Source organism: Ensifer sp. (assembly GCF_031989085.1).
Lineage (GTDB): Bacteria > Pseudomonadota > Alphaproteobacteria > Rhizobiales > Rhizobiaceae > Ensifer.
Map to the genome: position 1 here is coordinate 390,571 of NZ_DALZXU010000001.1, position 226,293 is coordinate 616,863.

The 226,293-nt window shown below is 62.9% G+C and carries 214 protein-coding genes, 5 tRNA genes, 1 pseudogene and 1 riboswitch (2 of these 221 cut by a window edge); of the genes and pseudogenes, 131 read left to right on the forward strand and 89 right to left on the reverse strand.

Translation table 11 applies throughout. From position 1 onward, the window contains the following. On the forward strand, positions 1–15 hold the 3' end of the coding sequence (locus RTP54_RS01920) for a LysR family transcriptional regulator (RefSeq protein WP_112809067.1). 897 nt of this gene lie to the left of the window's left edge; only the last 15 of its 912 coding nucleotides appear in the window; the start codon falls outside the window, past its left edge; its stop codon occupies positions 13–15. Between the two features lie 2 nt (positions 16–17). Here RTP54_RS01920 and RTP54_RS01925 read toward each other — a convergent pair whose 3' ends face one another. After that, positions 18–413: a winged helix-turn-helix transcriptional regulator gene (locus tag RTP54_RS01925; protein WP_112809470.1), complete on the reverse strand. Its 396-nt coding sequence runs from the start codon at positions 411–413 to the stop codon at positions 18–20. Positions 414–502: 89 nt separating this feature from the next. Between RTP54_RS01925 and RTP54_RS01930 the strand changes: the two genes are divergently transcribed. Continuing rightward, positions 503–820: a DMT family transporter gene (locus tag RTP54_RS01930; RefSeq protein ID WP_053248943.1), complete on the forward strand. Its 318-nt coding sequence runs from the start codon at positions 503–505 to the stop codon at positions 818–820. Positions 821–912: 92 nt separating this feature from the next. Here RTP54_RS01930 and RTP54_RS01935 read toward each other — a convergent pair whose 3' ends face one another. From RTP54_RS01935 to dapD, 3 genes are all read right to left on the reverse strand, one after another. After that, positions 913–2,880, reverse strand: coding sequence for a DEAD/DEAH box helicase (locus tag RTP54_RS01935; RefSeq protein ID WP_312360512.1), 1,968 nt, complete (start codon positions 2,878–2,880; stop codon positions 913–915). A 156-nt stretch (positions 2,881–3,036) separates the two neighbouring features. Continuing rightward, a complete protein-coding gene (locus RTP54_RS01940; RefSeq protein WP_312360515.1) occupies positions 3,037–3,420 on the reverse strand; it encodes a DUF805 domain-containing protein in 384 nt (127 codons plus the stop codon). A 4-nt stretch (positions 3,421–3,424) separates the two neighbouring features. Then, the gene (gene dapD, locus RTP54_RS01945) at positions 3,425–4,282 is read right to left on the reverse strand and encodes a 2,3,4,5-tetrahydropyridine-2,6-dicarboxylate N-succinyltransferase (RefSeq protein WP_112809064.1); all 858 of its coding nucleotides are present in this window, start codon (positions 4,280–4,282) and stop codon (positions 3,425–3,427) included. 309 nt (positions 4,283–4,591) lie between these two features. Between dapD and RTP54_RS01950 the strand changes: the two genes are divergently transcribed. Further along, positions 4,592–5,491, forward strand: coding sequence for an LOG family protein (locus RTP54_RS01950; RefSeq protein WP_112809063.1), 900 nt, complete (start codon positions 4,592–4,594; stop codon positions 5,489–5,491). A 193-nt stretch (positions 5,492–5,684) separates the two neighbouring features. Here RTP54_RS01950 and RTP54_RS01955 read toward each other — a convergent pair whose 3' ends face one another. Together RTP54_RS01955 and RTP54_RS01960 are read right to left on the reverse strand one after the other, a co-directional pair. Then, complete coding sequence (locus RTP54_RS01955) at positions 5,685–6,221, reverse strand: EF-hand domain-containing protein (RefSeq protein WP_162704282.1); 537 nt, start codon at positions 6,219–6,221, stop codon at positions 5,685–5,687. Between the two features lie 123 nt (positions 6,222–6,344). Then, the gene (locus RTP54_RS01960; protein WP_312360524.1) at positions 6,345–7,058 is read right to left on the reverse strand and encodes a pyrimidine 5'-nucleotidase; all 714 of its coding nucleotides are present in this window, start codon (positions 7,056–7,058) and stop codon (positions 6,345–6,347) included. A gap of 152 nt (positions 7,059–7,210) precedes the next feature. On the opposite strand from RTP54_RS01960, the gene RTP54_RS01965 reads away from it, so the two are divergent. The 4 genes from RTP54_RS01965 to RTP54_RS01980 all read left to right on the forward strand — a co-directional run bounded on the left by RTP54_RS01965 (position 7,211) and on the right by RTP54_RS01980 (position 10,905). Then, a complete protein-coding gene (locus tag RTP54_RS01965) occupies positions 7,211–8,008 on the forward strand; it encodes a sterol desaturase family protein (RefSeq protein ID WP_112809060.1) in 798 nt (265 codons plus the stop codon). A 62-nt stretch (positions 8,009–8,070) separates the two neighbouring features. Then, entirely contained in the window at positions 8,071–8,985 is a 915-nt protein-coding gene (locus RTP54_RS01970; RefSeq protein ID WP_112809059.1) for a DMT family transporter, read from the forward strand. Positions 8,986–9,061: 76 nt separating this feature from the next. Further along, positions 9,062–10,141, forward strand: coding sequence for a trifunctional transcriptional activator/DNA repair protein Ada/methylated-DNA--[protein]-cysteine S-methyltransferase (locus RTP54_RS01975; RefSeq protein ID WP_312360527.1), 1,080 nt, complete (start codon positions 9,062–9,064; stop codon positions 10,139–10,141). Continuing rightward, complete coding sequence (locus tag RTP54_RS01980; protein ID WP_112816536.1) at positions 10,138–10,905, forward strand: isocitrate lyase/phosphoenolpyruvate mutase family protein; 768 nt, start codon at positions 10,138–10,140, stop codon at positions 10,903–10,905. The genes RTP54_RS01975 and RTP54_RS01980 overlap by 4 nt, the downstream gene beginning before the upstream one ends. A gap of 75 nt (positions 10,906–10,980) precedes the next feature. Here RTP54_RS01980 and argB read toward each other — a convergent pair whose 3' ends face one another. After that, a complete protein-coding gene (gene argB, locus RTP54_RS01985; protein WP_112809057.1) occupies positions 10,981–11,868 on the reverse strand; it encodes an acetylglutamate kinase in 888 nt (295 codons plus the stop codon). 156 nt (positions 11,869–12,024) lie between these two features. On the opposite strand from argB, the gene RTP54_RS01990 reads away from it, so the two are divergent. From RTP54_RS01990 to msrB, 4 genes are all read left to right on the forward strand, one after another. Further along, on the forward strand, positions 12,025–12,564 hold the full coding sequence (locus RTP54_RS01990; protein ID WP_112809468.1) for a sigma-70 family RNA polymerase sigma factor: 540 nt from the start codon (positions 12,025–12,027) through the stop codon (positions 12,562–12,564). Continuing rightward, the gene (locus RTP54_RS01995; protein WP_312360534.1) at positions 12,561–13,283 is read left to right on the forward strand and encodes an anti-sigma factor domain-containing protein; all 723 of its coding nucleotides are present in this window, start codon (positions 12,561–12,563) and stop codon (positions 13,281–13,283) included. Before RTP54_RS01990 ends, RTP54_RS01995 begins: the two co-directional genes overlap by 4 nt. A 162-nt stretch (positions 13,284–13,445) precedes the next feature. After that, complete coding sequence (locus tag RTP54_RS02000) at positions 13,446–14,003, forward strand: fasciclin domain-containing protein (protein ID WP_112809055.1); 558 nt, start codon at positions 13,446–13,448, stop codon at positions 14,001–14,003. Between the two features lie 309 nt (positions 14,004–14,312). Continuing rightward, positions 14,313–14,813, forward strand: a complete 501-nt coding sequence (msrB, locus tag RTP54_RS02005) for a peptide-methionine (R)-S-oxide reductase MsrB (RefSeq protein WP_312363132.1) — start codon at positions 14,313–14,315, stop codon at positions 14,811–14,813. Between the two features lie 88 nt (positions 14,814–14,901). Here msrB and RTP54_RS02010 read toward each other — a convergent pair whose 3' ends face one another. From RTP54_RS02010 to rpmH, 6 genes are all read right to left on the reverse strand, one after another. Then, positions 14,902–16,608: a flagellin gene (locus RTP54_RS02010; RefSeq protein ID WP_312360536.1), complete on the reverse strand. Its 1,707-nt coding sequence runs from the start codon at positions 16,606–16,608 to the stop codon at positions 14,902–14,904. A gap of 432 nt (positions 16,609–17,040) precedes the next feature. Next, the gene (locus RTP54_RS02015) at positions 17,041–17,580 is read right to left on the reverse strand and encodes a DUF1269 domain-containing protein (RefSeq protein WP_112809052.1); all 540 of its coding nucleotides are present in this window, start codon (positions 17,578–17,580) and stop codon (positions 17,041–17,043) included. Between the two features lie 218 nt (positions 17,581–17,798). Continuing rightward, positions 17,799–18,452, reverse strand: a complete 654-nt coding sequence (yihA, locus tag RTP54_RS02020; protein WP_312360539.1) for a ribosome biogenesis GTP-binding protein YihA/YsxC — start codon at positions 18,450–18,452, stop codon at positions 17,799–17,801. Positions 18,453–18,644: 192 nt separating this feature from the next. Beyond that, on the reverse strand, positions 18,645–20,432 hold the full coding sequence (gene yidC, locus RTP54_RS02025; protein ID WP_312360541.1) for a membrane protein insertase YidC: 1,788 nt from the start codon (positions 20,430–20,432) through the stop codon (positions 18,645–18,647). Further along, positions 20,432–20,818, reverse strand: a complete 387-nt coding sequence (rnpA, locus tag RTP54_RS02030; protein WP_112809049.1) for a ribonuclease P protein component — start codon at positions 20,816–20,818, stop codon at positions 20,432–20,434. The genes yidC and rnpA overlap by 1 nt, the downstream gene beginning before the upstream one ends. Before the next feature lie 32 nt (positions 20,819–20,850). After that, positions 20,851–20,985: a 50S ribosomal protein L34 gene (gene rpmH, locus RTP54_RS02035; RefSeq protein ID WP_077502936.1), complete on the reverse strand. Its 135-nt coding sequence runs from the start codon at positions 20,983–20,985 to the stop codon at positions 20,851–20,853. A gap of 390 nt (positions 20,986–21,375) precedes the next feature. On the opposite strand from rpmH, the gene RTP54_RS02040 reads away from it, so the two are divergent. The 5 genes from RTP54_RS02040 (at position 21,376) to RTP54_RS02060 (ending at position 27,596) form a co-directional block, all read left to right on the forward strand. Then, on the forward strand, positions 21,376–23,379 hold the full coding sequence (locus RTP54_RS02040; protein WP_312360547.1) for a methyl-accepting chemotaxis protein: 2,004 nt from the start codon (positions 21,376–21,378) through the stop codon (positions 23,377–23,379). A 231-nt stretch (positions 23,380–23,610) separates the two neighbouring features. Next, positions 23,611–24,411 (forward strand): TVP38/TMEM64 family protein, encoded by an 801-nt coding sequence (locus RTP54_RS02045; protein WP_112816541.1) that lies wholly within the window; start codon positions 23,611–23,613, stop codon positions 24,409–24,411. A 16-nt stretch (positions 24,412–24,427) separates the two neighbouring features. Further along, entirely contained in the window at positions 24,428–25,852 is a 1,425-nt protein-coding gene (locus RTP54_RS02050) for a dihydrolipoyl dehydrogenase family protein (RefSeq protein WP_312360551.1), read from the forward strand. 22 nt (positions 25,853–25,874) lie between these two features. After that, on the forward strand, positions 25,875–27,356 hold the full coding sequence (locus RTP54_RS02055; RefSeq protein ID WP_312360554.1) for a HAMP domain-containing sensor histidine kinase: 1,482 nt from the start codon (positions 25,875–25,877) through the stop codon (positions 27,354–27,356). A gap of 163 nt (positions 27,357–27,519) precedes the next feature. Continuing rightward, a tRNA-Arg gene (locus tag RTP54_RS02060) sits at positions 27,520–27,596 on the forward strand. Between the two features lie 107 nt (positions 27,597–27,703). Here the strand turns inward: RTP54_RS02060 and RTP54_RS02065 are convergent. From RTP54_RS02065 to RTP54_RS31050, 9 genes are all read right to left on the reverse strand, one after another. Beyond that, on the reverse strand, positions 27,704–28,381 hold the full coding sequence (locus RTP54_RS02065; protein WP_312360557.1) for a hypothetical protein: 678 nt from the start codon (positions 28,379–28,381) through the stop codon (positions 27,704–27,706). Between the two features lie 237 nt (positions 28,382–28,618). Beyond that, positions 28,619–28,996, reverse strand: coding sequence for a MerR family transcriptional regulator (locus RTP54_RS02070; RefSeq protein ID WP_312363134.1), 378 nt, complete (start codon positions 28,994–28,996; stop codon positions 28,619–28,621). 656 nt (positions 28,997–29,652) lie between these two features. Beyond that, on the reverse strand, positions 29,653–30,090 hold the full coding sequence (locus RTP54_RS02075; RefSeq protein ID WP_312363136.1) for a DUF1810 domain-containing protein: 438 nt from the start codon (positions 30,088–30,090) through the stop codon (positions 29,653–29,655). Positions 30,091–30,176: 86 nt separating this feature from the next. Next, a complete protein-coding gene (locus RTP54_RS02080; RefSeq protein WP_312360558.1) occupies positions 30,177–31,163 on the reverse strand; it encodes an aldo/keto reductase in 987 nt (328 codons plus the stop codon). Between the two features lie 93 nt (positions 31,164–31,256). Next, a complete protein-coding gene (locus RTP54_RS02085) occupies positions 31,257–31,841 on the reverse strand; it encodes a YigZ family protein (protein ID WP_312360560.1) in 585 nt (194 codons plus the stop codon). A 344-nt stretch (positions 31,842–32,185) separates the two neighbouring features. Then, positions 32,186–35,893 (reverse strand): trifunctional transcriptional regulator/proline dehydrogenase/L-glutamate gamma-semialdehyde dehydrogenase, encoded by a 3,708-nt coding sequence (gene putA, locus RTP54_RS02090; protein ID WP_312360562.1) that lies wholly within the window; start codon positions 35,891–35,893, stop codon positions 32,186–32,188. Between the two features lie 190 nt (positions 35,894–36,083). Next, on the reverse strand, positions 36,084–36,398 hold the full coding sequence (locus tag RTP54_RS02095) for a YkgJ family cysteine cluster protein (RefSeq protein ID WP_112809467.1): 315 nt from the start codon (positions 36,396–36,398) through the stop codon (positions 36,084–36,086). A 40-nt stretch (positions 36,399–36,438) separates the two neighbouring features. After that, positions 36,439–37,245 carry a phosphodiesterase gene (locus tag RTP54_RS02100; RefSeq protein ID WP_312360566.1) on the reverse strand — a complete coding sequence of 269 codons (807 nt, stop codon included), beginning with the start codon at positions 37,243–37,245 and terminating at the stop codon, positions 36,439–36,441. 159 nt (positions 37,246–37,404) lie between these two features. Next, positions 37,405–38,265 (reverse strand): tetratricopeptide repeat protein, encoded by an 861-nt coding sequence (locus RTP54_RS31050; RefSeq protein WP_409517087.1) that lies wholly within the window; start codon positions 38,263–38,265, stop codon positions 37,405–37,407. A gap of 234 nt (positions 38,266–38,499) precedes the next feature. On the opposite strand from RTP54_RS31050, the gene RTP54_RS02115 reads away from it, so the two are divergent. Further along, entirely contained in the window at positions 38,500–39,117 is a 618-nt protein-coding gene (locus tag RTP54_RS02115) for a FecR family protein (protein ID WP_312363140.1), read from the forward strand. 109 nt (positions 39,118–39,226) lie between these two features. Here RTP54_RS02115 and RTP54_RS02120 read toward each other — a convergent pair whose 3' ends face one another. Both RTP54_RS02120 and RTP54_RS02125 read right to left on the reverse strand, forming a co-directional pair. Further along, positions 39,227–41,101: a CHASE2 domain-containing protein gene (locus tag RTP54_RS02120; RefSeq protein WP_312360568.1), complete on the reverse strand. Its 1,875-nt coding sequence runs from the start codon at positions 41,099–41,101 to the stop codon at positions 39,227–39,229. A gap of 5 nt (positions 41,102–41,106) precedes the next feature. Continuing rightward, complete coding sequence (locus RTP54_RS02125; RefSeq protein WP_112809034.1) at positions 41,107–41,811, reverse strand: Crp/Fnr family transcriptional regulator; 705 nt, start codon at positions 41,809–41,811, stop codon at positions 41,107–41,109. Between the two features lie 196 nt (positions 41,812–42,007). Between RTP54_RS02125 and RTP54_RS02130 the strand changes: the two genes are divergently transcribed. Further along, complete coding sequence (locus RTP54_RS02130) at positions 42,008–42,499, forward strand: DoxX family protein (protein ID WP_112809465.1); 492 nt, start codon at positions 42,008–42,010, stop codon at positions 42,497–42,499. Between the two features lie 69 nt (positions 42,500–42,568). Here RTP54_RS02130 and RTP54_RS02135 read toward each other — a convergent pair whose 3' ends face one another. Both RTP54_RS02135 and RTP54_RS02140 read right to left on the reverse strand, forming a co-directional pair. After that, positions 42,569–42,997: an RbsD/FucU family protein gene (locus RTP54_RS02135; protein WP_112816552.1), complete on the reverse strand. Its 429-nt coding sequence runs from the start codon at positions 42,995–42,997 to the stop codon at positions 42,569–42,571. Next, on the reverse strand, positions 42,997–44,229 hold the full coding sequence (locus RTP54_RS02140) for an ROK family transcriptional regulator (protein ID WP_312360573.1): 1,233 nt from the start codon (positions 44,227–44,229) through the stop codon (positions 42,997–42,999). Before RTP54_RS02140 ends, RTP54_RS02135 begins: the two co-directional genes overlap by 1 nt. A 284-nt stretch (positions 44,230–44,513) precedes the next feature. Between RTP54_RS02140 and RTP54_RS02145 the strand changes: the two genes are divergently transcribed. From RTP54_RS02145 to RTP54_RS02175, 7 genes are all read left to right on the forward strand, one after another. Beyond that, positions 44,514–45,539: a sugar ABC transporter substrate-binding protein gene (locus RTP54_RS02145; protein WP_112816630.1), complete on the forward strand. Its 1,026-nt coding sequence runs from the start codon at positions 44,514–44,516 to the stop codon at positions 45,537–45,539. A gap of 198 nt (positions 45,540–45,737) precedes the next feature. Then, complete coding sequence (locus tag RTP54_RS02150) at positions 45,738–46,823, forward strand: ABC transporter permease (RefSeq protein WP_312360578.1); 1,086 nt, start codon at positions 45,738–45,740, stop codon at positions 46,821–46,823. Further along, a complete protein-coding gene (locus RTP54_RS02155; protein WP_112809030.1) occupies positions 46,823–47,605 on the forward strand; it encodes an ATP-binding cassette domain-containing protein in 783 nt (260 codons plus the stop codon). The genes RTP54_RS02150 and RTP54_RS02155 overlap by 1 nt, the downstream gene beginning before the upstream one ends. After that, positions 47,602–48,222 (forward strand): nucleoside triphosphate hydrolase, encoded by a 621-nt coding sequence (locus RTP54_RS02160; RefSeq protein WP_312360584.1) that lies wholly within the window; start codon positions 47,602–47,604, stop codon positions 48,220–48,222. Before RTP54_RS02155 ends, RTP54_RS02160 begins: the two co-directional genes overlap by 4 nt. 203 nt (positions 48,223–48,425) lie before the next feature. Then, the gene (pyrC, locus tag RTP54_RS02165) at positions 48,426–49,463 is read left to right on the forward strand and encodes a dihydroorotase (protein WP_312360587.1); all 1,038 of its coding nucleotides are present in this window, start codon (positions 48,426–48,428) and stop codon (positions 49,461–49,463) included. 28 nt (positions 49,464–49,491) lie between these two features. After that, positions 49,492–50,184 (forward strand): orotate phosphoribosyltransferase, encoded by a 693-nt coding sequence (locus RTP54_RS02170; RefSeq protein ID WP_112809027.1) that lies wholly within the window; start codon positions 49,492–49,494, stop codon positions 50,182–50,184. Positions 50,185–50,275: 91 nt separating this feature from the next. Continuing rightward, positions 50,276–51,202: a carbohydrate kinase family protein gene (locus RTP54_RS02175; RefSeq protein ID WP_112809026.1), complete on the forward strand. Its 927-nt coding sequence runs from the start codon at positions 50,276–50,278 to the stop codon at positions 51,200–51,202. An 18-nt stretch (positions 51,203–51,220) separates the two neighbouring features. On the opposite strand, the gene RTP54_RS02180 is transcribed toward RTP54_RS02175, so the two are convergent. Next, positions 51,221–51,436 (reverse strand): helix-turn-helix domain-containing protein, encoded by a 216-nt coding sequence (locus RTP54_RS02180; protein ID WP_112816557.1) that lies wholly within the window; start codon positions 51,434–51,436, stop codon positions 51,221–51,223. A gap of 3 nt (positions 51,437–51,439) precedes the next feature. Beyond that, positions 51,440–51,994, reverse strand: coding sequence for a DUF2975 domain-containing protein (locus tag RTP54_RS02185; RefSeq protein WP_112816558.1), 555 nt, complete (start codon positions 51,992–51,994; stop codon positions 51,440–51,442). A gap of 82 nt (positions 51,995–52,076) precedes the next feature. Between RTP54_RS02185 and RTP54_RS02190 the strand changes: the two genes are divergently transcribed. After that, on the forward strand, positions 52,077–52,670 hold the full coding sequence (locus tag RTP54_RS02190) for a hypothetical protein (protein ID WP_312360596.1): 594 nt from the start codon (positions 52,077–52,079) through the stop codon (positions 52,668–52,670). Positions 52,671–52,766: 96 nt separating this feature from the next. Here RTP54_RS02190 and RTP54_RS02195 read toward each other — a convergent pair whose 3' ends face one another. From RTP54_RS02195 to RTP54_RS02205, 3 genes are all read right to left on the reverse strand, one after another. Next, positions 52,767–53,537, reverse strand: coding sequence for a hypothetical protein (locus RTP54_RS02195; RefSeq protein ID WP_312360598.1), 771 nt, complete (start codon positions 53,535–53,537; stop codon positions 52,767–52,769). A gap of 218 nt (positions 53,538–53,755) precedes the next feature. After that, positions 53,756–55,381 carry a glucose-6-phosphate isomerase gene (pgi, locus tag RTP54_RS02200; RefSeq protein ID WP_312360599.1) on the reverse strand — a complete coding sequence of 542 codons (1,626 nt, stop codon included), beginning with the start codon at positions 55,379–55,381 and terminating at the stop codon, positions 53,756–53,758. Between the two features lie 127 nt (positions 55,382–55,508). Further along, positions 55,509–57,209 carry a long-chain fatty acid--CoA ligase gene (locus tag RTP54_RS02205; protein WP_312360601.1) on the reverse strand — a complete coding sequence of 567 codons (1,701 nt, stop codon included), beginning with the start codon at positions 57,207–57,209 and terminating at the stop codon, positions 55,509–55,511. A gap of 344 nt (positions 57,210–57,553) precedes the next feature. On the opposite strand from RTP54_RS02205, the gene RTP54_RS02210 reads away from it, so the two are divergent. The 8 genes from RTP54_RS02210 (at position 57,554) to RTP54_RS02240 (ending at position 68,433) form a co-directional block, all read left to right on the forward strand. Further along, positions 57,554–58,777, forward strand: a complete 1,224-nt coding sequence (locus RTP54_RS02210; RefSeq protein ID WP_312360604.1) for an MFS transporter — start codon at positions 57,554–57,556, stop codon at positions 58,775–58,777. Positions 58,778–59,053: 276 nt separating this feature from the next. Beyond that, positions 59,054–60,220 (forward strand): AI-2E family transporter, encoded by a 1,167-nt coding sequence (locus RTP54_RS02215; RefSeq protein ID WP_312360606.1) that lies wholly within the window; start codon positions 59,054–59,056, stop codon positions 60,218–60,220. Positions 60,221–60,448: 228 nt separating this feature from the next. Beyond that, complete coding sequence (kdpF, locus tag RTP54_RS31055; RefSeq protein WP_409517107.1) at positions 60,449–60,535, forward strand: K(+)-transporting ATPase subunit F; 87 nt, start codon at positions 60,449–60,451, stop codon at positions 60,533–60,535. A 71-nt stretch (positions 60,536–60,606) separates the two neighbouring features. Continuing rightward, positions 60,607–62,316 (forward strand): potassium-transporting ATPase subunit KdpA, encoded by a 1,710-nt coding sequence (kdpA, locus tag RTP54_RS02220; protein ID WP_112816565.1) that lies wholly within the window; start codon positions 60,607–60,609, stop codon positions 62,314–62,316. Between the two features lie 11 nt (positions 62,317–62,327). After that, positions 62,328–64,454: a potassium-transporting ATPase subunit KdpB gene (kdpB, locus tag RTP54_RS02225; RefSeq protein ID WP_312360608.1), complete on the forward strand. Its 2,127-nt coding sequence runs from the start codon at positions 62,328–62,330 to the stop codon at positions 64,452–64,454. Between the two features lie 2 nt (positions 64,455–64,456). After that, positions 64,457–65,026 carry a potassium-transporting ATPase subunit KdpC gene (gene kdpC / locus RTP54_RS02230; protein ID WP_312360609.1) on the forward strand — a complete coding sequence of 190 codons (570 nt, stop codon included), beginning with the start codon at positions 64,457–64,459 and terminating at the stop codon, positions 65,024–65,026. 21 nt (positions 65,027–65,047) lie between these two features. Further along, positions 65,048–67,744 carry a sensor histidine kinase KdpD gene (locus tag RTP54_RS02235; protein ID WP_312360611.1) on the forward strand — a complete coding sequence of 899 codons (2,697 nt, stop codon included), beginning with the start codon at positions 65,048–65,050 and terminating at the stop codon, positions 67,742–67,744. After that, the gene (locus tag RTP54_RS02240) at positions 67,741–68,433 is read left to right on the forward strand and encodes a response regulator (protein WP_112809013.1); all 693 of its coding nucleotides are present in this window, start codon (positions 67,741–67,743) and stop codon (positions 68,431–68,433) included. Before RTP54_RS02235 ends, RTP54_RS02240 begins: the two co-directional genes overlap by 4 nt. Positions 68,434–68,463: 30 nt before the next feature. On the opposite strand, the gene RTP54_RS02245 is transcribed toward RTP54_RS02240, so the two are convergent. Further along, positions 68,464–69,696, reverse strand: a complete 1,233-nt coding sequence (locus tag RTP54_RS02245) for an alpha/beta hydrolase (protein ID WP_312363142.1) — start codon at positions 69,694–69,696, stop codon at positions 68,464–68,466. Between the two features lie 350 nt (positions 69,697–70,046). On the opposite strand from RTP54_RS02245, the gene RTP54_RS02250 reads away from it, so the two are divergent. Continuing rightward, a complete protein-coding gene (locus RTP54_RS02250; RefSeq protein ID WP_312360616.1) occupies positions 70,047–71,213 on the forward strand; it encodes an MFS transporter in 1,167 nt (388 codons plus the stop codon). 32 nt (positions 71,214–71,245) lie between these two features. On the opposite strand, the gene RTP54_RS02255 is transcribed toward RTP54_RS02250, so the two are convergent. The 3 genes from RTP54_RS02255 to RTP54_RS02265 form a co-directional block, all read right to left on the reverse strand. Then, positions 71,246–71,596, reverse strand: coding sequence for a hypothetical protein (locus RTP54_RS02255; RefSeq protein WP_312360619.1), 351 nt, complete (start codon positions 71,594–71,596; stop codon positions 71,246–71,248). A 113-nt stretch (positions 71,597–71,709) separates the two neighbouring features. Beyond that, positions 71,710–71,785 (reverse strand) — tRNA-Thr (locus tag RTP54_RS02260). 79 nt (positions 71,786–71,864) lie between these two features. Next, the gene (locus RTP54_RS02265) at positions 71,865–72,875 is read right to left on the reverse strand and encodes an NAD(P)H-dependent flavin oxidoreductase (protein ID WP_112809461.1); all 1,011 of its coding nucleotides are present in this window, start codon (positions 72,873–72,875) and stop codon (positions 71,865–71,867) included. Between the two features lie 414 nt (positions 72,876–73,289). Between RTP54_RS02265 and RTP54_RS02270 the strand changes: the two genes are divergently transcribed. Beyond that, a complete protein-coding gene (locus tag RTP54_RS02270; RefSeq protein ID WP_312360622.1) occupies positions 73,290–74,465 on the forward strand; it encodes a biotin transporter BioY in 1,176 nt (391 codons plus the stop codon). A 31-nt stretch (positions 74,466–74,496) separates the two neighbouring features. Here the strand turns inward: RTP54_RS02270 and ppk2 are convergent, their stop codons facing one another. Further along, complete coding sequence (gene ppk2 / locus RTP54_RS02275; protein ID WP_312360624.1) at positions 74,497–75,393, reverse strand: polyphosphate kinase 2; 897 nt, start codon at positions 75,391–75,393, stop codon at positions 74,497–74,499. Between the two features lie 146 nt (positions 75,394–75,539). On the opposite strand from ppk2, the gene phoR reads away from it, so the two are divergent. From phoR to phoB, 7 genes are all read left to right on the forward strand, one after another. Beyond that, positions 75,540–76,796 (forward strand): phosphate regulon sensor histidine kinase PhoR, encoded by a 1,257-nt coding sequence (gene phoR / locus RTP54_RS02280; RefSeq protein ID WP_409517108.1) that lies wholly within the window; start codon positions 75,540–75,542, stop codon positions 76,794–76,796. Between the two features lie 194 nt (positions 76,797–76,990). After that, positions 76,991–78,025 (forward strand): substrate-binding domain-containing protein, encoded by a 1,035-nt coding sequence (locus RTP54_RS02285; RefSeq protein WP_112809008.1) that lies wholly within the window; start codon positions 76,991–76,993, stop codon positions 78,023–78,025. Between the two features lie 98 nt (positions 78,026–78,123). Further along, entirely contained in the window at positions 78,124–79,608 is a 1,485-nt protein-coding gene (pstC, locus tag RTP54_RS02290) for a phosphate ABC transporter permease subunit PstC (RefSeq protein ID WP_112816575.1), read from the forward strand. Continuing rightward, complete coding sequence (pstA, locus tag RTP54_RS02295) at positions 79,605–80,927, forward strand: phosphate ABC transporter permease PstA (RefSeq protein ID WP_112809006.1); 1,323 nt, start codon at positions 79,605–79,607, stop codon at positions 80,925–80,927. The genes pstC and pstA overlap by 4 nt, the downstream gene beginning before the upstream one ends. Positions 80,928–80,940: 13 nt before the next feature. Beyond that, positions 80,941–81,756: a phosphate ABC transporter ATP-binding protein PstB gene (gene pstB, locus RTP54_RS02300; protein ID WP_112809005.1), complete on the forward strand. Its 816-nt coding sequence runs from the start codon at positions 80,941–80,943 to the stop codon at positions 81,754–81,756. Positions 81,757–81,809: 53 nt separating this feature from the next. Beyond that, positions 81,810–82,523, forward strand: a complete 714-nt coding sequence (gene phoU, locus RTP54_RS02305; RefSeq protein ID WP_112809004.1) for a phosphate signaling complex protein PhoU — start codon at positions 81,810–81,812, stop codon at positions 82,521–82,523. Between the two features lie 301 nt (positions 82,524–82,824). Further along, positions 82,825–83,508: a phosphate regulon transcriptional regulator PhoB gene (gene phoB / locus RTP54_RS02310; protein WP_025425800.1), complete on the forward strand. Its 684-nt coding sequence runs from the start codon at positions 82,825–82,827 to the stop codon at positions 83,506–83,508. Between the two features lie 69 nt (positions 83,509–83,577). Here the strand turns inward: phoB and RTP54_RS02315 are convergent, their stop codons facing one another. Together RTP54_RS02315 and RTP54_RS02320 are read right to left on the reverse strand one after the other, a co-directional pair. Further along, positions 83,578–84,102 carry a GcrA family cell cycle regulator gene (locus RTP54_RS02315; protein WP_112809003.1) on the reverse strand — a complete coding sequence of 175 codons (525 nt, stop codon included), beginning with the start codon at positions 84,100–84,102 and terminating at the stop codon, positions 83,578–83,580. A gap of 133 nt (positions 84,103–84,235) precedes the next feature. After that, a complete protein-coding gene (locus tag RTP54_RS02320) occupies positions 84,236–84,526 on the reverse strand; it encodes a hypothetical protein (RefSeq protein WP_162703475.1) in 291 nt (96 codons plus the stop codon). Between RTP54_RS02320 and RTP54_RS02325 the strand changes: the two genes are divergently transcribed. From RTP54_RS02325 to RTP54_RS02335, 3 genes are all read left to right on the forward strand, one after another. Further along, entirely contained in the window at positions 84,525–85,724 is a 1,200-nt protein-coding gene (locus tag RTP54_RS02325; protein WP_112816576.1) for an aspartate aminotransferase family protein, read from the forward strand. The two genes, RTP54_RS02320 and RTP54_RS02325, sit on opposite strands and share 2 nt — an antisense overlap. 128 nt (positions 85,725–85,852) lie before the next feature. After that, entirely contained in the window at positions 85,853–86,770 is a 918-nt protein-coding gene (gene argF / locus RTP54_RS02330) for an ornithine carbamoyltransferase (protein WP_112809001.1), read from the forward strand. A gap of 240 nt (positions 86,771–87,010) precedes the next feature. Beyond that, entirely contained in the window at positions 87,011–88,000 is a 990-nt protein-coding gene (locus RTP54_RS02335) for an Hsp33 family molecular chaperone (protein ID WP_112809000.1), read from the forward strand. A 104-nt stretch (positions 88,001–88,104) separates the two neighbouring features. Here RTP54_RS02335 and apaG read toward each other — a convergent pair whose 3' ends face one another. Then, entirely contained in the window at positions 88,105–88,497 is a 393-nt protein-coding gene (gene apaG, locus RTP54_RS02340; RefSeq protein WP_112808999.1) for a Co2+/Mg2+ efflux protein ApaG, read from the reverse strand. Positions 88,498–88,609: 112 nt separating this feature from the next. Here apaG and RTP54_RS02345 point away from each other — a divergent pair, with 112 nt between their 5' ends. After that, positions 88,610–89,224, forward strand: coding sequence for a CDP-alcohol phosphatidyltransferase family protein (locus RTP54_RS02345; protein WP_312360650.1), 615 nt, complete (start codon positions 88,610–88,612; stop codon positions 89,222–89,224). Between the two features lie 39 nt (positions 89,225–89,263). Here RTP54_RS02345 and RTP54_RS02350 read toward each other — a convergent pair whose 3' ends face one another. Continuing rightward, on the reverse strand, positions 89,264–90,448 hold the full coding sequence (locus RTP54_RS02350) for an O-succinylhomoserine sulfhydrylase (protein ID WP_312360652.1): 1,185 nt from the start codon (positions 90,446–90,448) through the stop codon (positions 89,264–89,266). A 44-nt stretch (positions 90,449–90,492) separates the two neighbouring features. After that, positions 90,493–90,571: riboswitch (SAM riboswitch) on the reverse strand. Between the two features lie 74 nt (positions 90,572–90,645). Between RTP54_RS02350 and RTP54_RS02355 the strand changes: the two genes are divergently transcribed. The 3 genes from RTP54_RS02355 (at position 90,646) to RTP54_RS02365 (ending at position 92,929) form a co-directional block, all read left to right on the forward strand. Continuing rightward, positions 90,646–91,743 carry a 2'-deoxycytidine 5'-triphosphate deaminase gene (locus RTP54_RS02355; RefSeq protein WP_312360653.1) on the forward strand — a complete coding sequence of 366 codons (1,098 nt, stop codon included), beginning with the start codon at positions 90,646–90,648 and terminating at the stop codon, positions 91,741–91,743. An 80-nt stretch (positions 91,744–91,823) separates the two neighbouring features. Further along, a tRNA-Gly gene (locus RTP54_RS02360) sits at positions 91,824–91,898 on the forward strand. Between the two features lie 182 nt (positions 91,899–92,080). After that, positions 92,081–92,929, forward strand: a complete 849-nt coding sequence (locus RTP54_RS02365) for a transporter substrate-binding domain-containing protein (RefSeq protein ID WP_312363143.1) — start codon at positions 92,081–92,083, stop codon at positions 92,927–92,929. Positions 92,930–92,968: 39 nt separating this feature from the next. Here RTP54_RS02365 and RTP54_RS02370 read toward each other — a convergent pair whose 3' ends face one another. From RTP54_RS02370 to RTP54_RS02385, 4 genes are all read right to left on the reverse strand, one after another. Continuing rightward, positions 92,969–93,781: a sterol desaturase family protein gene (locus RTP54_RS02370; protein ID WP_312360655.1), complete on the reverse strand. Its 813-nt coding sequence runs from the start codon at positions 93,779–93,781 to the stop codon at positions 92,969–92,971. Between the two features lie 98 nt (positions 93,782–93,879). Beyond that, complete coding sequence (locus tag RTP54_RS02375; protein ID WP_112808993.1) at positions 93,880–94,290, reverse strand: tellurite resistance TerB family protein; 411 nt, start codon at positions 94,288–94,290, stop codon at positions 93,880–93,882. Between the two features lie 50 nt (positions 94,291–94,340). Continuing rightward, a complete protein-coding gene (locus RTP54_RS02380; protein ID WP_312360658.1) occupies positions 94,341–95,177 on the reverse strand; it encodes a thermonuclease family protein in 837 nt (278 codons plus the stop codon). A 13-nt stretch (positions 95,178–95,190) separates the two neighbouring features. Next, the gene (locus RTP54_RS02385; RefSeq protein ID WP_312360661.1) at positions 95,191–95,835 is read right to left on the reverse strand and encodes a helix-turn-helix transcriptional regulator; all 645 of its coding nucleotides are present in this window, start codon (positions 95,833–95,835) and stop codon (positions 95,191–95,193) included. 182 nt (positions 95,836–96,017) lie between these two features. On the opposite strand from RTP54_RS02385, the gene RTP54_RS02390 reads away from it, so the two are divergent. Beyond that, complete coding sequence (locus tag RTP54_RS02390; protein WP_312360664.1) at positions 96,018–97,106, forward strand: calcium:proton antiporter; 1,089 nt, start codon at positions 96,018–96,020, stop codon at positions 97,104–97,106. Positions 97,107–97,109: 3 nt separating this feature from the next. Here the strand turns inward: RTP54_RS02390 and RTP54_RS02395 are convergent, their stop codons facing one another. After that, the gene (locus RTP54_RS02395; RefSeq protein WP_112808990.1) at positions 97,110–97,619 is read right to left on the reverse strand and encodes a winged helix-turn-helix transcriptional regulator; all 510 of its coding nucleotides are present in this window, start codon (positions 97,617–97,619) and stop codon (positions 97,110–97,112) included. A 142-nt stretch (positions 97,620–97,761) separates the two neighbouring features. On the opposite strand from RTP54_RS02395, the gene RTP54_RS02400 reads away from it, so the two are divergent. Next, entirely contained in the window at positions 97,762–98,235 is a 474-nt protein-coding gene (locus RTP54_RS02400) for an SRPBCC family protein (RefSeq protein ID WP_312360666.1), read from the forward strand. Positions 98,236–98,253: 18 nt separating this feature from the next. On the opposite strand, the gene RTP54_RS02405 is transcribed toward RTP54_RS02400, so the two are convergent. After that, positions 98,254–98,835 (reverse strand): LysE family translocator, encoded by a 582-nt coding sequence (locus tag RTP54_RS02405; protein WP_112816584.1) that lies wholly within the window; start codon positions 98,833–98,835, stop codon positions 98,254–98,256. A 304-nt stretch (positions 98,836–99,139) separates the two neighbouring features. On the opposite strand from RTP54_RS02405, the gene RTP54_RS02410 reads away from it, so the two are divergent. Beyond that, positions 99,140–100,042 carry a DMT family transporter gene (locus RTP54_RS02410; RefSeq protein ID WP_112808987.1) on the forward strand — a complete coding sequence of 301 codons (903 nt, stop codon included), beginning with the start codon at positions 99,140–99,142 and terminating at the stop codon, positions 100,040–100,042. Positions 100,043–100,159: 117 nt separating this feature from the next. Here RTP54_RS02410 and RTP54_RS02415 read toward each other — a convergent pair whose 3' ends face one another. The 7 genes from RTP54_RS02415 to RTP54_RS02445 form a co-directional block, all read right to left on the reverse strand. Continuing rightward, positions 100,160–100,546, reverse strand: coding sequence for a hypothetical protein (locus RTP54_RS02415; protein WP_312360670.1), 387 nt, complete (start codon positions 100,544–100,546; stop codon positions 100,160–100,162). A 186-nt stretch (positions 100,547–100,732) separates the two neighbouring features. Next, complete coding sequence (locus RTP54_RS02420; RefSeq protein ID WP_312360672.1) at positions 100,733–101,137, reverse strand: hypothetical protein; 405 nt, start codon at positions 101,135–101,137, stop codon at positions 100,733–100,735. A gap of 24 nt (positions 101,138–101,161) precedes the next feature. Next, on the reverse strand, positions 101,162–101,719 hold the full coding sequence (locus RTP54_RS02425) for an alpha/beta fold hydrolase (protein WP_312360674.1): 558 nt from the start codon (positions 101,717–101,719) through the stop codon (positions 101,162–101,164). A gap of 65 nt (positions 101,720–101,784) precedes the next feature. Continuing rightward, positions 101,785–104,001, reverse strand: coding sequence for an FAD-dependent oxidoreductase (locus RTP54_RS02430; protein ID WP_112808984.1), 2,217 nt, complete (start codon positions 103,999–104,001; stop codon positions 101,785–101,787). An 11-nt stretch (positions 104,002–104,012) separates the two neighbouring features. Next, positions 104,013–104,426, reverse strand: a complete 414-nt coding sequence (locus RTP54_RS02435) for a YbaY family lipoprotein (protein WP_312360679.1) — start codon at positions 104,424–104,426, stop codon at positions 104,013–104,015. Between the two features lie 2 nt (positions 104,427–104,428). Continuing rightward, positions 104,429–105,637 (reverse strand): acetyl-CoA C-acetyltransferase, encoded by a 1,209-nt coding sequence (locus RTP54_RS02440; protein WP_312360680.1) that lies wholly within the window; start codon positions 105,635–105,637, stop codon positions 104,429–104,431. A gap of 55 nt (positions 105,638–105,692) precedes the next feature. Next, positions 105,693–107,489: an acyl-CoA dehydrogenase C-terminal domain-containing protein gene (locus RTP54_RS02445; RefSeq protein WP_312360681.1), complete on the reverse strand. Its 1,797-nt coding sequence runs from the start codon at positions 107,487–107,489 to the stop codon at positions 105,693–105,695. A gap of 434 nt (positions 107,490–107,923) precedes the next feature. Between RTP54_RS02445 and RTP54_RS02450 the strand changes: the two genes are divergently transcribed. The 4 genes from RTP54_RS02450 to RTP54_RS02465 all read left to right on the forward strand — a co-directional run bounded on the left by RTP54_RS02450 (position 107,924) and on the right by RTP54_RS02465 (position 114,033). Next, positions 107,924–111,739: a peptidoglycan-binding protein gene (locus RTP54_RS02450; protein ID WP_312360683.1), complete on the forward strand. Its 3,816-nt coding sequence runs from the start codon at positions 107,924–107,926 to the stop codon at positions 111,737–111,739. Between the two features lie 247 nt (positions 111,740–111,986). Continuing rightward, positions 111,987–112,913, forward strand: coding sequence for a sulfite exporter TauE/SafE family protein (locus tag RTP54_RS02455; protein WP_112808979.1), 927 nt, complete (start codon positions 111,987–111,989; stop codon positions 112,911–112,913). Further along, positions 112,913–113,716, forward strand: coding sequence for a TIGR02186 family protein (locus RTP54_RS02460; RefSeq protein WP_112808978.1), 804 nt, complete (start codon positions 112,913–112,915; stop codon positions 113,714–113,716). The genes RTP54_RS02455 and RTP54_RS02460 overlap by 1 nt, the downstream gene beginning before the upstream one ends. A gap of 80 nt (positions 113,717–113,796) precedes the next feature. Beyond that, complete coding sequence (locus RTP54_RS02465) at positions 113,797–114,033, forward strand: Lrp/AsnC ligand binding domain-containing protein (protein WP_053248765.1); 237 nt, start codon at positions 113,797–113,799, stop codon at positions 114,031–114,033. Positions 114,034–114,049: 16 nt separating this feature from the next. On the opposite strand, the gene pdeM is transcribed toward RTP54_RS02465, so the two are convergent. Continuing rightward, positions 114,050–114,778 carry a ligase-associated DNA damage response endonuclease PdeM gene (gene pdeM, locus RTP54_RS02470; protein WP_312360690.1) on the reverse strand — a complete coding sequence of 243 codons (729 nt, stop codon included), beginning with the start codon at positions 114,776–114,778 and terminating at the stop codon, positions 114,050–114,052. A gap of 46 nt (positions 114,779–114,824) precedes the next feature. Continuing rightward, positions 114,825–117,368 carry a ligase-associated DNA damage response DEXH box helicase gene (locus RTP54_RS02475; RefSeq protein ID WP_312360692.1) on the reverse strand — a complete coding sequence of 848 codons (2,544 nt, stop codon included), beginning with the start codon at positions 117,366–117,368 and terminating at the stop codon, positions 114,825–114,827. 110 nt (positions 117,369–117,478) lie between these two features. On the opposite strand from RTP54_RS02475, the gene RTP54_RS02480 reads away from it, so the two are divergent. Both RTP54_RS02480 and RTP54_RS02485 read left to right on the forward strand, forming a co-directional pair. Continuing rightward, entirely contained in the window at positions 117,479–117,982 is a 504-nt protein-coding gene (locus tag RTP54_RS02480; RefSeq protein ID WP_112832742.1) for an Rrf2 family transcriptional regulator, read from the forward strand. 33 nt (positions 117,983–118,015) lie between these two features. Then, complete coding sequence (locus RTP54_RS02485; RefSeq protein WP_112808974.1) at positions 118,016–118,480, forward strand: carboxymuconolactone decarboxylase family protein; 465 nt, start codon at positions 118,016–118,018, stop codon at positions 118,478–118,480. A gap of 80 nt (positions 118,481–118,560) precedes the next feature. On the opposite strand, the gene RTP54_RS02490 is transcribed toward RTP54_RS02485, so the two are convergent. Together RTP54_RS02490 and RTP54_RS02495 are read right to left on the reverse strand one after the other, a co-directional pair. Next, a complete protein-coding gene (locus RTP54_RS02490; protein ID WP_112809459.1) occupies positions 118,561–119,196 on the reverse strand; it encodes a YitT family protein in 636 nt (211 codons plus the stop codon). A gap of 107 nt (positions 119,197–119,303) precedes the next feature. Then, entirely contained in the window at positions 119,304–120,242 is a 939-nt protein-coding gene (locus RTP54_RS02495; protein ID WP_312360696.1) for a methyltransferase, read from the reverse strand. 153 nt (positions 120,243–120,395) lie between these two features. On the opposite strand from RTP54_RS02495, the gene RTP54_RS02500 reads away from it, so the two are divergent. From RTP54_RS02500 to RTP54_RS02510, 3 genes are all read left to right on the forward strand, one after another. After that, positions 120,396–120,662: a DUF6460 domain-containing protein gene (locus tag RTP54_RS02500; RefSeq protein WP_077502863.1), complete on the forward strand. Its 267-nt coding sequence runs from the start codon at positions 120,396–120,398 to the stop codon at positions 120,660–120,662. Positions 120,663–120,664: 2 nt separating this feature from the next. After that, entirely contained in the window at positions 120,665–121,168 is a 504-nt protein-coding gene (locus tag RTP54_RS02505) for a CAP domain-containing protein (protein WP_312360700.1), read from the forward strand. 198 nt (positions 121,169–121,366) lie between these two features. Beyond that, positions 121,367–122,725 carry an MATE family efflux transporter gene (locus tag RTP54_RS02510; protein WP_312360702.1) on the forward strand — a complete coding sequence of 453 codons (1,359 nt, stop codon included), beginning with the start codon at positions 121,367–121,369 and terminating at the stop codon, positions 122,723–122,725. On the opposite strand, the gene RTP54_RS02515 is transcribed toward RTP54_RS02510, so the two are convergent. Continuing rightward, positions 122,701–123,789 (reverse strand): quinone-dependent dihydroorotate dehydrogenase, encoded by a 1,089-nt coding sequence (locus RTP54_RS02515; RefSeq protein ID WP_312360705.1) that lies wholly within the window; start codon positions 123,787–123,789, stop codon positions 122,701–122,703. The two genes, RTP54_RS02510 and RTP54_RS02515, sit on opposite strands and share 25 nt — an antisense overlap. Next, positions 123,786–124,133, reverse strand: a complete 348-nt coding sequence (locus RTP54_RS02520; RefSeq protein WP_112808970.1) for a DUF952 domain-containing protein — start codon at positions 124,131–124,133, stop codon at positions 123,786–123,788. Before RTP54_RS02520 ends, RTP54_RS02515 begins: the two co-directional genes overlap by 4 nt. Positions 124,134–124,255: 122 nt before the next feature. On the opposite strand from RTP54_RS02520, the gene RTP54_RS02525 reads away from it, so the two are divergent. Beyond that, complete coding sequence (locus RTP54_RS02525; protein WP_312360707.1) at positions 124,256–124,675, forward strand: hypothetical protein; 420 nt, start codon at positions 124,256–124,258, stop codon at positions 124,673–124,675. A 77-nt stretch (positions 124,676–124,752) separates the two neighbouring features. Then, entirely contained in the window at positions 124,753–125,403 is a 651-nt protein-coding gene (locus RTP54_RS02530; RefSeq protein WP_112808968.1) for a response regulator, read from the forward strand. 17 nt (positions 125,404–125,420) lie between these two features. Here the strand turns inward: RTP54_RS02530 and RTP54_RS02535 are convergent, their stop codons facing one another. Then, positions 125,421–128,924 (reverse strand): PAS domain-containing hybrid sensor histidine kinase/response regulator, encoded by a 3,504-nt coding sequence (locus tag RTP54_RS02535; protein WP_312360710.1) that lies wholly within the window; start codon positions 128,922–128,924, stop codon positions 125,421–125,423. Between the two features lie 269 nt (positions 128,925–129,193). On the opposite strand from RTP54_RS02535, the gene mscL reads away from it, so the two are divergent. The 3 genes from mscL (at position 129,194) to galE (ending at position 132,239) form a co-directional block, all read left to right on the forward strand. Then, positions 129,194–129,622: a large conductance mechanosensitive channel protein MscL gene (mscL, locus tag RTP54_RS02540; protein ID WP_112808966.1), complete on the forward strand. Its 429-nt coding sequence runs from the start codon at positions 129,194–129,196 to the stop codon at positions 129,620–129,622. 244 nt (positions 129,623–129,866) lie between these two features. Then, on the forward strand, positions 129,867–131,033 hold the full coding sequence (locus RTP54_RS02545) for a pyridoxal phosphate-dependent aminotransferase (protein WP_312360713.1): 1,167 nt from the start codon (positions 129,867–129,869) through the stop codon (positions 131,031–131,033). Positions 131,034–131,216: 183 nt separating this feature from the next. Next, a complete protein-coding gene (gene galE, locus RTP54_RS02550; protein WP_312360716.1) occupies positions 131,217–132,239 on the forward strand; it encodes a UDP-glucose 4-epimerase GalE in 1,023 nt (340 codons plus the stop codon). A gap of 9 nt (positions 132,240–132,248) precedes the next feature. On the opposite strand, the gene RTP54_RS02555 is transcribed toward galE, so the two are convergent. From RTP54_RS02555 to RTP54_RS02590, 8 genes are all read right to left on the reverse strand, one after another. After that, a complete protein-coding gene (locus tag RTP54_RS02555) occupies positions 132,249–132,566 on the reverse strand; it encodes a chorismate mutase family protein (RefSeq protein WP_112808963.1) in 318 nt (105 codons plus the stop codon). Positions 132,567–132,976: 410 nt separating this feature from the next. Next, entirely contained in the window at positions 132,977–133,981 is a 1,005-nt protein-coding gene (gene cydB / locus RTP54_RS02560) for a cytochrome d ubiquinol oxidase subunit II (protein WP_312360721.1), read from the reverse strand. After that, positions 133,971–135,374, reverse strand: coding sequence for a cytochrome ubiquinol oxidase subunit I (locus RTP54_RS02565; RefSeq protein WP_312360723.1), 1,404 nt, complete (start codon positions 135,372–135,374; stop codon positions 133,971–133,973). The genes cydB and RTP54_RS02565 overlap by 11 nt, the downstream gene beginning before the upstream one ends. Before the next feature lie 325 nt (positions 135,375–135,699). Further along, the gene (locus RTP54_RS02570; protein ID WP_312360724.1) at positions 135,700–136,869 is read right to left on the reverse strand and encodes a M20 aminoacylase family protein; all 1,170 of its coding nucleotides are present in this window, start codon (positions 136,867–136,869) and stop codon (positions 135,700–135,702) included. 1 nt (position 136,870) lies between these two features. Then, positions 136,871–137,695 carry an ABC transporter permease gene (locus RTP54_RS02575; RefSeq protein ID WP_112808959.1) on the reverse strand — a complete coding sequence of 275 codons (825 nt, stop codon included), beginning with the start codon at positions 137,693–137,695 and terminating at the stop codon, positions 136,871–136,873. After that, positions 137,692–138,417 carry an ABC transporter permease gene (locus RTP54_RS02580; RefSeq protein WP_112808958.1) on the reverse strand — a complete coding sequence of 242 codons (726 nt, stop codon included), beginning with the start codon at positions 138,415–138,417 and terminating at the stop codon, positions 137,692–137,694. The genes RTP54_RS02575 and RTP54_RS02580 overlap by 4 nt, the downstream gene beginning before the upstream one ends. 59 nt (positions 138,418–138,476) lie before the next feature. Then, positions 138,477–139,259 carry a transporter substrate-binding domain-containing protein gene (locus tag RTP54_RS02585; protein ID WP_112808957.1) on the reverse strand — a complete coding sequence of 261 codons (783 nt, stop codon included), beginning with the start codon at positions 139,257–139,259 and terminating at the stop codon, positions 138,477–138,479. A gap of 37 nt (positions 139,260–139,296) precedes the next feature. Next, complete coding sequence (locus RTP54_RS02590; RefSeq protein WP_112808956.1) at positions 139,297–140,070, reverse strand: ABC transporter ATP-binding protein; 774 nt, start codon at positions 140,068–140,070, stop codon at positions 139,297–139,299. Positions 140,071–140,345: 275 nt separating this feature from the next. On the opposite strand from RTP54_RS02590, the gene RTP54_RS02595 reads away from it, so the two are divergent. The 8 genes from RTP54_RS02595 to RTP54_RS02630 all read left to right on the forward strand — a co-directional run bounded on the left by RTP54_RS02595 (position 140,346) and on the right by RTP54_RS02630 (position 149,521). Next, positions 140,346–140,969, forward strand: coding sequence for a TetR family transcriptional regulator C-terminal domain-containing protein (locus RTP54_RS02595; protein WP_112808955.1), 624 nt, complete (start codon positions 140,346–140,348; stop codon positions 140,967–140,969). A gap of 17 nt (positions 140,970–140,986) precedes the next feature. Then, on the forward strand, positions 140,987–142,177 hold the full coding sequence (locus RTP54_RS02600; RefSeq protein WP_312363145.1) for a pyridoxal phosphate-dependent aminotransferase: 1,191 nt from the start codon (positions 140,987–140,989) through the stop codon (positions 142,175–142,177). Further along, on the forward strand, positions 142,174–143,778 hold the full coding sequence (locus RTP54_RS02605; RefSeq protein ID WP_312360730.1) for a 5-guanidino-2-oxopentanoate decarboxylase: 1,605 nt from the start codon (positions 142,174–142,176) through the stop codon (positions 143,776–143,778). Before RTP54_RS02600 ends, RTP54_RS02605 begins: the two co-directional genes overlap by 4 nt. A gap of 225 nt (positions 143,779–144,003) precedes the next feature. Beyond that, entirely contained in the window at positions 144,004–144,363 is a 360-nt protein-coding gene (locus RTP54_RS02610) for a hypothetical protein (RefSeq protein WP_312360732.1), read from the forward strand. Positions 144,364–144,476: 113 nt separating this feature from the next. Next, a complete protein-coding gene (secD, locus tag RTP54_RS02615; protein WP_312360733.1) occupies positions 144,477–147,017 on the forward strand; it encodes a protein translocase subunit SecD in 2,541 nt (846 codons plus the stop codon). Between the two features lie 511 nt (positions 147,018–147,528). Next, the gene (locus tag RTP54_RS02620) at positions 147,529–147,741 is read left to right on the forward strand and encodes a hypothetical protein (RefSeq protein WP_112808950.1); all 213 of its coding nucleotides are present in this window, start codon (positions 147,529–147,531) and stop codon (positions 147,739–147,741) included. Positions 147,742–147,910: 169 nt separating this feature from the next. Further along, entirely contained in the window at positions 147,911–148,366 is a 456-nt protein-coding gene (locus RTP54_RS02625; protein ID WP_112808949.1) for an RrF2 family transcriptional regulator, read from the forward strand. 144 nt (positions 148,367–148,510) lie between these two features. Then, entirely contained in the window at positions 148,511–149,521 is a 1,011-nt protein-coding gene (locus RTP54_RS02630) for a KpsF/GutQ family sugar-phosphate isomerase (RefSeq protein ID WP_312360736.1), read from the forward strand. 32 nt (positions 149,522–149,553) lie between these two features. On the opposite strand, the gene RTP54_RS02635 is transcribed toward RTP54_RS02630, so the two are convergent. The 5 genes from RTP54_RS02635 to RTP54_RS02655 form a co-directional block, all read right to left on the reverse strand. Next, positions 149,554–150,882: a capsule biosynthesis protein gene (locus tag RTP54_RS02635; protein ID WP_112816606.1), complete on the reverse strand. Its 1,329-nt coding sequence runs from the start codon at positions 150,880–150,882 to the stop codon at positions 149,554–149,556. 13 nt (positions 150,883–150,895) lie between these two features. Further along, positions 150,896–152,530: an LTA synthase family protein gene (locus RTP54_RS02640; protein WP_312360740.1), complete on the reverse strand. Its 1,635-nt coding sequence runs from the start codon at positions 152,528–152,530 to the stop codon at positions 150,896–150,898. A gap of 61 nt (positions 152,531–152,591) precedes the next feature. Further along, entirely contained in the window at positions 152,592–153,404 is an 813-nt protein-coding gene (locus RTP54_RS02645; protein WP_312360742.1) for an SDR family oxidoreductase, read from the reverse strand. Positions 153,405–153,455: 51 nt separating this feature from the next. Continuing rightward, the gene (locus RTP54_RS02650; protein WP_112816607.1) at positions 153,456–154,871 is read right to left on the reverse strand and encodes an aminotransferase class I/II-fold pyridoxal phosphate-dependent enzyme; all 1,416 of its coding nucleotides are present in this window, start codon (positions 154,869–154,871) and stop codon (positions 153,456–153,458) included. Continuing rightward, entirely contained in the window at positions 154,868–162,382 is a 7,515-nt protein-coding gene (locus tag RTP54_RS02655; protein ID WP_312360748.1) for a type I polyketide synthase, read from the reverse strand. The genes RTP54_RS02650 and RTP54_RS02655 overlap by 4 nt, the downstream gene beginning before the upstream one ends. A 405-nt stretch (positions 162,383–162,787) precedes the next feature. Here RTP54_RS02655 and RTP54_RS02660 point away from each other — a divergent pair, with 405 nt between their 5' ends. The 3 genes from RTP54_RS02660 to pncB all read left to right on the forward strand — a co-directional run bounded on the left by RTP54_RS02660 (position 162,788) and on the right by pncB (position 166,192). Continuing rightward, positions 162,788–163,975 (forward strand): polysaccharide biosynthesis/export family protein, encoded by a 1,188-nt coding sequence (locus RTP54_RS02660; protein ID WP_112816609.1) that lies wholly within the window; start codon positions 162,788–162,790, stop codon positions 163,973–163,975. Between the two features lie 182 nt (positions 163,976–164,157). Further along, positions 164,158–164,757, forward strand: coding sequence for a bifunctional nicotinamidase/pyrazinamidase (gene pncA, locus RTP54_RS02665; RefSeq protein WP_312360751.1), 600 nt, complete (start codon positions 164,158–164,160; stop codon positions 164,755–164,757). 130 nt (positions 164,758–164,887) lie between these two features. Beyond that, a complete protein-coding gene (gene pncB / locus RTP54_RS02670) occupies positions 164,888–166,192 on the forward strand; it encodes a nicotinate phosphoribosyltransferase (RefSeq protein WP_312360753.1) in 1,305 nt (434 codons plus the stop codon). Between the two features lie 701 nt (positions 166,193–166,893). Here pncB and RTP54_RS02675 read toward each other — a convergent pair. Both RTP54_RS02675 and RTP54_RS02680 read right to left on the reverse strand, forming a co-directional pair. After that, entirely contained in the window at positions 166,894–167,103 is a 210-nt protein-coding gene (locus RTP54_RS02675; protein ID WP_112808941.1) for a cold-shock protein, read from the reverse strand. Between the two features lie 283 nt (positions 167,104–167,386). Continuing rightward, a tRNA-Thr gene (locus RTP54_RS02680) sits at positions 167,387–167,461 on the reverse strand. Positions 167,462–167,618: 157 nt separating this feature from the next. Between RTP54_RS02680 and RTP54_RS02685 the strand changes: the two genes are divergently transcribed. From RTP54_RS02685 to RTP54_RS02765, 17 genes are all read left to right on the forward strand, one after another. Continuing rightward, complete coding sequence (locus tag RTP54_RS02685) at positions 167,619–167,858, forward strand: hypothetical protein (protein WP_312360755.1); 240 nt, start codon at positions 167,619–167,621, stop codon at positions 167,856–167,858. A 160-nt stretch (positions 167,859–168,018) separates the two neighbouring features. Beyond that, positions 168,019–169,311: a UDP-N-acetylglucosamine 1-carboxyvinyltransferase gene (murA, locus tag RTP54_RS02690; protein ID WP_112808939.1), complete on the forward strand. Its 1,293-nt coding sequence runs from the start codon at positions 168,019–168,021 to the stop codon at positions 169,309–169,311. A 105-nt stretch (positions 169,312–169,416) separates the two neighbouring features. Continuing rightward, positions 169,417–169,857 (forward strand): DUF2948 family protein, encoded by a 441-nt coding sequence (locus RTP54_RS02695; RefSeq protein ID WP_112809455.1) that lies wholly within the window; start codon positions 169,417–169,419, stop codon positions 169,855–169,857. A 36-nt stretch (positions 169,858–169,893) separates the two neighbouring features. Beyond that, complete coding sequence (hisD, locus tag RTP54_RS02700) at positions 169,894–171,198, forward strand: histidinol dehydrogenase (RefSeq protein ID WP_112808938.1); 1,305 nt, start codon at positions 169,894–169,896, stop codon at positions 171,196–171,198. Then, positions 171,195–171,671, forward strand: coding sequence for a UPF0262 family protein (locus RTP54_RS02705; protein ID WP_112808937.1), 477 nt, complete (start codon positions 171,195–171,197; stop codon positions 171,669–171,671). The genes hisD and RTP54_RS02705 overlap by 4 nt, the downstream gene beginning before the upstream one ends. Before the next feature lie 14 nt (positions 171,672–171,685). Then, the gene (locus RTP54_RS02710) at positions 171,686–172,153 is read left to right on the forward strand and encodes a low molecular weight phosphatase family protein (RefSeq protein ID WP_112808936.1); all 468 of its coding nucleotides are present in this window, start codon (positions 171,686–171,688) and stop codon (positions 172,151–172,153) included. Between the two features lie 125 nt (positions 172,154–172,278). Further along, the gene (gene infA, locus RTP54_RS02715) at positions 172,279–172,497 is read left to right on the forward strand and encodes a translation initiation factor IF-1 (RefSeq protein ID WP_004435948.1); all 219 of its coding nucleotides are present in this window, start codon (positions 172,279–172,281) and stop codon (positions 172,495–172,497) included. A 49-nt stretch (positions 172,498–172,546) separates the two neighbouring features. Next, positions 172,547–173,167, forward strand: coding sequence for a Maf-like protein (locus tag RTP54_RS02720; protein WP_112808935.1), 621 nt, complete (start codon positions 172,547–172,549; stop codon positions 173,165–173,167). A gap of 5 nt (positions 173,168–173,172) precedes the next feature. After that, positions 173,173–173,382, forward strand: a complete 210-nt coding sequence (gene yacG / locus RTP54_RS02725) for a DNA gyrase inhibitor YacG (protein WP_112832736.1) — start codon at positions 173,173–173,175, stop codon at positions 173,380–173,382. Positions 173,383–173,563: 181 nt separating this feature from the next. Next, a tRNA-Phe gene (locus RTP54_RS02730) sits at positions 173,564–173,639 on the forward strand. A 282-nt stretch (positions 173,640–173,921) separates the two neighbouring features. Further along, on the forward strand, positions 173,922–174,695 hold the full coding sequence (gene rfbF, locus RTP54_RS02735) for a glucose-1-phosphate cytidylyltransferase (protein WP_312363147.1): 774 nt from the start codon (positions 173,922–173,924) through the stop codon (positions 174,693–174,695). Then, positions 174,677–175,756 carry a CDP-glucose 4,6-dehydratase gene (gene rfbG, locus RTP54_RS02740; protein ID WP_312360764.1) on the forward strand — a complete coding sequence of 360 codons (1,080 nt, stop codon included), beginning with the start codon at positions 174,677–174,679 and terminating at the stop codon, positions 175,754–175,756. The genes rfbF and rfbG overlap by 19 nt, the downstream gene beginning before the upstream one ends. Next, positions 175,753–176,313 (forward strand): dTDP-4-dehydrorhamnose 3,5-epimerase family protein, encoded by a 561-nt coding sequence (locus RTP54_RS02745; RefSeq protein ID WP_312360765.1) that lies wholly within the window; start codon positions 175,753–175,755, stop codon positions 176,311–176,313. Before rfbG ends, RTP54_RS02745 begins: the two co-directional genes overlap by 4 nt. Next, positions 176,310–177,533: a class I SAM-dependent methyltransferase gene (locus tag RTP54_RS02750; protein WP_312360766.1), complete on the forward strand. Its 1,224-nt coding sequence runs from the start codon at positions 176,310–176,312 to the stop codon at positions 177,531–177,533. Before RTP54_RS02745 ends, RTP54_RS02750 begins: the two co-directional genes overlap by 4 nt. Next, on the forward strand, positions 177,530–178,363 hold the full coding sequence (locus tag RTP54_RS02755) for an NAD(P)-dependent oxidoreductase (protein WP_312360769.1): 834 nt from the start codon (positions 177,530–177,532) through the stop codon (positions 178,361–178,363). Before RTP54_RS02750 ends, RTP54_RS02755 begins: the two co-directional genes overlap by 4 nt. A 4-nt stretch (positions 178,364–178,367) precedes the next feature. Next, positions 178,368–179,429, forward strand: a complete 1,062-nt coding sequence (locus RTP54_RS02760; RefSeq protein ID WP_312360774.1) for a class I SAM-dependent methyltransferase — start codon at positions 178,368–178,370, stop codon at positions 179,427–179,429. Next, positions 179,422–180,192 (forward strand): cephalosporin hydroxylase family protein, encoded by a 771-nt coding sequence (locus RTP54_RS02765; RefSeq protein WP_312360776.1) that lies wholly within the window; start codon positions 179,422–179,424, stop codon positions 180,190–180,192. The genes RTP54_RS02760 and RTP54_RS02765 overlap by 8 nt, the downstream gene beginning before the upstream one ends. Positions 180,193–180,433: 241 nt before the next feature. Here the strand turns inward: RTP54_RS02765 and RTP54_RS02770 are convergent, their stop codons facing one another. After that, positions 180,434–181,276, reverse strand: a complete 843-nt coding sequence (locus RTP54_RS02770; RefSeq protein WP_312360778.1) for a glycosyltransferase family 2 protein — start codon at positions 181,274–181,276, stop codon at positions 180,434–180,436. A gap of 207 nt (positions 181,277–181,483) precedes the next feature. On the opposite strand from RTP54_RS02770, the gene RTP54_RS02775 reads away from it, so the two are divergent. Beyond that, positions 181,484–181,807 carry a hypothetical protein gene (locus RTP54_RS02775; protein ID WP_312360779.1) on the forward strand — a complete coding sequence of 108 codons (324 nt, stop codon included), beginning with the start codon at positions 181,484–181,486 and terminating at the stop codon, positions 181,805–181,807. 47 nt (positions 181,808–181,854) lie between these two features. Here RTP54_RS02775 and RTP54_RS02780 read toward each other — a convergent pair. From RTP54_RS02780 to RTP54_RS02805, 6 genes and pseudogenes are all read right to left on the reverse strand, one after another. Continuing rightward, positions 181,855–182,241 (reverse strand): annotated as a pseudogene (locus RTP54_RS02780) (DUF930 domain-containing protein). A gap of 143 nt (positions 182,242–182,384) precedes the next feature. Further along, entirely contained in the window at positions 182,385–182,846 is a 462-nt protein-coding gene (locus tag RTP54_RS02785; protein WP_112808932.1) for a YbaK/EbsC family protein, read from the reverse strand. 94 nt (positions 182,847–182,940) lie between these two features. Continuing rightward, a complete protein-coding gene (locus tag RTP54_RS02790; RefSeq protein ID WP_112808931.1) occupies positions 182,941–183,129 on the reverse strand; it encodes a hypothetical protein in 189 nt (62 codons plus the stop codon). 79 nt (positions 183,130–183,208) lie between these two features. Continuing rightward, on the reverse strand, positions 183,209–183,463 hold the full coding sequence (locus RTP54_RS02795; protein ID WP_112808930.1) for a GlsB/YeaQ/YmgE family stress response membrane protein: 255 nt from the start codon (positions 183,461–183,463) through the stop codon (positions 183,209–183,211). Between the two features lie 325 nt (positions 183,464–183,788). After that, the gene (rhaI, locus tag RTP54_RS02800) at positions 183,789–185,081 is read right to left on the reverse strand and encodes an L-rhamnose catabolism isomerase (protein WP_312360781.1); all 1,293 of its coding nucleotides are present in this window, start codon (positions 185,079–185,081) and stop codon (positions 183,789–183,791) included. 13 nt (positions 185,082–185,094) lie between these two features. Next, entirely contained in the window at positions 185,095–187,194 is a 2,100-nt protein-coding gene (locus tag RTP54_RS02805) for a bifunctional rhamnulose-1-phosphate aldolase/short-chain dehydrogenase (RefSeq protein WP_312360784.1), read from the reverse strand. A gap of 203 nt (positions 187,195–187,397) precedes the next feature. Here RTP54_RS02805 and RTP54_RS02810 point away from each other — a divergent pair, with 203 nt between their 5' ends. From RTP54_RS02810 to visR, 20 genes are all read left to right on the forward strand, one after another. Then, positions 187,398–188,210, forward strand: a complete 813-nt coding sequence (locus RTP54_RS02810) for a DeoR/GlpR family DNA-binding transcription regulator (RefSeq protein ID WP_112818703.1) — start codon at positions 187,398–187,400, stop codon at positions 188,208–188,210. 124 nt (positions 188,211–188,334) lie between these two features. Further along, positions 188,335–189,324, forward strand: a complete 990-nt coding sequence (gene rhaS, locus RTP54_RS02815; protein WP_112832733.1) for a rhamnose ABC transporter substrate-binding protein — start codon at positions 188,335–188,337, stop codon at positions 189,322–189,324. A 260-nt stretch (positions 189,325–189,584) separates the two neighbouring features. Further along, positions 189,585–191,081, forward strand: coding sequence for a sugar ABC transporter ATP-binding protein (locus RTP54_RS02820; RefSeq protein WP_112809453.1), 1,497 nt, complete (start codon positions 189,585–189,587; stop codon positions 191,079–191,081). Next, positions 191,078–192,058 carry an ABC transporter permease gene (locus tag RTP54_RS02825; protein ID WP_112808926.1) on the forward strand — a complete coding sequence of 327 codons (981 nt, stop codon included), beginning with the start codon at positions 191,078–191,080 and terminating at the stop codon, positions 192,056–192,058. Before RTP54_RS02820 ends, RTP54_RS02825 begins: the two co-directional genes overlap by 4 nt. Further along, positions 192,058–193,062 (forward strand): ABC transporter permease, encoded by a 1,005-nt coding sequence (locus tag RTP54_RS02830; protein WP_112808925.1) that lies wholly within the window; start codon positions 192,058–192,060, stop codon positions 193,060–193,062. Before RTP54_RS02825 ends, RTP54_RS02830 begins: the two co-directional genes overlap by 1 nt. Positions 193,063–193,069: 7 nt before the next feature. Next, positions 193,070–193,384, forward strand: a complete 315-nt coding sequence (gene rhaM / locus RTP54_RS02835; RefSeq protein WP_312360793.1) for an L-rhamnose mutarotase — start codon at positions 193,070–193,072, stop codon at positions 193,382–193,384. 4 nt (positions 193,385–193,388) lie between these two features. After that, on the forward strand, positions 193,389–194,786 hold the full coding sequence (locus RTP54_RS02840; protein ID WP_312360796.1) for an FGGY-family carbohydrate kinase: 1,398 nt from the start codon (positions 193,389–193,391) through the stop codon (positions 194,784–194,786). Positions 194,787–195,477: 691 nt separating this feature from the next. Next, positions 195,478–197,100, forward strand: a complete 1,623-nt coding sequence (locus tag RTP54_RS02845; protein ID WP_312360798.1) for a globin-coupled sensor protein — start codon at positions 195,478–195,480, stop codon at positions 197,098–197,100. 41 nt (positions 197,101–197,141) lie between these two features. Next, positions 197,142–197,435 carry an STAS domain-containing protein gene (locus RTP54_RS02850; RefSeq protein WP_112808921.1) on the forward strand — a complete coding sequence of 98 codons (294 nt, stop codon included), beginning with the start codon at positions 197,142–197,144 and terminating at the stop codon, positions 197,433–197,435. A gap of 3 nt (positions 197,436–197,438) precedes the next feature. After that, positions 197,439–197,804, forward strand: a complete 366-nt coding sequence (locus RTP54_RS02855) for a response regulator (protein ID WP_025425897.1) — start codon at positions 197,439–197,441, stop codon at positions 197,802–197,804. A 19-nt stretch (positions 197,805–197,823) separates the two neighbouring features. Continuing rightward, positions 197,824–200,112 (forward strand): chemotaxis protein CheA, encoded by a 2,289-nt coding sequence (locus tag RTP54_RS02860; protein ID WP_312360803.1) that lies wholly within the window; start codon positions 197,824–197,826, stop codon positions 200,110–200,112. Positions 200,113–200,117: 5 nt separating this feature from the next. Further along, positions 200,118–200,588 carry a chemotaxis protein CheW gene (locus RTP54_RS02865; RefSeq protein ID WP_112816911.1) on the forward strand — a complete coding sequence of 157 codons (471 nt, stop codon included), beginning with the start codon at positions 200,118–200,120 and terminating at the stop codon, positions 200,586–200,588. Next, positions 200,585–201,493, forward strand: coding sequence for a protein-glutamate O-methyltransferase CheR (gene cheR / locus RTP54_RS02870; protein ID WP_112808919.1), 909 nt, complete (start codon positions 200,585–200,587; stop codon positions 201,491–201,493). Before RTP54_RS02865 ends, cheR begins: the two co-directional genes overlap by 4 nt. Then, the gene (cheB, locus tag RTP54_RS02875; RefSeq protein ID WP_112808918.1) at positions 201,490–202,548 is read left to right on the forward strand and encodes a protein-glutamate O-methylesterase CheB; all 1,059 of its coding nucleotides are present in this window, start codon (positions 201,490–201,492) and stop codon (positions 202,546–202,548) included. The genes cheR and cheB overlap by 4 nt, the downstream gene beginning before the upstream one ends. Beyond that, positions 202,548–202,937, forward strand: coding sequence for a response regulator (locus RTP54_RS02880; protein WP_025425902.1), 390 nt, complete (start codon positions 202,548–202,550; stop codon positions 202,935–202,937). The genes cheB and RTP54_RS02880 overlap by 1 nt, the downstream gene beginning before the upstream one ends. Beyond that, positions 202,934–203,488 carry a chemoreceptor glutamine deamidase CheD gene (gene cheD / locus RTP54_RS02885; RefSeq protein ID WP_053250482.1) on the forward strand — a complete coding sequence of 185 codons (555 nt, stop codon included), beginning with the start codon at positions 202,934–202,936 and terminating at the stop codon, positions 203,486–203,488. The genes RTP54_RS02880 and cheD overlap by 4 nt, the downstream gene beginning before the upstream one ends. A gap of 73 nt (positions 203,489–203,561) precedes the next feature. Further along, complete coding sequence (locus RTP54_RS02890) at positions 203,562–203,954, forward strand: hypothetical protein (protein WP_112808917.1); 393 nt, start codon at positions 203,562–203,564, stop codon at positions 203,952–203,954. Positions 203,955–204,313: 359 nt separating this feature from the next. Then, on the forward strand, positions 204,314–205,990 hold the full coding sequence (gene fliF / locus RTP54_RS02895; RefSeq protein ID WP_112808916.1) for a flagellar basal-body MS-ring/collar protein FliF: 1,677 nt from the start codon (positions 204,314–204,316) through the stop codon (positions 205,988–205,990). An 839-nt stretch (positions 205,991–206,829) separates the two neighbouring features. Then, positions 206,830–207,570, forward strand: a complete 741-nt coding sequence (visN, locus tag RTP54_RS02900; protein WP_112808915.1) for a transcriptional regulator VisN — start codon at positions 206,830–206,832, stop codon at positions 207,568–207,570. Between the two features lie 12 nt (positions 207,571–207,582). Beyond that, on the forward strand, positions 207,583–208,323 hold the full coding sequence (gene visR, locus RTP54_RS02905; protein ID WP_112808914.1) for a transcriptional regulator VisR: 741 nt from the start codon (positions 207,583–207,585) through the stop codon (positions 208,321–208,323). Between the two features lie 11 nt (positions 208,324–208,334). Here visR and RTP54_RS02910 read toward each other — a convergent pair whose 3' ends face one another. The 6 genes from RTP54_RS02910 to motA form a co-directional block, all read right to left on the reverse strand. Further along, complete coding sequence (locus tag RTP54_RS02910; protein WP_112816885.1) at positions 208,335–208,775, reverse strand: hypothetical protein; 441 nt, start codon at positions 208,773–208,775, stop codon at positions 208,335–208,337. Positions 208,776–208,780: 5 nt separating this feature from the next. Beyond that, entirely contained in the window at positions 208,781–209,860 is a 1,080-nt protein-coding gene (gene flhB / locus RTP54_RS02915) for a flagellar biosynthesis protein FlhB (RefSeq protein WP_112808912.1), read from the reverse strand. Positions 209,861–210,093: 233 nt separating this feature from the next. Further along, positions 210,094–211,125 carry a flagellar motor switch protein FliG gene (fliG, locus tag RTP54_RS02920; RefSeq protein WP_112808911.1) on the reverse strand — a complete coding sequence of 344 codons (1,032 nt, stop codon included), beginning with the start codon at positions 211,123–211,125 and terminating at the stop codon, positions 210,094–210,096. Positions 211,126–211,154: 29 nt separating this feature from the next. Continuing rightward, positions 211,155–211,775, reverse strand: a complete 621-nt coding sequence (gene fliN, locus RTP54_RS02925) for a flagellar motor switch protein FliN (protein ID WP_312360834.1) — start codon at positions 211,773–211,775, stop codon at positions 211,155–211,157. 60 nt (positions 211,776–211,835) lie between these two features. Continuing rightward, entirely contained in the window at positions 211,836–212,783 is a 948-nt protein-coding gene (locus RTP54_RS02930) for a FliM/FliN family flagellar motor switch protein (protein WP_112816883.1), read from the reverse strand. Between the two features lie 4 nt (positions 212,784–212,787). Beyond that, entirely contained in the window at positions 212,788–213,666 is an 879-nt protein-coding gene (gene motA / locus RTP54_RS02935; RefSeq protein WP_112808908.1) for a flagellar motor stator protein MotA, read from the reverse strand. Between the two features lie 183 nt (positions 213,667–213,849). Here motA and RTP54_RS02940 point away from each other — a divergent pair, with 183 nt between their 5' ends. The 14 genes from RTP54_RS02940 (at position 213,850) to fliP (ending at position 223,598) form a co-directional block, all read left to right on the forward strand. Further along, positions 213,850–214,629 carry a DUF1217 domain-containing protein gene (locus RTP54_RS02940; protein ID WP_112808907.1) on the forward strand — a complete coding sequence of 260 codons (780 nt, stop codon included), beginning with the start codon at positions 213,850–213,852 and terminating at the stop codon, positions 214,627–214,629. 2 nt (positions 214,630–214,631) lie between these two features. Then, a complete protein-coding gene (flgF, locus tag RTP54_RS02945; RefSeq protein WP_112808906.1) occupies positions 214,632–215,357 on the forward strand; it encodes a flagellar basal-body rod protein FlgF in 726 nt (241 codons plus the stop codon). A gap of 18 nt (positions 215,358–215,375) precedes the next feature. Next, positions 215,376–216,776: a flagellar protein export ATPase FliI gene (gene fliI, locus RTP54_RS02950; protein WP_312360845.1), complete on the forward strand. Its 1,401-nt coding sequence runs from the start codon at positions 215,376–215,378 to the stop codon at positions 216,774–216,776. Beyond that, positions 216,776–217,333 (forward strand): flagellar protein, encoded by a 558-nt coding sequence (locus RTP54_RS02955; protein ID WP_112808904.1) that lies wholly within the window; start codon positions 216,776–216,778, stop codon positions 217,331–217,333. The genes fliI and RTP54_RS02955 overlap by 1 nt, the downstream gene beginning before the upstream one ends. Positions 217,334–217,508: 175 nt before the next feature. Next, positions 217,509–217,889 (forward strand): flagellar basal body rod protein FlgB, encoded by a 381-nt coding sequence (flgB, locus tag RTP54_RS02960; protein ID WP_112809451.1) that lies wholly within the window; start codon positions 217,509–217,511, stop codon positions 217,887–217,889. A 5-nt stretch (positions 217,890–217,894) separates the two neighbouring features. Further along, positions 217,895–218,314, forward strand: coding sequence for a flagellar basal body rod protein FlgC (gene flgC, locus RTP54_RS02965; RefSeq protein WP_053250468.1), 420 nt, complete (start codon positions 217,895–217,897; stop codon positions 218,312–218,314). Further along, the gene (locus RTP54_RS02970) at positions 218,314–218,655 is read left to right on the forward strand and encodes a flagellar hook-basal body complex protein FliE (protein ID WP_112808903.1); all 342 of its coding nucleotides are present in this window, start codon (positions 218,314–218,316) and stop codon (positions 218,653–218,655) included. Before flgC ends, RTP54_RS02970 begins: the two co-directional genes overlap by 1 nt. 10 nt (positions 218,656–218,665) lie before the next feature. Beyond that, entirely contained in the window at positions 218,666–219,454 is a 789-nt protein-coding gene (flgG, locus tag RTP54_RS02975; protein WP_112808902.1) for a flagellar basal-body rod protein FlgG, read from the forward strand. A 17-nt stretch (positions 219,455–219,471) separates the two neighbouring features. Then, positions 219,472–219,984, forward strand: coding sequence for a flagellar basal body P-ring formation chaperone FlgA (gene flgA, locus RTP54_RS02980; RefSeq protein ID WP_112808901.1), 513 nt, complete (start codon positions 219,472–219,474; stop codon positions 219,982–219,984). Next, entirely contained in the window at positions 219,981–221,096 is a 1,116-nt protein-coding gene (locus tag RTP54_RS02985; protein WP_112808900.1) for a flagellar basal body P-ring protein FlgI, read from the forward strand. Before flgA ends, RTP54_RS02985 begins: the two co-directional genes overlap by 4 nt. Then, on the forward strand, positions 221,096–221,629 hold the full coding sequence (locus tag RTP54_RS02990) for a MotE family protein (protein WP_409517109.1): 534 nt from the start codon (positions 221,096–221,098) through the stop codon (positions 221,627–221,629). The genes RTP54_RS02985 and RTP54_RS02990 overlap by 1 nt, the downstream gene beginning before the upstream one ends. Continuing rightward, positions 221,626–222,336 (forward strand): flagellar basal body L-ring protein FlgH, encoded by a 711-nt coding sequence (gene flgH, locus RTP54_RS02995; RefSeq protein ID WP_112808898.1) that lies wholly within the window; start codon positions 221,626–221,628, stop codon positions 222,334–222,336. Before RTP54_RS02990 ends, flgH begins: the two co-directional genes overlap by 4 nt. Before the next feature lie 18 nt (positions 222,337–222,354). Then, positions 222,355–222,852 carry a flagellar basal body-associated FliL family protein gene (locus tag RTP54_RS03000; RefSeq protein ID WP_112816879.1) on the forward strand — a complete coding sequence of 166 codons (498 nt, stop codon included), beginning with the start codon at positions 222,355–222,357 and terminating at the stop codon, positions 222,850–222,852. Between the two features lie 8 nt (positions 222,853–222,860). After that, a complete protein-coding gene (fliP, locus tag RTP54_RS03005) occupies positions 222,861–223,598 on the forward strand; it encodes a flagellar type III secretion system pore protein FliP (RefSeq protein ID WP_112808896.1) in 738 nt (245 codons plus the stop codon). A gap of 255 nt (positions 223,599–223,853) precedes the next feature. Here the strand turns inward: fliP and RTP54_RS03010 are convergent, their stop codons facing one another. After that, a complete protein-coding gene (locus RTP54_RS03010) occupies positions 223,854–225,767 on the reverse strand; it encodes a glycosyl transferase (RefSeq protein ID WP_312360864.1) in 1,914 nt (637 codons plus the stop codon). Between the two features lie 405 nt (positions 225,768–226,172). Here RTP54_RS03010 and RTP54_RS03015 point away from each other — a divergent pair, with 405 nt between their 5' ends. After that, a protein-coding gene (locus tag RTP54_RS03015) for a flagellin (RefSeq protein WP_312360867.1) crosses the window boundary here: on the forward strand, positions 226,173–226,293 show its 5' end (the start). Its footprint extends 809 nt past the window's final position; the window shows 121 of its 930 coding nt (coding positions 1–121); its start codon is at positions 226,173–226,175; its stop codon lies beyond the right edge, outside the window.

Below are 226,293 nucleotides of genomic sequence, written 5' to 3' on the forward strand. Positions count from 1 at the left end.
CTTGACGGTGAATAAACCTATTTTCCCCGCTCCGCGTCGTAGCGGTCACGGGCGGCATCGAGCGCGCCGAAATGCGTCTCGGCCCAGCGATCGAGCACGAGCAGCGTCTCGCTGAGCGACCGTCCGACTGGGCTGAGGCTGTATTCCACATGTGGCGGAACGGTCTTCTTGTCCTCGCGGACGACGAGACCGTTGCGCTCCAGCTCCTTCAGCGTCTGGGTCAGCATCTTCTGCGAGACGTCGCCGAGGCGGCGCATCAATGCGGCATTGCGCATCGGTCCTTGCTCGAGCGCCGAGATGATCAGCATCGCCCATTTGCTGGCGATCAGCTCCAGCGCATGGCGCGACGAGCAGGTCGGATCAAAGACGTCGGGAACGGAGGCTGCGGGCGCATTCTGCAGGTCTGTCGACATTTCCATAGTTACCAAAAGGTGCGTAATTGCTCTCTGGTGCCTATGCTACCAGATTGTTCTCCAGATGAAAGTTTTCGATGGAGACGGCAATGGCATGGATCATCCTGATAGCGGCAAGCCTGATTGAAATCATCATGGGCCTGGCCCTCAAATATGCGGAAGGCTGGACGAAGCTGGTACCGAGCGTGATCGGCATCGCAGCCGCACTCGGCAGCGTCTATCTGCTCACGATCGCCATGCGCGACCTGCCGGCTGGCACGGCCTATGCCGCCTGGACCGGCATCGGCTCGGTCGGCATCACGGTGCTCGGCATCGTGCTGTTCGGAGACCCCGTCTCATGGATGCGCATTACCTGCATCGCCATGATCATCGTCGCCGTCGCAGGCCTTCGCTTCCTCGAAGCCTGAGGTGGTCAGGCTTGATAGCCGAGACGAAAAAAAGCGCCGCGATCGGATCGCGGCGCTTTTTGATTGGCTGTGGCGATACGCCTGGGCCGAGCTTAGCTCTGGCGGTTCTTGGCGTTGTTGCCCTTGGGCTTCGGCTTGAAGCCGCCGTCCTTGCCGGCGTTCGGCTTGGCCTTCTTCTTGGACCAGGCCTCGCGGTTTTCCGGCGGCTTGTCGTCGGTGTGGGCCGGGGCGGCGGCGTAGGCCGGCTTCTTGTCGAACTTGCGCTTCGGCTTGAAGTCGCCGTCGCTGCGCGCCGAATCGTCGGAATAGGGGCGCTTCTTGGCAAAGGCCGGCTTGTCCTTGGAATAGGCGGGCTTGTCCTTGGAGAAGTTCGGCTTGTCCTTCGAGAAGCTCGGCTTTTCCTGGCGCTGCTGCGAAAGGTCGGGTGCGCCCGGAAGCGTCTTGACCCGGATGCCCTTTTCCAGCATGCCTTCCTTGCCGATCGACGACAGGAAGCGCTCGGCGCCGTCGGACGTCATCTCGACGAAGGTTTCGTCCTGCTGCATGCGGATCGCGCCGATGTCGCGCTTGGTCAGCTTGCCGTGGCGGCACAGCATCGGGATCAGCCAGCGGGGCTCGGCGCTCTGCTTGCGGCCAACGGAAAGCGAGAACCAGCTGCCGTCGCTGAAATCGGCGCGCGGTGCGTCATAGTCTTCGCGCGGCCCGGACTTCTCGTCGCGACGCGGCTTGGCACGGCTGTCGCCGACGGCGACTTCGATCAGGTCTTCAGGCGCCGAACGACCCGAGCGGAACTGGCGAACGAAGGCTGCGGCCATCTGTTCAGCGCCGTGGAGTTCGATCAGGGCGCGCACGATCTCTTCTTCGTCCTCGCGGATAGGCTCGGCAAAGCTGGTGTCGGCAAGAAGGCGCTCGTCGTCGCGGCGGCTGACTTCGTCGGCCGACGGCGGACGGGCCCAGTTGGCGGTGATGCGGGCATTTTCGAGCAGGCGCTCGGCCTTGCGGCGCTGGCTCACCGGCACGATCAGGGCGCTGACGCCCTTCTGGCCGGCACGACCCGTGCGGCCACTGCGGTGCAGGAGCGTATCCGGGTTCGTCGGCAGATCGGCGTGGATGACCAGCTCCAGTCCGGGCAGGTCGATGCCGCGGGCAGCAACGTCGGTGGCGATGCAGACGCGGGCGCGACCGTCGCGCATGGCCTGCAGCGCGTGGGTGCGCTCGTTCTGGCTGAGTTCGCCCGACAGCGCCACGACCGAGAAGCCGCGGTTGTTGAAGCGGGCGGTCAGGTGGTTGACGGCCGCACGGGTCGAGCAGAACACGATGGCGTTCTTGGCTTCGTAAAAGCGAAGCACGTTGATGATCGCATTCTCGCGGTCGTTCGACGCGACGGTCAGCGCGCGATATTCGATGTCAACGTGCTGCTTCTGCTCCGAAGCGGTGCTGATGCGCACGGCATCGCGCTGGTAGTTCTTGGCAAGCGTCGCGATCGAGCGCGGCACGGTTGCCGAGAACATCAGCGTGCGGCGATCGTCAGGGGATTCCTCGAGGATGAATTCGAGGTCCTCGCGGAAGCCGAGGTCGAGCATTTCGTCGGCCTCGTCGAGCACGATGGCGCTGAGCGAGGAGATGTCGAGCGAGTTGCGGCGGATGTGATCGCAAAGGCGGCCGGGCGTGCCGACGACGATGTGGGCGCCGCGCTCCAGCGCACGCTTCTCGGTACGCATGTCCATGCCGCCGACGCACGACGTGATCGTCGCGCCGGTCTCGCCATAGAGCCATTCGAGCTCGCGCTTGACCTGCAGCGCCAGTTCGCGGGTCGGGGCGATGACGAGCGCCAGCGGCGCGCCGGGGGCGCCGAAGCGGCGCTCGTTGCCAAGCAGGGTCGGGGCCAGCGCCAGGCCGAAGGCGACGGTCTTGCCGGAGCCGGTCTGGGCCGATACCAGCGCATCCTTGCCCGCAAGCTCGGGATCGCGCATCGCCTTTTGAACCGGCGTCAACTCGTTGTAACCGCGCTTTGCCAACGCCTCGGCGATCGCTGGCGCGATCCCTTCGAATTCTGTCATCTCTCGTCTTTCGGATTTCGGTTTTCGCGCCGGTAAACGATCAAGACCTTGGATCAGGTCGTCATCAGGCGCCGATTGCCGCGGCCAGCATCTTGTCGCCGGCCTGTTCATGGCGCGCTACATACCCGTTCGGGCCCGAAATGTACAGTGCGCCGCTCAAGCGGCGGGTTCATCGCTGCGTTGGCCGAATTCGTTCGGCCCGTCGGTGCCCGGCCAGAGGCAGAGAGCGATGAAGACGAGGGGGCTGAGGACGGGAATGAACAGGCAAAGGGCGAGCGGTCCGGGATAGCCGATATCGTGCAGCCGCTTGATCGCGAGCATCGCGATCGACAGCGTCGAAACGATGCCGGAGACGATGAGCGCCAGAGTCCAGAGCGCGAGCGCTGTCTTGTGGTTTTCGCTCGCAAACATCTGCGCGACGACGAAGGCGCCGATCAGCAACCAGAAAAGCCAGGAGAGGAAGAAGGGCAGGCGGGTGATGCGACCGGAGGGGCTGAAGAACAGCCAGGTCATGCCAGACCGCCGCCCCTCCGGTGTCATCGCATCAATCTCGAAGCAGTTCGTTGATGCCGGTCTTGGAGCGGGTCTTTTCATCGACGCGCTTGACGATGACGGCGCAGTAGAGGTTCGGCGCCGGCTGGCCGTTGCCCATGGTCGAGCCTGACGGCATCGAGCCGGCAACGACGACAGAGTAGGGCGGCACTTCGCCATAGGTCACTTCGCCGGTGGCGCGGTCGACGATCTTCGTCGACTTGCCGATGAAGACGCCCATGCCGAGGACCGAGCCCTCGCGCACGATGCAGCCCTCGACGACCTCGGAGCGGGCGCCGATGAAGCAATTGTCCTCAATGATCGTCGGGCCGGCCTGCATCGGTTCCAGAACGCCGCCGATGCCGACGCCGCCCGAAAGGTGCACGTTCTTGCCGATCTGGGCGCAGGAGCCGACCGTCGCCCAGGTGTCGACCATCGTGCCTTCGCCGACATAGGCACCAAGATTGACGAAGGACGGCATCAGGATGGCGTTCGGCGCGATGTAGGCCGAGCGGCGCACGACGCAGTTCGGCACGGCGCGGAAGCCGGCCTTCTCGAACTCGTTGACGCTCCAGCCGTCAAACTTGGAGGCGACCTTGTCCCACCAGACGGATTCGCCCGGTCCACCGCGGATGATTTCCATCGGGTTGAGGCGGAAGGACAGAAGCACGGCCTTCTTCAGCCACTGATTGACGGTCCAGTTGCCGTCGGCGCCGCGCTCGGCCACGCGCACCTTGCCGCTGTCGAGCAGGTTCAGCGCCGTTTCCACGGCGTCGCGCACCGCGCCGCGCGTTCCGGTGTTGACGGAATCGCGGTCGTCAAAAGCGGTGTCGATTGTGTGCGACAGGGAAGAGAGGTCGTGGTTCGTCATCGGAATTCCTTACGTTCGGCGGTTATCCTGGCAAAGCTCTACTGCATAATTCCGCAAATCGGAATCGATTTAAGGACAAAATTAGCCGGCAACGCGCGGCGCGGCCGCGGCTCGTTCCGTGCCGGCGAAAAGGCGTGCGCCTGGAGCGGGTTCCTGAAAAGTTGAACCGCTTTTCGGCATGCCGGCCCCGGCAGGGCTTGGCAAGCCCGGGCGACTCCGGCATCAGGAGCATTCAAGACCGATGAAACAGGATGGGACGCGTCCGTCTGGGATGCCGATTGTCCGGAACGCGACGGGAAAGACGATAGCATGGCACGCATGAAGAAGCGCAACCTGCGCCGCAAGGATGGGGTTTGGGATCCGCTGGCGGATAGCTCGCAGAGCCGGCAACGGGCTCAGACGGTACCTCTGACGCCGCAATCGGCTTCGCCTTCCTATCGCCTTGCCTATATCGATGACGATTTCCTCTGCCGCGAGGAGCTGCGCCCGGTGCGGCTGCAGCTCGAACTCCTGAAGACGGAGATGATGCTGGAAGAGCACGGCATCAACTCGACGGTGGTGATGTTCGGCGGCGCGCGCATTCCCGAGCCGGGCGGCGACGCCTGGGCTGCCAAGAACGATATCCAGCGCAAGAACCTCGAAGCCGCCTCGGTCTATTACGACGAGGCGCGCAAGTTCGCGCGGATCGTCTCGGAACATTCCGCCAAGCTGCACCACAAGGAATATGTGGTCGTCACCGGCGGCGGCCCGGGCGTGATGGAGGCGGGCAACCGCGGTGCCGACGACATCGGCGCGCCCTCGATCGGCCTCAACATCGTTTTGCCGCACGAACAGGCGCCGAACCGGTTCGTCACGCCGGAACTGTCGTTCAACTTCCATTACTTCGCCATCCGCAAGATGCACTTCCTGCTTCGTGCCAAGGCCGTAACGGTGTTTCCGGGCGGTTTCGGCACGCTGGACGAACTGTTTGAAACGATGACGCTGATGCAGACCGGCCGTCTGGCGCTGGTTCCGCTCATTCTCTTCGGGGAAAAGTTCTGGCGCTCGATCATCAACTTCGAGGCGCTCGCCGAATTCGGCACGATCGCGCCGAACGACGTCGATCTCGTGCAATTCGTCGAAACCGCCGACGAGGCCTGGGACATCATTTCGCGCTTCTACGAGACCGTCGATCCGAAGTCGGTGCCGATGGCAAACGGCCGGCGCTAGAACGCTCCGCCACGGCGGATCTGAGCTTCGCCTTTCCAATCGACAAGGCCGCGCGCCATTTCTGGCGCGCGGCCTTGTCGTTGCGGGAGGATCCGAATTTCACGCCTCCCCCTTGCGATCGAACGCGATGCGAGGGGGAGGCGCCACGCAGGCGACACGCGCCACCGGGCGGAGGAGGGCGTCGCCATCCGGGTTAGATCTTCTTGGTCTCGGTCTTTTTGGTGAAGTCGGCGGCGTCGATGACGCCGTCGCCGTTCCGGTCGCGGCGCTTGAACATCTTCTCGGACGCGCTTGCGACTTCGGCAGCGCTCAGGGATCCGTTGCCGTCGGTGTCCACGCGCTTGAAGGCCTTCGGCCGCATGCCGGGCAGCATGGCCGGTCGCGCTTCCTTCAGCTGGGCAAGCGCGGTGTCGCGTTCCTTGCCCTCCTTGGCCTTGGCATCCTGCCAGGCCTTGCGGGCGTCGCGGAATGCCTGGCGCTTGGCCTTCATCTCATCGGCGCTGATCTGGCCGTCGCCATTGGCGTCGAAGGTTTTGAAGTTCGTTGTCATGCGCGCCTGGAACTCGTCGAGCGAAACCTTGGTGTCGCTGTTGGTATCCAGTCGCTTGATCATGCGTTCGGCCCGCTGCTCGGGCGTCAGCTTGTCTCTGGCGGCAAACGATGGCGCAGCCATTCCCGTAACGGCGACGGCGAGTGCCGTCACGCCAAGGATCAGGGTTCTGTTCCGCATCATGCTTCCTTTCGATCAGGGTTATCCCTGAGCGAATGATAGGCAGACGGGCGGCGTGCACCAGTTAAACTTTGGTAATTTAAGTCTTTGGCGGGAAAGGGGTTTTTCCCTGGCCAAATTGTGTCAGAGGCCGGCGACGACGCGCCTGAGGAAGCCGGTCAGGTCCTCGGTGACGTAGTCGATCTGCTCGTCCTCGTCGTTGGATTTCTCCCAGGATTCGGCGAACTCATATTCGAAGTTGCGCGGCACCAGGAGCACCGTCTTCATGCCGAGCGTCTTCGGAACCAGGAGGTTGCGCGGCAGGTCCTCGAACATCACGGCATTGCGGGTATCGACCCGGTGCAGGCTCATGAACTTGTCATAGGTTTCACCTGCGGGCTTCGGCACGAAATCGGCAGCGACGATATCGAAGATATCGTTGAAGTGATCGAGAATGCCCAGTTGCCGCGCCGTCATTTCCGCATGCGCGACGCTGCCATTGGTGAAGATGAACTTGCGCCCCGGCAGCGCCTTGATCGCTTCGCCCAGCGTCGGGTCCGGCGGCACGATGCTGTAGTCGATCGCATGCGCCATCTCGAGAAAGACGTTCGGGTCGATGCCGTGGTGGATCATCAGGCCTTTGAGCGTCGTGCCGTGATCGCGATAATAATCCTTCTGCAGCTTCTTCGCATCCGCCGGGTCCAGCGACAAAAGCTCTGCAACATAAGCCGTCATGTTGCGGTCGATCTGCGAGAACAGATTGACGTGGTGCGGATAGAGCGTGTTGTCGAGATCGAACACCCAGTCGGTGACATGGGCGAATTCGTCGTGGGTCGGCAGGCGATCGAGCTTTTTCATGACTGTCTTATGGCACGGGGATCGATGGCGGCAAACGGGAAAATAATGCGCCGGCGCGCCGGCACGCAATGCTGGCGCATAGATTTGCGCTTTGAATTGCCGCCAGCGCGTGGCAAATTCCGCCTCGCACGGTTCTTGGCGCGGGGACGCGGATGCCAATGTCGAACGAAGTGTTCTACCTGCTGTTTCTGTTCGGATTCTACACCTTCACCGTCGTGACCTATTTTGCCTTCGGCTACGCGATCACGTGGCTCAACGACCGCAATCCCGAGCGAAAGATCCAGAAGGGGCGCGGTTCCGACAAGCGGCGCAAGGCGGAAATCCGCCAGAGCCTGGCATCGATGTTCAGCGCTTGCCTGCCTTTGACGATCGGCCTCTACGCGCAGCAGAAGGGCTGGACGCCGACGCCCTGGGGTTTCAGCTGGTGGTGGGCGGTGCCGCTCTTCGTGCTCTGCATGATCCTCTATGACGCCTGGTTCTATTTCATGCATCGGCTGCTGCACACCAGGTGGCTTTATCCGCTGCACGCCCTTCATCACAGGAGCGTCGCGCCGACGATCTGGAGCACCTATTCGGAGGATGTCTTCGACAATTTCCTGCTGCAGAGCTTTTCGGCGGTCGTCGTTTTCGTCGTGCCGTTCCCGGCGGCGATCCTCATCGCGCATCGGCTGTTCGAACATTTCAACGGCATGATCGGCCATTGCGGCTTTGAATATTTCGCCACATCGAAGGCACGCTATCCGTCGCCGCTGTTGTGCACGACGTTCCATGATCAGCACCATTCCGGGTTCAGGTACAACTACGCCAACTACTTCTCCTTCTGGGATCGTGTGCTGGGCACGCTGGCGCCGAATTACGATCAGCGGGTGAAGGCGTTCGAGGACGAGGCGCCGGGCATCGCGATCAGCCCGTCGGTCGGATTGATGGACGCACCGGAAAAGGCAGACTGAGGCGCACTGCCCTGTGCAGCGGCCCCTTGGCAATGTCCGGGCCCGCGTGCTAGCTCGCAGCCATGGAAACCTGGGTCCTCATCACCGTCGCTGCGGCGTTCCTTCAGAACGTCCGTTCCGCCATGCAGAAACACCTGAAGGGCGTCATGGGCACGACGGGCGCGACCTTCGTGCGCTTCGGTTTCGGCCTGCCATTTGCGCTTTTTTACCTGTTCGTGCTCTGGCAAGTGGTGGGGCGTCCGCTGCCCGTGCCGAACGGCACCTTTTTCCTCTGGGCCGTCATCGGTGGCCTCGCGCAGATCGCAGCGACGTTCCTGCTCGTTCATCTCTTCTCCTTCCGCAACTTCGCGGTCGGAACCGCCTATTCGCGCACGGAGCCGGCGCAGGCCGCTCTGTTCGGCCTTATCTTCTTGGGCGAGCGCGCAAGCGAGGGCACCCTGGTTGCGATCGCCATCTCCGTCGTCGGCGTGATGCTGATTTCGGTGGCGCGCACGACGCTCAGCCCCCGCTCGCTGGTCACGTCGGTCTTCAGCCGCACCGCCGGCATCGGCCTTCTCTCGGGAACGTTCTTCGGGCTCTCGGCCGTCGCCTATCGCTCGGCCTCGCTGGCACTGGCACCCAGCTTGCCGGCACCCGATTACATGATGCAGGCAAGCTTCACGCTCGGCTTCGTCATCCTCTTGCAGACGGTGGTGATGCTGATCTGGATCGTGGCGCGCGAGCCGGGCGAACTGAAGCTGATTGCGGCTGCCTGGAAGCCGGCCTTCGTCGTCGGCTTCGTCGGCGCCTCCGCCTCCTTCGGCTGGTTCATGGCGATGACCTTGCAGCAGGCGGCAATCGTCAAGGTGGTGGCGCAGGTCGAAATGCTGTTCACCTTCGCCTCGTCCTTCTTCATCTTCCGCGAGTGGATCAACCGCCTGGAACTGATCGGCTGCCTGCTGATCGTGCTCGGCGTCGTGACGCTCGTGCTGATCTGACAACGGGCCGATCTGAAAAAAATAGACGCCCGAAAACCGGCGTCTCTTCGCCCCGTGGTCGTGGTAGAACCACGCCATGTTGTTCGATCTTCCTTCCGATGAAACGCTTTACGACGCCTTGATGGCGCGAAGTACCGAATACGAAGGCTCAGCCTTCGTCTGCGTCAAGACGACAGGCGTCTTCTGCCGCCTGTCTTGCCCAGCCCGCAAGCCGAAGCGGGAAAACACGATTTTCGTCGGCTCGATCGGCACCTGCCTGGAAACGGGGTTCCGTCCCTGCCAGCGCTGTCGGCCGCTCGCCACCTTCGGTGCCAAGGATCCGCTGGTTCAAGAGCTGCTGCAGGCGCTGGAAGCAGCGCCTGAGCGGCGCTGGAGCGAGGATGATATCGTGCGCCGCGGGCTCGATCCGTCGACTGTCCGGCGGGCGTTCAAACGCAATCTCGGCATCACCTTTCTCGATCTGGCGCGGTATCGCCGCCTGGGGCTTGCCGCCCGCCAGCTCGCCGGCGGAGGACGCGTGATCGACGCCCAGCTCGAAGCCGGTTACGAATCGCCGAGCGGCTTTCGCGCCGCCTTCCAGCGATTGCTCGGCGACGCGCCGGCCGCCGCTTTGGGACGGGAGCTGCTCTCCTTCGATTGGCTCGAGACGCCGATCGGCCCCATGGTCGCGATCGGCGACGCCACACATCTGCATCTGCTCGAGTTCCATGATCGCAAAGCTTTGCCGACCGAACTCACGGCGCTGAAGCGAGCGACACGATCGGCGATCGTGCCCGGAAGGACGGCGCCGATCGACAGGATTGAAGGCGAGTTGAAGGCCTATTTTGCGGGCGATATGGGCGCATTCCAAACGCCGCTTGCGCCCGGCGGAACGCCTTTCGAGCGCAACGTCTGGGAGAAGCTTGTTAAAATTCCCGCCGGCCGGACGCGCTCCTATGGTGACATTGCCCGCGAGGTCGCTACGATCCAGTCCGCGCGTGCCGTGGCCCATGCCAACGGATCCAACCGGATCGCCATCGTCATACCCTGCCACCGTTGCCTCGGCGCTGACGGTTCGCTCACGGGTTACGGTGGCGGGCTGTGGCGGAAACAGTGGTTGTTGCGGCACGAGGCGAAAGCGAAACCTGAAAGCCCGTTCGTGGAGGAAACGCAATGAACCAGAAGGAAAAGGCGCTCGCCTTTGCCGCCCTGCATAAAAAGGGCGATCCGGTGGTGCTCTACAACATCTGGGATGCCGGCAGCGCCAAGGCGGTCGCCGAGGCTGGCGCCAGGGCGCTCGCCACCGGCAGCTGGTCGATTGCCGCGGCCCATGGCTTCGGCGATGGCGAGAAGGTGCCGCTGGCGCTACTGACCGATATTGCCCGGCTGATCGTGGTCTCCAGCGAATTGCCAGTAACGGTCGATTTCGAGGGCGCCTATTCCGACGATCCGGCAACGGGGGCGGCCAATGTCTCGCAGCTGATCGACGCCGGCGCCATCGGCATCAATTTCGAGGATCAGGTCGTTGGAAAATCGGGCGTGCATGCGCTCGAAAAGCAGGTTGCCCGCATCCGGGCGATCCGTGAAATGGCGGACCGCCGCGGCGTGCCGTTCTTCATCAATGCCCGCACCGACCTGTTCCTGCAGGCAAGCGATGTGGCCCACCACGCCGGCCTCGTTGACGAGGCGATCGCGCGCGGAGAGGCTTTTGCCGAAGCCGGTGCCAGCGGCTTCTTCGTGCCTTGGCTGGTCGACGCGGATTTGATCGCCAAGGTTTGCGCCGCCTCGAGCCTGCCGGTCAACGTGATGATGCGGCCGGGCGCGCCGGAGAAGACGGCGCTGGCAGCAGCCGGGGTCGCGCGCATCAGCTACGGGCCGTTCCCTTATCGCACGATGATGGAAAAGCTGAAGCAGGACGCCGTTGCCGTCTATCAAGGCTGAGCATGGGCCAAAATGAAAACGGGACACGAGCCGAGGGCCGTGTCCCGTTTTTTATGTCTTCCCGCTTGCTGTCGCTCAGGGAACGATCAGCGTGCCCGCACCGCGCTCGGTGAAGATTTCGAGCAGAACCGAATGGGCGGTCTTGCCGTTGAGGATGACAACACCCTGCACGCCGGCCTTGATCGCGTCGATGCAGGTCTCGACCTTGGGGATCATGCCGCCGGAGATCGTGCCGTCGGCGATCAGGGCACGGGCCTGGGCGACGGACAGCTCCTTGATCAACTTGCCGTCCTTGTCGAGCACGCCGGGCACGTCGGTCAGGAACAACAGGCGCGTGGCGTTGAGCGCACCGGCGATGGCTCCGGCGAAGGTGTCGGCATTGATGTTGTAGGTGTGGCCGTCGCGGCCGGGTGCGACCGGCGCGATAACCGGGATCATCTCCGAGCGGGCCAGCAGGTCGATCAGCGTGCGGTCGACTTCGACCACTTCGCCGACGAAGCCGAGATCGAGCACGCGCTCGATGTTGCTATCCGGATCCTTGATGGTCTTGCGGGCCTTTTCGGCAAAGACCATGTTGCCGTCCTTGCCGCAGAGGCCGATCGCCCATTCCCCGGTCTGGTTGATGAGGGCGACGATCTCCTTGTTGATCGAGCCGGCGAGCACCATCTCGACGATCTCGACGGTCTTTTCGTCGGTGACGCGCAGGCCGCCTTCGAATTTCGATTCGATACCCATCTTCGTCAGCATCGCGCCGATCTGCGGACCGCCGCCGTGTACGACGATCGGGTTGACGCCCGACTGCTTCAACAGGGCGATGTCGCTGGCAAAGGCGCGGCCGAGTTCGGCATTGCCCATGGCGTGGCCGCCATATTTCACGACGATCGTCTTGTTCTCGTAGCGCTGCATGTAGGGCAGGGCCTGGGTGAGCAGGCGTGCCTGGATTTCACTTTCATTGGCGGACATGGCGGACCCTCGAAAAATACCGGCTGCTGTGTAACGCATGTTTCCCGTCGATGGAATGATCGGCGCGCAACATAAAACAGCAATGACGATGTGTGCTGGCCGAGGTTGATTTGTGCGCTATGTTCTTCGCCAGATAGGCATCGGGTCGGGATGGCAATGATCGACGAGGAAATTTCCGGACTGCTCGGCCGTGTTTCGCTGAGGGACCAAGCGGCCTTTGCCGAACTCTACCGACAGACCAGCCCGAAACTTTTCGCCATTTGCCTGCGTATTCTCAGGGACCGGGGCGAAGCGGAAGAGGCGCTGCAGGAAATCTACGTCAGAATCTGGCAGCACGCCGAGCGTTTTTCTGCGGGACAATCGACGCCGATGGCCTGGCTGGCCGCGATTGCGCGCAACCGCGCCATCGATCTCATCCGGGCACGCAAACCCGTCGCCAACGCGATTGACGAAGCCTATGATTTGGCTGATCCTGCTGCCGATCCGGAAAAATCGGCAGTGGTAAGAGCGGAGGGCAGACGGATCGATGCGTGCATGGGCGAGCTCGAAGAAGACCGGGCAAACGCCGTGCGGCGCGCCTATGTCGAGGGTCTGAGCTATCAGGAGCTGGCCGAGATATATGCCGTGCCGCTGAACACGATGCGAACCTGGTTGAGGCGCAGCCTGTTGAAGCTGAGAGAGTGCATGGAGCGATGACAGCGTCCACCCCAGACAAAGGAGATTTTCGCCGCGACGAGGTGATCGCCGGGGAATATGTGCTGGGCGTTCTGTCTGCCGACGACCGTCGCAAGGTCGAGGCTCGCCTTGCATCGGATCGCAATTTCGCCGCCATGGTCACGCGCTGGCAGAACAACCTTTCTACCTTCGACGAAGCCTATGATCCCGTTGCGCCACCGGCCCGCATCTTTGCCGCGATCGAGCGCAGGCTGTTCGAAACGGCGCCGTCCGCCGCCGCCCCGGCGCGGCCGGGTCTCTGGCAATCTCTCGCCCTCTGGCGGGGCCTGGCGCTCGCCTCGCTCGCAGCCGTCGCGATGATGGGTGCGTCGATGGCGGGGCTGTTTGCGCCGCCGTCGGGCGGCCGGCCGCTTGTCGCCGAAATGGCCGGCAAGGGCATCTCCGTCGATCTCGTCGCCCGTTTCGATCGCGGGACCGGCCATCTCCTCGTCACACCCGTTGCAGCGCGGCAGGCCGAGGAGAAGTCGCTGGAACTCTGGCTCATTAACGGCGACAACCCGGCGATATCCCTTGGCGTTCTGCCTCAGAGCGGTGAGGGCGAAATTATCATCGCCCCGGCGATGCGCGGAAAATTTGCGCCGGGATCGGTGCTCGCCGTCAGCGTCGAGCCTTCAGGCGGCTCGCCGACCGGATCGGCAACCGGCCCGATCATCGCGCTCGGCAAGGCGCGCGACCTCTAGGCCCTGCGGCACTCGTGGCCTGTCCCCGGCAATCTGAAATTTTCTGAAACTCTTTTTCCCGAGCGTCCGTTGCTTGTCATGTTCCCGAAGAAGGGAACGGCAGTTTCAACGAGGCGGCATGGGTGTCGTCTCCTGACAGGTTCAACAGGAAGGAAGACCACGATGTTCACCTCCGGGCTCCGTTCGTTCACAGCCATCGCCATACTGGCCGCATCTGCAGCCATCGCCCACGCCGAAAATCCGAAGGTCGGTGGTGCGGCGATGTTTGCAGACAAGAACATTGTCGAAAACGCCGTCAATTCGAAGGATCACACCACGCTGGTCGCAGCCGTCAAGGCTGCCGGGCTGGTCGAGACGCTCGAGGGCAAGGGGCCGTTCACGGTGTTCGCCCCGACGAACGAGGCCTTCGACGCCTTGCCTGCCGGCACGGTCGACACGCTGCTGAAGCCGGAAAACAAGGACAAGCTGACCAAGGTCCTGACCTGCCATGTCGTCTCCGCCGATGCGATGTCTTCGGCAATCGCCAAGATGGTCAAGGACGATGGCGGCGAGCATGACGTCAAGACCGTCGGCGGCTGCATTCTGAAGGCCAAGGACGACGGCGGCAAGATCACGCTCACCGACGAGACCGGCGGCACGGCAACCGTCACGATCGCCGACGTCAAGCAGTCCAACGGCGTGATCCACGTGATCGACAAGGTGCTGCTGCCCAAGGGCTGAGCTTTTTCTTCCTCCGGATCGTCGCGGTAGCAGGCGATCCGTCGCCGGAGATCTCATGGCTCCGGTTATCTGCCACCGGTCGTTCGCGATCGGTGGCCTTTTCGATCGGGTGGCTTCACGCCGCTTTGATCGGTGTTGTTTTGCCGCTCCAATACCCAGCGTCTATCGTGCGGCCTGGCAGCATCGAGGGCATTGCAGCAAGTGTGCGAGCCAAACGCGACCGGAAGCGCTCTATATCTTTGTTTTTTCTGCATTTCCTGAAGGAAAGCCGTCTTTTTCCTTTCCTGGAAATGCTCTCGGGAGGGTTCGATCTTGAACCGGAGGAACTTTCTGATCTACGGCGGAACGCTGAGCGTGATCGCGATCGCGGCCGCAAAGGGCTTTTCGTGGCCGGCGCAGGCTGCGTCGGCCGAGACCTTCGAGATTAAGAAGACCGATGCCGAATGGCAGGCGATCCTGACGGACGAGCAGTATCGGATCCTGCGCCACGAGGACACCGAGCGTCCGTTCTCAAGCGCGCTCAACACCGAAAAGCGCAAGGGCACCTTCCAATGCGCAGGCTGCGCACTGCCTGTCTATTCGTCCGAGGCCAAGTATGACAGCGGCACCGGTTGGCCGAGCTTCTGGCAATCCATACCCGGTGCCGTGGCAACGCGTCAGGACAATTCGCTGTTCATGTCCCGCACCGAATGCCACTGCCGGCGCTGCGGTGGCCATCTCGGCCACGTCTTCGACGACGGCCCGGCCCCAACCGGCAAGCGCCATTGCATCAACGGCTTTGCCATGACCTTCGCGCCGGCAAGCGCCTAGCGGCGGTAGCTGCGGGCGGAGATGCGCCCGCAGGAAAGGATGGCCGGGAGACGCGTCTGAGAGCCGTCCCGGCGCGCCCTTAAATCAATCATTGCCGAAACAGGCTGAGGATGTTCTGGGCGTTGGTGTTGGCGATCGACAGGCTCTGGATCGCGATCTGCTCCTGGCTCTGGATGGCCTTCAGCCTGGTCGACGCCTCGTTCATATCGGCATCGACGAGCCGCCCGACCCCGCTGCTGATCGTCTGCAGCAGGGTCTTGGTAAAGTCGGACTGCAGGTCGACGCGGGCCTTGACCGAGCCGAGAATGGCCGCGCCGTTCACCACCTTCTTCAGCATGCCCTCGATGCCGTTCAGATAGTTTGTCAGATCGGCGCCGGGTGCGGCGATATCGACGTCGAGAATGTTGAAATCGGGCAGATATCCGAAATTGTCGATGACGCTGTCAAACCGGACGAAGGAGCGTACTCCCATTTCCCGGTCGGCGCGCGGCTCGACCGAGAGCGAGTATGTGCTGCCGGCGCTGGACCAGACCACCCCGGTCCCGGCGGTTGCCGCCTGCAGCAGCGTCACCATGTCAGCGGCCGTCGTCACCTTGCCGTCGGTCGTGCCAAGCGTGGCGTCCACCATCGCGCGGTCGATGCCCACGGTTCTGCGGGGCTCGCCATTCACCTGGTAGGAAAATTCGAACAGCGCTTCCTGATGAACGCGGAAGGCGGAAAAGTTGAACGACGTGGTGGCGTAGCCACCATCATTGGTCATCAGAACGTTATCGATGCCGAGCATTCCGCCGATCGATGCGCCGCCCGTCCAATTCGAGAGCGCAACGCTCGACCCGACATGGCCGACACTTTCCGTGGTGGTGAATTGCAGGTCGCCTCCGGCGACGTTTAGCGAGACCGGTACGCTGGCGTTGGTGAGCGCTGCCTGGACGATGGCGCGCCACTGGCCGACATTCGTCACCTTGCCATCGCTGGTGCCGAGAACGGTGTCGACGAGCGCGCGATCGATTGTGACCGGGAATGTCTGGCCGCCCGAATTGACGCTGGCGTCGAGCGTCAGATCGAAACTTATCTGATCAGCTGCCGCGAACTCAGCGGGGCCGACGAAGTCCACGCGTTGCCAGCCGAGGCTGGCGGTGACGTCGCGCACCTGGTTGCGCAGGCCGCCGATCATGCCGAGGCCGCGTTCGTCCACCTGCAGCGCGCCGCCACCGGCAGCATTGAACAGCGACACGAATGCGAGGTCGACGTCCGTGGTCTTGATGGCAACGCCGGCGTCGTTTCGCACGAACGACGACACCAGTGAAACGTTGCTCAACGCCGTATCGTAGATGTCGGAGATTTCAGTTGTCAGCCAGTTCTGGCCATTGAAGCTTGCCGACGACGCGATCGACGAAAGCTGCAGTTTCAACTGATCGAGTTCCTTCTGGACTTTTGCCTTGTCGACGCCCGGCTCCGTCGCGGCAACGATCTTGGCCTTGAACTCGCTGAGCACGTCGACTGCGGCCTTCATCCCGGTATAGGCCACATCCACCTTCGCGGCACTGAGGCCGAGCGTGTCCGATACCGTTGCGATGGCCTTGCCATCCGACTTCATGGTCGTTGAAATCGACCAGTATGCCGCATTGTCGGCGGCGGACCGCACCCGCAGGCCGGAGCCGATCTGCTGTTGCGTTTCGGAGAGTGAAGAACCAATGTTTCTTAGGGTTTGGAGCGCAATTGTTGCTCCCGCATTCGTATGGATGCTGGACATATTAGGCCATCTTAAAATTGAGTTTTGCACGTCATGTGCCATTGAGGTTGTGTCATTGAAATCATGACGTGGTTAACAATGCCTCAATGAAAATCGATAAGCGGTAAGCCGAGGCTAACTTTCCTCCAGGCTCAGTTCGCTCGGGGTCGGAGATAGTCCTGCGGAAACGCAAGCACTGGGCGTGAAAGATCGGCGCCAGCCGGCAGACGGCGTCAATGCCGACCGACCGCTGTCGAGCCCGCGGGTTACCGTCGCGCCAGCAGCAATGACCACCGGGACCCGGGAACGTAAAGAAAATGGATGGGTGCCACATCTCTGCTGAGGATGCGCCTCGGGTTCCAGCCGTCAGTGTGGCGAGGCCGTCGAGGAATGGCCGCTGACCGCAGCGGCCATGTTGCCGCGTTCACCTGACGATCGGTCGTGGTGGCGGGCGGTCCTGCGGGCTGCGATGCCGCGCCCGCAGGCAGATCCGGTTCAGAACGTTCCGGCTTGCGGTGAGGGCGCTTGTGCGTCGGAGAGTGCCGCCTGCAGCTTCTGTTCCTGTTCCGGCGAAAGCGACGTCTTCAGGACGCGACCGCGCAGGCCGGAGAATTCGGCCAGAACCTTTTCCGGCTGCACCTTGCGCACCAGGATGAACAGCGCCGAAGAGTTGTTCGGAATGGTGTTGCCGAGCGATTTGATGAAGTCGTCGTCGATGCCGTAGTCGGTCAGCGAACCGGAGAGCGCGCCCGCGCCGGCGCCAAGCGCCCCGCCGATGGCAAAGCCGGCAAGCGGATTGAGGAACAGCAGCCCGACAAGCCCGCCCCAGATCGAGCCGGACAACAGCCCGGAGGTCGCGCCGATGGCGGTCAGGTTGAGGCTCTGCTTCAGGTGGACCTTGCCTTCCGCGTCGCGCACGACGACGACGGCGTCCTCGAGATCGATCAGATATTCCTTCTTGAGACCGGCGAGCTTGACCAGAACCTTGTCAGCCTCTTCGGGTGTATCGAATCCCACAACGATCAAATCGGACATGTGTCTCTCCTATCCTTGACGCCGTCGCGCAAGGAAACGCGCGACCGCACGCCAGAGATAGAGCGGTTTGCATGTCAGGGTAGTGACGCAGATCAAAGACTTTCGGCCGCGGCCCGCCGCCGACGAGGCGCCGGCCCGGTGGCGGCGCATCGCATGGCCGCATCAACCCCCAAATGGGTGCGCGGAACGACGGAATGGGATGCGACGGGCGCGCGCGCTCAGCGCGAGAGCGCAAGCTCGATGGTCGCGCGCAACTCGTCGATGCCTTCGCCCTTTTCCGACGACGTGGAAAGGACTTCCGGAAAGGCTGCCGGGTGCTTCTTGATCTTCTCGAGCGTCTCGGCAATCAGCCGCGGTACGGCCGGCGCCTTGATCTTGTCCGTCTTGGTCAGGATGATCTGGTAGGAGACGGCGGCCTTGTCGAGCAGCGACAGCACGTCCTCGTCGTTCTTCTTGATGCCGTGGCGGGAGTCGATCAGCACGTAGACGCGCTTCAGGGTCGCGCGTCCGCGCAGATAGTCGAACACCAGCTTGGTCCAGGCATCCACCTGTTCCTTCGGCGCCTGGGCGTAGCCGTAGCCGGGCATGTCGACCAGCGCCATCGGCGGCAGGTCGCCTGCCTCGCCGGAAAAGCCGTCCGGTACGAAGTAGTTGAGTTCCTGGGTGCGCCCGGGGGTGTTGGACGTGCGTGCCAGACCCTTCTGGCCCACCAGCGCATTGATCAGCGACGACTTGCCGACATTGGAGCGACCGGCAAACGCGATTTCCGTCGGGCCTTCCGGCGGCAGGAACTTCATCGCCGGCACGCCGCGAATGAAAATCCACGGCCGGCCGAACAGCGGCTTGTCGTCTTTTGTCTTGGGGTCGGCCATCGGTCTTCATTCCTTCGTCAAGGTTGGCTTTGGCTTTGCGGTTTTGTCCGGCGATGTCAAGCTTTCGGCGTGGCTCGGTTGAGCGACCGGCCGGATTTGCCGGCGCTGGATGTCGACGCCGCATACCCCAAGACCAAAGAAAAACCCCGGACCGTGCGATCCGGGGTTTGGTAAAGGCTCCGTCTGCCGGCGTTATTCCGCCGGCTTGGGTTTCTTCGAGAACAGGTTCTTCAGATTGTCGAACAGTTCGATCTTCACGCCCTGGCGCTTCATGATGATCGACTGCTGCAGCACCGAAAGCGTGTTGTTCCAGGCCCAGTAGATCACCAGACCGGCCGGGAACGAGGCCAGCATGAAGGTGAAGACAACGGGCATCCAGGTGAACAGCATCGCCTGGGTCGGATCTGGCGGCGTCGGGTTCATGCGCATCTGCACGAACATGGTGATGCCCATGATGATCGGCCAGACACCGAGGTGCAGGAACGATGGTGCATCGAACGGCAGGAGGCCGAAGAGGTTGAAGATCGTCGTCGGATCCGGCGCGGAAAGGTCGTGGATCCAGCCGAAGAACGGTGCGTGGCGCATTTCGATGGTGATGTAGATCACCTTGTAGAGCGCAAAGAACACCGGGATCTGGATCAGGATCGGCCAGCAGCCGGCGAGCGGATTGATCTTCTCGTCCTTGTAGAGCTGCATCATCGCCTGTTGCAGCGCCATGCGGTCGTCGCCGAACTTCTTCTTCAGTTCTTCCATCTTCGGCTGAACCTTCTTCATGTTCGCCATCGAAGCGTACTGCTTGTTGGCGAGCGGGAAGAACAGGAGCTTGACGGCGATCGTGGTCGTCAGGATCGCGATGCCGAAGTTGCCGAACAGACGGAAGAAGAAATCCATCATTTTGAACATCGGCTTGGTGATGAAGTAGAACCAGCCCCAGTCGATCAACTTGTCGAAGTTGGGAATGGAGTAAGCCGCCTCGTAGTTGTCGACGACGGGAACTTCCTTGGCGCCGGCGAATACAAGGTTCTTGAGTTCCGAGGACTGTCCTGCGGCAATCGTGATGGCATCGCTCTTGTAGTCGCTCTGGTAGCGGGCGCGGCCGTCGGTGAAGTGCGAGAAACGGGTTTCGTAAGGGGTTGCCTGCGGCGGTACGACCGCTGCAGCCCAGTACTTGTCGGTGATGCCGAGCCAGCCGCCGGTCGCCTTGCCGGGCTGGATTGCCTTGTCGTCCTCGATCTTGGAGTAGCCGACTTCCTGCAGGCCATGCTCGCCGATGACGCCGATGAAGCCTTCATGCAGAACGTAGACGCTCGGTGTCGTCGGCTTGTTGAAGCGCGTGACACGACCATAGGACGACAGCGAGACCGGCTCGGCGGTCGTGTTCTTGATGCTGTCGACCACCTCGAACATGTAGCGGTCGTCGATCGTGATCGTGCGGTTGAAGGTGATGCCCTTCTCGTTGGTGAAGCTCAGCGTCACCGGTGTCGAAGGCGTCAGCTTGTCGCCCCCCGCAAGCGTCCAGACGGTCTGCGGGCCGGGCACGCTGCCGCTTGCCGCATCGCCGACATAACCAATTTCGGTGAAGTAACCGTCAGTGGTTTCGGCCGGGCTCAACAGGGTGATGATCGGGCTCTGCTTGTTGACGGTCTCGTGGTAGGCCTTGAGCTTGAGATCGTCGAAGCGCGCGCCGGTCAGGTTGATGGAGCCGGAAACCGCAGGCGTGTCGATCACGACGCGGGCAGACTTGGCCAGTGCCTGGTCGCGGTTTTCACCCGTGCCGGGAACCGTGCCGCCAGGCAGAGCCTGACCCGTTGCCGGCTGCTGCGCCGTTGCGCCGGGCTGCGACTGGGCCTGCTGGGCCTGCAGCGCTTCCGCAGCGATGCGTTCCTTTTCAATCTTCGGATTGACGTAAAGGAACTGCCAGGCGACGAGGATCAGCACGGACAGGCCAATCGCCACGAAATAGTTGCGGTTTTTTTCCATCATTGTTTCCTGGAACCGGCCGGCGGCCGCTTCTGTTTCGGCTTGTTTTCGATGCGCTCGCCGAGCCCCCGGGTCAAGGCGTCGAAGGGGGCGTTCAGCAGATCGCGTCGGGCGACAATCACATAGTCGTGTCCGGGTTTCATTGCAAACCCGGCGGAAAGCCGCACCGCCTCTTTCAGGCGTCGGCGCATCCGGTTTCGCTCGACGGCATTGCCGTGTTTCTTGGTGACGGTGAAGCCGACGCGGGCTTCGCCGTCCGGATCGTTGCGGTCGAGCACTTCGAGGAGAAACAAGGGGCCTCTACGGCTTTCTCCTGCCCGAACGGCCAAAAACTGCGGACGGCTTTTCAGCCGCCCGACAGTCTTTTTGTCTTTATCTGACGTCATGTGCCCGGACACTGGTTTCGGGCAACTTCGGCTTAAGCCGACAGACGCTTGCGGCCACGCGCCCGGCGGGCTGCGAGGACCTTCTGGCCACCAGCGGTGGACATGCGTGCACGGAAGCCGTGACGACGCTTGCGAACAAGCTTGGACGGTTGGTAAGTACGCTTCATTTATTTTAATACCGCGGTGTGCGGCCCTTCTTGGGTTTGCATGTAGCAAGGAGCGTTTACGTTCCAGACATAGCTCCGCCTGTCGGGCAGGCAGGCTTGGCCGGACGTGGGCGGCTTATAAAGGCAAATTTCACGGAAAGTCAATCAGCCAGGCCTGTTCGCGGGGCAAAAGTGATCGGGTGCTGATGTCGCACGTGCCATCGATCGCCTGCGCAGGCGCCGCGGCGCGCTATCCGATCTCGGTAAACAGAGCACTAACGGGCTCTCCCCAGAATGCCGGATGTCCACCGTGATCTTTATTAACCATGGATGTTTTAGCGTGGCCGCGGTGCAATGAGGCCGCGACCCTTCCGATAACCGGGCAAGTCTTGCGGTGTCGTGGAGGCAGGGATGAAAATACGTGGTAAGATCAATCTGATCGTCGGGGTTATGAGCCTCCTGGCGATCGCGGTGACGGGCATGTCGCTGTTGGTCGTTTCTCAATACAATAGCCGGTTCCATCAGTATCAGAACGCTTCGCAGCGCGCCTTCAACGGCGAGCATCTCAATCGACTGGTGACCGGTGTCGTCATGGAAGCGCGCGGGATTTACGCAGCGCCGACCATCGAAAAGGCAAAGCCCTTCGCTGAAGGCATTTTGAAGAACCTCGACAGCATAGACACGCTGTTTACGGAATGGCGCCCACTGGTGCCGGCCGACAAGCTCGGCTCGTTCGATGCGCTGACCAAGCGCGCGGCGGAATTCAAGGCTTTCCGTGTCGAGACTGCGCGCCTCGGCCAGGAGGTCTCGCCGCAGGCCGCCAACGAACAGGGCAACACCGACGCCAACCGCGCCAACCGCAAGGCGTTCCAGGCCGAGATCGACGCCGTCGTCGAGGCGAACCTTGCAACGCTCGAGATCGTCGAGGCCGATGTCGCCTCGTTCGAGCGCTCGGTCGTCGTCATCATTCTCGCCATCGCCGGGCTCGGGCTCGCCGCCGGTATCGGCACGGCCTTCTACATCGGTACCAATCACCTGAGCCGGCCGATCCTCGACCTGACGGGCAAGATGAAGCAGCTCGCCGGTGGTGATCTCTCGGCCGACGTGCCCTTTGCCGACCGCAAGGACGAAATCGGCGAGATGGCGGCAGCCGTTCAGATCTTCAAGCAGAACGGCCTTGCCGTTCGCGATCTCAACGCCCAGGAAGCGGCGCTGCGCGAGAAAAGCGCCGACCTGCAGACCAGCATCGGCGTCGTCGTATCGGCTGCGGCCGCGGGCGACTTTACCAAGCGCATCGGCAAGGATTACGAGAACGACGACCTCAATCGCTTCGCCTCGAGCGTCAACGAACTCGTCGGCAGCGTCGATGCCGGGATCGCCGAGACGCGCCGCGTCATCGCCAGCCTTGCGGCCGGCGACCTGACCCAGAGCATGAACGGCCAGTTCCAGGGCGCATTCGCCGAGCTGCAGCAGAACGTCAACGAGACGCTGTCGACACTGCAGAAGACGTTGCGCGAAGTGCGTGTCACCACGGACTCCATCAACGGCAATTCGTCCGAACTTCGCTCCGCTGCCGACGATCTGTCGAAGCGCACGGAGCAGCAGGCGGCAGCTCTCGAAGAGACGTCTGCGGCTCTCGACCAGATCACGGTCGCGGTGAGAAGCTCGACCGAGCGGGCGCAGGAAGCGACCGTGATGGTCAACGAGGCCAAGGAAAGTGCGGCCGAATCCGCCGCCGTCGTGCGCAATGCCGTCGACGCCATGGGCCGGATCGAGCAGGCCTCGAGCGAGATCGGCCAGATCACCAACGTCATCGACGAGATCGCCTTCCAGACCAACCTCTTGGCGCTGAATGCCGGCGTCGAGGCGGCACGTGCCGGTGATGCCGGCAAGGGTTTTGCCGTCGTTGCCCAGGAAGTGCGCGAGCTTGCCCAGCGCGCGGCAAGTGCGGCCAAGGACATCAAGTCGCTGATATCGAAGTCCGGCTCGGAAGTGGCGACAGGCGTCCGGCTCGTGCAGGAAACCGGCTCGGCGCTTGGCGAGATCGAGGAGCGCGTGCTCAAGATCAACGACCACATCCACTCGATCGCCACAGCCGCTCGCGAACAGTCGACCGGCCTTGGCGAGGTCAGCACCGCCGTCAACCAGATGGATCAGGTCACCCAGCAGAACGCAGCCATGGTGGAGGAGGCCAATGCCGCAACCCACAAGCTGTCGGCGGAAGCCAACAACCTTGCGAGCCTGATCGCCTACTTCAAGCTTGACGGAACCCAGGCCGCGCGCACGATCGCACCGGCGCGCGAAACCGCCCGCCCGGTGGAATCGCCGGCACGCCGGATGATGGGCAACGTCGCGCGCGCCTTCAGCGGCGGCTCCTCGGCTGCCGTCGCCAGGGACAACTGGGAAGAATTCTGATCCGTCGGACTTACGGATCACAGCCATCGACGCCCGCGGACGATTGACGTCTTCGCGGGCGTTTTTCGTGGATAAGACGCTCGCTGGGAGCCGCTTCCACCCTCTCACGTCAACGTGAGTTGTCTTGGCGGTTCATTCACGCTGACGTTTTGCGACGCGACCATTCGTTATTGGTCGCCGCTCTGGATTCCCGATAGTGCAAGGGCAGGCTTTTCCAAGAAACGACAGCATATGCAGCAACGCGCCATCAACACGGAAGGGGATACTCCTCCAACGCCATCGCAGGCGCTCGCCGAAGGTTCGGGCGAAGACCGCCGCAAGATCGCTGGACGCCTTCTGTTGCTGGCGCTGCTGGTTGCCGGCGGGTTCGCCGCCTACGCCTTCGGTCTGCAGCGTTATCTCTCGTTGAACGCTCTCGTCCATCATCGCGAGGCACTGCGCCTTTATGTCGAGGCCTATCCCTTCCAGGCCGCAGCGGTGTTTTTTCTCCTCTACGTCACGGTCGTCGTCTTTTCGATCCCGGCCGCTTCGGTGCTGACGATCTTTGCCGGCTTTCTGTTCGGCTGCACCGTCGGCGGCTTTCTCGTCGTCGCTGCTGCGTCGCTCGGTTCGTGCCTGTTGTTCCTGGCGGCGCGCAGCATGTTCGGCGATCTCCTGCGGCGGCGCGCCGGGCCTTTTCTCGCGCGCTTTGCCGACGGGTTCTGCCGCAATGCGTTCGTCTATCTTCTCGTGCTGCGGCTGGCGCCGATCTTTCCCTTTTTCATCGTCAACATCGCGCCTGCCTTCCTTGCCGTGAAATTGCGGACCTTTGCGATCGCGACCTTGATCGGCATCATCCCGGCCACCTTCGCCTATACCTGGCTCGGCGGCGGGCTCGACGAGGTCATCGCCCGTGCAGCTGCCGCCGGTCGCGTGCTATCTCTGTCGGATTTCGCCACGCCGAAGCTGAGCGTGGCGCTTGTGGCTCTTGCGCTCATCGCGGCATTGCCACTCGCCTTCAAGTGGGTATGGTCGCGCCGCAAGGCGATCTGATGGGCGTGGAGCGGGTGTGACGAAGGTCCTCAATCCGGATATCTGTGTGATCGGCGGCGGTGCCGCCGGGCTCTCCGTCGCGGCGGGCGCCGCCGCTTTCGGCGTTCCCGTCGTCCTCGTCGAACGGGGCCTGATGGGCGGTGATTGCCTCAATCATGGATGCGTGCCGTCGAAGACGCTGATCGCTGCCGCGCGCCATGCGCAGGCGATCCGCATGGCGGGGCGGTTCGGCCTGACGGCAAGCGAGCCCGTTGTCGATTACGCCCGCCTCCATGCCCGTATTCATGATGTCATCGCCGGTATCGCGCCGCACGACAGCGTCGAGCGCTTTGCAGCGCTCGGTGTCGACGTGTTGCAATCTTCCGGCCGGTTTGTCGATGAGAACACGCTTGCGGCCGGGGGGCATTTGATCCGCGCCCGTCGTTTCGTCATCGCCACCGGCTCGGCGCCCGCGATTCCCCCGATCCCGGGGCTCGACAAGGTTCCGTTCCTGACCAACGAGACGCTGTTCGATCTGGCCCGGCTTCCGGCACATCTGGTCATTATCGGCGCCGGCCCCATCGGTATCGAGATGGCGCAGGCCTATCGGCGGCTCGGCGCCCATGTCACCGTCATCGAGAGCCGCCGGGCGCTTGCCGATGCCGATCCGGAGCTTTCTGCTTTCGCGCTTGCGGCGCTTCGCGACGAAGGCGTCGTGCTGCACCAGGCAACGACGATCGGTGCGATCGAGCAGATCGGCGGGCGCATCGTGCTTCGCTGCGAAAACGCAAGCGGCGCATTTTCGGTCGAAGGAAGCGATCTGCTGGTCGCCGCCGGTCGCCGGGCGAACCATGCCTCGCTCGGCCTGGCTGCCGCCGGCATCGACCACGACGCCAATGGCATCGTCGTTGGGCCGGATCTGAAGACCAGCAATCGCCGTGTCCATGCGATCGGCGATGCGGCAGGCGGACTGCAATTTACCCATGTGGCGAGCTATCATGCCCGGCTGGTGCTGCAGCAAGTGTTGTTCCGGTTGCCGGCGCGCGAAGACCGGGCAATCGTGCCGAGGGTGACCTACACGGATCCCGAGATCGCCGAGGTTGGATTGAGCGAGGCCGAGGCACGGGACAAGTTCGGCGCCGTCGACGTCATCCGCACCGACCTTACTCTCAACGACCGGGCCCGCACGGACGGGGTTGAGGCCGGCCTGATCAAGCTCGTCGTCGGCCGTCGCGGCCGCATTCTCGGCGCTGGCATCGCCGCGCCCGGTGCGGGCGAGCTGATCAGCATGTGGTCGCTTGCGGTTGCCAACCGCATGACGCTCAAGCAGGTCCGCGGCTATGTCGCACCCTATCCGACCCTTTCCGAGATTGGAAAACAGGCGGCCATCTCCTATTATGCGCCCTTGGCGAAGAATGCCGTCGTGCGGTCCGTCATCAGGGCCTTGCGGGTTTTCGGCTGACGGACAGGGATTTTTGGGAACGATGAGCGAAGAGGCGCAGCCAACGACGGTGAGTGAAGCGCCGCGAGCCGCCGCGGGCATCTTCCGCGGGCTCTCGGGCAAGCTGCTCCTGCTGACGATCGTTTTCGTCATGCTGGCCGAGGTGCTGATCTTCGTGCCATCGGTTGCCAACATGCGCATTCGCTGGCTGCAGGACCGGCTGAACACGGTGGCTGCCGCTGCCGTCGTCGTCGACGGCCTGCAGAACGTCGAGCTGCCCCGCAATGTCCAGGACGATACCTTGATGGCGACGGGCACCAAGGCCATCGTCATCCGCCGCAAGGACGCCTCGCGGATGATTGCCGCCGCCGACATGCCCGCCGAGATCGACGGCGAATACGACACGGCCAATTTCACCGCCTTTGCGGCGATCCGAGATGCGTTCGATACGCTGCTGTTCGGTGGCAACCGGGTGGTGCGCGTCTATGGGCCGCTCGGCGAAAGCGATGCGGTGATCGAGCTGGTCATGGCCGATGCCAGCCTGCACAAGGCGATGCTGGTCTATTCCCGCAATGTCTTCTTCCTGTCGATCATCATCTCGCTGATCACCGCCACGCTGATCTTTCTCGCCATCAACCGGATGCTGATCGTGCCGATCCGGCGGATGACCACGAGCATGCAGGAATTCTCCAACGATCCGTCCAATCCGGCGCGCGTGCTCGTGCCGCCGGAAGGGCGCGACGAACTGGCGGTTGCCGGCCAGCATCTCGCCAGCATGCAGCGCGAACTGCAGCGGACGCTGAAACAGCAGAAGAGCCTTGCCGAACTGGGTCTCGCCGTGTCGAAGATCAATCACGACATGCGCAACATCCTGTCGTCGGCGCAACTGATCTCCGACCGTCTCGCCGCAGTCGACGATCCGGTCGTCAAGCGTTTCGCTCCGACGCTGCTGCGGGCGATCGACCGGGCCGTCGGCTACACCCGCGAGGTCCTCTCCTACGGGCGCACGACCGAAGCCGAGCCGCACCGGCGTTTCGTCGCCCTGAAGCCGCTCGTCTCCGACGTCGCCGAACTGCTTTCGATCGATCCGCAATCCGGCATCGAATTCCAGATCCAGGTGCAGGACGATCTCGAGGTCGATGCCGACAGCGAACAATTGTTCCGGGTCGTGCACAATATCTGCCGCAATGCCGTTCAGGCACTGACGAATCACGAAGCGGAGGATGGCCGGCCGCGCATGGTCAGCGTTTCGGCGATGCGTATGGGCAGCGTCGTCACCATTTCGGTCGACGATACCGGTCCGGGCATGCCGCCAAAGGCCCGGGAGAACCTTTTTGCCGCGTTTCGCGGCTCGGCGCGCTCCGGCGGCACGGGCCTCGGGCTGGCGATTGCCCGCGAACTGGTGCTCGCCCATGGCGGCACGATCGCGCTTGTGGAAAAGCCGACGCCGGGAACGCTGTTTCGGATCGAATTGCCCGATCGCCCCGTGCCGCTCGATGCATTTCGCTCGAAAGCCCGCCATTGAAGGGGTTTGCGACTGAGATCGTCTGCGGATCGCGCTGTTTGAATCCACAGCTTCAGACCCAGTTGTCGTAAAAATGAATTTTTTTGCAGAACGGCGCTTGCAATCCCCGGAAGGACCCTTTAGAGAACCGCTCACGCAAGCGGTTTGACCGCTGCAGCGGCAAGCACCCGTAGCTCAGCTGGATAGAGCACCAGACTACGAATCTGGGGGTCAGGAGTTCGAATCTCTTCGGGTGCGCCATTCTTTTCAATGACTTAGTCATCGTGACAACGGCCGGTTTTTAACCGGCCGTTTCCGTTTTTGCGCCTTCGAAACGCCTTGACCAGCGCGCTTGGCGCGGCTCATGCTCAGGACTGGCCGATGCCGTATCCCTTCTCGGCCAGCCACGAATCGTGCAGCCACTTTTCCGTTCCGCGGCGCCCTGGGAAGCTGATCCAGTGGATGTCGCGCTCGAACACCATCACCTTGTGGTCGGCGCCGACGATCACCCAAATCCACAGGCCATCGGCGCTGTTGCGCATCTTGACCTTCATGCCCGTCAGCATCAGGCGCTTGGTGCGCCCGTCGCGAGTCACCCGCAGCGGCTCGTCATGCGGCTCGATCCAGCTGATTGTCAGTGCCGGCAAGAGGTCGGGTGCCGCGTCGCGCAGGAAGGCCATGGCGATCGCCTGGGCTTCCGGCCGCGTCGGCAACGGTCCTCCGACCAGATCGAGATCGATGCGGGCAAAGCCCTTGAGCCGGCCGTCGTCGGCAATGACGGTGCTGAAGTGTTCGCCGCCGAGCGTTGCGTTTCGGCCATCGATGCGCGTGTGGCGCACAAGTTCTGCCCCTTCGCCGTCAACGACGATGGCGCGGCGCCCGGCTTCGCGATAGCCGTGTGGCATGGCCGCCTGGAGGGTGGTCGCGGCGGATTGGCTGGTTTCTGTCGTCTCTGTCATGGCTTTCGTCCTGGCGAATGCGCTGCCTGTGGCCGTCGTTGCGGCAGCAAGGCCGATGGCTGCAAACACGATGAGGGGATGCGGCATGTCTAGACTCCTTCTCTGGCTTTCCGGTTTTGTGGTTTGGGGCGGGGCAGGGACGGCGGATGCCGTTCGGGATGGGCTGACGGACGCGGGCACGCACGCATCGGCCGGGCGTTCACGCAGCGCCCGGCCGATCGCGCGTGCGCGACGGCGAAGGGCCAGAGCCAAAGCGACGCGTTTAATTATAAACCTGACGTCAAGTGTAGATTCGAGAGGCATCTGTGCGTCTCCCTGATGGACCTACTTGCGTTTGGCTTCCGTGATCAGTGTCCGCATGCGGGCAATGTTGTTTTCCAGGTCCTGCTTGAACGTCGCGAGTTCGTGAAGCTGGGCATTTGCCTTCGTGAGCTGGGCCTCTAGGATTTCGAGAACCTTTACCTTGCCCCTGATGCCGCTCGCATCCTCGAAATAGAGGTCGATGACGGCGGCGATCTCGTCGAGGCTGAGGCCGAGCCGCTTCAGCGCCGCGATTTTCTCCAGCCGCCGCAGAGCGGTCTCGTCATAATAGCGATAGCCGGCACCCTCGCGCTCGGCCGGCTGCACCAGCCCGAGGCGCTCGTAATAGTGGATCGTGCGGTGGCTGACGCCGGCGCGGTCCGACAATTCACCGATCTGCATAAGGGACAAGAAGCGATACTCACCTAAACCTGACGTTGAGTGTAGATTTAGGTGTTGGACGCCTGTTCGTCAAGCGGTGTCGCAGGCTCGGTGGAGGACGCTCGTCTCGCTCGCCCAGGGCGGCGCTGACAGGTAACGCTGTCAGCACACCATCCGACCGGATCGCCAGGGCGGCCGCGCGAGGGCCGCTCGATTCTCGCCTTGCCCGACCCGCATTGCGCCGGATGTCGGTTCGCCTGATGTCACCGTAGACAGATTGACCGGAGCCTCCGCCTGAGCGGGATCGCCCGTGGACGTATGCCGTTCCCCCTAAAAGCTGACGTGACGACAATCTATATATTAGGATAATATAAAAGAACGAATCGGAGGCCGTCGGCCGGGTAACGGGCGCCGTTCCCGATGGGCAGAAGTCCAGGCGCCATCACGATCTTTTGACGCTGGCCCATGAAAATCGGCCCGCCGAATCCCCATATTGAGGGGGCATCTGCTCGCTGAAGGAAAGGAGGTAATGATGTATCGCTATATGATGAAGGAACTGCTGGTGATCGTTGCCGGGCTTTCCGTCTGCGCCTTCGTTGTCCTGTTTTTTCTTGCCAGTGCCGCGCACGGCGTCTGACAGGGCCGAGAGGCGCGACCCGCTTTGACTGTCCTGGCCGTCATGGAGAAAGCCGGGAGAGAAGATCCAGCGTCCTTCGATCCATTTCCCCTTCGAAATAACGACCGAGCGCCTGTTCAAAGACGTTGCCCGCCGCCGAGGCTTGCGAAAACAGGGTCATGGACGAACGGAATTTCAAGTCATCAGGGCTTGAGAAGATCTCGTGTGCCGTGCGCCCGGCAACGCCGTTGACGGCTTCCGTGCACTCGGTGAGCCTTGGCCCCAGCATCGGGTGGCCGAGGTAGGCCCGCGCCTCCGCAAGGCCCGAAATGGCGAAGCGTTGCGCCATCGGTGAATGGCCGAGGCCGGCAAGCTGGGGAAAGACGAACCACATCCAATGCGTCTCCTTGCGGCCGCGCCGCAACTCGTCGAGCGCCGCCGCGTACACGCGGTCCTGGGCGTCGACGAAACGCTGCAGCGTGAAAGGGTCGGCCATGATCCCCTCGTTCGCCCTGGCGCGTCTGCGTGCCCGCCAGGGCCGATCTGTCTGTTGCCGGTCAACAGGCCCGACATCCGTGGCGCATCCTACCAGCGGTGATGAACATGAACCTTCACCAGTCGCTCGTAAAGCGCGGCGATCACGGCCCTGGTCTGTTCGTCGATGGCCGCGAGTGCGCTGGCAGCGGCGTTCGATTGCGCCTGCGCCTCGTTGCGGGCGCCAGGGATGACGACGGAGACCGCATCCTGTGTGAGGATCCAGCGCAGGGCAAACTGCGCCATCGAAACGCCTGCGGGCACCAGCGGGCGAAGCTGTTCGACGGCCTCCAGCGCCGCCTCGAAGGGCACGCCAGCAAAGGTCTCGCCGACATCGAAGGCTTCGCCATGGCGGTTGAAGTTGCGGTGGTCGTCGGCGGCAAAGGCCGTATCGCGGGTGATCTTGCCCGACAGCAGGCCGGAGGCGAGCGGCACGCGCACGATGACGCCGACGTTCTTCTTCCTGGCTTCGGCGAAGAACAGGTCCTGCGGCCGCTGGCGGAAGATGTTGTAGATGATCTGGACGGTGGCGACCCCCGGATATTCGATCGCCTTCAGCGCTTCCTCGACCTTTTCGACCGAGACGCCGTAATGGCGGATCTTGCCCTTGGTGATCAGCTGGTCGAGCGCACCGAACAGGTCCGGACGGTAATAGACCTCGGTCGGCGGGCAGTGAAGCTGCACGAGATCCAGCGTCTCGACGCCGAGATTGGTCAGGCTGCGGTCGATGAAGGCCTCGATATTGGCGCCGGTGTAGCCTTCGGTGACGTGCGGGCTCAGCCTGCGTCCGGCCTTGGTGGCGACAAACGGCATTTCGCCGCCGCGTTCCTTGAGAACGGCAGCGATGATCTTTTCGGAGCGTCCGTCGCCATAGACGTCGGCGGTGTCGATGAAGGTGACGCCGCTGTCGAGTGCCGCGTTCAGCGCACGCTTGCCGTCCGCTTCGCTGACGTCTCCCCAGGAGCCGCCGATCTGCCAGGCGCCGAAACCGATCTCCGAAATCGTCGCGCCCGTCTTGCCCAGAACTCTCGTTTTCATGCTGGCCGTCTCCTTGGCAAACCTGTTGCAGGGTTGATTATTATCGATTTTGTCGGTCGTTTTTATGATGGTTCGATCGGCAAAGGAAGTCGTTCAGTCGTCGGTCGCAATGACCGCACGGCCGCGCCTGAGATCGGTGACCATGGCTAAAATGCCGTCCGCCTCGTCCTTGCGCATTTCGACCGCCATCACCGGTCCCCTGTCGGTGAAGCTCTCACCCGAGATCGTCACGTCGCGGGCAAGAAGGCGTGCCTTGATCAGCGCCAGATCGGCAAAGTCGCAGGCGATGGTCGCGCGCACGGTCTCGATCATCTCGATCTTCTCGGCCGCCCGCAGGCAGAGTGCCGCGGTGCCGCCATAGGCGCGGATAAGGCCGCCGCTACCAAGCAGAATGCCGCCGAACCAGCGGGTGACGACGACCGCGACATGGTCGAGCGCCTGGCCGTCGATGGCCGCAAGGATCGGCTTGCCCGCCGTGCCGCTTGGCTCGCCGTCGTCGTTGAAGCGATAGGCCTGGCCGATGCGCCAGGCCCAGCAATTGTGATTGGCCGTGGGGTCGGAATGCTGAGCGAGGAACGCCTTTGCCGCCTGCTCGTCGGGCACGGGCGCGCAGATGGCCAGGAACCGGCTCTTCTTGATGTCCTGGGTCGCCGTTTCGATGCGCTTGAGGGTGAACATGGTCGCTTCCGTTTCTCAAGTGCTGATAACGGATTGTGCGGATTGGCGCCACCGTGGTTCGGCCGCAGTTCGGGCCCGGATGTGGCTTACGCGGTTGGTTTCCCAGCCCTCATTTCTGTGCCTGTCACAGAACTCCAGCCACGGCGCGTCTGCGCCGTGAGAAGGCTCGGCCCATGGTGTCGTTTTGAAAGGTTCTTTCGCGCCGCCGACGCGGCGCCGCTGGATCTCTGTGGCAGGCACAGAGATGAGGAGAGAAAGGGCCATCATTACCGGGCTGACCCTATCCCGTCATCGCCTCTCCCGCATTCGGGAGAGGCATTCTTGCCCCGTCGATCGGGCTTCGATCAGCCGATCGCCATCAGGCTGGCATTGCCGCCGGCGGCCGCTGTGTTGATCGAGGTGGACACCTCTTCGAGCAGCCAGTTGAGGCAATAGGCGTCGGGGTTGCGGCCGATTTCTTCGCTCGAAGCCGCCTGGACCAGGACCAGCGGACCCGGCAGGCCGGCGATCACCTTGCTGACTTCGCGAACGCGCTCGCCGTCGCCTTCGACCAGGGCTCCGGCAAACGGGCCGTCGACTGACCAGTCCTTCGACCAGGTGAGGCGCGCCGCAACGCTGGCCGGCAGCGTCTTCAGCGACGACTGCAGGCCCGATGCGGCGTCGATGACGACCGTGTTGCCGGTCGCAAGGGCGGCGCCGAGCTGGTGATAGAGACCGGTTTCTGTCGCCGGTACCAGCAGAACGCGGCCGCGCGGATGCAGCGCATAGAGGTTGCGCTCGCCGACCGGACCCGGAAGCTCCGAGACGAGGCCGAGGGCGGAGTTGCTGCCGGCGGTGCGGGCAGCTTCCGCTTCGGCCTTGGCGCCCTTGCCGTCGAGCCACTTAGCGAAGTCGAGCAGCGCCGGATCGGTGTGCACGGAGCTATGCTGCGGCGGCACCGGGGCGGTCGCGACGAGGCGCCCGAGATAGAGCGGGCCGCCGGCCTTCGGTCCGGTGCCGGAGAGGCCACGGCCGCCGAACGGCTGCACGCCGACGACGGCGCCGATGACGTTGCGGTTGACGTAAAGGTTGCCGGCCTTCACCCGCGAGGTGACATGGGCGATGGTCTCGTCGAGGCGGGTGTGGAGGCCGAAGGTCAGGCCGTAGCCCGTCGCGTTGATGTCGTCGATCAACCGGTCGAGATCGTCGCGGCGGTAGCGGATGACGTGGAGAACCGGGCCGAACACTTCGCGCTTGAGGTCGGCGAGCTTTTCGAGCTCGACGATCGTCGGCGGCACGAAGGTGCCAAGGTCTGTCTCGGAGGCAAGGCCGATCTGCTCGACCTTGCGGCCCATGCCGCGCATCGTCTCGATGTGCTTTTCGATGATCCCTTGTGCTTCCGCCGTGATGACGGGACCGACGTCGACGGAAAGCTTGTCGGTGCGGCCGATCTTCAGTTCGTGCAGCGCGCCCTTCAGCATCGCGAGAATGCGGTCGGCGACATCTTCCTGCAGGCACAGTACGCGCAGGGCTGAGCAGCGCTGGCCGGCGCTGTCGAAGGCCGAGGCGATCACGTCGCCGACGACCTGTTCGGCAAGCGCCGAGCTGTCGACGATCATGGCGTTCTGGCCACCGGTTTCGGCGATCAACGGGATCGGCCGGCCGGACGGCGACAGCCGGTCGGCCAGCTGCGCCTGGATCAGACGCGCGACTTCGGTCGAACCGGTAAACATCACGCCGGCAATCTCGGGGGCGGCAACCAGTGCCGCGCCGATGCGGCCGTCACCGGGCAGCAACTGCAGCGCGTCGGCGGGAATGCCGGCTTCGTGCAGGATGCGCACGCCTTCGGCGGCGATCAGCGGCGTTTCTTCCGCGGGCTTTGCCAGCACCGGGTTGCCGGCAACCAGCGCTGCCGCAATCTGGCCTGCAAAGATCGCCAGCGGGAAGTTCCAGGGGCTGATGCAGACGATCGGACCAAGTGCCTTATGGGCAGGGCCGAGGGTGCGGCGCGTCTGTTCGGCATAGTAGCGCAGGAAGTCGATCGCTTCGCGCACTTCGGCAATGGCGTTGGGCAGCGACTTGCCGGCTTCGCGCACGATCAGGCCAAGCAGCGTCGGCATGCGGGCCTGCATGATGTCGGCTGCGCGCACCAGCATCGCTGCACGCTCCGTCGGCGCAACCGCCGACCAGGTGGAAGCGGACTTGGCGGCAAGGCTTGCCGCCTGGCGGGCGTCGGCTTCGGATGTCTCGGTGACGGTGCCGACGGTATCGCGGTGGTCGCCGGGGTTGAGCACGGGGCGGGTCTCGCCCTTGCCGGGGCCCGTTGCCAGCAGCGGTTCGGCGCGCCAGTCGACGGCAGCACTTGCCTTCAGCGCTTCGCTCAGCGAGGCAAGCGAGGTCTCGTTGGAAAGGTCAAGACCGGCCGAATTGGGACGGGCATCGCCGAAGAGGCCGACGGGCAGGGCGATCTGCGCATGCGTCGCGCCGACGACCGGCATGGCGCGCACGATATCGACGGGATCGGCGACCAGTTCGTCGATCGAGACCTTGGGATCGGCGATGCGGTTGACGAAGGAGGAGTTGGCGCCGTTTTCGAGCAGGCGGCGAACGAGGTAGGCAAGCAGCGTCTCGTGCGTGCCGACGGGCGCATAGATGCGGCAGGGCCGGTCGAGATTGTTCTTGCCGACGACTTCGTCATAGAGCGGCTCGCCCATGCCGTGCAGGCACTGGAATTCGTATTTGCCGACCTGGAAATCCTTGCCGGCCAGTTCATAGATGGTGGCGAGCGACTGGGCGTTATGGGTGGCGAACTGCGGGAAGATCACGTCGGTTGCGGCGAGCAGCTTCTTGGCGCAAGCGATGTAGGACACGTCGGTGTAGATCTTGCGGGTGTAGACCGGGAAGTCTTCCAGGCCGTCGAGCTGGGCGCGTTTGATCTCGGCGTCCCAATAGGCGCCCTTGACCAGGCGAACCATGACGCGGCGGCCGGCGCGACGGGCAAGGTCGATGATGAAGTCGAGCACGAAGGGGCAGCGCTTGCCATAGGCCTGGACCACGAAGCCCATGCCGTCCCAGCCGGAAAGGTCCTTGTCGAGGCAAAGCTCTTCGAGCAGGTCGAGCGACAGTTCCAGCCGGTCGGCTTCCTCGGCGTCGATGTTGAGGCCGATGTCGTATTTCTTGGCGATGACGGCGAGCGCCTTCACCTTAGGCAACAGCTCTTCCATGACGCGGGCAGACTGCGCGCGCACATAGCGCGGATGCAGCGCCGAAAGCTTGATCGAGATGCCGGGGCCTTCATAGATGCCGCGTCCGGCCGATGCCTTGCCGATGGCGTGGATCGCGGTTTCGTAATCCTTGTAGTAGCGCTCCGCGTCGGCAGCCGTGGTCGCGGCCTCACCCAGCATGTCGTAGGAGTAGCGGAAGCCCTTCTGCTCCAGCGCGCGCGAACGGCGCAGCGCCTCGTCGATGGTTTCGCCGGTGACGAACTGCTCGCCCATCATGCGCATCGCCATGTCGACGCCGCGGCGGATCACCGGTTCGCCGCAACGGGCGATCAGGCGCGTGAGCGCTGCCGAAAGGCTGCGGTCGTTGACGGTCGAGGTCAGCTTGCCGGTGACGACCAGGCCCCAGGTCGCGGCGTTGACGAACAGCGAGCGTCCGCCGCCCAGGTGTGACTTCCAGTCGCCGTCGGCGATCTTGTCGCGGATCAGCGCGTCGCGCGTGGCCGTGTCGGGAATGCGCAGCAGCGCTTCGGCCAGGCACATCAGCGCCACGCCTTCCTGGCTCGACAGCGAGTATTCGTGCACCAGTCCTTCGACGCCGGAACCCTTGTGCTTGGCGCGCAGCGCTTCGATCAGCTTGCGGGCCGTACGCGCAGCTGCCTTCTGCGTCTCGACCGGCAGCGTTGCCGCCTCGACGAGCGATGGCAGGGCTTCGGTCTCGGGCCGGCGGTAGGCAGCGGTGATCGCCTGGCGCAGCGCGCTCTGGGCGCGGATCGGCGGCGCGAAATCGGCAAAGGGTGCCGGGGCCTGCTCGGCCTTCGGGCTGGATTTGTGAAGCTGGTTCTGGCTCATCGAACGCGGTCCTTTGGAAGGCGGTGACAGGGCGCAAAACGCCCTGGATATCGTGGGCAGAAAATACGCGTCGTTCCGCCGAACATCCATCCGGCATTTTCGATCATTCTCGGAATGTTTCACTACCGCAGCGCTGTCAAACCGATGGGGATGCGGAAGGTCGGGCTTGCGTGCCGGATGATCCGAAGTCTTATGCGGCTTTCCCGAAGTGCCGTTCGCGCGCCATCAGGCACTCGTCGTCGCCCGGCATGCAGGTGCGACAGACGATCGGCCTGACGGCGTAGACCTTGCAGGCGACATGGACGCCGAGCTTGCCGCCGAGCGCCGTACAACGGTCGTCCTCGCAGCGCATGCCGCCGAGATCGGCCGCGACATATTCTTCCGGGATCAGGTCGAGTTCCTCGTCCGTTTCCATCGAGAAGCGCGGCCAGTCGGAGGAGTAGGCACAGCAGGCGCCGCAGCTCTGGCAGTCGAGGGTTTCATCCGTGGCGGTCGTTTGGGTCATGGGCCAACCTAGCATGAAGGCCGGCCGGCCGGAATGCCCCTCAGGCGAAGGCGGCGTCCCGGCGAGCGATTTCATAATCCTCGGTGTGAACGAGCACGCCATCCTTCGTCACCAGCGCGATGCCGTAGGCCGCCGGCTCGTCGACGGAGAGCGAGGCATCGGGCGCATCGAACGGCATCGGCTGCTGGTGCACCGGGCTCTTGAAGATGGAGAAGGGGATGCCGCGGCTCGAGCCGCTGATCGTGCGGTGCACGTGGCCGCCAAAGATGTGGCGCACATTGCCGTGCTTCTTCACCAGCGTGTAGAATTCCACCTCGTTGACCAGGCGGATCATGTCCATGCCGGAAAAGCCTGTCGCGTGCGGCGGGTGGTGCATGAAGATCAGCACCGGCCTGTCGCCGGCTTCCGCCAGTTGCCGGTCGAGCCAGGCAAGGCGCTTCTGGCAGAGAAGGCCGGCATGGCTGTTGGGGTAGTCGTAGGGCGGCGCAAACAGCGTGTCGAGCAGGATTGCGCGGCAATCGCCAAAGTCGATCACCTGTTGCACGAAGCCGTCGTCGTCGGTCACCGCGTCGGTAAAGACATCGAGAAAGACCTCGCGCCGGTCGTGGTTGCCGACGGTAATCGCGACGGGCGGGACCACCTGGTCGATCAGGCCCTTCAGCCGTTCATAGGAGGCGCGATCGGCGTAGTGCGCAAGATCGCCGGTGAAGATCACCCGGTCGGCATCCGCGTGGTAGCGGTTCACATGGGCGATGCCGTTGGCCAGGCGCTGATAGGGGTCGAGGCCGATGATGGTCGTGCCCTCGGGCACCATGTGCAGGTCGGTAAAGATAATCAGCTTGGTCATCGCATGTCCGGGAAAGGGCTGTGTTCCCGCTCAAGCTGTAGTGCGACCTGCTGCACGTCAAGCTGCATCTTTGGGTGGGATTTGCCGATGGTGGCCGGCACATTTGCGGGCGCAAGACCGGCCGGCCCCTCAAGGTCGGCCGGTGAAGGCGGGCATGGTTCACTTGATGCGGCTTGTCTTGTCGAGCATGGCCGTCTCGAAATTGTCGGTGGCGCTCAGCTCGGCGAACTTGCGCTCAGCATAGTCGTCGCCTTCGGCTGCGGCCTTGCGGAAGACGGCGCGGGCGGCCGGCAGGTCCTTGGTCACGCCTTCGCCGGTTTCCAGCATCAGGCCGAGATTGACCATGGCATCGACATTGCCGCGCTCGACAGCGAGGCGATAGAAGCGGGCGGCCCGGGCATTGTCTTCCGGCACCAGCTTGCCTTCATCCAGGATCACCGCGAGGTTGAAGGCGGCGACATCGTCGCCGGCAAGCGAGGCGCGCTCGAACCATTCGATCGCGAGGGCACCGTTTGCGGATGTCCCCATGCCGTCGCGATAGGCGACGCCGAGATTGTAGGCGGCAAGGATATTGCCGGCGGCTGCGGCCTTCTGATTGAGCGTGAATTCGGTCGCAACGTCGCCCTGTTCGCCGATAAGGACGGCATAATTGGTCATTGCCAGCGCGTGGCCATGGTCGGCGGCCTCGCCGAGGATGCGCAGCGACTGGATCTTCTGGCCGGCCTTGTCGAGCACTCGCGCCAGCTGGAACTCGGCGCGCGGGCCGGCATGCTGGTTGTAGGCTTCGCGGCAGGCCGAAAGCGCAATGCCGATTTTCAGGTCTTGGGTCGCAACAGCCGGGTAACTCTGATTGCGCTGCAGGTCGAAGATGCTGCCCGCCTCGCGGTCGCAGATGTCGGCCGCGGAAAGATCGGCTGCACGCGCCGGGGGAAGCGCGATTGCCGCCAGCGCCAGGAAGCTGACGATGGCGAGGCTGATGGCGTTGAAGATGCGAATTCTGGCTTTGCGCTGGGTTTTCATGATGGTCTCCCGTCTCCTGAAGCCAACCTAGCCTGAGGTCTCGGCGCTGCCTGTTCCGGCGGGAACAGCCCGATTGCGGGGCTTCGGGCGAACTGGCAAGGGTGCGGCAGGGCATCAATGCGCATCCGGCCAATTGCATCTGACTTGTTTCCGTCGATAGCGGGGATATCCTCTATAAAGGCCGGGCACGCAAAACGTCGAACAGGGAGAAGGACCATGATGGACCGGGAGCCGATGCGGCGGATGCTGGTGAAGCGACGTGTGGTCGTTGGCGGCTTGCTGCTCGCGACGATGTGCGGCGGCGTGGCACGAACGCTGGCAAGCCCCGCGGTCGGCAAGGCCACCGAGATCCGCGGCGACGTGCGCCGCCGACAGGCCGAAGAGGAAGAGGCTCTGGCCGTCGACGCGCAGATCTTCGACAAAGACCATGTTCGCACCGAGGCCGAAAGCTTCGCAACGCTGGCGCTCGGCGCTGACACCCGCGTGCTTCTCGGGGCCGAAACCGACTTGCTCGTCGACCGGTTCATTGCCGAACAGGGCGGCACGCTGGAGCTTGGCACCGGCCGGATGGTGTTCGATCGTCCTGAAGGGCTGCCGAAGGTCGATGTTGCCGTCCGCACGGCCTTCGGCATGATCGGCGTGCGCGGCACCAAGTTCTTCTGCGGTCCGAGCAAGACCGCCTTCGCGGTTTTCGTCGAGCATGGCAGCGTCGCGGTTGCAGCCGGCGGCGTAACCGAAATCGTCGCGGCCGGGCAGGGCGTCGAGTTCAAGCAGCGCGGCGACGCACCGAGCACGCCGGTCAACTGGGGGCAGGCGCGCATCCGCGAAGCCTATGCCAGCGTCGGCCTCTGACCTGACGTCCCACGTCGGGCACACGGCAAGGCACGCGGTTCGGCTCAATGATCAATCTGTCGTAGATGTCGGTCTCAAGCCACTGGCATCTTGCCCTCGCGCCGGCACTCTAGACCTGCTCGGGATCGGCCACGGTAAAGAGCTCCATCGTGGCAAAGCCGCGGATCTCCTGATTGCCGAGTGAGCGCAGCCGCTGCCGGCTTTGCGCCGCCGCCGCCGGGCCGACGCAGATGGCGGTGCCCAGAAACTTGTTGGCCTCCTGCAGCCGCGCCGCCAGGTTGATGGCGTCGCCATGGGCGGTGTAGTCGAGCTTGCCGCCGGCGCCGACTTCGCCGACCACCGCCTGGCCGGTTTCAATGCCGATGCGCGTGCGCCCGAAATCCCGGCTCGCAAACTGCGGTCGCCGGCGCATTTCCTCCGTCAACGCGTGGATCGCTCTTGCGCATTCGATCGCCTTGTCGACGTGGTCGTCGAGGTCTTCCGGCGCGTTGAAGAAGGCGTGCACCGCATCGCCTACCACCTTGTCGACCATGCCGCCATACTGCGCCACCAATGCATTGACCTCGGTGAAGTAGATGTCGAGCAGGGCGATCAGGTCGCGGGGCCCGAGCTTTTGCGAAAGGGTCGAGAAGCTCTCGATATCGGTGAAGAGCGCCGTCACGGCCCGCTCCTCGCCCGCGACCCGGGCCGCGCCGGGATTGTCGATGTAGCGGGCGACGACGGATTGCGGCAGATATTGCGAGAATTTTTCCCGCGCCGTCGCCTCCGCTCGCCTGATGTGGGCGAATTGCAGCGTGCTGGTCACCGCCAGCACCGCGGCAATCGCGACCGAAATGCTGACCGCATCCGTGAGCCAGCCGCTGCTGCGATAGATCGCGGCTGTTGCCGCGACGACGGCGGCAATCGCGATGATGCCGAGGGCCGCCGACATCAGCGGTCGAAGCCTTGCGGCGCCATAGGCGGCAGCAATGCCGGCCGCGAGCGAAAACAGCGCCTCGATCACCGAAAGCCGCCCGTCGCGCCGCGGAATGAACCCGGTGGCAACGGCATTGGCGATATCGGCGTGGATCTGCACCGAGGGCTCGAGCGGCATGGAGGCGCTCGGCCTCAAGCCGCCGAGATTGGGCAGGCTGCTGCCGATGAAGACGAGCTTGCCGGCAAGCCTGTCCTTGCCGGCTTTGCCTGTCAGCACATCCGCGGCCGAGATCGTCCGCGTCGCGATCCGCTCGGGATCGCTCGCGACGAAGCGCAGGCTGCCGGTGTCGTCGAGCGTGATGACCTGCCCGTCGAGGCGCAGCCACGCCGGCTCTCCCCCGAGGATCGGCGTGCCGGTGCCGGCCATCAGCCGCGTCGCTTCGATGCCGAGCGTCGGGTAGGCTTCCTCGCCCAGAACCGCGTAGGCTTGTACGCGGCGGATGCGCGCATCCTCGTCGCCGACGAGGAACGACGCAGCTGCCGCCTTGGCGTTGTCCATGAAGGCTGGGCAGGAGGTTTCCGCGCCGTCGAGGAACCAGAGCTCGGGTGCCGCGAAGGGTCGGCTGAGCGCCAGTGGCGGGACCGGGCGAGGCTGTTCCTGCCGGGTATCGGCGATGAGAAAGCCGAGGACAACGGGGACTTTCGATAGCGCCTGCGACAGCGCTTCATTGCCTGGACGCTCCGCCGTGCAGTCGGAGCTGAAGACGAAGTCGACGGCGACGACCCGGGCGCCGGAGGCGGCCAGCGCTGACAGAAGCTCGGCGGTTGCCTGCCTGTCCCAGTCTCCATCGGGCCTGCCTTGATGGGCCGCCCGGTCGATATCGACGACGACGATATCGGGCGACTTGGGGGAGGGCACCCATTGGGTGAGGCTGTCAAAGAACAGTTCGCGCTGCGTTTCGAACACGGGCTCGGCGAAGAAGTAAAGGGCGAGTGCGACGATCAGGCTCGTCAGGATCCCGCCGGCGAGCGGTGTGAAACGAAAGTGCCGGCGGGGGGGCGTGGTCATGCCACCTAATCCTCTTCCGGGTCGGCGATACTTAGAAGCTTGCCGACCTTGCAGGCGATGATGCCATCCATCCGCTTGATGGCGCCGCTTTCCTCGAGCCACAGGATCGCCCGGTTGACCTTGGGGCGGCTGGCGCCGAGCACGCCGGCGATATCCGTCTGGCTCATCGTCAGCCTGAGGTTGGCGCTTTCGGGAAGTTCGTTGCCGTGGATCTGCCGGAGCGTGGCCAGGAAGAAGCGGGCGACGCGGGCATTGAGATCGTAGAGCGCGATGGTTTCCAGCCGCTCGGTCGTGTCGCGCAACTGCGCGCAGAGAAAGCGCACGACGGATTCGGCCGCCGCCGGCCGGGTGGTCACCATGTCGAGAAACGCCCTCTTGCCGATGACGTAGCCTTCGGCAGCGGTCTGCGCCGTGGCGTCGGCCGAGCGCGCCTGGCCGTCGAGCACCGCCATCTCGCCGAAGATCGCGCCGGCCTCATGCTGGCGCAGCATCAATTCGCGGCCCTGCGGCGTGATCAATGACAGCTTGATGCGGCCCGATACGACGACGATCATATAGTTGCCTTCGTCGCCGCGCTGGAAGATCACCGTGCCGGCCGGCCACTTGCGATAGGTCGCGATCTCGGCAAGGTCCTCGATCGTCTTCTTGTCGAACCCTTCGAAGATCGAAAATGAGCGCCAGAAGGCTGGGCTCCTGTTGATTTCGTTCATGAGATGCCCCCGCGCGGCGTCCCCTGCCGCTCCTGAATTTCGCCCAGCAGCCCCTTCCTTGCAACAGAAAAGAACACTGGAACGCGAACCGACCTGCCAAAGCATGAAAACCGTTGCGCAGGCGGCGTTATGGCGCAAATCCCGGTTGACGATCTTTCCCGGTTGTCTCTACGTTGTGAACGATCTGTCGCCAGCCATGCGGCTAGATGAATTTGAAAATGCTGATACTTCTGCTGCCAACACTCGTTTCCCACAGGAGCCTCGCATGTCTCAGAATGTTGTCGTCCTCATCGGGCGCATTCTCCTTTCGATCATGTTCATCACCGCCGGCTTCGGCAAACTGACAGATCCCGCCGGCACCGCCGGAATGATCACCAATGCCGGCTGGCCGGCAGCAACGGCGCTTGCCTATCTCGCCGGTATTTTCGAACTGGTGGCCGGCCTTGCCGTCCTCGTCGGCTTCCAGACCAGGATTGCCGCCTATCTCCTGGCGCTCTTCTGCCTGGTCACGGCTTTCGTGTTCCACAGCGGCGCCATCAACATTCCGACCTTCCCGCCGGAAGCAAACGGCCTGCTCAGCGTCTTCAACAGCCTGATGATGATGAAGAACATCTCGGTTGCCGGCGGCTTCCTGGTGCTTGCCGCCTTCGGTCCGGGCGCATTGTCGGTCGACGCCCGCCGCGCATAAGACATTCAGGACTTGAAACGAAAAAACCCGCCGGTGCCGCCGGCGGGTTTTTTGTTGCAGCCATGCTTTTCAGGGATAGATCACGCCCTTGCGCAGGATGACGTTGCCGTAGAGCCTTGGTTCGCTGGTCTGCACGACCGTGTGCGCCGCCTGCACGCGGGGATAGAATTCGTGGCCGAGCAGCGGCACGACCGCGCGCTGAGGTTCACGCCTGGCGCAGCAATCGATGATCTCCTGGTGCACCGGATCGAGCGCGTCCCGGTCCTGCTTGACGGTGGCGCGGAAGATCGCCGCCGGCACGAAGTCGTCGATCGGCATGACGCTCAATATGGCGTCGAGCACCGTGATCAGCCCATGGCCGTCGAGCCGGACCAGCCGACGGGCGTGTTCCTGGCCGGGATAGTTGCCATCGACCAGCGCGATCTCGTCGCCATGACCCATGGCGCGCAGCGTCGCCAGCAATTCCGGGCTTAGGATCGGGTCTATGCCTTTCAGCATCAGCTGAGCTCCTTGAAGAGGACGTTGGTGTCGAGCAGGTAGCGGGAGAACAGGGGCAGGCTCGCGCCGCCGATGGCGCGGGCGTGGCTGCCGACCATGCCTTCCACGAGTTCCGGGATCGTCACGCCCTGGAGGTCGAGTTCGTGCAGGGCCTTGCGCGTCGCCGTCAGCAACCGCGCGCGCACCCAGGGCGGGAAGCCGCCGTCGATAACGACGGCCGAGAAGTCGACGATCGAGACGGCGGAGACGACGGCCTGGGCAAGGGCCGCCCCGCTGTCGTCGATCCAGACTGTCAGCGGTTCGCCGAAATCGATCCAGTCGTCGGCGGAATACCAGAGCGGCTTCGGATCGATGCCGCGCTCGCGCAAGAGGTTTTCGAGCACGAAGACCGAGGCGATCTTCAAAAGCTGCACGGTCTTGCCATCCTTGCCGGACACCGGCAGCGGGCCGACGGCGCCGGCAGCACCCGTGCGGCCGGAAAACAGGGCGGAATTGATGACGACGCCGCCGCCGATGAACGAGCCGATGTAGAAATAAACGAAGTCCGGGTAGCTGGCGCCGACACCGAAGGCGAGCTCGGCGCCGCAGGCGCTGGTTCCGTCGTTCTGCAGGAACACCGGATGCCGGGTTCGCTGGGACACGATCGCCTGAAGGTCGACGTCGCGCCACCGGTTCATCTCGTCTCGCGGGGCACCGACTTCCTCGGCCCAGTTCCACAGTTCGAAGGGCGTGGCGATGCCGACGCCCGCGATGCGCTTGCGCTCGTCCGGGCTCAGTTGCTGCTCGAGTTTCTCGATGCCGCCGATGATGAAGTCGACCAGTTCGCCGGGCAGGGGATAGGCATGGATCTGGTGCAGGTGCAGGCGGATGTTGCCGACGAAATCCATCAGCACCAGGTCGGCGCTGCGCCGCCCGATCTTCACCCCGAAGGAAAAAACCGCGTCCGGGTTGAGCCGCATCGGCGTCGAGGGCTGGCCGACGCGACCGCGCACCGGCTCGCCGCGCACAAGCAAGCCATCGCTTTCGAGCGCGCGCATGATCACGGAAACGGTCTGCGCCGAAAGGCCGGAACGCCTGGCGATGTCGGCCTTCGACAATCCGCCGTGCCGGCGCACCAGCGACATCACCAGCCGTTCGTTATAGGCGCGCACGCGCGTCTGGTTCGCCCCGCCGCTCGGGTCGATCACCTCAGGTTGCATCGCTCCCCTGTCGGGGCCGTCTGTCAGTGACATGCCACCGTCTCCTCCCGTTGGCATCAGTGCCCGCTTGGCGCGGGTCTGTTGTTTCCGCTCCGGGCAACCCTGTCAATTTGGCTCGTGGCCAGGATTGCGAAGGAGCGCGGTTATCCAGAGAATGCCACATCGAAATAATAATTCAATTTGATTTATTTATTGACACCCCCGAAAATTAATGTTTGTTTTTGATCCGGAAGCGCCTGTTGCAGCGGAGGAGAATGCTGCAGGGGCGAGGCCTGGGCCGCACTGTCGGCCGTGTGTTTCATCCTTGGGAGGATTACATGAAGAAGACTGTTCTCTCCGCCGCGTTCGGCGTGCTGTCGCTCGGCGTCGTTTTCGCCGCCCCGGCACAGGCCGCCGATGTCAGCGCCTGCCTGATCACCAAGACCGACACCAATCCCTTCTTCGTCAAGATGAAGGAAGGCGCTGCCGCCAAAGCTCAGGAACTCGGCGTCACGCTGAAGGCTTATGCCGGCAAGATCGACGGCGACCACGACAGCCAGGTGGCTGCGATCGAATCCTGCATTGCCGATGGCGCCAAGGGTATCCTGATTGCCGCATCCGACACCAAGGCGATCGTCGATCAGGTGAAGAAGGCTCAGGAGGCCGGTCTTCTGGTGATTGCACTCGACACGCCGCTCGATCCGGCAACCGCGGCTGACGCGACCTTTGCCACCGACAACCTGCTCGCCGGCAAGCTGATCGGCCAATGGGCTGCCGCCACCATGGGCGAGGGCGCCAAGACCGCCAAGGTCGGCTTCCTCGATCTGACGCCGTCGCAGCCGACGGTCGACGTCCTACGCGACCAGGGCTTCATGATCGGTTTCGGCATTGATCCGAAGGATCCGGCCAAGATCGGCGACGAGGATGATCCGCGCATCGTCGGCCACGACGTGACCAACGGCAACGAGGAAGGCGGCCGCAAGGCCATGGAAAACCTTCTGCAGAAGGATCCCGATATCAACGTCATCCATACCATCAACGAGCCTGCTGCCGTCGGCGCCTATCAGGCGCTGAAGGCTGTCGGCAAGGAGAAGGACGTGCTGATCGTCTCCGTCGACGGTGGTTGCCCCGGCGTCAAGTCGGTTGCCGAAGGCGTCATCGGCGCGACCTCGCAGCAGTATCCGCTGATGATGGCGGCACTTGGCATCGAGGCGATCAAGAAGTTCGCCGACACCGGCGAAAAGCCGAAGCCGACCGAAGGCAAGGACTTCTTCGACACCGGCGTTTCGCTCGTCACCGACAAGCCGGCAGCCGGTGTGGAATCGATCGACACCAAGGTCGGCACGGACAAGTGCTGGGGCTGATCGCCCCCACGCGTCTGAAGCATGAACGAACAATGCAAGGGCGGCCCCGGCCGCCCTTCGCGTAAGCGCCGATGTCTTTGACAAGGCGAAGAAAACCGCGCAGCTTTTAAAGAGTGCTATTGCCCGCGTCTTGGTGGGCGGGCTGTGCACCAGATTGCATCGCACCCCTTGGGAGTGGGGTTCACGGGAGGAAGGTCCATGGGCGAGCCCAACACAGCCGCACAGCCATCCCAGGAATTCGAAAAGGTCCTGGTCAACAGTTCGACGCAGGTCGCGTCGTTCGACACGCATGACAAGACGCCGATCCAGAGGATCCAGCATTTCCTGCACTCGACGCCGGCGGCCGTGCCGTTCATCGTGCTCGTGGCGGCGATCCTGATCTTCGGCCTGACGATCGGTGGCAAGTTCTTCTCGTCCTACACGTTGACGCTGATCCTGCAGCAGATCGCCATCGTCGGCATTCTCGGCGCAGCACAGACCCTGGTGATCCTGACGGCCGGCATCGATCTTTCGATCGGCGTGATCATGGTGCTTTCGGCCGTCATCATGGGCAATAGCGCCGTGACCTACGGCCTTCCGGCGCCGGTCGCGATCTTTCTCGGCTTCCTCGTCGGCGGCGCCTGCGGCTTCCTCAACGGCTTCCTTGTATCAAGGGTCAAGCTTCCGCCGTTCATCGTGACGCTCGGCACCTGGTACATCATCATGTCGACGAACTTCATCTACTCGGCCAACGCGACCATCCGCGAAGCCGACGTGACCGCCGTCACCCAGATGCTTCATGTCTTCGGCGTTAGCTTCAAGATCGGGTCGGCCGTCTTCACGCTCGGCGTAGTGATGATGGTCGTGCTGGTTCTCGGCCTCTGGTATGCGCTCAACCATACCGCCTGGGGGCGGCATCTCTATGCGGTCGGCGACGATCCGGAAGCCGCCAAGCTGTCCGGTATCCGCACCAGCCGCGTGCTTCTCAGCGCCTATACGCTCGCCGGCCTTATCGCGGCCCTTGCCGCCTGGGTCTCGATCGGCCGCAACGGCTCGATCTCGCCTTCGGCAGCGGTCACCGACTACAATCTGCAGGCCATCACCGCAGCCGTGATCGGCGGCATCTCGCTCTTTGGCGGACGCGGATCGATCCTTGGAACCCTGATCGGCGCGATGATCGTCGGCGTGGTCTCCATGGGCCTCAACATGCTCGGCGCCGACCCGCAATGGAAGGTTTTCCTCACCGGCGTCTTGATCATCACCGCCGTCGCAATCGACCAGTGGATCAGAAAGGTAGCAGGCTGATGGCTCAGGAACCCATTCTCACCGCACGCGGCCTGGTCAAGCGCTATGGCCGGGTCACTGCCCTCGATCACGCCGATTTCGACCTCTATCCGGGTGAAATCCTCGCCGTCATCGGTGACAACGGCGCCGGCAAGTCCTCGATGATCAAGGCGATCTCAGGCGCCATCACGCCTGATGAAGGCGAGATCCGCCTAGAGGGACAGCCGATCAACTTCCGCTCGCCGATGGATGCCCGCAGCGCAGGTATCGAGACGGTCTACCAGAACCTGGCGCTGTCGCCGGCGCTATCGATCGCCGACAACATGTTTCTCGGCCGGGAGATCCGCAAGCCCGGGATCATGGGCAAGCTCTTTCGCACGCTCGACCGTGCGGAGATGGAGAAAAGGGCGCGGGCAAAATTGTCCGAGCTCGGATTGATGACCATCCAGAACATCAACCAGGCGGTGGAAACGCTTTCGGGCGGCCAGCGCCAGGGCGTGGCCGTGGCGCGCGCCGCGGCCTTCGGCTCCAAGGTGGTGATCATGGACGAGCCGACGGCAGCGCTCGGCGTCAAGGAAAGCCGCCGGGTGCTGGAGCTGATCCTCGACGTGCGCTCGCGCGGCCTGCCGATCGTTCTGATCTCGCACAACATGCCGCATGTGTTCGAGGTCGCCGACCGCATCCACATCCACCGGCTTGGCAAGCGCCTCTGCGTCATCAACCCGAAGGAGCACACGATGTCGGATGCCGTCGCCTTCATGACCGGCGCCAAGGAACCGCCGCGCGAGGCGCTCGCCGCATGACAGTTGCGCCGTTGGTTGCAGAAATCCTGGAACGGGCGGCAGATGCTGCCCGTTTCATCGTCGCGATCGCCGGTCCGCCCGGTGCCGGCAAATCGACGCTCTCCGACGCGCTTGCCGACGCGCTGGCCGCAGCGGGAGAAAAGGCCGCCGTCTTGCCGATGGACGGCTTTCACATGGACAATGCGGTGCTTGAAGAGAAAGGATTGCTCGCGCGCAAGGGCGCGCCCGAAACCTTTGACGTCAGGTCGTTCCTCGCGACCATTGCAGCCGTCCGCGCCAATGACGGCGAGGTGCTGGTCCCGGTCTTCGACCGCTCGCGCGAACTGGCGATCGCCTCGGCGCGCGTGGTGGCGGCCGATACCCGCATCATTCTCGTCGAAGGCAATTATCTGCTGCTCGACGAGACGCCATGGACGAAACTCGACGAAGCCTTCGATTTTTCCATCTTCATCAACCCAGGCGTCGAGGAGCTGGAGCGGCGCTTGCTGAAGCGCTGGCGCGATCACGGCTATGACGAGGACGCGGCCCGTCGAAAGGCGCTCGGCAACGACATCCCCAATGCGCATCGGGTTGTCGGGCACCAGCGGCCCGCAGACCTCGTGCTTGCGGATTTCTGAGCGATGGTCGGATTGCCGATTGTGTTGTCAGGCGCATTGGTGATATCGAGACGCGGTTTCACCACATGAGTAACCGCCCCCCATCCGCACCTGCCGGCTCGCAAAGCCGCGCGCGCGGAACGGGCGCGAGCCTGGAGCGGGATGAGGAAAAGTGCGTGCAGTTTTCCGTCCGCATCCCGCTCTGATCTAGGAGAACGCTGACCATGCAAGACCTCGTTATCCGTCGGCCGGATGATTGGCACCTTCACCTGCGCGACGGCGACATGCTGAAGGGCGTCATCGCCGATACCAGCCGCCATTTCGCCCGCGCGATCATCATGCCCAACCTCGTGCCGCCGGTCGTGACCGCTGCGGACGCCAGGGCCTATCGCGAACGGATCGTTTCCGCCATTCCGGCCGGTGATCGGTTCGAGCCGCTGATGACGCTCTATCTGACCGAGGGGACGGACCCCGACGACGTCGAGGCCGGTCATGCCAGTGGCCTCGTCAAGGCGGTCAAGCTCTACCCGGCGGGCGCCACGACCAACTCCCACAGCGGCGTTCGCGATATCGACAAGGCGATGCCGGTGCTGGAGCGCATGGCGAAGATCGGCCTGCAGCTCTGCGTGCACGGCGAAGTGACGACTGCTGATGTCGACATCTTCGACCGCGAGGCGGTGTTCATCGAAACGGTGCTCGATCCCTTGCGCAAGCGCCTACCGGAACTGAAAGTGACGATGGAGCACGTCACCACCAAGGACGGCGTCGACTACATCAAGGCGTCGAAGGCCAATCTCGCCGGCTCGATCACCACGCACCACCTGATCATCAACCGCAACGCCATTCTGGTCGGCGGTATCAAGCCGCATTATTACTGCCTGCCGGTCGCCAAGCGCGAGAACCATCGCCTGGCCCTGCGCGCGGCGGCGACCTCGGGCGATGCCCGCTTCTTCCTCGGCACCGATTCCGCACCCCATGTCGATCCGCTGAAGGAATGCGCCTGCGGCTGCGCCGGCATCTACACCTCGATCAACACCATGAGCTGCCTTGCCCATGTGTTCGAACAGGAAGGTGCCCTCGACAGGCTCGAAGCCTTCGCCTCGCTGAACGGTCCGGCCTGGTACGGACTGCCTGTCAACGAAGAGACGATCACGCTGCGCAAGCAGGCCGACGCCGTCAGCTATCCTGCCAGGATCGAGACCGGCGACGGTCCCGTCACCGTTTTTGATCCGATGTTCCCGCTGCACTGGGCCGTCGTCTGATCACGCCAAGCAATTGAAGGAGAGTTTTATGTTTTCCAACGCGTTCACCGACAAGGCCGTGATGGCCGAGCTGGTCGCAAAGATGCTCTGGGAGATCAAGGCGGTGCATTTCAGCGCCGACAAGCCCTACAAGCTGTCGTCGGGCATGGCGAGCCCCGTCTATATCGATTGCCGCAAGCTGATCTCCTACCCGCGCATCCGCTCGGCGGTCATGGATTTCGCCGCAGCGTCGATCCTGCGCGAGGCGGGCTTCGAGCAGTTTGACGTCGTGGCCGGCGGCGAAACGGCGGGCATTCCCTTCGCCGCCATGCTGGCCGAGCGCCTGGGCCTGCCGATGATCTACGTGCGCAAGGCGCCGAAGGGCCACGGCCGCAACGCCCAGATCGAAGGTCACATGCCGGAAGGCGCCCGCGTACTCGTCATCGAGGACCTGACGACAGCCGGTGGCTCGATGTTCAAGTTCATCGACGCCATTCGCGCCGCCGGCGGTATCGTCGACCACGGCATCGCGCTCTTCTACTACGACATCTTCCCGCAGGCCGTCGGCGAGATGAAGGGCAAGGGTGTCGACCTGCACTGGATCGCCACCTGGCGCAACGTTCTGGCCGTTGCCCGCGCGCAGGCACTATTCGACGACAAGACGCTCGGTGAAGTCGAGGCCTTCCTCAACGATCCGCTGGCCTGGTCGGGCCGCAATGGCGGCGTCAGCGCCCTGGCCTGAGGTCCGGCAAGGCCCCGGTGGTGCCGGGGCTTTGCATCTTTCGATATCCATTCGTCAAATCGACTGAAATTCTGCCGAGGAGGAAGAGCCGATGATCGTATGTTGTGGAGAAGCGCTGATCGACATGCTGCCGCGCGACACGAGCGCGGGCGAGAGTGCCTTTGCACCCTATGCCGGCGGAGCGATCTTCAACACGGCGATCGCGCTCGGTCGGCTCGGCATCCCCACCGGCTTCTTCACCGGTCTTTCCGACGATATGTTCGGCGATATCCTGCGCGAGACGCTGAAGGCGGCGAATGTCGACTTCGCCCCTTGCGCGACCCTGTCGCTGCACACGACGCTTGCCTTCGTCAAACTCGTCAACGGCCACGCCACCTATGCCTTCTTCGACGAGAATACGGCGGGCCGCATGATTACCAAGGATCATCTGCCGGCGCTTGGCGATTTCTGCGAGGCGCTGCATTTCGGTGCGATCAGCCTGATCCCCGAGCCCTGCGGCTCGACCTATGAGGCGCTGATGACCCGCGAACACGAGAAGCGGGTGATCTCGTTCGATCCGAACATCCGGCCGGGCTTCATCAAGGACAGGCAGGCGCATCTTGCCCGTATGAACCGCATGGCGGCGATGTCCGACATCATCAAGTTCTCGGATGAAGACCTCGACTGGTTCGGCATGACCGGCAGCCATGACGATCTCGCCGCCGAATGGCTGACGCGTGGGCCGAAGTTGGTGCTGATCACCAAGGGCGCCGATGGGGCCGTCGGTTACACGACGCGACACAAGGTCGAAGTCGCCGGCGAGCGCGTCACGGTCGTCGACACCGTCGGTGCCGGCGACACCTTCGATGCCGGCGTGCTGGCGTCGCTCAAGCTCGCCGGTCTCCTCAACAAGGACGCCGTTTCGAGCCTTGCCGAAAGTGCCGTGCGCGATGCCCTGGCGCTGGGCGCCAAGGCCGCTGCCGTCACTGTCTCGCGCGCCGGCGCAAACCCGCCCTGGAAGCATGAGATCGGGCTCTGAAAGCAACCCTCAGGCACGTCAGTCCTGTTCTTCCGCACGATATTCCAGGATGTCGCCGGGCTGACAGCCGAGAACCGCGCAGATCTTCTCCAGCGTGTCGAAGCGCACGCCTTTGACCTTGCCCGACTTCAACAGCGAAATGTTCTGCTCGGTAATGCCGACCTGTTCGGCAAGGTCGCGTGAGCGCACCTTGCGTTTGGCCAGCATGACGTCGAGATTGACCACGATCGGCATTCCCTAGACGAAGCTCCTGTTCTCCGCTTCGATCCCCGACGCAATGACCATGACGTGGCCAAGCACGAGAAGCAGACCGGCCATTAACAGAATGATCACCGTTCCTCCATTGATATCGATGAAGACGGAATGGCCGGTCGCGCCGGGATTGTCGTAGGTGACGGCCATCACGCCGATGGCATTGCTGACGACGACACACAGCGAGCCGACGATCGTGGTGACGCCGATCCGCCTCAACAGAATGCCATTGCGCCCGGACAGGATCTCTCCGCGCTCGAAACCGTCGAAAAGCTGCCAGGCAAAGGCGAGGCCGGTAATGACAAGCGCATTGTTCACCGCGGTGAGAAAGATGACGGTCGCGATCGCCCGATAGGAGAGCGTGATGACCGAGACCTTCGGGAAAACGATGTCGCGAATGCCCTGCTCGAAGCCGGATCGGTCAAAAAAAATCTGCCAATGCGCATAGACGACCGCAGAGCAGAACAGCGCGCCGCACAATATGACCATCAGCTTCATGATGCGGCTGAGCTTGCGCAGTCGCTCGGGGGATGCGGTCATCAAAAAATTCCTTATCGGCTCGCTTGTTTTTTTAATGTAAAACGATAATTAATTCGCGTCAATTGTGATTTTGGTGCATTCTATGTCTTTCCGTTTCCTGATGAACCCATGCCTTTTTCTGCTGTTGAATACCCTTGCCGCCTGCGCGGCCCTGAGCGCCGGTTCGGCCGGGCCGGTGTCCAGGCTCGACCCGTCGCAGACGGATCCTTCGGACCTGCGCGTGGCGCTCGTCGTTCCGAAAGAGCTGGTGCTGCGCCGTGGCGATGCAGCGCTCGGGTTTTCCTTTCGCGATGGTGACGCCGCGGCGGAAAGCCGGAGCTACCCGCTTGAGGTCAATGCCGGCGGGGCGTCGGATTCGGCCGTTCACAGTCAGGTTTCCTCGGGCGAGACGCTCTATATCCTGGCCCTTGCCAAGGGCGATGCCCGGCAACTACGGGCATTGCAGGCGAAGATCGCGCCGGCAGAAGATGGCAAACCCGGCGAGCGCGGCAGTCTCTCCATCCAGTTCTCCGGTGGTTGCTGGCGCGGTGCCTTCCCGGCGGGCCGAAAGGTCGTGGTCAATGCCTGGATGCAGCGTTCAGCCGATGCGGGTTATGTCCCGGCGATCTCGAACCTCGACCTGATGCAAACGCTCAATCAGGCCAACGTGTCGGCGTTGCCGGCTTGCGTCGATTGAAGAAAAGCAAAGCAGGAAACCGCCGCCGCAGGACGTCGCGGCGGTGCCAGAGCCGCTTGCGCGTCGCGCATTGATACAGGCAAAGACGATCGTCCGTCAGGAACCGAAACGTGATGCGGCGCCAGCGTCCCGCTGTGCCTGGGTTTCCTGCCTGATGCTCTTCATCTCGTCGAGTTTGGCCTGCATGTCCTGGATTTCCTGATAAAGCGGGTCCGCCTTCATGGCGTCGCGGTCGACCGTCACGGTCGACTCGATCGGTCTTAAGGCGTCAAACTGGCGTTGCGTGATGGCCGTTGACGCCTGGGATACCCGGCCTCCCGTCATCGCCGCGATCTGCTCCGCGAGCAACTTCGCCAGGCCCGGCCCGCTTCTGACGTTCAAGCCCATTATCAGCGCTTCAAGACGCTTTTGATCGAAGCCATCATACGTGGTCACGTGGCCCTGGTTGTCGATGGTGGCGACGACCTTGCCGCCCTCCGATACCGTTGCATAGGTATCGTAACCGGCGTGAAGTGAAGGCCTCGAATAATGCGTGTGCTGGTTCTCCAGGCGCCGCTTGGACATTTCGATGTCGTTCTCCCGCATCTCGATGATCCTGCGGTACACGTCCTCGGGCATGTCGGCCGCGGTCGTAACCTTCGACATGTCGAGAAACTGGAAAAGCATCGTCGTGAGTTTTCCGCCGAAGTTGACGGTGACAGGGGAAAGATTAGCGCCGGAGGCCGTGGCGGCCGATGCGTGCGATTTTCCGGGTTGCCTGTCTGTGGCCGCGCTGCCGTCTGGCGTCTCACTGGCGACTGCGCTGTTTCGCCTTGCTGCGTACTGGTCAGCCGGACTGTAGGAAAAGGTTGAGCCGATGGTTGTCATAATGGACCTCCGTATGGTTGTCCAAAATGTGCAATGCAACCCTTGTGCCGGGCTGGCGGTGCGGTCGCGGCCCTGATGCCCTGCGTCCGACACTTCCGCGGGCGTCACGCGTCAATCATGACGAAGGCGCCGACCGGTCCCGTCGCGGGACGCCACCGGTCGCAGGCGGGTTCGCATGGCCGCCGTCCGGCGGCGACCATGCGCAATTCAAAAACCTGTCAGCGTGCCGCCTTCAGCAGCACGGCGACAAGACCCGCGGTCGACGAATCGTGCCCTTCTGCACTGACCTTGCCCTCGACCACCGGCAGGAGACCGGTTGCCAGCTCCTTGCCGAGCTCCACGCCCCACTGGTCGAAGGAGTTGATGTTGAAAAGCGCGCCTTCGACGAAGACGCGGTGCTCGTAAAGGGCGATCAGCCGGCCGAGCGCGAAGGGATCGAGCTGGTCGTAGACCAGCGTCAGCGACGGGCGGTTGCCGGCAAAGACGCGGTGCGGCGCGATCTTGTCGGCCTTGGCGTCGGCCATGCCCTTGGAGGTCAGCTGCGCCTTCGCCTCGGCAAGCGTGCGGCCCTTCATCAGGGCCTCGGACTGGGCGAGGCAATTGGCGATCAGCAGCTCGTGCTGGTGGCGCAGGGTCTTCTCGTGGCCGTTGGCGGCGATCATGAACTCGGCCGGGATGACATCCGTGCCCTGGTGGATCAGTTGGTAGAATGCGTGCTGGCCATTGGTGCCGGGCTCGCCCCAGACAACGGGCCCGGTCGAAAACTCGACCGGCTTGCTGTCGAGTGTGACGGCCTTGCCGTTCGATTCCATGTCGAGCTGCTGCAGATAGGCCGGAAAGCGCGACAGGCGCTGGTCATAGGGCAGGATCGCGCGCGAAGGGTAGCCGAGAACGTTGCGGTTGTAGAAGCCGAGAAGGCCCAGCAGCATCGGCAGGTTCTTGCGGATCGGCGCGGTGCGGAAATGCTCGTCGATGGCGTGGCCGCCATCGAGGAAGCGGCCGAAATTCGCCTTGCCGATGGCAATCATCAGCGGCAGGCCGATCGCCGACCAGATCGAGTAGCGTCCGCCGACCCAATCCCAGAAACCGAAGACGCGCGCCTGGTCGATGCCGAAGGCGGCGACCTTGTCGAGCGCCGTCGAGACGGCCGCGAAGTGATGACCGACGGCGGCTTCACCGAGCTTTTCGGCGATGAAGGCGCGGGCCGTCGCCGCGTTGGTCATCGTCTCGATTGTCGTGAACGTCTTGGAGGCGATGATGAAGAGCGTCGTTCCCGGTTCGACGAGCTTCAGCGTGTCGGCGATATGGGCGCCGTCGATGTTGGAAACGAAATGCAGGCGCGGGCCGTCATGGAAAGGCGCGAGCGCCAGCGTCGCCATGACAGGGCCGAGATCCGAGCCGCCGATGCCGATGTTGACGACATCGGTGATCTTCTTGCCGGTTGCGCCCTTGAGCGCGCCGGAGCGGACGCCATCCGCAAAAGCGCCCATGGCTTCGAGAACGCCGTTGACGTCGGGCATCACGTCCTTGCCATCGACGATGACGGGACGGTTGCCGCGGTTGCGCAGTGCCGTGTGCAGCACGGCGCGTTCCTCGGTGATGTTGATGATTTCGCCGCGGAACATCGCGTCGCGCTTTTCTTCAACCTTGGCGGCTTTCGCCAGCGCTTCGAGGCCGTCGAGCACCTGCTCGTTCACCGCGCATTTCGAATAGTCGAGCAGCAGGTCGTCGAGTGAGGTGCTGAAGCGTGAGAAGCGTTCGGCATCGCTCGCGAAGGCGGCGCGGATATCGGTCGCATTGGTTTGCGCGGCGGTTGCTTTGAGTTGGTCGACAAGCGCTTTCATCGCGGGGCTCCTTGTGTCGGACAGTCGCCTGCGTAGCTATTCGCTTTGCATTGTCCGAATCAAGCCCGCAAAACCGCCGGGGTGGCGGTTTTCAGGATTTTTTAAATCGTTTTAAGTCGAGGCTGCGTCAGCCGCGGAGGTCCTTGCGCAGGATCTTGCCGACATTGGTTTTCGGAAGCTCGGTGCGGAATTCGACGAAGCGCGGCCGCTTGTAGTTGGTGAGATTGGCCGCGCAGTGCTTCTTGACGTCCTCTTCGGTGAGCGTCGGATCCTTCCGCACGACGAACAGCTTGACCGCTTCGCCCGAATGCTCGTCGGGAATGCCGATCGCCGCGCATTCGAGGATGCCGGGATGGGTCATCGCCACTTCCTCGACCTCGTTCGGGAAGACGTTGAAGCCCGAAACCAGGATCATGTCCTTCTTGCGGTCGACGATCTTGACGAGGCCGGCGGCGTTGATGAAGCCGATATCGCCGGAGCGGAAGAAGCCGTCGGGCGAAATGGCCTTGGCGGTCTCGTCGGGCCGCTGCCAGTAACCGGCCATGACCTGCGGTCCGCGAATGCAGATTTCGCCAACCTCTCCGGTCGGCAAGGTGTTGCCCTGGTCGTCGCGGATCTCGATGTCGGTCGAGGGAATGGGGAAGCCGATCGTTCCGGTAAACTCGGTCGAGTCGAGAAGATTGGCGGTGGCGACCGGCGAGGTCTCGGACAGGCCGTAGCCTTCCGCGATCGGGCATCCCGTCATCTTCTGCCAACGCTCGGCAACAGGCCGTTGGATCGCCATGCCGCCGCCGAAGGTCAGCATCAGCGACGAGAAGTCGAGCTTCTGGAATTCGGCGTTGTTCATCAGCGCGTTGAACAGGGTGTTGAGGCCCGGGAAGATGTTGGTCTTGTACTTGCCGAGCTCTTTCACGAAGCCGGGAATGTCGCGCGGATTGGGGATCAGGATATTGGTGCCGCCGGTGGCAAGACCCATCAGCGAATTCACCGTCAGCGCGAAGATGTGATAGAGCGGCAGCGCGCACATGAACACGAGATTGTCGGGGCGGGGGCGCGAGCGGAACGCCGTGTCGAACCAGATCTCCATCTGCGCCATGTTCGACAAAAGGTTGGAATGGGTCAGCGTCGCACCCTTGGAGACACCGGTGGTGCCTCCGGTATATTGCAGGAAGGCGACGTCGCCTGGCGCGACATTGGGCTTGGTCAGCTTGTGGCGGCCGCCTTCGGCGAGAACGGCATTGAAGGAATGATGGCCGGGGATCGACCAGGCCGGAACGAGCTTTTTGACGCGGCGCACCACCAGATTGACGATCACGCCCTTGACGCCGAGCATGTCACCCATGGTGGCGACCACCACGTGCTTGATGCTGGTCTTGGCGGCGACCTGCTGGACCGTATGCGCGAAGTTTTCGAGAACGAAGATCGCCTTGGCGCCGGAATCGACGAGCTGGTGCTCGAGTTCGCGCGGCGTATAGAGCGGGTTGACGTTAACGACCGTGAAGCCAGCTCTCAGAATGCCGTAGACGATGACGGGGTTCTGCAGGATGTTCGGCATCATCACGGCGACGCGGTCGCCTTTCGAAAGGCCGCGGGCCTGCAGCCATGCGCCGATCTTGGCGGATTCGGCATTGAGTTCGGAGAAGGTCAGCGACTTGCCCATGCAGGTAAAAGCGAAGCGGCGCGAGTAGCGCGCCACGGCATGGTCGAAGAAGTCACCGATCGATTTGTAGGGCAGGGGGCCGATTTCGGCGGCGATGCCGGGCGGATAGGACTTCAGCCAGACTTTCTCCGGGCTGGTGCCTGCTGGTTGCGTGTTGAGTTCCGCCATGCTCTCTCTCCCTCTGGTCGCCACAGGCTGGCCTTGCTTGCGGCCAGAGAAGAAACCCTCCCGGTCTTCTCTTGCCGATGAAGATGATGCTTTTGCGACACCTCTTCAAGCCGAGATTCGGAATTATATAACTTTGACGTAAACGTCAACTCAGCTAACGGTTAACCGGCGGGTTTCAAGCGTCCTCGAAAAAGTATGATGAGTGGCGCAAACCCTTTGCCATCAGGGCCCAAAGCCTGTATTGCATTGCAGCATATCCCCCTCGGATACCGTCCGATACCACGCCGCCAGCACCCACAGATTTGTTCCGCTCCTAAAGGGTCGGACGACACAGGTCATTGTTCATGTGTGACGAAGCCTATTCTTCCGCTGCCGATCCGCGCCGGAGCCGGATCTCTGTTGCCGAGATTGCGCTCGCCGTCGGTGGCTTCGGCATCGGCACGGGCGAATTCGCCATCATGGGCCTGTTGCCGCAGGTGGCCGATGATGTCGGCGTCTCGGTGCCGATGGCCGGCGCCGTCATCAGCGCCTATGCGCTCGGTGTCGTTGTCGGCGCGCCATTGATCGCCGTGCTCGCGGCGCGGTTTTCCCGCTTCCGCGTGCTTTTGGTCCTGATGTTCCTGTTTGCCATCGGCAACTTTGCGAGCGCCATCGCGCCGGACTTCTACACGCTCGTTGCCGCGCGTTTCTTTGCCGGCCTGCCGCACGGCGCCTATTTCGGCGTGGCAGCGCTGGTGGCCGCGGGGCTCGCTGCCCCCAACCAGCGGGCGCGCGCCGTTGGACGCGTGATGATGGGCCTGACGATCGCCACCCTGTTCGGAACGCCGCTCGTTGCCTGGTTCGGCCAGGCGCTCGGCTGGCGTTCTGCCTTCGCCATCGTCGGCGCCATCAGTCTTCTGACGGTCGCGATGACGTGGATGCACGTGCCGCGGGACAAGGGCAACCCGCAAGCAACGCCGCTGCGCGAACTCGGTGCGCTCGGCAAGCTGCAGGTCTGGCTGATGCTCGGCATCTGCGCCATTGGCTGCGGCGGCATGTTCGCCGTGTTCAGCTACATCGCCCCCGCGTTGACGGAGGTCGCCGGCGTTTCCGTTGCCAATGTGCCGATCATGCTGTCGGTTTTCGGCGCAGGCATGATCCTTGGCAATATCGTCGGCTCCAGGCTTGCCGACTGGGCGCTGCTGCCGGCGATCGGCATCGCGCTCGCCTTCAACATCTTTGCCTATGTGCTGTTCTACTTCACCATGGGCAATCCGTGGATTGCCATCGTCAACGTGCTGTTCATCGGCGGCGGCTTTGCCGTCGTGCCGGGCGTGCAGACCCGGCTGATGGATGTGTCCGGCGATGCCCAGACGCTGGCTGCAGCCCTCAGCCATTCCGCCTTCAACCTTGCCAATGCGCTCGGTGCCTGGCTCGGCGGCTGGTCGATTGCCGCAGGTTATGGCTGGACGTCGACCGGCCTCGTCGGCGCCGTCATGGGCGTGGCCGGGTTCGGCATCTTCCTCGCTTCGGTGTTTGTCGATCGCGCCGAGACATCAAGGCGCGCGGCAGTGCGTGCGGCAGAATGACCTTTGCCATCGAAGAATGTCTTCGTGCTTGCACACCACTAAATTTTTCTGTCATGTCCCGCCGCTAGCGTCCGTCGCGGCCCTGAAACTACCGTAAACCGGGGGCATTGCGGCCCTGCCGCACAGTTTTGCTCTTAAACCGGATCGATTTAAGAGCAAAACTGTGCATCAGATCGCGCGGCATCGCGCCGGGCGTGGCCTTTGCAGGCGCCGCACAAGCGCTGTACAGGCTGGCAAGGCCGCGGGTTTGTTGTAAAGTCGTTGGAAGACGGAGGAATGTTGGTGCAGTTGGGCAATCGCGAACGAGAAAACCTTCCCGCAGAGCCGCGGCTCTTCGGGTATGCGGCGACGTCGCGCTCTGCACTTGTCGGACCGATCACGGCGGCGCGCTGGATGCTCGTCTTCGTTCTCCTGGCCGGCGTCTATTTCTTCAACGGTTTCGTGGTTCCGGTTCTGGCCGCCGTCGTCATCGGTTTTGCCAGCTGGCCGATCTACCGTCGTCTGCTGACGGCGGTCGGCGGCAATCGCACGCTCGCGGCGACCATCGCCCTGATCAGCGTCGTCGCCTTCATCGTCGTGCCGATCTCGGTCGCGGCCGTCTATGCTGTCGACGAAGTCCGCGACTGGCTGGTCTGGGCCGTCGAAACCAATGCCAACGGTGCGGGCGTACCCGTGTGGCTGACGACGATCCCGGTCGCCGGCGTGTGGCTTGGCGAGCAGTGGGTGAAGTATGTCGGCCATCCCGGTGCGCTCGGAGAATTGGTCCAGCTCGTCAGCGGTTCCAACATCGGCAACATTTATCGCGGCGTCCTGGTCATTGGCGCGTCGGCGTTTCATGCCTTCCTGACGCTGCTTTTCATGCTCATCACGCTGTTCTTCGTCTATCGCGACGGGCACTCGTTCTCCAAGCAGCTCGACCACCTGGGCGAGCGCATCTTCCCGATGCGCTGGGAGCGGCTGTCGCGCGTTGTGCCGCTGACGATCAGCTCGACGGTCACCGGCATGGGCATCATCGCCATCGGCGAGGGCATCGTCCTCGGCGTTGCCTATTGGATGGCGGGCGTTCCCTCGCCGGTCACGCTCGGCATCATCACCGGCCTGATGGCGCTGATCCCCGGCGGCGCGCCGCTGTGCTTCACGCTGGTTTCGGTTTATCTCGTGGCCAGCGGCTCGCCGGTCCATGGCATCGCGCTGTTTGCCTGGGGCACGACCGAGCTCTTCATCGTCGACAAGACCTTGCGTCCCCGTCTCGTCGGCGGGCCGATCAAGCTGCCTTTCCTGCCGACCTTCTTCGGCCTGGTTGGCGGCGTGAAGACCATGGGCTTTCTCGGCCTGTTCGTCGGCCCGGTGCTGATGGCCCTGCTCGTCGCCATCTGGCGCGAGTGGATGCGTGAAGTGACCAGCGAAGCGGCACCCACGGTGAGCCCGATCATCAAAGGCTGAGGCGAGCTGTGGCGTCGGCCGCCCACGCGCGGCCGCGTCCTTATCTTTTCCTTATGTGCTCGTAAAACCATCCCAATCGATAATTGACCCGTCATGGGTGCATGATCCGGACATAACCAGTCCCGGAGAATGCACATGTCCGATCTACTCTTTCTTGCCGCCGGCATCGGCGGCCTTGTCGCGTTTGCGCTCTACGCGCGCGCGCTCAGCCGGCTCTAGGAGGCATCGATGTTCGAAGCCTTCCTCGGCCTTGCCGTGGCCTTTGCGCTTGCGGCCTACCTCATCGTGACCCTCGTTCGACCGGAACGGTTCTAGAGCAGCCTCTGTGCGTTCGCGTGAACGCACGGCGCTCTCGTCGTTCAGCCGTATTTTGCGGAGAATTCCTCATGTCTATTGTCGGGTGGCTACAGATCGGCCTCCTCTTTCTCGCCGTCTTCCTCGCGATCAAGCCGCTGGGCCTCTACATGGCCAGGGTCTTTTCGGGCGAACGCAATTTCCTCTCCCCGGTTCTGCGGCCCGTGGAGCGTGGCCTCTATCTGGCTGCCGGCGTCGATGACAGGAAGGAGCAGGGCTGGCTTGCCTATACGCTGTCGATGCTGGCCTTTAGCGCCGCCGGCTTCGTGCTCCTTTATGCCATCCTTCGCTTTCAGGGCTCGCTGCCGCTGAACCCGCAAGGCTTTGCCGACGTGCCGGCGGACCTTGCCTTCAACACGGCCGTCAGCTTCCTGACCAACACCAACTGGCAGTCCTATGGCGGCGAGACCACCATGAGCCATTTCAGCCAGATGGCTGGCCTCACGGTGCAGAACTTCGTTTCGGCGGCGACCGGCATTGCGATTGCGCTTGCCGTCACCCGCGCCTTCGCCCGCTCCGGCGCGTCGACGCTCGGCAACTTCTGGGTCGACCTGACCCGCTCGACCCTCTATGTGCTGCTGCCGCTGGCCGTCATCGTCGCTCTCGCCTTCGTGGCGATGGGCATGCCGCAGACCTTCCATGCCTCGGTCAGCGCCACTACGCTTGAAGGCGTGCAGCAGACGATCGCGCTCGGTCCGGTCGCAAGCCAGGAAGCGATCAAGCAGCTCGGCACCAATGGCGGCGGCTTCTTCAACGCCAATGCGGCGCACCCGTTCGAAAACCCGAGCGCGCTCAGCAACTACCTGTCGATCTTCGCGATGCTGTCGATCACCTCGGCGCTGGTCTACACCTTCGGGCAGATGGTCGGTGACCGCCGCCAGGGCTGGGCGTTCATCGCCGCGATGGCGACTTTGTTGATTGCCGGCATCGGCGTCATCTACTGGGCGGAAAGCTACGGCAACCCGATCCTGCACGGCCTCGGCCTCGAAGCCTCGCTCGGCAACATGGAAGGAAAGGAAGTTCGCTTCGGCCAGGCGATGTCGGCCGCCTATGCCGGCGTCACCACCGGTATCTCCACCGGCGCCGTCAACGGCATGCATGGTTCCTTCACCGGGATCGGCGGCCTGGTGCCGATGCTTTTGATCCAGCTTGGCGAAGTCTTGCCCGGCGGCGTCGGCTCCGGCCTCTACGGCATGGTCGTCTTCGCGATCCTCTCCGTCTTCGTCGCCGGCTTGATGGTCGGGCGCACGCCTGAGCTGCTCGGCAAGAAGATCGAGGGCCGCGAGATGAAATACGCCATGCTGGCAATCCTCATCCTGCCGGCCTCGATCCTCGGCTTCACCGCGATATCGGCCGTCATGCCCTCGGCCGTTGCCAGCATCGGCACGTCGGGCCCGCATGGCCTATCGGAAATCCTCTATGCCTATACTTCGGCAACCGGCAACAACGGCTCGGCCTTCGGCGGCCTTTCTGCCAACACGCCCTGGTACAACACCACGCTCGGCTTTGCGATGCTGCTCGGCCGCTTCGCCTATGCGGTGCCGGTGCTTGCCATTGCGGGCTCGCTTGCCGCCAAGACGCGCCACCCGGCATCCAAGGGAACTTTCCCGACGCACACGCCGCTCTTCGTCGGCCTGCTCATCGGCATCATCCTCATCCTCGGGGGCTTGCAATATTTCCCGGCCCTCGCGCTCGGTCCCATCGTTGAGCAGTTCGCCATGCTCTCGGGCCAGACCTTCTGAAGGAACAGATCATGTCTTCTAAACCCGTCGCCCCTGGTCTTCTCGATCCGGCGATCATCCTGCCGGCCTTCAAGGCTGCATTCACCAAGCTCGACCCGCGCCAGCTGATCCGCAACCCGGTGATCTTCGTCACCGAGGTCGTGGCAGCCATGGTCACGGTCTTCTTCATCCGCGATCTGGCAACCGGCACCGGAAGCCCGCTGTTCTCCGGCCAGATCGCCGCGTGGCTGTGGTTCACGGTGCTGTTTGCCACCTTCGCCGAAGCCGTCGCCGAAGGGCGCGGCAAGGCGCAGGCCGACAGCCTGCGTCGCACCAAGTCGGAACTGATGGCCCGCAAGCTGGTCTCGCTCGAAGGTCGCGAGACGCAGACGATCGCCGCCACCTCGCTGAAGGTCGGTGACCTCGTGCTGGTCGAGGCCGGCGAACTGATCCCCGGCGACGGCGACGTCGTCGAGGGTGTCGCATCGGTCAACGAAAGCGCGATCACCGGCGAATCTGCGCCCGTCATCCGTGAATCCGGCGGAGACCGCTCTGCCGTCACCGGTGGCACCCAGGTGCTGTCCGACTGGATCAAGGTGCGCATCGGCACCGCCCCTGGCGATACCTTCGTCGATCGCATGATCGCGCTCATCGAAGGCGCGCAGCGCCAGAAGACCCCGAACGAGATCGCGCTGTCGATCCTGCTTTCGGGCCTGACACTGGTGTTCCTGGTTGCCGTTGTCACCCTGTGGGGTCTGGCCGGCTATTCCGGCACGGTCCTGTCGGTCACGGTTCTGGCAGCCCTGCTCGTCACCCTGATCCCGACCACGATCGGCGGCCTCTTGTCGGCCATCGGTATCGCCGGCATGGACCGGCTGGTGCGCTTCAACGTCATCGCCACATCCGGCCGCGCTGTCGAAGCCGCGGGTGACGTCGATACGCTGCTACTCGACAAGACCGGCACCATCACCTTCGGCAACCGCATGGCCGCCAACTTCCTGCCGGTCCCCGGCGTGACTGATGTCGAGCTTGCCGACGCGGCGCTGCTTGCAAGCCTTGCCGACGAGACGCCGGAAGGCCGCTCGATTGCGGCCCTTGCCACCGGCGAGTTCGGCCGCCAGACGCCGGCCGTGTCCCTGCCATCGTCCGGCAAGCAGGCGGGCCGCGAGGTCGTTGCCCTGGCGGTCGGCGGCGGTGCAGTTCAGTCAGGCGACCTCACGATCGACGCCGTCGTGCCCTTTGCTGCCGAAACGCGCCTGTCGGGCGTCGATTTCGCCGGCCGCCGTCTGCGCAAGGGGGCGGTGGATTCGATCCTGAAGTTTGCGGGCGTTCGCGACGAGAACGTACCGGCCGAGTTCCGCCGCGCTGTCGACCAGGTCGCGCGCACCGGTGGTACGCCGCTGGCCGTCGCCGACGGCAACCGCCTGCTCGGCGTCATCCATCTGAAGGACGTGGTCAAGCCCGGCATCAAGGAGCGCTTCGCAGCGCTGCGCGCCATGGGCATCCGCACCGTGATGGTGACCGGCGACAACCCGGTGACGGCGGCCGCGATCGCGTCGGAGGCCGGCGTCGACGACTTCCTCGCCGAGGCGACGCCGGAAGACAAGCTTGGCTACATCCGCAAGGAGCAAGAGGGCGGCCGGTTGATCGCCATGTGCGGCGACGGTACCAATGACGCGCCGGCGCTTGCCCAGGCCGATGTCGGCGTGGCGATGCAGACCGGCACCCAGGCGGCGCGCGAGGCGGCCAACATGGTCGACCTCGATTCCAGCCCGACCAAGCTCATCGAGATCGTCGAGATCGGCAAGCAGCTCCTGATGACGCGCGGCTCGCTGACGACCTTCTCGATCGCCAACGACGTGGCCAAATACTTCGCCATCATCCCGGCGCTGTTCATCACCACCTATCCGGCGCTCGCAGCCCTCAACATCATGGGCCTGACGTCGCCACAGTCGGCAATCCTGTCGGCGGTGATCTTCAACGCGCTGATCATCGTGGCGCTCATTCCGCTGGCCCTGAAGGGCGTCAAGTACCGCCCTGTCGGTGCCGCGGCGCTGCTGCGCCGCAACCTGCTGGTCTATGGTCTCGGTGGCCTGATCCTGCCCTTTGCCGGCATCAAGCTCGTCGACATCGTCGTCTCCGCTCTCAATCTGGTGTAATCATGTTGAACCAACTTCGCCCCGCAATCGTCATGGCGCTGCTTCTGACCGCGATCACCGGCCTCGCCTATCCCTTCGCGATCACAGGTGCTGCGCAGGCGCTGATGCCCGCGCAGGCCAACGGCAGCCTGATCACGATCGACGGCACCGTCGTCGGCTCCGATCTGATCGGACAGAATTTTGCCTTCGACAAATATTTCTGGTCGCGCCCGTCCGCGACGGGTCCCGAGGCCTACAATGCCGGCGGCTCGTCCGGCTCCAACCTCGGCCCGACCTCGGCCAAGCTGAAGGACCGGGTTGCCGCCGACGTCGAGAAGCTGCGCGCCAGCGGCGTCACTGGCGAAATCGCCGCCGATGGTGGCACGGCGTCGGGCTCCGGCCTCGATCCGCATATCTCGCCGGACTTCGCGCGCGAGCAGGTTTCGCGTGTCGCCAGGGTGCGTGGTCTGCCGGAGGCTGACGTGGCGAGCCTGGTCGAGCAGGCAACCGAAGGTCGGCTCTTCGGGATCATAGGCGAGCCGCGCGTCAATGTGCTAGAACTCAACCTTGCTCTGGATGCCCGGAGAAGCTGAGTTTGAAGCCAGAGACCCCGCATGCCTGAAACCGATCGCGAATCGAAAAGCCGCCCCGACCCGGACGCCCTGCTTGTGCTGGCCGGGCAGGGGCGAAGGGGAAAACTGACGGTCTTCCTCGGCGCTGCCCCCGGCGTCGGCAAGACCTACACGATGCTGACGCGTGCGCGGCGGCTGAAGTCCGACGGCGTCGATATCGTCATCGGTCTGGTGGAAACCCACGGACGCGGCGAGACCGCCGCGCTCGTCGAAGGGCTGGAGATACTGCCGCGCCGCGATGTGAACCATCGCGGCCGTCTGCTTTCCGAATTCGATCTCGATGCGGCGCTCGCGCGCCGCCCCAAGATCATCGTCGTCGACGAACTGGCACACAGCAATCCGGAAGGCAGCCGTCATCCCAAGCGTTATCAGGATGTCGAGGAGCTGATCGCCGCCGGCATCGACGTCTGGACTGCGCTCAACATCCAGCATCTGGAAAGCCTGTCCGACGTCGTCGCCCAGATCACCGGCGTACCGGTGCGCGAGCGCGTGCCAGACACTGTCATCAGCCGCGCCGACGACGTGCTTCTGGTCGACCTGCCACCGGCGGAGCTGATCGAGCGCTTGAACCAGGGCAAGGTCTACCTGCCCGATAGCGCCAAGCGCGCCACCGAGCGCTTCTTCCGCCTCGGCAACCTGACCGCGCTGCGCGAGCTGGCGCTCCGGCGCACGGCCGACCGGGTCGACGACCAGATGGTCGACTATCTCAAGCAGAACGCGATCGAAGGACCCTGGGCGAGCGGCGAGCGCCTGCTGGTGTGCATCGGTCCCGATCCGCTGTCGGAAAAGGTGGTGCGCACCGCAAGTCGCCTGGCCTCGGGGCTGAATGCGCCCTGGATCGTCGTCTTCATCGAGCGGGCCGATCGCGAAAGCGGCGACGGCGAGGCGGCAAGACGGCTCGACGAGACATTCCGCCTGGCCGAACAGCTCGGCGCCGAGACCCGCCGCATCGTCGGCAATGATTTCGTCGAGGAGATCCTGAAGCTCGCGCGCCGCGAACACGCGACCCAGATCGTCATCGGCACGAAACGACAGCCATTCCCGATGCGGCTCTTCCGGCAGTCTCTGCCCGATGCGCTGGCCGAGCGCATCACCGGCGTCGGCATTCACCTGGTGACCGACAAGGAACAGCCGCGCCCGAAACGGAGCATTGCCGTCAAGCGGAAAATGCCCGAGGGCTTCGGCCGGGCACTCGCCATCGCCACGGCCACGGTAGCAGCGGCGACCGCGCTCGGCGTCTTCATCGAGCGCTTCATCATCCTGCCGAATATCTCGCTGCTGTTTCTGTTGGCGGTGCTGGCGTCGGCCACCTATGCCGGGCACGTCTCGGCGATCGCGGCTGCCCTGCTCTCGGTGCTGGCCTACAACTTCTTCTTCATCAATCCGGTCGGCACCTTCACGGTGGCCGAGCCGCACGAAGTGTTTGCGCTTTTCATCTTTCTGGTGGCCGCCGCCCTTGCCGGCAGCCTTGCGTCCCGGGTGCGCGAGCAGGCGAAGGCAGCGCGTCGCCGCGCCGCGGCAACGCAGGCGCTCTATGATTTCTCCCGCAAGCTTTCGGGCACCGCCAATGTCGACGACGTGCTCTGGGCCGCGGTCACGCAGATGCAGACGACGTTGAAGCGCAATATTGCGGTGCTGCTGCCGGAGGAGGGCGACCTGCGGCTCAAGGCCGCCTGGCCGCCGGATACCGAGCTCGACGTCACCGACACCATGGCGGCCCGCTGGGCGATGGACAAGAAGGAGGCCGCCGGCAACGGCACCGGCACGCTGCCGAACAGTCCCTTTCATTTCCGGCCGCTGACGAGCCCGCATGGCGTCGTCGGCGTCTGCGGCTTTGCCCAGGCCGGAAAGCCGCTGGAGATCAACGAGGAGCGGGCGCTCGCCGCCATCCTCGACCAGACGGCGATCGCCATCGATCGCGCGCGACTGTCGCGCGAGAGCCTCGACCATGCCGCCAAGCTCGAGGGCGAGCGGTTTCGCGCCGCCCTTCTGTCGTCGATCTCGCATGATCTGCGCACGCCGCTTGCCACCATCACCGGCGCCGTCACCAGCCTGCGCCAGCTCGGCGACCGAATGCCGCCGGAAAGCCGTGACGATCTCCTGCAGTCGATCGAGGAGGAGGGCGGCCGGCTGACGCGGTTCGTCGCCAATCTGCTCGACATGACCCGCATCGAGGCGGGCACGATCAACGCCAAGCGCGACTGGGTCGATGTCGTCGACGCCGTGCGCGCGGCCGTCGATCGGGCGCGCAAGTATTTTCCCGATCGCGAGATCGAGACCAGCATTGCGCCCGAACTGCCGCTGATGCGCGGCGACAGCGTGCTTCTCGGCCAGGTGCTTTTCAACCTGCTCGACAACGCCAACAAATATGGCGGCGACGAGCCGATCAGCATCTATGCCCGGCGCGACGGCAACGAGATCGTCCTGTCCGTCACCGATCTCGGCAAGGGCATCGCCGAGCGCGATCTCGAGCAGGTATTCGAAAAGTTCTTCCGCCGCGGCAAAGTTGATGGACGCACGCCAGGCACCGGGCTCGGGCTGTCGATCGCCAAGGGCTTCGTCGAGGCGATGGGCGGTCGCATCAAGGCCGAAAGCCCGGCCTTGCGCCGGCGCGGGACCCGCATTTCCATGCGGTTTCCGGCCGCCGAAGCAGACATATCCGAAAAGGACCGTGCATGAGCGTGGAACGTATCCTCGTTGTCGACGACGAACCCCAGATCCAGCGTTTTCTACGGCCGGCCCTGAGTGCTGCCGGTTACGATGTGCTTGAGGCCTTGACCGGAGCGGAGGCACTGAAAGCCGCGGCGACCACCGCGCCCGACGTCGTCATTCTCGACCTCGGCCTGCCGGATATGGACGGCAAGGAGGTGATCGCCAACCTGCGCGCCTGGTCGCAGGTGCCGATCATCATCCTGTCGGCGCGCGACCGCGAAAGCGAAAAGATCGCGGCCCTCGATCTCGGCGCCGACGACTACATCGAGAAACCCTTCGGAATCGGGGAGCTGACGGCGCGTATCCGCGCTGCCCTTCGCCACCGCATCCAGATGGAAGGCGGGCACACCCAGCTCTCTGCCGATGGCGTGGCGATCGATACGATCAAGCGCATCGTCACCCGTGACGGCGAACCCGTGCGGCTGACGCCGAAGGAATATGACCTGCTTGTCATGCTGGCCCACCATGCCGGACGTGTCGTCACCCACAAGACGCTTTTGACATCGGTCTGGGGTGCCGCGCATGGCGAAGACCTGCACTACCTGCGCGTCTTCATCGGCCAGCTGCGTGGCAAGATCGAGAGGGATCCGGCCGACCCGAAGATCATCCGCACCGAACCGGGCGTCGGCTACCGCTTTGTCGGCGACGGCGATTGAGCCTTCGTCACCGCCCGGTTCAGCCGTCGCTCAGTTGACGGCCGCCGGCTTCTGCTGGTTTTCCGTCAGCGTGTCGCCGACGACAGGCCGTTTTTTCGTTGGCCGCGGGTTTTCGAGGATGTTGACCGGCGCCGAGAGCGTCGTCGCCGCGACATTGCCGACGTTTCTCGCCGTGCCGGCGACGACGGCGGCGATACCCGTCCCGACCGAAATGTTGCTATCGGTCAGCGTCTGACCCTTGATCAGTCGCTGGCCGATCAGCTGGACGATCTCCGGGCTTTCGGCGAACTTGCCGTGATGCAGCCCGTCATCGGTTTCGACCTTCGTCAGGTCAATGGCGGTGATGCCGGATTTTTCCAGATCCGTGCGGTATGGCTCCTTCGACGGATCGATGGCGCCGAGACGCGAGACGTCGCCGGATATGAAGCTCGAAAGCGCCAGCGCCCGATCGTCTTGCGACACGAAGATCGTGAACTTCGGCTTCTTCTTGCCCATCTCCACCCATTGCTTGGCAAAGACGTCGAGGTCGATATCAGGCGATGCCAGGATGACGTTCTGGATTTTCGAGGGCACGTTGCCGTCGCGAATACCCATCTGCCGGAGCGATTCCATCGTCAGCCAGGTGCCCATGGAATGGGCGAGGATGGTGATGTCCTTGACCTTGGGCGCTTCCGACAGGATGCGCAGAGTGTCTTCGAGCGCGGTGCGCGAATAGTTGGTGCTTTCCTTGTCGTAATTGTATTCGAACACGTTGGCGCGTGACGGCCAGGTGAACAGGATCGGCGTCGTCTGCGCACCGGAATCGTGGATGATCTGCGCCAGCCGGAAGACGGAGTCTTCGTAGCGGTTGTTGAAACCGTGGACGAAGACGAAGGCGTGACCGCCGACATTGTGCTGCTCGAACCAGGCCTTGCCGTCGGCAAGCGTATCGAGTTCGCGCACCCGCGTGACGGCAAAATCGGTCGCGGGATTGGGCGGCAATTTTTTCGGCCATTGCACCGTGCCGGCCTTGCGCACCGTGTCGGGCGGGATCGAGACTGCAACGTCCGTCATGAACGTCTTTGCGTCTCGCTCACCCGAAAACAGTGTCGCGGGATCGCCCGAAGGCTGCCGCGTGGTCGCGACCAGCATCTCCACCTGCGCCGTTTTCGGTGACTGCGCGGTCAGTGCCACGGGCGCCATGACGCCCTTCGGCTTGCCGGCGCAACCTGAAAGCCCAAGGGAAAGGGCAATGGGCAAGGTGATCACCGCGATTTTCAGCATCAGCTCGGTCGAGATCGTAACACGCGCATTGTCCGTCATTGGCGCTCCACGCAGAAACAAAACGAGCCGCATCAGACTGTGCTTTCGCGACGGCGCGATGACACCATTGCACGGCGGCATATGCAAGCGGGTATTTTCCCGTCTCGCGAGGAGATGGCGCCTGCCCGATCGGCCTGCGGTCGGGAGCTGCCCGGCCCGGCGGCGCCGACACTTCTCGTCGGCATCGATCGGTGCTAGGACGTCAGGTCAAAGGGATAACCGAAGCTCTGCCTCGAAACCCGGTGTGCAACCATTGGCCACATCGGAGAGACCTTTTCCGACCGTGGCGTTCACCGATCGGGAAAGGCCGCATGAACATCCCCCTTCTTCTCCTCGCATTGGCGACCTTCGCCACCGGCACGGCGGAAAATATCGTGATCGGCATCCTGCCGGAGGTGGCCTCCGGCCTCGGCGTTTCCATCGGTCTCGCCGGACAATTGACCGCGGTGTTTTCGGTGACTTTCGCGCTTGCGGCGCCGGCAGCGCTGCAGCTGACGGGGCGTATCGACCGCAAGCCCCTGCTGTCCCTGGCGCTTTGTCTGTTCGTTGTCAGCAACCTTGCAGCGGCAGCCAGCCCGGCCTACGGCGTGCTGGTCGCTGCCCGCATCGGCATGGCGGTGGCCAGCGCCATTGCCTGCCTGGTCGCGACCATGCTGGCGACGGAGATCGTTCCGCGTGAAAGGCGGGGGCGCGCCATCGGCCTGATCTTCATGGGCATCAGCGCATCGCTCGTGCTCGGCGTGCCCGCGGGCATGATCGCAAGCAGTGCCCTTGGCTGGCGCAGCGTCTTCATCGGCCTCGCGCTGTTTGCGGCCATCATCCTTCTCGCCTGCCTGTGCTTCGTTCCGGCGACCGATTGGTCGAAGCCGGCCCGCCATGCCTCCTATCGCGATCATCTGCGGTCGGCTCCGTGCCTGTTGGCACAGTTGGTCTCGGTGCTGATGATCGGCGGGCACTTTGTCCTGTTTGCCTATCTCGCCCCCTATCTGCGCGCAATCGCCGGCATGGACGGCGACGAGATCGTCGCCGCGTTCTTCGCCTTCGGTGTCGCGGGGGTCTGCGGCGGATATCTCGGCGGACGGCTCAGCGATGCCGTGGCGCCGCGGCTGGCGCTGCGACTGACGCCGCTTGCCTACCTTCTGGCGCTGATCGTCATACCGTTGGTGGTCGAGTATCGCCTGTCGATGATTGCCGCGATGATGCTGTGGGGCTGCATCAGCTGGATGATCTCCCCGGTCGTGCAGAGCTTCCTGATTGCGCGCAGCCCGCAGACGGCGGAAGCCGGCGTCGGCCTCAACCTGTCGGCCATGCATGTGGGCGTCGGGCTCGGCACGGGCATCGGAGGCGTGCTCGTCGAAATTGCAACGCCGTCAGCACTTCCGGTGGCTGCAGCAGCCTTGGCAAGTCTTGCAGTCGTCGCGGCGCTTGCCGCGACGAGGCGCACAGCGGTCACGCAGCCCGGTCGTCAGGCGCGGTGAGCCGGCACTTCACGCCGTCGTTTGCGGGCAGATCAGGAAGCCGGCGTCGGCAGCGGCAGGTTGATCGCCGGGCCGGGGTTGACCCCATGCTGTCGGCGGACCTGTCGCGAGGCGCTGCCGTCGAACAGCGACATCGGCAACGTGCCGGTCAGGATCCAGCGGTAGGGCGAGCGGGCATCCGGCTCGCGTGTCTGGTGGACTACCGAAGCCAACGGCAGCACGTATTCAGGCCGGCGAAGGCCGGCCTCTCGGTTGCCGAGCCATGTCAGCACGATCAGCACTTCGCCGCCGATCTCGAGCGCCGACAAGGAACAGATCCGCCCCGCGACATTTGCCTGAACGGCATCCTCGTGAACCTGAAAACGGCTGACCTTAAGCGACATCGTTCGACTTCCCTGAAATGGACCACTTGCATGCCGCACGCGGCAAGCCGTGCTGGCCTTTGGCCAGCTTCAGACTTTCGTCCCGCTACAGTGCTCATTTCTTTGAAGGAAAATGGTGCCGCTTAGCAGACTCGAACTGCTGACCCCATCATTACGAATGATGTGCTCTACCAACTGAGCTAAAGCGGCCCTGAGGCGGTTCCGCGAAAAAGACCGCGGAACGAAGTGTGAGGCGCTGATAAACGCAAAGCGCCAAGATTTCAAGCCATCAGTTTCGAGAACTTGAAAATTCCTTGTGGGTGGCAACGGCCGGGGCCGCGTGGAGGCCGAGGCGGGCGCGCGCCGCGTCGTATTCACGCTCCCAGCGGTCGACCATGTTTGCTACCGAAGTCACCTCGCGCACCGCGCCGATGCCCTGGCCGCAGCCCCAGATGTCCTTCCAGGCCTTGGCACCTTCGGTCGCCTGGGCGAAATCCATCTTCGAGGGGTCGGCTTCGGGCAGGCTTTCCGGATCCATGCCGGCGGCGACGATCGACGGCTTGAGGTAGTTGCCGTGGATACCGGTGAAGTAGTTGGAATAGACGATGTCGGCGGCGTTGCTGTCGACGATCATCTGCTTGTAGGCGTCGCTGGCGCGCGCCTCCTCGGTGGCGATGAAGGGCGAGCCGATATAGGCCATGTCGGCGCCCATGGCCTGGGCGGCGAGAATTGCGCCGCCATTGGCGATCGCGCCGGACAACAATAGCGGACCGTCGAACCAGGAGCGGATCTCCTGAACGAGGGCAAACGGCGACAACGTGCCGGCATGGCCGCCGGCACCTGCGGCAACGGCGATCAATCCGTCGGCGCCCTTGCGGATCGCCGAATTGGCATGGCGGTTGTTGATCACGTCATGCAGCACGATACCGCCATAGGAATGGATGGCGGCGTTGACCTCGGGCACGGCGCCGAGCGAGGATATGACCACTGGAACCTTGTACTTGATGCAGAGCATCAGGTCCTGCTCGAGGCGGGCGTTGGACTTGTGGACGATCTGATTGACGGCAAAAGGGGCCGCCGGGCGACCCGGATTCTTGGCGTCGTGATCGGCGAGCGTCTCGGTGACTTCGGCAAGCCACTCGTCGAGCTGCGACTGCGGGCGAGCGTTGAGCGCCGGGAAGGAGCCGACCACGCCTGCCTTGCATTGCGCGATCGTCAGCTTGGGATGCGAAATGATGAACAAGGGTGCGCCGACAACCGGCAGTCTCGTCGTTCCGGAAAGAATTGGCGGCAGCGACATCGTGTTCTCCATCCCATTAATTTTGACGTTTGCGTAAACGTCAAAATAGATAGCAGCAAGTTGCGCGCTTGCAAAGATGCCGATTTTCAGGGTCGCGCGGCAGTGCGCAAGCAGTTTTCCCCGACGATGCCGGGGCCGACTGCGCGCCGGACTTGCGGATTTTGAAAGCAGCGGTTACGCAATTGTTAACAAAACCAACGGCGTGCATCCGGAATTAACCGATTGGGGCGTGCGGATGATGAAAGAACGGCGCGGGTCGGACGACGAGCGCCGGCGGGGCTGCTGCAGATACCCTTAGGTCGGACCCGATTTGAGGATAAAATCAAGCGGCGGATTGAAAGCGTTGCAGCGACCTTTGCGCGCCATGACAGGCGCGTGGCGTGGCAAGGCCCGGTGTGCACAGAAGGATTTGACGTGAGCGGACTCGAGACTGCAATCCGAAATGCGCTGGAGCGCTCCGATCGAACCAACGCCGAAACGCGGGCACGCATCTATCAATCGGCGCGCCAGGCACTGGAGACCGGCCTGCAGAAGCAGGGGATCGAGGACCAGAACGTCGTCGCCCAGCAGCGCCATCGGCTGGAAGCGGTCATTCACGCGATCGAGACCGAGGAGCGGGCGGCGTTGAAGGCACGTCCGGCGCAAGCGCCTTCGGTGAGCCTCGACGATGCCGTTGCGCCACGAGCCGCAACAGCGGCGCGGCCCGAACCGCAGCCGCCCGTCTCCGCAACCGACCGCCGCGAGCCGGCGTTTGCCGGCCAGGCGCCGCGCGACGGCGCGAGCGATGGCGGGCTTGGCGGCCTTCGTGCCGATCGCGATGGCCCTGTGGTCTCGACGGCTGCGGCCGGAGAAGTCGCCGCCAGGCAGTCTAATTCCGGTAGGGGCGCCGTCGCTCCGGATGTGCGCGCCATGGATGGCCGCAAGCGCCGACGCAAGCGTGGGAGCCTGCTGTCGCTTACCATGGTCGTCGCGACGCTGCTCGCAGCGCTTGTCGCGGCGGTCTGGTGGGTGGAGACCAACAATCTGCTGCAGTCGCCGTCCGCGCGCGACACCAATGTCGCCAATCCGCCGGCAACCGTCGCCTCGCAGGATTTCGACGGCGCCGCCGGTCTGCGCACGCTCGGCGCCCAGGAAGGCTTCACCGGCGACTGGGTCGAGGTGTACACGCCCGGCAAGACCGGCACGATCGCGCCTGGCCCGCGGGCAACGGCCGAGCCGATCACCGACGACGGTGGCCAGCGCATCCTTTTGACGTCGGCCGATGCCGATGCCGATGGCGACGTGACCATCGAGATCCCGGCTGCGATCCTCGCCGAACTCTCCGGAAAGACCTCGACACTGGCGCTGACCGTACAGGCCACGCCCGGAAAATCGACCGAGTTTGCGGTGGAGTGCAACTTCTCTTCGCTCGGCGAGTGCGGCCGCCATCGGTTCACGCTGCATGACGAACGTGTCGACATGCTGTTCCAGGTCACCTTCGACCGGAGCCTTGCACCAAGCGCAGCCGGTCAGATCGTCATCAACAGCGACATCAGCGGCGCCGGCAAGGGCCTGAACCTTTACGCCATCCGCGTCCTGCCGGGCCAGTAAGCCTGCCCGGCAGCCTGTCGCGCCGGCAGGGCTATTTCAGGAATCCGGGGCCCGAACCGACGATCTTGTCGTCGATCTCGCCGATCGCGTCCTTGTCCTTGCCGTCGTAATCGAGCTTGGAAAGCATGTGGCGAATGAGGTTGATCCGCGCCCGCCGCTTGTCGTTGCCGCGCACCACGGTCCACGGCGCATGGTCCGTATGGGTCTCGTTCAGCATCTGGTTGCGCTTATCAGTATAGTCGTCCCACTTGTTGAGGGCGGCGATATCCATCGGCGAGAGCTTCCAGACCTTCAAGGGATCATGGCAGCGGTCGTGAAAGCGCTTGAGCTGCATCTCGCGACCGATGTTGATCCAGAATTTGAAGAGCTGGATACCCTCGTGGACGATCATCTTTTCGAAGCGCGGCACCTGCTTGAGAAAATGTTCGTGCTGCTCGGGCGTGCAGAAGCCCATCACCGGCTCGACGCCGGCGCGGTTGTACCAGGAGCGGTCGTAAAGCACGAGCTCTCCTGAGGTCGGCATGGTGGCGATGTAGCGCTGGAAGTACCATTGCCCGCGCTCGGTCTCGGTCGGCTTCGTCAAGGCGACCACGCGGGCCCAGCGCGGATTGAGGTTGCCGCTGACGGCATGGATGGCGCCGCCCTTGCCGGCCGCGTCCCGGCCCTCGAACAGGGCGATGACGCGCTTGCCGGTCGCCTGCTGCCAAAGCTGCAGCTTGACCAGTTCGATCTGCAGCTTTTCCAGCGTCTTCAGGTATTCGTCGTCGTCGAGCTTCTTCTTGTAGGGGTAGTCGTCGGAGGAGAAGGCAGCGTCGTCGATCCACTTGGGCAATTCCGGGTTGTCGATGTCGAAGAGCCGTTTCTTGCCGCCGATATCGAGCTCTACCGCCCGGCTTTCCGTCTTCGTTGCCGCCTGCTTTGATGCCATGTGGTCGTCCTCCAGCCCAAGCGATTTCCTGTGAGGAGGCCACAATTGCATTGCGGATTCAAGCGCACCGTGAAAATCATGTCATGAAGCGTCGCTATCTCTCGACCATTTGAGGCCGGGAGGAGGACGAAGTGATTCGCGAGGATATGGTGCTGGACGGTTCCAAGGCGTTCTGGCGGACGCTGGTGCCGCGATTGAAGGCAGAGCGCTGGCTGCTCGGTCTGACCGTGCTCTTGGCCATCCTTGCCAGTGTCGCCGGCATTCATTTCCTCGTCGTATTGCCGTTCTGGGTCGTGCTTGCCGCAGCGCTTTTGACCCGCAGCAGGCCGTCCGCGTTGCCGAAGGCCGCAAAGGCTGCCAAGGTGACGGCCGCGACCGGTGTCGCCAGCGATGCCCTGATCCCGGCGCTCAACGCGCTCGACATGCCGGTGCTGGTGGTGGCCGCCGACGAGACCGTCGTCTTCCAGAACATCGCTGCCGAAAAGGCATTCGGCACCATACCCCCCAACAGCTATCTGGCTGCCCGTGTCCGCTCGCCGGGGATCCTCGACATGGTTCGCGAGACGATCGCCACCGGCAAGATCAATCAGATCGAGCACACCGAGCGCCTGCCGTCCGACACGGTTTATGTCGTCCGGGTCGCACCCGCCGATATCGGCGGCGAGGGACCGTGGCGTCGGGTCTTCCTGTTGACCTACCGCGATATTTCCCAGGCCCGCCGTATCGATCGCATGCGGTCGGATTTCGTCGCCAATGCCAGCCACGAATTGCGCACGCCGCTCGCCTCGCTGCGCGGCTTCATCGAGACGATGCAGGGACCGGCCCGCAACGACCTGAAGGCGCAGGAGAAATTCTTCGGCATTATGCACGAGCAGGCGACGCGCATGAGCCGGCTCGTCGACGACCTCCTGTCCCTGTCGCGTCTGGAACTGAAGTCCCATATTGCGCCCGACGATACGATCGACCTGCGCCCGCTGCTCGGTCATGTTCGCGACAGCCTGGCGCCACTTGCGGGCGATCTCGACGTCACGATCATGCTCACGATGCCGGATACCCCGGTCGTCGTTCAGGGCGATCGCGACGAACTGATCGAGGTGTTCGAGAACCTGATCGAGAATGCCTGCAAATACGGCCAGGAAGGCAAGAAGGTCGATGTTGTGCTTTCCGGCGGCGAAGGCGGGCAGGCGGAAGTCGTGGTCAGGGACTACGGGCCTGGCATTCCGGCCGAGCATGTACCGCGCATCACCGAACGGTTTTACCGGGTCAATGTCGAGGCGAGCCGCTCGAAAAAAGGCACCGGTCTCGGCCTTGCGATCGTCAAGCACATCCTGACGCGCCATCGCGCGCGGCTCCTGATCCACTCGGAGCTCGGTAAGGGCACGGTGTTTACCGTGCGTTTTTGACATATTGGCGCGGGATAAAGCCGCGCTCTTCATTTTTCATTATGATTTTCAATGACATGAGCTGTCATAAATGTTTCGCGAAACTGACATAAAAGGTGTGGCCATCGGCGGCTAGTTAGGGGCAGCCGATCAGACGGCGAAGAGCGCTGCAACGCTTGGCGCACTCAACACAAGCCCATTCCGGGAGAACTTTTATGAAAGCTCTTAAACTTACTGTCGCGGCGCTCGTCGCATCCGCCGCATTCGCTGGCGTGGCTGTCGCGCGCGATCAGGTTCAGGTCGCCGGCTCCTCGACCGTTCTTCCCTATGCAAAGATCGTCGCCGAAACGTTCGGCGAGACCTTCCCGGACTTCAAGACCCCGGTCGTCGAATCCGGCGGCTCTTCGGCTGGCCTGAAGGAATTCTGCAAGGGCGTCGGCCCTGACACCATCGACATCGCCAACTCCTCGCGCAAGATCAAGGACAGCGAAGTCGAGGCCTGCAAGGCCGCCGGCGTCACCGAAATCCAGGAAATCCAGATCGGTTACGACGGCATCGTCTTTGCAACCGACGCCGGCAATGCCGACCTCGCCTTGAAGCCGGTCGATCTCTACAAGGGCCTGGCTGCTGAAGTCGTCGTCGACGGCAAGCTCGTCGCCAACCCCTACAAGAAGTGGTCTGAAGTCAACTCGGCTCTGCCGGACGCCACCATCGCTGCCTATATCCCGGGCGAAAAGCACGGCACGCGCGAAGTCTTCGAAGAGAAGATCCTGGCTGCAGGCTGCAAGGAAGCCGGCGCTCTCGACGTCATCAAGGCAGCCGTTGCCGACGAAAAGCAGCAGCACAGCAAGTGCGTCGCAGTCCGTAAGGACGGCCTGGCCGTCGACATCGACGGCGACTACACGGAAACGCTCGCCCGCATCGCGGCCAACAAGAGCGGCATCGGCGTCTTCGGCCTGTCCTTCTATGAAAACAACGCCGACAAGCTGAAGGTCGCCACCGTCAACGGCATCGTTCCGTCGACCGAAACGATCGCTTCCGGCGAGTATCCGGTTTCCCGCCCGCTGTACTTCTACGTCAAGAAGGCTCACCTCGGCGTTATCCCGGGCCTCAAGGAATTTGTTGAGTTCTTCCTCGACGACCAGATGGTCGGCCCGGAAAGCCCGCTTGCCGAATACGGCCTCGTGGCTGCTCCGGACGCCGAGCGCGAAGAAGTTCGCAAGGCTTTCGCAGCCGGCAACATGCTCTGATACTGACAAGCCCCGGCGCGAGATATCGCGCCGGGGCATGCCTTGATCCATCCGAACTGCCGGCAGCGCCCTGAGCGCCACGCCGCGGAGACGTGCCGATGAGTACTTCATTTCTTCTTTTGCTCATTGTTATAATTGGCTTTATTTCATATTTTGCGGGCCGCGCGCGTTCCTTCGCTCAGGCCGGCGGCAAGCTCTCCAATCTGCATTCCCTGCCTGGTTATCACGGCAGCTATGTCGCGATCTGGGCAATCCTTCCGGCAGCGCTGGTGCTTGGCGCCTGGCTCATTGCCGCGCCTGTCTATATCGATGCCAGCACCCGGGCGGCCTTGCCTGACACGGTACAGTCGCAGGGCGGCGCCACCGTCGAGCTGGCGCTCGGCCAGGTCAAGTCGGTAGCCGGCGGCCTGAAGCGGCTAACGGCCGAAGAGGTGTCGGCGCTCGAAAGCGGTTCGGCCAATCTTCGCTCGACGCTTGCTGCCAAGGGCGTGGCCCTTGCCGGCGAAGGCGAGCCCTACATGATCGCGGCCGCGCAGCATTTCAACGCGATGAGCGTCACCAATCGCTGGCTGATGAGCGCCATCGTGCTGCTGATCGCCGTTGCCGGCGGCGCCTATGCCATTCGCAACATCGCCACCCGCTTCCGCGCCCGCAATCAGGTCGAGCGGGTCATGCTCGGCTCGCTGATCGTCGCGTCCTCGATCGCCATCCTGACCACGGTCGGCATCATCGCTTCGATGCTGTCGGAGGCCGGCCGCTTCTTCACGATGGTTTCGCCCTTCGAATTCTTCTTCGGAACGGTCTGGGATCCGCGGTTTGCGGCTGCGGGCAGCGGTGGCTCCTCCGGTCAGTTCGGCCTGATCCCGCTTCTCGCGGGCACGCTCTATATCGCCTTCGTCGCCATGCTGTTCGCCGTGCCGATCGGTCTGTTTGCAGCCATCTACATGGCGGAATACGCAAGCCCGCGCCTTCGTTCCACGGCAAAGCCGCTGCTCGAGGTGCTCGCCGGCATCCCGACCATCGTCTACGGCTTCTTCGCGCTGGTGACCGTCGGCCCGTTCCTGCGCGATATCTCCGCCCAGCTGAATGGTCTCGTCACCGGCAACTATCAGAACTTCATTCAGGCGCAGAGCGTTTTGACCGCCGGCATCGTCATGGGCATCATGCTGATCCCGTTCGTGTCCTCGCTGTCGGACGACATCATCACCCAGGTGCCGCGGGCACTGCGTGACGGTTCGCTCGGTCTTGGCGCCACCCGCTCCGAGACGGTCAAGAAGGTCATCCTTCCCGCGGCCCTTCCTGGCATCGTCGGCGCTCTTCTCCTGACCGCCTCGCGCGCCGTCGGCGAGACGATGATCGTCGTGCTTGCCGCCGGTGTCGCCGCCCGCATGCAGATCAATCCTTTCGAACCGATGACCACGGTGACCGTGAAGATCGTCAACCAGCTGACGGGCGACCTCGAGTTCACATCGCCGCAGACGCTGGTGGCCTTCGCGCTCGGCATCACGCTCTTCGTCATCACGCTCGGCCTCAACATCTATGCGCTCTACATCGTGCGCAAATATCGGGAACAGTACGAATGACCGACATCGCTTCCCCGACCGTCCGGATCTCCGCCCGTCCCGCCTCCGCCAAGCGCGATATCGGTATCAAGCGCCGCTACGCGGCCGAGCGCCGGTTCCGCATCTATGGCATCAGCGCCATCAGCCTCGGCCTGTTCTTCCTCGCTCTGTTGCTGTGGACGGTGTTTTCCAACGGTTACACCGCGTTCCAGCAGACGACGATCACGCTGCCGATCGAATTCACCGAAAAGGTCATCGACCCCAAGGGTGAACGCGCGACCGACGGCAAGGTGCTGATGACGGCCAATTATCCGCTTCTGGTGCGCGATGCGCTGATCAAGCAGCTCGGCATCGATCCGAGCAAGCGTCCGCTGGTCAAGCAGGCAACCGATATGGTGTCGGCAAGCTCCCGCACGTTGCTGCGCGACATCGTCGTCGCCGACCCCTCGGTCATCGGCAAGACGATACCGGTGACGCTGCTCGCGGAAGCCAATGTGGATTCTGCCTTCAAGGGTCAGATCGACCTCTCGGTCGACCAGAGCAAGCGCAAGGTCAAGGACCAGCAGGTCACCTGGATGAACGACATGGCGAGTGCCGGCGTCCTGACCAAGAGCTTCAACACCGGTATCTTCACCTTTGGCGCATCGAGCCGTCCGGAGGCGTCCGGCGTCGGTGTTGCAGCCCTCGGCTCGCTGTTCATGATGCTGATCGTGCTGGTGCTGGCGTTGCCGATCGGCGTTGCCGCCTCGATCTACCTCGAGGAGTTCGCACCGAAGAACCGGCTGACCGACCTGATCGAGGTCAACATCAACAATCTCGCCGCCGTTCCCTCGATCGTCTACGGTCTCCTGGGCTTGGCCGTGTTCATCAACTTTGCCGGCATGCCGCGTTCGGCCGCTCTCGTCGGTGGCCTGGTGCTGACCCTGATGACGCTGCCGACGATCATCATCGCTACCCGCGCGGCACTGAAGGCGGTGCCGCCGTCGATCCGCTCGGCAGCGCTCGGTCTCGGTGCCTCGAAGATGCAGACCATCTTCCACCACGTCCTGCCGCTGGCGATGCCGGGCATCCTGACCGGGACGATCATCGGTCTCGCGCACGCGCTCGGCGAAACCGCGCCGCTGCTTCTCATCGGCATGGTCGCCTTCGTCGTCGACTATCCCGGCTCGCCGATGGAGCCGTCGACGGCGCTGCCGGTACAGATCTATATGTGGGCCAACGAAGCGGAACGCGCCTTCGTCGAGCGTACCTCCGGCGCGATCATCATTCTTCTCATCTTCCTCGTCGTCATGAACCTTGGCGCCATTCTGTTGCGACGTCGCTTTGAGCGCCGTTGGTAGTGAGGTAATTACTATGAACATCATGTCAGAAGCAGCAGTCGAGAAAGCCCTGGATCAGAAAATGAACACGGTTCCCTACAAGATGATCGGCAAGGATGTGTCGGTCTACTACGGCGAGAAGCGCGCGCTTTTCGACGTCAACCTCAACATCCGCGAAAATACGGTGACCGCGCTGATCGGCCCTTCGGGCTGCGGCAAGTCGACCTTTCTGCGCACGCTGAACCGCATGAACGACACCATCGAGAACTGCCGCGTCACCGGCAAGATCACGCTCGATGAAGACGATGTCTACGATCCGGCCATCGACGTCGTCGAGCTGCGCGCCCGCGTCGGCATGGTGTTCCAGAAGCCGAACCCGTTCCCGAAGTCGATCTACGACAACGTCGCCTACGGCCCGCGCATTCACGGTCTCGCCCGCACGAAGTCCGAGTTCGACGACGTGGTCGAGACCAGCCTGCAGAAGGCGGGCCTCTGGAACGAGGTGAAGGATCGCCTGCATGAGCCGGGCACCGGCTTGTCCGGCGGCCAGCAGCAGCGCCTTTGCATCGCCCGTGCGGTTGCCGTCAGCCCGGAAGTGATCCTGATGGACGAGCCCTGTTCGGCGCTCGACCCGATTGCGACGGCGAAGGTCGAGGAGCTGATCCACGAGCTGCGCAGCAACTTCACGATTGTCATCGTCACCCACTCGATGCAGCAGGCAGCGCGCGTGTCGCAGCGCACCGCCATGTTCCACCTCGGCAATCTCGTCGAGGAGAACGACACCGACAAGATGTTCACCAATCCGGATGACCAGCGTACCCAGGACTACATCATGGGTCGCTTCGGCTGATCGCCGAAGCTCGCCCCCACCCTGTTTCCTGAACGCGCCCGCAAGGATCAAAGATTATGTCCATGCACATAATGTCCGCCTATGACGAAGAACTGAAATACCTGACGCGCCGCATCTCCGAGATGGGCGGCATTGCCGAGCAGATGGTGGGCGAGTCCGTCCGCGCGCTCGTCAATTCCGATCTCGCGCTGGCGCAGAAGGTCATCTCCGACGACACCATCCTTGATGAAGCCGAGCGCCAGATCGGCGAAAAAGCGATCATCACCATTGCCAAGCGCCAGCCGGTGGCCGCGGACCTGCGCGAAATCATGGGGTCGATCCGCATCGCATCCGATCTGGAGCGCGTCGGCGACCTCGGCAAGAACAACGCCAAGCGCGTGATCGCCGTTGCCGGCTCGGGCATCCCGCGCAAGCTGGCCCGCGGCCTCGAGCATCTGGCCGAGCTTGCGCTGGTGCAGTTGAAGGAAGTGCTCGACGTCTATGCCTCCCGCTCGCCGGAGAAGGCCAACAGCATCCGCGAGCGCGACGAGGAGATCGATGCGATCTACACCTCGCTGTTCCGCGAGCTGCTCACCTACATGATGGAAGATCCGCGCAACATCACGCCCTGCACGCACCTTCTGTTCTGCGCCAAGAACATCGAGCGCATCGGCGACCATGCCACCAACATCGCCGAGACGATCTATTACATGGCGACGGGCGCGCAGCCGGAAGGCGAACGTCCAAAGGACGACAATACGTCGACGCTGGGCGCCGTAAAGGACTAGAGCGCCGTGCGTTCTCAGGAACGCACAAAGGACGCTCCAGCACTTTAATTCTGGAGCATCTTACTGCCCTCGAGTGAAACCACCTGAAGGCAGGATGCTCTGGGCCAGGATAAGTTCGAGTGCCTGCATGTAAACTTCATCCGGTCGCAATTTCGGTTGCGGCCCTGCCTTGTTGCGCCTGTAGCCAACCGTTTTCGCGCATGTCTTTGAAAGCGCGCGGAAGGCTTCAGATGCTGTATGTTCGAGCATCTCCCGGCGTTCGATCGAACACGGGATGCTCTGGGTAAGGAGACGTTACCTGATGCTGCCGAAAATCGCCGTTGTCGAAGACGAAGAGGCCCTGAGCGTCCTCTTGCGATATAACCTTGAAGCCGAGGGCTTCGATGTCGATACGATCCTGCGCGGCGACGAGGCCGAGATCCGCTTGCAAGAGCGCCTGCCGGATCTCCTGATCCTCGACTGGATGCTGCCGGGGGTCTCCGGCATCGAGCTTTGCCGCCGGCTTCGCCAGCGCCCGGAAACCGAGCGACTGCCGATCATCATGCTGACGGCGCGGGGCGAAGAGAGCGAGCGGGTTCGCGGCCTTGCCACCGGCGCCGACGATTATGTCGTCAAGCCGTTCTCTACGCCGGAGCTGATGGCGCGGGTCAAGGCGATGCTGCGCCGTGCCAAGCCGGAGGTTCTCTCGACGCTGCTTCGCTGCGGCGATATCGAGCTCGATCGCGAGACGCACCGTGTGCATCGCCGCACCCGCGAAGTCCGCCTCGGCCCGACGGAATTCCGCCTGCTCGAATTCCTGATGTCGTCGCCGGGCCGGGTGTTTTCGCGCTCGCAGCTGCTGGACGGCGTCTGGGGCCACGATATCTATGTCGACGAGCGCACCGTCGACGTGCATGTCGGCCGCCTGCGCAAGGCGCTGAATTTCTCGAGCATGCCGGATGTGATCCGCACCGTTCGCGGTGCCGGCTACTCGCTCGAAAGCTGAGCCGGCCAATCGGTAGGCAATAAAAAAGGGGCCGGTCGGCCCCTTTTTCTGTACGTGTCTTCGCTCACCTCAGCGTGCGCGGCGGCGCTCGGCGGACGGCTGGTAGGCAAGCCTCGCGTGAAATGTGCAGTAGGGCGAAGCTTCCGGGGAATCGTTGCCGCAGAAATGGAATTCCTCCTTCAGCGGGTCGCCGATCGGCCATTTGCAGGTGCGCTCGGTCAGCTGCGTCAGTTCCAGGCGGCGCGACATCGGCACGACCACATCGGTCTGGACGTGGAAGTCCTGTTCGGCGACGAGATCGACTTCGACCTCTTCCTTGAGGACAAGGGCGCCAGCCGGGCGGGTAACCGTGCGGGTGGTGACGCGCGAGGCGAAGTTCGGGGCGCGCGGCGCCGATGTGGCCGGGCGCGGCTTCGGCCGGGTCGCAGCTGCGGTGCCACCAGCCTTGGCCCTGCCGGGCAGGCTCAGCCGGTGAACCTTGCCGATGACCGCATTGCGGCTGACGCCGCCGAGCTGTGCCGCGATCTGGCTCGCGCTCAGGCCCTCGGACCAAAGCTTCTTCAGTTTCTCCACCCGCTCGTCAGTCCAGTTCATTTCTGCACTCTCCGTTCTCAGCGTTGGCGATGACAGAATCTTTCACCACGCTCCGGCAAGGTTCCGGAGCTGCAACGCGATAACACTTTTGGTGACTAGGTCCGCCGCATGCGTCTAGTAATTGAACGTTAACCTACTGACCGCCGGACTCCGTGGCAAGAGTCCGCGGAATCGCGCCGAATCGATTTCTTGGTTTTCCCCAACTTGCTCGGCGGGCGTTGTATTTTTGCAAGCCCCGCCGAGACGATTTTTTCGTCGCACGGATGAGGGTCGTGCGACCGCACTGCAAGGCTTGGTTTTGTTGACATTGCGCTGCGAAATGGGAATAGTGCCTGCGCCGCCGCAAGGCGGCATTTTTAATTTTTGCCGCGCCCAACATCGCGCGCGGACCGATGCCGATAGCAATGAAGGAGAGGCTCGCCATGACTGCAACCACGCCGCTTTACGACACCTACATGCGTGCGCCGTTGCGTTTCGAGCGAGGAGAGGGCGTCTGGTTGATTGCCGAAGACGGCACGCGCTATCTCGACTTCGCTGCAGGCGTTGCCGTCAATTCGCTCGGTCACGCGCATCCGCATCTGGTCGAGGCGCTGAAGGCGCAGGCCGAGAAGGTCTGGCACCTGTCGAACCTCTATGAGGTTCCGGGCCAGGAGAGCCTGGCGCGCCGGCTGTCGGCCGTGACGTTCGCCGACCGTGTGTTCTTCACCAATTCGGGCGCCGAAGCGCTCGAATGCGCAATCAAGACTGCCCGCCGCTACCATTATGCCAAGGGCAATCCGGAGAAGTTCCACGTCATCACCTTCGAGGGCGCATTCCACGGGCGCACGATCGCCACCGTCGCTGCCGGCGGCCAGCAGAAGTACATCGAAGGTTTTGGCCCGAAGGCGCCTGGTTTCTATCAGGTTCCCTTCGGCGACATCGCAGCCGTCAAGGACGCGATCACCGACGAGACCGCGGCAATCCTGATCGAGCCGATCCAGGGCGAAGGCGGCATCCGCCCGGCCACCAAGGAATTCATGCAGGAGCTGCGCGCGCTTTGCGACGAATTCGGCCTGTTGTTGATCCTCGACGAGGTCCAGACCGGCGTCGGCCGCACCGGCAAGCTCTTCGCCCATGAATGGGCCGGCATCCGCCCGGATATCATGGCTGTCGCCAAGGGTATCGGCGGCGGCTTCCCGCTCGGCGCCTGCCTTGCCACGGAAGAGGCTGCGGCCGGCATGGTTGCCGGTACCCACGGCTCGACCTATGGCGGCAACCCGCTTGGCATGGCGGTCGGCAATGCAGTGCTCGACGTCATCCTCGCTGATGGCTTCCTCGATCATGTCCGCGACGTTTCCCTGGTGTTCCGCCAGGGGCTCGCCTCGCTGCAGGATCGTTTCCCCGATGTGATCGAAGAGATCCGTGGCGACGGGCTTATGCTCGGCATCAAGGCGAAGGGCCCCTCGGCCGATCTCCTGAAGGCGATCCGCGCGGAAAGGCTGCTGGCTGTTCCGGCCGGCGAGAACGTGCTGCGCCTGCTGCCGCCGCTGACCGTGACGGCGGAGGAGGCACGCGAAGGCCTGGCGCGCATCGAGCGCGCGGCCGAAGCCGTCAGAAGCGCGAGCGGCACCGCCGCAGCTTGAGTTTGTGAACCCGAAGATCGGCAGCGATTTTCCCAAGGGTCCATGTGCGAAGCCGAGGCGTCGAAGCATTTCTTCTTCGACCCCCGGCCGTGCTTCAAGGGCCATTCCGAGGACAGGAATTGAGTACGATGGCAGGCACAAGACATTTCATCGATCTTTCGGCCATGACGGCAGCCGATCTCAGGACGATCATCGATGACGCACGGGTTCGAAAGACAGCGACCAAGGCGGGCACCGCCGACAAGCCGCTCGCCGGCAAGATGCTGGCGATGATCTTCGAAAAGCCGTCGACGCGCACCCGCGTCTCCTTCGATGTCGGCATGCGCCAGCTCGGTGGCGAAACGCTGTTTCTCTCGGGCACCGAGATGCAGCTCGGCCGCGCCGAGACCATTGGCGACACGGCCAAGGTGCTGTCGCGCTACGTCGATGCGATCATGATCCGCACCACCGATCATCGCCGGCTTCTCGAACTGGCCGAACATGCGACGGTTCCCGTCATCAACGGCCTCACCGACGACACGCATCCCTGCCAGATCATGGCCGACATCATGACGTTCGAGGAGCATCGCGGGCCGGTGAAGGGCAAGACCATCGCCTGGACCGGCGACGGCAACAATGTGCTGCATTCGCTGATCGAGGGCTCGGCCCGTTTCGGCTACCGCATGAACATGGCGGTGCCGCTCGGCTCGGAGCCGCATGACAAGATCCTCAACTGGGCGCGCAACAATGGCGGCGAGATCCTGCTCTGCCACGAGGCCGAGCAGGCCGTGGCCGGCGCGCACTGCGTCGTCACCGATACCTGGATTTCCATGAACCAGGAGCATCGCGCCCGCGGCCACAACGTCTTCCAGCCTTTCCAGGTCAACGAAGCCTTGATGAAGCATGCCGCATCGGACGCGCTGTTCATGCACTGCCTGCCGGCGCACCGTGGTGAAGAGGTGACCGACGAGGTGATCGATGGTCCTCAGTCGGTGGTGTTCGACGAGGCGGAGAATAGGCTCCATGCGCAGAAGTCGATCATTGCCTGGTGCATGGGTCTCGTCTGAGCGGCGCGTTCGCCCTTGAAATTTCCCGCATGCGACCCGATTTACGCCGCATGCGGGACGCGCCGGTGTGGAAACAGCGGACGCGCCTCGACCATATGCAGCGCATGACTGGCCGGAAAATGCCGCATGCCTGCTGGACAAATCCGTTTACGGCGGGATCAAATAGGATGACGGGCAGGCTGCGCCGGGGGATGTTCATGTCCTCAGCGCGGCCTTCTCCGGTTACGCAAGGAGCTGCAAATGACTGAGATGGCACCCGGACTTGGCGAATTCGATTTTGCCGGTGACGACCATGTCGTGCCCTTCCAGGTGGAGGGCCTCGATGTGCGCGGTCGCGCGGTTCAGCTCGGCCCGATGCTCGACGCGATCCTGGAGCGTCACAACTATCCGCTTCCGGTCGCACGGCTCGTGGCCGAAACGGTGGTGCTGACCGTGCTGCTCGGCACGTCCCTGAAGTTCGAGGGCAAGCTCATCGTCCAGACGAAGAGCGATGGTCCCGTCGATCTCGTCGTTGCCGATTTTGCCACGCCAGACAAGGTGCGGGCCTATGCGCGCTTCAACGAGGAGGCCCTGTCGGAAGCCCTGAAGGACGGCCGCACGCAGTCGCACGAGCTGCTCGGCAAGGGCGTTCTCGCGTTTACCATCGACCAGGGCGCCCATACCCAGCGCTACCAGGGCATCGTCGCGCTTGATGGCGCAACGCTCGAGGAAATCGCTGGCGTCTACTTCCGTCAGTCGGAACAGATCCCGACCAAGGTGCGCCTTGGCGTGGCCGAACTGCTCGACCGCGACGAGAACGGCAAGCCGCGCCATCGCTGGCGTGCCGGCGGCATGGTGGCTCAGTTCTTGCCCGATGCGCCGGAACGCATGCGCCAGCCGGATCTTTCAGGCGGCGACGGCGACGACAATGAGGATTTCTTCGACGAGGACGATCTCTGGGCAGAAGCCAAGGTCATGGTCGAGACGATCGATGCCGACGAGCTGACCGACCCGATGGTCGGCACGGAGCGTCTGCTGTATCGGCTGTTCCACGAGCGTGGCGTTCGCGTCTACGAGCCGCAGGCGGTCTACGATCGCTGCAGCTGCTCGCGCGAGAAGATCCGCTCGGTGCTGACCGGGCTGCATGCCGACGATATCGAGAGCACGATCGAGGATGGCCTGATCAAGGTGACATGCGAGTTCTGCTCGACGACCTATCGCTTCGAGGCGAGCGAAGTCCGCCAGCAGTAAGGCCAGAGCATTTTCAGGAAAAGTGCGAAGCGGTTTTCCGTTCGGAAATGCGCCAGAGCAGACATGTCGAGAGGCGTTTCCGTTCAAATCGGAAACGCCCGATCCTAGTTCAGGGTTCGCACGAGCCCTGGTGAATCGAGCGAGAAGGCGGGGATGGCCACATTGAAGGTGTCTCCGCCTTCCGATTCCATGCTGTAGTGACCGAACATGACGCCCGAGGGCGTGTCGAGTGGGCAGCCGGAAGAATATTCGTAAGTGTCGCCAGGGTTCAGCAACGGCTGTTCGCCGATGACGCCCGGCCCGCTGACTTCGTCCACCTGGCCGTTTTCGTCTGTGATGTGCCAGTAGCGCGTCATCAGTCGCACCGTCTCGGCCGAATGGTTGGCAATGACGATGCGGTAGCCCCAGACATAGCGGCTGTCATCCGGATCAGATTGCTCTTCCAGATAATACGGCTCCACCGTAACTTCTATGTCGCGTGTGAGCGCGCGATACATGGGCAACGACCTTCTTTCCAGTCTTTCAGGGTATTCTACAGCAAGATGGTTTCGTCAAGAATAACGGCAGGATTGCATGCGCGCTTGACCAGGATGCGGGAAGGCGGAGCCGATGCTTGACGGATCAGTGAGGAAACATCTGGACCCGATGCTGGATCGCCTGGGTCGGAAACTCGCGCGCGCGGGTGTCGGCGCCAATGCCGTGACGGTCGCCGGTCTCCTCTTCGGCCTCGTTGCCGCCGGCCTGATTGCCGGGCAATTCTATCTTGCGGGCGGTGTTTTTATCGTCGTCAGCCGGCTTTGCGACGGTCTGGATGGCGCCGTGGCGCGGGCGACGCGCAAGACCGATTTCGGCGGCTTTCTCGATATCGTGCTCGACTTCGTCTTTTACGGCGCGGTGCCCCTCGGCTTCATTCTCGCCGACCCGCAGGCGAATGGTCTTTCCGGTGGCCTGCTGCTCTTTTCGTTCTACGTCAACGGATCGAGTTTTCTCGCCTATGCGATCATGGCCGAGAAGCGATCGATGACGACGGAGGTGCGGGGGGAGAAGTCGCTCTTCTTCACCACGGGACTTGCGGAGGCAACCGAGACGATCGCCGTCTTCCTGGCCTTCTGCCTGTTCCCAGCAGCGTTTTCGGTTCTGGCGGCAGCGTTTGCCGGCATCTGCCTCTACACCGCGCTGTCGCGGATCATGCTGGCGCGCCGGCACTTCATCGACCGGCAGTAACGGCCGCCTGAAAGCAGGCGGCCGCTTGGTCTTCGTGGATCAGGCCTTCACGCCCTTCAGCGCCCGGGCGAAATCCTCGACGATGTCGTCGCTGTCTTCGATGCCGGCCGAGAAGCGCACGGTGCCGGCGGAAATGCCAAGCTCTTCGCGGGCTTCGTCCGTCAGGTTCTTGTGCGTCGTCGTCGCCGGATGCGTGATCAGGCTCTTGCTGTCGCCGAGATTGTTGGAGATGCGAGCGATCTGCAGCGCATTCTGCAGCGCGAAGGCCGCCTCCTTGCCGCCCTTGAGTTCGAAGGCAACGAGGGTCGATCCGCCGGTCATCTGCTTGGCGATGATGTCGGCCTGCGGATGGTCCTTGCGGCCCGGATAGATGACCTTGGCGACCTCAGGCTGCTCTGCCAGGAAGTCGGCGACGCGGCGCGCGGTTTCCGTCTGCTGTTTGACGCGCAGCGGCAGGGTCTCGATCCCCTTCAGCAATGTCCAGGCGTTGAACGGCGACATCGCCGGGCCGGTGTGGCGGAAGTAGTCGTGCAGGTGCTCGTTGATCCAGTCCTTGTCGGACAGAACCACGCCGCCGAGGCACCGGCCCTGGCCGTCGATATGCTTGGTGGCGGAGTAGACCACGATATGGGCGCCGAGTTCGAGCGGCTTCTGGAAAAGCGGCGTGGCGAAGACGTTGTCGACCACCACCTTGGCACCGATCTGGTTGGCCAGTTTGGCGACGCCGGCGATGTCGATGACTTCAAGCGTCGGGTTGGTCGGGCTTTCCAGGAAGAAGACCTTGGTGTTCTTCTGGATCGCCTTTTCCCAGTTTGCGAGATCGCGGCCGTCGACCAGCGTGCATTCGATGCCGTATTTCGGCGCCAGCGTCTCGACCACCCAGCGGCAGGAGCCGAAGAGGGCGCGCGCGGCAACGATATGGTCGCCGGCCTTCAACTGGCAGAGAACGGCGGCGGTGACTGCAGCCATGCCGGATGCCGTGGCGCGCGCGTCTTCGGCACCTTCCAGCATGCACATGCGCTTTTCGAACATGTCGTTGGTGGGGCTGCCGTAACGGGCGTAGATGAAGCCGTCGGTTTCACCCTTGAAGCGCGCTTCGGCGGCTTCCGATGTGTCGTAGACGAAGCCCTGGGTGAGGAAGATCGCCTCGGACGTCTCGCCGTGCTGGGAGCGGGTCGTTCCGCCGTGGACGAGTTGGGTTGCCGGGCGCCAGTTTTTGCTCATGTGACGATCACCTTCAAAAACAAAAAAACCGGCCGCGTGAAGGGCCGGTTTGATACCCGGCCTTTTTAGCTACTTGTTTAACGTGGCTGCAAGCCGACCGGCCAAATCACCACGGGATAAAGCTCCAATACTGCCTGGGTGCGCTTGCGTCAATTCCTGGAGTTTGGTTTTGTCTCGCAACTGAAAAGAGGATCGAAATGGGCCGCGAGACTGGGATTTTGGCCGACCGCGCCATTGCCGCGCTGTTTGAAACCGGGCGCTTGAAGAGCGAGAAGGCGCTGGATGCCGACCAGATCCAGCCGGCAAGCCTCGATCTGCGCCTTGGCGCCAAGGCATTTCGCGTGCGCGCGAGCTTCATGCCGGGGCCGGCGCATCTCGTTGCCGACAAGCTCGACCGGCTGAAGCTGCATGTCGTGGATCTGTCCGAGGGCGCCGTTCTCGAGACCGGCTGCGTCTATATCGTGCCGCTGATGGAAAGCCTGGACCTGCCGGAAAACATGTCGGCTTCGGCCAACCCGAAGAGCTCGACCGGCCGCCTCGATATCTTCACCCGCGTCATCACCGACCGCGCCCAGGAGTTCGACAAGATCCCTGCAGGGTATCGCGGTCCGCTCTATCTCGAAATCAGCCCGCGCACCTTCCCGATCGTCGTTCGGCGCGGCTCGCGTCTGTCGCAGATCCGCTTCCGCACCGGCCAGTCGCTGCTCTCCGAACAGGAGCTCCTGTCATTGCACGAAAGTGACATGCTGGTCGCAAGCGAAAAGCCCAATGTCAGCGGCGGCGGCATCGCGCTGTCGATCGACCTCAAGGGAACCGGCCCGGACGGGCTGATCGGCTATCGCGGCAAGCACCACACCGCGGTCGTCGACGTTGACAAGAAGGCACAGCACGCCGTCTTCGATTTCTGGGAACCGCTCTATAGCCGCGGCCGCGACGAGCTGATCCTCGATCCCGATGAATTCTACATCCTGGTATCGCGCGAGGCGGTGCACGTTCCGCCGCTTTACGCAGCGGAGATGACGCCGTTCGATCCGCTGGTCGGCGAATTCCGCGTGCACTATGCCGGTTTCTTTGATCCGGGCTTCGGCCATGCCTCTGCCGGCGGCAGCGGCAGCCGCGCCGTGCTCGAGGTGCGCAGCCACGAGGTTCCTTTCATCCTCGAACACGGCCAGATCGTCGGCCGGCTGGTTTATGAGCACATGCTGGAGCGGCCGGATGGGCTCTACGGCCTCGGTCTCGGTTCCAATTATCAGGCGCAGGGCCTCAAACTCTCCAAGCATTTCCACGCGGAGTAACAGAAAAAACGCCGTTGCGCGGCAACGCGGCGCAACGGTCCTTGACAGATGCATGCGGTTGAGGAAGTTTCCGAAACGCTGCGGGTGTAGTTCAGTGGTAGAACGCCAGCTTCCCAAGCTTGATGTCGTCGGTTCGATCCCGATCACCCGCTCCACTCTTCCTTCGCTATCGCCCGCGAGGCTTCAGTCCGGCACGGCCGCCAGGCAGGGCGCGAACGCCGCGGCGCTGAAGCCAGTAGCCAGCCCGGCCGCATCCGGCTAATCTTGGCGCACTCATGAATCATTTGCGGCCTTTCAGGCCGCACGATATCCCGAAGAGACGCGCTCGCCCTTGCCCATGAAAATCCACCGACTGCTGGCCCTCTGCGTCTATCTGATCGCCGCGCCGCTTGCTGCCCAGCCCGATGCCGGCCAGCCGAAGGATCTGCCCAATCTGTTCGACGCGCGCGAGCGCATCGCCAAGCCGGATCTGACCGGGTTGGCACGGCTGAGGTTCTTGACAACGGTTGATTTTCCGCCGTTCAATTTCATCGACCAGTCGGGCAGGCTTTCAGGTTTTCATGTGGATCTCGTGCGCGAAATCTGCCGCGAACTCGACATTGAAGCCAAGTGCCAGATCCAGGCCGTGACCTATGCCGAGCTGCTCCCGGCGCTGGAAGAAGGGCAGGGCGAGGCGGTCGCCGCCGGCATCGCCGTCAGTCCGGAACTGCGCCAGCGCTTCGGCTTTTCCAGGCCGTTCATGCGGCTTCCGGCGCGCTTTGCGATCAACACGAAGGCAGCAGGCGCCGTCGCCAATCCAGCCGGCCTGAAGGGCAAGTCGGTCGGCGTCGTTTCCGGCACCACCCATGAGGTGATGTTCAGGGCGTTCTTCCCGAAGCTCGAAGCCAAGGTCTTTCAGGATCGCGATCAGATGCTGGCAGCGCTTGGGAAGGGCGAGGTGGCGGCGGTCTTTTCCGACGGCATGCAGCTTTCCTTCTGGGTGTCGGGCAGTGCTGCGGCGGGGTGCTGCGCGCTTGTCGATGGCGCCTATTTCTCGCAGCGCTTTCTCGGCGAGGGACTGACGATCATGAACCGCAAGGCCGAACCGGCTCTGACGCAGGCGATCGATCATGCCCTGCTGGCGCTGTCGCGCAGCGGGCGGCTCGACGAGATCTACCTGCGCTACTTCCCGAACGGCATCTATTGAGGCCTGCCTGTCGTCCGCGCTAAACCGATGCGCAGTTGATCAATCCCGCCGGAACGGCAGAAGCAGCGACCAGATAAGCTTCGTCGGCTCGCTGCGGCCATAGGTCGTGAGCCCCGTTTCGATGGAGTTCTCGCCCCGCCGTGGCCGGTCCGTATAGGTGGCAAACAGCCGGTCCCAGATCGCCAGGTTGAAGCCGTAGTTCGAATCCGTCTCCGAGCGCTCGGTCGAATGATGGATGCGATGCATGTCGGGCGTCACGATCCATGGCCGCAATGCCCGGTCGAGGCGCGGCGGCAGCCGCAGATTGGCATGGTTGAACATGGCGGCGGCATTCAGCACGATCTCGAACAAGAGCACGGCTGCGGCAGGCGCGCCGAGCGTGACGATGACGGCGATCTTCCAGATCATCGAGACGACGATCTCCAGCGGATGAAACCGCAAGGCGGTGGTCAGATCGACGCCCGGATCGGCGTGATGAACCCGGTGCATCCGCCAGAAGAACGGCACCTTGTGAAAGACGACGTGCTCAAGCCAGATGGCGAAATCGAGCACGACGAAGGCGATCACACCGGCGACAACAGGGGGAATGCCCAGGGCCGGCAGCAGGCCGTAGCCTCGTGCCTGCGCCCACAGTGCTGCCCCCGTAGCCGCAGCCGGAAAGATCAGCCGCAGACAGAGCGACGAGAGCACGAGGATGGAAAGGTTGGTGAACCAGCGCCGGGCCTTCAGCGCCTTGCGCAATTCCGGCCGCTCCAGCCGCGGATGCCAAAGCTCGAGCATTGCCATGGCGGCGAAGACCGAGAGAAAGGCCGCAAGGCGCCACAGGGGCTCTGTCACGCCGAAAAGCTGCATGCGTCGTGCCTCGCTATCATTTTCCCGCGCAGCGATAGCATGGGCCGCCAACCCCACGCCAAGACACGTTGACGTGAGGTGACGCGATCGGTCAGCCGTTACCGGCGGAAGCGGGCGAGAGCGCCGCGCTCGATTGCGGCACAGGTCAGCTTGTCGAGGCCGAACCGGTCGCGCAGCAGCTGCAGCAAACGGATCTCCTCGTTGCGGATGCGCTGGTCGGCGGCCGCGATCTCGACCGCAAGCGCATAGGCCGTTTCATGCAGCCGCTCCGGCAGCGCCTCGCGCACGATCTCAAGCACGATGTCGAGGCCCTCGGGCGCCGCCAGCTGAGCCGCGCATTCGTGGCCGACCCGCACGAGCTGGTCTTCGTCGAAACCCTCGAAGGCGGGAAGGAACTGCACGAGCCTGCCGATGCGCGCGAACTCGTCGTCGCTCATCTCGCGGTCGACGGCCGACATCATCACCATGACATAGACAAGGGCTTCGTGCTGGCTGAGGCTTGCGGGCATCGGGACTTTCCGGAACGTGTTTGCGAAGAACTGGTGTGTTTGGCCGTTCCTTACAAGTCCGGTGCCGGTTCGTCCATCGTTGCAGCCGCGCTCGGATCGTCGAACGGCATCGGCGTCCGGCGAAAATCGCGCGGATCGTCGCCGTAAAAGCCGAGCTTTGCCTGGCGCGCCGTTTCGGCCTGTTGCTCGAGCGGCGAGCCCGGTGACGGCGTCGCCCAGCCGTTGGCCACCAGCCAGGCTGCCGGGTCCTGGCCTCCGACGGTGCATTGCGCGGTGACGGTCTCGCCTGTACCGCCCGCCGGAATATCGCAGCTGACGGCGCGGGCCCGCAGGAAATTGCGAAACGCGGTGCGGGCAACCATGCCGCAAGGCCAGCTTTTTCCGCCGCTTTCGCAGATCCGTTCCGCGGTCTCCGGTTCGATGCCGTCGAGCTGCAGCGTCACCTTGTCGAAGCGGATGAGGCCGGCGGCGAGCGCTACCGGTTGCCGCAGAACCGTCGGTTCCCTCGGCTTCGACGCGCCGGTGTCCGCGCCCGACAGCGGCTGCCGCGGCTCTATGCGTTCGAGGGGCTTCGTCGTGACATCGTCGGGCAGGCCGAATTGCTGAGGTTCGATGGTTCGAGCCGTGGTCTCGGTCGAATGAGCGCCGCCCTGGCTCGGGACACCAGCTGGCGTCGTGTCGCTTGCCTGAGGGTCGGTCATGTCGAACGGCACGTCCTCGGGCTCCAGCGAAGGCTCCGTTTCTGCCATGTCAGGCGTTTCCAGCACGAAGTCCGGCGTCGCGGCGCTTTGCCGGTCCCGGATGGTCGCCGCACCCGCAAAGAGGATGCCAGTATAAAGCGCCAAGGCGGCAATTCCGCCTGCAAGAGTGACCAGTTTCTGCCGCATCAGGAAAGATGTCCTATTGGCTGGCCCAGATGATCCGGGCGATCCATTCGACTTCGCTCATCTCGAAACTCCGGTTGGGATGGTCCTGGTTGAGCGAAAGCAGTTCGATGTTGCGCGGCGTATGCCGCATCAGGACTTTAGCCATGACCTCGCCTTCGCGGGTCTTGACCACGACGCGGTCGCCGCGACGGACCTGCGCGCCGGGATCGACGATCAGCACGTCGCCGTCGCGATAGAGCGGCAGCATGCTGTCGCCCTGGATCTCGAGCGCATAGATGCCGGCGCGTCGCTCGGCCCCGGCCGGAAAGTCGACGACATCCCAGCCTTGTCCGGCGGGAAAGCCGCCGTCGTCGAAAAAACCGCCGGCGCCGGCCTGGGCAAACCCGATCAGGGGAATGACGCCCTTGTAAGGCTCGCCGCGGCTCGCGTCCGACCGCATCAGCGCCATGAACTGGTCGATCGTGGCGCCGGTCGCGTCCAGCACCTTGGCGATCGATTCCGTCGACGGCCAGCGTTCGCGGCCATCGGCCGACTGGCGCTTGGATTTGTTGAAGGATGTCGGGTCGAGCCCGGCGCGGCGCGCAAGCCCTGATGGCGAGAGTTGATGGCGCTCGGCCAGGGCGTCGATGGCGTGCCAGATGGTGTTGTGCGACAGCATGAATGTCAGGTCCGGGCAGGTGAGCGACGGCTGCAATGCCTTTGTTGGCCAGTAGATTAACCAAGCATGCCCGGATGGTAAAGAACAGGGAGGAAAATAATCCTTGTGCTCTGTGATTGAAATTGGTCTTCCTGCTTCTATAGTCCTTGGCGTTGCTTGAGTTTGACCGGCGAGGGGCTGATGTGTTGGCGGTGTTGAAATCCGAACGTCTGCTGCTTGCCGCTTTCCTTGCCGCGATCGCCGGTTTTGTGCTGGAACATCATGTGCTCGAAATGGGGCAGGCCGCTTCGCTCGCCGGGGCGGCGGCGCTGGTGGCGGCAATCGTGCTGGCATCGATGCGGGTCGCCCATCACGCCGAAGTGCTGGCAGCCAAGGTCGGCGATCCCTATGGCACGATGATCCTGACGCTCTCGGCAGTGCTGGTCGAAGTGATCATCCTGGCGATCATGATGACCGGCGAAAGCTCGCCGACGCTGGTGCGCGATACGATCTATTCCGCCGTGATGCTCGATATCAACGGCATACTCGGCCTGGCCGCGCTGCTTGGCGGGCTGAAGCATGGCGAACAGCCCTATAACGACGACTCCGCCCGCACCTACAGCGTCATGATCCTGACGGCGATGGGGATCTCCATGGTCGTGCCGGAATTCGTGCCCGCTCAGAAATGGCATTTCTATTCCGCCTTCACCATCGGCGCGATGATCGTGCTCTACACCCTGTTCCTGCGCATGCAGGTGGGGGTGCACAGCTACTTCTTCAGCTACAGTTACCCGCGCGGGACTGGCGATCGGGCCGAGATTGCCGACGAACCGGATGAGCCGGTGCTGCGATCGATCGCGACGCTCCTGGTCGGCGTGGTGCTGATCGGCGCGCTCGCCGAAATCATGTCGGGGCTTCTGACCCCAGGCCTGAAAGGCACAGGCGCGCCGCCGGCGATCGCCGCCATCGTCGTTGCCGCCATCTCGGCCTCGCCGGAGATCATGACGGCGATGCGGGCAGCCCTTGCCAACCGCATGCAGGCGGTCGTCAACATCGCGCTCGGCGCTTCGCTGTCGACCGTCATCCTGACCGTTCCGGTGATGGAGGCAATAGCACTCTACACCGGGCAGCCCTTCATCATGGCGATGTCGCCGGTGCAGACGGTGATGGTGGCGATCACGCTGATCGTCGCGGCAATCAACCTCAACGACGGCCAGACCAACGCCATCGAGGGCATGACCCATTTCGTGCTGTTTGCCACCTTCGTCATGCTGTCGGTGATCGGCCTCTAGCCCTCAGGCGACGGCACTTTCCCGGGATTTCCGGGCGACGACATCTTCATAGGCGGCCTGAAGGGTGGCGCGCACGCGCGGCGGGCCGTCGAGGGCCAGGCCCAGATGTTCGTGGCGAAGCTCATCCATGAAGCGGTCCCAAAGTTCCGGCCCGCCCGCTTCCATCAGTTCGGCGCGAATGCTGAGTTCCTCGCTGACCGGAAGGTATCGCCGCCCCCATGCGCCCAGATGCGCCATGATCGGCACCAGCGCGATGGTCATTTCGGCGAGGCTGTAGATGGCTTTCTGCTTGTGCGTCGGGTCGTCGGCCTTGGTCAGCATTCCCTGCTCGACCAGCATCTTCAGCCGATCCGCCAGGATGTTGGAGGATATGCCTTCCTGCGAGCGCAGCAGCTCACGAAAATGCCGTTTGCCGCCGAATATCATGTCGCGAATGATCAGCAGGCTCCATTTGTCGCCAAAAACCTCCAGCGAGAGATTGATCGGGCAACCCGAGCGGTGATCGTCTTTCATTGGGACCTCTTCAAAACCGCTTGCATTATCGCAGCAGTGAAATTAACTTGCAACTGCTCTTGAAATGAAAGCAGTTACGGCGACTGCAGTCGGTGGATCGCCGGTGCCAGACCCTCAAGACGAGATCGAGGAGGAGACGATCATGAGCGACAATTCCGTGGAACATGCGAGTTTCACCATCGAACGGGTTTTCAAGGCGACGCCCGAGCAGGTGTTTCGCGCCTTCGCCGATCCGGCAGCGCATGATCGCTGGTTCGTCAGGGCCGACGGCTGGCCCATCGCCGAATACAGCCACGACTTCCGCGTCGGCGGGCGCGAGGCCGGCCGGTTCAGCAAGGACGGCAAGACCATCTATTTCAACGACACGGTCTATCTCGACATCGTCGAAAACCGGCGCATCATTTCGGCCTATACGATGGCGGAAAACGAAAGGCGGATTTCCGCTTCGGTCGCAACGGTCGACATCCAGCCACACGGCACCGGCACGCGCATCGTCTATACCGAACAGGCGGCCTTCCTCGACGGTCTCGACAAGGTCGAATATCGCCGCCAGGGATGGGAAGAGTTGATTGCGGCGCTTGGCGCCGAGCTGGGGGAGGCCGCAGCTGCGGCCTGATCCGCTTGGCGGCCGGCGTCAGGCGAGTGCTGCCAGTGCACTTCCGGCAATGCCGAAGGAGAAGATTGCGAGGCAGACGGCGGCAATGCGGCGCGGCAAGATCGACGTGCGTGCGCCGCGCGAGAGCTGAACGAGCATCGCTCCAGCGCCGATCCACAGCGAACCGCCGATAACGACGAGCAGCGAAAATCCGCCGATCCAGGGCAGCGTCGCCGCAAGGCCCGTCTGCGGCAAGAGCACAAGCGCCACGATCAGCGCCTTCGGATTGAGCAGCGTCGTTACGAACACCTGCCGAATGGAGATGTCGGTCGACGTCCGGCCGTCGTCGCCGGTGGTCCAGAGTGCGTAGGCAAGGAAGAATACCCAGCAGGCGGCGGCGACCCTGAGCGCCAGCCCGATCTGCGGGTGGGCCGCCAGGAACGGCGCGAGCAGCGCCACGGCGGGAATGATCACCGAGAGATAGCCGCCGAGTTCGCCAAGCAGCAGCGGCGTCGAACGCCTGAAACCGACAGATGCGCCCGAAAGCCATAGCAGCGTGTTGGTCGGGCCGGGCGTGGCCAGGAGCAGGAGGGCGGCGAGGCTAAAGGCGAGCGGCTGCATCGTTGAAGGTCCGGTTTCGCGTCCGTATTGTCGTCATCTACAGCATCGCGCATCGATCTGCACGCAGGCCCGTTGTCGCGGGGACTGAGGAAATCGGCACGACACCAGGGGCGGCCGGCCCCGTTGCGCCCTCTCTAGCGGCGAAATCGGCCCGATGTCTTGATCTCCATCAAGCCCTGGCCGTTGCGCCACACCAAGATTTCGCCACAGCGCGGCCAGCCTACAGCTCTTCCACCGGAGGCGGCGGCGCGCTATCAGACGGGCGCTGCCGCCTTCTCCCTCCCGGCCGCCTTCGGGGCTTTCCATGAACAAGACAGTGCTTTCCGGCATCGTGATGACGACGTTTTCCTATTTCCTGTTCTCGCTGCAGGATGCGTCGGTCAAATGGCTGGTGGTCGGTTACTCCGTCTGGCAGATCCTGTTCACCCGCAGCATCACCATTCTTCTCCTGTGCCTGGTGATCGGCCGGGCCCCGTTGGTGCGTCGCGCGATCTCGTCGCCGGTGATCAAGCCGTTGTTCGTGCGCAACCTTTTGTTGCTTGCCGCTTGGCTTGCCTATTTCAACGCCGCCCGCGATCTCGGCCTTGCCGAAATGACCACGCTCTATTACGCCGCGCCGATCGTGGTGACGCTGCTCGCCGTCCCGGTCCTGAAGGAAGACGTGCCGCCGATCCGCTGGTTCGCGGTGCTGCTCGGTTTCATCGGCGTGCTGATCGCCTGCGATCCGCTCGGAACCGGCATGAAGCTGTCGCTTCCGGTCTTCCTGGCGCTGATGGCCGCCGTCTTCTGGGCGATTGGCACGGTGATGCTGCGCAAGACCGCCCTGCAGGAAACGACGCTGACGCAGATGACGATCTCCAACGTCTTCTTTATCGGCATGACCGGTGTTGCCGTCGGCTTCTTCTGGACGCCGCCGGCGCTGTTCGACCTCGCGCTGATGGCGGGCACCGGCATCATTGCCGGCGTCGGGCAATATGCGATGTTCGAAGGCATGCGCCGGGCACCGATCTCGGTGATCGCGCCGTTCGAATACACCTCGCTCGTCTGGGCCTTCGGCCTTGGCTTCCTGATCTGGGGCGATATTCCCGCCACCAACGTCTTTGCCGGCGCCGGCCTGATCTTTGTCGCAGGCGTGACGATCATCGTCGGCGAGCGTCTAGCACATCGCCGGACCATTGCCGTTCAGGGCGCAGGCCCTCAGGGGTAACGGTCGGCTGTTGCGGGTCCAGGCAACGCTGGTGTGCAGACAGGACGGCAACAGCCTCGGCTCCAAGCCTTTCAACCACTTTTGGGACACGGGCTCATGCCAGGACGTTGGAACCCGTCACAAGGCAATTGCCGTGAAGATCGCGACAATCAAAAGAGCGACCCAGCCCGGATGACGGCCGTTGGTTGCGAAAAGCACGAGAAGCGCGGCGAGAAAGTTGGAGATCGAGATCGCGGCAAGTGCGACGGTTTGGTGCGACGAACCAGAATCGGAGTTTGCCCCGATGCAGAACAAGACCGCCGCAAGAGCAAATTCGAGTATGCTCGCAAGATGCCACGTGGCCCACAGGATACGAACATGCCGCTCGCGCAACGGCGGCGGTGCAATTTTCGGAATAATTCCTCCAGAGCGCAGGCGGCGAAAGATCAATATTTCGCCCATGATCGAATGAACCAGTCCGGTCAACACAGCGACGGCGCCAGCGGCGATTAGCCAATACTGCATTTCAATTCTCCGTCAGGCTTGGTGGTAAATACATTCGCGTCGGCTAGCGCTCCCTGCGGTCATGCGACCGCAAGCGCGCCCCAACATCTTGAAAATGAAGGCATCGCGATTTTTCGCCGATCTGTCTCGGGTATGAGGAGTTGCGCGGCGACAATTCTTATCTGGAAGGAGCTTGGAGCAAAATTTCTAGTTCGATTCCGCCAACCGTGTCACCAAACCGGCCACGGCATCGACGACGATCTGAGGCTGTTCTATCTGCACGTAGTGTCCTGCATCGGGCAGAATCTGCGGCGTGACCTTGAACTGTTGGCCAAGCCGGCGCTGCCCCTCCTGCCAGAATGCGCGCATTTCGTCCGTATCCCAACCGGGAGGAAAATCGCGATTCCGGTCGGTACCTATGACCGAAACCGGAAAATTGGGATTGGCGTTGGCAGCCAACGCATCCGCCAATGCCTGATCCACACCCACGAATTCGTCGCGCAATGCACGAAACGCCTTGGGGCGCACCCCGTTTGCATTCGCGGACGCCCGCTCGCCGGCCGGCAGCCGTTCAACGATGATTGATGCCGGCGTTCCGGCGAGCCTCAACACGCCAAACCGGCTGGCTGCAGCCGCTCACCCGGTCAGCCGATCCATGTCGGACTTGTATCGCTCAAGAGTAGCCGGGGCCATCGACTGATACTGATGCCGCTCGACCGAGTCCAGGAGCGCCATCGCGGCAACTTCGGTCGGGTAATGCTGCGCATAGATTTGCGCCAGAAGCCCCCCGAGCGAATGACCGACGACAATGCGGGGAGACCCGACCCCCGCTTCGTTCAATGCGGTGCGCATATCCTCGATTGCAGCCATTCCGATACGCGGCGCGCCCGCTTCTTCAGACCAGCCATAGCCTGCCCTATCGAAGCTGCATGTCCGGTGCGTCCGCGAAAGCAGCGGCTGGACGGCCGAACAATCCTGCGACCATCCGCCAAGTCCGGAGATGAGGATGAGCGGGACGGGGCCGTCGCCGGTGCAGTGGACGTGCATCCGATATCCGCCGGCATCGACCAGCAGCCCTGGCGACGGATATCGCGAAGAATCCCGACGCTCCAATGCAAGCTCGGCGGTCAGGCCGACGCACAACGCCAGCCCGACCAGCCCACCGAGCGCGGTCGCGTATTTAAGCCAACCCATTCCCCTGTCCCCTCAGTGCTGCGGCGCTGACACGGTGATCGAACAGCGAATGGGCTGTTGCTTGCTTACGCCGCCTGCTTCTTCTCCCCATAGGGGTCGAAGCGGCCGTAGAAGGTCTCGCCGCGTTCGGCCATTTCCTTCAGCAGCGCCGTCGGCTTGAAGTGGCTGCCATAGTCCTTGGCGAGCTTCTCGCACATCTTGACGAAGGCCTTGGCGCCCATGCCGTCGATGTAGGAGAGCGTGCCGCCGGTGTAGGGGGCAAAGCCGAAGCCGAGGATCGAGCCGACGTCGGCTTCCCGCGGGTCGGTGACGATGCCCTCTTCCATGGTGCGTGCCGCTTCGAGTGCGATCGTTGCGAGGAACCGCTGCTTCAGCACCTCGACATCGATCTTGTCGGCATTCTTCTGCGGATACAGCGTCTTCAACTCCGGCCACAGATACTTCTTCGCCGGCTTTGCCGGATACTCGTAGAAGCCCTTGCCGTTCTTGCGGCCACGGCGGTCGAGGTCGTCGACCATCCTGTTGATCAGCGCCATGTGCTTGGGATCGACGGCCTTTTCGCCGAGATCCGCGACGGTGGCCTTCAGGATCTTCTGGCTGAGGTCGATCGCGACTTCGTCGTTGAGCGACAAGGGCCCGACCGGCATGCCGGCCATCTTGGCGGCATTTTCGATCATCGCCGGCGGCACGCCCTCGATCAGCATGTCATAGGCTTCGTGGATGTAGCGGAAGACGCAGCGGTTGACGTAGAAGCCGCGCGTGTCGTTGACGACGATCGGCGTCTTCTTGATCGCGGCGACATAGTCGAGTGCGGTGGCAAGCGCCTTGTCGCCGCTCTCCTTGCCGAGGATCACTTCCGTCAGCATCATCTTTTCGACCGGCGAGAAGAAGTGGATGCCGATGAACTGTCCGGGGCGCTTGGAGTTCTTGGCAAGGCCGGTGATCGGCAGTGTCGAGGTGTTGGAGGCAAAGATCGTGTCTTCGCCGATCACGGCTTCCACCTTCTCGATCACGTCCTTCTTGACCTGGCGGTCTTCGAAAACGGCTTCGACGACGAGGCCGACGTCCTTCAGGTCGTTGTAGTCGGCAGACGGCGTGATGCGGGCAAGCAGCGCTTCGCCTTCTTCCTTGGTCAGGCGGCCCTTGCCGACGGAATCCTTGACCAGGCCTTCCGAGTGCGCCTTGCCCTTTGTCGCCGCTTCCATGTCGCGGTCGATCAGCGTCACGGCGATGCCGGCAGCAGCCGTCACATAGGCGATCGAGGCGCCCATGAAGCCGGCGCCGACGACGCCCACATGCTTGAACTCCGACTTCGGCACGCCGGCCGGGCGACGCGCGCCCTTGCCGAGCTCCTGCATCGAGACGAACAGCGAGCGGATCATCGAGAAGGCTTCGGTCGTCTGCAGGATCTCGGTGAAGTAGCGCTGTTCGATCTTCAGCGCCGTGTCGAACGGCACCTGCAGGCCTTCGTAGACGCATTTGAGAATTGCGATGGCGCCGGGATAGTTACCTTGCGTCTCGCGGCGCAGGATGCCGGAAGCGGCCGGCCAGAGCTGGGCGGATGCCGGTGTCCAGATGCCGCCGCCCGGAACCTTGTAGCCCTTTTCGTCCCAGGGCTGCACCGGCTTTAGGCCGTTCTTGATCATCGCCTTGGCGGCGTCGACCAGCTTGTCGGCGTCGACGACTTCATGCACGAGGCCCATCGCCTTCGCGCGGGCTGCCGTCAGCGACGAGCCTGTCGTCATCATCTGCAGCGCGTCCTGCGCATTGGTGAGCCGCGGTACGCGCTGGGTGCCGCCGGCGCCCGGGAAAATGCCGACCTTGACTTCAGGCAGCGCGATCTTGACCGACTTGGAATTGGAGGCCACGCGGCCATGGCAGGCGAGCGAAAGCTCGAAGGCGCCGCCCATGCAGGTGCCATTGATCGCCGAGACCCACGGCTTGCCGCAGGTTTCGAGCTTGCGGAACAGGCCGGTCATGCGACCGACGAGGTCGAAGAGCTTCTGGGCGGCATTGGCCGGATCCTTCTGCTTTTCTTCCTGTTGGAAGGTGAACATCGACTTGATCATCGAGAGGTCCGCGCCGCCGGAGAAGGACGACTTGCCCGACGTGAAGACGACGCCCTTGACGGCGGCATCGGCTGTCGTCGCGTCGACGATGGCGTTCAGCTCTTCCATCACCTCCTGGGTGAAGACGTTCATCGATTTCTCGGGCATGTCCCAGGTGACAAGGGCAATGCCGTCTGCATCGGTCTCGATCTTGAAATTGGTGTACTTCGTCATGGTTCTCCCCCTCAGTAGAGAATGGGTTCGATGCGCAGCGAGATGTCAGATCCGCGGCTGTAACGTTGTTTGGTGGTGTTGATGGCGATCAGCCTGCCGTCACGCTCGACGCGGACGGAGAAGCCGGCATCGACAGCCTTGTCGAGTTCCGGCTTCGGCACCTGCAGCACGAAAGGCACGCGGGTTGCCTTGCCGTCGCTCGACACGGATGTCTCCGCGATCAGCTTGGCGGCCACGTCCATCACGCCCTGCTCCTCGAGCCGGACGGTGACGGTACCGGCCGGAACCGGGCCGTTGGCGACATTGGTGATCGTACCGGTCAACGTGAAGCTGTCGCCGCCTTCCTCCTCGTCGGAGACGCAAGCCGAGACTGCAAGCAGTCCCAGACCCATCAGCCCCAGAAGCGTTCGGCGGGTCGCATCCATCGTCAGACCCTTTCGATGATCGTGGCGGTGCCCATGCCGGCGCCGATGCACAGCGTCACCAGCGCGGTGTTGAGATCGCGCCGTTCCAGCTCGTCGAGCACGGTGCCGAGGATCATCGCGCCGGTCGCGCCGAGCGGATGGCCCATGGCGATCGCGCCGCCATTGACGTTGATCTTGTCGTGCGGGATGTCGAAGGCCTGCATGTAGCGAAGGACGACCGCGGCAAAGGCCTCGTTGAGCTCGAAGAGGTCGATGTCGGAGAGCTTCATCTCCGCGCGCTTCAGCAGCTTTTCGGTGACGTCGACCGGGCCGGTCAGCATCAGCGCCGGGTCGGAGCCGATATTGGCGAAGGCGCGGATGCGGGCGCGGGGCTTGAGGCCCATGCTCTCGCCGCCGGCCTTGGAGCCGAGCAGCACGGCTGCCGCGCCATCGACGATGCCCGAGGAGTTGCCGGCGTGGTGCACGTAGTTGATCTTTTCGATCTCCGGGTGTGCCTGGATGCCGACGGCTTCGAAACCGCCCATCTCGCCCGGCATCTGGAACGATGGGTTGAGCGAGGCGAGCGCCTGCATGTCGGTGCCGGGGCGCATGTGCTCGTCACGGTCGAGGATGGTCAGGCCATTCTGGTCCTTGAACGGCACGACCGACTTCTTGAAGTAGCCCTTTTCCCAGGAAAGTGCCGCGCGCTTCTGGCTCTCGACGGCATAGGCGTCGACGTCGTCGCGGCTGAAACCGTATTTGGTGGCGATCAGGTCGGCCGAAACGCCCTGTGGCATGAAGAAGGCCGGCAGGTTGACCGACGGATCCATGAACCAGGCGCCGCCCGACATGCCGAGGCCGACGCGCGACATCGATTCAACGCCGCCTGCAATCACGATGTCGTCGGCGCCCTGGGCGATCTTGGCTGCGCCAAAGTTGACGGCGTCGAGGCCGGAGGCGCAGAAGCGCGAGATCTGCATGCCGGGGGCGCGGGTGGAATAGCCTGCCTCGAAGGCGGCTGCCTTCGGGATCACGGCGCCGGCATCCATCACCGGATCAACGCAGCCCATGATGATGTCGTCGACGGTCGACGTGTCTAGGCCGTTGCGGTCGCGCACGGCCTCCAGCATTTTCGCTGCCAGGCGGACGGACGGCACTTCGTGCAGCGATCCGTCCTTCTTGCCACGGCCGCGCGGCGTGCGCACGTGGTCGTAAACGAAGACTTTCGTCATGTCTCATCTCCCTTTCGGCAGCACCATCAGATGCTGCCCGTCAAACAGTTTGAAATCAGAACGCGGCCGCGTCGAGTGCCATCACCGTATCGGCGCCGGTCTCGATGCGGGCCTTGCGCAGTGCCGTTTCCGGCAGGATCCTTTCCATGAAGAAGGTCGCGGTGATCAGCTTGTTCTTCAGATAGTCTGCGCGCGCGGTTTCGCCAGAGGCGAGTTTTTCCTCTGCCGTCTTGGCGATCTTCGCCCACATGTAGCCGAGCACGACCAGGCCGAAAAGGTGCATGTAGTCGGTCGAACCTGCACCAGCATTGTCGGGCTTGGCCATGGCGTTCTGCATGAACCACATGGTCGACGCCTGCAGGTCGTTCAGGCCCTTCTTCAGCGCCTTGGTATAGGTGGAGAGCTTCTCGTTGCCGCGGTTTTCCTCGCAGAAATCACCGATTTCCTTGAACAGCGCCATGACGGCGCGACCGCCGTTCAGGCCCAGCTTGCGGCCGACGAGATCCAGCGCCTGGATGCCGTTGGCGCCTTCGTAGATCATGGCGATGCGGGCATCGCGGACATACTGGCTCATGCCATGCTCTTCGATGTAGCCGTGGCCGCCGAACATCTGCTGCGCCATGACCGCGTGGTCGAAGCCCTTGTCGGTCAGGACGCCCTTGAGGATCGGCGTCATCAGTCCGAGGATATCGTCGGCCGCCTGGCGGTCGGCCTCGTTGTCGGAGCGGTGCGCAATATCGGATTTGAGCGCGGTCCAGAGCGTAAAGGCACGGCCGGCCTCGTTGAAGGCGCGGATCGTCATCAGCGTGCGACGCACATCCGGATGCACGATGATCGGGTCGGCCTTCTTGTCCGGCGCCTTCGGGCCGGAAAGCGAGCGGCCCTGGATGCGGTCGCGGGCATAGTTGGCAGCGTTCTGGTAAGCGGTTTCGGCGATCGACAGGCCCTGGAGGCCGACGCCGAGGCGGGCTTCGTTCATCATCACGAACATCGCGTTGAGGCCCTTGTTCTCCGTGCCGATGAGATAGCCCTCTGCCTCGTCATAGTTCATGACGCAGGTCGAGTTGCCGTGGATGCCCATCTTGTGCTCGATGGCGCCGCAGGACACGCCGTTGCGCTCACCCGGTTCACCGGCACCATCAAGCTTGAACTTCGGCACGATGAACAGCGAGATGCCCTTCACGCCTTCCGGCGCGCCCTCGATACGGGCGAGCACCAGGTGGATGATGTTTTCCGACATGTCGTGTTCGCCGGCGGAGATGAAGATCTTCTGGCCGGAAATCTTGTAGCTGCCATTGCCATTCGGAACGGCCTTGCTGCGCAGGAGCCCGAGGTCGGTGCCACAATGCGGCTCCGTCAGGTTCATCGTCCCGGTCCAGGTGCCGTCCACCATCTTCGGCAGGTAGGCCTGCTTCAGCTCGTCCGAGCCGTGCACCAGGATTGCTGCGATCGCGCCCTGGGTGAGACCCGGATACATCGTCAGCGCCATGTTGGCCGAAGACATGTATTCACCGACGGCGGTGTGCAACGTGTAGGGCAGGCCCTGGCCGCCGAATTCCTCTGGCACCGAAAGCCCGAGCCAGCCGCCTTCGCGGTAGAGATCGAAAGCCTGCTTGAAACCCTTGGGCACGCTGACCGAGCCGTCGTCGCGCCGCTTGCAGCCTTCCTGGTCACCGGAAAGGTTGACCGGGAAAAGCACTTCTTCGGCAAGCTTGGCCGCTTCGCCGATGATCGCTTCGATCATGTCGGGCGTCGCGTCGGCAAAGCCGGGCAGGTTGTTGTATCGCTCGATGCCGAGCACGTCGTTCAGGATGAAGAGCGTATCGTCGACCGGTGCCTTGTAGGTGGGCATTCTTTCCTCGCCTTTTTCGCTTTCGGATCGTCGCCTCCACGCGGCAGACATCCGGTTGCAACATGCCGAATGCGCCGCCCACTGAGGGCGGTCTCGCATCGTTGGCAGGATGCTACAAAATTTTGACGTTTGCGTAAACGTCAAAAATAGCACCACTCGAAGTTTCAGTTTTTCGTTGGATGGTCGGAAGAATTTGCCGCCGCGTCGCACTCTGCGGGGTCGTTCCTGCCAAATCGTTAAATAATTTCGCGGCGGTTAACGGCTTGTTTACCACGTTTAAGGAAAGGTGCGTGTTGAGATGGTCAAAGCTGCAACCGGTCCGGTCCTCGCATTGTTGTAGCTCTGCCCAAGTCGGAAGTGCCGCAGGGGCGAAGGAAAACGTTTCCTTCCGTGGCGACTTTCGAGATGGCCGACGGACAGGGGCGAAGAGCACAATGAATGGATCGCGATCAAATCCTCAGCGCGCTGGCACCCAGAGCTATGGCGAGCGACCCTCGCTTGACGCCCTGAACCGCACGATCGAGGGCCTGGAGGCTCGGATCGAAGGGTTGATGAACAGCGCAAGCCGCGAACAGCCGGCTCGCCCGGTCGAGCGTGAGCGCATACCCCTGCGTGACACCCAGTCGCCCCGCGACATCCAGTCCCCGCGCGATGCCGTCTCCGAAATCATGCAGCGCCAGCGCACGCTCAACGCCGCGCGCGAGCGCCCGCCTTTGAGAGATCGCCTGCCGCAGCGCGAGCCGGAACGCCTGACCCAGCGTGAGCCGGAGCGCTATGTCGACGACGTAAGGCCTCAGCCCGTCCGCGCGCCCGTCGCCCGCCCGGCGGCTGCCGTCAACGATATCGCCGAGGCGCTCGTCGGCTTGCGCCAGGATCTCAAGCGCGACATCACCGACGGCCTTACCCGCGAGATGAATTCCCTGCGCGCCGAAATTCGCGGCATCAAGGCGCAGGCCGAGGATCACAGCTTCGCCGAGGACGTGCGTGGCGACATGCAGCGCCTTGCCGACAGCATCCAGCAGCTCGGCCGCCAGGCCTCGCCGGCCCAGGCAGATGCGCTACGTGGCGATTTCGACGATCTGCGCACGATGATCGACGGCCTGGCCCGCGAGGACAGCGTGCGCCGGATGGAAAGCCGCTGGAACGGCGTCGAGGATCGGCTGATCGCCTTCGATCAGAACCGTGACGACGAACTGGTGGCACTTGCCTACCGGCTCGACGAAATCAAGTCGCAGATCGGAACGCTCGGCAACAGCTCTGCCGTCGAGGTTCTCGAAGACAAGATGATTGCCGTTGCCCAGGCAATCGAGATGCTCGGCCGCCAGATACAGCCCGACGACCGGCGCCTCGTATCGCAGTTTGCCGATCTGGATGCGCGTCTCGACGAGATCAGCCGGGCGATCGCCGCCAATAGCCGCACCGCCAGCAGCGCGGACAGTGGGTTTACCAATCGCCTTGAGAGCCGCCTCGGCGATCTCTCGCGCCAGATCGACGGTCTTTCCCGGCCTGTAGACACCGGTCTTGGAGCCCGTCTGGAGGCGTTGGCTGCCCGCGTCGAGGACCTTGCCAGCGAGAAGGCGGCCGCCGGTCTCGAAGAGCGCCTCGATCAGCTTTCGCTGATGATGGAGCGCAGCCACCGCAACGCCCAGCCGGATCTGACAGGCTACCTCAACGACATTTCCCGCAAGATCGAGGCCCTCGACCAGGGCAGCGTCAACGATGCGCTGGCCGAACGGCTCGACTATCTTGCCCGCCGCATCGATGACCTCGACACGCTGAGCGCGCAGCCGGTCGCCGATCCGCGTTTCGACCGTCTCGAAGACCGTCTCGCCGGTATCGCGCAGCGGCTGGAAGAAACTTACGCGGCGCCTTTCGACGACCGCGCCGCGCTGCACAATCTCGAAGCGCAGATCGCCAATCTGTCGACCCTCGTCAGCCAGCCGCGCGTCGAGGCTGTTGCGGCCATGCCGGTCGAATTCGAGAACCGCATGAACGCGCTCGAAGATTATTTCGCCACCAGCGACGAGTATATCGTCGAGGCTGCCCGCCAGGCGGCCGAAGCGGTGATGGAGGCCTATTCCAAGCGCGGCATGCCGCAGGCAACGGGGGGTGGCGATCTCGCCGCAATTTCCGCCCTGGCTGACGACCTGCGCACGCTCGAGGATCTCAGCCGCTCCAGCGAGGAGCGCACCGCACGCACCTTCGAAGCGCTGCACGAAACCCTCGTTCACATCGCCGAGAAGCTCGAGCGCATCGAGGGACGCGAGCCTGCGATGGCCCCGGCCCGTTACGAGGCACCGGTCGCGCGCGAAATGCCTGTCATGCCCAAGGCGATGCAGCCGGAATTCAACGATCCCTTCACGGGCGCCGATCTCGACGACCGCTACCAGGATCTGCAGCGCAACGTTCGCGCCCTGCAGGCCGAAGACGACGGCGTCATTGCCGCCGCCACCGCCTCGGCCCACGCGACTGCCTTTGCCGGCGACGAAAGCCAGGTCTCGACCATCGAGCCCGATGGCGGCCGCGAACAGCCGGCTTCCGCGCCGCGCACCGGCCTGCTCGCTGGCCTGACACGACGCTTTTCATCCAAGCGCGCCGACCCGGCACCTGAGCCGGCCCGTCAGCTTGTCGAGCCTGCTCCGTCCATCGATCCTTCGGAGATGCTGGCGCCGGAAGAGGCCAACCAGTTGCTCGAGCCCGGCTCCGGCGTTCCCGACGTCAAGAAGATCCTGGAGCGCGTGCGCGCCGGCCAGATGAACCGCGGCGGCAAGCAACCCGTCGACGGCGACAAGTCCGACTTCATTGCCGCCGCCCGTCGGGCAGCGCAGCTGGCGGTCGAGGAAGCCGATACGCTCAACAAGACCAAGGACGGCAGCAGCGCCGGCGGCGTCGGCGGTGCCTTCGCACGCCATCGCCGTCCGATCCTCATGGCAGTCGGCGCCGTGCTTCTGGCGATCATGTCCTATCCGCTCGTCGGTACCATGCTGAAGGGCAGTGAAGCGCCGGCGACCGAGCCGGTCGCGATCATCGAACAGAATGCAGCCCCCGTGCTCGATCAGCCGTCTGTCGCCACGCCGGCGGCAACGGAAGTCGCTGGCAATCAGGCGCCTGCGGCCGCTGCGGTTGCGACACAAACTCCGATCGAGGCGTTGCCGCCACTTCCAGGCGCGGCACTCGATGAGGTAGAGCAGCCGCAAGGCGCCGTCGAGACGCCAGCCGTCGCGACCCCGCTTGCAGACGCATCCGCATCGACCACGGTGGCCAATGAAGCGCAGGCTCCGCTGCTTCAGCCGGTGCCGGAGGTCAAGCAGCCGACCGCCGCTTCCAGCTTCCAGTCTGCCCCGGCCAACACCGCCCAGGCTGGCACCTTCGCTCCGATCGCGAAGCCCGCCGACGTCGTGTTGCCGGAAGGATTTGGACCGGTTGCGCTGGTGACGGCGGCAAAGGGCGGCGATCCGCTCGCCTTCTACGAGATCGGAGCACGCTTTACCGAAGGGCGCGGCGTCAAGGAAGATCTGGCCGAAGCCGCAAAATGGTATCAGCGCGCCGCTGACGCCGGTGTCGTACCGGCCGATTATCGCCTTGCCAGCATGTATGAAAAAGGCTCGGGCCTTGCGCGCGACGCCGCCAAGGCGAAGGCGCTCTATCTGAAGGCTGCCGGGCAGGGCAATGCCAGCGCCATGCACAATCTTGCCGTGATGCTGGCGAGCGGTCGTGACGGCGTTCCGGATTTCGCGGAAGCGACCAAGTGGTTCGCCAAGGCGGCCGAACTCGGCATCCGCGACAGTCAGTTCAACCTGGCGGTTCTCTATGCCCGCGGCAATGGCGTGTCGCAGGATCTGGAAGCCTCCTACAAGTGGTTCGCAGCCGCTGCCCGTGAGGGTGACACGGACGCCGCCGCCAAGCGCGACGAGGTCGCCAAGGCGATGAAGCCCGATCAGCTCGCAAGCGCAAAGGCCAAGGCCGACGCCTGGAAGCCGCAGCCGGTCGATGCCAGGGCCAATTCGGTCGACGTACCGGATGCCTGGGTCGGCCCTGCCAACAAGACCGCTTCGATCGACATGGGCAAGGCCATCCGCAACATCCAGGCCATACTCAACAACAACGGCTTCGATGCAGGCAAGCCGGATGGCCAGATGGGCAAGAAGACGGTTGCCGCGATCAAGGCTTTCCAGACATCCGTCGGCCAGGAACCGACCGGTGAAATCACCGACCAGCTGGTGAAGGAATTGCTCAAGCGCAATTCCTGATCCGGCAGGCCGAATGCCGCAATAAAGCCGCAGAACCGGGTGACACGGTTCGCGGAGACGAAGCTGTCTGCCATGTAGCTGAAAAGGTTGACAGCTCCGGTTCAGGAGCGCATGACGGAAGCCTATGCCACCTCGCCTTCGGGAGGGGTGTCGGCTTTCTTAAGATAATCCCCCTTGTGTGGTGAATAGCTTGCCACTGTAACGTTTTCGCCCGCGCTGCGGGCCGTTGGCATATCGAGGTCCCGGCGTGTCGATTTATCTGCCCATCGCAGAGTTGTCGGTGAACATACTCATCATCCTCGGCATGGGTGCGGCCGTCGGTTTTCTTTCCGGCATGTTCGGCGTCGGCGGCGGGTTCCTGATCACGCCGCTATTGATCTTCTACAACATTCCGCCCGTGGTCGCGGTTGCGACCGGCGCCAACCAGGTGGTCGCATCCTCGATATCGGGCGCCATCACCCACTTCCGGCGCGGTACGATCGATGTGAAGCTCGGCACGGTGCTTTTGTGTGGCGGCCTCGTCGGCGCGACGGTCGGCGTCTGGCTGTTCTCGCTCCTGCGCCGGGTCGGCCAGCTCGACCTGGTCATTTCGTTGCTCTACGTCGTGCTGCTCGGTTCGGTCGGCAGCCTGATGCTCTGGGAAAGCCTGCGCGCCATGCGCAAGGCGGCCAAGAACCAGGCGACGCCCCTGCGCCGTCCCGGCCAGCACAACTGGGTTCACCGGCTGCCGCTGAAGATGCGGTTCAAGAAGTCGAAGATCTATCTGAGCGTCATTCCGGTTGCCGGCCTCGGCTTCTGCATCGGCGTGCTGACCTCGGTCATGGGTGTCGGCGGCGGCTTCATCATGGTCCCGGCGATGATCTACCTCTTGCGCATCCCGACCAATGTCGTCGTCGGAACCTCGCTGTTCCAGATCATTTTCGTCTCGGCCTACACCGTCATCGTCCAGGCCTCGACAAACTATACCGTCGACATCGTGCTCGCCTTCGTCTTGATGATCGCAGGCGTCATCGGCGCGCAATATGGCGTGCGCGTCGGCCAGAAGCTGCGCGGCGAACAATTGCGCGCGCTGCTGGCGCTGCTCGTTCTTGCCGTAGGCATCCGTCTGGCGATCGAACTCGTCATTCCGCCGAAGGACGTCTACTCCGTCGTGTCAGCCGGGTTCGGCTTCTGATGGCTCACTTCGTCACCATCGCCTTCGCCGCCCTGTCGCTGGCCTTCACCGCTCCGGCTTTCGCCCAGCTGCAGGACGAAAATGCCAACGACTTCACCGAAAAGCTGGAGATCGGAATCTCGACCGACGAGATCGCCATCACCTCGGATTTCCGCGGCGCTGACCTGACGATCTTCGGTGCGGTCGACGGCTTCGACCCCAGTCTCCTGGCGCAGGGCAAATACAATATCATCGTGTCGCTCGAGGGCCCGAAGGACAATGCGACCGTGCGCAAGAAGGAGCGCGTCTTCGGCATCTGGGTGAACACCAGCTCCATGACCTTCGAGCTGGTGCCGGAATCCTATTCGCTGTCGAGCACGCGCGACATCGAGACGATCGCGCCTCCGGGCGAAATGGGCAATATGGGCATCGGCGTCGACCACATGCGGCTGGTGCCGCTCGGCTTCGTCGGCGACGGCAGCAACCTCGGCGAGTTCCGCAACGCCTTCCGCCGCATCCGCGAGACCAGCGGCGTCTACGAGCGCGATCCGGGCGGCGTGCAGTTCATCAGCTCCAGCCTGTTCAAGGCCTCGGTGCGGCTGCCGGCCAACGTGCCGAACGGGGTGCATGTGGTACGCGCCTATCTCTTCCGCGACGGCACTTTCGTTGCCGCCAAGGCGCTGCCGCTGCGCGTGGTCAAGACCGGCCTCGAGCAGGTGATCACCCAGACGGCGCACGAACAGCCGCTGTTCTACGGCTTCTTTGCGGTGCTGCTGGCCGTCATCACCGGCTGGGGCGCAAGCCTGCTCTTCCGCAAGGAATAGTCCTTGGCGGAGCCGGGCGACGTTCCCTTTTTCAAGCCAGGCGACTAAAGAAGGCGCAAGCCAGAAACAGAGGAAACGCCATGAAGCCGATTTTCGTCCAGTTGCAGTGCGCTCCCGGCAAGACCTACGAGGTTGCCGACGAGATCTACCGCAAGGAGATCGTGTCGGAAATGTATTCCACGAGCGGCGACTACGACCTGCTGCTGAAGATCTACATCGAGGAAGGTCAGGACATCGGCAAGTTCATCAACGATAACATTGCCACCGTCCCCGGCATCTCCCGCTCCCTGACGACACTGACCTTCAACGCGTTCTGAACCGCCGGCCGGTCTGTCAGCCGATGAGGTTGGTGAAGCGGACCGAATAGATCCGGTCGCGGCCGAGCATGTGGGCGACCAGCCTGGCGCGGTCGAAAAGTCCGGTCATCGCCCGGTGGCGAAGATCGAGGCCGCCGGTGGTAACGCCGAAGGCGGGCATCAGCAGGCGCTTTCCATCCGTGGCGAAACAGGCCCGCCGCACCGACTTCTCCCGGCGCACGACGGTAGCCGCCGGATGCAGGTGGCCGGCGATTTCACCGGAAGCCTCGCCCCGTGACGGCTCATGGCGGAAGGTAAGGCCCGCGTGGCGGAATTCGTCCAGCGAGATGCCAGGCAGGCCGCAGGCACCGTCCGGATCGTGGTTGCCGTTGATCCAGACCCATTCCCGCCCCATCGCCATCGCTGCGATCATGTGCCGGAAGGTGTCCGGCATGGCCGCCGAGCCGACCCGGTCATGGAAAGTGTCGCCCAGGCTGATCACGAGCCTCGGATCATGGCGGGTTATCGCCGCTTCGAGCACGCGCAGGGTGGCAAGCGTGTCGTAGGGCGGAAGCATCATTCCGCGCCGGGCGAAGGCCGACCCCTTTTCCAGATGCAGGTCGGACACGACGAGCGTTCTCGTCTCGGGCAGAAAGAGACTGCCCAGCGGGTCGCAGATCGCTTCGACCCCGTGGACGATGGCGCGCGCGGAAACCACGGTCGTATTGTCTGTCGAAGCCGATAATGCGTGGGCGAGCCTGTGCATGCCTTTTGTCACTGTCCTTGGTCTGTTCGCGAGCGCACGGAATATCCTATAGCGGCTCGGCGCCCATCGCCTCGTTGATCAGGTCGTCGGCAGCCTCCGACAGCAGGAAGTCCTGCGCCTCGCCCTGAACCGCCTCCTTGCCGATTTCCAGCATCACGGGCACGGCCAGCGGCGAAATCCGGTCGAGCCGGCGATGGGTGATGTGGCCCTTGATTCGCTTCAGCATATCCCCGAGACGGCCGATGTCCAAAAGTCCTGAGGCCGCATCGTTGCGCGTTGCCTCGAGCAGCAGATGGTCCGGCTCGTGCGCGCGCAATACGTCGTAAATGAGGTCGGCCGAAACGGTCACCTGCCGGCCGCTCTTTTCCTTGCCGGGGTGCCGCTGGTCGATCAGCCCGGCAATCACGGCGCAGTTGCGGAACGTCCGCTTGAGGAGAAAGGACTCGTTCAGCCACGCTTCCAGGTCGTCGCCGAGCATGTCCTCGTCGAAGAGGTCGGCAAGCGCCTTCCGCTGCAATTGGAACGTCGCGCCGAGATCGTCCAGCGCCCAGACCGCGAGCGAATAATCCGTGGCCACGAAACCGAGCGGTTTCAGCCCGGCGCGGTCGAGCCGACGGGTGAGCAGCATGCCGAGCGTCTGGTGCGCCAGCCGCCCCTCGAAGGCGTAGATCACCATGTAGTGCCGGCTGCCACGCGGAAAGGTCTCGATCAGTAGCTCGTCCTCGCGCGGCAGCATCGAGACGTCGTTTTGCAGCGACAGCCAGTCGCGCACCTGTTCGGGCAGGCTCGCGCGCCTCGCCGGGTCGGCCAACATCTTGCGCACCTGTTCGGCCAGATAGGTCGACAGCGGAAACTTGCCGCCGGCATAACTCGGCACTTTCGGATCGAAGGAAAACGCCTGGCTGACGAGACATTCGTTTTCGCGAATGCCTTCGAACCGAAGCACCTTGCCGGAAAACAGGAACGTGTCGCCCTGTGAGAGCATTTCGAGGAAGTATTCCTCGACCTTGCCGAGCGACATGCCGCCGCGGCCGAGCGAACCGCGCTGGTTACGCTTGACCAAACGCACGTTCAGCATCGGCGATTCGACGATGGTGCCGACATTGAGCCGATACTGCTGCGCGACCAGCGGATTGGAGACCCGATAGAGACCCTCCTTGGTCTTGCGAATGCGGGCATAGCGCTCATAGGTCTTCAGCGCATAGCCGCCGGTCGCGACGAAATCGATGACGCGCTCGAAGGTTTCCCAGGAAAGCGTGGTATAGGGTGAGGCGCTGGTGATCTCCTCGTAAAGCGACAGCGGGTCGAAAGGGGCAGCGCAGGCCATGCCGAGCACATGCTGGGCCAGCACATCGAGCGCACCCTTGCCGACCGGTGGCGTGTCCTGCGCGCCGATGTAATTGGCGTCGAGCGCTGCCTGGCACTCCATCACCTCGAAGCGGTTGGCCGGCACCAGGATCGCCTTCGACGGCTCGTCCATGCGGTGATTGGCGCGACCGATGCGCTGGGCAAGCCGGCTTGCCCCCTTCGGCGCGCCGACATGGACGACGAGGTCGACGTCACCCCAGTCGATGCCAAGGTCGAGCGTCGAGGTGGCGACAACAGCGCGCAGCCGGTTCTCCGACATTGCCGCCTCGACCTTGCGCCTCTGGGCGACATCGAGCGAGCCGTGGTGAAGGGCGATCGGCAGGTTGTCGTCGTTGATGGTCCACAGTTCCTGGAACAGAAGCTCCGCCTGGCTGCGGGTGTTGACGAAGAGCAGAGTGGTGCCGTGCGCCTTGATGGCCGTGTAGACGTCGGCGATGGCATAGCGCGCCGAATGTCCGGCCCAGGGAACGCGCTCGTCGGTGCGCAGTATGGTGATTTCGGGCCTCGCCCCGCCCTTGACGGTCACGAGGCCGGCGTGGGCTTCCGCGTCGGGCGCCTGCGGCGCCAGCCAGCGCTGCAGGTCCATCGGGTCGGCGACGGTGGCCGACAGGCCGATCGTCTGCAGTGAGGGTGCCAGACGGCGAAGCCGGGCAAGCCCCAGCGACAGCAGGTGGCCACGCTTCGAGGTGACCAGCGAATGCAGCTCGTCGAAGACGACGTAGCGCAAATCCCTGAAGAAGCGTTCGGCCTCGCCATTGGCCAGCAGCAGTGCCAATTGCTCCGGCGTCGTCAGCAGGATGTCGGGCGGGTTGAGCTTCTGGCGCTGGCGCTTGCCTTGTGGTGTGTCGCCGGTGCGGTTTTCGACACGCACCGGCAAGCCCATCTCGTCGACCGGCTTCATCAGATTGCGCTCGATATCGACCGCAAGCGCCTTCAGCGGCGAGAGATAGAGCGTGTGAATGCCCCTGAAGGCCGAGCCCGGCGGGATCTTGCCGCGGCGCGTGAGGTCGACGAGGGAGGGCAGAAAGCCGGCGAGCGTCTTGCCGGCTCCGGTCGGCGCGATCAGAAGCGTGCTTTCGCCGGCCTCCGCCCGCGCCAGCAGTTCCAGCTGGTGGGCGCGCGGCTGCCAGCCCTTTTCGCCGAACCAGCGAAGAAAGGGGGCGGGCAAGGTCAGCGCATCGCCTTGCGGGCACGGGGAATCGATCCTGTTCACGGAGAACAAAGGTAGATCAAATCCGGCAAAAGAGAAGTCCGCCGCGCCAGCGATCTCTGCCCGATTGACTTTCGACCTAATCATGGATAAAAGATGTCCATGATTAGGGAGGCAGGCGAATGAAACTCGGTGATGGTGTCGAGCAGGCGATCCACAGCGTGACGATGCTGAGCTGTCTTCAGCCCGGCAGCACGCTGTCGGCCGCCGCGCTTGCCGAATTTCACGGGGTTTCGACCAGCTATCTCCTCAAACACTTGCAGGCCATGTCCGGGGCAGGGCTGCTGGAAGCGGTGCCTGGCCCCAGGGGCGGCTATCGCCTCGCCCGCCTGCCGGCAAAGATCTCTCTGCTCGATATCGTGCTTGCGGTCGAAGGGCCGGAGCCGGCGTTTCGCTGCAACGAGATCCGCCTGCGCGGTCCCAACCCCTATGCCTGCAAGCCGAAGGCGCCGTGCACGATCAATGTCGCGATGCTGCGGGCAGAGCAGGCCTACCGGGCCGAGCTTCGGCGCGTCACCATTGCCGACATCCTGAAAGATCTGAGCGCCCTCGACGACGGCAGCATCGCGGCGCGAACCAACACATTCCTGGCGGTCAACGAACGCAAGTCCGCCGCCGGCGCCTGAAACAACGATCCCCACCCACCGAAGGAGAAGACCATGCATCCGCGTTTGAACTTCGTCAAAGCCGCCCCCGACGCCTACAAGGCGGCTGCCGCCTTCGACAGCTACATCATCAAGGAATCGGGCCTCGAGCCGCGCCTGATCCACCTGATCAAGCTGCGCGCATCGCAGATCAACGGCTGCGCCTATTGCATCGACATGCATGTGAAGGAGGCGCGCCACACGGGCCTCAGCGAGCAATGGATCCATCTGATCTGCGCCTGGCGGGAATCTCCGATCTATGACGCCCGCGAACGCGCGGTGCTCGCCTGGACCGAAGCCCTCACCAACCTTGCCCAGACCGGCGCGCCCGATGCGGACTTCGAGCCGTTGCGGGAGCATTTCGACGAGGCCGAGATCACCAAGATCACCATGGCGATCGGCGTCATCAATGTCTGGAACCGCGTCGCCGTCGGCCTGCGCTCGCAGCATCCGGTCGACGCGCCGGCAAAGGCCGCCTGAGACCCTATGCCATCGAACGACGACAAAGCCCCGGACGCGATTTCCGGGGCTTTGTCGTTTTAACGTTTCGGACGTTTGATTTAGAGCGCGATGTAACGGTCGGCGCGGTGGTTGATGGCGACGAACAGGTTGAGCACGACCGCGCCGAGAACCGACCAGGCGACGACGGACGGGCTGGTGACGCCGAAGGCGGCGACCAGAACCACCATGTCGATCGCCAGCTGCACCAGGCCGGCGCGAATGCCGAAGCGCTCCTGCAGGTAGATGCCGAGAATGCCGACGCCGCCGAGGCTGGCGCGGTGGCGGTAGAGTGCGAGCAGGCCGTAGCCGAGAAGCAGACCGCCGAGAAGCGCCGCCCATGCCGGGTGGATGTCGCCGATCTGGAACAGCCGCGACTGGATGTCGGTCAGGAACGAGGTTACGCCGATGGCGATGAAGGTCTTGACCGTGAAAGCCGGTCCGAGCCGTTTCCACGAAAGATAGAAGAACGGCAGGTTGAGCAGGAAGAAGGCGAGGCCGAAGTTCACGCCGGTCGCATAATGCAAGAGGAAGGCGACACCGGCGGTGCTGCCGGTCAGCAGGCCGGCGCTTGCCAGGAAATAAAGGCCAAGCGCTGCGATCAGGCTGCCGGAGAAGATGCCTTGCAGGTCCTCGATCGGCGTATGCCGGGTCGGGCTGGTGTTCCAAAGACCGAAAACGCTGCTGCTTAGAGCCATGGCAAAAACCTCGATTGCGATGGCCAAGCAATGCTGCAACGCACAAAAACAATCAAGGAAAATATGTCAGCAATGCTGACGTATTTTTGCGAACCAGCCCTGCGTTTTTAACGAGGCTTGCGGGCGAGAAACAGGATGCCCGTGATCGGCTGCCCGGCATCCATACGGATGACGGTGCGCTCCACGGCCACCATATCCAGGCCGTGGGAAACGAGAAGATCGCGCACATAGGCTTCGCTATGGGCGTAGCGCAGCGACGGTCGCAGCACGAAGCCGTCCACCGTGCCGGCATCCTCCACCGAAAAGGCAAACAGACCGTGACCGGATAGCAATTCGACGACGATCCGGGCGACGCTGTCGAGACTGCCGAGATACATCAAGACGTCGGCGGCACTGACGAGGTCGGCGCGTGCCGCTGCAAAGTTGCCGAAGACATCGGATTGTTGAGGGGGCAGCGACAGGTCGGCACGGGCCAGCCTGTCATAGACGGCCTTCGTCTCGGCCTTCGCCAGCATGTTGCCGGAAATGTCGAAACCCTCGAGAAAGCTGGCCCGCGCGCGGATCCGCTCGCCGAAGAGGCCGGTGCCGCACCCAAGATCGACCACATGCTCGAAATGCGCGCCTGCCGTTGCGCCTTCGATGAGGGCTGCGAGCTTTTCCGGCACGCTGTAATCGAGCTTCTCGACCAGGGCATGATCGAAGCGGTCGGCGTAGTCGTCGAACAGCCGCTCGACATAGAGGCTCGGCGGCTGCTCCGGCATCCCGGTGGCGCCGAGCAGCGCCAGTTTCAGCCCTGCTCCGAAAATGTCGCTCGGGTTGAGGACCAAGGTTTTGCGCAACGCATCGATCGCCGCCTCTTTCCGGCCCGATTTTTCCTCATAGTCCGCCAGCCGGAACCAGCCGGCAGCCCACTGCGGGACGCGCTCGAGCGCTTGCGCCATGAGATCGGCCGCGCTCTCAGGCTCGCCGGCCTCGGCAAGCATCTTTGCGTAGTCGGCGCGGCGGTCGGCGATCAGGTCGCCGGAGGAGAGCTGGTTGAGCGTCATCAATGTGAGATGTTGGTTGCGATCAGCGCTTCTGACGCCGGGCTGGACAAAACACAAGCGGAATCTGAAGGCCGGGCCGATGCCCGTCACTTCCGGTGACTTGCGAGGGTGCGAATGGCAGCTTATGTGAAGGGAAACAGGAGTATCTCGCCGATGTCGGACGGAGTGAACAGATTTTTGGGGGATTCGCCGCTGCGCGTCCTCGTCAAGCTCGTCGTGGTGTCGATCCTCGTCGGCTTCGTGATGACCGTCTTCGGCTGGTACCCCGCCGACATCTATTTTGGCATCCGCAACTTCCTGCTCGACCTCTGGCACACCGGCTTTTCGGCTCTTGGTCGCGTCGGCGACTATCTGCTTTTAGGCGCTGCGATCGTCATCCCGGCCTTCATCATCCTGCGTGTCATGAGCTACCGGCGGTGAGCGTGAACGATCAGCTTTTCGTCATCGAGCGCCGTACGCTTCTGCGCGCCGGCGCCGTATTGTCGCTGGCAGCACTTGCCGGCTGCACCACATCCAACGTCTTGACGCCCGCAACCGGCACCGGCAGCGACCAGACCGCGGCCAGCCTCGGCTACGTCAATGCGCTGCGCAAGGGCAAGGGCCTGTCGCCGCTCGTGGCCGACAGGGCGGCCTCCAAGGCGGCCATGACCCAGGCCACCAGGATGGCCAAGGTCGGCAAGATGCAGCACCTGATCGGCTGGAACGACAGCTTTTACAACAGGATGAAGAGCGACGGCGTCACCTTGCCGGCTGCCGAAAACATCGCCGTCGGCCAGGACGATGCCGAACGCGCCTACCTTGCCTGGTACCGATCGCCGAAGCACCTGGAAAACATGCTGGGCAATTATCGCGGCCTCGGCGTCGCCGTGGCTCAGAACGCCGCTTCCGGTAACCGTCCCTATTGGGCCATGGTGCTGGCGGGCTGATCCCGCCGGTCATTCTGTTTGCGGCTTCTGCGGTACCGATCTGCGTTCCCTCGCCCGTCTGCGGGTAGAGTGGTAGGGGGAAGGGGCTCTTTGCGCCCTCGGCATGTTGTTGAAAGCTGCAGCGCTTGCGACACCTTGCGCCCGCCCATGATCTTTCCCTAAAACGGTTCCGCCCACCCACCACGCCGGAACCGCTCGATGATTGCCGCTCCTCCCGCTTCGCCGCGCGACCCCTCCGGCCCTTTCGAGGTCACGCACCGGGTGATCCTTGCGATCGCCCTGCCGATGACGCTCGGGTTTCTGACGACGCCGTTGCTCGGCCTCGTCGATACGGCGGTTGTCGGTCGCATGGGGCAGGCGACGTTGCTCGCCGGGCTTGCGGTCGGCGCTATCATGTTCGACCTGATCTTCACCAGCTTCAATTTCCTGCGCGCCGCCACCACCGGTCTCGTGGCGCAGGCCTATGGCCGCGGTGACCGGCGCGAACAGCAGGCCGTGTTCTGGCGCTCGCTGGTCATCGCGCTTGCGGCTGGTGTCGCCGTCGTCGCGCTGTCGCCGCTTCTGCTTGCCGGCGGTCTATGGCTGATGGATCCGCCGGCGGATGTCGAAGCCGTCACCCGTACCTATTTTCTCTGTCGCATCCTGTCCTCACCCGCAGCCCTTGCCAATTATGCCATCCTGGGCTTCGTGCTCGGGCGCGGTCATGGCAAGCTCGGGCTCCTGCTGCAGGTGTTGATCAACGGGGTCAACATCGTGCTGTCGATCCTGCTCGGGCTGGTGATGGGCTGGGGGGTCGTCGGCGTTGCGACCGCGACGGTCACCGGTGAAATCGTGGGCGCTCTCGTTGGATTTGCCATCGTCTATGGTCGTTTCGACAGGCAGGACGCGCCAAGCTGGGCGATGATTTTCGATCGCGAACGGTTGAGGCCGCTCTTCGCCCTCAACCGTGACATCCTGATCCGCTCGTTCGTGCTCGTCGCCGCCTTCGCGCTGATGACGCGCATCGGCACGGCGTTCGGCCCGGTGACGCTGGCAGCCAATGCGGTGCTGATGACCGTTTTCCTCGTCGCCGGCTACTATCTCGATGGCCTTGCCAACGCGGCGGAGCAATTGATCGGCCGGTCGATCGGTGCGCGCTACCGTCCGGCCTTCGATCGGGCGCTGAAGCTGACGATGGCCTGGTCGCTCGGTCTTGCCGTCTTCACGACCATAGCGCTCTTCTTCTTCGGCCACGGGCTCGTCGATCTCCTGACGACGGCACCAGATGTCCGCGCCGTCGCCTACGAGTATCTGCCCTGGGCGGCGTTGACGGCGACGACAGGCGCGCTCGCCTTCCTGATGGACGGGGTCTTCATCGGCGCCACGTGGTCGCGCGAGATGCGCAACATGATGCTGGCAGCGCTTGCCGGATACGTGGCTGCGCTCGCGATCCTCGTGCCCGCCCTCGGCAATCACGGCCTGTGGGCGGGGCTCAACCTGTTCCTCCTGATGCGTGGCCTGTTCCTGCTCGCCAGAATTCCGGCGAAGGCCGGTCAGACCTTTCGCGCCGCCCAGTAGTCGAGGCGGGTATCGCGAAGATCGCGGATCGATGTCAGGCCTTCGCGATCGCAGAGTTCGGAAAGGCCGCGCACGATCCGCCCGGCAAGAGCCGGCCCCTCGTAGACCATGCAGGAATAGAGCTGTACCAGGTCGGCGCCGGCGCGGATCTTCTCCGCAGCCGTCTCCGCCGAACTGACGCCGCCGACGCCGATGATCGGCAGATCGGCACCGACGCGCTTGCGCATCCGGGCGAGTACGGCGGTCGATTTTTCAAACAGCGGCTTGCCGGAAAGGCCGCCTGATTCCTTTGCCTGTTTCTGGTCTTTCAGACCTTCGCGCGAGAGCGTGGTGTTGGAGACGATCAGGCCGTCGAGATTCTGGGCAAGCACTTCGGCGGCGATATCGTCCATGCCTTCCTCGGTCAGATCGGGGGCGATCTTGAGGAACACCGGTACGCGCCTGTTGCTGCGCTCCGCTTCCTCGTCGCGCGCTGCAAGCACGGCCGAGAGCAGCGCCGAGAGGCTCTCGCGTGCCTGCAGGTCGCGCAGGCCTGGCGTGTTCGGCGAGGAGATGTTGGCCGTGAAATACCGGGCGACGGCATAGAAGGTGTGAATGCCGCTGACATAGTCGCCGATCCGGTCGGTGCTGTCCTTGTTGGCGCCGATATTGACGCCGATCAGCGCATCGCGCGAGCAGGCCTTGAGCCGCGCGAGTGCTGCGCCGTGGCCCTCGTTGTTGAAGCCGAGGCGATTGATCACCGCTTCGTCTTCCACCAGGCGGAAGATGCGCGGCTTGTCGTTGCCAGATTGCGGGCGCGGCGTCACGGTGCCGATTTCGGTAAAGCCGAAACCGATCTTCAGCAGCGCTTCCGGCACTTCCGCGTTCTTGTCGTAGCCGGCCGCCATGCCGATCGGGTTGGGGAAGGCAAGACCGGCGACCGTTTGAGCAAGACGCCTGTCCTGCCCGGTCGGACAGCTGGGCACCAGGCCGGTCTTCAGCGCCTTGATCGACAGGCCGTGGGCGGCCTCCGGGTCGAAAAGGAAAAGGCCGCGACGGGCGATGTTGGCGAAAGGATTGTTCATGCGTCGAGTTCCGGGAAGACGTGAAGGCCGTCTGCGCCAAGCGGCAACGGCTTTTCCCAATGCACGGCCGACAGGAACAGCGGTGCGTAGAGATGCGGGAAGAGGGCGCCACCGCGCGACGGCTCGTAAACGAGCTCTTCGCCAAGCGCATCGCCATCGACCGCGACCAGCAGCAGGCCTTCCTGGCCTTCAAAGTAAAGAGCTGCGGTCTTCTTGACCTGTTCGCCGGTCGAAAAATGGATGTAGCCGTCGGCAAGATCGATGGGCGCGCCATCGAAGCGGCCGGTGCGCTGGGCCTCCTGCCATAGTGCGGCCGGAACGATCTTGTATATGATTGAGCTCATGATGCCCGCTTGTCCGTCGTGATAACCTGTCGTGGCCTTGCCGCAAATATCGGCGATTGTCCATTGCTGAAGGTGGTTCGCCGATGGAATTCCGCCCGCATGTCCGCAATGGAGACGAAGTCATGAGAAAAGCAGTAACAGTCGCGGCGCTCGGCGCCGCCATCGGGCTTGCAGGCGTTGCGCGCGCCCAGGAGCCGGCGCCGGGCCGCTACGCCATGCAGAAGTCCGATAGTGGCATCGCCCGTCTCGACACCCAGACCGGCGAAGTCTCGCTTTGCCAGGAGAAGGACGGCCAGCTCGTCTGCCGCATGGCCGCCGACGAGCGCACGGCCTTCGAGCTGGAACTGGATCTCCTGACCAAGCGTGTGGAAACGCTCGAAAAGGTTGTCGAATCCGGTGGAGCCGCCGCAAAACGGGACCTTCCGACCGACGAAGAGATTGACCGGACAATGGGCATCATGGAAAGAATGATGCGCAAGTTCATGGATATCGTGAAGGATCTTGAAGGCAGCAGCGATGGAGCGTCGCCGCAGAAGACCTGACAGGTCGGACGGACCGTGCGGCTAAAGCAGGCGTGTGGAGACGCCGGCTGTAGCCGGAGCTCTTGGGAGGGAGCGACATGACGCCGGACATGACCATCATCATCGCAGACGATCACCCGCTGTTCAGAGGCGCAATGCGGCAGGCATTGAGCGGCATGGCCGGTGCACCAGATATCGTCGAGGCCGGCGACTTTGCCGCTGCCCGCAAGGCCGCGGCCGATTGTCCCGACGCCGACCTGATGCTGCTTGACCTCACCATGCCGGGCGTCAGCGGATTGTCGGGCCTGATCGCGCTTCGCGCCGAATTTCCGAGCCTGCCGGTCATGGTCGTGTCCGCACATGACGATCCCGCGACGATCCACCGGGCGCTCGATCTCGGCGCCTCCGGCTTCCTGTCGAAATCGGCGGGCATCGAGGAAATCCGCAACGGCATCGAAAAGGTGATGGCCGGCGAAGTCTTCGTACCCGCCGGCTATACGCAGGGGCAGGATTATGAGCCTGAGGTCGCCGATCTCCTGCAGCGCCTGCAGACCCTGACGCCGCAGCAGTCGCGCGTCTTGAGCATGCTCGGCGAGGGCCTGCTCAACAAGCAGATCGCCTACGAGCTCGGCGTGTCCGAGGCGACCATCAAGGCGCATGTGTCGGCGATCCTGCTGAAGCTCAATGTCGACAGCCGCACGCAGGCCGTGATCCAGCTTTCGAAGATCGGCACTGTCGCCGCGGCTTGAGACCGCGCGCGACGCCGCTATTCCGCCGCCGCCTTCGCAGCCGTCGAAAGTTGCGTCAGCCATGCCCGCATGGCGGCGGGGCGCACCGGCTTGTTCTGCAGGCCGACGCCGTCGCGTTCGGCAGCGCCACGCACTTCCGGCGAGCGGTCGGCGGTCACCAGCAAGGCCGGGATGTTTTCGCTGAACAGCGCCCGGATGCGCGCGATCGCCTCGATGCCGGTGCCGTCGTCGAGGTGGTAATCGGCGATGATGGCGTGCGGACGCTCCTGCGCGGAGGATGACATCTCGGTGCAGGCGGCGAGCGATTCCGCCGTGGTGACGACGCAACCCCAGCCCGAAAGCAGCACCCGCATGCCTTCGATGATGCGCGGCTCATTGTCGATGCACAGCACGCGCAGGCCGTTCAGCGCCTCGCTGGCCTTGGTCGTCGGCACGGGGCCGACGGCGACCCGGTCTGCGGCGGTCGGATCGAGTGGCACGGTGACCTTGAAGCCGGTGCCCTTGCCGGGCTTTGACTGCAGGCTGACGGGATGGTTGAGCACGCGCGAGATCCGGTCGACGATGGAAAGCCCGAGGCCGAGGCCAGACGCGGTACGCGCGCCCTCGTCCAGCCGCGCGAATTCCTTAAAGACGGTGCGGAACTTCGACGAGGGGATGCCGATGCCGGAATCGAGCACCTCGATCGTCGCCATCTTGCCGCGCCGGCGCACGCCGACCAGAACCTTGCCCCGCAGCGTGTACTTGACCGCATTCGAGACGAGGTTCTGGACGACGCGCCTCAGCAGGTTGGGGTCCGTGCGCACCACCAGCGACGTCGGCATCACCACCAGTTCGAGGTCCTTTGCCCGCGCCATCGGTGCAAAATCGGTTTCGACGCGGCGCAGAAGGTCGTTGAGCGGCACGGACTGCAGCCGGGCCTTCATCGCGCCGGTGTCGAGCCGGGAAATATCGAGCACGGCGCCGAGAATGGCTTCGACCGATTCCAATGATGAATCGATGTTTTCGACCAGCGTGCTGTTGTCGGATTCGCCGAGCCGCTCGACCAGCGAGGACGAATAGAGGCGGGCGGCATTGAGAGGCTGCAGGATGTCGTGGCCGGCGGCGGCAAAGAACCGCGTCTTGCCGATATTGGCTTCTTCGGCGGCGGCCCGCGCCTCGGCCAGCTCGTGGTTCACCCGGGTCAGCTCGCCGGTGCGCTCGGCGACACGAAGCTCCAGCGTCTCGTTTGCCTGCTTCAGCGCCATGTCGGCGGCGACCCGCTGGGTGATGTCGGTATAGGTGGTGACGATGCCCTTGTCGGGCATGGCATTGGTGCGCACTTCGATGATCTGCTGGCCGTTGCCCAGTTCGAGCAGGAACGGCTTGTCGAGCGTCAGGAAATTGGCGATCAGCCGCTTCTCTTCTTCCTTGCGGATGTCGCCGCGCTTGGTGAGGATGGCGACGATGTCGGCGAGCGGAAAGCCGACCTGGCCGGCCGCCTCCGGCAGGTCGAGCAACTGCCGGAAGCGCCTGTTCCAGATGATCAGGTTGTTGGCATTGTCGAAGACGGCGATGCCCTGGTCCATCTGCGAAAGTGCTGTCTGCAGCATGTCCTGATTGTATTGCAGCGCTTCGCTCGCCTGGTCGAGCAGCCAGGCCGTATCCGACGAGGTGTCGTCGACCCGTTGCAGCACCAGCGAAAAGACGAGGCGGGCCGAGGACGAGCCGATGGCGCTGCCCAGCAGCTGTTCGGAAAAATGCACCAGCGCCATGTCGGCCGGCGCATTGTCGTCGAGCCAGCGCCCGGACTGGCGCTCATAGGTGTGGAAAGAGCGCTGCATGCGCTCGTCGCCCATGTAGCGCGCGATCGTCGCCTTGAGGTCGCGAACGGTGACCTTGGTCTTTCGGCCGCGAAACGCCCGCTCGGTGCGCGAGCGCCGGGTGATGAACACGCCCGCCTGGAACCGTTCCAGCGGCTTCGGCGCACGGGTCAGCGAGGCCAGCACATACATGGTCAGGTTGACGAGCAGGCTGAGCGCGGTGGCGTTGACCAGCGGATCGGCATTGGCGCCCGAAAAGGCGTCGGTGAAGGGCAGGAGGAAGCTTAGAACCGTCGTTGCGACATGCGAATTGTCGGGCCCGCCGAGACTTGGCAGGAACAGCAGATAGGCCCAGACGAAAAAGCCCGAGACCATGCCGCAGATCGCGCCGCGCGCATTGGCCTGCCGCCAGACCAGCCCGCCCAGCAGCGAAGGCGCCATCTGCGAGATCGCGACGAAGGAGAGAAGGCCGAGCGAGGCAAGGCCGGCGCTGATGTCGGCCGAGCGGTAATAGGCGTAGCCGAGCAGCAGCACGACGAAGATTGCCGTGCGGCGGATATTGAGAAGCGTGCCGGCGAGGTTATCCTGCATGCCGCCGCGCTGGCCAAGGTTGCGGCGCAGGAACACCGGCATGACGATATCGTTGGAGATCATGATGGACAGCGCCACGGAGGCGACGATGACCATGGCGGTGGCCGCCGAAAACCCGCCGATGAAGGTGATTAGCGTCAACAGTGGTAGCCCGTTGGCGAGCGGCAGCGTCAACAGATAGAGGTCGGCGTCGCCGGACCCCGAAAAGGTCAGGATGCCGGCAATCGCGATCGGCAGCACGAAGAGGTTGATGGCGACCAGATAGAGCGGAAACAGGATGCCGGCGGTGCGCAGCTCGCCTTCCGTGCGGTTCTCGACGACGGTAACGTGGAACTGCCGCGGCAGCATGATGATCGCAAAGGCCGACGTGACGATCAGCAGGATCCAGCGCGCGATCGGCGTTTCGTAGTGGAGCGCCTGTTCGACCGCCGGGCTCTGCTGGGCGAGCGTCCACAGATGCATCGGTCCGTCGAAGATCACGAAGACGATATAGAGACCGGCGGTGACGAGAGCCACCAGCTTGACCACCGATTCCATCGCGATCGCCAGGATCAGGCCGTCCTGGTGTTCGGTTGCGTCCGTGTGGCGGGTGCCGAAGACGATGGCGAAACAGGCGAGAAACAGCGTCACGAGAAGCGGCAGGTCGATGAAACTCTGCCCGGCGCCGATGCCGTAGTCGCTGGTGTTGATCATGGCGGCGACCGAACTGGAGATCGCCTTCAGCTGCAGCGCGATATAGGGCACGGCGCCGACCAGCGAAATCAGCGCGACGATGGCCGCCACCGCCGGGTTCTTGCCGTGTCGGGCGGCGATGAAGTCGGCCACGGATGTCAGCTTCTCGGTCTTGGCGAGCCGGATGATCTTGCGGATCAGCGGCATGCCGAGTGTGAACATCAGGATCGGGCCGATATAGATGCCGGTGAATTCGAGGCCGCGTTCGGCCGCAAGGCCGATGCCGCCGAAATAGGTCCAGGATGTGCAATAGATCGCAAGGCTGAGCGCATAGACCAGCGGCCTGCCTTTGACGGCAGTCGATTTCCTCCTGGCCCGCCGGTCGCCGTAGCTTGCGACCGCGAAGAGCAGCAGCAGATAGGCAAAGGCCGAGGCGAAGATGACCGAACCCGAGAGCATGCCTCATTCCTCCGGGGCCAAGCATAGGCCAACTGCGCGAGGTTGAGAATTGCCCTGGCATCAGTCTTAAGTCCAAGGCGCCATTGCACAATGCGCGCGCGGCGCCGGCGCCTGGAAGCGGGATCGCAATCGGGCAACTTGCTTGCGTGCGATTTGATCAAAGGCAAAGAAAGGTTTCCTCGCTCAGCGCTTTGGTTTAGATTTCGTAAACGGTTGCAGCGCGGGACAGCGCCGGCGGTCGCTTTCAACGGGGATATACGGAGAGACGCATGCTGAATGAGTTCAAAGAGTTTATTGCCCGCGGGAACGTCATGGATCTCGCGGTGGGTGTTATCATCGGCGCCGCTTTCAGCAAGATCGTCACCTCGGTCGTCGAAGACCTGGTGATGCCCATCGTCGGTGCGTTGACCGGCGGCGGCTTCGACTTCTCCAACTACTTCCTGCCGCTTTCGGCCAATGTGACGGCGACGTCCCTGGCGGCTGCCCGTGAACAGGGTGCGGTCTTTGCCTATGGCAACTTCATCACCGTCCTCATCAACTTCCTGATCCTCGCCTGGATCATCTTCCTGATGATCAAGGGCGTGAACCGCATTCGCGCGTCTGTCGAAAAGCAGAAGGAATCCGAACCGGCCGCGCCGCCGCCGGAAGACGTTCGCCTGCTTTCGGAAATTCGCGACCTCTTGAAGCAGCGCGCCTGATGTATCCTTTCAGCGGGTTCCGGCACGCGCCGGGGCCCGCGGAAACATCACAGAAATCAATTAACCGGTCAGATAAAGTCGTGTGATCGCCGCTGCGAAAGCGGCTAGAAGCGACGGGCAATCGGGAGCGGCTGCAAGCCAGGCCTGTGCGGCCTGCCCACCACATGCCGCTCCACCTCATGACAACGATCGCCGGTGCCTCGGGTCGATGCGACCCGAGGCACCGGGATCCAGGAGCCCGTCGATGACCTTCATGTCCACCATCAGTCCCCGTGCACGTTCGGCGCCGGAAAGCGGCATCGTCGAGGTCGTGAACTATGCCCGCGGGCGCGATGGTCTCATCCCGCTCTGGGTGGGTGAGGGCGATCTTGCAACGCCGACCTTCATCTCACAGGCCGCAAGCGAAGCACTTCTTGCCGGCGAGACCTTCTATACCTGGCAGCGCGGCATCCCGCCTTTGCGCGAGGCGCTGACACGTTACTATCAGCGCCGGTTCCAGAAAGACCTGTCGCCGGAGCACTTCTACGTCACCGGCTCGGGCATGCAGGCGATCAAGCTGGCGATCGAGGCGATCACCTCGCCGGGCGACGAGATGGTGCTTCTGACGCCGGCCTGGCCCAACTTTGCCGCTGCCGCCGAACTGTCGGGCGTCCGGCCCGTCTCGGTGCCGTTGCGCTTCGAACACGGCACGTGGCAGCTCGACCTCGATCGGCTGGAGGCCGCGGTCGGCCCGAAGACGAAGGCCCTGTTCATCAACACCCCGTCGAACCCGACCGGCTGGACGGCAAGCCGTGACGATCTCAGCGCCATTCTCGGGCTCGCACGCAAGCACGGCCTGTGGATCGTCGCCGACGAGATCTATGCACTCTATCATTATGCTGGCGGCCGGGCGCCGTCCTTCCTCGATGTGATGGACACCGACGAACGCGTCATCTTCGTCAACTCCTTCTCCAAGAACTGGTCGATGACCGGCTGGCGCGTCGGCTGGATCGTCGCGCCGCCAGCAATCGGCCAGGTGCTCGAAAACCTGGTGCAATATGCAACCTCAGGTGTGGCGCAGTTCATGCAGCGCGGCGCCGTCGTGGCGCTCGACGAAGGCGATGCGATCGTGGATGCCAACCTCGCCAAGGCGGCGCAGAGCCGGGACCTTCTGTGCGACGCGCTGATTGCCACCAACCGGGTCGAGACGCTGAAGCCCGAAGGCGCGATCTACACCTTCCTCAAGATCGACGGCGTCACGGATTCGCGGGCCGCGGCCATCGATATCGTCGACAAGACCGGCGTCGGCCTGGCGCCGGGAACCGCCTTCGGCGATGGCGGTTCGCTGTTCATGCGCGCCTGCTTCCTGCGCGATCCGGCGCAGGTCGCCGAAGCGGCAAGCCGCCTGCAGGGCTACATCCTCGGCCGCTGACCGGCCGCAATCCGGGTGTCCGGCGCGCGCCATCGGCGGCGCCGATCATCCGGCGTGACCATTTCTTAACTCTACACCAAGGAATTGTGGTCCCGCTGCCGTGCGGAGCCGTCGGCTTTACCGGTTTGGAAAGCATCGATGCGGTTTGCTGTCGCTGATATTGCAGGGAACGGGAAACACCAAATGGCCGTGTTGGTAACGGGCGGCGCCGGTTATATCGGCAGCCACATGACGTGGGCGTTGCTCGACGCGCATGAGGATGTGGTCGTGGTCGATCGGCTGTCCACCGGCTTTCGCTGGGCGGTGGCGCCCGAGGCGCGCTTCTATCGGGGCGATGTCGGCGATCAGACCCTGCTTGCGCGCATATTCGAAGAAAACGCGATCGATGCGATCGTGCATTTTGCCGGATCAGCGATCGTGCCCGAATCCGTTGCCCATCCGCTCGCCTACTACCATAACAATACCGCCAACACGTGCGCCTTGGTCGAGGCAGGCGTCAAGGCCGGCATCGGCCATTTCGTCTTTTCGTCGACGGCGGCCGTCTACGGTAGCCAGCATGGCGCAGATCCGGTGCGCGAGACCGCGCCTCCCCAGCCCGAGAGCCCCTATGGCCTGTCGAAGCTGATGGCTGAGCTGATGTTGCGCGATGCGGCAGCGGCCCATGCATTGCGCTATGTGGCGCTGCGCTATTTCAATGTTGCGGGTGCTGACCCCAAGGGGCGTGCGGGCCAGTCGACGGTCGGCGCGACGCATCTGATCAAGGTCGCCTGCGAGGCCGCACTCGGCAAGAGGTCGAAGATCGATATCTACGGCACCGACTATGCGACCCCGGATGGCACCGGCGTGCGCGACTACATCCATGTGGCTGATCTTATAGAGGCCCATATGCGCGCGCTTGCCTATCTCAGGGCCGGGGGCGACCCGTTGGTGTGCAATTGCGGCTATGGCGAGGGTTTTTCCGTCTTGCAGGTGATCGACACCGTCAGGCGTATCTCGGGCCGAGACATCGCTGTCGAGCACGGTGGGCGGCGACCGGGCGATGTCGCGCGCATCGTCGCCGATCCGACGCTTGCCCGTCGTGAGCTGGGCTGGATGCCAACCCATCAGAGCCTCGAAGAGATCGTCGAGACCGCCTTTGCCTGGGAACAGCATCTGGCGCGCAAGAACAGCTACGATCTGGCGCGCCCGCAGATCCGGCTCGTCTGAGCCTGCCGGTCAGGGCGTTTGATCGCCGCCCGTCTCGCCCAGGATCTTCTGCTCATGGGCGATGGCGTGGTTGATCAGCCGCGCCCAGATCTCCTCGTAAAAATCGGGATCGAGGTTCCGGCTTTCGGCATTCTTGCGGGCGTTTTTCCGCACTTCCATGACTCGCGCCGGAATATCGGCCTTCAACTTCAACGGCCGCTTGATCTCCGCCGCCCGGTCGATATAGCCCCAGCGCTCGGCGAAAAGCGCCATGAGCGCCTGGTCGAGCCGGTCGATCTCGGCGCGCACATCGGCCATGTCAGTGCATTCGGCGGGGGTCTTTCGCATCTGTCTCGTCCGGTTGTGGCAGGCAGGCCATGCGCGCCGACATGGTCGCGCAGTCCTATTGCGGCGCACTGCTAACAAACGGGGGGCGGTCTGAGAAGAGGCAACAGGGTCGCATGGCGGACGGCGACCCCAAATACCACCGGGGCGGTGCGGGTGGTCACCTCAGCAGGCGATCGCTTGGCGGGGGAGGAGGGTGCGGTCCTGTCTCCGTCCGCGGCGATCGCCTGCTGACGTGTTGAAGACGCTAACCCGCCAAGCTTGAGCGAGGCTTTTTGTCCTGTCATCCAGACCTTACAATCAGGTGCCGATCATCAGCTTGATCGCCAGCCCGACAACGGTGACGGCGGCCACGCCGGCGCACCATAGCCCGACAAACCACAAAAGCTTTCGCCCGGTTCCCGCTTCACTCTTCAATGGTAGCCCTCCTCGGGGTCGATCTTGCCGCGGAAGACCCAATAGGCATAGCCGGTATAGGCAAGGATGATCGGCACCAGAACCAGAGCGCCGGCCAGCAGGAACGATAGGCTGGCATCGGGTGCCGCCGCATCCCAGATCGTCAGCGATGGCGGCACGATATAGGGATAAAAGCTGATGCCGATGCCGGCATAGCCGAGCACGAACAGGCCGAGCGCGGCCAGGAACGGCTTGGTGTCATGGTGGGTTCTGATGCCCGTTATCAGCAAATAGAGGCAGCCGAGCACCAGGAGTGGCACGATGATGCTGAAGATCGCCGTCGGCAAGCCGAACCAGCGCTGAAGATATTGCGGCTCGAGAAACGGGGTCCACAGGCTGACGACGCCCATGGCGGCGACCGTGCCGAACGCGCATTTGAGGGCGAGGCTGCGGGCGCGATCGGCGAGGTCGCCATGGGTCTTCATGACGAGCCAGGTGGCGCCGAGCAGCGCATAGCCGACGACGACCGCGATGCCAGCCATGATCGAGAACGGCGTCAGCCAGTCCCACCAGCCGCCGGTATAGGCACGGTTCTCGACGGGGATGCCCTGGACCAGGGCCCCGAGCGTGATGCCCTGCGCGAAGGCGGCGAGCATAGACCCCCCGGCAAAGGCCCAGTTCCAGAGAAACTCGGCCCGCTTGGTCCGCCAGCGGTATTCGAAGGCGACGCCTCGAAAGATCAGGCCGATGACCATGGCGATGATGGGCGCATAGAGTGCCGGCAGGATGGTGGCATAGGCGAGCGGGAACACCGCCATCAGGCCGCCGCCGCCGAGCACCAGCCAGGTCTCGTTGCCGTCCCACACCGGGGCGACCGAGTTCATCATCACGTCGCGATCGTGTTTTTCACGAAAGAACGGGAAGAGGATGCCGACACCCAGGTCGAAGCCGTCGAGGATGACATAGGCGAGCACCGCAAACGCGATGATGCCGGCCCAGATCAGCGGCAGATCAATGTCCATGATGACCTCCATGGGGGTTGGCGATGGCGGCACCGGCGGTGCGGATCGGACCTTCGTCGAGATCGGGCGTCGGATCGCGCGGCAGTCGCGCCATCAGCCGCAGGATGTAGAAGGTGCCCGCGCCGAAAACGAAGAAGTAGACGATGATGAAGGCAAGCAGCGATGCGCCGACGGCGGGTGCCGCAATCGGTGCGACCGAATCTCTCGTCAGCAGGTGGCCGTAGACCGTGTAGGGCTGGCGGCCGACCTCGGTTGTGACCCAGCCGGCGAGCACGGCAACGAAGCCGGCCGGTCCCATCACGACGGCCGCGCGATGCAGCCAGGCATTGCTGTCGAGCGTACCGCGATACCGACACCACAGGCTCCAAAGCCCGATGCCGAGCATGGCGAAGCCGAGGCCGACCATGATGCGGAACGACCAGAAGACGATGCCGACGGGTGGATGCAGCTCTTCGGCAATGGTGTCGAGGCCGGCAAGCGGCGCGTTGAGGTCATGCTTGAGGATCAGGCTCGACAGTTTCGGGATCTCTATGGCGTAGTCGACGCGCTTTTCGGCAGAGTTCGGAATGCCGAAGAGGATGAGCGGCGCGCCGTCAGGATGGCTCTGGTAATGGCCTTCCATCGCCATCACCTTGGCCGGCTGGTGCTCCAGCGTGTTGAGACCGTGCATGTCGCCGGCAAAGATCTGGATCGGCGCGACGATCGCCGCCATCCACATTGCCATGGAGAACATCTTTCGCGCGCGGCGGGGTGCCGTCCGGCGGATGAGATGCCAGGCGCCGCAGGCACCGACGACGAAGGCCGTCGTCAGATAGGCGGCGAGCACCATATGCACCAGGCGATAGGGGAAGGACGGGTTGAAGACGATCGCCCACCAGTCGACCGGCACGAACTGTCCGACATCGTTGATTTCAAAGCCTTGCGGCGTCTGCATCCAGGAATTCGCCGACAGGATCCAGGTGGCCGAGATCAGCGTGCCGATCGCGACCATCACGGTTGCCAGAAAATGCAGCTTCGGTCCGACGCGGTTGAGGCCGAAGAGCATGACGCCGAGGAAGCCCGCCTCGAGGAAGAAGGCGGTGAGCACCTCGTAGCCCATCAGCGGCCCGATGATCGGCCCGGCCTTGTCGGAAAAGACGCTCCAGTTCGTGCCGAACTGATAGGACATGACGATGCCGGAGACGACGCCCATGCCGAAGGCGACGGCAAAGATCGTCTTCCAGAAATTGAAGAGTTCGAGATAGACCTCGTCCTTCTTCCACAGCCACAGCGCTTCGAGCACTGCAAGGTAGCTTGCAAGCCCGATCGAGAAGGCCGGGAAGATGATGTGGAACGAGACGGTGAAGGCGAACTGGATGCGGGCAAGTATCGTCGCATCGAAACTTTCAAACACGGCACAATCCTTTCAGACGTGCAGCGCCGCGGGTCGATTCTGACGCGCGGGTGCCGCTGCAGCTCTCTGGTCTGCTGCGCACGTTCAGCCCTGGATCATTGCGATCCCGGACCTTGCGCAGTGCCTTTCAGACCCGGCCAATCCTGTGGTTGTACCGGCGTTTCAGCATGTGCTTGAATCTGCGCCAAAATTGCCAAAGGTCAATGACAGGCTCGCCGCCACGTTGTCACACTGCGGCAATGTTGCGCTTGCGGCAAAAGGGAGCGGGCGCGCCGGGCAACGCCGCCGCGGGAAAACTGGACGCATCTTGTCCCGGAGTGCGTACTCAGCGCGTGGGCAGATACGCCTCCGCAAGCTCGGTCCAGAAAGTGGCGCCGATCGGCAGCAGGTCGTCGTTGAAATTGTAGGCGGGATGATGAAGCGGCTTTTCCTCGCCGGATACTTTCGAACCGAGGAAGAAATAGGTGCCTGGCCGCTCCTGCAGCATATAGGCGAAATCCTCGCTGCCCATGAACGGTCGCTCGAGATCGACCACCTTGTCTGCACCGGCAAAGCGGATGGCGAGATCGCGGACGAAATCCGTTTCCGCCTTGTGGTTGATGGTCGCGTCATAGCTGCGCAGATAGTCGACCGTCGCGCGCATGCCGAAGCTTAGCGCCTGCGCTTCGGCGATCATGCGGATGCGGCGTTCCAGTTCGTCGCGCACACCGGGGTCGAAGGAACGGATGCCGACGACGATTTCGGCGCGCTCCGGGATGATGTTGCTGGCCGATCCGGCATGGAAGGCGCCGACGGTGACGACGGAAGGATCCATCGGGTGAATGTTGCGCGAGACAATCGACTGCAGCGCCATGATGATCGCGGCGCCGCAGACGATGGGATCGGCGGTGTCCTGCGGCTCGGCGCCATGGCCGCCACGCCCGTGCACGGTGATGCGCGCCTCGTCGACCGCCGCCATGATCGGCCCTTCGCGCAGCGCGAACTGGCCGAAAGGCAGGCCCGGCTCGTTGTGAAGTGCAAAGACGGCGTCACAGGGGAATTTCTCAAACAGCCCTTCGTCCATCATGATCTTGGCGCCGCCGAAATTCTCCTCGGCCGGCTGGAAGATCAGGTGGATGGTGCCGTCGAAATTGCGGCGTTCGGCAAGCGCGCGCGCCGCGCCGAGCAGCATCGTGGTATGACCGTCATGGCCGCAGGCATGCATCAGTCCCGATGTCTTGCTCGCATAGTCGAGCCCAGTCTCCTCCAGGATCGGCAGCGCATCGATGTCGGCGCGGATACCGATCGAGCGCGATCCGCTGCCGTTGCGCAGGGTGCCGACCACGCCGGTCTTTGCAAGGCCCGTCGTTACCTCGTAGCCGAGTTCGGCCAGGTGCCGGGCAATGAAGGCCGAGGTGCGAGTTTCCTCCAGTCCGAGCTCGGGATGAGCATGCAGGTCGCGACGGATGGCGATCAGCTCCGGCATGGCGTTGTCGATAGAGGAGGAAAGCTTCATGTCAGGCACCACGGGTTGGAATGCGGTTTTCGAATGTGCGGAAGGCCACCACCAATATGCCGGTGAGGCACATGTAGATGAGCGCCAGCAGCAGCAGCGGCTCGTAGGTCAGGAAGGTTTCCTGCCGCACCTTGGAGATGACGGCATAGACGTCGACGACGGTGATCGTCGCCACCAGCGGCGTCGATTTCAGCTGCAGCACCGTCTCGCCGTTGAGCGTCGGCAGGGCGCGGTGAATGGCGCGGGGCAGCCAGATGCGGCGAAACATGGTCCAGCGGCTCATGCCGTAGGCTTTCGCCGCCTCCAGCTCGCCGGCGGGAACGCCGGCAAAGGCGCCGCGCATCACTTCGCCTTCATAGGCCGCAAACGAGATCGTCAGTGCCGCGACGCCATAGGGCCAGGCCTCGCGCAGATAGGGCCAGAGGAAGGATTGGCGGATGGCGGGAAACTGCGGAAACAGCGAGCCGAGCCCGTAATAGAGCAGCCAAAGCTGCAACAGCAGGGGCGTGCCGCGGATGACGGTGCAGAAGACCTTTGCCGGCAGCTTGAGGAACCAGGGGCCGGCCACCTGCGCGAGCCCGATCGGCACGGCAAGCAGGAAGCCGAGGATCGATGTGCTGAACAGCATCACCAGGCTGATGAGGATGCCCCAGCCGAGCCGCGGCAGGTAGCGCGGCAGCCAGTCCCAGCGCATGAAGACGGCGACGCAGACGACGAAGGCGGCAAAGACCAGCATCATCACGATGCGATGTGGCTGGAAGAAGCTGCGCGCGGTCGGCAGGTCCTCGGGCGTAAAGGCGACGGCGTGGGTGGTTTGATCCGTCATCGCTGCTCCGCGAAACCGCGCCTGGCATGCCGTTCCAGCATGCCGATGAAGATGTTGGAGACGAGCGTCAGTGCCAGATAGAGCGCGCCGGCCGCCAGGAAGAACAGGAGATAGGCCTTGGTCGTGCCCGCCGCCTGGCGGGTAACGAGCGTCAGCTCGCTGAAGCCGACGACGGCCAGAAGGGCGGTGTCCTTGGTGGCGATCAGCCAGAGATTGGAAAGCCCGGGGATGGCGTAGGGCAGCATCGCCGGCAGGGTGATGCGCCGCAGCACCTTCAAGGGCGACATGCCGTAGGCGCGCGCCGCCTCGATCTGGCCAGCCGGAACCGCCTTGATCGCGCCGCGCAACACCTCTGTCGAATAGGCGCCTTGCACCACGCCGATGACGAAGATGCCGGCCATCAGGCCACTGATATCGACGGGGCCGACGCTGAAGAGTGCCAGCAACTGGTTCAGCAGGTCGGTGCCGGCATAGTAGAGCAGAAGGATGAGCACCAGCTCGGGCACGGCCCTGACGACCGTGGTGTAACATTCGAGCAGGTCACGCAGGATCGGGCCGCCGTAAAGCTTGCCGAACGCGCCGCCGACGCCGAGCGTCAGGCCGAGCGCAAAACCGCCGATGGCGATCTGGATCGAGTTGACGAAGCCCTGCAGCAGCACGCCGCCCCAACCGGGCGCGGACAGTGCAAGCAGGCTCCAATTGACGATAGAATCCGATGCCATGCGTCTTCGACCTCCGAGGGCACCGGCCGGCAGCCTGAAGGCCGCCGGCCGTCTGCGCCTTAATCGCCGTAGATGTCGAAGTCGAAGTACTTCTTCGAGAACGTGTCATAGGTGCCGTTGTCGCGGATCGCCTTGATCGCGGCATTGAGCTTGTCCTTGAGCTCGGTCTCGCCCTTGCGCAGGCCGACGCCGACGCCCGGACCGATGACGGCGACGTCTTCGGCGACGTCACCCTTGTAGTCGCAGCATTCCTTGCCCTGGTCGGTGGCAAGGAAGGCCTTGAGAGCGATCGCGTCCGCCTGGACCGCGTCTACGCGTCCGGCGGCCAGATCGTTGTTGGCCTCGTCCTGCGTCTGGTATTCCTTGACCTCGATGCCGGCCGAGGCGAAATGCTTGGCGGCATAGGCCTGGTGCACGGTCGAGACCTGGACGCCGATCGTCTTGCCGGCAAGACCTTCCGGTGTCGGCTTGAAGTCGACTCCCTTGGTGCCGATGACGCCGGTCGGCGTGTTGTAGTACTTGTCCGAAAAATCGATCGTCTTCAGCCGCTCGTCGGTGATCGACATCGAGCTCATGATCATGTCGATCTTCTTGGATGTCAGCGCCGGGATGATGCCGTCCCAGGCGACCGGCGTCAGCACGCATTCGAGCTTTGCTTCGGCACAGACGGCGTTCATGAGTTCGACTTCCCAGCCTTCCCACTTGCCGCTGGCATCCGGCGCGGTGAAGGGCGGGTAAGGTTCGGCGGCGACGCCGACCTTCAGGGCTTCCGCCGAAGCGGCAATGCCGCCGCTGACGGCAATGGCGGCCGCGACCGCCAGGACTTTCAATGTCTTCTTCATGCTGTTCCCCTTTTTTGGTTGTTGAGCATTGCTGAATTCAGTGAATGGAGCTGATGAACTTCTTGAGCCTTTCGGATCTGGGTGCGCCGAAGATGGCCTCAGGCGGGCCTTGCTCCTCGATGATGCCGTTGTGCAGGAAGACGATGTGGTTGGCGACGTCGCGCGCGAACTTCATCTCGTGGGTGACGAGGATCATGGTGCGCTTCTCGCGGGCGAGGTCGCCGATCACCGAAAGCACTTCGCCGACGAGTTCGGGATCGAGCGCCGACGTAGGCTCGTCGAAGAGCATGACCAGAGGCTGGATCGCCAGCGCGCGGGCAATCGCGGCACGCTGCTGCTGGCCGCCGGACAGGAAGGCGGGGTAGGCATCGCGCTTCTCGTAGAGCCCGACCCGCTTGAGCAGGATTTCGGCCGTCGCGATCGCCTCGGCCTTCGCTTTGCCGAGCACATGGATCGGGGCCTCGATGACGTTTTCGAGAATGGTCATGTGCTGCCAGAGATTGAAGCTCTGGAAGACCATGCCGAGTTGGCTGCGCAGGCGCTGGACCTGCTTTCGGTCTTCCGGGACGAGGCCGCCGCGGCCGTCCGGCTTCATCCGGATCTTTTCGCCATGCACGCTGACCGTGCCGGCCGACGGCAGTTCCAGCATGTTGATACAGCGCAGGAAGGTGGATTTGCCGGAGCCGCTGCCGCCGATGATGGCGATGACGTCGCCCTGCTTCGCAGTGAGCGAAACTCCCTTCAGCACTTCCAATGGCCCGAAACGCTTGTGCAGGTCAGTGACCGCGATTGCCTGGGCCGCATCCGTCATCGGCGCGCCGCTCCCATGGCTCCAAGAGCTTTTTGTGAAGGCATGAAACAGTTCCCCTGTCGTCTTTCCGCGCAGCATCTTTGGCTTGTCACGGTGTTTGTTGGTAGGCATGGTTGCACTTGTGTCGCTATTGTTCAAGCGTATAATAATATGCGTCGTCGTTTTTTTATCGCCCACCGCGTGCCCGATTTTCCCTGAAGGAGCCCCCTCATGCATTCCCGCCGCTCGAAGGATATGACGAACGCGTTCGCCAGCCGCCGCGCGCGGATGGCGGCATGAACCGCCGCACGTTTCACCGGGCCCCCGAGGGAGAACGCCGCCAGGAGCTGATCGAAGCGACGCTCGACTGCATCGCCGAGTTTGGGCTGAAGGGCGCGACGGTGCGTCAGATCGCCATCCGCGCCGGCGTTACGGCCGGCCTCGTGCGGCATTATTTCGAATCGAAGGACCAGATGGTCGCTGAGGCCTACCGGGCGGTGATTGCGTCGCTTACCGACAAGGCGGCCCATGTCGAAGGCGATCCGGAAACGCGACTGAGGGACTTCATCGCCATCAACCTGACCGAGCCGGTCGCCGACAGCCGCAGCATCTCGCTCTGGGCAGCCTTCATCAGCCAGGTCCGCGTCGACCCCATTCTCGCCGAAATCCACCGCGACGGTTACCTCACCTTCCGCAACACGCTGCAGGATCTGCTGGCCGATTTCCTGGCGGTGAAGAACAAACCGGCCGATGCCGAAACCTGCCGCGCCTATGCGATTGCGATCAACGGCCTCGTCGACGGCCTGTGGATCGAAGGCTGTCTGGCGGGAGACCTGTTTCGCGAAGGCGAACTGGTCGCCATCGCCATGGCCTCGGTCGAAGCGCTGCTCGGCGCGTCGATCGGCAACGACAAACAATGAAAACGGGAGACAACACCATGCGCTACGCCTCGATCACCGATCGGCTCGCAGATCTCGGTTCGGGAAAATGGGCGCTGCACATCCGTGCGCGCCAGCTGAAGGCGGGTGGTGCCGATATCATCGAGCTGACGATCGGCGAGCCGGACGTGCCGCCGGACCGGGCCCTGATCGACGAATGCCAGCGTGCCATGAACGCCGGCCGCTATCGCTATTCCAACGGCCGTGGCGAACACGCGGTCGTGGCGGCGCTCGTCGAGAAGTACCGCCGTCGCCGCGCCGATGTGACCACGGAAAACGTCATGTGCTTCCCGGGCACCCAGACCGCCCTTTTCGGCGTGATGCTGGGGCTGGTCGAGGCCGGCGATGCCGTTCTCGTCGGCGATCCGCTCTATGCCACCTATGAAGGCGTCATCCAGTCGACTGGCGCCCACCACGTGCTGGTGCCGCTGAAGCCGGAATTCGGCTTCCACATGCAGGCGTCCGACATCGAAAAGGCGATCACGCCGGAATGCCGGGTGCTCTTGCTCAATACCCCGCACAACCCGACAGGGGCCGTGCTGACGGCGGCCGAAATCGCCGAGATCGGCGAAGTCGCGCGCCGTCACGATCTCTGGATCGTCTGCGACGAGGTCTATGAGGAGCTGGTATTCGATGCCGTCTTCGCCTCGCCGTTCGACAATCCGGATCTCGCAGAACGCACCATCGTCGTCTCGTCGATCTCCAAGTCGCATGCCGCACCGGGTTTCCGCAGCGGCTGGGCGGTCGGCCCGGCGGAATTTACCAGCCGGCTGCTGCCGGTGTCGGAAACCATGCTGTTCGGCGTGCAGCCGTTCATCGCCGACATGACGGCTTACGCGCTGACCCATGACATCGATACGGCGCGGCGGATGCGCGAGAGCTACAGGTCGCGCTCGCGCCGCGTCGTCGAGGGCCTTGCGGATGCGCCGGGCATCCTGGTCCTGCCGCCGGAGGCCGGCATGTTCACGCTGATCGACGTATCGGCAACGGGCATGTCGGGCGAAGCTTTCGCCTGGGCGCTGCTGGAGGAAGAAGGGGTTGCGGTGATGCCCGGGTCCTCCTTCGGCGATGAGGCACAGAACTTCCTGCGCGTGAGCCTGACCGTGCCCGACGCCGACATCGACGAGGCGTGCCGCCGCATCACCGCGCTCGCCGAGCGCGCCACACAGCGTCAGGAGCGCCGCGCATGACCGCCAAAACAGTCGGTGAAGCCCTGGTCGATCTGCTCGAGGCCAATGGCGTCGAGGTGGTCTTCGGCATTCCGGGCGTCCATACGGTCGAGCTTTATCGTGGCCTGGCGGCGTCGAAGATCCGTCATGTCACGCCCCGGCATGAGCAGGGTGCCGGCTTCATGGCCGACGGTTATGCCCGTGTCAGCGGCAAGCCGGGCGTCGCGCTCGTCATCACCGGTCCGGGCCTGACCAACACCATCACCGCCATGGCGCAGGCGCGGCAGGATTCGATCCCGATGCTGGTCATTTCCGGCGTCAACCGCCGCGATTCGCTCGGCCATGGTCGCGGGCTCTTGCATGAGCTTCCCGACCAGCACGGCATGATCAAGACGCTGGCGCTCTATTCGCACACCTTGCTCAATCCCGACGATCTTCCCTTTGTGGTCGACCGGGCCTTCTCGGTGCTCCTGTCCGGGCGGCCGGGGCCGGTGCATATCGAGATCCCGACCGACGTGATGACGGCGCGCATCGAGCCGAAGGCAATCCGCTCGGCCGCGGTTACCCGGCCGCGCTCCGACAGCGAGACGCTGCAGCACGCCGCGATCCTCTGCGCCGATGCCACCCGCCCGGTCATCATCTGCGGCGGCGGTGCGCTCACCGCCGAGGCGGAGGTGCGGTCGCTTGCCGAGCAGATCGGCGCGCCTGTGGTCACCACCGTCAACGCGCGCGGAATGCTTGCCGGCAGCCCGCTGCGCGTTCCGGCCAGTCCCAGCCTCAAGGCGGTGCGCTCGTTGCTCAAGGAGGCCGATCTCGTGCTCGCGCTCGGCACCGAGATGGGGCAGACCGACTACGACATGTATGCCGATGGCGGCTTTCCGGTGCTGCGCAACCTGATCCGCACCGACATCGATGCGGCACAGCTTGCCCGTGGCCCGCATGCCGCCCTTTCGATCCTCTCCGGCGCCAAGACGGCGACGGCGGGCATCCTGGCGTTCCTGCCGGGGCACGCGCCGAAGGACGGCGCCGCTCGCGCGGAAGTGGCGCGCAAAGCTGCGCTGAAGGAACTGACGCCCAAGATGCGGGCCGAGATCGCCGTGGTCGACGCCGTCTACAAGGCGCTGCCGGACTGCACCATCGTCGGCGATTCCACCCAGGCCGTCTATGCCAGCAACCTTTATTGCGATGCGCCGCGCCAGCGCAGCTGGTTCAATTCGGCGACCGGCTACGGCGCGCTTGGATACGCACCGCCGGCAGCCGTAGGCGCTGCCGTGGCCGACCCCGCGCGACCCGTCGTCTGCCTTGTCGGCGACGGCGGATTCCAGTTTTCGCTCGCCGAGATCGGATCGGCCGTCGACGTTCAGGCGCGGGTGATTTTCCTCGTCTGGAACAATGACGGCTACCAGGAGATCGAATCCTACATGATCGAGACCGGGGTGACGCCCGAGGGCGTCAGGCCGTCGGCTCCGGACTTCATCCTTGCCGCCAAGGCCTATGGCATCGAGGCCGAAAGGCTGGCGTCGATCACGGATCTGTCGCGGGCGCTGGCGGATGCCGGTCAGCGCAACGGACCGTCTCTCATCGAGATCCATCAGGTCAGAACCAACGGGGCGACGGCCTAGACTGCAGTATCAAGCGATCGTTGCGGGGTACGAAATTTGACATTTCGCGCCCGCAATGGTGTTAAGGGCGCCTCGTGCTCGATTCCGGCCATGTTCTTCGGCTAGTTTTGCTGCATTCCGGCTGAATTGAACTTTCAGGCGCCAGGCGCCGAGGAAGGGGTGGCGTCCCGAATGGACCCAGTGTGTGGTGGCAACAGAGGCAAGTTTGCCGGCCGGCTCGTCGCCGTGCTGTGGCTGTTCTGTGCTTCTCTGGCCATGCAGCTGATCGTCGTCGGGCAGGGCTTTTCCTCGCGGCTTTCGGCCGAGCAGCAGGCGGGCAACCTCTCTTCGACCGATACCGCTCCGTCCGACCATCCCGCGGCGCGCCAGATTTCGCGCGCGACCCCGGTGTCGGATCTGCGCTTCACCACTGAGCGCAAGGACGCCAAATCCGCGACCGGCGAAGGCGCCTCGCCGATGCTGTTGGCCGCGGTCGCCCTTCTGCCGTTCGAGCCGCCGAGCGACGATCTGGCTTTTGGCCGCGGTGCTTTCACGGACGGTTTGTCAAGTCGCGGTCCGCAGATCCGGGCGCCCCCGAGCGCCTGATCACCACCGATATTCGGGCACGATGATCCCCCTCGATCCCGTTCGCGCCCCCTAATGAAACAAAGTCCTGACGATGCGCCCGGCGCCCGCACAGGCTCTCTTGGAACCACAACATGCGTACATCAAAATGGGCGATTTTCGCCTATGTCGCTGTCATTCTTTTCGGATGCATAGCGGCGCTACCAAACGTTCTCTCACCGGCGCAGCGCGAGCAATTCGGCGCCTGGCTGCCGGTCAAGCCCGTCACCCTCGGTCTCGACCTGCGTGGTGGCTCCCATCTCGTCCTTGAGGTCGATGGCAATGGATTGCGGCAGGCCCGGCTGAACTCGCTCTTGGACGACGTCCGCCGGGTTCTTCGCACCGAGCGCGTATCGGCCTCTTCGGCGCGCATCAGCGGCAACACGATCACCGTGACGCTTGCGGACCCGGCTGATCGGGAAAAGGCCCAGCCGAAATTGCAGGAACTGGCAACGCCGGTGAGCGCGATTGGCTTCGGCGGCTCCGCGCCCGAGATCGAGGTCGCAACAAACGGCGATGTCATCACGGTCGCGCTGACCGAGGCAGGCATTTCCGATCGCATGACCAAGGCGGTCGAGCAGAGCCTCGAGATTATCCGCCGTCGCGTCGATACTGTCGGTGTTGCCGAACCGTTGATCCAGCGCATCGGCGCCAACCGTATTCTCGTCCAGCTTCCGGGCCTTCAGGACCCGACAGGCCTGCGCCAGCTCCTTGGCTCGACCGCGCAGATGAGCTTCCACATGGTCGACCAGACCACGGACCTGACCCAGCCTCCGCCGCGCGGCGTTGACATCCTGCCGGGTGCCAACGACAACAACCGATATGCAGTGGAGAGCCGTGTCGCGCTTTCCGGTGAGCGGCTTTCGGACGCCAAGGTTGGCTTCGACCAGCGAACGAACCAGCCGATTGTCGATTTTACCTTCGATTCGCTCGGCGCCAGACAGTTTGCCGAAATCACCCGCGACAATGTCGGCCGACCCTTCGCCATCGTACTTGACGGCAAGGTACTGACGGCTCCCGTCATCAACGAGCCGATCATGGGCGGCCGCGGCCAGATCAGCGGCAATTTCACGGCCGAATCGGCAACGGTTCTTTCGGCACTGCTGCGCTCGGGCGCACTGCCGGCCCCACTGACTGTGATCGAAGAACGTTCGGTCGGCCCGAACCTCGGCAGCGATTCCATCCGCATGGGCATCTTCACCGGCCTTGCCGGTTTCGCCCTGGTCGTCGTCCTCATGGTCGTGCTCTACGGCGCATGGGGCATGATCGCCAATTTCGGCCTGGTGCTGCACACCGTCCTGACGGTCGGTATCCTTGGCATGATCGGTTCGACGCTGACGCTTCCCGGTATTGCCGGTATCATCCTCGGCATCGGCATGGCGGTCGACGCCAACATTCTGATCAATGCGCGTATTCGTGAAGAAACCGAAGGCGGTGCCGGTGCCATGAAGGCGCTCGATATCGGCTTCAACAAAGCCTATGCGACCATCATCGATAGCAACGTTACGACGCTTTCCGGCACCGTGCTGCTGTTCGCTTTCGGCTCCGGACCGGTCAAGGGCTTCGCTGTCACGATGATGCTTGGTATCGCCATCTCGATGTTCACCTCGATCACCGTGGTGCGCCTGATGATGCGCGAAGTCGTCGTCCGTCGGAAGATGAAGAAGCTCGAGATCCCTTCGCTCTTCGGCAAGGTTCCGAAGCTGCCGAGCTTCTCCTTCATGAAGGGCCGTTTCATCGCCATCGGCATGTCGGCCTTCCTGTCGGTGAGCTCGGTCGTCCTGTTCTTCACGCCTGGCCTCAACTACGGCATCGATTTCGTCGGCGGCATCCAGGTAGAAGCGACCTCCAAGCAGACGCTCGATCTTGCCGCACTGCGCCACAGTCTCGAATCGCTCAATATCGGCGAAGTGGCCCTGCAGGAGTTTGGTCAGGACAAGTCGGTACTGATCCGCGTTCAACGCCAGCCAGGCGGCGAACAGGAGCAGACGGTTGCCCTCAATAAGATCAAGGATGCGGCCGTTCAGACGATCGCGGATGTGACCTTCGAGCGCACGGAAGTCGTCGGCCCCACGATCAGCACCGAACTGGCGCGCTCGGGCTTCCTGGCCGTCGGTCTCGCGATGGTGGCGATCCTGCTCTACATCTGGTTCCGCTTCGAATGGCACTTCGCCGTCGGGGCGATCGCGGTTCTGCTGCTCGACATCACCAAGACGATCGGCTTCTTCGCGCTCACCGGCATCGACTTCAACCTGACGGCCATCGCAGCCCTGCTGACGATGATCGGTTACTCCGTTAACGACAAGGTCGTGGTCTACGACCGCATGCGCGAGAACCTGCGCAAGTACAAGTCGATGCCGTTCTCCGATCTCATCGACATGAGCATCAACCAGGTGATCGCGCGATGCATCTTCACGTCGATGGCGACAGCCTTCTCGCTGGTGCCGATGGCGATCTGGGGCGGCGACGCGGTCAAGAGCTTCGCCTGGCCGATGATCTTCGGTGTCATCGTCGCGACGACATCGTCGATCTACATCGGTGGCCCGATCCTGTTGTTCCTCAATCGTTGGTGGAAGGATCGCGAAGCGACCCGCACCGGGACGGGAACCACGCAGCCGGGTGCGCCGGCGGCCTGAGTTCAGGGTCAAGGATACAAAACGTGAAGGGGCGGCCTTATGGGCCGCCCCTTTTTTGTCCGAAAGTGCTGTCTTTATCACCCTCGTACCTTGCAGGATGATTCTTCGCTTCCTAGATAGTGAGGGCCTCCGGTTTCGCATTGGGAGAACGGATCTTGCATCCCGACCCCCTAAAATTTGATGGGTTGAGAAATATTTTTCACGATACCATCTTTTTAATTGACGGAATTGGTAGATTATTCTAGTTTGCAACTCTGTGAAGCGGGATGAGTCCGCCTCATGGTTGTTCATGAACCGCTCCGGCAGATCGATGCCGGACCAAGCCAAAGGAGTGTGACATGTCCGAAACCGTCTCGATTGCCGCCTCCTTCGGCACGCGTTCCCATTGTCGTGCAACAGTGAAGAAACGTCATATTCGCCTCTGCCGAATGTGATCCTCGAACTCACGAAATTCATCCTTTGCCGAAATTGAAATGTCCGCGCCTTCGGGTGTGGAAGGAGCGTTATTTGCATGAGCAAGCAGGTTATCGAATATGGCGGCGAAGCCGTCGGGGTCGTCGTCCCGGACGAGGGCCGTTTCAAGTTTCTCGCCGTCAAGTATCACGTCTGGGATCTGGACGCGCAGCGCTTCCGCTCGGCTGACGAAGCGCGGGCGGCCATCCGTCACCTGCTTGCGCGCCAGGCAGTGTCTGTCGAACGTCACGGGGATGCGGCCGCGGCATAACGCCGGAGCGGCCGCCCCACATAGCCCTAAGGGTCAAAGTCCAAGCTTTGCGTTGATTCCGCGCCACAATTGTGTGTTGGCCGCACGTTTCTTGTGCTATGCCAAAACAAGATTGCGTTTGCGCGGATGATTCCCGTTCTCGAGGAAACCGCAGGGAAAGCTTGCCGGAATGCTGACGAAGAAGGGAAAGTACGGATTGAAGGCTCTTGTCGACCTCGCGCGACTGGAGCCGGGAGAGACGGCTTTCATCACCGAGATCGCCCAGCGCAACAATATCCCGAAAAAGTTCCTGGATACGATCCTGCTGGAATTGCGCAATGCCGGCATGCTGCGCTCCAAGAAGGGGCCAGGCGGCGGTTACTCCCTGTCGCGGCCGGCAGCCGAAATCCGCATCGGTCATGTCATCCGTACGCTGGACGGTCCGCTTGCGCCGATCCGCTGCGCCAGTCGCACCGCCTACGAGGTCTGCGAAGACTGTAATGATCCCGAGACCTGTCAGGTCCGGGTGTCGATGACCACGGTGCGCGATGCGGTTGCCGCGATTCTGGACTCCATGACGCTCGAGGAGTTTGCAGCGGACAAGTCGATGCCGCTCGAAGCGGCTGAAGAAAAGCGCGTCGGCTGACGAAAACGCCGTCTTTGCCGGATTTCCTGCCCAAACTCGACCGTCGCGGCTTGGTTTGCCAAGAAAAAGCGCCTATCTGCCTGCAATGGATCTGGGAAGCGCTGGTCTTGTCGGCGCAAACGTCTTTGCGGAAATGGAAGCACCATGGGTTTGAGACACGCATCAGCGGATGAGCGTCGCGGTTCGGCCGCACTGGAATCGGTCGGCCGGACGCTGACGACGGCGATGGCCGGCATCAAGGCGCTGTCCGATCACCTCGCGGCCGACGCGGCTTTCGCGCAAAGCATGGTGGACGCGATCGAACGCATAGGCGAAAGCCAGGGGCGCGTGGTCGTATCCGGCGTCGGCAAGAGTGGCCATATCGGCCGCAAGATGGCCGCGACCATGGCGTCCACCGGCACGTCCGCCTACTTCGTTCACCCGACCGAGGCGAGCCACGGCGATCTCGGCATGGTGACCTCGCAGGATGTGCTGATCCTGCTGTCCTGGTCGGGCGAGACGGCTGAACTCGCCAACATGCTCACCTATGCCAAGCGCTTCAAGGTGCCGGTCGTTTCGATCTCGTCCAACCGCGACAGCGTGCTGGCTCGCAATTCCGAAGTGCCGATCGTGCTGCCCAAGGTTCAGGAAGCCTGTCCGCACGGCCTGGCGCCGACGACCTCGGCGATGCTGCAGCTGGCGGTCGGCGACGCGCTCGCCATCGCGCTGCTTGAGCGCCGCGGCTTCTCCGCCGAGGATTTCAAGACCTTCCACCCCGGCGGCAAGCTTGGCGCGCAGCTGCGCCTGGTTCGCGAGCTTGCGCATACAGGCGAACAGGTGCCGCTCCTGCGCCTCGGCCGCCCGATGAGCGAAGCTGTCATCGAGATGTCCTCCAAGGGCTTCGGCGTCGTCGGCATCGTCGACGAGGCCGGCCATCTGGCTGGCGTCATCACCGACGGTGACCTTCGCCGTCACATGTCGGGTGACCTGCTCGCCCAGACCGTCGAGGCGGTGATGTCGCGCAATCCGCGGGTGATCAGGGGCGATGTCCTGGCGAGCGGCGCGATGGAGTTCATGCAGGATCACAAGGTCACTGTCCTGTTCCTCGTCGACGACGAGGGGCTTCCTGTTGGCATCCTGCACATTCACGATCTGCTTCGCGCCGGCGTTGCCTGAACCGAACCGTTTCCGGATGTTTCACGGCCAGCCTATGCGGATCGCTGGGCTGGCCGTTGTCTTTTCAGCGGCTTGCTGCGCGGTGGCGGGTCGACGAAGGCGCCCGGCTGATTGACCGTGTTTTCGTGAAGACGCTCGGCGATCGCCCGTGCGCCCGCATCCGTTCCTGCCTTCGAGTAGAGATTGCCGCGCACCTGAATTGAAGCCGCAAGCAGCCGGAACATGGCTGTCATTACTTCGGTGTCGGGCGCCCTCGGCTTTTTCCAGAAATCCTTGAGCGGCTGCTGGTCCGTCAGGCCGGCGATGTCGAACACGGCGGTACCAAGCACCTTGACGGGCCGGCCCTGCTTCAGGGCGTGCAGGCCGGCAGTGGAGTTGACCGTGACCATGCCGGCGCTGGCGTCCGCCAGCACATCCAGATTGCCGCCGTCGAGATAGAATACGCGACCGGCAAGGCCGAGCGCCGATGCCCTGTCTTCGATAAACCTGCGCCAGGCTATGAGATCGTTGTCGAGCGGATGAACCTTGAAGACCAATCTGGCGATCTCATCCGCATCGGTGGCAAACGAGCGCAGAACCTCGTCGATCGCGTCCTTCTGGCTATGGAACGGCGAGTGGGCGCGCAGCTGGAAGTCGGTTTCGAGTTGTAGCGGATAGACGAAATAGGGCGTGTCTAGCGATAACAGCGCACGCACTGTCGCCTCGGCCTCGGCATTGCGCCGCTTGCCGGTCGCGAGCCGGCGAATCCAGCCGGCGTATTCGGCAAGCGGGTGGAAGATCGCGTGACGCCGATAATGCGGAAACAGGAACCACAGGAAGACGTTCGGAAGATTGTAGAGCAGATCGTAGCTGGCGTCGGCCACGAAGGTCTGGCTGTAGTGCTTGCGCCAGTCCGGCTCGGGCAAATCCTTCGCGGCATCGATAATCAGTCCGGCGTCTGCGGGGAAATGGGAGTTCGATGACATGCCGCCGCGCTCAACCGTCAGCCAGTCGGGCCTGAGATACCCCATCTCGACGATTGAGATCGCGACGCCGTTCTGGCGGGCAACGGCGGTTGCGGCCTGATGATAGGGCCGCTCCTCGCCAAGCAGGATCATGTCGGTGACGTGGTGGGTTTCAATAAAGCGCTTTAGGTGGGCGGGCCAACCCGCGAGCGTTCCGCGATAGTTGAAAGCGCCCTTGCGCCGCCAGATGATCTGGTCGCCGACATTGAGGTTGATCCGCAGGCAGGTGTGGCCATAGCCCTCGAGCCGGTCGGCGATCTTGCGGAAGATCGGCGAGGAAGGCCCCTGCAGAAACAGGAAGACCCGTGCGATCGGTCGATCGGTCAAAAGGCGTGTGTGAGGGGCAGCGTTCTCCATCGTCGTGCCGCTGCTAACGCAGCGTGTCCTTTTTCAGGTTGGCGTGGTTGAGCAATGCCTCGATCAGGTCCCAGGCGGCCACGTCGCGGGGTTCCGTCGGGCGCTGTTGCGCTGATTTCGCCTTGGCGAGCGGTACGATGAAGTAGTCGGTGCGCGGATCCGGGAAAGGGTCCGCAAAGGACTTCAACAGCGGTGCGTGATCGCCATAGAAGACGAACCACACGGGACGGTCGAGCTTGTCCAGCCGGTCGGTGAGCTGCCGGAGGGCATCGTCCGATTGCTCCAGGATCGCCAGGTAGATGTCCACCGGATTGGTGAGGTCGCCGACGCGGCCCGGTTCCCAGGGGCCGTGGTTTGCCATCGAAGCGACGAAGACGAAACCGCTCTTGTCGTCCGGCAGCCTTTCGCAGGCATCGATGACCTTGGTCGCGAGCTTCTCGTCGGAGACGTATGGCCCGTCGCGGGCCGGAACATGGTCGAAGCCGTCGAGCATCGTCAGTTCGGCGAAGCCGAGCTGCGGCATTGCCTTGTGGCGGAGGAAGAACGTGCGGTCGTAAGGGTGGATGAAATGGGTGTGCCAACCGGCGCGTTTCATCTTTCCCGGCCAGACGACGTCGGAATAGTGCGAGGCGCGCAGGTAGGGATAGCTCGCATCCACATGGATATCGTCCGGCACGAGGCCGCTGATCACGGCAAATTCCGTGCGCAGTGTATAGCCGCCTTCAAAGACGCTGCTGAGGCGTCCCCACTGGACGGCCTGGCGCCGCAACCGGTCGAGCGTCGGCATCTTCAGTGTATCGACGCCGAAGTGGCGCATGTCGATGAAAGATTCCGACTGCCAGACGACGATCAGCGGCGAACCGTCGTCGCCGATCAGGTCCTGGACGGCGGCGCGCACGATTTCCGAGAGTTCGGCGACGATCTTCTCGCGCTTGACGCCGAGCCAGATGATGAAGCGGAAGATGACCGATCCGAATGTGCCGAAGCGCACAGTGTTCATCTTGACGTCGAGCACCTTGACGAGCCGCTGGACAAGCGCTGCTGTCGGCCGGTTGACCGGGCCGTAAAACAGCAGGAGCCACGGGCCGGCCGCGACTGCCACCATCACCAGGATCCAGAACACCTTGCCGCTGCTCGGCAGGATCGCCGGCTCGAAATACAGATAGAGTCCGGAAACGCCGAAGACATAGAGAAAGGCGACCGTCCAGAACACGATGTTCAGTGAGCTGGCATAGAAGATGGTCTTGTACTTGAAGACGTCGACGACGAGCGCGATATCGGAAAAGATCAGCGGCTCGCGGATGAACTTGAACTTGGCGCGGGAGATGCCGGTGAAGATGATGAAGAAGCTCATCGTGCCGGCTGCGGCATAGAGGGGTCGCCACGAACCGGCGAAGAAACCCGCAAACACCAGCGCGATCACCGGCAGGCGGGCGATGACGTCGATGATATCCTGCCTGCGCCCGAAGGGCGACGGGTTTGCCCGGCGCTCGCGCTTTGGCAGCGCGAAGCGATCGGTGAAGAAGATCACCGCGCAGGACAAGATGAAACAACAGATCGTCAGCGTTATCGGATAGTCGTGCAATTGAAAGGGGAGCAACGCCAAGCGGAAACCTTCATGCTTTCTTGCACGCCGACGCCGCCTCATGCAGCCCGGCATCGGTTTGAGACTTAGAACCTATCTCCGGTCTGCACAAGCGCCGTCACCTTCAGCGCTTCGATACTCCACCGCTGCTGCGGAAGATTGCCCGATCGAACCACCAGTTGAGGACCGGCCTGACAGCCGGACCGAAGCGACCGAGAAGAAAGAGCGTGAGGCCAAAATAGGTTTCGAACCGTCCGCCTTCGATGCCGGCGACGACCTTGCGGGCGACCGCATCTGCCGGCCAGGGCGAAACCGTCCCCATGACGATGGCAGCCTCACGCGGGCGAAGGGCAAGCTCGCGCTCGAACTGCGGCGTCTGCGTGTCGGGCGGAAAGCAGATCGACACATCGACCCCGTGCGGGCGCGCTTCCGAGCGCAGGGCCTGCGCAAAGCCGTGCAGCGCGAACTTGGAGGCGCAATAGGCCGAATAGCCGTGGATGCCGAGAAGGCCGGCGCCGGAAGAGATCATCATGATCTTTCCACGGCGGCGCTGTTGCATGCCTGGATAGACGGCGCGAACGGCGTGAACGGTGCCGGAAAAATTCGTGTCCATCTGCCGCTGGAAGGCGTCGCCGGCAAGATCTTCGAAGCGGCCCGGTTCGACGATGCCGGCAGACGTCACGAGGATGTCGCAAGGTCCGAAGGTGGCTTCGCAACGCGCGATGGCGGCTTCAAGCTCGTCTTTTCGCGCCACATCCGCGGCCTCGGTGTGGATGTCACTTGCAGATGCCGCTTTCGCGCGCAGTTCGTGCTGCGCCAGATCGAGCATCCCGGCCGAGCGGGCGATCAGGGAAAGGCGCGCGCCACGGCCCGCATAGATCGATGCGATCGCCAGGCCTATGCCGCTCGAGCCGCCGGTGATGATCACATGGGTCATGTCGGGTTCCGCCTGCGGCATCGGCCCTTCGCGGGCACTTGTCGTTGGTCGTCAGCGCGCCGAAAGCGCCTTCATCATCTGGTCGATATCGATGCCGCCGAGGCCAAAGTTACGCTCGGTCAGGTCCTTCAGGCGCTCGGCCGTCAGCGTCACCGTCTTGCGGATCTGCTCTTCGGTGTGGTCGCTGGTGATGAAGAAGCGCAGCCGCGCCAGCCCTTCGGGAACGGCCGGATGGATGATCGGCAGCGCATTGACGCCTGCTGCAAGCAGGTCGTTGGACAGCTGGACGGCGCGCAGCGAATCCCCGACGAGCACCGGCACCACCGAAAAGCCGCTGCTGAGGCCGGTATCGAGCCCGGCTTCCTTGGCAAGCTTCAGGAACAGGGCGCCATTGCGCCTGAGCGCAGCGGTGCGCGAGGGTTCGCGTGCCAGCACGTCGAGGCTGGCGGCCGCAGAGGCCGCAAGAACCGGCGCAAGCCCGACACTGTAGACGAAACCGCCGGCGGATGCCTTCAGCACGGCAACGAGCGCTTCGCTGCCGGCGATGTAGCCACCGCAACTGGACGTCGTCTTCGACAGCGTTCCCATCCAGATGTCGATCTCGCGCGGATCGACGCCGAAATGTTCGGCGAGACCCCGGCCGTGCTTGCCGACGACACCCAGCGAATGGGCTTCGTCGACCATCAGCCAGAAGCCGTACTCCGCCTTGAGCTTCAACAGCGCCGGCAGGTCGGCGATGTCGCCGTCCATCGAATAGATGCCCTCGACGATGACGAGGATGCGGCGATAGTCGCCCGAGACCGTGCGCAGCACGTGCTCAAGGTCGCTCGCGTCATTGTGCTTGAACAGCCGGCGCGTGGCGCCGGAAAGCTTGATGCCGGCAAGCGCACTGTTGTGAATGAACTCGTCATGGACGACGAGATCCTTCGGCCCCATCAGGCAGCTGATGGCGGCAACATTGGTGAGATAGCCGCTGACAAAGCAGACGGCGGCATCGACGCCGTAGAAACGGGCGATCTTTTCTTCAAGTTCGACATGGACGGGCCGCTCGCCGGCAACAAGCCGGCTTGCCGAGGCCGAGATACCGAAAGTCTCGACGGTTTCCTTTGCCCTTGCCAGAACCTCCGCGTGCCGGTTGAGGCCGAGATAGTCGTAGGAGGCGAAGTTGATCAGCTTGCGGCCGTCGATAACAGTCGTGGCGCCGGCCGCGGTCTGGTGCGCGCGATAGAACGGGTTGGCGATACCCAGCTGTTCGCTGGCGAACTTCTGGGTCAGAACCTGCTTGTACTCGGGCAGATCCTCGAAACGGGCCTGCTGCCGGCGGGCCGGCGGCGGCATCTCCCGCTCCGAACGCGCCATGCGGTTGCGCTCGGAGGATTGATGCGTGTTTCTCATCCGGTCCAGCAGGTTCTCCTTGAGGCTGCTGGTCATCTTGGACGAGCCTGGACCGTTTCCATTCGTGCTCATTGGCTCTGTGCTTTTTCCTGTGCCGTGCCGACATGCCGTTGCGCCAGTTCAGTGACCAGTTTGTCGTCCGCACCGTCGCCGTCGTCGCCTTGATCGCGCTTGCTCACCTTTTCATAGAGCTTGCGAGCGACATCGCCAACCGTCGTGTTGTCCGCGACGCCACTCAGCGGCATGTCGAAGCCGGTGTTCTGTTGGAAGCTCATGCCGAGTTCCACGGCCATCAGGCTGTCGAGGCCGATCTCTTTCAAGACCTTGCTGCGTGTGACCGTATCCTTCGATACCCGCAGGATCGCGGCGATTTCACCCGCCACCAGATCGAAGAGGATATCCTCGGCTTCCTGCGCAGACTTGCCCTCGATCATGGCGACGAGGTCCATCTTGGTGCCTTCGCCGCCGGAGGCGTGCTGATCGGCACTGCGAAGGATGACTTCGAAGAGCGCGTTGCGGGCAACCGGCAGGTTGCGCGCTGCCGACCAGTCGATCTCCGAGATCATGACGACAGCCGCGTCGACCGTACCGGGATCGCTCGCAAGATGGTTTTCGACCATGTCGAGCGCCGTTTGCGCCTTCAGCGCTGTCTTGCCGATCCGCTTGGCAAGGATGTCGTTCACGTCGGTGTTCTTGACCAGGTAGCCCTTGTCGGCGATCGCGCCGAAGCCGACCGCGAGACCGGCAAGCCCTTCCGCGCGACGGGCGCGGGCGAGACCCTCGAGATAACCGTTGGCGGCGACATAATTCGCCTGGCCGGGATTGCCGACCAGCGTCGTTGCCGACGAGAACAGGATGAAGTTGTCGAGCGCATCGCCGCGGGTGAGCTGGTCGAGAACGGCAGCTCCCTTTGCCTTGGTGTCGATCACCGGCCGGTTGCGCTCGCGATTGAGATTGCTGATCAGCGCGTCGTCGAGAACCATCGCGGCGTGAACGATGGAGCGCAATGGCGCGATTGCCCTGAGGTCCTTGAGCAGCCGTTCCACTGCCGTCGCGTCGGTGATGTCACAGGCGTGGATCGTGGCCGAAATGCCGGCCTTCGTCCAGAACTCGACCATCGCCGTCGTTTCCGCGTCGGCAAGGCCGCGCCGCGAGCAAAGGGCAATCGTCTTGGCACCCTTTTCGACAAGCCAGTTTGCGGCAGCAAGGCCGAAGCCACCGATGCCGCCGACCACGAGATGCATGCCTTCGGGATCGACCTTGACGCCACCACGTGGCCGCGTTGCGACCTGGTGCGTGCCGGCCACTGGCGGCAGCACCACGATCTTGCCGATATGACCGGCGTTCTGCATCAGGCGGAACGCGTTGCCGATCTCGTCGAAGTCGAATGCCCGGTATGGCAGCGGCGTCAGCTTGCCGTCTTCGAACAGGGCGCCGATCTCGGTGAAGATGCGCTTGGTGAGCGCCGGCGCGTTGACCAGCAACTGGTCGGCATCGATGCCGAAGTAGCTGACATTGCGGCGGAACGGCCTGAGGCCAATCTTGCTGTCCGCGTAGTAATCGCGCTTGCCCAGTTCGAGGAAACGGCCGAACGGTTTGACCAGTGCCAGGCTCTGCTCCATCGCCTCGGCGAAGAGCGAGTTGAGCACGAGGTCGACGCCTTCTCCGCCCGTCACGCTGCGCACGTCATTGACGAAGCCGAGCGAGCGGGAATCGAACACGTGGTCGGCACCGAGCATCGACAGGAAGCGACGCTTCTCTCGCGTGCCGGCAGTGGCGATGACTTTCGCACCCTTGAGCTTCGCGACCTGCAGGGCGGCGAGGCCGACGCCGCCGGCAGCGCCATGAATGAGGATGGTCTCGCCGGCCTGGATGCGGCCGAGCTCGACCATGGCGTAATAGGCGGTCAGGAATGCAACCGGGACGGTGGCGGCGGCAACCGGGCTCACCGATTGCGGCAACCTTGCGACACCGGCACGCGACACGACGGCATGGGTGGAGAACGCAGCAGACGCGATCGCCATGACGGCATCGCCGACCGCGAGGTCGTCCACGCCCTGGCCGACGGCAACGACGTGTCCGGACAGTTCCATGCCGATGGTTGCGCCGGCAAAGCCGTCTTCAAGCGCTTCTTCCGGCAGAAGGCCCATTGCCCACATGACGTCGCGGAAGTTGAGGCCCGTGGCTGCGACCTTGACGACGACGTCGCCGGGACCGGCCGATGGCACGCTGCTCTCTTCCCAAACGATGCTGCCGACCTGGGAGGCAACGCGCTGGCGGATGGTGGCGGCGGCAAACGACGCGGTCGAGCCATGTGCGTTGTCGGTCGGGCCGGGAACCGCGCGGATTTCGGAAAGCGATCCGTCCGTGCCTTCCAGCAGCCATTCCCGGTTGGTGCCGGAAACGGCGAGAAGCGGAAGCGACGCGGCAATCTTCTGGCCCGCAGACGTCTGGTCCGCAGCGAGATCCAGAGAGTGGACGTCGAGAAACTCGTATTCGTTCTGCAGCACGCGCGCGAAAGCCCACAGACCCGCGTTGGCACCGGAGCTTGCGGCAGTAGTGCCCGAGACGCGGGCCGCTACGGGGGCGCCACCGGGGGCTACGATTACGATCCTCGGGCGGGCATCGCCACTCGGCTCGGTGTCGCCGACATGCTGACGCAGTGCTTCGGCAACCGCGCTCAGCGCCAGCACCTGTGTCTGAAGCGCGGCGGAATCGTCTGCCCGGCTCTTGGGTGCGGGCGAGGCAAGAAAGACGGCGCGAACCGGGCGATCGCGCAGCGGCGCAAGCGCATCGCGCAACAGGACGGCATCCGCGTCCGCGTCTCCCGAAAGGTCGACGGGGATGGCGCCGGCAGTGAGCGTCTGCTTTGCATTGGGTTCGCCGGCCTGCAACAGAAGGTAGCTGCCCACCGGTGCGGCCTCGGCAGGCGCGGCTGCCTCGGCGCCACGCGCTTCCAGGACGATGATGTTGCCGGAGCCGCATTCGCGCTCGGCGACATCGATTGCGCGAAGATCGAGGTCAGCCAGGCATTTCTGCCAGTGAGGAACGGCGGCGAGATTGCCGATCGGGAACTCCGCGGCCTGACTGCGAGCAAACCACCCGTCCGACAGTCCGAGCGCGAAATCATTGAAGAGCGATGGCGCGCCGATGGCGGCGACAAATCCGCCGGTGCCACGCAGGACCGCGCGAACGTCGACATCGTCCTCGATCAGGCTATAGAGCCTGTCGGATGCACTGATCGCCAGATCGAATGCCGGCTGTGTCGCAAGTTCGCCCTTCTTGAGGATGCGGACATGCGCATCGTTTTCGAAGGCGAGCTCGAGGCCGCGTTGCGCGTTGTCACGCGGCTCGACGACGCAGAGGATCGCACCGTGCTTGGCCGCGAGTGCCGCGATCCGGCGGGTGAAGCCGGCGGAAAGGCTGCCAAGCTCGACAAGGCGCAGACGCTCTCCCGCCGGCTGCGCGGCAAGGGCGCGTTCGACCGCGGCAAGGATGAGAGCCATGCGCTGGCGGCTTGCTTCCGAGTGCACGGCCTGATGATCGAGTGTCGCGTCGCTGATGAAGCCGGCATTGGCGACGATTTCGGCGTCAGCGCCGGCCGGGGCTGCGAGCAGGGCGTCGAGCCGCGCCAGCGCTTCGGCATAGGCATTGTTGATCAGCACCGCTTCGACCGCGCGGTCGGGGCGTTCGCCATAAAGTTCGCGCAGGATCTCCGGCACGCTCGGAAGGCTGAACTCCTGGGCGACGACCCAGACGCCGTCCTTGTGTTCGCAAAGGCCGGCATCCTCGAGAACGTAGAGGCAGCTCGCCAGGAAACACTGGAAGGCAAAATCGCCGGGCAAGGCGTCGCTGCGCACCGTCGATCGGCCCTTGCCGAGCTTCAGCGCAATGTCTTGGCAGGCGCGATAGATGGCGGCGTTGAACAGCAACGTCGTGTTGTCGATGCCGATTTCTTCCGTCGAGGCGACGTCGAGGGTCACCGGCGTGCGGACGCCAGCCTTGATGGCCGGCAGCCGTATCTCGGACAGAACCGTCTCGTAATGGAAGGAGAGTGCGTCGAGCGTCTTGTGCTTGCGCAGATAGGTGCGGCGGAAGCGGCAATCCTCGAAATGGGCGATCGGTTCGCCCGCCTTGTCGAAGAAATGGAACCGCGCCTTGATCGAGTTGGCGCTGACGCGCTCGATCTCGATCGTGGCGCGCGCGATCGGCTTGCCAGCCCCGACGACGCTTACGGAACCGAAGCGCACCGGAATATAGGGTGCACCGCTCTTGTCGCCGGTAAACCGGTCGAAAAGCGCAACAAGCCCGTGGAACGTCGCGTCCACGGAAATCGGATTGAGCGCATAGGTGACGAGGGGATGGCCCGACTTGTCCGGGCTCTTCAACTCGACGTCGACGATCCTGTCGTCATAGGCGACCGCCTTGGCGAGCAGCTGGAAACGCGGGCCGTAGTCGAGGCCGAACTGGCGCGCCGTATCATATGCCTTGGCCGGTGCGACCGTTGCGGTCTTGCGCATGCCGGCAAAGGACGGCAACGGGCGCTCTTCGCTCGGCAACGGTTTGCGCGAGCGGGCGACGGCATGAACTGCCCAGTCGTCTTCCGACAGCCGTTCGCGCGAGCGGATCTCGATGTCGCCCGTTTCCGGTGACAGGACGGTCGACAGCTCCATGATGCGGCTGTCGCTGAGCTCCAGCGGCCGGACGATCTCCAGATTGGTGATCTCGACGCTGTCTGTGCCGTAAAACTGCTGGGCGGCTGCAACTGCGATTTCGATGAAGCCGCTGCCGGGCAGGATCGCCTTGCCGTCGACCACATGTTCGGCCAGATCCGGGAACAACGGTGCATCGACGTGGTTCTTCCAGCTGCCGCTGTTCGGATCGCTGCGCCAGCCGGTGAGGCGATAGGGTTTTGCTGCCCGGCCGAAAAGATCGGTGGCGTCCGTCGTCGCGGCTGGCCGAAGTTCGACTGGTTCGAACGGCAGGCACGGCAGCGAGATCGCGGCGTTCCGCTTGCCGAACACCCGGGCGGTATCGACGATCGCACCGTGGGCGACAGCGCGCGCCATGGCTGTCGAGATCGGATCCTGGCCGGTCTCGCCGACATCTCTCAAAAGCGTCGGCACGACCGTCGCCGGTGCTGTCGCCTGCTTGACCGTTTCCTTGACGTAGGACGACAGGATCGGACGGGGAGAAATCTCGATGAACAGTCGGCAGCCGAGTTCGATCGCCGCCTCTGCGGCCGCCTGGAAGCGAACCGGCTCGCGAACGTTCTTCCACCAGTAGTCGGGGTCGAGCTGCGTGCCGTCGAGCGCTGCACCGGTCACGGTCGAAAGATAGGTGACTTCCGCGCGCCGGGGCGCGATGTCGGGAATATCCGACAGGAACGCATCCTTTGCCCGGTCGATGATCGGGTGGTGGAAGGGGTAGTTGATATCGAGGATCTGCACCGGGATCTTGGCTTTGCGGGCCGCATCGCGGAAGGCGGAAATTTCATGGGCGGGGCCCGAGATAGTCACGGAATTATGGGCGTTGACGGCGGCGACGCAGAGGTCGTTCAGGTTGCGTGCCTCGGCAAAGGCGCGCGCAGCGTCCTCGCCCAGCATGACCGCCGCCATCGTGCCGTGACCCGCAAGCAGATCCTGGTGCAGCGACCGTTTCGCCACGATCGACACGGCGTCGACCATCGACAGCGCGCCGGCCGCATAGGCGGCTGCGATCTCGCCGACGGAATGGCCGAAGACTGCAACCGGCTTGATGCCCATGGCGACAAGCGAATCCGAAAGGGCCGCCTGGACCGCGAAGAGCAATGGCTGGGCGATCTTCGTGTCGGACAGCTTCTTGTCGAGATCGGGATCCGTCAGGAGTTCGATCAGCGAGATGTCCGAATGGAATTTGAACAGCGCGCAGACCGAGGTGAAACACTGCCGGAAGTGCAGGTTCTCGCGGAACGCCTCGACGCCCATGCCGGCCCATTGCGAACCGTTGCCGGAAAAGACGAAGGCGACCTTGGCATCCCTGGTGACGGCTTCGCCGACTTCGCCGATGTCCGAGCCCGGCTTTTCGACGTGGCTGGCGATGGCGCGAACGATATCCTCGGGATGGTCGCTGCGGGCAGCGAACCGGTAGCGCATATGGGTGCGGTTGGCGCCGGATGCGGCGACCATCGAACGGATTTCACCCTTGGACGCGTTGGCAAACCGCGTCTTGTAATCCTTCAACAGGGCTTCGAGGCTCGAAGCCGTGTGAGCGCTTGCCAGGAAGACGTGGCCGGATGACGCGGGATTGTTGATCTTGTCCTCGGAAACCGGCTCGGGATCGCTGATGACCACATGGGCGTTGGCACCGCCGAAACCGAAGGAGTTGATGCCGGCCAGCCGCGCGCGCTTGCCGCGCAAAAGCTCGATCGGGCTTGCCGTGACGCGCACGTTGAGGCCGTCGAAGTCGATATGTTCATTCGGCGTATCGAAGTGCAGCGATGCCGGCAGATAGTTGTTCTCGAGCGCCAGGATCGCCTTCATCATGCCAAACAGGCCGGAGGCCGGCTCGGTGTGGCCGATGTTCGACTTGATCGAGCCGATCGGAACCGGGGCGCGGCGGTTGGCGCCGATGACTGTGCCGATCGACCAGACTTCAGCGGGGTCACCGACCTTCGTGCCGGTGCCGTGGCCTTCGACGAAGGCGACCTGGTTGGCATCGATGCCGTTGCCTTCGTAGATCGCCCTGAGCAGATTTGCCTGGGCTTCGCGCGACGGCAGGGAGATGCCGTTGGTCCGGCCGGCGGAGTTGACGCCTGAAGCAACGATCCGGGCATAGCTGCGGTCTTTTTCGCGGCGCGCACGGTCCGAGCGGCGCAAGACGAACACGACGCCGCCTTCAGCGCGCACGTAACCGGCGCCATCGTTGTCATAGGCGCGGCACAAACCTTCGGGCGAAAGCATGCGTGCCTGCGCAAATCCGACGAAGGGCAGGGGGTGGGCGAGAATATTGACGCCGCCGACGATCGCCGTGTCGATCTCGCCTGCGTTCAGCGCCCGCATCGCCTGATCGAGTGCAACCAGCGAGGAGGAGCAGGCCGTGTCGACGGTCATGCTCGGGCCGCTCAGGCCGAAGATGTGCGAAATGCGGTTTGAAACGATCGACAGGGTGTTGCCGGTCATGAAGTAGGGGCCGGCTGCCGCCGGATCCTCGACTGTCAGATTGGCATGGTCGAGGCTCGAGGCGCCGATATAGACGCCGACATTTTCGCCGGAAAGCGAGGTCGTCGAGATATTGGCGTCTTCAAGTGCGCGCCAGGCGAGCTGCAACAGCACGCGCTGCTGCGGATCCATGTACATGGCCTCGCGCTGCGACATGCCGAAGACGGCCGGGTCGAAGTCATAGAGTTGATCGAGAACGCCCGCGGCAAACGAATATGTCTTGCCCTGCGTCCCCATGACCGGATGCCAGAAACGCGCAACGTCCCAGCGATCAGACGGGATGCTGGTGACTGTGCACTTGCCCTGACGAAGAAGTTTGAACAACGCCGAAGGCGATTCTGCTCCAGGGGCGAGGCATGCACGCCCAATAATCTCAACAGCCATTTATGATCGAACGCTCTAAGCTGACGTTAAAGTTGCAAATGCGATTGCGAGTTCAGTGGGAAAACGCAACCGCCAATCATCCCGCCCCAGGGTTATCCCCACGTATATTCGTTCCGCCTCATTAGTCAGCTTTTAACTTAAAGTACCTAGCTTTCAAGTCCAATGGCCAAACTTATACATGCCGCGCACCTTCATCCAGCACAATTCGAGCCGTCAACCCGGCAAGGTGTAAGAGGTATGACCGGAAAGGCGCAGGCCCAATTATTTTGCTTGTCTTCGTCTGCAAGTGACTTGTTGTGAGACGGCTATTGTGCTTTTCAGAGACCGGCGGATTCCCGACCGGGAGATCATGCGGTGCAGAACTATGAACAGAATCATACCTGTGCCGAATTCGGAGTGTCGTAGTTGAAACGTGTAGCTGCCCTTCTGCTTTCCACCGCGCTTGCGGGATGTCAGGCTGTTCCGGGCGAAGGGCCGCTGGCCGGAGCCATTGTTGCGGATGCGGGTCAGTCCGGCGCCGAAATCGGTCGTAAGAACGCCACCGTCTTTGATATCGTCGATGTGAACGGCCAGTCCGCGCGCCTTGTGTCCGACTATGTGTCGTCGACGCTCAACCGGCGGTTTGGCATTGGCGGCGGCGTCGGCCGTGTCGTCATCGGTGTCGGTGACGCCCTGAAAGTGTCGATCTTCGAAGCTGGCAGCGACGGCCTGTTCTCGACGCAGGATTCCAAGCAGACAAGTATCGATCTGGTTGTGCAGCCCGATGGCAAGGCGGCCATTCCCTATGTCGGCTCCGTGCGGTTTGCCGGCCTGACGCTGGAGCAGGCACGCCAGGAAATCCTGGAGGCATTGAAGCAGAAGGCGGTCGAGCCCGACGTTATCGTCACCAGCATGAGCACCGCGTCGCGCAACGTCACCGTTTCCGGTGCCGTCGGCAAGTCCTCGGTCGTGCCCCTCAGCCTCGTCGACGAGACGATCAACGAGGTCATTGCCAAGGCGGGCGGCCCGGTGGCGCAGCCCTACGAGACCTACGTCACGCTAGTGCGCGGCAAGAAGACCGGCACGGTCCTCTTGAAGTCGATCATCGAGAACCCGTCTGAAAACATCCATGTGAAGCCGGGCGACCAGGTCTTCGTGACACGCGATCCGCGCCGCTTTACCATCCTCGGTGCCGTCAAGGCCAACCAGCGTGTCGAATTCGGTGCGAACGACCTCAACCTGCTCGAAGCTATGGGTCTTGCCGGCGGCGGTGCCGACTATACGCTCGACATGAAGGGTTACTTCATCTTCCGCTACGAAGAGCCAGATGTTGTCATGAGCCTGCTTGGCCAACAGCGTTTCAACGAGATGTTGCGCAAGGGCATGAAGACCGACAGCAACGGTCGCTATCCGATCGTCTATCGCTTCGATATGAGCAAGCCGGACAGCCTGATCGTCGGCCAGACCTTCCCGGTCAAGAATCGCGACGTCATCTACGCCTCGCGTCATCCTTCGGTCGATTTCGGCAAGTTCCTCAACTTCATCGCCCAGCCGGTCGGCATCGCCAATTCCGGCTTCTCGATCGCCGACAACATCAACAGCCTTGGCAACTGAGCCATTCGGCTTGCAGTTTGAAAAGGGCGTCGACCATGGTCGGCGCCCTTTTTCTGTGGCGCTTGCATGATCATGTGCTGGCCCGCTCGAAGCGGGTTGCCGTCGCTCAAATTCTGTGATTGATCTTGGACTTAAATCGATTTTTGTGGTCGATGAGGATAGGTCCGGTCGAAGGAAAAGCGATGGCTGGTGAAGCGTTGATCGTCGTCGACGTGCAGAACGATTTCTGCCCGGGTGGAGCGCTTGCCGTTTCCGGCGGTCATAAGATCGTGCCTGTGGTCAATGATCTGATCCGGAAATTCGAGCATGTGGTGCTGACGCAGGACTGGCACCCAAAGGGACATTCGAGCTTCGCCTCGGTCCATCCTGGAAAGGCGCCGTTCGAAACGGTAGCGATGCCCTATGGAGAGCAGACGCTCTGGCCGGACCATTGTGTTCAGGGCAGCATCGGTGCCGATTTTCACCCCTCTCTGGAATGGACGCGCGCCGAACTGGTGATCCGCAAGGGCTTCCGCACCGGCATCGACAGTTACTCCGCCTTCTTCGAGAACGATCGCCGGACGCCGACCGGTTTGGCCGGTTACCTCAGGGACCGTGGCATCGATGGCGTAACCCTGTGCGGACTGGCGACCGATTTCTGCGTCGCATTTTCGGCGCTTGATGCGGTCGAGCAGGGATTTTCCACATCCGTCGTCATGGATGGCTGTCGGGGTATCGATCTGAACGGATCGCTCTCCGCCATGATCACGCGCATGCGGCAGGCCGGCGTGCGGATGCTTTAGTTTGCGCCCCTTCTGCCTGTTTCCTTAAATCGCAGTCGATCTAAGGAAACAGGCAGAGTGTTGAAGTGTGGCAGCGACCTCTGCGCTTCTGGTTAAGGCGCGCGGCGCTGCAGGAGGAGCAATTCCTGAAATGACCAAGACCGATATCGCCCGGCGCGTCTACAACCACGCCTGGAAGCTCGACCCGATCGTGCGAAGCCTGCTCGATACGGATTTTTACAAGCTGCTGATGCTGCAGATGATCTGGCAGCTTTATCCGGATGTGGACGCGACGTTCTCGTTGATCAACCGCACCAAGACCGTGCGACTTGCTGAAGAGATCGACGAACATGAACTGCGCGAGCAGCTCGATCACGCCCGTGAACTTCGCTTTTCCAAGAAGGAGATGATCTGGCTGGCCGGTAACTCGTTCTACGGCCGCAAGCAGATCTTTTCTCCGGAGTTTCTGGCCTGGCTCGCGAAATTCCGACTGCCGGACTACGAGCTGTCGCGCCGTGACGGCCAGTTCGAGCTGACCTTCCGCGGACGCTGGGCCGAGACCACCATGTGGGAAATCCCGGCTCTTGCGATCATCAACGAGTTGCGCTCGCGTTCTGCCATGAAGGGGCTCGGTCCGTTCACCCTCGACGTGCTCTATGCCCGCGCCAAGGCGAAGATGTGGTCGAAGGTCGAGCGGCTCAGGCAATATCCCAATCTCAGGATTTCGGATTTCGGCACCCGCAGGCGTCACAGCTTCCTGTGGCAGCGCTGGTGCGTCGAGGCGTTGAAGGAAGGCATCGGCGCTTCCTTCTCCGGCTCCAGCAACGTGCTCCTGGCCATGGACACGGATCTCGAAGCGCTCGGCACCAACGCGCACGAATTGCCAATGGTGGCTGCAGCGCTTGCCTGCAACGACGCCGAGCTTGCCAATGCGCCCTACAAGGTGCTGCAGGATTGGAACCAGCTCTACGGCGGTAATCTGCTGATCGTGCTCCCCGATGCCTTCGGCACGGCCGCGTTCCTGCGCGATGCGCCGCCATGGGTGGCGGACTGGACCGGCTTCCGCCCCGACAGCGCCCCGCCGATCGAAGGCGGCGAGAAGATCATCGCCTGGTGGAAGAAGATGGGGCGCGATCCGCGCGAAAAGCTCTTGATCTTTTCCGACGGTCTCGATGTCGAAACGATCATCGAAACCTACAGGCACTTCGAGGGGCGCGTGCGCATGAGCTTCGGTTGGGGAACCAACCTGACCAACGATTTCGCCGATTGCGCACCGACGGAGATCAGGGGGCTCAATCCGATTTCTATCGTCTGCAAGGTCAGCGACGCCAATGGCCGACCGGCCGTCAAGCTGTCGGACAATCCGCGCAAGGCGACGGGCGATGCCGCCGAGGTTGAGCGCTATCTGAAGTTCTTCGGCAGCGAGGATTTCGTCGAGCTTGCCGTCAAGGTCTGAGGCCCCGGGCGTCGAAATCTGACGCCCGTGGCGTCAATACCTGACGCCCTTGGAGTGCGTGGACAAAAAGAAACCGGCCATGGGCCGGTTTCAAAAGGGGATTTAAGCGTTGCGATTGTCCATCATCGCGCTGTCAAATCTAGGGGCTGAATCTTAAGGTTGCGTTAAGGCGCATTCTTCGTTGCCTACAACTACAAATTAAATTCAGGCTTCGACGCTCGCGATCGCCGTTTTCTCGATATTCATCGAGCTCACATCAGAAGACGAACATGTAGAGCAGGATGATGGCGATCAGGGGTACGCCCATGAGCCAGAGAATGATGCCTTTCATTTCGAAACCTCCACGTTATTGCCGTTGAGAGGGTAACGCGGGTTGTCGGGAAACGTTCCCTGCGGCAAGCGCATCGGCGGGGTGTGTGATGCGGGTGTTTCGGCGAGGATATGTGCCGGAAGAACGGCTTGCCGTGGCAGATGCGCAGATGAAAGTGTAGGGATCGCTCTGGCTTGCAGGCGCCCACGGCGCGGAGAGTCCGGATCGTGTCGACCCGCGTGGACCCCGGTTTTCTTCGACTCCAATCTGAGGGAAGCTCCGTTCGGCCACCGGCGAGCGCTGGGCAACAAAAAAGGCCGGGCGAACCCGACCTTCCATTCGTAGCGCTGCCGCCATCCGCAAAACCGCGGACGCCAGTCGCTGCGAAAAATTACTTGGCCTGCAGGCTGTCTGCAGAAGACTTGCCGGTCTTGCGGTCGCGGGTCAGCTCATAGCTGATCTGCTGGCCTTCGTTGAGGCCGGAAAGGCCGGCGCGCTGAACGGCCGAGATGTGAACGAACACGTCCGGGCTGCCGTCGTCAGGCTGGATGAAGCCGAAACCCTTGGTGCTGTTGAACCACTTTACTGTGCCTGTAGCCATGACGATTCCCTTTCAATCGCTTTGTAATAGACATTTCCGGAAACAAACCTCCGGATCAGGATAACCGATTTTGAAGAGGGAAGTCCGTCTCTCACGCGCGTAGGGCGCCGACACAAAGTTCGTCAGCAATATCGATTTCCGCCAGATAGGAGCTGAATGTGACGATTGCAAGGCTTCGTTTGTGGATGTCTGGCTGGGATGCACATGTATCCGCCTGTCGGCCTTTACCGCTGGCGGCAGAGCGAAAGCTACGATCTGTCTTCACGTGTGTAGAAGGGAAGAATGGTGCTGCTAGAGAGATTTGAACTCTCGGCCTCTCCCTTACCAAGGGAGTGCTCTACCCCTGAGCTATAGCAGCATCTCGCGGCCGGTTCGTTGACAAGCCGCATCAAGCGAGGGGGCTATTGCCATAGCTGGACCGGGAGCGCAAGCCGCATTTCGAAGTTTTCGCTGTTGTCCTGTGAGAAAATCCGTTTCGGCTTCCGAACCCCCTGGTTTTGCGCTAATGCATCCTCATGCAGACAGACGACAAGAAATGCGCCGAGGGCGAAGCTTCGCTGGCCGAGCCGGAGAATGCGCCGGCAAAGCGCCGGCAAAAGGATACGACCGAGCAGGACCTGCGAAAGGCACGCCTGGCCAAGACGCTGCGCGACAATCTCCAGCGTCGCAAGCAGCAGATGCGCGCGCGCCGGTCCGGTGCCCCTGACGAGGCGATCGGCCTGCCTGCCGCAAAAACGGACGAATCCGAAGATTAGTACGGGGAGGGCGCCGTTCGGCACTCTTTCGCAGGAGCAGGCGGCTGTGGCTGCCATGCGTTCAAGGCACTTCTAATTTCGCGGCGTCTCCCCTAAAGAGGCGCCTTCAGACACACTTCATTTTTTTGGAAAGGCGGGCCAAGCCCGTTCGAGAGGCCTCATGGATCGCATCAGGATTGTAGGCGGGAATGAACTTCACGGGGTCATCCCGATTTCCGGCGCGAAGAATGCGGCCCTGCCGCTGATGATCGCGTCGCTGTTGACCGACGACACGCTGACGCTGGAAAACGTTCCGCATCTGGCCGACGTCGAGCAGCTGATCCGCATCCTCGGCAATCACGGCGCCGATATCTCGGTCAACGGCCGGCGCGAACGCCAGGGCGAAAGCTACGCCCGCACCATCCATTTCACCTGCCGCAACATCGTCGACACGACAGCACCCTATGAGCTGGTGTCGAAGATGCGCGCAAGCTTCTGGGTCATCGGCCCGCTTCTGGCGCGCGAAGGCAAGGCCCGCGTGTCGCTGCCGGGCGGCTGCGCCATCGGAACGCGCCCGGTCGATCTGTTCATCGAGGGCCTGAAGGCGCTCAGCGCCAACATCGAGATCGACAGCGGCTACGTCAACGCGACGGCGCCGGCGGGCGGCCTGATCGGCGCGCGCTACACCTTCCCGAAGATTTCCGTCGGCGCGACCCACGTGCTGATGATGGCGGCGACGCTTGCCAACGGCACCACCGTGCTCGGCAATGCTGCGCGCGAGCCCGAAGTCGTCGACCTTGCCAACTGCCTGAACGCCATGGGCGCCAAGATCACCGGCCAGGGCACGTCGACCATCACCATCGAAGGCGTGCGCTCGCTGTCGGGTGCTCGTCACCGCGTGCTGCCCGACCGTATCGAGACCGGCACCTACGCCATGGCCGTTGCCATGACCGGCGGCGACGTCATCCTCGAAGACACCGACATGGCGCTGCTCGACACCGCGCTCGAGGCCATCCGCCGCGCCGGCGCCGAAATCACCGAGACCAACAGCGGCATCCGCGTGGTGCGCAACGGCGCCGGCATCAAGCCGGTCGACGTCGTGACTGATCCCTTCCCGGGCTTCCCGACCGATCTGCAGGCACAGTTCATGGGCCTGATGACCATGGCCAAGGGCACATCGCACATCACCGAGACGATCTTCGAGAACCGCTTCATGCACGTTCAGGAACTTGCCCGCCTCGGCGCCAAGATCTCGCTGTCGGGCCAGACCGCCAAGATCGAAGGCGTCAGCCGGCTGAAGGGCGCGCCCGTCATGGCAACCGATCTTCGTGCCTCCGTCTCGCTGGTGATTGCCGGCCTTGCGGCGGAAGGCGAAACCATGGTTTCGCGCGTCTACCATCTCGACCGCGGCTTTGAGCGGCTTGAAGAAAAGCTCACCCGTTGCGGCGCCCACGTCGAGCGCGTCAGCGACTGATTTTAACCGTCGCGCCTGATGCCGTTGCGGTTTCAGGCGCGACGTCCTATGTCCATTTCAATTGTGGCACGCAAAAGTGCGACGACAGCGAAAGGAATGGATGGCATGGATGGTCTGAAGCTGCTGGCTCTCGATGAAGAGGACCTGGCCGTCGTCTCCGCCCACGTCCAGGATGCCGTGTTCAAGGTTTCAGGCCTTGAATATGACGCCCGCCGCAAGCAGTTTTCGCTCAGCGTCAACCGGTTCGTGTGGGAAATGGCCGATGGCAAACGCCGGTCCTTCGAACGCCGACGCGCCGTCCTCCTGTTCAAGCGGGTGAGCGCCGTGCGCTCGCTCGGTTTTGACCGCCGCAATGGTGAGGCCGTGCTCGACCTGCTGGCGGTGACGTTCACTGTCGCCGGCGAGGGGCCGGAAGGTACGGTCGAACTCGTTCTTGCCGGCGAGGCGTCCATCGCCCTTGATGTGGAATGCATCGAGGTGCAGCTTGCGGATACCGGCGGGGCATGGGAAACCGCTTTCAAGCCCCGGCATCCCGAAGGCGTTTGAACCCGCGACACAGGCTTACCACAAGGACATTTTGCGTTGGCAATCAGGTTGAACTATCTCGACGGCACCTTCGAACAGCAGTTCGCGGCATTCCTGACCACCAAGCGTGAAGTTTCCGAGGACGTCAACGCGGCGGTCAAGGCGATCATCGACGACGTCCGCCTGCGCGGCGATCAGGCGGTGGCGGACTATTCCGCCCGCTTCGACGGTATCGACTTTACGACGACGCCGATGGCCGTCAGCGCCGAGGAAATCGATGCCGCGATCCTGGCGGTCGAGCCGGAAGTGCTGGGCGCGCTGAAGGTCGCTGCCGTCCGCATCGAGGCGCATCACGCCCGCCAGCGGCCGAAGGACGATATCTACGAGGACACCATGGGTGTCGGCCTCGGTTCGCGCTGGACCGCGGTCGATGCCGTCGGGCTCTATGTCCCGGGCGGTACGGCGAGCTATCCAAGCTCGGTGCTGATGAACGCGCTGCCGGCCAAGGTTGCCGGTGTCGAGCGCATCGTCATGGTGGTGCCGGCCAATGGCGGCAAGATCAACCCGGCGGTGCTGGCTGCGGCCCGCCTTGCCGGCGTCGAGGAAATCTATCGTATCGGCGGCGCGCAGGCCGTGGCCGCCCTTGCCTATGGCACCGCGACCATCGCGCCTGTCGCCAAGATCGTCGGTCCGGGCAACGCCTATGTGGCTGCCGCCAAGCGACAGGTTTTCGGCACCGTCGGCATCGACATGATCGCCGGCCCTTCTGAAGTGCTTGTCATCGCCGACCGCGACAACGACCCGGACTGGATCGCCGCCGATCTCCTGGCGCAGGCCGAACATGACGTCGGCGCCCAGTCGATCCTCATCACCGACGATGCCGCGTTCGGCGAGGCGGTCGAGGCAGCGGTCGAGCGGCAGTTGAAGACGCTGCCGCGGTCGGAAACGGCTTCAGCGAGCTGGCGCGATTTCGGCGCGATCATCCTGGTGCCGGACCTCGAAAAGGCGATACCGCTTGCAAACCGCATTGCCGCCGAACATCTGGAATTGGCACTTGCCGATCCCGAGCCGATGGTCGCGAAAATCCGCAACGCCGGCGCCATCTTTGTCGGCCGCCACACGCCCGAAGTCATCGGCGACTATGTCGGCGGTTCGAACCACGTGCTGCCGACCGCACGCTCGGCCCGCTTCTCGTCGGGCCTCGGCGTTCTCGACTACATGAAGCGCACTTCCATTTTGCGCCTCGACGCCGAGCAGCTGCGCATTCTTGGGCCGGCGGCGATTGCGCTGGCGCGTTCCGAAGGGCTCGAGGCCCATGCGCGCTCGGTCGCCATCCGCCTCAATCTCGGGGATGCGGGATGAAGGCAGACCGCAACCAGCGCCTCTGCGATGTCGTCCTGGACGAGACCATCGGCCGTTCGACGCCCGATGTGGAGCATGAGCGCGCAGTTGCGATCTTCGATCTCCTCGAGGAGAACCTGTTCGAGCCGGTCGGCCATCCGGGCGGCCCCTACAGGCTGAACCTGTCCTTGATGGACGCCAAGCTGGTCTTTGCGATCTCGACCGAGAAGGGATCCGACGTCGCCACCCATATCCTTTCGCTGACGCCGTTTCGCCGGATCGTGAAAGATTATTTCCTGATCTGCGAGAGCTATTACGAGGCGATCCGCTCGTCGACGCCGAGCCAGATCGAGGCGATCGACATGGGTCGACGGGGTATCCATAACGAGGGCTCCCAGACGCTGATGGACCGGCTTTCGGGCAAGATCCGGCTCGATTTCGACACCGCCCGCCGCCTGTTCACGCTCGTCTGCGTGCTCTACTGGCGCGGATGACGGCGGAGACCGGGATGACGGGAGCCGCGACGCAGCCGCCGACAACGCCACGCTCCGTTCTCTTCATGTGCGGCATGAATGCGATCCGCTCGCCGATGGCAGAGGCGCTCGCCAAGGCGGCCCTGCCATCGGGAACCTATGTGGCGTCGGCCGGCGTGCGCCACGGCGAACGCGATCCGTTCGTCGACGTCGTGCTTGCGGAGGTCGGTCTTTCGGTCGGGCGGCACCAGCCGCGCACGCTGGACGAGCTCGAGGACGACTACTTCGACCTCATCGTCACGCTGGCGCCCGAAGCTCACCATCTGGCGCTGGATCTCACGCGCTCCATGGCCGTCGACGTGGTCTACTGGCCGACGCCGGACCCGACGGTTGCCACCGGCACGCGTGAGCAGATCGTCGATGCCTACCGCGCCGTTCGCGATCACCTGGCGACGCTGATTAATCGCCGCCTGGTAGTGGCGCCCGCGGGCGAAAAGGCTTAAGGCAGTACAAAAGCTGAAAAGCCGGCGCAAAGCGGTTCACAAATCCTCGTCGATTGTGTAGTTTCCGGCGAATTTTTCGGGATGCGTGTCGTATCCCCGAACAAACACAGAAAGAACAGTCCTACATGGCGAAAGAAGAAGTCCTCGAATTCCCGGGTGTGGTCACGGAATTGCTTCCCAATGCGACCTTCCGCGTGAAGCTCGAAAATGAACATGAGATTATTGCCCACACCGCAGGCCGCATGCGCAAGAACCGTATCCGCGTTCTGGCCGGCGACAAGGTGCTTGTCGAAATGACGCCCTACGACCTGACCAAGGGTCGCATCACCTACCGCTTCAAGTAATCCGCCCGCAGGTGGTTTCATCATATCTCTGGGGTGACGGCGCGTTCCGATGACAAAGGCTCAAAAACTGATACTGGCGTCCGGTTCGCCGCGTCGCGTCGAGCTTTTGGCCCAGGCAGGCATCGAGCCTGCGCGTCTGATGCCGATGGATCTCGACGAGACGCCGAAGCGTTCCGAGCATCCGCGTTCGCTGGCGCGTCGCCTGTCGGCCGAGAAGGCCAAGGCGGCGCTCGCTGCGATCAAGGGCGAAGCGGGCTGGGATGGCAGCTATATCCTGGCGGCGGACACGGTCGTCTGCGTCGGCCGTCGCATCCTGCCGAAGCCGGAACTCGTCAGCGAAGCCTCGAGCGCTCTGCATCTCTTGTCGGGCCGCAGCCACCGTGTCTACACCGGCGTCTGCCTGATCACGCCCGACAGGACGCTGCGCCAGAAGGTGGTCGACACGAAGGTTCGCTTCAAGCGCCTTTCCGGTTTCGACATCGAGAGCTATCTTGCTTCCGGCCAGTGGCGCGGCAAGGCAGGTGCCTATGGGATCCAGGGCATTGCCGGGAGCTTCGTGGTCAAGCTCGTCGGCTCCTACAGCAATGTCGTCGGCCTGCCGCTCTATGAGACGGTCGGCCTCTTGGTCGGCGAAGGCTACGACGTTCACAATCGTTGGCTGGAAGGCTGAAGGCAGTGACGGACGAAGACAAGAAAAGCGCATCGAACATAGCACCCCTGCGTGCGCCGCGTCCTTGCCCTGAATGCGGTCGCCCTTCGCACCGCGAGCACTATCCCTTCTGCTCGGACCGTTGCCGCAATGTCGACCTCAATCGCTGGCTATCGGGATCCTATGCCATTCCCGTGGCAGACGACGAGGCGAAAGCCGACGACGACGATCGCTGACCGCGATCTGCCTGAATATCCTCAGTTTTTCGGCTTTTTCCACACTCTTTGAAATAACTGCCAAAAAACTTTCATTTGGTGCTGGACACCGCCGAACATCATGTTATAACCCCGCTCGCTTCCGGGGCACAAACAACGCCCCGAGGGTTCCGAAAGGAACCGCTGCCCGCAACGGCAGGATGCCCGGATAGCTCAGTTGGTAGAGCAGCGGATTGAAAATCCGCGTGTCGGTGGTTCAAATCCGCCTCCGGGCACCATTCATTTTTCGAATGATCCCAATTTCTGCAGTGTACGTCTGTTTCTCCTTGTTTTGGAAATAGGCTTCCGTGCTTGCCACAGCCGGTCACGAACGCGTTCATTCAAGGTGCGTCGCGCTGCCGATTCGCGCAGCAGCTTGCGCCGGCCCTGCCAAAGATTTCCATTGAGAACTGCTAGCCGACAAGGCATCGACTTCGTGCGTCGGTTGACAAGTCGAACTGCTGTGCTCCATGAAACGACAGTGGATGAAGCCGGGCCAAGTCTTCTTGGAAGAGATAAAAATGAAAGCTGTGATTCTGGCCGGCGGGTTGGGAACCCGTATTTCCGAAGAGACGCATCTAAGGCCCAAGCCGATGATCGAGATCGGCGGTCGTCCGATCCTCTGGCATATCATGAAGCTGTATTCCGCCCATGGCGTGAACGAGTTCGTCATTTGCTGCGGCTACAAGGGCTATGTCATCAAGGAGTATTTCGCCAACTACTTCCTGCACATGTCCGACGTCACCTTCGACATGGCCTTGAACGAGATGCAGGTCCATCGGCGCAGCGCCGACCCGTGGAAAGTGACGCTGATCGACACCGGCGAAACGACGATGACTGGCGGCCGCCTGAAGCGCGTTGGTGATTACTTGCGCGACGAGGACAGTTTCTGCTTCACCTATGGAGACGGGCTGAGTGACGTCAACATTACGGAGCTCATCAAGTTTCATCGCGCGCACGGCAAGCTTTCCACGGTCACTGCCGTCCACCCGCCAGGCCGCTATGGCGCGCTGGAACGTCGCGGCAATCAGGTCACCGGTTTCGTCGAGAAACCGCGTGGCGATGGCGGCCTGATCAACGGTGGTTTTTTCGTCCTGTCGCCAAAGTGCATCGATCTGATCCAGGGCGACAGTACACCTTGGGAATCGGACCCCATGACGACGCTGGCGGCCAGAGGTGAGATCATGGCCTATGAACATGACGGCTTCTGGCAACCGATGGATACGTTGCGCGAGAAGAACATGCTCGAAGACCTGTGGGCATCAGGAAAGGCGCCATGGAAGATCTGGCAGTGAACGGCGGCGCCAGACCAAACGGACGCTTCTGGAGCGGGAAATCCGTTCTTCTGACAGGGCACACCGGTTTCAAGGGCGCATGGTTGGCGATCTGGCTGAGGCATCTGGGCGCCAGGGTCACCGGTATTTCGCTTGCTCCCGACACGCAGCCAAATCTCTTTACGCTGGCGCGCACGGATGCGGAAAGCCACGTTCTCGATATTCGCGACGGCGCAAGGCTTGCAGAGACAATGCAAGCCGCTGCGCCCGAGGTCATCTTGCATCTCGCGGCTCAGGCACTGGTGCGGCGGAGCTATCAGGATCCGCTCGGTACGTTTGCCACGAATGTCATGGGGACGGCCAACCTTCTCGACGCGGTCCGTTCGACGCCTTCCACCCGAGTTGTCTTGGCGGTCACCACAGACAAGGTCTACCGCAACCTCGAACATGCCTTTCCCTACAGGGAGACGGATCATCTCGGTGGCCACGATCCCTACAGCGCCAGCAAGGCGGCCGCCGAAATCGTCATAGCGAGCTATCGGGATTCGTTTCTTCACGAGCGAGGTGTTGCCGTCGCCAGCGCACGCGCCGGCAATGTCATCGGTGGCGGTGACTGGTCGACTGACCGGCTGCTGCCGGACGCTGTGCGCGCCTGGCGATCCGGTGACGTTCTGCATGTGCGCCGGCCGGAAGCGCGGCGCCCTTGGCAGCATGTCCTCGAACCGCTTTCCGCCTATCTCGTCTTGGCCGAGCGGCTGTGGAGCGATCCCTCTTTGTCCGACGCCTTCAACTTCGGACCGGTCAGCAACGACGCCGCTTCCGTAAGGCAGGTGATTGATATTGCCCGCACGTCCTATGGCCGCGGCGACGTCAAGTATGGCGACGGAACCGAGGGGCCGCACGAGGCGGGCTGGCTGGCGCTGGAGACTGCCAAGGCACGGCACGTGCTCGGGATAGAGCCACGATGGTCGCTGGCCGAAGCCGTTGATCGCACGATGAAATGGTATCGCGCTCAGGACGACGATGCCGACGTCCGGGCCCTCTGCGAAGCGGAAATCCGCGACTTCGAGGCCCTGCCTTGAGCCGGTTCGCCGTCATCGACCTGCCGCTGGCTGGTTTGAAGCTGATCGAGCGCCAGAACCTTGGGGATTCGCGCGGTTTCCTCAGCCGCATGTTCTGTGCGGACGAACTTGGTGCTGCCGGGTGGCTAAAGCCGGTTGCTCAGATCAACCTGACGATGACGGCGAAAAAGGGCGCGGTGCGGGGCATGCATTTCCAGTATCCACCACACGCGGAGATGAAGCTGGTCAACTGCGTCCGCGGTGCCGTTCTCGACGTCGCCGTCGATCTGCGAGCGGGTTCTCGCACCTTCCTGAAATGGCACGCGCAGGAACTTTCGGCAGAAAATCGCTGTGCTCTGTTGATCCCGGAAGGTTTCGCGCACGGGTTCCAGGCGCTGACCAGCGACTGCGAACTGCTCTATCTGCATTCCATGCCATACGTCGCCGGGTGCGAAGGTGCGCTGCATGCGCAGGATCCGTCTCTCGGCATCGCGTGGCCGCTCGATATCACCGAAATGTCCGAGCGCGACAAGAAACACCCCTACCTGACAGATCAATTTGCGGGACTGACGCCATGAATTGCCGCCACTGCGGTTCCACACTTCGGTGCGATTTCCTGGACCTCGGCTTCGCGCCGCCGTCCAATGCCTATCTGACGGTCGAGGATCTCGCCAGGCCGGAAACCTATTTCCCTTTGCGGCTCAAGGTCTGCGAAGAGTGCTGGTTGGTGCAGACGGAGGACTATGCTGCTGCCGATGCGCTGTTCAGCCCTGAATATGCTTATTTCTCCAGCGCCTCGAGCAGTTGGCTCGCACATGCCAAGCGTTATACCGAGACGATGACCGCGCGGCTCGGTCTGGGACCGAACAGCATGGTCGTCGAGATCGCCTCCAATGACGGCTATCTCCTGAGGAATTTCGTCGCCGCAGGCATCCCGTGCCTGGGCGTGGAGCCGACGGACAGCACTGCCGATGCCGCCGAAAAACTCGGCGTGCCGGTTTTGCGCGCGTTTTTCGGCGAGGCGGTCGCCACCGGGCTGACGGCACAGGGCAAAAGCGCGGATCTCATTCTCGGCAACAATGTCTATGCTCATGTGCCCGACATCAACGATTTCACCCGCGGCTTGAAGGCTGCGCTGAAAGCCGGCGGTACCGTGACGCTCGAATTCCCGCACTTGATGCGGCTCATCGAACACCATCAGTTCGACACAGTCTATCATGAGCACTTTTCCTATCTGTCGCTCTTTACGGTGGCAAAGATCTTCGACAGCGTCGGCCTTAGGGTCTTTGACGTGGAAGAGCTGCCAACCCATGGTGGAAGCCTGCGCGTTTATGGTTGTCACGCCGACGACGCACGGCAGACGACGGATGCTGTGGCCACGCTGCTCAACGAAGAGGAAACGCATGGGTTGCGGACCACCGCGCCGTATTGCGCATTCCAGCAACAGGCAGAGCAGGTCAAGAATGATGCGCTGGCTTTTCTGCTGCAGGCCAAACGCGACGGCAAGACGATCGCCGCCTATGGCGCGGCGGCCAAGGGCAACACGCTGCTGAACTTTGCGGGTGTCAAACCCGATCTGTTGCCTTTCGTGTGCGATGCGGCGCCGGCAAAGCAGAACAAGTATATGCCCGGCAGCCATATCCCGATCCTGCATCCAGATGAAATCATCAGGAACCGTCCGGATTATGTCCTGATCCTGCCTTGGAACATCGCGACGGAAGTTCGCCAGCAGCTTGCATCGCTTGCCGGACAGGGCACGAAATTCGTCACCGCTGTACCGAGGCTGCAGATCACATGACGAACCGCGTTCTAGTGACCGGGGGCACCGGTTTCGTCGGTCGGCAGGTCCTGCGGGCCCTGAACGAAGCGGGCGCTTCCGTGCGGCTCGTCCTTCGCTCGGGATCATCTGAAAGCCGGCTTGGCAATCTTTCCAGCGTAGAAGACGTGGTTACGACACCGGATCTGTTTCGCGAACCGGTCGAGTGGTGGGCGAAAGCGTTCGACGGTATCGATACCGTTGTACACGTTGCCTGGTATGCGGAGCCCGGCAAGTATCTCCATTCCGCAGAAAATATCGTCTGCCTCGAAGGCACGCTGCGGATGGCGCAGGCGGCGGCGCTCGCGGGCGTCAGACGGTTTGTCGGCGTTGGCACCTGTTTCGAATACGACCTGTCGGCTGGCATGCTGTCGACTGACACCCCGCTTCGTCCGATCAGCCCCTATGCAGGGGCCAAGGCCGCGGTTTTCATGGCGCTGTCGCAATGGCTGCCGCTACACGGCATTGCTTTTGCCTGGTGCCGGCTGTTCTATCTGTTTGGCGAGGGTGAAGACGAGCGGCGGCTGTTTCCCTATCTGCGGGCGCAGCTTTCCGCCGGTAACCCGGTGGAACTGACCAGCGGCAACCAGATCCGTGATTTCATGGATGTCCGTGAGGCGGGAAAACAGATTGCAGATATCGGCCTCGGGGACAAATCCGGGCCGGTGAACATCTGCTCGGGCACACCAGTCACGGTGCGGCAGATAGCGGAGCGGGTGGCCGATGAATATAACCGCCGCGATCTTTTGCGGTTCGGCGCGCGCCCCGACAATTTGGTAGATCCTCCATGTGTCGTGGGATTAACTCGGTGATGATATGACGACCAAAGACAAAGCCCTGCTTTATGAGCAGTCACAATTGCCGACATTCCAGAACCGCGTTTATTCGACGGCGGCGGAAGCTCAGAGATGCGCCAAAGGCGACATCCGGCTGGTGCAGGACCTGAAAACGGGGCTCATCGACAACGATGCGTTCGACCCGAAGCTCATGGACTATGACGGCAACTACAATAACGAGCAGGGCGTCAGCCCGCATTTCCACCAGCATCTGGAAATGGTCTCAGGCATCGTCGAGCGCACGATGGGCCGTCGAAATCTGGTCGAAGTCGGCTGCGGTAAGGGCCTTTTCCTGGAAATGCTGCTTGAAAAAGGCTTCGACCTTACCGGTTTCGACCCGACCTACGAGGGCGACAACCCCCGCGTCAAGCGACATTATTTCGAGGCAGGCGTGGATGTGCAGGGCGAGGGCCTGATCCTTCGCCATGTGCTGGAGCATATCCAGAACCCTTACGATTTCCTCGTCGAACTCTGCAAGGCAAACGGAGGCAAGGGGCGCATTTATCTTGAGGTGCCCTGCTTCGACTGGATTATGGAGCACCGCGCGTGGTTTGACATATTCTACGAGCACGTTAACTACTTCCGCCTCTCCGATTTCCACCGGATGTTCGGCAAGGTCATCGAGAGCGGCCGCATTTTCGGCGACCAGTATCTCTATGTCGTGGCGGAACTCGACTCGCTGCGCCCGCCGGTGTGCGAGGAAGCCGATCGGGTGAGTTTCCCCGCCGACTTCACACACACGCTTGGCGACACGATCGCGCCGGTCGGCAGCTCGGCGATCTGGGGCGGCGCGTCGAAGGGCGTCACCTTCTCCTTGCTCAAGTCCCGCCAGGGACAGCCGGTCGATATGGTCATCGACATCAATCCGGCCAAGCAGGGCAAATTTCTGCCGGCGACGGGCCTCATGGTGCAATCACCGGAAGACGCGCTGGCGAAGCTTCCGCATGGCTCGACGATCTACGTCATGAACTCCAATTATCTCGAGGAAATTCGAATGCAGTCTCATAATGCCTATACCTACGTGGGGATCGACAATGAGTGAATTTGCCAAGGAGGTTGAAGGCCGCGTCGCGGCCGTGCCTGCAAACAAGGACCTGAACGATAGCGCCGCTCAGTTCATGCGTACGTCGATCGCCTCACAGTATTCCTACAATTATTTCTGGCTAGGCCGGCCGATCATCCAGTATCCGCAGGATATGGTCGCCATGCAGGAATTGATCTGGACCGTGAAGCCGGACCTGATCATCGAAACCGGCATTGCCCACGGCGGTTCGCTGATCCTCAATGCCTCGATGCTGGCATTGCTGGAACTGTCGGAAGCCGCCGAGAAGGGTGAAATTGTTGATCCTGCGAAACCGAAGCGCAAGGTTCTGGGCATCGACATTGATATTCGCGCCCACAACAAGGCTGCGATCGAGGCCCACCCGATGGCGTCGCGGATCGAGATGATACAAGGTTCCAGCACGGCGCCGGAGATCGTGGAGCAGGTTCGCAAGGTGGCGGCGGGGTACTCGCGCATTCTGGTCAGCCTCGACAGCAACCATACGCACGCGCATGTTCTCGAAGAGCTCAATCTCTATGCACCCCTGACCAGCGTCGGCAGCTATTGCGTCGTGTTCGACACCGTGGTCGAGGATCTGCCAAAGGAACTGTCGGGCGACCGGCCATGGGGCCCTGGCGATAGTCCAAAATCGGCAGTAGCCGAGTATCTGAAGGTGCACCCGGAGTTCGAAGTCGATCAGTCGATCGACAACAAACTTCTGATCACGGTCGCCCCTGGCGGGTACCTGAAGCGTCTTAGCTAGCTTGAGCGGGACAGCGGTGAAGCGGGACCGGTTTGCCGACCTGTCCCGCTTGCCCGGATGCAGTCTATCGAAGATCTTCAATAGATCGGCGTCACACTGAGACGCGATCTATTGCTTCCGCAAGCCATTGGCGCACCCGTCGGCTTGCGCTCGATGGAGCTTTCAGCCAAGGCAGTCGACGAGCGCCAGTCCTGAGTTGGCATTGACGGGCGCCTTTCCAGCTCATTTGGAGCTGGGTGTTTCAGGCCAGCGATCTACCGAGCAGTCGAGCGCCAAGTCGGCGAAGCTTGCGCCCATATTTCATACGTCCCAGTGCAACCGGATAGAGCAGCAGGTAGCCGATCCGAAACGATGCCGGACCGAGTGATAGGAATTGGCGCAACATGGTGCGCTCGAAGATGGATGCCCGTTTCTCCTTCACCGCACCGGGCAGACGCGGAGGTGCAGCCCTTTTGAAAAGGCGACTGTGGCCGCCGCAAACGATTGGGAGACGGCCGAGGCACTCGGTCATCATCATCACATCGCCAGGTGCGCCGTAGGTTGAGAAAACTCTGAGGCTCTCCTCAGTAATCGCGTCCGTCGGGAAGATGCCGTAGATGACATTCGCCTTTCCAAGGTTCGCGGGCTCGATAGCATATGCCAGTTGTCGCGACCACGCCGGCCCTACATACTGCAGCTCCCGCCCATTTGCCTGATGCGTCATGTTCTGGCCGTCGTAAGTCACCATTTGCAACTGGCCGAAAACAATAGCGCGCTGATCTTTTGCGACAGGCACCAGAACAGATAGCCAATCCGGATCGATCCAGTCATCATGAGCTGCCCACTTGAACAATGGTGCGGTTGCCTGCGTGTGAACAAAGCGGAAGTTATTGACCGCGCCAATGTTCTTCGTCTGCCTGAAGTATCTTATCCTGCTGTCGCAGTTCGCAAACTCCCGGCAAACTTGTTCTGTTTCATCGGTGGATGCGTTGTCGGAGATGATCAGCTCAAAATCAGCAAAGCTCTGCTTTAATATCGAGTCGATGGCCAGTCGGAGGTGATGTCCTCCATTATAAACAGCCAAGCCGATACTGATTTCGGGCATTCTAACCTCCACCACGCACGCGTGCGTTCCTCGCGCTCTTATGGCAGAGATGACTTTCCCTTTAAAGAAGCATTTGGAAATCCGCAGGGGACCGAGATCGAACCTGACGTGCGACCTACGACTGGCGCGCCACAACCGAGTGATGCGCGCGCAATCCGGCTTGCAATGCCCGAGGTCTGCCAATCGATGCCCTGGCGATAGGCGCCAATGTCAGCCAACCTCACGCTTCTCGCCAGGCATGGGCAGGGAACCAACACGCGTAACGCCGACACCGTTAACCAATTGTTAACCATGTCGGCGCAACTTCATCCTTTGATAGCAGATTGTGCACGGAACCGGTGGGATCGTGTCGACTGGGCGTTTCAAGCCTGCGTGCCAGGCATGCTGCGCTCCAAAAGCAGGCATTCGTTCATTCCTGAGGGAGTAGAGGCAAGGATGTACGAAATGGCAGATCACATGATGAAGATGCTGATGAGCATCATGGCCGCGATGTCGCTCGGCTCATTGTTGTTTCTGATGGCCGTAATCTAGCGACGGCAAGAAACCGGCAGCGTCTCGCGCGCCCGTTTGTCCTAACTTCAGGGATAGAGGAAGAACTCGTCCCAGCTTTCGTGCGGCACCAGCTCGCCGATCTTGTACTCGAAGGACAGGATATCCAGGTGCTCGGCGTCGGTCAGTCACTTGAATTTCAGCTTGTACCATTCTCCCTTGCTGCGGAAGACGGCGCCCGGCGCCTTCATCTTGTCTTCCTTCATGACAGGTTCGGCAAAGGTGTACGCGATCACCTTGTCGGGCTTGAAGGTCGACTTGTCGGCATTGATGCGCTCCATCGCCTCGGTGTCGCAGCGCTGCTCCAGACGGGTCTGCGGATCGAGCTTTTCGAACTGTCGCACCAGGGACTGATCCATCGCCAGCGCCGGAGAAAATGTGGCGGCGAAGATGAGCGGGTACGCGACTGTCTTCATGCTGGACGGGTCCTGACTGGGAAAAGGTGGGCGGGCCCGGCAAATCACTGCCGGGGCGCAGCTTAGGTTTCAGTTAAGCTTTGTGGCCATAGCAAGGCGACGACCATTTTTCCGAAGCGTCGGCCAGGTGTCCGCTGCCCGGATCACGTTTCGGAAACGTCGATCCATTCGGCGCCCGTCAGTTCGGCGATGCGTTGCGGATTGATGTGTACGGCCGCATTGGTCGCGCCGGCAGCCGGAACGACGATGTCATAGGCCTTGAGCGACAGGTCGCAATAGATGCTGTGGGGCTTGGCAAGCCCGAAGGGGCAAACGCCGCCGACCGGATGCCCTGTTTCCGCCTCGACCTCGTCGAAGCCGAGCATGCGGGCCTTGGTGCCGAAGCGAGCCTTGTACTTCTTGTTGTCGAGCCGCGCGTCGCCCCGCGTCACGATCAGGATCACGTCGTCACCGACCCGAAGGGCGAGCGTCTTGGCGATCTGGGCGGGTTCGACGCCATGGCCTTCGGCGGCAAGTGCCACGGTGGCCGTGCTCTGCTGGAGCTCGATGACGTCGATATCGGGGGCGTGTTCGGAGAAGAACTGTTTGACGGATGTAAGGCTCATGATCGGGCTTCAGGCTCTGGCAATGGTTTGGGGATGGAGATCGGGCGGACGAACGCCTTCAGGTCGCAGCGACGCTGCCGGCGGCGGAACTGTCTCAATCGTCGTTGGAGGCGTCAAGCTCTTCCGGGCGCATGCCTTCCTGCTGTGCCGGCAGGTAGCCATGGGTGGTGAACCAGTTTTCAAGGATCGCCGCGATCGCCTGCTCTCGCGTCAGCTTGCCCGGGTGGTCGGCCATGAACGCCTTCAGCGCCGTCTCGATGTTGTCGGTGTGGAGTTCGCTCATGGTCCATTCCTTCCTTTGGTCGCAGAACGGCCCGTCGCATCGGCGAGCCGTCCGGTATCGATGGCGCGACAGTTTGCCGTCAGGCCTGTTTGACGATGCGGATCAAGACAAGCAGGATCACGGCACCGATCGTCGCGTGCAGGATCGCCGAGAGCACGCCCGTCCCGAGGCTGATGCCGATGGCGGGAAAGAGGAAGCCGGCGATGAAGGCACCGATGATGCCGACGACCATGTTGCCGATCAGGCCGAAGCCGAAGCCCTTGACGATCAGGCCGGCAAGCCAGCCGGCGACCGCGCCGACGATCAGGAAGACGAGAATGCTTTCGATACCCATGAATGGTTCCCTTTCCGTTGGACCTTAAGCACGTCTCCTCAAATCCCAGCTGATCCGTGAGGGAAACATGCGGCAATTCAAAGCGCCGCAGCATGCTTCGCCGATCGGGCGCGTGGTGCTGCAAGATGAAAGATAGACCAGGAATTGAAATCAGATAGGGGGCAATTTCATAGCGCGATGATTTTTTGGAAAGAATGCGAGGTCGCACTTCTGCCGGTGCCAGCTGGAATGGCCGATCCCACACGGCGCCTCGCCGCGCAAGGGCGCGAACACGCCGCGCGGCGGCAGCCCGCGGCGTGTCGATTCTGAAGGAGATTGGCGGACCTCAGACGATGCCGCCGCCACCGCCGGCCACCACCGGCCGCTCGCTTGCCACCTTGGCGCGGTATCCGCTCGCCCGATAGGTCGCGACCGGCGCGATCGCCCCGCCGCTTTCGAGACGCGCCATCGCCAGGATCGGCTCGACGTCGGTTCGAAACGCTGTCTTCAGCGTTTCCGTCGCCATCAGCGCATCGTTGTCCTGCTGGAAGCCATCAAGCGCCTGCCGGTCGACGATCAGCGCCTGGGCATAGGCGCGGCAGACTTCCATCGCGCTGGTCATCAGGCTTTCGATCGGGTCGGTAACGTTGTGGCTCTGGTCGAGCATATGGGCGGGATCGAACCCCTCGGCTCCGCGTGTCTCGGCATCGACGAGTTCGTTGAAGACAAGGAAGAGGCGGTAAGGATCGATCGAGCCGGTGTCGAGGTCGTCGTCGCCGTATTTGGAATCGTTGAAATGGAACCCGCCGAGCTTCTTGAACTGGATGAGCCGGGCGACGATCATCTCGATATTGACGTTGGGCGCGTGATGGCCGAGGTCGACAAGGCAGAATGCCTTGGGGCCGAGTTCCTGGGCGATCAGGTAGTTGGTGCCCCAGTCCTGGACGACGGTCGAATAGAAGGCCGGCTCGAACATCTTGTGCTCGGTAAAGACCCGCCAGTCATCGGGAAGGGCGGCATAGACCGATTTCATCGCATCGAGATAGCGCTCGAACGACCGTGTGAAGTTGCTCTGGCCGGGAAAGTTGGAACCGTCGCCGACCCAGACGGTCAGAGCCTTCGAACCGAGCTGCCGGCCGATATCGATGCATTCGAGATTGTGCTCGACCGCCTGGGCGCGCGTGGCGGCGTCGCTGTGCGACAACGAACCGAACTTGTAGGAATGCGCCTGTCCGGGCGCATCCGAGAACGTGTTGGAGTTCATCGCGTCGAAGCCGAGGCCGAGGGCCGAGCCTTTCTGCTTCAGCTCGGAGATGTCGCTCACCTTGTCCCACGGGATGTGCAGAGAGACCTTCGGGGTCGCGCGCGTCAGCTGCTGGATGACGGCGCAGTCTTCGAGCTTGTCGAAGATGTTGCGCGGCTCGCCCTTGCCGGGGAAGCGGGCAAAGCGCGTGCCGCCGGTGCCGACACCCCAGGAAGGCACGGCGACGCCATAGGCAGCGACCTTCCGCTTGATGGCTTCGATGTCGACGCCGCGACGCGACAGCCTCTCGCCGAGGCTGGCATAATCCTCGCGCAGTGCCGCCTCGCGACGTTGGTTTTCCGCGTCGACGACGGTCTTGCCGATCATGGTGCTCATCAAAATCTCCGGATCAGCGGGTGAACGACTGGGCGTTGCCCGCGTCGACATTGACGATGTTGCCGGTCGATTTCGCCGACATGTCCGAGGCCAGGAAGTAGATCGCCTCGGCGATGTCCTCCGGGAACACGCTGAGCTTCAGCATCGAGCGTTCGCGATAGTGCGCTTCGAGGTCGTCGACATCCATCTTGTAGGCGGCGGCGCGCTGTTCCTTCCACTCGCCGGTCCAGATCTTCGAGCCGCGCAGCACCGCGTCCGGGTTGACGACGTTGACGCGGATCTGTGCTGACGCGCCTTCGAGCGCCAGGCAGCGGGCAAGGTGAATTTCGGCCGCCTTGGCGGTGCAATAGGCCGATGCGCCGGGGGAGGCCGCAAGGCCGTTCTTGGAGGCGACGAAGACGACGTTGCCGCCGGCCTTCTGGTTGCGGAACACCCGGAACGCCTCGCGCGAGACGAGGAAGTAGCCGGTTGCGAGAATGTCCATGTTCTTGGTCCAGAGCGCCAGCGTCGTGTCCTCGACGGTGGCCGAGGAGGCAAGGCCCGCATTGGAGACCAGAATGTCGAGGCCGCCAAAGGCAAGCAGCGTATCGCCGAAGCCAGCTTCGACGGCCGTCTCGCTGGTGACGTTCATGCTGACCGAGCGCACGAAGTCCTTGCCGTGACGGCCCGCAAGCTCGCTTTCGGCCGCCGCCAGCGCCGTCTCGTCGATATCGGCGATGACGACGCAGGCGCCCTCCTGCATCAGCCGGTGCGCGGTGGCCTTGCCGATGCCGCCGGCGCCGCCGGTGACCAGCGCGATGCGGCCGGCCAGGCTCTTCGGCTTCGGCATGCGCTGCAGCTTGGCTTCTTCAAGCAGCCAGTATTCGATGTCGAAGGCTTCCTGTTCCGGCAGGCCGACATAGGTCGACACGCCGGAGGCGCCGCGCATGACGTTGATGGCATTGACGTAGAACTCGCCGGAGATGCGGGCGGTCGCCTTGTCCTTGGCAAAGGTGATCATGCCGACGCCCGGCACGAGATAGACCACTGCGTTTGGATCGCGCATGGCAGGGCTGTCCGCATGCTTGCAGCGCTCGTAGTAGGCGGCGTAATCGGCGCGATAGGCTTTGACCGCGTCCGGCAGGCCGGCAATCGTCTTTTCGATGTCGGCGGCCGCAGGATCGAAATCGACGACCAGCGGCCGGATCTTGGTGCGCAGGAAATGGTCGGGGCAGCTGGTGCCGAGCGCTGCCAGCGGCTTCAGATCCTTCGACGTGACGAAGTCGAGTACGGCCTGGCTGTCGTCGAAATGGCCGACCTTGCGCTCGTCGGTGGTGATGAGGCCGCGGATCGCCGGCATCAGCCGTTTGGCGATTGCAACGCGTTCGGCTGTCTCGAGCGTCGGCTTTGCGGCGCCGCCGAAGGCCGGGCCGCTGTTGTATTCCGCGAACCAGTCCATCGCGACATTGATGATCTCGATCGTCGTCTCGTATGCCTCCTTGGCCGTGTCGCCCCAGGTAAAGAGGCCGTGGCTTTCCAGGATGACGCCGCGCGCCTGCGGGTTCTTCGCGCAGAAATCGCTGAGCCAGAGACCGAGCTCGAAGCCGGGTCGCTTCCAGGGCAGCCAGCCGATTTCGCCGCCGAACAGGTTGTCGGTCAGGTTCTGGCTGTCCTTGCTCGCCGCAATCGCGATGATCGCGTCTGGATGCATGTGGTCGACATGTTTCCTCGGCACATAGGCATGCAGCGGCGTATCGATCGAAGCGGCGCGCGGATTGAGATCGAAGGTGCAATGCGGCAGATAGCCGACCATCTCGTCTTCGAAGGCGACGCCGCGATAGATGCCCTTCAGCGCATTCAGCTTGTCCATGTAGAGCGTCGCGAAACCGTCCATCTTGATCGTGCCGACGTCGCCGCCGGAACCCTTGACCCAGAGAACCTCGACCGTTTCGCCGCTCAGAGGATCCTTCTCCATCACCTTGGCCGAGGTGTTGCCGCCGCCGTAATTGGTGATGCGCTTGTCGGAGCCGAGCAGGTTCGAGCGGTATAGAAGACGCTCGGGCTCGGTCATGCCGGCCGCCTTTGCCTCATCCCATAGATTGGCAAGCCGCGCGCCCTGTTGCTTGTCGAGCATCTCGAAAATCCTCCCGGTCCGTTGCCATGCGGCTTGGCGGCCGCGTGGAGATGTGGTTGGCATCAGATCACATGGGCCGAAAGTCATTGTCAATCAAAAACGATCAAGTTCGCGCATATCGCACTGCACAATGAAAAAATATGATTGTTTGTGATTGACAATGTTTGGTCGTGATGGAAGCATGCACATTATCGGAGGAGCGGATGCACGAGAAAGAAAGACATCGGATCATTCTGTCGGCGGTTCAGGAAAAGCCCGTCGTCACGGTGCCGGAACTGGTCGACCTGACCGACAGTTCCGAGGCGACGATCCGGCGTGATATCGCAGCACTCCACGTGCAAAAGCGGCTGCGGCGCGTGCGCGGCGGAGCGGAGGCGATCAATCCGCCGCAATTCGTCGGGCTTGCCGGCCGGCCGTTCAAGGTCAATGAAAGTCTGCATGCCCGCGAAAAGCAGGCAATCGCCAAGGAAGCGGTGGGGCTGTGCGAAGACGGCGAGCCGATCATCATCAATGGCGGCACCACCACGTTCCAGATGGTGCATTTTCTCACCAACCGGCGCATGCAGGTCTTCACCAACTCGTTTCCGATTGCCGAGCACCTGCTCAAGCATTCGAAGAACACGGTGATGCTGTCGGGCGGCACGATCTATCGCGAGCAGAACATCATCCTGAGCCCGTTCGACAATGACGTGACGCGCAATTTCTATGCGCGCCGCATGTTCATGGGAGCCCAGGGGCTCGGGCCGCTCGGCCTGATGGAAGCGGATCCGCTGCTGATCCAGGCCGAACAGAAGCTGATCGATCAGGCCGACGAACTCGTCGTGCTGGTCGATTCCTCGAAATTCCACAAGCGCTCCAGCCTCATCCTGTGCGGATTGAAGCGGATCGCCACTGTGATCACGGATCAGGGCATCGAGGACAGGCATGCCGCGATGCTTGAAAATGCCGGCGTGCGCCTGGTGATCGCCAATGCCAGGTCCGGCGCCGATACGCAGACTGCATCCTCGACCGCTTGAGACGGTCGGGGGAGGGGGAGATCGGCACCGGTCGCAAAAGACCGGGCCGGTCTTGAATTGGAGAAGGTCAGTGCCGGACGATGCGATCATCCCGGTCGCGTTCCGGTCCATGGGAGGAGTGGAAATGAAGATCCTGAAATCATTGATGGTCACGGCCGCCGTTTCGCTGGCGTTGATGGCCAATGCCGCGCATGCGGAAAACAAGAAGATCGCGCTCGTCGTCAAGGCGCTCGGCATCGGCTTCTTCGAAGCCGCCAACAAGGGCGCGCAGGAAGCCGCCAAGGAACTGGGCAATGTCGAGGTGATCTATACCGGCCCGACGACGACGACCGCGGAAGGCCAGATCGAGGTGATCAACTCGCTGATCGCCCAGAAGGTCGACGCGATCGCGGTATCGGCCAACGACACCGATGCGCTCGTTCCGGCGCTGAAGAAGGCGATGGATCGCGGCATCAAGGTCATTTCCTGGGACAGCGGCGTGGCCAAGGACGGCCGCCTGATGCACCTCAACCCGTCTTCGAGCCCGCTGATCGGCAACATGATCATCAAGCTCGCCGCCGACAATCTGCCGGATGGCGGCGACGTCGCGGTGCTCTCGGCAACCGCGACCTCGACCAACCAGAACGTCTGGATCGAGGAGATGAAGAAGGTCCAGGGCAACTACAAGGGCATCAATGTCGTCGCGACCGTCTACGGCGATGACCTGGCCGACAAGTCCTACCGCGAGACGCAAGGGCTCATCCAGTCCTATCCGAACCTGAAGGCGATCATTGCGCCGACCTCTGTCGGTATCGTCGCCGCGGCCCAGGCCGTCACCGACGCCGGCAAGATCGGCCAGATCAACGTTACCGGTCTCGGCCTTCCCTCGGAAATGGCCGGCCACGTCAAGTCGGGCGCTTCCAAGTCCTTCGCCATCTGGAACCCGATCGATCTCGGCTATTCCGCCACGATGATCGCCAATGATCTCATCAACGGTGCCGAAGCCAAGCCGGGTGCGGAGCTGAAGATGGGCCGCATGGGCGCCGTCAAGCTCGACGACAACAATGAAGGCGCCATGGCCGACCCGTTCGTCTACGACGCCAAGAACGTCGAAGAGTTCGCCAAGATCTTCTGATCGGCGAGGGGCGCTTGATCGCATCGCCGCCCCTCATCCGCCTGCCGGCACCTTCTCCCCGCCTACGGGGAGAAGGGACAAGCGGCATGATCGGTCGTCCCCATGCCACCAGTGAGTGGCAGGCTGCCAACGGACCCCCTCTCCACGCGAGCGGGGAGAGGGTTGGGGTGAGGGGCCATTTTGCAGACTGCTGCGCGCTCGACGTGAGGCACACAAATCAGGCGGAACTGAACTTGCTGCAGGACCAGACCACATCGCGGATGAAACCCGCCATCGCGCTCGAAGGGATTTCCAAGTCCTTTCCTGGCGTCAAGGCCTTGTCCGACGTCTCGCTTTCGCTCTATCCGGGTTCGGTGACGGCGCTGGTCGGCGAGAACGGCGCCGGCAAGTCGACGCTCGTCAAGATCCTGACCGGCATCTACCAGCCTGACGGCGGCAGCATCCGTGTCGCCGATACCGAAACGACGTTCCCGACAGCGCTATCCGCCGCACGCGCCGGCGTCACCGCCATTCACCAGGAAACGGTGCTGTTCGATGAGCTTTCGGTTGCCGAAAACATCTTTCTCGGCCATGCCCCACGCAACCGTTTCGGCCTAATTGACTGGAAGAAACTGAACGCCGATGCGCGCGCCCTTCTGCACCGGGCCGGTGCCGACTTCGATCCGACCATCCGGCTGCGCGATCTCGGCATCGCCAAGAAGCATTTGGTGGCGATCGCCCGGGCGCTTTCGGTCGACGCCCGCGTCGTCATCATGGACGAGCCGACGGCGGCGCTGTCGCACAAGGAAATTCACGAGCTCTACGCGCTGGTCGAACGGCTTAAGGCCGACGGAAAGGCGATCCTGTTCATCAGCCACAAGTTCGACGAGATCTTCCGTATCGCCGATCGCTACACCGTCTTTCGCGACGGAACGATGGTCGGCGAGGGGCTGATCGCCGATGTCGCCCAGGACGATCTCGTGCGCATGATGGTCGGGCGCGCCGTGGGCTCGGTCTATCCGAAAAAGGACGTGGTCATCGGCGAGCCGGTGCTGACCGTCTCCGGCTATCGTCACCCGACCGAATTCGAGGACATCAATTTCGAACTGCGGCGCGGCGAGATCCTCGGTTTCTACGGGCTGGTCGGTGCAGGCCGCTCCGAATTCATGCAGTCGTTGATCGGCATCACTCGCCCGTCGGCTGGCGCCATCCGGCTCGACGGCGAGATCCTGGTGATCCGCAGCCCGTCCGAGGCCATCAGGAGCGGCATCGTCTATGTGCCGGAGGAGCGCGGTCGCCAGGGCGCGATCATCGGCCTGCCGATCTTCCAGAACGTAACGCTGCCCTCCCTGTCGCGCACCTCGCGCTCCGGCTTCCTGAAGCTTGCCAACGAGTTTGCGCTTGCGCGGGAATATACATCGAGGCTCGACCTGCGCGCGGCGTCGCTTGACCAGGATGTCGGCACGCTTTCGGGCGGAAACCAGCAGAAGGTGGTCATCGCCAAGTGGCTGGCTACCAAGCCGAAGGTCATCATCCTGGACGAACCGACCAAGGGCATCGACATAGGCTCGAAGGCCGCCGTCCATGCCTTCATGAGCGAGCTTGCGGCCCAGGGCTTGAGCGTCATCATGGTCTCGTCCGAAATTCCCGAAATCATGGGCATGTCCGATCGCGTCATCGTCATGCGCGAGGGCCGCATCGCCGGCCGCTTCGAGCGGAACGAACTGACGGCGGAAAAGCTGGTGCGTGCGGCGGCCGGCATAACGGAGGCCGCGTGATGGCCAAGCTCCTGAAAAATCGTGAACTGCTGCTCGTCGGCGCGATCCTGGTGCTGATCGCGCTGATCGCCTGGCGCTTCCCGCCCTTTGTCGCGCCGGCCAATCTGGCGCGGGTCTATAACGACACCTCGATCCTCATCATCCTGGCGCTCGGCCAGATGGCGGTGATCCTGACGCGCTGCATCGATCTGTCGATGGCGGCCAACCTCGCTCTTTCCGGCATGGTCGCGGCGATGCTGAACGCCGCGTTTCCCGGCCTGCCGATCCCGGTCATCATCCTTTCGGCAATGGCGCTCGGCGCCATCCTCGGCATGATCAACGGCGCGCTCGTCTGGAAGCTCGACATTCCGCCGATCGTCGTCACGCTCGGCACGCTCACCATCTATCGCGGCCTGATCTTCCTCTTGACCAACGGCAAGTGGATCAATGCGCACCAGATGAGCGATGCCTTCAAGAGCTTTCCGCGCGCCGACCTCGCCGGCCTTCCGGTGCTCTCCTGGCTGTCGGTCGTCATGGTCGCGGTGATGTTCCTGGTGATGAGCCGCACCGCCCTTGGCCGCGCCTTCTTTGCTGTCGGCGGCAACCCGCATGCGGCGGTCTATACCGGCATCGATGTTGGCCGCACCCGCTTCTTTGCCTATTGCCTTTCGGGCACGCTTGCCGGCCTTTCCGGCTATCTCTGGGTCTCGCGCTATGCGGTCGCCTATGTCGATATCGCCGCCGGCTTCGAACTCGACATCATCGCCGCCTGCGTCATCGGCGGCATCTCGATTGCAGGCGGCATCGGCTCGGTTCCTGGCGCGGTGCTCGGCGCCCTGTTCCTCGGCGTCATCAAGAACGCGCTGCCGGTCATCAACATCTCGCCGTTTGCCCAGATGGCGATCTCCGGCATGGTCATCATCACGGCCGTTGCCGTCAATGCCCGCGCCGAACGGCGCAAGGGTCGCGTCATCCTCAAGAAGGCGGAGGCTGTCTGATGGCCGAAACGCATCTTTCCCCCCGCAACATTCCCGACCGGCTGGAAGGGCGAAGCGCGCGCCTGCTGAAGAGCTGGGAAAGCCTGCTGCTCGTCGTCGCCTGCCTGATCTTCCTCGGCAATTCCTTTGCCTCGCCCTATTTCCTGGATCCGTGGAACCTGTCTGACGCCACCTTCAACTTTACGGAAAAGGCGATGATCGCCTTCGCCATGGCCCTGGTGATCATATCCGGTGAGATTGATCTTTCGGTCGCCTCGATCATCGCACTTGCCTCGACGGCGATGGGCTATGCCGTCCAGCTCGGCTTCGACACGCCGGCGCTGGTGGTGGTCGGCCTGTCCGTCGGCCTTCTCTGCGGCATCGTCAACGGCCTCCTCATTACCGGCCTCGGCCTGCCGTCGATCGTTGTCACCATCGGCACCATGAGCCTCTTTCGCGGCCTGTCCTTCATCATCCTCGGCGATCAGGCCTTCACCGGCTATCCCGACAGCTTCTCCTGGTTCGGCCAGGGCTATGTCTGGTGGGTGTTTTCCTTCGAGTTCACGCTGTTCGTCGCATTGGCCATCGTCTACGGCGTGGTCCTGCACAAGACCAATTTCGGCCGCGCCGTCTATGCGATCGGCAACAACCAGACGGCAGCGCTGTTTTCCGGCATCCGTGTCGGCAGGGTGAAGTTCACGCTGTTCCTGCTGACCGGCCTGATGGCCGGGCTCGCCTCGATCTGCCTGACCTCGCGCCTCGGTTCGACCCGCCCGTCGATCGCGCTTGGCTGGGAACTGGAGGTGGTCACCATGGTCGTGCTCGGCGGTGTCAGCATTCTCGGCGGCTCCGGCACCATTCCGGGCGTGGTGCTTGCGGCCCTGATCATGGGCATGGTCACCTTCGGCTTCGGATTGCTGAACGTGCCGGGCATCGTCATGTCGATCTTCATCGGTCTGCTGTTGATCTCTGTGATCGCTTTGCCCATCCTTTGGCGCCGCGCCCGCCGCCGTCTTGCCCACTGAGGTCTCCATGGAAAAATACGCCTTTCGCATGCGGCTCAATCCGGGAATGGCCACCGAATATGCCGCGCGCCACGATGCGATCTGGCCTGAGCTGGTGACGCTGCTGAAGGAGGCGGGCGTCTCGGACTATTCTATCCATCTCGACGAGGAGAACGATCTGCTCTTCGGCGTTCTCTGGCGCGCGCACGATCACCGCATGGCCGATCTGCCTTCCCATCCCGTCATGCGGAAGTGGTGGGCGCATATGGCCGATATCATGGAGACACGCGCCGATAACGAGCCGGTCGCGGTGCCGCTCAAAACCGTCTTTCACATGAGCTGAGCCGATGCGGATCGTGGGCGTCATCGATATCGGCAAGACCAATGCCAAGGTCGCGGCAGTCGATCTCGACCGTTTCGAGGAAATCGCCGTCCGCAAGACCGCCAATGGTGTCGTCGGCAGCGATCCCTATCCGCATTTCGACGTCGAGCGCCTCTGGGCCTTCGTGCTTGAAAGCCTGAAGGCGCTTCAGGCGGAGCATCCCCTCGAGGCGATTTCGATCACCACCCACGGCGCGACGGCGGTGGTGCTCGACGAGGCCGGCGCGCTTGCCCTCCCTGTGCTCGACTATGAATTTGGCGGGCCGGATACGCTCTCGGAGGACTATGAGCGCATTCGACCTCCGTTTGCCGAAACCGGTTCCGCCCGCCTGCCGATGGGGCTGAATGTCGGCGCGCAGCTGTTCTGGCAACAACAGACCTTTCCCGACGCGTTCGACCGGGTCTCAACGATCCTGACCTATGCGCAATACTGGACGTTCCGTTTGACCGGTGTTCGCGTCAACGAACTGACGTCGCTCGGTTGCCACACCGATCTGTGGAACCCGACGGCGGCCTCCTTCTCGACACTGGTGGAAAGCCAGGGTTGGGGGCATCTGTTTGCGCCGGTTCGCAAGGCCAACGAGATCGTCGGTCCGCTTCTGCCTGAGCATTGCGCTGCCACGGGTATTCCCGCGGGCACCCCCATCTATTGCGGCATTCACGATTCCAACGCGTCGCTGCTGCCGCACCTCTTGACCCGGCAAGCGCCGTTCTCCGTGGTCTCTACCGGCACGTGGGTGGTGATGCTGGCGGTCGGCGCCGACAGGGTGGCACTCGATGAACACCGCGACACCTTGATCAACGTTAACGCGCTCGGCGACCCCGTGCCCTCGGCACGCTTCATGGGCGGTCGCGCCTTCTCGCTGCTCGTCGGCGACAACGCCCCGTCCGCATCGTTCGAAGACGAGCAGGCGGTAATTGCGGCAGGGCATATGCTGCTGCCGTCCGTTCCGGCGGGCTCGGGTCCGTTTCCATCTGCCACGGCACGCTGGACGATGGACGAGACCGAACTGACGCCGGGCGGCAAGGTCGCCGCCGTATCCTTCCACCTGGCCTTGATGACGGCGACGTGTCTCGATCTCATCGGCGCGCGTGGGGAGATCGTGGTGGAAGGGCCGTTTGCCGCCAACGCCGCCTACCTGCGCATGCTGCAGGCGGCAACGGGGCGCCCGGTTCTGGCCGACAGTCAGAATGTTACCGGCACCAGCCTCGGCGCCGCCAGCCTCGTCGACGGCAGCCAGGTGCGAACGGGCGTGCGGGCCTTTGCCGGCCCCGTGCCCGACATCTTTGTGCGCTATGCAAAAGATTGGTGCACGTTGACGAAACGCCATGTGCAGCAAGGCGACGGCGGTCAGCAACGGTGAAGTAAAGGCAAGTTGATGCGGCGCGCAGGCGACGGGTCGGTCGCTATGAAGCGTATTCTTTGCTTAGAAAACCGAGCTGCGGTTGGTCGAGCGGTTGTGCTCGAGGCTGAGTACGATCGATACGGCCATCATCGTCAGGATTGCTGTGAGTGCGGCGCCAATTCCAAGAACAATCATTGTTCGTTTCCCGTCAGCGCATCGTCATGATTGCGCTTTGCTTTCTGCAAAGGTTTCTCGCGCGCGATCTGCGCCCACTTCACTTTCGCTTCGATACGCGAGCGCAAGTAGAAGTACAATTCTAAACTCTTGTGAGTGAAAACCTGTTGAAATCCGGGGCCAATAGTCCGGCATTGTTGCGCCGCAAAAACAGCACCGGGAAACACTCCGCGAATTTTAGTGATTCCGGTTACAGGCTATCTACCGTTAACCTTCAAGCAAGGAATTAACCATAAACATTGTCCCACACGTCGGAATGGGAAAATTCACAGTCTCCTCAAGGCATGATGCCGCCCCGCCGTACCGGTTCCGGTCCGGTATCGATTCGTCATCGAATTTACTTGCGGGATGGACGATAGCAGACGCCAGATGGCGGGGGCTGTTCTCATTGGAATGGCGTGCACGTCCGGTGGACCGTGGACCGCCCTGAACCTCCCCAGGCAAATTCCAAGCATGCAAAGCCGGGGATTTCGCGTTGAGGCAGGAAGCATCGTCAGAACAGGCAAGGAAGGGCCAGGCAGGCAGTCTGCTGGAGCGCTTGCGCTTTGCCGGGCTCGACGACGAGAGCTGCGCCCGCGTCCGCGACACCAGGCAGAAGCTTTCCCCCCGCATCGATGCGGCCCTTCGCGATCTTTTCCAGCGCCTGCAGAGCTATCCCGACGCGGCGCGCCATTTCGACAACGACCGCCAGCTCGATCGCCTGCACGACATCCAGTCCTCACACTGGAACGTGCTGACCGATGCCCGTTTTGACGGCCTCTATGCCGAGCGCGTCAAGGTGCTCGCCGATACCTCCAACCGCATGGGTCTCGACCCGCGCTGGCAGATGGCAAGCCACGCGGTTGTGCTCGAGCACCTGGTGGTCGGCCTGATCGAAGAGGCCTGGCCCAAATCCTTCCTGCCGATGGGCCGGGGACGGCGCAAGGAGCTGTGCGATCTGGTCGCCGCTCTCGTTCGCACCGTCTTCGTCGATACCGAGATCGGCGTCTCGCTCCGCTTCAACGGTCTGCGCCAGCAGCATCAGCGCCAGCTTGCCGACCAGCACGCCGCCGACGAGCAGGCGGTAACGACGCTTTTCGGCGATTTTGCCAAGGGCTTGAACGAGGGTGACCTCGGCGTGCGGCTGTCGGAGACTGCACCCGAGGCCCACCGTCCGATCGTCGCCAGCCTGAATGCGGCGCTCGAAACGATCCAGCAGGGCCTGCAGTCCGCCGACCAGCGCGGCCAGGCCGCCGAGGCCTTTGCCGGGCGTCTGCGACAAGGCGCTGCCTTCTTTTCCGACAAGGCAGCAGCGGAAGCCGATGCGCTCTCGGGCCAGATTGCGGCCCTGACCGACATGACCGAGCGCATGGCGACCGGCTCGAGCCGCATCAGTGCCACCGAGACGAAGGCCAACGAGACACGCGTTGCCGTCGAGCGCAGCGGCGAGATTGCCGGACAGGCCATTTCCGCGATGGCCGATATCGAGGCATCGGCCGAAAAGATCGGCCAGATCATCGGCGTCATCGACGAGATCGCCTTCCAGACCAATCTTCTGGCGCTGAACGCCGGCATCGAGGCTGCGCGCGCCGGCGACAGCGGCCGTGGCTTTGCCGTCGTCGCGCAGGAAGTGCGCGCTTTGGCGCAGCGCTCCGGCGAAGCGGCACGCGAAATCAAGCAGCTGGTGACCGGCACCAAGGCACAGGTCGAGACCGGCGTCGAAATCGTCGGTCGCACCCAGGATGCGATCAGCAGCATCGTCGAGCAGGTGACATCGATCAATGCGGCCGTTTCCGGCATCGCCCGCGAAGCCGAACAGCAGGTCGGCGACCTCAAGGGCGTGACATCCGACATCGGCGCGATTTCGCACGCCGTCAAGACGAGCGCGGCGATGGCGGGCGAGACCGTTCGTTCTTCCGATGATCTGCACAATGTCATCGTCGAACTCGGCGAGACGATCCGCAGGTTCCGTGTCGAACGTCGCCACGCGGCTTCACCAATACAGGCGACAAGCCAGGGACGCAGCCTCGCGGCTCCCCTGGCTGCGGTCGAAGAGGAAATGGCGGCGCCGTTGTTCGATGACGGTCCGCAGCGTCAGTTCGCCGGTTGGCAGCGCTGATCGCAAAAGCACTCAAGAGTTCGCAGTTGAGGAAAACAGGAATGGCCAGCAAGAAGACCGCTCAAAAGACGCTCAGCCTCGCTCCGGTGCTGGACCTGAACGAAGCGACGGCGCTGCATGAGAAGCTTTTGGGCCTGAAAGGCAGCGATCTCGTCATCGACGCCTCCGCCGTGGAGCGGGTGGGAACGCTCTGCGTTCAGGTGCTGATGGCCGGTGCCAAGACTTGGGACGAGGATCATTTGTCTTTCACCTTCAGCAAGGTGTCGGACGCTTTCGAGAAAACGACACAGCTCATCGGGGTCGATATCGACCACCTGATGGCAAAGGAGATTTGAAGAATGAAAAAGCGAGTCCTGACAGTCGACGACTCCCGGACGATCCGGAACATGCTTCTGGTCACGTTGAACAATGCCGGCTTCGAGACGATCCAGGCGGAAGACGGCGTCGAGGGCCTCGAGGTTCTCGAGGAAGCCAATCCTGACGTTATCGTCACCGACATCAACATGCCCCGTCTCGACGGCTTCGGCTTCATCGAGGGCGTGCGCAAGAACGATCGCTACCGCGCCATTCCGATCCTGGTCCTGACCACGGAAAGCGATGCCGAGAAGAAGAACCGCGCCCGCCAGGCCGGTGCTACCGGCTGGATCGTCAAGCCGTTCGACCCGACCAAACTCATCGATGCAATCGAGCGCGTAACGGCCTGAAGTCCGAGGATAGCCTCCAATGGATATGAACGAAATCAAAGAGATCTTCTTTCAGGAGTGCGAGGAACAACTCGCCGAACTGGAATCGGGTCTGCTGAAGCTCAATGACGGCGACCGCGATCCGGAAACGGTCAATGCCGTGTTTCGCGCCGTGCACTCGATCAAGGGTGGCGCTGGCGCCTTCGGGCTCGACGACCTCGTCTCGTTCGCGCACGTGTTCGAGACGACACTTGATTGCGTTCGCTCCAACAGGCTCGACCCCGGTCCTGAGGTTCTGAAGGTAATGCTGAAGTCGGCCGACGTTCTGGCCGACCTGACCAATGCTGCCCGCGATGGCGGTAGCGTCGACGAGGCGCGCAGCCGCCAGCTGATCAAGGAGCTGGAAGCGCTCGCCAACGGCGAAGTTCTGCAGGCGTCGGCCGCCCCCGAACCGGTTGCCAAGGCAGCCCCGGTGGCTGTTGCCCCCGTCGTCAACGACGAAGGCTTCCAGCCGGTGGCGTTCTCCTTCGACGCTTTCGAAGCGGACGAGCCTGCGCTCCTTGACATGCCGACCTACGAGATCGTCTTCAAGCCGAAATCGGATCTCTATGCCAAGGGCAACGAGGCAACGCTGCTTCTGCGCGACCTCTCCCGTCTTGGCGAGATGAGCATCCATTGCGACATGGACGCGCTGCCGGCGCTCGATCGCCTGAGCCCGGAATCCGCCTACTTCGCCTGGAAGATCTCGCTGAAGACGGACAAGGGCGAGGATGCGATCCGCACCGTGTTCGAATTCGCCGAGTGGGATTGCGACCTCGAGGTCACGCTGGTTGCTGGCGATGCCGCCGCACCCGGCGAGGAGCTGCCGATGCAGCCCGTGCCCTTCGACCTCTCCATCCTCGACGACGAGCCGGCAGTGTCGGTCGGCGTGATCGAGGAAGAAGAGCAGCTGGCTGCCCAGCAGGAAATCCGCGATGCGGCCGTTTCGGCGGCCGCCACCGCCAGCAATGTGCTGCAGATGGCCCAGTCGGCCACCCGCGCACCCGCTGAAAAATCGGCAGGCGCTGCGGCCAGTGCTGCCGCGCAGTCGGCCGCCGCCCAGCAGGCTGCCGCGTCCGCCGCGACCCCGACCATTCGTGTCGATCTCGATCGCGTCGACCGCCTGATCAACCTTGTCGGCGAGCTCGTGATCAACCAGGCGATGCTGTCGCAGAGCGTGGTCGAAAACGACGCCAACGGCACGTCCTCGATCAACATGGGCCTCGAAGAGCTGCAGCAGCTCACCCGCGAGATCCAGGATTCGGTCATGGCGATCCGCGCCCAGCCGGTAAAGCCGGTGTTCCAGCGCATGTCGCGTATCGTTCGCGAAATCGCCGACATGACCGGAAAGTCGGTTCGACTGATCACCGAAGGCGAGAATACCGAAGTCGACAAGACGGTCATCGACAAGCTGGCCGAGCCGTTGACGCATATGATCCGCAACGCCGTCGACCACGGCCTGGAAACGCCTGAGAAGCGTCTTGCTGCCGGCAAGAGCGCCGAAGGCACTGTGCGCCTGACGGCAAAGCATCGTTCGGGCCGCATCGTCATTGAACTGGCCGACGACGGCGCCGGCATCAACCGCGAGAAGGTGCGCCAGAAGGCGATCGACAACGACCTGATTGCAGCCGACGCCAATCTCTCCGACGAGGAGATCGACAACCTGATCTTCCACGCCGGCTTCTCGACGGCCGACAAGATCTCCGACATTTCCGGCCGCGGCGTAGGCATGGACGTGGTCAAGCGCTCGATCCAGGCGCTCGGTGGCCGTATCAACATCTCGTCGAAACCCGGCCATGGCTCGATCTTCACCATGAGCCTGCCGCTGACGCTCGCCGTTCTCGACGGCATGGTCGTCACTGTTGCCAACCAGACGCTGGTGGTGCCGCTGACGGCAATCGTCGAGACGCTGCAGCCGGAAGCCGCCGCCATTCATTCCTTCGGCTCCAACCAGCGGCTGATCTCGATCCGCAATTCCTTCTGCCCGCTGGTCGATGTCGGTCGCATCCTCAACTTCCGCGCCAGCCAGGCAAACCCGGTTGAGGGTGTGGCCCTTCTGGTGGAATCGGAAGGCGGCGGCCAGCGCGCACTGATGGTCGACGCCATCCAGGGCCAGCGCCAGGTCGTCATCAAGAGCCTCGAGGCCAACTACACCCACGTGCCCGGCATCGCTGCCGCGACCATTCTCGGCGACGGTCGCGTGGCGCTCATCCTCGACGTCGACACGATCGTGGCCGCATCACGTGGCCATTCGCTCAAGCCTGAAATGTCACTCGCTGCTGCTGGATGAATGTGATGACCTATGCCGCAAGGAATCTGACCACGGACGGACGAGAGCTGATTGCTTTCCGCGTCGGCGATCAGGAGTTCTGCGTGAACGTGATGTCCGTCCGCGAAATCCGCGGATGGACGCCGGCAACGGCGATGCCGCATGCGCCGGACTATATGCTCGGCATCATCAATCTGCGCGGCGCGGTATTGCCGATCGTTGATCTCTCGGCACGTCTCGGCATGAAACCTGCCGAGCCGACGGTCCGGCATGTCATCATCGTTGCCCAGGTGAAGAACCAGGTGGTCGGGATGCTCGTCGATGCCGTCTCCGACATCCTGACGATCACCGACGACAAGATCCAGCCGACGCCGGATGTCGTGTCTTCGGAATTCGAACGCAGTTTCGCCCGTGGCGTGCTGGCAATCGAGGGCCGGCTGATCTGCCTGATCGAACTTGAATCTGTCTTCCCGCAGGAAGAAAGGGAAGCAGCATGAGAAACCAGGCCATTCTGGACCAGAAACAATCGCCCGACGAGTGCCTGGCAAGCGGCGAGTATCCGCTGACCCGCCGCGATCTCACGGAAATCGCCGCGATGATCTATGCCGACGCCGGCATCTATCTCAACGAGACCAAGGCATCGCTGGTCTATTCCCGGCTGTCGAAGCATATCCGCAATCTCGGCCTGAAGGGGTTCCGCGACTACTGTCAGCTGGTTTCCTCACCGGCGGGGGCTGCTGCCCGTCGCGACATGCTTTCGCACCTGACGACGAATTTCACCCGCTTCTTTCGCGAGAACCATCATTTCGAGCATCTGAAGACGGAGGTTCTGCCCGAGCTGATCGCGCGCGCCAAGGCCGGCGGTCGAGTGCGCATCTGGTCTGCCGCCTGCTCGGATGGCCAGGAACCCTATTCGATCGCCTTGACGGTGCTGTCGCTGCTGCCGAACGCGGCGGACTACGATTTTCGCATTCTCGCCACCGACATCGACCCGAAGATCCTGGCGCTGGCCCGGGCCGGCGCCTATGACGCCACGGCGCTGGAAACGGTCAATCCGGCCATGCGCAAGCAGTGGTTCGACGAGGTCAATTCCGGCGGTCGCTTCAAGTGGCAGATCGACGATCGCGTCAAGCGGCTGATCACCTTCAACGAACTGAACCTGATGGCGCAGTGGCCGTTCAAGGGACCGTTCGACGTCATCTTCTGCCGCAACGTCGTCATCTACTTCGACGAACCGACACAGATGAAGATCTGGTCGCGCTTTGCCGGAATGCTCGCCAGCAATGGCCATCTGTACATCGGTCATTCCGAGCGCGTGTCGGGCGACGCCAAGTCGCAGTTCGACAACATCGGCATCACCACTTACCGCCATACCGGCAAGTTTCAGGGAGGACGGGTATGACCGCACCCGCTCGCGTTCTCGTCGTCGATGACTCGGCCACCATGCGTGGCCTGATCACGGCCGTTCTCAACTCCGATCCAGGCGTCACCGTCGTCGGCCAGGCGGCCGATGCCATGGAAGCGCGCCAGGCGATCAAGCAGCTCGACCCCGATGTCGTCACGCTCGACATCGAGATGCCCAACATGAACGGGCTGGAATTCCTCGACAAGATCATGCGCCTGCGGCCGATGCCGGTCATCATGGTGTCGACGCTGACGCACAAGGGTGCGGAAGCGACGATCGCGGCGCTCGAGATCGGTGCGTTCGACTGCGTCGGCAAGCCGCTTCCGGGCGATCCCAATCCTTTTGCCGGTCTGATCGACAAGGTAAAGGCGGCCGCCCGCTCGCAGCGCAAGTTCATCATCACCGGCAACAAGGCGGCAGCGCCTGCTGCCGCAAACGTCAACAGCGCTTCCGAATATCGGGCCGGACGCAAGATCGTTGCGATCGGGGCCTCCACTGGCGGCGTCGAGGCGCTGATCACCGTGTTGCAGAAATTCCCGGCGAACTGCCCGCCGACGGTGATCACGCAGCATATGCCACACACCTTCACCAAGAGCTTTGCCGAGCGGCTCAATCGCCTGTGTGCGCCAACGGTGCAGGAAGCAACCGACGGCGCGCGCCTGGAAATTGGCAAGGTCTATCTGGCACCGGGCGGCGAGCGCCACCTGCAGGTCGCCAACCCCACGGCACCCTGCTGCCGCCTCATCGATCGCGATCCGGTCAACGGTCACCGTCCTTCTGTCGACGTGCTGTTTGATTCCGTCGCCGAGCTTGCCGGTCGCAATGCGATCGGCGTCATCCTGACGGGCATGGGCCGTGACGGCGCATCCGGTCTTCTGAAAATGCGGCATGCCGGAGCAAAGACCTTCGGCCAGAACGAAAAGACATGTGTCGTCTACGGCATGCCGAGAGTTGCCTATGAATTGGGCGCCGTCGAAACCCAGCTCCCCCTCGGTTCCATCGGGGAAGAGATACTGAAGACAGCGGCGCTCCGGAAGGAAGGAAGCGAATAATGTCCATCGCCGAAAAAATCAAAGTTCTGATCGTCGACGATCAGGTCACGAGCCGACTGCTTCTGGGCGATGCCCTGCAGCAGCTGGGCTTCAAGCAGATCACCGCTGCCGGTGACGGGGAACAGGGCATGAAGATCATGGCCCAGAACCCGCACCACCTGGTGATCTCCGACTTCAACATGCCGAAGATGGACGGCCTTGGCCTGCTCCAGGCGGTCCGGTCCAATCCGGCTACGAAGAAGGCCGCATTCATCATTCTGACGGCGCAGGGCGACCGCGCGCTGGTGCAGAAGGCCGCGGCACTCGGCGCCAACAACGTGCTGGCCAAGCCGTTCACCATCGAAAAGATGAAGGCCGCGATCGAAGCCGTATTTGGGGCACTGAAATGAACATGGAAGCCGTCGGCAAGCGCGTGCATGTCATTCAGGGCGAGTACAAGGTCTTCAACGATCCCAATGTGGTGTTGTCGACCATTCTCGGTTCCTGCGTGGCCGCGTGCATGCGCGATCCTGTGGTCGGAGTCGGCGGCATGAATCATTTTCTGCTGCCGGGTTCAGCATCGTCGCCCGCATCCGGCGGCGATGCGACCCGCTATGGGGTCCACCTGATGGAGCTCCTGATCAACGGTCTGTTGAAGCAGGGCGCCCGTCGCGATCGATTGGAAGCCAAGATCTTCGGTGGCGCCAAGACCATCGCGCGGTTCTCGAATGTCGGCGAGCAGAATGCCGCCTTCGCCCGGCAGTTCCTGCTCGACGAAGGCATCCGCATCGTCGGCGAGAGCACCGGAGGCGAGCACGGCCGCAAACTCGAATACTGGCCGTCTTCGGGCCGTGCCCGTCAGTACGCGCTCACAGGGGTCGAGACCCAGCGCACGGTCCAGCTGGAAGAGCGTCCCGTGGTGGCTCCGCGTCCGGTCGAAAGCTCCATCGAATTCTTCTGATCCTGCGGGGTTCGCTCCGCCGGCCGACCACACTGCCTTGACTATCGCCAGACAAACCACGTGAGAACCGCCAATGCAGACTGACTACCAGGCCCACATGCCGCACGTGGAAGAATCGCTGCCCGAAGTGTTGATGCGCGTCGTCACCGAACTTCACGACGTCGCCTATCTCATCGAACGCATCGAGCCGCAGCTACTCGGCGGCCGCGGTCCCACCGCACTCGATAATCCCGACGACATGATGGTGCTGCAGGGTATTGATCTGGCAGTCCAGAAGACCCGCGGCCTCGCGGAGTTCATCGACACGATCACGGCCGCAATTCCTGAAACCTGCCTCGTCGACGTGACGACAGCCGTCAATCTGGTCAAGCTCGCCGACATGAAGAAGGCGCTCGGCAACGGCATGCTGCGCCACGGTCATTCGCAGCCGCTGACGAAGGCGGCAGGCGATTTCGAGGCGTTCTAGCCTTTTACCCGAAGGCACCAAACGCGCTTTTCATTCAGAACGGGCGCAAAAGGCGGGGTCATCACGCGTCCCCGCGGCTCCGCCCGGCCGGGGAACAGACGGCGTGTCGGGGGAGCATCGACCGCCGGTGCGGCCAGATTTCTCTACAGCTTTATCTCCCGATTTCCCCGCAAGAGCGGGCGAAAGCCAAGTTCGCGCAAGTTTCGTTTCCTACGGTCCCGATCGGGGCTGATGGATTCGTGTGTATTGGACGCCGTTACGGGGCACGCGAAACCCACCAAACCCGAATGTTGGAACTGCGCAGGGCGCTCGTCGGATGACCGGCTCGAACGTTTTGCGATACTGGGTGCGGAAACAGAATGAGTCTGTTGAATCAATTTTCGATGTTCACGAAGAACCTCGCCGGGCTGGGGCAGGGCAGGCTGATAGCGCTGGCGGCCGCCGGCATTATCGCTGTCGGCATGGTCCTGGGGGCAGGTATCTACGTCAACAGGCCATCGTTCGAGACGCTCTATGTCGGGCTCGAGCGAAGTGACGTCACCCAGATCAGCATCGCGCTCGCCGAAGCCAACATCGACTTCAATGTCGGTGCCGATGGCGGCACCATTCAGGTCCCGGTCGGCATGACTGGCAAATCACGGCTGCTGCTCGCCGAGCGCGGCCTGCCGAGCAGCGCCAATGCCGGCTACGAACTCTTCGACAATGTCGGCTCGCTCGGCCTGACCTCCTTCATGCAGGAAGTCACGCGGGTTCGCGCGCTTGAAGGCGAAATCGGCCGCACCATCCAGCAGATCTCCGGTATCGCCGCCGCCCGCGTCCACATCGTCATGCCGGAGCGCGGCAGCTTCCGTAAGGCGGACCAGAACCCGACCGCCTCGGTTATGATCCGCGCCAGCGCCACGGTCGGCCGCAGCGCGGCAGCGTCGATCCGCCATCTCGTCGCCTCGTCCGTGCCCGGGCTCGACGTCGACGATGTCACCATTCTCGATTCGACCGGCCAGCTGCTGGCCTCCGGTGACGATCCGGCAAACAGCGCTCTCAACCAGTCGCTGGGCGTGGTCCAGAACGTCCAGACCGAGCTTGAGAAGAAGATCGACAACGCGCTCGCGCCATTCCTCGGCATGGACAACTTCCGCACGAGCGTCACCGCCAGCCTCAACACCGACACGCAGCAGATCCAGGAAACAGTGTTCGACCCGGAATCGCGTGTCGAGCGCTCCACCCGCGTCACCAAGGAAGAGCAGAAGTCCAGCCAGCAGCAGCCGGACAATGCCGCAACCGTACAGCAGAACATTCCTCAGGCCGCCCCGAAGGGTGGCGCCGGCCCGCAGTCGAGCGACCAGGCCGAGAAGAAGGAAGAGCAGACCAACTACGAGATCAACAGCAAGACCATCGCCACCGTGAAGAACAGCTACACGGTCGAGCGCCTGTCGATTGCCGTGGTCGTCAATCGTGGTCGCATTGCCGCCATGGTCGGCGAGCCTGTCGATCAGGCCAAGATCGACGCCTACCTGCAGGAGATGCAGAAGATCGTGTCGTCGGCGGCCGGCATCGACGCCAACCGCGGCGATGTGGTGACCCTCAACGCCATGGACTTCGTCGAGACGCAGCTGCTCGACCAGGCCGTCGCCGGTCCGGGCATCATGGAGACGCTGACGCGCAATCTCGGTGGCATCATCAACGCGCTCGCCTTCGTCGTCGTCGCCTTCCTGGTGGTCTGGATGGGCATGCGGCCGCTTGCCCGGCAGCTCGGCCTTGGCGGCAGCTCCGGCCAGCTCGCCAACGAATCCGCCGGTCTCGAATTGCCCGATTTCTCGCCGGCCACCGCCGGTGCCGGAGGCGCGCTCATGGACGGCTTCGGTTCCGACTTCGGCTTCGACAGCACCGACGACCTGCTCAGCATGGGCGAGGACGCCGGCGCCTTCAACCGGCGCGTCAAGGAAGGGCCGGAAAGGCGTCTGGCACGCATGGTCGAGATCAGCGAAGAGCGCGCTGCAAAGATCCTGCGCAAATGGGCCATCGAAAAAGCCGCCTGATCACACACAGAAATCGTCCGATTGTCGAAAATCCCGCCCTCCAGGCGGGATTTTTCGTCTGACAGGCGTCCGGGATGCGGCGCACCTGTCCCCATGTCCGGTGCAAATATTGTGCGAGTCCCGACCGTCGTTGCCATCGGTCGCCGTAGCCCTGGCAAGAATCGTCGCGTCGTCGCCGGAGTCATGGATGCGACCCGCGATTGTAATAGTTTAACCAGATCTTAATTTGTAGATTCCGCCGCCGCCGCACAGTCGCCGCCGCGCCGTCGGTTTACTGCGATCGCGCGCGTCAATACATAGATGATGTGGAATATAAAGCGAGATCTTCGCTAATAATGCGCAACATATTCCGTATTTATATATCGATAGACTACGGCTCTTCGGGTAAATAATTGATGCATTTTCGCAACAGGCGCCGTTCTAAAGTACAATTCGTACCTATTCGTCGCTTTTTCTCATTCTCATGAATGGCGGGAATGGCGTTGAAATGGCGCTCGTGGCGACTCCCGGCGCTGCGCAAATTCGTTGCGGCAGCGGAGCAAGGGCAAGCTGATTACCAAAACTCTCTTAAATATCAACGCTATGTCGAAACGCAAACTGGCCGCAGCCGAAACGAGACGATGACAATGCAGCATCTTCACGAATCGTTTCATGAAAGGATGGCGAAGTAAATAGCGAGAAGATGGCGGTGGTTTTTTTTGAGGACGGATGTACATTTTTAGCAGTTGATTCGCGTCCTGAACTGCGACTGGTGGTGATATTCGGCTTGGGCCGGCTGTTGGCGGCGACAGTGCAAGCGCAGGTTCCAGGGCGGTGAATCCGGCACGGGGGCTGACATCATGGACATTTCGCAAGCAGACATAACTGTCTGGCCTTTGCCGACAGCGTCGACACGCCTGCGTGGCGGCGGGCTCAGTCGTGATCAGTTGTTCCGGCGGCTGGGCGAGCTGGCGGGCCGTGCCAATCTGGCAAGCGGGCTTGCCGCACTCACCGAATATGTTGGAGCCAGTCAGTATCTTCTGGCGCGCTACGATCTCTCTCAGGACAACGGGCTGGACTTCGTCGTCTGCTCTGACTGGCCGTTCGATATCGTCAGGCGGCTTTCGGGCGTCGTGACCGGGCTGCACGCCAAGACGACCGAGCTTGAAAAATGCCTTTCGGTGCTGCAGCCGATGTTTTACGCGCTGCCCGACGACATCGACCTGCCGCGCGGCATCAGCCGCGAGTATTGCGCGGTCACCTTCAACGTCGGGCGACTGCGCTTTTCGTTGATGCTGCTTGTGCCGGAGGATGTGATCCTTTCGCAGGAAAGCCTGCGTGACGTGACCCTGCTTGCGGGATATCTCGCCAGCTTCACGACCCGTGCCGAGGTCCGAAACGACCGCGATTTCGAGCTCACCGATCGCGAGCTTGAGTGCCTCTTCTGGATCGCCGAGGGCAAGACCAGCGAAGAGATCGCGGTCATCCTTGGGATCTCGCGCAACACGATCAACAACTACATCACCAGCGTCATGCGAAAGACGGCCACGCGAACGCGCTCGGAGGCGATTGCCTATGCCGTGCGAAACAATCTGGTCTGAGGGGCGAGACGAATGACGCATTTTCTCGCCAACGGACGCAGCGACGATGATCGGCTAAGCCGCAGTGGCAAGGCGGCGCGAGCCGCGACCCTGATCACACGGTTGCAGGCAATGCAGCGCCAGATCAATGCCAAGCATTTCGCTGTGCTCAGGCTCAACGGCAAGGGCATGGGCGCGGTGCGCAAGCTGACCTGCGTGCTAGACAACTGGGGCATGTCGTCCGAAGCCAACGCCCATGAGCTGATCACGCATTACGGCGAGGAACTGACCGCCCATCTCGATACCTCGCTGTTGCCGGTGCTGTGGAACGGCTCGGGCGAACACCAGGCCGCCGAGATGTCCGATTTCGGACACTTCGCCCACCGACTGAAAGGGCGCAAGCTGTCCTATTCCGGCATCGCCTTTCCCGTTCGGCTCGGCGCACAAGGCAACGGCTATGTCGTCTTCGTCGGCAGCTACGTCGATGCGACGACAGACCAGGTCGTCGATCTTCATGGCCGTAGCTGCACGATCATGACCGACCTTCTGGCCGCCGACGAAAAGCGCATGGTGCACGCCGAGACGCTCAGCGATCGCGAAATCGCCTGCCTGCAGATGGCGGGCGACGGTCACATCAGCGAGGAGATCGCCGAGCGGATGGGGCTCTCCGTCCACACGGTCAACGCCTATCTCGGCGCTGCCACGACCAAACTCGATTCCGTCAACCGGATCCAGGCGATCGCCAAGGCCATAAGGCTTGGCTACATCAGCTGACCGCCGGACGGTCAGCTTGCCAAGGGCAGCTCATAGGATTTGATGAACTTCGCTTCCGACAGGCTTTTTGCGAGAAAGGCCGTGTTTTCGTCCGGATCGGCCGAGGGGTTCTGGAACGTGATGTGGCTGATCTCGATGCCGGCGGTGTCGTTTCCGAGCGAGAGGCGCACATAGATCGTCACGCCGCGCGGCTTCAGCTCCAGGTCGAGCACGATTTCCGGCTCGCTGTCCCAGTCGAGATTGTAGTTGCCGCCGAGACCGAAATTGACGGTTCCGGGCAGGAAATACAGCTCGGCGGCCGATTCAACGAGGTCCGCGAGGCTGGCATAGGATTCGAAACGCAGGAGAGCGATGAAATCCGCAGCGTCTATGAGACGCAATTCGGTCGCCACAGGGCGGATCGCTTCGGCTACTAGCTGTTCCCGTCTCTCGGAGAATTCGCACTTTTTCATCGGCGTTACGTCATCCGTTTTGGTTGCGATTGCGCGTGCACCCTGTGAATGAGTTCGGCAACTGCCTTGTAAAACACGGGTGGAATCACACTATCGACCGAGACTTGTGCAAACATGGAGCGTGCAAGCGGCGGATCCTCGAAGACCGGAATGCCGTTTTTCTCCGCAATCTCGCGGATCTTGAGGGCGACGAGGTCCTGGCCGAGCGCAACGACCACCGGCGCATCGCTTTCTTCGCGCACGTAGCGCAGCGCAACGGCATAGTGGGTCGGGTTGGCGATCACCAGCGTCGCCCGCGGCACGGATGAAATCATGCGCTTTCGCGCCCGATCGCGCTGTATCGAGCGAAGGCGCGACTTGACGATCGGGTCGCCCTGCGCCTGCTTCATCTCCTCCTTCACTTCCTGCTTGGTCATCATCAGTTCGGTGTACCAATGGTGCCGCGACCAGAAGAGATCGGCGATCGCCAGAACGGCGGTCGCCAGCATGATGACGATCATGATCTGGTTGAGATCCGACGTCATCGTCGAGAAGATCCTGACCGGATCGGAGAACATCAGGTCGAGCGTCGAGAAGTAGTCGTTCCACAGAACGAGCACGACGAGGATCGAGATGATGATGATCTTGAACAGCGACTTTCCGAATTCCACCAGACCCTGGACGCCGAAGATGCGTTTCAGCCCGGCGATCGGCGAAACACGGTTCATCTTCGGCTGGATGCGGTCGAGCACCGGTCGAGGCAGGTTCTGAAAGATCGACGAGCCGACGCCGAAGACGATAAGCAGCACGAAGACGGGAACGAGCAGTGCCGTCGACTTCCAGGCGAGATGCGTCATCAGCGCCACCACATCGGTGGCGTTGTTCAGGCGCCAGGCTTCCGGTTGCTCGAAGATATCCTTGAGCGCCTCGGCAACCGTGCTCGCGCCATCGGTCAGGAAGAAGACGAAGAAGATGTAGATCGCGACCGTAGAGGCGAAGGTGGTCGCTTCGCGGGAAAAGGGGACGTTGCCTTTGTCGGCGGCGTCGGAGATCTTTTTCTCCGACGGGGATTCAGTTTTGCTGTCCTTATCCTCATCGTCCGACATGCGACAGGAAGTCTCCCGACCGGTTTCCACACGCCAGCGCTGATCGTGCGCTGCCTGTAGTGAACCCGCAAACCGGAGCAGACAAGGGTTTCGTCGGGGCAATCCGGCGGGGTCAACAGGAAAAGCGGCGCCTTCGCTGCGTCAAAGCAAAAACGCGGGCTTTTGGCCCGCGTTTTGGTCTGGCAATCAGCCTGTTGCCGGGTCCTTGAAAGGATGCCCGACCACCCATTGCATCAGGCGGCCTTTGCTTCCTTGTCCTTCAGTTCCAGCTGGCCGCTTGCGGCAAGCCGGATCGCCTCCTGGGTGATCGAGCGGCGGGCAATGGCGATGTCGCGCGGGTTGATGCCGGCGTCTCCCATGGCCAGATCCGATTCGATCATGCGGCGCTGGCGCGCGCCGATCGAGGCGAGAACCGATTCGCGCAGGTCCATGGTCGAGCCGCGCAGCGCCATGGTGATGATGTCGGTGGAGACATCGTTGAAGAGCTGAACGCGGCTGCGCTGCGGCATGTAGAGAACATCGTCGAAGAGGAAGATCTTCGGACGAACCTTCTTGGCCGATTCCGTGCTGAGCGATTCGAGCGAGGCGAGCAGGGTATCGACCTGCGGCTTGTCGAGCTCGTTCATCACTTCGGCAATCTTGGTGGGGCCTGCGGAATTGCGCTCCGCTTCCATCTCGCCGATCATTTCCATGACGCGGTTCTCGATGATCGACGCTGCCTTGGCGCTGACGTCCTTCATGTTGACGGCGCGCTTCAGGATGTCGGGCCGCTGCTCTTCGGAGAGCTGCAGCAGCACCTTGGCGCCAAAGTTGGAAGGCATCATCGACAGCACGTAGGCGATCGTCTGCGGATGTTCCTTGGCCAGCTGCAGCGCGACTGCGACCGGGTCGCACTCCTGCAGTCGGTCCCAGATATTGGCTTCGTAGGACTGGAAGGTGGCGCGGCGACCGAGCAGGCCGTCGACTTCATCCGGCGTCAGGCCTTCCTCGAGAATGCTCTCGATCGCCTTGGCGTTATCCATCAGGCCGGCGCCTTCGGTGAACAGGTCCTCGAATTCGTTGACCAGCGCTTCCAGTTCGTGGGGAGGGATGGCCCGCAGCGACTGTGCCGAGGCGATGATCGCCTGCAGTTCGCTCTGGGTGAAGAATTTCAGCAGCTTTCCGGCGACGGTCTTGCCCATCGCCAGCAGAACGGCTGCGGCCTTGTCGGTCTGGTTGAGAGGCCTGGAAAGTGCCTGGGCCTCAAAACTTTCGAAATCCATCATGGATTCATCCCTCGCCCAATAATTGGGTTTTATGACTTCTTGCTGCCCTTGATCTCGATGAGCTTGACGCCGAACCGGGTGTCGTCGCCTTCGAGAACGGTAATTTCGCCACGGCCGATGATCCGGCCGTTGACCATGATTTCGACCGGTTCGCCGATCCGTCGATCGAGCGAGATCGTGGCGCCTTCGATCAGGTTCATGAGGCCGGAGACCTGCATCCGGCTGGTGCCGAGAACGATCTGGACATCGATCGGGATGTCCATGATCAGATCGAGATTGGCGTTCATGCCGCTGCCCGGCGGCGTATCGACGACGGTTTCACCGGCATCGAAGGTCGACGCGCCGAAATCGCTCGTGCCGAAGGTGCTGCCGCCGAAATCGGTGGACGCAGGCGTTGCCGACAGGTCGCTGCCGAACGTGTCCGAACCGAAGTCGCCGCCAAAGGCGCCAAGGCCGTCGGTGGGCGCGGCGAAGTCACCGCCGAACTCGGAGGTGCCAAGCGCGTCGCTGCCGAACTCGGCGCCAAAGCCTGCGGGCGCGTCCGTGTCTTTCTTGAGAACACCGCGCAGATCGTCGATCGCCTGGTCGAGTTCCATGTCTCCGACAGCGACTGCGGCCTGTTCGTTGAGTGGTGCTTTCTTGGGTGCCATGTGCGAACTATTCCAGTTGAAGCTTGCCTCAGGCCTACTGCCTGGCGACGGCGAGCCGAATTAACTCATGATGTGGCGAAGGATGTCCTGTTCGGAGCCGTGGGTGTCCTTCACCCGCACGGTGTATTTCGCACCCGATCGGCCGAACTCGCAGACATAGAGATCGCGGCCGTTGGCGTTCACGTCGACGCGAACGTCCTGGGCATCGTGGAAGGGGATGATGTCGCCGGCCTGCAGGCGGCTGATCGTGTCGAGCGTCAGGCTTTCCAGCCGGATCCGCGCCTCGATGGTGACGGCCGAGCGGCGAACCTGCTCCTCCATCTGCTCGGTCCATTCGGACTTCAGCTTGCGGTTCTGGCCCGCACCCTTCGGAAACACCACCTGCGTCTTCAAGAGCACGCTCTGCGGCACGATGATCGAGAAGGTCGACAGCACGGGGCCGAAGCCGATCGTCATGTCGATCGCTGCCGCATGCACGTCCTCGAGCGTCGGGTCGGGCTTGCCGCGGGCAGAACTGTTGTAAGCGCGCGAAACGATCGGTTCGAAACCGCCAGCCGCATTGACGGCGGTGCGCAGCACGTCGGCGATCTTCTCGAAGATCGGCTGGGCAACGTCGATTTCGATCGGCGAAAGGGTGCGCGGCTGCGGCTCTTCGATGTCGGTCGGCTCCGCGCCCAGTAGCGCTTCGACCATGGTGATGATGATCGGACTGTCGCAGCTGATCTGAAAGTCTGGAGCCCAGTTGCGAAGCGAGACGTCGCTGATCAGCACGCCGCTGCCGAGCTCGGCGATCAGGCCGTTGCGAAGTCCGGTGCGAAAGCCGGCATAGCCGATGGCAATGTCGAGGCCGGTTTCCGCCTTGCAGATGTCGGGAAGGAATTCGCCGAACACGTGGCCGAGATCAAGCGCCACCCGGCCGATCGCGCGATCGTCGCCGAGTGCGCCGGTCATGCGCGCCAGGAGTTTCCTGTCGAAGGGATGGACGTTTGTCGGTGTTCCAGATGTCATCGGATCAGGCCGCCTTGCTTTCGCTGCCGCCGCCGGGGTTCATCATCTCCTGCTCGACGGCGTCGATCGAGGGACGCTCGTAGGCCGAAATGGTCTTGCGCCCGTATTCGAGAGCAACCTGCGGAACGGAACCGTTCATGTAGGCAAGCAGCGTCTGCTTGACGATGATGTAGAGCCGGTTCTGCTTTTCGCGCACGGCTTTGACGTTGGCGACCAGCGGAGCGACGATCGAATAGGAGAGGAACACGCCGAGCAGGGTGCCGACGAGGGCGGCGGCGATCTTGGCGCCGAGAACTTCCGGCGCTTCGCTGATCGCGCCCATCGCCTTGATGACGCCGAGAACCGCCGCGACGATGCCGATCGCCGGGAAGGCGTCGCCCATGATGGTCATGGCATGGTAGGATTTCATCTTGTCGTGGGTGATGGTCTGGATTTCCTCATCCATCAGCGCCTCGATCTCGTGCGAGCGGGCGTTGCCGATGATGATCAGGCGGACGTAGTCACAGATGAACGCCGTCAGCTCCTTGTTCTTCAAGACGGTGGGAGCCGACTGGAAGATCGAGGATTCCTCAGGATTGTCGATGTGGCTTTCGATCTCGTTGCGCGACTTCGTTCTCAGATCGCGCATCAGCGAGTAGAGAACGCCGAGCGTGTCGAGATATTCGCGCTCCTTTGGAACCTTGTTGCGAAACGCCTCGCCCAGCGCCTTGCCGGTATCCTTAACCACCTTCATCGAGTTGGCCATGATGAAGCCGCCGATGCCGGCGCCGCCGATAATCAGCAGTTCGAAAGGCTGGTTGAGGACTTCCATATGGCCGCCCATGGCCACGTAGCCGCCGAGAATACAGCCGAAAGTCACAATAAGCCCGATGATGATGTTCATTTCGATACCCGTCACGATCCCATTTTTCGTCTAACGGGATACGGTTTCTTCCTTGCGTGAGGCTGGCCGCCGACAGCACGGAAAGCATTGCGTGGAACAGGTTCGCGCAAGCCTGTCAGGTCAGGATTTGTAAAGGCCGGCTTTCCCGTCGCGCCCGTTTCATTCCGCTAAGGGCGACCGATCGTGACCACGACCTATACGAGCTACAAGCTGATTACAGCCGACCTTGGCAAGTCGCTGGAGCGCGTCGCCAAGGAGCCGGACGTTGCCCGCGAGACGGAATATTACCTCTCGAAGATCGGTGACATCAAAACGATCGACCAGTTCTTCGCCGATACGCGCCTCTACAACTATGCCATCAAGGCGCACGGCCTCGAGGACATGGGTTACGCCAAGGCCTTTATGCGCAAGGTGCTGGCCGAGGGTGTCGACAGCGAGGACGCATTTGCCAACAAGCTGACCGACAGCCGCTACAAGCAGCTGGCCGAATCGCTGAATTTCGCCCGCCACGGCGAGGCTGCCACCTCTTTCGATCGCGCCCAGAAAGGCGTCGTAGACAAATACGCCCGCCAGACGCTCGAACAGAGCGCCGGCGAGGAAAACGCCGGCGTGCGGCTTGCGCTCTATTTCGCCCGCATGGCACCGACGCTGACCAGCGGATACGCCATCATCGCCGACGAGGCGCTCGGGCAGGTGGTGCGCACCACCCTGCAGCTGCCGGCGGAATTCGCCGGCACGGAGGTCGACCGCCAGGCGGCGGCCTATGAAGCGGCCATCGATCTCAAGGACTTCCAGGATCCGGCCAAGGTGACGGAATTTCTCGACCGCTTTACCGCTCTTTGGGAAATCGACAATTCAACGGACGGCTACGACCCGCTTGCGGTATTCGGCGCGTCGAGCGGCTACGGCATCTCTTCCGACCTGCTCCTGTCCATCAACAGTTTGAAACTCGGGGGACGCTGAACGTGCAGACCGGTCTTTACGTTGCGATTTCGTCGCAGATGGCGCTTGAAAAGCGCCTCAACACACTCGCCGACAACATCGCAAACTCCGGCACTGTCGGTTTCCGCGGCACGGAAGTGAAGTTCAACCAGATGCTCGGCGACACCAAGCCGACAAAGGTATCCTACGTCAGCAAGGGCGAGGAATTTCTCAACACCAGCAACGGCTCGCTGACGCGCACCGGCGGCGCATTCGACTTCGCGGTCAAGGGCGATGCCTGGTTCCAGATCGACACGCCTTCCGGACCGGCGCTGACGCGCGACGGCCGCTTCACCCTGACCGAAACCGGAGAGCTCGTGACCATTCGCGGCTATCCGGTTCTCGACGCCGGCGGCGCCCCGATCCAGATCAACGGCACGGGCGGCGATGTGACCGTCGGCGCCGACGGCGCCCTGCACCAGAACGGCGTCGCCGTCGCTTCGCTCGGCCTTTACCAGGCCGACTTCAGCAAGGGCTTCATGCGCCTGGACAACAGCGCGGTGCTGCCGAACATGCAGCCGGAACCGGTGGTCGACCGCTTCGATGTCGGCGTCATGCAGGGTTTCCTGGAAGAATCAAACGTCAACGCCATCGCCGAGATGTCGCAATTGATCATGGTCACCCGCGCCTTCGACAACATCACCGCGCTGATGCGCGACGGCGAGGGGTCGCTCAGCGAAGCGATCAAGACGCTCGGTGGCAGCCGCTAAGGCGTGACAGGAACCGGCATGGAACGCGAAGGCCCGAAGACGAGCGCCGCATCGACATCGCTGGCTGCCCTTGGCGGCCTCGTCGAACGTTACGCCAAACCCGAACATTCGATCGCTCCGGGCGGCCACGTCCAGACGATCTCTCCGGGGCACTACACCGTGACCGGCCTGTCGCGGCATGTGCGGCTCGGTGATTTCGTCGCACACAAGAGCGCGACCGGAACGCATCTGGGCGAAGTGGTGCGCGTCGAGCCTGAGCGTGTCGTCGTCTGCCCGATCGAGCCCGGCGACCCGATCGGCATCCACGATACCGTCATCCGCAAGGGCGCCTTCCGCATCGCGCCGACCGACCAGTGGTGCGGCCGCGCGATCAATGCGCTTGGCGAACCGATCGATGGTCTCGGTCCGCTGCTGCAAGGCGACGTCCGCCGCTCGATCTCAAACACGGCGCCGCCATCCATGACCCGCAAGCGCGTGGAGCATGGATTTCGCACCGGCGTGCGGGCGATCGATATCTTCTCGCCGCTTTGCCTCGGCCAGCGCCTCGGCATCTTTGCCGGCTCCGGCGTCGGCAAGTCGACGCTTCTGTCGATGCTGGCGCGGGCCAATGCCTTCGACAAGGTGGTCATTGCGCTGGTTGGCGAACGTGGCCGCGAAGTGCGCGAATTCATCGAGGATACGCTGGGCGACAATCTTGCCAAGTCGGTTGCGGTCGTCGCCACCAGCGATGAAAGCCCGATGCTGCGCAAGATGGCGCCGCTGACCGCCGTCACCATCGCCGAGCATTACCGCGACAACGGCGACAACGTGCTTCTGATCGTCGACAGCGTCACCCGTTTCGCCCACGCGATCCGCGAGGTGGCGACGGCCTCCGGCGAGCCCCCGATCGCGCGCGGCTATCCGGCCTCGGTCTTTACCGAACTGCCGCGCCTGCTCGAGCGGGCCGGTCCGGGCGCCGAAGGCGCAGGCACGATTACCGCGATCATCTCGATCCTGGTGGACGGCGACAACCACAACGACCCGATCGCCGACTCGACGCGTGGCATTCTCGACGGGCACATCGTGCTCGACCGCAGCCTGGCCGAGGAAGGGCGTTATCCGCCGATCAATCCACTGGCCTCGATCTCGCGCCTCGCGCGCAAGGCCTGGACGCCTGACCAGGAAAAGCTGGTGTCGCGGCTGAAGTCGCTGATTCACCGCTTCGAGGAGACACGTGACCTGCGGCTGATCGGTGGCTACCGCCCCGGCGGCGATCCCGATCTCGACATGGCGATCAAGCAGGTGCCGGTGATCTACGACGTCTTGACGCAGACGGCGAGCGAACCGCCGACGCAGGATGCATTTTCCGACCTTGCCGGCGCGCTGAAGGCCGCGGCGATGGGCAATCAGCCGGGTGCTGCAGGGATGAGGCCGAGGTAATGGGTTTGACGGATTACGACGCGGACGAGACGATCCATCAGCGCAAGCGCGAAGCGGGCATGCCGATGATCGATAAGGCGCTGGCTGCGACCGGCATCCTGCTGGCGGCGCTTGCGACCGTCTTTCCCTGGTATGCCTTCCTCAACCAGGACAAGTTCACGATGCCGGCGCTCTGGCAGGGGTCGACGCGTGATCTGCCGGAAAAGCCGGCGCGCAGCGTCGTGTCGGTCTCGCCGCTTGCGATGTCGGACATGGACGGCGAAACCGTCGCGGCGATCGACCAGCTGACGACCGCGACCGTGCCGACCCTTGGCGGCAGTCCCGCCGCGGGTGGTGCCGCGCCGAACGAAGGTCTCGAGCAGCCATTCCCCGGAAAATCAGGCTTCAAGCTGATGCATGTCGCCAATGGCCGCGCCCTGATCGAGGACACCGCCGGCATGTACATTGTGCGCATCGGCTCGATCCTGCCGGACAACACCCGTCTGGCGACGCTCGAAGAACGTGACGGGCATTGGGTGATGATCACCTCGAGCGGCGAAGTCTACAAGGCAGACTGACCAGCCACGACATTTTCCAGACGTCCTTGTTCGTCACGTGTCTTTCGCGATCCGCGACGGCTCATGCCGTGCGCGATCCCTTCGCATTCCGCCATCCGCCAGGTGGCCGTTTCCAAGGACAAGTCCCGCGCAAGATTACCCACCTAGGTTCGCATCAACAAGCATGGAGCTTTTGATGCAACCGATTCAGCTTTTCGAACTCGCGTCCCGGCAGGCCCAGTGGCTGACCGTCCGCCAGAACGTGGTGGCCGGCAACATCGCCAATGCGAATACGCCGCACTACAAGGCCAAGGACGTCAAGCCGTTCGAAAGCGTGTTGCAGAACACCGGCATCCAGATGGCCGCGACCAACAAGGCCCATTTCACCGAGAGCCTCGAAGCCTCGCAGGTGGCCGAGGTCGGCATGCTCGACGGCGTTCAGGTCCAGCAATCCGGCAACAGCGTCGCGATCGAGCAGGAAATGATGAAGACCGGTGAAATCAAGCGCGACTACGAGCTCAGTGCCGGGCTCGTCAAGGCGTTTCACCGGATGATGCTCATGACGGTACGGAAGTAAAAACCATGGATCCTTTGACTTCGGCCATGAAGGTCTCGGCCTCAGGTCTGCAGGCAGAATCGACCCGCCTGCGTATCGTTTCTGAAAACATCGCCAACGCACGCTCCTCCGGCGACGTACCAGGCGCTGATCCCTACCGACGCAAGACCATCAGCTTTGCAGCCGAGGTCGACAGGGCGAGCGGCGCCTCGCTGGTCGAGATCGAGCGGCTCGGCACGGACGATTCGAACTTCACCATCGAGTTCGATCCCGGCAACCCGGCCGCCGACGAGAAGGGCATGGTCAAGATGCCGAACGTCAACATCCTGGTCGAAATGGCCGACATGCGCGAAGCCAACCGCGCCTATGAAGCCAACCTCCAGACCATCAAGCAATCGCGCGACCTGGTTTCCCAAACCATCGACCTGTTGAGAGCATCACAATAATGATCGACGCAATTAACTCAGTCGGCGCTTTTTCGGTCACGAAAGAAGCCGAAGGCACCCGCCTTGCATCCTCGTCTTCGTCGGTTTTCGGATCGGCAGCCGCAACCTCGGCCGCCCCGCAGTCCCAGAGCTTTTCAGCGATCCTCGGCGACATGGCGACGGACGCCATCGGCGCCATGAAGAAGGCCGAAGGCGCCTCGATCGACAGCATCCGCGGTACCACCAACACCCGTGAAGTCGTCGATGCGGTGATGAACGCCGAACAGTCGCTCCAGACCGCGATCGCGATCCGCGACAAGGTGGTGACCGCCTACCTCGAAATCGCGCGCATGCAGATCTAAGGAACGAGACATGAAGGCCCTTTCCATTGCCGCAACCGGCATGAACGCCCAGCAGCTGAACCTCGAAGTGATCGCGAACAACATCGCGAACATCAACACGACCGGCTACAAGCGTGCCCGCGCAGAGTTTTCCGACCTGCTTTATCAAACCGAGCGCGCCCAGGGCGTGCCCAACCGCTCCAACCAGGCGATCGTCCCGGAAGGCGCGATCATCGGTCTCGGCGTCCAGACGGCCGCCGTGCGCAACCTGCACATCCAGGGCAGCCTCGTCAGCACCGGCAACGATTACGACCTCGCGCTCGTCGGCCGTGGCTGGTTCCAGGTGGAGACGCCCGATGGCGAGACGGTCTACACCCGCGCCGGCGCCTTCAACAAGAACGCCCAGGGCCAGCTGGTCACCATCGACGGCTACACCGTGGTGCCGGGCATCACCGTGCCTCAGGACGCAACCGAGATCGCCTTCACCAGCTCCGGCCAGGTGATGGTGCGCATCGGCAGCGATCCGGCGATGCAGGAAATCGGTCAGTTGACGGTTGCCAACTTCGTCAACGAGGCCGGCCTCGAGCCGCAGGGCGAAAACCTGTTCAAGCAGACCCCAGCCTCTGGCGAACCAATTGTCGGAACGCCGGCCGATCCGGGCTTTGCGCTGATCAAGCAGAAGTATCTCGAAGCGTCGAACGTCGATCCGGTCAAGGAAATCACCGACCTGATCTCGGCCCAGCGTGCCTATGAGATGAACTCCAAGATCATCCAGGCGGCCGACGAGATGGCGGCCACGGTGAGCAAGAACCTCAGGTAACGGAACAGGGGGCAAACATGACGTTTCGCCGAGCCGCAGGAATGACAGCTCAGAAGGACGGTTCCGCGCCACGCGCGCGGCACGTGGTGGCGGGCATCTTGCTCGCCGCCGCTTTCCTGTCGCCTTCGGCAGGCTTTGCGGAACGGCTGACTGCAGTCATCCCCAAGCAGACGATCTACCCCGGCGAAGCGATCGACGCGAGCCGGCTCGAGGTCGTCGACGTGACCAACCCCGATCTGACGGACGGCTATGTCAGGACACTGAGCGAGATTGACGGCAAGGTGAGCAAGCGCACGCTGCTGCCCGGACGCGTCATTCTGGCCTCGGCACTGCGCGAGCAGTACGCGGTCGAGCGAGGCTCCACCGTCCGTCTGGTCTTCAGCAATGGCGGTCTCACCATCAGCGCTGCCGGGTCGCCCCTTCAGGATGCCGCGATCGGCGACCTGATCCGGGCTCGCAATATTGATACTGGCGTCATCGTTTCCGGGACAGTGATGGCCGACGGCACGATACATGTGGTGGCGAAATGAAAATGCTTGCCTGCAAATGGTTCCTGACGCTGGCCGTCGCGCTGTCTACAGCGATGACGCCGGCTTTCGGCGCGTCACGGATCAAGGACGTCGCCTCGCTGCAGGCCGGCCGTGACAACCAGCTCATCGGCTACGGCCTCGTTGTCGGCCTTCAGGGCACGGGCGACAGCCTGCGCTCGTCGCCGTTTACCGATCAGTCGATGCGCGCCATGCTGCAGAACCTCGGCATCTCGACCCAGGGCGGCGAATCGCGCACGCGCAACGTCGCCGCGGTTCTCGTCACCGCCAACTTGCCGCCATTCGCCAGCCCCGGCAGTCGCGTCGACGTGACGGTCGGATCGCTCGGCGACAGCACGTCCCTGCGCGGCGGCACGCTCGTGATGACCTCGCTTTCGGGCGCCGATGGTCAGATCTATGCGGTCGCCCAAGGGTCCGTCGTCGTCACCGGCTTCAACGCCCAAGGGGACGCCGCGACGCTCAATCAGGGGGTTACCACCTCGGGGCGCGTGCCGAACGGCGCGATCATCGAGCGCGAGCTGCCGTCGAAGTTCAAGGACGGTTTCAACCTCGTTCTGCAATTGCGCAATCCGGACTTTTCGACCGCCGTCGGCATGGCCGCCGCGATCAACAAATATGCCGCCGGGCAATATGGCGGCCGCATTGCCGAAGCGCGCGATTCCCAGGCTGTTCTCGTCGAGAAGCCGAAGATGGCCGATCTTGCGCGGTTGATGGCCGATATCGAAAACATCGTCATCGAGACCGACGTTCCGGCCAGGGTCGTCATCAACGAGCGCACCGGAACGATCGTCATCGGCCAGGACGTGCGCGTCAACGAGGTGGCGGTCAGCTATGGCACCTTGACCGTGCAGGTCAGCGAGACGCCGACGGTCGTCCAGCCGCTGCCGTTCTCGCGTGGCCAGACCGCGATGGAGCCCAATACCACCATCGAGGCGCAATCCGACGGCGGCACCGTCGCCATCCTCAACGGGTCCAGCCTCAGGTCGCTGGTTGCCGGTCTCAACAACATCGGCGTCAAGCCAGATGGCATCATCGCCATCCTGCAAAGCATCAAAACGGCCGGGGCCCTTCAGGCGGAGCTTGTCCTGCAATGATGAACATCGACCGCCTTATTGGCAGATCCCGCAATGCCCTGCTCGCGACCGCTGCCGTTGCGTCGATGCTTGCGATGCCTGGCGCCTTTGCCCAGGACGTGACCGCGCCGCCCGCCGGCAACGCCAGCGCCGACGAGATCCAGCAGTTCTGCACCAACATTGCCGATGCTGCCCGTGACCAGCGTTATGTGCTGCAGCGCAAGGAACTCGAAACGCTCCAGTCAAACGTCGACGAGCGGATCGCGACGTTGGAAAAGCGGCGCGAGGAATATGAAGACTGGCTGAAGCGTCGCAACGACTTCCTTAAGCAGGCCGAGACCGGCCTCGTGGGCATCTACAAGACGATGAAGCCGGATGCGGCCGCGGGCAAGCTGGAGATGGTCCGTCCGGAGATCGCCGCTGCGATCGTCATGCGGCTGCCGCCGCGCCAGTCGTCGCTGATCCTCAGCGAAATGAGCGACGAGAAGGCAGCTCTCCTGACCAACATCATCTCGAGTGCCAGCGATCCGAACACCTCGAAGGAACCATCATGAAAATGCGTCTAACGGCCGTCATGGCCGCGGCCCTCCTCGCGGGATGTCAGAACCAGGCCTTCAACGAGATCGGCCGTGCCCCTGCCATGAGCCCGATCGGCAGCGGCCTGCAATATACCCAGACGCCGCAGCTTGCCATGTATCCGAAAGAGCCGCGGCATGTGGCCAACGGCTTCTCTCTTTGGAACGACCAGCAGTCGGCGCTGTTCAAGGATGCGCGCGCGCTCAACGTCGGCGACATCCTGACGGTGCAGATCGCCATCAATGACAAGGCTTCGTTCGACAACAAGACCGACCGCAGCCGCAAGAACACCAGCGGCTTCAACATCGGCGCCAGCGGCCAGTCCGAAGCCAGCGACTTCGGCTGGTCGGGTGACCTGAAATATGGCTCCAACACCAAGACGGAAGGCGACGGCTCGACCGAACGCTCCGAGAAGCTGCAGCTGCTCGTTGCCGCCGTCGTCACCGGCGTGCTCGAAAACGGCAATCTCCTGATCAGCGGCTCGCAGGAAGTTCGCGTCAACCACGAGCTTCGCATCCTCAATGTCGCCGGCATCGTGCGCACGCAGGACGTCGACGCCAACAACGTGATCTCCTACGACCGCATCGCCGAGGCACGCATTTCCTATGGTGGCCGCGGCCGCCTGACCGAAGTGCAGCAGCCGCCTTACGGCCAGCAGGTCATGGATCTGATTTCGCCGATCTGATCGGCAGGGAATGGCAAGATGGAAGAACTCGATACAGCCGCGCCCGCCAAGTCACCGTCGAAGGTGATGACGATCGCCATCGTTGCCGTCCTGACGCTCGTCGCCGGCGGCGGCGGCTGGCTGGTCGGCGGCATGCTCGCGCCGCCCCCGCCGAAGGAACAGGTGGAAGCGGCCAAGGAGGTCGCGCCCAACGCAACCGGCGAGGAGGGCGTGCCCAAGATCGCCACCGAGGCCAACGGCGTCGTGCAGCTCGATCCGATCACCACGAACCTCGCCTATCCATCGGAAAACTGGATCCGGCTCGAGGTGGCGCTGCAGTTCGACGGCACCCCGGACCCTGTCATGGCCGAGCAGATCCACCAGGACATCGCCGCCTATCTGAAAACGGTCTCGCTTCAGCAGATCCAGGGTCCGCGCGGCTTTCAATATCTCCGGGATGACATCCAGGAACGGGTTGACCTGCGCTCCGATGGACGCGTAACCAATGTCATGTTCAGAACCTTCGTCATTCAATGATTCGCTAAATGATCCGGCTCATCGCCTTCATAGTCGCCATGACGGCGATGTCCGGAATTGCCGGCGCACAGAGCTTTCCCTCTGACATCCTGAACACGCCCATCGACGGCTCGGCCGCCTCGTGGATCATCCGGACCTTCGGCCTTCTGACCGTTCTTTCGGTCGCGCCCGGCATCCTCATCATGGTCACCAGCTTTCCGCGCTTCGTGATCGCCTTTGCCATCCTGCGCACGGGCATGGGCCTGGCAACGACGCCGTCCAACATGATCATGGTGTCGCTGGCGCTGTTCATGACCTTCTACGTAATGGCGCCGACCTTCGACCGCGCCTGGCGTGACGGCATCGACCCGCTGCTCAAGAACCAGATCACCGAGACCGAGGCGATCCCGCGTGTCACCGAGCCGTTCCGCGAGTTCATGCTCGCCAACACGCGTGACAAGGATCTGCAACTCTTCATCGATATCGCCAAGGAAAAGGGCCAGACCGTCGTCGTCGACGACAAGGTCGACCTGCGCGCCGTCGTTCCCGCCTTCATGATCTCCGAAATCCGCCGTGGCTTCGAGATCGGCTTCCTGATCATGCTGCCGTTCCTGGTGATCGACCTGATCGTCGCCACCATCACGATGGCGATGGGCATGATGATGCTGCCGCCGACGGCAATCTCGCTCCCGTTCAAGATTCTCTTCTTCGTGCTCATCGACGGCTGGAACCTGCTCGTCGGCAGCCTGGTGCGTTCGTTCAGCTGAACCACCGTTTCTCCCGCTTTATCGTTGCCGGATGTGCGTACCCGCTCGGGAAGCGCGTTCGGCCGTCGGCGACCGACACACTGGTCGACATCACGTAGCCCGCGCGTTGCGACAGCCGTTGGGCGATCGCCCGCAGCCTTGCGCCGTGCGAAACTCCACGCGTAGCCGATCCGCCGTGACGACAAACGAAAAACCCCGCCGGCGAGGGCGGGGTCCTGATGTCACGCGTATCGAGGGGTAGGGCCCCTCCGCCTGTTATTGCGCGAATGGGGCGGTGCGCGCCGGCAGGGCCGGGACGTCGATGAGCGTGGGCTCAAGCCCGTCCCTGGCGCGCTCGGCCATCGCCTCATAAGCCTGCTCGAGGTGACGGCAGAAGCGCTCGGAATCGAACAGCGGCGTCCGCAGCCGGTTGTCTTCGAGCGTCCGCTTGTAGCCGGCGACCCTGTCGCGATCGTTGTAGAGGGCGACCGCCTGTTCGATGTAATCATCGACGTCGGCGGCAACGAGTTCCGGCAGGCCGATTGCGTTGAGCAGGCTTTCGCTGACCCGCGAAGCAAAGTGCGTTCCCTTCGGCGTCAGCACCGGCAGCCCCATCCACAGCTGTTCCGACGTAGTCGTGTGGCCGTTGCAGGGGAAGGTGTCGAGGCCGAGATCGGCCGCCGGAATACGCGCCAGATGCTTTTCGTATTCGATCTTTTCGGAAAAGATGATGCGCTTCGTCGCGATGCCGTAGCTCTGGAAACGGCGCAGGATATGCGCCTCGGCTTCCGGCTTGAGGCGCATCAGCCACAGGACGCTGTCCGGCGTCCGGCGCAGGATCTCGGCCCATGCCTTGACCGTTTCGCCGATGATCTTGCGGTTGGCATTGAACGACGCGTAGACGAAGGCGTCTTCCGGCAGGCCTGCTTCGGTGCGTGACATGACGGCAGGGCGCGGACGGCCAGCCGGATCGTTCGGCTGGTAGGTCTCGGGCAGGCGGCAGAACTGTTCGTAGTAGTGTGGCGCACTGGCGTCGGGCAGGACGTAGCGGTCGCCGATGATGTAGTCGATGTCGACGTTGACGGTGGTGCCGGGGAAGCCGAGCCAGGCGACCTGTACCGGGGCGGTCTTGTGGTTGAGAATGGCGACCCGGCTGTGCATCGTGTGGCCCTTCAGGTCGACGAGAATGTCGATCTGTTCGTCACGGATCGCTTGCGCCGCTTGCTCGTCTGAGAGGTTTTCGACGCGCACGATCTTGCCCCAGGTCTGGCGCTCTTCGCCGGCCAAAGGCAGGTATTTCTCCGGCGTATAGCAGAACAGCGTGACGTCGAACTTTTCGCGGTCATGCGCGGTCAGAACGGCCTTCAAGAGCTTCATGGTCGCGTGAGGCGCCCAGAAGTCGTTCGAGAGGTAGCCGATCCGGATCTTCTTGCCCCAGGAATGCGGCATGGCGCGGCGTTCCGCGGGCAGGCCCGGATCGAACGGTTTGTCGAGCGCGCCCGCAACGCGGTTGAGCGCTTCGTCGCGGCACCAATGCATGTTGTAGAACGGCGTTTCGGCCCGGAAGAACTTGGGATTGACCGACTGCACGACGCGTTCCAGCGCCTGTGCGTAGTTGTCGATCTCGCCGAAGTTGTTCACCTCCTGCATGAAGACGAGGTAGGCGGAAAGCAGAACCAGGTTGGACGGCGACCGACGGAAGAGGTTGGTGACGATTTCGCGGTCTTCGCTGTTGCCGATGTCGGCGGTCAGCAGCTTGGCGGCCAGCACCTGATGTTCGTGCTGCGCGCTCATGGAGAGCGTCGTCTTGAAGGGGCCGAGAAGCTGCGACTGGTTGCGCTTCAAAAACAGCGTCGCGATGATGTAGGCCAGCTCCGCATCGGTCTTTGCCTGTTCCAGCAGGGGCCGACCGAGGCTGAGCGCCTCGTCGTCGTTGCCGCAGGCGAAATGCAGCTTCATGGCTTCAGCCAGAAAATGCTCTGAACGGAGCCCGCCGGCTTCACCGGCCAGCTGATAGGCCTGCGCGGCATCGCTGCGGAAACCGAGTTTCAGCAGCACCTTGGCCAAGAGCGCGTAGGTCTTGGCATCGCGGGTGAGGTCGAGCAACTGGTTGAGCGAGGTAAGGGCCTCGGTGTACTGGCCTTTTTGATACTGCCGCGAAGCGGAAGAAAAGATGGTGTGGGCGTTCAAAGGAAGCTCCGTAGGAAAAGCGCTACCGTTGTCACCGCGCGAGCCTGTGCAACGTCAATATGCCAAGGTGCTGTTTTGAAGCAGAAACCTTGCCCCAGGCGGGATTGCTGAGCGATTTTCGTATTCTTTGCCAATAGATCTCGATTGGCGAAAGGAACGTCCCGCAAAGTGGGCGCGGGTAAAGTAACATACTGTTAACCATAAGATTTTGCTTCGAAAATTTGTTTCCGCCTTAATGAAATCGCAAGCATTGGGGGCGATATTCACCCTCACATGACGGGTTTGGTTTCCTTCACTTGAGTGGATGGAGCCGAGTGGCATGAAGCCGGTCCGTCATTGCCGGTAGACGTATTCAGTCCGGTATGTCCCCCACCGTGTAACCTTGTAAATTTGAGGGACAGTCTCATGACTTCTATTATGACGAACAACTCGGCAATGGCCGCACTCTCCACGCTGCGCTCGATCAATTCCTCGATGGAAACGACGCAGGACCGGATTTCTTCGGGCTACCGCGTTGCCAACGCTT

Excerpts from the sequence above, each read along its gene's own strand:
- RTP54_RS01925 (WP_112809470.1), bottom strand. The coding sequence starts at position 413 with ATGTCGACAGACCTGCAGAATGCGCCCGCAGCCTCCGTTCCCGACGTC.
- RTP54_RS01930 (WP_053248943.1), top strand. The coding sequence starts at position 503 with ATGGCATGGATCATCCTGATAGCGGCAAGCCTGATTGAAATCATCATG.
- RTP54_RS01935 (WP_312360512.1), bottom strand. The coding sequence starts at position 2,880 with ATGACAGAATTCGAAGGGATCGCGCCAGCGATCGCCGAGGCGTTGGCA.
- RTP54_RS01940 (WP_312360515.1), bottom strand. The coding sequence starts at position 3,420 with ATGACACCGGAGGGGCGGCGGTCTGGCATGACCTGGCTGTTCTTCAGC.
- dapD (WP_112809064.1), bottom strand. The coding sequence starts at position 4,282 with ATGACGAACCACGACCTCTCTTCCCTGTCGCACACAATCGACACCGCT.
- RTP54_RS01950 (WP_112809063.1), top strand. The coding sequence starts at position 4,592 with ATGGCACGCATGAAGAAGCGCAACCTGCGCCGCAAGGATGGGGTTTGG.
- RTP54_RS01955 (WP_162704282.1), bottom strand. The coding sequence starts at position 6,221 with ATGCGGAACAGAACCCTGATCCTTGGCGTGACGGCACTCGCCGTCGCC.
- RTP54_RS01960 (WP_312360524.1), bottom strand. The coding sequence starts at position 7,058 with ATGAAAAAGCTCGATCGCCTGCCGACCCACGACGAATTCGCCCATGTC.
- RTP54_RS01965 (WP_112809060.1), top strand. The coding sequence starts at position 7,211 with ATGCCAATGTCGAACGAAGTGTTCTACCTGCTGTTTCTGTTCGGATTC.
- RTP54_RS01970 (WP_112809059.1), top strand. The coding sequence starts at position 8,071 with ATGGAAACCTGGGTCCTCATCACCGTCGCTGCGGCGTTCCTTCAGAAC.
- RTP54_RS01975 (WP_312360527.1), top strand. The coding sequence starts at position 9,062 with ATGTTGTTCGATCTTCCTTCCGATGAAACGCTTTACGACGCCTTGATG.
- RTP54_RS01980 (WP_112816536.1), top strand. The coding sequence starts at position 10,138 with ATGAACCAGAAGGAAAAGGCGCTCGCCTTTGCCGCCCTGCATAAAAAG.
- argB (WP_112809057.1), bottom strand. The coding sequence starts at position 11,868 with ATGTCCGCCAATGAAAGTGAAATCCAGGCACGCCTGCTCACCCAGGCC.
- RTP54_RS01990 (WP_112809468.1), top strand. The coding sequence starts at position 12,025 with ATGATCGACGAGGAAATTTCCGGACTGCTCGGCCGTGTTTCGCTGAGG.
- RTP54_RS01995 (WP_312360534.1), top strand. The coding sequence starts at position 12,561 with ATGACAGCGTCCACCCCAGACAAAGGAGATTTTCGCCGCGACGAGGTG.
- RTP54_RS02000 (WP_112809055.1), top strand. The coding sequence starts at position 13,446 with ATGTTCACCTCCGGGCTCCGTTCGTTCACAGCCATCGCCATACTGGCC.
- RTP54_RS02010 (WP_312360536.1), bottom strand. The coding sequence starts at position 16,608 with ATGGCACATGACGTGCAAAACTCAATTTTAAGATGGCCTAATATGTCC.
- RTP54_RS02015 (WP_112809052.1), bottom strand. The coding sequence starts at position 17,580 with ATGTCCGATTTGATCGTTGTGGGATTCGATACACCCGAAGAGGCTGAC.
- yihA (WP_312360539.1), bottom strand. The coding sequence starts at position 18,452 with ATGGCCGACCCCAAGACAAAAGACGACAAGCCGCTGTTCGGCCGGCCG.
- yidC (WP_312360541.1), bottom strand. The coding sequence starts at position 20,432 with ATGGAAAAAAACCGCAACTATTTCGTGGCGATTGGCCTGTCCGTGCTG.
- rnpA (WP_112809049.1), bottom strand. The coding sequence starts at position 20,818 with ATGACGTCAGATAAAGACAAAAAGACTGTCGGGCGGCTGAAAAGCCGT.
- rpmH (WP_077502936.1), bottom strand. The coding sequence starts at position 20,985 with ATGAAGCGTACTTACCAACCGTCCAAGCTTGTTCGCAAGCGTCGTCAC.
- RTP54_RS02040 (WP_312360547.1), top strand. The coding sequence starts at position 21,376 with ATGAAAATACGTGGTAAGATCAATCTGATCGTCGGGGTTATGAGCCTC.
- RTP54_RS02045 (WP_112816541.1), top strand. The coding sequence starts at position 23,611 with ATGCAGCAACGCGCCATCAACACGGAAGGGGATACTCCTCCAACGCCA.
- RTP54_RS02055 (WP_312360554.1), top strand. The coding sequence starts at position 25,875 with ATGAGCGAAGAGGCGCAGCCAACGACGGTGAGTGAAGCGCCGCGAGCC.
- RTP54_RS02065 (WP_312360557.1), bottom strand. The coding sequence starts at position 28,381 with ATGCCGCATCCCCTCATCGTGTTTGCAGCCATCGGCCTTGCTGCCGCA.
- RTP54_RS02070 (WP_312363134.1), bottom strand. The coding sequence starts at position 28,996 with ATGCAGATCGGTGAATTGTCGGACCGCGCCGGCGTCAGCCACCGCACG.
- RTP54_RS02080 (WP_312360558.1), bottom strand. The coding sequence starts at position 31,163 with ATGAAAACGAGAGTTCTGGGCAAGACGGGCGCGACGATTTCGGAGATC.
- RTP54_RS02085 (WP_312360560.1), bottom strand. The coding sequence starts at position 31,841 with ATGTTCACCCTCAAGCGCATCGAAACGGCGACCCAGGACATCAAGAAG.
- putA (WP_312360562.1), bottom strand. The coding sequence starts at position 35,893 with ATGAGCCAGAACCAGCTTCACAAATCCAGCCCGAAGGCCGAGCAGGCC.
- RTP54_RS02095 (WP_112809467.1), bottom strand. The coding sequence starts at position 36,398 with ATGACCCAAACGACCGCCACGGATGAAACCCTCGACTGCCAGAGCTGC.
- RTP54_RS02100 (WP_312360566.1), bottom strand. The coding sequence starts at position 37,245 with ATGACCAAGCTGATTATCTTTACCGACCTGCACATGGTGCCCGAGGGC.
- RTP54_RS31050 (WP_409517087.1), bottom strand. The coding sequence starts at position 38,265 with ATGAAAACCCAGCGCAAAGCCAGAATTCGCATCTTCAACGCCATCAGC.
- RTP54_RS02115 (WP_312363140.1), top strand. The coding sequence starts at position 38,500 with ATGCGGCGGATGCTGGTGAAGCGACGTGTGGTCGTTGGCGGCTTGCTG.
- RTP54_RS02120 (WP_312360568.1), bottom strand. The coding sequence starts at position 41,101 with ATGACCACGCCCCCCCGCCGGCACTTTCGTTTCACACCGCTCGCCGGC.
- RTP54_RS02125 (WP_112809034.1), bottom strand. The coding sequence starts at position 41,811 with ATGAACGAAATCAACAGGAGCCCAGCCTTCTGGCGCTCATTTTCGATC.
- RTP54_RS02130 (WP_112809465.1), top strand. The coding sequence starts at position 42,008 with ATGCGGCTAGATGAATTTGAAAATGCTGATACTTCTGCTGCCAACACT.
- RTP54_RS02135 (WP_112816552.1), bottom strand. The coding sequence starts at position 42,997 with ATGCTGAAAGGCATAGACCCGATCCTAAGCCCGGAATTGCTGGCGACG.
- RTP54_RS02140 (WP_312360573.1), bottom strand. The coding sequence starts at position 44,229 with ATGTCACTGACAGACGGCCCCGACAGGGGAGCGATGCAACCTGAGGTG.
- RTP54_RS02145 (WP_112816630.1), top strand. The coding sequence starts at position 44,514 with ATGAAGAAGACTGTTCTCTCCGCCGCGTTCGGCGTGCTGTCGCTCGGC.
- RTP54_RS02150 (WP_312360578.1), top strand. The coding sequence starts at position 45,738 with ATGGGCGAGCCCAACACAGCCGCACAGCCATCCCAGGAATTCGAAAAG.
- RTP54_RS02155 (WP_112809030.1), top strand. The coding sequence starts at position 46,823 with ATGGCTCAGGAACCCATTCTCACCGCACGCGGCCTGGTCAAGCGCTAT.
- RTP54_RS02160 (WP_312360584.1), top strand. The coding sequence starts at position 47,602 with ATGACAGTTGCGCCGTTGGTTGCAGAAATCCTGGAACGGGCGGCAGAT.
- pyrC (WP_312360587.1), top strand. The coding sequence starts at position 48,426 with ATGCAAGACCTCGTTATCCGTCGGCCGGATGATTGGCACCTTCACCTG.
- RTP54_RS02170 (WP_112809027.1), top strand. The coding sequence starts at position 49,492 with ATGTTTTCCAACGCGTTCACCGACAAGGCCGTGATGGCCGAGCTGGTC.
- RTP54_RS02175 (WP_112809026.1), top strand. The coding sequence starts at position 50,276 with ATGATCGTATGTTGTGGAGAAGCGCTGATCGACATGCTGCCGCGCGAC.
- RTP54_RS02180 (WP_112816557.1), bottom strand. The coding sequence starts at position 51,436 with ATGCCGATCGTGGTCAATCTCGACGTCATGCTGGCCAAACGCAAGGTG.
- RTP54_RS02185 (WP_112816558.1), bottom strand. The coding sequence starts at position 51,994 with ATGACCGCATCCCCCGAGCGACTGCGCAAGCTCAGCCGCATCATGAAG.
- RTP54_RS02190 (WP_312360596.1), top strand. The coding sequence starts at position 52,077 with ATGTCTTTCCGTTTCCTGATGAACCCATGCCTTTTTCTGCTGTTGAAT.
- RTP54_RS02195 (WP_312360598.1), bottom strand. The coding sequence starts at position 53,537 with ATGACAACCATCGGCTCAACCTTTTCCTACAGTCCGGCTGACCAGTAC.
- pgi (WP_312360599.1), bottom strand. The coding sequence starts at position 55,381 with ATGAAAGCGCTTGTCGACCAACTCAAAGCAACCGCCGCGCAAACCAAT.
- RTP54_RS02205 (WP_312360601.1), bottom strand. The coding sequence starts at position 57,209 with ATGGCGGAACTCAACACGCAACCAGCAGGCACCAGCCCGGAGAAAGTC.
- RTP54_RS02210 (WP_312360604.1), top strand. The coding sequence starts at position 57,554 with ATGTGTGACGAAGCCTATTCTTCCGCTGCCGATCCGCGCCGGAGCCGG.
- RTP54_RS02215 (WP_312360606.1), top strand. The coding sequence starts at position 59,054 with ATGTTGGTGCAGTTGGGCAATCGCGAACGAGAAAACCTTCCCGCAGAG.
- kdpF (WP_409517107.1), top strand. The coding sequence starts at position 60,449 with ATGTTCGAAGCCTTCCTCGGCCTTGCCGTGGCCTTTGCGCTTGCGGCC.
- kdpA (WP_112816565.1), top strand. The coding sequence starts at position 60,607 with ATGTCTATTGTCGGGTGGCTACAGATCGGCCTCCTCTTTCTCGCCGTC.
- kdpB (WP_312360608.1), top strand. The coding sequence starts at position 62,328 with ATGTCTTCTAAACCCGTCGCCCCTGGTCTTCTCGATCCGGCGATCATC.
- kdpC (WP_312360609.1), top strand. The coding sequence starts at position 64,457 with ATGTTGAACCAACTTCGCCCCGCAATCGTCATGGCGCTGCTTCTGACC.
- RTP54_RS02235 (WP_312360611.1), top strand. The coding sequence starts at position 65,048 with ATGCCTGAAACCGATCGCGAATCGAAAAGCCGCCCCGACCCGGACGCC.
- RTP54_RS02240 (WP_112809013.1), top strand. The coding sequence starts at position 67,741 with ATGAGCGTGGAACGTATCCTCGTTGTCGACGACGAACCCCAGATCCAG.
- RTP54_RS02245 (WP_312363142.1), bottom strand. The coding sequence starts at position 69,696 with ATGCTGAAAATCGCGGTGATCACCTTGCCCATTGCCCTTTCCCTTGGG.
- RTP54_RS02250 (WP_312360616.1), top strand. The coding sequence starts at position 70,047 with ATGAACATCCCCCTTCTTCTCCTCGCATTGGCGACCTTCGCCACCGGC.
- RTP54_RS02255 (WP_312360619.1), bottom strand. The coding sequence starts at position 71,596 with ATGTCGCTTAAGGTCAGCCGTTTTCAGGTTCACGAGGATGCCGTTCAG.
- RTP54_RS02265 (WP_112809461.1), bottom strand. The coding sequence starts at position 72,875 with ATGTCGCTGCCGCCAATTCTTTCCGGAACGACGAGACTGCCGGTTGTC.
- ppk2 (WP_312360624.1), bottom strand. The coding sequence starts at position 75,393 with ATGGCATCAAAGCAGGCGGCAACGAAGACGGAAAGCCGGGCGGTAGAG.
- phoR (WP_409517108.1), top strand. The coding sequence starts at position 75,540 with ATGGTGCTGGACGGTTCCAAGGCGTTCTGGCGGACGCTGGTGCCGCGA.
- RTP54_RS02285 (WP_112809008.1), top strand. The coding sequence starts at position 76,991 with ATGAAAGCTCTTAAACTTACTGTCGCGGCGCTCGTCGCATCCGCCGCA.
- pstC (WP_112816575.1), top strand. The coding sequence starts at position 78,124 with ATGAGTACTTCATTTCTTCTTTTGCTCATTGTTATAATTGGCTTTATT.
- pstA (WP_112809006.1), top strand. The coding sequence starts at position 79,605 with ATGACCGACATCGCTTCCCCGACCGTCCGGATCTCCGCCCGTCCCGCC.
- pstB (WP_112809005.1), top strand. The coding sequence starts at position 80,941 with ATGAACATCATGTCAGAAGCAGCAGTCGAGAAAGCCCTGGATCAGAAA.
- phoB (WP_025425800.1), top strand. The coding sequence starts at position 82,825 with ATGCTGCCGAAAATCGCCGTTGTCGAAGACGAAGAGGCCCTGAGCGTC.
- RTP54_RS02315 (WP_112809003.1), bottom strand. The coding sequence starts at position 84,102 with ATGAACTGGACTGACGAGCGGGTGGAGAAACTGAAGAAGCTTTGGTCC.
- RTP54_RS02325 (WP_112816576.1), top strand. The coding sequence starts at position 84,525 with ATGACTGCAACCACGCCGCTTTACGACACCTACATGCGTGCGCCGTTG.
- RTP54_RS02320 (WP_162703475.1), bottom strand. The coding sequence starts at position 84,526 with ATGGCGAGCCTCTCCTTCATTGCTATCGGCATCGGTCCGCGCGCGATG.
- argF (WP_112809001.1), top strand. The coding sequence starts at position 85,853 with ATGGCAGGCACAAGACATTTCATCGATCTTTCGGCCATGACGGCAGCC.
- RTP54_RS02335 (WP_112809000.1), top strand. The coding sequence starts at position 87,011 with ATGACTGAGATGGCACCCGGACTTGGCGAATTCGATTTTGCCGGTGAC.
- apaG (WP_112808999.1), bottom strand. The coding sequence starts at position 88,497 with ATGTATCGCGCGCTCACACGCGACATAGAAGTTACGGTGGAGCCGTAT.
- RTP54_RS02345 (WP_312360650.1), top strand. The coding sequence starts at position 88,610 with ATGCTTGACGGATCAGTGAGGAAACATCTGGACCCGATGCTGGATCGC.
- RTP54_RS02350 (WP_312360652.1), bottom strand. The coding sequence starts at position 90,448 with ATGAGCAAAAACTGGCGCCCGGCAACCCAACTCGTCCACGGCGGAACG.
- RTP54_RS02355 (WP_312360653.1), top strand. The coding sequence starts at position 90,646 with ATGGGCCGCGAGACTGGGATTTTGGCCGACCGCGCCATTGCCGCGCTG.
- RTP54_RS02365 (WP_312363143.1), top strand. The coding sequence starts at position 92,081 with ATGAAAATCCACCGACTGCTGGCCCTCTGCGTCTATCTGATCGCCGCG.
- RTP54_RS02370 (WP_312360655.1), bottom strand. The coding sequence starts at position 93,781 with ATGCAGCTTTTCGGCGTGACAGAGCCCCTGTGGCGCCTTGCGGCCTTT.
- RTP54_RS02375 (WP_112808993.1), bottom strand. The coding sequence starts at position 94,290 with ATGCCCGCAAGCCTCAGCCAGCACGAAGCCCTTGTCTATGTCATGGTG.
- RTP54_RS02380 (WP_312360658.1), bottom strand. The coding sequence starts at position 95,177 with ATGCGGCAGAAACTGGTCACTCTTGCAGGCGGAATTGCCGCCTTGGCG.
- RTP54_RS02385 (WP_312360661.1), bottom strand. The coding sequence starts at position 95,835 with ATGCTGTCGCACAACACCATCTGGCACGCCATCGACGCCCTGGCCGAG.
- RTP54_RS02395 (WP_112808990.1), bottom strand. The coding sequence starts at position 97,619 with ATGAAAGACGATCACCGCTCGGGTTGCCCGATCAATCTCTCGCTGGAG.
- RTP54_RS02400 (WP_312360666.1), top strand. The coding sequence starts at position 97,762 with ATGAGCGACAATTCCGTGGAACATGCGAGTTTCACCATCGAACGGGTT.
- RTP54_RS02405 (WP_112816584.1), bottom strand. The coding sequence starts at position 98,835 with ATGCAGCCGCTCGCCTTTAGCCTCGCCGCCCTCCTGCTCCTGGCCACG.
- RTP54_RS02410 (WP_112808987.1), top strand. The coding sequence starts at position 99,140 with ATGAACAAGACAGTGCTTTCCGGCATCGTGATGACGACGTTTTCCTAT.
- RTP54_RS02415 (WP_312360670.1), bottom strand. The coding sequence starts at position 100,546 with ATGCAGTATTGGCTAATCGCCGCTGGCGCCGTCGCTGTGTTGACCGGA.
- RTP54_RS02425 (WP_312360674.1), bottom strand. The coding sequence starts at position 101,719 with ATGGGTTGGCTTAAATACGCGACCGCGCTCGGTGGGCTGGTCGGGCTG.
- RTP54_RS02430 (WP_112808984.1), bottom strand. The coding sequence starts at position 104,001 with ATGACGAAGTACACCAATTTCAAGATCGAGACCGATGCAGACGGCATT.
- RTP54_RS02435 (WP_312360679.1), bottom strand. The coding sequence starts at position 104,426 with ATGGATGCGACCCGCCGAACGCTTCTGGGGCTGATGGGTCTGGGACTG.
- RTP54_RS02440 (WP_312360680.1), bottom strand. The coding sequence starts at position 105,637 with ATGACGAAAGTCTTCGTTTACGACCACGTGCGCACGCCGCGCGGCCGT.
- RTP54_RS02445 (WP_312360681.1), bottom strand. The coding sequence starts at position 107,489 with ATGCCCACCTACAAGGCACCGGTCGACGATACGCTCTTCATCCTGAAC.
- RTP54_RS02450 (WP_312360683.1), top strand. The coding sequence starts at position 107,924 with ATGAATGGATCGCGATCAAATCCTCAGCGCGCTGGCACCCAGAGCTAT.
- RTP54_RS02460 (WP_112808978.1), top strand. The coding sequence starts at position 112,913 with ATGGCTCACTTCGTCACCATCGCCTTCGCCGCCCTGTCGCTGGCCTTC.
- RTP54_RS02465 (WP_053248765.1), top strand. The coding sequence starts at position 113,797 with ATGAAGCCGATTTTCGTCCAGTTGCAGTGCGCTCCCGGCAAGACCTAC.
- pdeM (WP_312360690.1), bottom strand. The coding sequence starts at position 114,778 with ATGCACAGGCTCGCCCACGCATTATCGGCTTCGACAGACAATACGACC.
- RTP54_RS02480 (WP_112832742.1), top strand. The coding sequence starts at position 117,479 with ATGAAACTCGGTGATGGTGTCGAGCAGGCGATCCACAGCGTGACGATG.
- RTP54_RS02485 (WP_112808974.1), top strand. The coding sequence starts at position 118,016 with ATGCATCCGCGTTTGAACTTCGTCAAAGCCGCCCCCGACGCCTACAAG.
- RTP54_RS02490 (WP_112809459.1), bottom strand. The coding sequence starts at position 119,196 with ATGGCTCTAAGCAGCAGCGTTTTCGGTCTTTGGAACACCAGCCCGACC.
- RTP54_RS02495 (WP_312360696.1), bottom strand. The coding sequence starts at position 120,242 with ATGACGCTCAACCAGCTCTCCTCCGGCGACCTGATCGCCGACCGCCGC.
- RTP54_RS02500 (WP_077502863.1), top strand. The coding sequence starts at position 120,396 with ATGTCGGACGGAGTGAACAGATTTTTGGGGGATTCGCCGCTGCGCGTC.
- RTP54_RS02510 (WP_312360702.1), top strand. The coding sequence starts at position 121,367 with ATGATTGCCGCTCCTCCCGCTTCGCCGCGCGACCCCTCCGGCCCTTTC.
- RTP54_RS02515 (WP_312360705.1), bottom strand. The coding sequence starts at position 123,789 with ATGAACAATCCTTTCGCCAACATCGCCCGTCGCGGCCTTTTCCTTTTC.
- RTP54_RS02520 (WP_112808970.1), bottom strand. The coding sequence starts at position 124,133 with ATGAGCTCAATCATATACAAGATCGTTCCGGCCGCACTATGGCAGGAG.
- RTP54_RS02525 (WP_312360707.1), top strand. The coding sequence starts at position 124,256 with ATGAGAAAAGCAGTAACAGTCGCGGCGCTCGGCGCCGCCATCGGGCTT.
- RTP54_RS02530 (WP_112808968.1), top strand. The coding sequence starts at position 124,753 with ATGACGCCGGACATGACCATCATCATCGCAGACGATCACCCGCTGTTC.
- RTP54_RS02535 (WP_312360710.1), bottom strand. The coding sequence starts at position 128,924 with ATGCTCTCGGGTTCGGTCATCTTCGCCTCGGCCTTTGCCTATCTGCTG.
- mscL (WP_112808966.1), top strand. The coding sequence starts at position 129,194 with ATGCTGAATGAGTTCAAAGAGTTTATTGCCCGCGGGAACGTCATGGAT.
- RTP54_RS02545 (WP_312360713.1), top strand. The coding sequence starts at position 129,867 with ATGACCTTCATGTCCACCATCAGTCCCCGTGCACGTTCGGCGCCGGAA.
- galE (WP_312360716.1), top strand. The coding sequence starts at position 131,217 with ATGGCCGTGTTGGTAACGGGCGGCGCCGGTTATATCGGCAGCCACATG.
- RTP54_RS02555 (WP_112808963.1), bottom strand. The coding sequence starts at position 132,566 with ATGCGAAAGACCCCCGCCGAATGCACTGACATGGCCGATGTGCGCGCC.
- cydB (WP_312360721.1), bottom strand. The coding sequence starts at position 133,981 with ATGGACATTGATCTGCCGCTGATCTGGGCCGGCATCATCGCGTTTGCG.
- RTP54_RS02570 (WP_312360724.1), bottom strand. The coding sequence starts at position 136,869 with ATGAAGCTTTCCTCCTCTATCGACAACGCCATGCCGGAGCTGATCGCC.
- RTP54_RS02575 (WP_112808959.1), bottom strand. The coding sequence starts at position 137,695 with ATGACGGATCAAACCACCCACGCCGTCGCCTTTACGCCCGAGGACCTG.
- RTP54_RS02580 (WP_112808958.1), bottom strand. The coding sequence starts at position 138,417 with ATGGCATCGGATTCTATCGTCAATTGGAGCCTGCTTGCACTGTCCGCG.
- RTP54_RS02585 (WP_112808957.1), bottom strand. The coding sequence starts at position 139,259 with ATGAAGAAGACATTGAAAGTCCTGGCGGTCGCGGCCGCCATTGCCGTC.
- RTP54_RS02590 (WP_112808956.1), bottom strand. The coding sequence starts at position 140,070 with ATGACGGATGCGGCCCAGGCAATCGCGGTCACTGACCTGCACAAGCGT.
- RTP54_RS02595 (WP_112808955.1), top strand. The coding sequence starts at position 140,346 with ATGAACCGCCGCACGTTTCACCGGGCCCCCGAGGGAGAACGCCGCCAG.
- RTP54_RS02600 (WP_312363145.1), top strand. The coding sequence starts at position 140,987 with ATGCGCTACGCCTCGATCACCGATCGGCTCGCAGATCTCGGTTCGGGA.
- RTP54_RS02605 (WP_312360730.1), top strand. The coding sequence starts at position 142,174 with ATGACCGCCAAAACAGTCGGTGAAGCCCTGGTCGATCTGCTCGAGGCC.
- secD (WP_312360733.1), top strand. The coding sequence starts at position 144,477 with ATGCGTACATCAAAATGGGCGATTTTCGCCTATGTCGCTGTCATTCTT.
- RTP54_RS02620 (WP_112808950.1), top strand. The coding sequence starts at position 147,529 with ATGAGCAAGCAGGTTATCGAATATGGCGGCGAAGCCGTCGGGGTCGTC.
- RTP54_RS02625 (WP_112808949.1), top strand. The coding sequence starts at position 147,911 with ATGCTGACGAAGAAGGGAAAGTACGGATTGAAGGCTCTTGTCGACCTC.
- RTP54_RS02630 (WP_312360736.1), top strand. The coding sequence starts at position 148,511 with ATGGGTTTGAGACACGCATCAGCGGATGAGCGTCGCGGTTCGGCCGCA.
- RTP54_RS02635 (WP_112816606.1), bottom strand. The coding sequence starts at position 150,882 with ATGGAGAACGCTGCCCCTCACACACGCCTTTTGACCGATCGACCGATC.
- RTP54_RS02640 (WP_312360740.1), bottom strand. The coding sequence starts at position 152,530 with ATGAGGCGGCGTCGGCGTGCAAGAAAGCATGAAGGTTTCCGCTTGGCG.
- RTP54_RS02645 (WP_312360742.1), bottom strand. The coding sequence starts at position 153,404 with ATGACCCATGTGATCATCACCGGCGGCTCGAGCGGCATAGGCCTGGCG.
- RTP54_RS02650 (WP_112816607.1), bottom strand. The coding sequence starts at position 154,871 with ATGAGCACGAATGGAAACGGTCCAGGCTCGTCCAAGATGACCAGCAGC.
- RTP54_RS02655 (WP_312360748.1), bottom strand. The coding sequence starts at position 162,382 with ATGGCTGTTGAGATTATTGGGCGTGCATGCCTCGCCCCTGGAGCAGAA.
- pncA (WP_312360751.1), top strand. The coding sequence starts at position 164,158 with ATGGCTGGTGAAGCGTTGATCGTCGTCGACGTGCAGAACGATTTCTGC.
- pncB (WP_312360753.1), top strand. The coding sequence starts at position 164,888 with ATGACCAAGACCGATATCGCCCGGCGCGTCTACAACCACGCCTGGAAG.
- RTP54_RS02675 (WP_112808941.1), bottom strand. The coding sequence starts at position 167,103 with ATGGCTACAGGCACAGTAAAGTGGTTCAACAGCACCAAGGGTTTCGGC.
- RTP54_RS02685 (WP_312360755.1), top strand. The coding sequence starts at position 167,619 with ATGCAGACAGACGACAAGAAATGCGCCGAGGGCGAAGCTTCGCTGGCC.
- murA (WP_112808939.1), top strand. The coding sequence starts at position 168,019 with ATGGATCGCATCAGGATTGTAGGCGGGAATGAACTTCACGGGGTCATC.
- RTP54_RS02695 (WP_112809455.1), top strand. The coding sequence starts at position 169,417 with ATGGATGGTCTGAAGCTGCTGGCTCTCGATGAAGAGGACCTGGCCGTC.
- RTP54_RS02705 (WP_112808937.1), top strand. The coding sequence starts at position 171,195 with ATGAAGGCAGACCGCAACCAGCGCCTCTGCGATGTCGTCCTGGACGAG.
- RTP54_RS02710 (WP_112808936.1), top strand. The coding sequence starts at position 171,686 with ATGACGGGAGCCGCGACGCAGCCGCCGACAACGCCACGCTCCGTTCTC.
- infA (WP_004435948.1), top strand. The coding sequence starts at position 172,279 with ATGGCGAAAGAAGAAGTCCTCGAATTCCCGGGTGTGGTCACGGAATTG.
- RTP54_RS02720 (WP_112808935.1), top strand. The coding sequence starts at position 172,547 with ATGACAAAGGCTCAAAAACTGATACTGGCGTCCGGTTCGCCGCGTCGC.
- rfbF (WP_312363147.1), top strand. The coding sequence starts at position 173,922 with ATGAAAGCTGTGATTCTGGCCGGCGGGTTGGGAACCCGTATTTCCGAA.
- rfbG (WP_312360764.1), top strand. The coding sequence starts at position 174,677 with ATGGAAGATCTGGCAGTGAACGGCGGCGCCAGACCAAACGGACGCTTC.
- RTP54_RS02750 (WP_312360766.1), top strand. The coding sequence starts at position 176,310 with ATGAATTGCCGCCACTGCGGTTCCACACTTCGGTGCGATTTCCTGGAC.
- RTP54_RS02755 (WP_312360769.1), top strand. The coding sequence starts at position 177,530 with ATGACGAACCGCGTTCTAGTGACCGGGGGCACCGGTTTCGTCGGTCGG.
- RTP54_RS02760 (WP_312360774.1), top strand. The coding sequence starts at position 178,368 with ATGACGACCAAAGACAAAGCCCTGCTTTATGAGCAGTCACAATTGCCG.
- RTP54_RS02765 (WP_312360776.1), top strand. The coding sequence starts at position 179,422 with ATGAGTGAATTTGCCAAGGAGGTTGAAGGCCGCGTCGCGGCCGTGCCT.
- RTP54_RS02770 (WP_312360778.1), bottom strand. The coding sequence starts at position 181,276 with ATGCCCGAAATCAGTATCGGCTTGGCTGTTTATAATGGAGGACATCAC.
- RTP54_RS02775 (WP_312360779.1), top strand. The coding sequence starts at position 181,484 with ATGTCAGCCAACCTCACGCTTCTCGCCAGGCATGGGCAGGGAACCAAC.
- RTP54_RS02785 (WP_112808932.1), bottom strand. The coding sequence starts at position 182,846 with ATGAGCCTTACATCCGTCAAACAGTTCTTCTCCGAACACGCCCCCGAT.
- RTP54_RS02790 (WP_112808931.1), bottom strand. The coding sequence starts at position 183,129 with ATGAGCGAACTCCACACCGACAACATCGAGACGGCGCTGAAGGCGTTC.
- RTP54_RS02795 (WP_112808930.1), bottom strand. The coding sequence starts at position 183,463 with ATGGGTATCGAAAGCATTCTCGTCTTCCTGATCGTCGGCGCGGTCGCC.
- rhaI (WP_312360781.1), bottom strand. The coding sequence starts at position 185,081 with ATGAGCACCATGATCGGCAAGACCGTCGTCGACGCGGAAAACCAACGT.
- RTP54_RS02805 (WP_312360784.1), bottom strand. The coding sequence starts at position 187,194 with ATGCTCGACAAGCAACAGGGCGCGCGGCTTGCCAATCTATGGGATGAG.
- RTP54_RS02810 (WP_112818703.1), top strand. The coding sequence starts at position 187,398 with ATGCACGAGAAAGAAAGACATCGGATCATTCTGTCGGCGGTTCAGGAA.
- rhaS (WP_112832733.1), top strand. The coding sequence starts at position 188,335 with ATGAAGATCCTGAAATCATTGATGGTCACGGCCGCCGTTTCGCTGGCG.
- RTP54_RS02820 (WP_112809453.1), top strand. The coding sequence starts at position 189,585 with ATGAAACCCGCCATCGCGCTCGAAGGGATTTCCAAGTCCTTTCCTGGC.
- RTP54_RS02830 (WP_112808925.1), top strand. The coding sequence starts at position 192,058 with ATGGCCGAAACGCATCTTTCCCCCCGCAACATTCCCGACCGGCTGGAA.
- rhaM (WP_312360793.1), top strand. The coding sequence starts at position 193,070 with ATGGAAAAATACGCCTTTCGCATGCGGCTCAATCCGGGAATGGCCACC.
- RTP54_RS02840 (WP_312360796.1), top strand. The coding sequence starts at position 193,389 with ATGCGGATCGTGGGCGTCATCGATATCGGCAAGACCAATGCCAAGGTC.
- RTP54_RS02850 (WP_112808921.1), top strand. The coding sequence starts at position 197,142 with ATGGCCAGCAAGAAGACCGCTCAAAAGACGCTCAGCCTCGCTCCGGTG.
- RTP54_RS02855 (WP_025425897.1), top strand. The coding sequence starts at position 197,439 with ATGAAAAAGCGAGTCCTGACAGTCGACGACTCCCGGACGATCCGGAAC.
- RTP54_RS02860 (WP_312360803.1), top strand. The coding sequence starts at position 197,824 with ATGGATATGAACGAAATCAAAGAGATCTTCTTTCAGGAGTGCGAGGAA.
- RTP54_RS02865 (WP_112816911.1), top strand. The coding sequence starts at position 200,118 with ATGACCTATGCCGCAAGGAATCTGACCACGGACGGACGAGAGCTGATT.
- cheR (WP_112808919.1), top strand. The coding sequence starts at position 200,585 with ATGAGAAACCAGGCCATTCTGGACCAGAAACAATCGCCCGACGAGTGC.
- cheB (WP_112808918.1), top strand. The coding sequence starts at position 201,490 with ATGACCGCACCCGCTCGCGTTCTCGTCGTCGATGACTCGGCCACCATG.
- RTP54_RS02880 (WP_025425902.1), top strand. The coding sequence starts at position 202,548 with ATGTCCATCGCCGAAAAAATCAAAGTTCTGATCGTCGACGATCAGGTC.
- cheD (WP_053250482.1), top strand. The coding sequence starts at position 202,934 with ATGAACATGGAAGCCGTCGGCAAGCGCGTGCATGTCATTCAGGGCGAG.
- RTP54_RS02890 (WP_112808917.1), top strand. The coding sequence starts at position 203,562 with ATGCAGACTGACTACCAGGCCCACATGCCGCACGTGGAAGAATCGCTG.
- fliF (WP_112808916.1), top strand. The coding sequence starts at position 204,314 with ATGAGTCTGTTGAATCAATTTTCGATGTTCACGAAGAACCTCGCCGGG.
- visN (WP_112808915.1), top strand. The coding sequence starts at position 206,830 with ATGGACATTTCGCAAGCAGACATAACTGTCTGGCCTTTGCCGACAGCG.
- visR (WP_112808914.1), top strand. The coding sequence starts at position 207,583 with ATGACGCATTTTCTCGCCAACGGACGCAGCGACGATGATCGGCTAAGC.
- RTP54_RS02910 (WP_112816885.1), bottom strand. The coding sequence starts at position 208,775 with ATGAAAAAGTGCGAATTCTCCGAGAGACGGGAACAGCTAGTAGCCGAA.
- flhB (WP_112808912.1), bottom strand. The coding sequence starts at position 209,860 with ATGTCGGACGATGAGGATAAGGACAGCAAAACTGAATCCCCGTCGGAG.
- fliG (WP_112808911.1), bottom strand. The coding sequence starts at position 211,125 with ATGATGGATTTCGAAAGTTTTGAGGCCCAGGCACTTTCCAGGCCTCTC.
- fliN (WP_312360834.1), bottom strand. The coding sequence starts at position 211,775 with ATGGCACCCAAGAAAGCACCACTCAACGAACAGGCCGCAGTCGCTGTC.
- RTP54_RS02930 (WP_112816883.1), bottom strand. The coding sequence starts at position 212,783 with ATGACATCTGGAACACCGACAAACGTCCATCCCTTCGACAGGAAACTC.
- motA (WP_112808908.1), bottom strand. The coding sequence starts at position 213,666 with ATGAACATCATCATCGGGCTTATTGTGACTTTCGGCTGTATTCTCGGC.
- fliI (WP_312360845.1), top strand. The coding sequence starts at position 215,376 with ATGGAACGCGAAGGCCCGAAGACGAGCGCCGCATCGACATCGCTGGCT.
- RTP54_RS02955 (WP_112808904.1), top strand. The coding sequence starts at position 216,776 with ATGGGTTTGACGGATTACGACGCGGACGAGACGATCCATCAGCGCAAG.
- flgB (WP_112809451.1), top strand. The coding sequence starts at position 217,509 with ATGCAACCGATTCAGCTTTTCGAACTCGCGTCCCGGCAGGCCCAGTGG.
- flgC (WP_053250468.1), top strand. The coding sequence starts at position 217,895 with ATGGATCCTTTGACTTCGGCCATGAAGGTCTCGGCCTCAGGTCTGCAG.
- RTP54_RS02970 (WP_112808903.1), top strand. The coding sequence starts at position 218,314 with ATGATCGACGCAATTAACTCAGTCGGCGCTTTTTCGGTCACGAAAGAA.
- flgG (WP_112808902.1), top strand. The coding sequence starts at position 218,666 with ATGAAGGCCCTTTCCATTGCCGCAACCGGCATGAACGCCCAGCAGCTG.
- flgA (WP_112808901.1), top strand. The coding sequence starts at position 219,472 with ATGACGTTTCGCCGAGCCGCAGGAATGACAGCTCAGAAGGACGGTTCC.
- RTP54_RS02985 (WP_112808900.1), top strand. The coding sequence starts at position 219,981 with ATGAAAATGCTTGCCTGCAAATGGTTCCTGACGCTGGCCGTCGCGCTG.
- RTP54_RS02990 (WP_409517109.1), top strand. The coding sequence starts at position 221,096 with ATGAACATCGACCGCCTTATTGGCAGATCCCGCAATGCCCTGCTCGCG.
- flgH (WP_112808898.1), top strand. The coding sequence starts at position 221,626 with ATGAAAATGCGTCTAACGGCCGTCATGGCCGCGGCCCTCCTCGCGGGA.
- RTP54_RS03000 (WP_112816879.1), top strand. The coding sequence starts at position 222,355 with ATGGAAGAACTCGATACAGCCGCGCCCGCCAAGTCACCGTCGAAGGTG.
- fliP (WP_112808896.1), top strand. The coding sequence starts at position 222,861 with ATGATCCGGCTCATCGCCTTCATAGTCGCCATGACGGCGATGTCCGGA.